The organism is Polynucleobacter sp. es-EL-1 (assembly GCF_018687975.1).
Classification (GTDB): domain Bacteria; phylum Pseudomonadota; class Gammaproteobacteria; order Burkholderiales; family Burkholderiaceae; genus Polynucleobacter.
Genome location: NZ_CP061310.1, coordinates 633,719 through 864,404, shown reverse-complemented (window position 1 = coordinate 864,404; position 230,686 = coordinate 633,719). Strand labels below are relative to the sequence as shown.

The window sequence follows — 230,686 nt, the reverse complement described above, 5'->3', positions numbered from 1 at the left end:
GGATCTAAAACCTTGGCGGACAAAATAAAGGAGGCACGCGCAAAAACGTCTTCCGGCATTAACTTCACGCCCTTCGGTTGCAGGGCGTGCATCTCGATAAAGCCTTTTACAGCATTAAACAGACCTTCGCGCAGACCACTCTCATGCGTTCCACCGGCTGGTGTTGGAATGAGGTTGACGTAACTCTCTCGCACTGGTGCACCATCCTCAGTCCAAGCAACAACCCACGCTGCACCCTCTCCCTCTGCAAATGAATCGTCATCACCACTTCCAGTAGCGTATTGCTCACCTTCAAAAGGAGGAATGACTTCAGCACCATGACCCGCTTGGGCCATTGCTTCATTGAGGTAACCACGCAGACCTTGAGCGTATTGCCAAGTTTGAGACTCGCCAGACTTCTCTTGAATAAGGGTCACTTTGACGCCTGGCAAAAGAACGGCCTTGGAACGCAGCAGACGAATCAGTTCTGGCATCGGAATAGCGGAGCTATCAAAATACTTTCCGTCGGGCCAGGCACGCACTCGCGTACCGTGTGTTTTATCTTCTTTGCCTGCAGAGACGGATTTGAGCTTTTCAATCACCTTGCCATCAGCAAAAGTGAGCGTAGATACTTGTCCGTCACGCCATACAGTAACTTCTAGACGCTTGGATAAGGCATTCGTAACGGAAACACCAACGCCATGCAAACCGCCTGAGAAGGCATAAGCCCCACCAGTGCCTTTTTCAAACTTGCCACCCGCATGAAGCTGGGTGAAAACGATTTCTACTACCGGAAGCTTCTCGGTAGGATGCATTCCCACGGGAATACCTCGGCCATCATCCTCAATACTCACGCTGCCGTCAGTATGCAAAGTCACAATAATTTGCTTACCAAAACCCCCTAAAGCCTCGTCTGAAGCGTTATCGAGCACCTCTTGAATGATGTGCAAAGGGTTATCAGTACGGGTGTACATTCCCGGCCGCTGTCGGACAGGTTCGAGCCCCTTAAGGACCTGGATTGATGATTCACTGTATTCGGAAGTTTTACGGGTAGCCATGCGCGCAAATTGTAGTCATGTCTCAAACAAAACCTGAATTTTCCACAAATTACCCCTTCTTTCATGCCAAAATTGGGGGATGGGAGCCTTAAGTCATATTCGCGTTTTAGACCTCAGCCGTGTGCTTGCAGGTCCATGGTGTGCACAAAATCTCGCCGATCTTGGTGCAGATGTCATCAAAGTGGAGCGTCCCGGCGCTGGTGATGACACCCGTCACTGGGGTCCTCCCTTTGCAAAAGACCAAGATGGTCAGGAAACCACTGAATCTGCCTATTTTATTTGCATTAATCGCAATAAACGCTCAATTACCGTGGATATCAGCAAACCTGAGGGTCAACAAATCATCAAAGAACTCGCTAAAGAGTCTGATGTTGTCATTGAAAACTACAAAGTAGGTGATCTTGCCAAGTACGGCTTAGATTACGAGAGCCTCAAAAAGGTTAAATCAGACCTTATTTACTGCTCTATTACCGGTTTTGGTCAAGACGGTCCTTACGCTCATCGCCCTGGTTATGACTTCATCATCCAAGGTATGGGTGGTTTTATGAGTGTGACCGGTGAAGCAGATGACTTTCCCGGAGCCAGCCCACAAAAGGCTGGCGTGGCCATTGCTGACATTTTTACGGGCATGTATGCCAGTACCGCCATTTTGGCCGCGGTAATTCACCGCGATCGCACAGGCCAAGGCCAATACATCGATATGGCCCTTTTAGATACTCAAATTGCAGTCATGGCCAATGTCTCTAGCGCCTATTTATGCTCAGACAAGGTTCCGCGCCGCTGGGGCAACGCCTCTCCCATCATCGTCCCTTACCAGACCTTCCCCAGTTCTGATGGCTGGATCATTGTGGGCGTTGGGAACGATGGTCAGTTCAAGCATTTTGTGACCGCAGGTGGTGAGCCCCAATTGGCTGAAAACCCTCTCTATGCGTCCAACCCCTTACGTGTGGAACACCGCAAGTTATTGATTCCATTGCTAGAAGAGATGACCCGTAAGAAAACGAAGGCTCAGTGGATTAGCCTACTTGAAGCAGCCAACGTTCCTTGTGGTCCTATTAACAACTTCAAAGAGGTGTTCGACAACGAGCAAGTCAAGCTTAGAGGGGTTCAAATTGAGGTTCCCCACCCAAGCGCTGGCACCATGAAGTTGGTAGCTAGCCCAATGAGACTGTCGGAAACGCCGGTAGAAGTACGCCTAGCCCCACCCTTACTGGGTCAGCATACCAATGAAATTTTGCGTGAACGCCTCCAAATGGATGCCGACACTATCGCTGACCTCCAAGAAAAAGGCATTGTTTAAGCCTCATGCTAGCGATGACCAGCAGTCAGAAGCTATCTCTGAAACAAGTACTCATTTTTGGTGGCCTGATGGTCACTTTTTCCATGGGTATTCGTCATGGGTTTGGGCTTTTTAACCTTCCCATCACTTTAGCCAATGGCTGGGGGCGTGAGACTTTTGCGCTCACCATTGCCTTGCAAAATTTAATTTGGGGTGCATTTCAACCAGTGACAGGAGCATTGGCTGATCGCTTTGGTGCATTCCGAATCATGCTTGCAGGTGGTGTGCTTTATGCACTGGGTTTAGCTGGTATGGCTTTATCAACTAGCGCTATGAATTTTTCACTTGCTGGGGGTTTACTCATTGGGCTTGCACAAACAGCAACAACCTACAGTGTGATTTATGGAATCTTAGGAAGGAACGTTGCTGCCGAGAAACGCGTTTGGGCGATGGGTATTGCTGCAGCCGCCGGATCATTTGGACAATTTCTGATGATTCCTGTTGAGCAAGGTTTACTAAGTCAATTTGGCGCTAATGATGCATTGCTTATATTGGCACTGATGGCAAGCTTAATGATTCCGATTGCATTTGCATTACGTGAACCCCCACTCGAAAAAACACTTCAATCGAATAATCAAACGATTAAAGAAGCATTAAAAGAAGCGATGCACAACCATAGCTTTCAACTGCTCACCTTAGGTTACTTTGTTTGCGGATTTCAGGTGGTGTTCATTGCCGTTCACCTTGCCCCCTACCTAAAAGACATGTCCAAAATCTATCAGGATGTTGGAGCACCTGCGGTGGCAACCACTGCTTTAGCTTTAATTGGTTTATTTAATATTTTTGGGACGTATAGTGCTGGAATATTAGGTCAACGCTTCCCGAAGCGCTATCTACTGTCTGGTATTTACATCCTCAGATCAGTGGCAATTATGGGCTTTATTTGGCTACCACTGAGCCCCGCTAGCACCTATATATTTGCTGCCGTCATGGGTTTTTTATGGCTCTCCACAATCCCCCTAACGAACGCCATTGTGGCTCAAGTATTCGGGGTTAAATATCTCTCTATGCTTTCTGGCTTGGTGTTCTTTTCGCACCAACTTGGGAGTTTTTGCGGCGCTTATCTGGGTGGATATTTATTTGATCAAACAGGATCGTATTTAATTGTTTGGAATATTGCCATTGCTCTAGGGGTCTTTGCTTTTTTAGTCAATCTGCCGATTAAAGAAAAAGCAATTTTGAGAACTGCTTCGGCCTAGATCTGATGATGCGGATTCAGCCCTTCTTCTTAAAAAGTATCTGGATAGTTTCGATTGGCGTGGTATTGCTATTAGTATTTATGTCTTACTTTGCACCAGAGGTGATGGTGGCACTCACTAATCAAGTGTGGGCAATGTGTGGCTGGTAAATTACTGGGCCATGGATAATACATTTGCCTAACATGATTTTGCATTACGCGTTTTAACTTTTTTATTTACTTCGCCTCGCCGTAGCACAATGGATAGTGCACATGCCTCCTAAGCGTGGGATACAGGTTCGATTCCTGTCGGCGGGACCACTTCAACACACAAAACTTATCCACAGCTTATGTGGATAAATCGCCGAAAGTTTTCGTAAGTCATAGATTTGTATAGAGTGATCTGGCTTGCTTAAATAATGTGCATACCAATCTGATCTATTTTTCAGTAAAGATATGTTGACAATCTGAGCAACTTAAAGAATTTTTAATTCTGTTTTTTATTGACAATCACAATAGCTTGCAGATTTCTCTTACACTCCACTCATGTATAAGATTACGACCAGCACACGAGCAGCGCTTGAAGAGATGTTGCAAAACACGTCAAGATCAGCTCCTCATGACTTCATGCCGATTTATTGCGCTGCCGCACCACAAGACAACTTGCCAATTGGTCATCTGAATCCTGAATATGTCCCCTTTTTGCAAGAATCCCTCCAAAAAGAATCCGTTCCCTTTGTAAACCTTGGCCATGATCGATTGACGATTCAGAGGGCAAGTCCATTGCTCCTATCCAATAGCCTCAGGGTTTTAGCCGACAGAATGCGCATGGGTGGCTTTATTCCGGGTTGGCGCAATGAAGACTTTGCCTGGGTCGGCAAGGATGGGCACGAGTACTTCCGACTAGAGCGCGCTGCATTTAGAACTTTTGGCTTTCAAAGCATGGCTAGCCATATCAATGGCTATACCAAATCTGGCCATCTTTGGCTTGGGCGTCGTAGCGAAACCAAGCCGACCGATCCTGGGCGCCTAGATAACCTTGCCGCTGGTGGTATTGGGGCCGATGAAACACCCTGGGTCAATGCCCGCAGAGAGCTCTGGGAAGAAGCTGGCGTGCCATTGCACATCGCCGATCAGATTAGTCCAGTAGGACGCATTCATATGCGGCGCCCGATTCCCAACCGCGGTTTTCATGATGAGCAGCTGTATGTCTACGATTTAGAGCTGGCCGAGAACTTTATACCGACCAATCACGACGGTGAAGTGAGTGGATTTATACAAATCCCCCTCTCAGAAGCGGCAGCCCGCATTTTGGCGGATGAATTTACCAGCGATGCTGCCTTTGTCACAGCAGATTTCATCTTACGAAATTCAGCACCAAGCTAAAAGTCGTCCCAGAAGCAAAGTCTTGATATGAGTCACACATTGCTTTGCTATTTCGTGGTTAAATAAGTCACAAGGATGAAACAGGGGTGCCCTTACAGAGAAGTTTCTGTCAGGCGCTGAGAAAGACCCTATAACCCGATCCAGGTAATGCTGGCGTGGGGAGTTTTCCATCAGACCGTCACCCGGTTTCGTCCATCTACATTACGTCAGGAGATGGACATGAGTACTAAGAATAAAAGCAAACAAGAAATTCCAAGCTTAAAAAGCTTAGAGCGTGACTTTGGGCAAAAATTTGCCTACCCTGCTTCCACTAAAACCTACCTCGAAGGTTCTCGTCCGGATATCAAGGCACCGATTCGGATGATTGAGCAATTGCCAACCCGTGTTGGTGAGGAGATGGTTGCAAACCCACCAGTGCCGGTCTATGACACTTCAGGCCCTTACAGTGATCCCGATATTGTGATCAACCTAGAAAAAGGTTTGCCTCATCTGCGTAAGCGTTGGATTGAGGAGCGCAACGATACCGAACAACTCTCAGGCCCTAGCTCTGAATACGGCGTAGCGCGCGCTCAAGATGAAGCAACACAAAATCTGCGCTTTGCCCACATCACCGCTCCACGTGTTGCTAAGGCTGGACAGAATGTGAGTCAAATGTACTACGCTCGCAAAGGGATTGTGACGCCAGAGATGGAATACGTAGCCCTACGGGAGTCCATGGGTCTGGAGCAATTGCGCAAAGATCCCGCTTACAAACAATTATTGAAGCAACATCCAGGTAAGAGTTATGGTGCCAATTTGCCAGACATCGTTACTGGTGAATTTGTGCGTTCTGAAATTGCTGCTGGCCGCGCAATCATTCCAGCCAATATCAATCACCCAGAATTGGAACCCATGATTATTGGTCGTAACTTCCGCGTGAAGATTAACGGCAACTTAGGCAACTCAGCAGTGACCTCTTCGATTAATGAAGAAGTAGAAAAAATGGTGTGGTCTATCCGTTGGGGTGCAGACACCATCATGGACTTATCTACTGGTAAGCATATTCATGAAACCCGTGAGTGGATTATTCGTAACTCTCCAGTTCCGATTGGTACTGTACCAATTTACCAAGCGCTGGATAAAACCGGCGGCATTGCCGAAGACCTTACTTGGGAAATGTTCCGCGATACTTTGATTGAACAAGCCGAGCAAGGCGTTGATTACTTCACGATTCATGCTGGTGTATTGCTGCGTTATGTACCGCTCACAGCTGATCGTATTACGGGCATTGTTTCTCGTGGTGGCTCCATCATGGCTAAATGGTGCTTAGCTCACCATAAAGAAAACTTCCTTTATACGAAGTTTGATGAGATCTGCGAAATCATGAAAGCCTATGACGTGTCCTTTAGTCTGGGTGATGGCTTGCGTCCTGGTTGTATTGCTGACTCCAATGATGCCGCGCAGTTTGGTGAACTCCATACTTTGGGTGAGCTCACAGCTAAAGCTTGGAAGCATGATGTTCAAGTCATGATTGAAGGCCCTGGCCACGTTCCCATGCAGCGCATTGAAGAAAACATGACTGAGGAACTCAAACATTGCTTAGAAGCGCCCTTCTATACGCTTGGACCATTGATCACTGATATTGCGCCAGGCTATGACCACATCACCAGTGGTATTGGTGCAGCGCAAATTGGCTGGTACGGCACTGCGATGCTTTGCTATGTCACACCCAAAGAGCATTTGGGTTTACCGGATAAGGAAGATGTCCGCGAAGGCATCATCACTTATAAGATTGCTGCTCATGGTGCGGACTTAGCTAAGGGATTGCCTGGTGCACAAGTACGTGACAATGCTTTATCTAAAGCCCGCTTTGAGTTCCGCTGGGAAGATCAATTTAATCTAGGTCTTGATCCCGAGCGTGCACGTGAGTATCACGATGCCACGCTGCCTGCTGAAGGTGCCAAGATTGCGCATTTCTGCTCAATGTGTGGTCCGAAGTTCTGCTCCATGAAGATCACTCAAGAAGTACGCGATTACGCAGCAACTTTAGATGCAGATGGCAACCCTAAAGCCAAAGTCATTCCGATTGCCGCAGAAGAAGCGGTCAAAGGTATGGAAGAAATGTCAGCAGAGTTCCGCAAGCGTGGCAGTGAGATTTATCAGTAAAGCGGATATAGATTGTTGACATGACTAGCGCTTTTGCCAATCACCATTACGCCATCGTTGGCGCCGGCCTGATGGGTCGGCTGCTGGCGGTTGCACTGGCAAAGCGTGGTGCCAAGGTAGAGCTCTATGAAAAAGGGAGCTCGCAAGGACTTGACTCGGCAGCACGCATAGCAGCAGCAATGCTAGCGCCATTGGCGGAGTCTGCAATTACTGAAGATAACGTTGTTCGGATGGGAGTCTATAGTCTGCCCCGTTGGCGACAGCTGATTGATGAATTAGCTAAACCGGTTTTTTTTCACCAAGATGGCACCTTGATCTTGTGGCACCGGCAAGATACCAGTGATGCAGAGCGCTTTGCGTCCCACCTTGATCGCAATACTGAGCGTAATAGCACCTTACCTAAAGCACAACGCTTAGATAGCAAGGAGCTTGCGCAAATAGAACCTGGGGTTGCAGAGCGTTTTGGACAAGCGCTCTACTTACCCAATGAAGGACAGTTAGACAATCGCCAACTTTTAGAGGCATTGCTCGTTGAACTACAGTTAATGAAGGTTCCTTGCCACTGGAATCAAGCAATTAACCCAGAGGATCTCAGAGCTGAATCAACCGGTTTTGACTGGGTCATTGATTGCCGCGGCTTAGGTGCCAAAGCAGCTTGGAAAGATACTCAAAATCTTCGTGGGGTTCGCGGTGAAGTCATTCGCTTATATGCACCAGAAGTTAAACTGCGTCGCCCTACCCGCCTGATTCATCCACGCTACCCTATCTATATTGCTCCTAAAGAAGATGATGTTTATGTGGTGGGTGCTACTGAAATTGAATCTGAAGATGTGTCGCCCATGAGTGTGCGCTCCGCTATGGAGTTACTCAGTGCCGTCTACACAGTACACAGTGGTTTTGCAGAAGCCCGTATTTTAGAGATGGCAACCCAATGTCGCCCAACTCTCAAAGATAATTTACCGGCTATTGTGGTTGATCAAGCGCCTCACCAAGCGGCACTGATGCAGATCAATGGCCTTTATCGTCATGGTTTTATGATTTCACCAGCAGTGTTAGATTGCGCTCTTGAGCTCATGAGTATTGGAAGTAGTCACACTGCCGATGAACTTGGTCTTCATGTCGACATGCATTCATCAACACAAGAGGTGAGCACATGCGCATAGTAGTGAATCAAGTTGAGCAGCAGCTTCCAGAAAACGGCACTATTTTGGATGCGCTTGAACTCATTTCAGCTAAACCTCCCTATGCGGTAGCCGTCAATTTACAGTTTGTACCTAAAACCCGGCATGCTGAGCATCTGCTGCGTGAGGGTGACCAAGTAGAAGTGATCGCGCCGGTCACTGGTGGTTAGATCTGTTCTCTTATTTAATTCTATTGTCCATTTAATCAAACAATGACCGCCCCACTGCCCCAGTCTCTCAATATTGCAGACCCATTTGTTCTGTATGGCGAGTCTTTTGCAAGCCGCTTATTACTCGGGACCTCTCGTTACCCATCACCACAGGTGCTGGAGAATGCTGTGCAGCAATCCAATCCAGGAATGATTACCGTGAGCTTACGCCGCCAAGGCAGCTCAACAGTGCAAGCGCACTCTGGATTTTGGGATTTACTGAAAAAAATGGCTGTACCAGTACTACCCAACACTGCAGGTTGTCATAGCCCGCAAGAAGCGATTACTACTGCGCAGATGGCCAGAGAAGTTTTTGAAACCCATTGGATTAAGTTAGAGCTCATTGGTGATGACTACACATTGCAACCCGATACCTTACGTTTAGTGAGTACCGCCGAAACTTTAATTAAAGACGGCTTCAAAGTGCTGCCCTACTGCACGGAAGATCTGATTTTGTGTCAACGCTTAGTTGATGTTGGCTGCCAAGCAGTCATGCCTTGGGCTGCCCCAATCGGGACTGGCAAAGGCCCACTCAATCCATATGCGATGCAACTCTTACGAGATCGTCTGAAAGTGCCATTATTGGTGGATGCTGGTTTAGGCTTACCTTCTCATGCCTGCACTGTGATGGAATGGGGCTTTGATGGGGTGTTACTCAATACCGCCGTTGCCCTTGCAGATGATCCCGTTGCGATGGCTAAAGCCTTTGCATTATCAGTGCAAGCGGGCCGAACCGCCTATTTGTCTGGTGCCATGCAGGCGCAAGAATCTGCACAGGCAAGCACGCCATTAGTGGGCACCCCTTTTTGGCATCAAAGTTAAACCCCATTATTCATGAGCTTAGTTCGCGATCTCGCTGATCAAATCATTGCTGCGCATAGCCATGATGATTTATCTCTGCCGATTCCGAGCTTTAGCTTGAGCTCACCTCCACCCCAAATTGATAATGAACATGCGGCCGATCATTATGAGTTGGCCGGCACAGTTGCCGCGGTTGCCATGGGCTTTATTGAATGCGATGCCAAGATCTTAGGTAAAGCATGGTCTCGTATGGTGCATCAAGATGGCGGCTTTAATCCATTGAAGTGGCCTTCTAGACCCGAGCATTTTGATTTACTACCTTGGACGCGCAATATGAATCCCAAGGCATTTGCTGAGTGTCCGCAGCGCTTAGGTCTTTATGGGGTGATGCCCGATGCGGATTGGGTTAAGCGTATGGTCGATGCTCAGATCCCTACAGTGCAATTACGCTTTAAATCCGAAGACAAAAAACGCATTAAGCAGCAAATAGCCCAGTCCGTTGAAGCAGTTAAAGGCACTAAGACTTTGCTATTTATCAACGACTACTGGCAAGAGGCTATTGAAGCGGGAGCCTACGGCATTCATTTAGGGCAAGAGGATCTCGACACGGCAGATTTTGATGTCATCAGAAATGCTGGGTTACGTTTGGGTATTAGCACCCATGGCTATGCAGAAATGGTGCGCGCCGATCGCCTTTGTCCAAGCTATATTGCGATGGGAGCAGTCTTTCCGACAAACCTCAAAGTAATGCCTACTGTGCCGCAAGGCTTGGGTCGTTTATATAAATATACGCAGCTCATGAGCCACTATCCTTTAGTTGCGATTGGCGGTATTGATGCTGGAAGTATTCACGCGGTCGCGCAAAGTGGCGTGGGTTCAATAGCATTAGTGAGGGCCATCACTGGTGAGCCAGATCCTACTGCTGCCGTTAAACATCTCCAAGAGCTCATGCAAACTTAAGCTGTAAATAGAAAGCGTTGCTCAGTACTGATCACCTTCATCGCTCAGCGCCGTTTTATAAAAATCATGCATATGCCATAGAGGCCCTGGACCCTCGCCAATACTTAAATAGCGACCAGCTTCTAATCCTGCCTCCACATACGAAATTGCCTTAGCCACTGAATGCGGTAGATCATGGCCACTAGCTAAATAGGTGGCAATGGCTGATGCTAATGAACAGCCTGTACCGTGAGTGTTAGGTGTATTAACGCGATAGTGCTTGAACTCCTTCGCTAGCACTACTTCGAGCCCATCTTCTAGCGTGCGCCACATTAAATAGTCGGTGAGCTGCGTATGCGATGGGTCTAAATGCCCACCCTTGATGAGCACTGCTTGAGGGCCCATATCGAGCAATTCTTCGGCGGCAAGCTTGAAGTCACTTGGCCCAGCGATTTCACGACCCAAAAGCAAGGAAGTTTCTTCTAAATTGGGGGTAATTAAAGTTGCTATAGGAAATAACTCGGCAATCATGGCCTGAGCGGTATCATCACCCCCCAAACTGGCTCCTGACGTAGCCCGCAGAACGGGATCCAAAACAATCCGCTTTACTCCGTGCTGACGAAGTGCTTTTGCGACTGTTCGGACGATTTCTGGGCTAGCTAACATCCCAATCTTGACAATATCAGCACCAATATCCAAAAGAACGGCATCTATTTGGGCCTCAACCACATCGAGGTCAATATCCTGAATACGGCTAACACCAAGGGTGTTCTGGGCGGTAATCGCAGTCACTACCGTCATGCCATATCCGCCCAGGGCGCTAATGACTTTGAGGTCAGCCTGTAGGCCTGCGCCACCGCCGCTGTCTGACCCGGCAATGGTCAATACTTTAGGGATCTGTATAGAAGTTGGGGTGAGTGATTTCATCTTGCTATAATATCGGCTTATTCCTCGATAGCTCAGTCGGTAGAGCGCCGGACTGTTAATCCGTAGGTCCCTGGTTCGAGCCCAGGTCGAGGAGCCAAATAAGTAAGCCCCTAGAGCAATCTAGGGGCTTTTTTATTGGTATTGCCCGGTAGGGAATGGCTCAAATTGTTCTGCGGGTAATCAATCCGATGAAGATTAAATATCGGCTATCAACCCCAAGCAGACGTCCAAAGAAAAACCATCCGAAGGTGGCTTTCTAATCAAGAGAATTTGAACTAACTTTGAGGGCAAGCATTAGCCAATGGCTTGCCTGCAATCCTATCCCTAATCCAAGGCAAGTAATACTGCTTAGCCTCTGGAGGGGTTGAAAAGTGCGTCTGCTCTCCTGGCAACTGCATCCTTCCAACGTTACCACCCAACTTGCATATTTGATCTTGATAAGCTTTATGCATTGGTGGCGGAATTACAGTATCAGCAGTGCCAAAGTAAATTTGTACCGGTGCAGCAGGTTTTACTGGTGCAACACTGCCTTTTACCATCGCCTCAGCCCACGCCAAAGTATTGGTAGGCTTTGAATTAACTAACTTCATGAAGTTTGAGCTGTAGTAGTAATTAAGAGTATCGCTACCCACATGCATACATTTATTACCGTAGATCTTATTAAATACCTTCACACCTTCATCAGTAAAAACTTCGGATAATTTAAGATCTGGAAAAGCGGCTTGAGTTCCCCAATAAAACATCGTTGCATGGCCAAAATTGAAGATATTATTGGAGAACTCCTTTTGAGATGCGGCAAAATACTTATCAGCACTCGCTTGATCAAGCTTACCTGCTGGTGCCAAAACCGCTACATCTTGCGGCGCCATTGCAACGAAGCCAAGAACATCTAGATCATCAAAGGCAGTTCCCTTTTGTTTTATATACTCAGGCCTACTTGCTGCAGCAATAGTAGCTCCCCCACCTTGTGACCAGCCATATACGATTGCTTTTTTATTGGCTCCCGTTTCTTTCATGGAGCCTGCGGCACGAGCTGCATTAATTGCATCCATACCGTTAGTTGCGGCAACGCCATATTGATGCTTGCCACCACCACCCAAACCCTGGTAATCGGTGGCTGCTATTACGTAACCTTCTTTAATAAATTCATCTACAGCAGGTATGCCGTAGTCAGTCCACGAATTTCCATCCATCAAGAAATACTCATTTAAAGGAACGACTGGGTCAAAGACTTGAGAGGGGCCACAGTTTTGGGCTGTTCCGGTCGTGCCATGTGCCCAAGTCATAACAGGGCGACCACCAGCAGGGGCCGCCCCCACAGGTGCAACTACCATCCCAGTTGCAATCGTTTTTCTACCTGATATATCAGATGAAATATAAGCAACCCTCCAAGCTTGCGCACCTTTGACTGAAGTGGCAATTTTTTCCTTCTTTATTACTTGACCTAATTTACCTTCAGGGGCCATCTTCATGACTGCAGCATAAAAAGGTTGCATTGGTGGCTCAGCATATACAGTAGATGAAAAAATACTCAGGGCTGTACCGAATGTTAAAACTGACAAGCAAGCAATTCGTTTCATAGTTTAAATAGGTAATGAAGGTTATAAAACTAATATTAAACACTAGCTTTATTGGTTTTCAAAGTGCTCGCATTTAGATAAATTAGGCGACCCCTATTGGTCGATAGTAGAAAATCAAAATAATGTATTTAGCTAATCTCCTAATTTTTACTGATGCTTCCAATTAATTTCTGCATGCTACTAAAGTTTTTTTCCTCTGTTAATCCGTAGGTACCTGGTTCGAGCCCAGGTCGAGGAGTCAAATAAGTAAGCCCCTAGAGCAATCTAGGGGCTTTTTCTTATGACGATGTGATGGATATAAGTTGAACTGGTTTATGCGCTCGACTAGAACATCTTTACTTTAACTTTTGTCAAAGTACCACTTCCCATTGCGAATTGGCATATACAGACCCTTATCAACCCCTACTTCCTTTGCAATCAGCGCATTTAAGCTCAGATTTAAAGAAAATATGAGCTCTTGATTAGCATTTATATCGAGAGCCAAATTTCGAATCTCTTCTGGATCATTGTGAAGATCATAGACCTCAAGATCATTATTTAATATCAACTCCTCCATCGTTCTTGGAGTATTAAAGTTGTTTGGAGCAAAGTATCTCGAGAATCGATATCTTCCATCAAAAAAACTTCTGATGGATGTTCTGTTTGAAAAATTAGGCGGGTGCTTTTCTAGCATAGCTAATTGCTGTTTTGCATTAAGGGATCGATATTTTTTGGTATCAATAGTTAGGGCTGCCCATCGTACATCTTGATATGACAGCATATCAAAGTTGAATAAAGCTGATGGACGCAAACTATCGATCTTTGCCTGAGTAGGATTTTTTAACAAGCCCGAAAAATCTCTTCCCTGCAATCCCGCACTAGCCTGATGGCGAGTAGCCTCGTTAACTCCAGTTAAACCAATAATAGTAGGAGCAATATCAACCTGAGAAGTTAAAGCCTTACACTCGACTCCTCCAGGATATGCGGGATGAACAATCATCAGAGGAATATGATTTTGCTGACGATATGCTGTAGTTCCCTTACCCCGCAATTGATGGTGCCCGCCTAATTCACCGTGATCAGCATTGAAAATGATAATGGTATTTTTTTCCATGTCATTTTGCTTCAGAATATTTAGGATTGATTGCACACGAAGGTCACAATCACGAATTGCGTTGAAGTAATAGTCTTGAAGAGCTTTCCAGCGCCTATCTTCATTGGGCCATGGACCCACCATTAGATCTTGTATTGCTTGATATATTTTTTGCCCCACAGGCCTTCCAGGCGAATCGAAAGGCTGTCCACGTGTAGCTGGCAATGGCGCATCCCAAGTAGCACTATAAATTTCATCTTGTGGTGCTCTTGCAATATTCATTGCGTGAGATTTGCTTTGAATATTTTCACCAGGCAAATCAGAATTAAAGTACATCACATCATGAGGATTAACGAAATTTACAGCTAAAAACCAGGGCTGCCCTTTTCCTTTTAGCTCTTGCGCTTTAGTTCTGAACCAAGTGCTTGTTGAGGAAACGGTAACGTCATCATAATGATAGCCACCCAAGGTGGTATCTGTTAAATCACCAATTCCAAAGTAATCTTTAAAGCCATATGACGCTATTGTTTCCTGGTACTCCTTCAATGGAGCGTCAACGGGATTCGAGGTAAGGTCCATGTTGGCAGACAAATGCCACTTCCCCTGATATGCGGGGTAGTATCCTAACTCAGTTAAGCGATGGCCTATGGTTTTGATGCTGGTTGATAAGTTTTGCTGCCAAACATAATTTAAATTATCGAAAATACCAGTCTCTTGTATATGATGGCCTGTATATAAAACTGAGCGCGCGGAGGAGCAAACCATGCCCGCAGCTTGATGATTTAAGAAGGTAATTGCCTTTTTCTTTATAGCCTCTCGTGCTGGAACTGGGAATGGCCATTTTTCAAAAAAATGCTCCTGATCAACCAAGATATAAAGAATGTTGTAACCAGCTGGAGGTGAATCTGGTGAATTAACAGAAGTAGCCGCCTGATGGGCCGTCTTTGATGCTGCAACCGCAGAATTTGGAATCAAGGTAGATCCGAACAGGGCAGCGCCGGATTCCAAAAGAGCTCTACGTGATGGATTCTTAGGAGTGTTGTTCTCAGAGTTCATTTAATCTCCATTCCATTCCTATGGAATAATTATAAAAAACTAACGCCTTATTACTTCGTTCGATTGCCGGCCTGAACAAATATTAAACTATTTGATAGTTAAATGATGTCACTGAAATATCTATTGAGATTTTCCTCTAAATTCATAGTAATTTTGGTAAATATTGCTTTTCATCCAGCCTTAGCAGAACTAAACAACCCATCAACTCAAAACACTTATACCAATACTCATCTCTTTACCGATTACGGAAATATACAATCAACACAACAACAAGTGTTGCTGCTGAACGATAAAGCACCCCTACCCTTTTCAATCTTCGGAAGTGTTCAAAAATGGACGACCGGTCCCGCTCAAGATAATCTCATTACTCAAGTGGCACAGGGGCTGTATAAAGTTAATCATCAGTGGAAAATTATTGCCAGCGAGCTATATCAAAAACAAGGTAATATAAATTTGAGCAATACGGTTTTAGGATTTAACTACCAACCTGACCCGCACATTAGCATTAATAGTTCAGTAGGGGTTGGCACGGCAAATGCATACACCTATAAATATTCCCTACTATTTTCTCCAGAATATAAGTTCCCAGAATTTAAAAATAGAACAACGTTATCGACCTCAGCAACGTTCAACTATCAAGAATTTTCTCTTGGATCATTCAGGCAGATTATTCCCAAAATAAATTGGCAGGCTAGTGAATATATGCCTCCACTAAGTTTGGGTTATGCAATCGGAACCTTTCAAAATAACAGCTCTGAAATAATCAATCAATACTATCAACCAAAAACAATTAATGGCGCACTAATAAGTGCAAGCCTGAGAACAACAGAGCGATCTTTTTTTATTATTTCTTACTATCCTTATAATAAAAATATTATTGGCGGGTATACAACTACTCAAGATACTCTAGGCGCTACGATTAACTATAAAGTTCTAGATAAGGTTCATGTTTCAGTGTTCAGTCAATATCAAAATACAAGAGGTTCTTCAGTAAATTTGGCTCTTGGCGGAAGCATTAATTTTGCCTTCTAATTCTCGTAAAATATAAAAAACAAGCTTAATGGATCAATGGAGCAATACTCCTACAAACGATACATAGTGCTAGCTGAAAAATAAACCCTCATCACCCCCCAGAGGGTATCGATCCGGTTGGGGGTGTCTTTTTCTAAGTAGATGGCCATATAAATGGTTTAGAAAATTTCAACTTTATTTCCTGATACGCTAATTGATAGGCAGCTGGCTAACCTAACAGCCTAGAGCCCTTACTTGCGGATATTCAATTCGCATACCTTTGGTTTCAGCCCAGGTCGAGGAGCCAAATAAGTAAGCCCCTAGAGCAATCTAGGGGCTTACTTATTGCTATTGCCTGGTAGGGAATAGCTCAAATTGTTCTACCGATATCCGATCCAATGAACATTACATGCATGCTGAAGGCAGTTCCCAATCAAAATAAGCCATTTGCGCTACTCAAGAGTGCTTTATTTAGTTTAGAAATAGTTCTTCAGCATTAAATCCCGAATACTTTTCAAGGGAGCTGAATGAAACTATTTTTACTGACTTGATAGCGCCCAATTTATTAATATCAACCTTCACATAATTCATCATACCTATGGTGCGAATGTAGAATAAATTCCGATTGAGGTCTTTTAATGAAGTGAAAAAAGTTACTTCTGATGTGGGCTTGCTGGATGCAACTGATTCACCAACGCTTGAGGAACTAGGTTTATCAATAGTAATCCCTGCAGGACGATCAAAATTATTCATTAAGTGAGATAAAGCCAAAATCGCACCATCAGGTGTAGTGGCTTTTGTAGCAAAATTGGAGTAATAGGCGGCCTTAATAAAACGGTCTGGCGATAAGTTAGAAGCAGGAAGAGATCTGAGAGCGCCACCGGCGTCTGGGGCATTCACTTTGAACTTATTAAATTGCCCAGTATTTTTATCGATATTTGTCAATCCGGCAAAGTTTTGAAGATTCTTCAAGTGCCATGGAAATTCTGGGTCGTTTGTTAAAACGCCTACAGAATTTTGATGTATGTTGAGCCTGCCTCCTGTGAACTCAACAACAGCAGCATCACCAGTACGATCAATGATCGAAAAATGAACTGGCGTAATTACATTTCCCATGCTCTTGACTCGGGGTAACCAAAACTGAATCCCGTCTCGCTCTAGTGCCGCCCTGAGTTCGCTAATAGTTTTGAAGCTTCCAAGTGCCCAGGTTCCAAAATCAGTCGCAGACAAAACCTTATCTGGAGTGGCGGTAATTTTAGGTTGGCCATTTTCTGTAAATTCCAGAGCGGAAATCGACATACCCTGATCGTTTACTCCTTCATGAATAGTATCTTGCTTCGAGTTTGGAACCATTCCCTTTAGAGTTGCTCCAAAAACCGCATATCTGGTCTTAAATTGATAACCTTGCTTGCCATCCGGAGTAACAGATTCAATACGCGTGCCAACAGGATAGTACGTAAGTTCATCTGGCAGCATCCCCGGATACTCATTAGTTCTACCTACATATGAATTACCTTTAGTATCCGTATAGGACAACATAGTGCAGGCAGAAACTGGAATAGATGTTAGAGATGTGCCTAAAATTAAACTGACGGCAATTATTTTTTTTAATCTGTTGTTCATAGGTATTCCTGTATAGAAATTTGGGTTTTTATCGCTTCTTTAACTCGAATTAATGGCTATGCGCATTTTTAAGAGCAGAATCCGCCATACCTTGATGCTGCGTTGGGTCAATTGCCGTAATTTGCTCTAAGAATTTTTTGGTATCAATCTTCTTGCCACCGAGCCATGTACCTTTCACTTTGACCTTTTCAACAATCTCATTTGGTTTCACAGCGGTAATATCAGCTGAAAGCTCAACTAAGTCAGCATATTTTCCTACTTCAAGAGAGCCAATCTCTTTATCACGCTTTAACTGATAAGCGCCATTAATCGTGGATGCTTTTAGAGCCTGATCAAGGGTTACTGCTTGGTTTGCTCCATGCACCTTCCCAGAATCAGTAGTGCGAGTCACCATATGCTGGATATTTCTTAAGGTATCTGGCGGCGATACAGAGCCATCATTATGAAAGGTGGTGCGTGTTTTCATTTTCACCCCATCGCCAGCCCGTTGCCACTGTGAACCATATTCAGGCGCAAACATGGTTCCGTCCAATAAATCACCCCAATAGATATATTGAAAAGGAGCAAGCGAGACTGTTACGCCAAGTCGTTCAGCGCGTTGGAATTGATCTGCACGTGCTGCACCCAGGTGCTCAACACGCCAACGGTGATCTGTACCTGTGAGCTTATATTTATTAAGGGCATTCTCATAGGCATCTAACACGACATCAAAGCCAACGTCACCATTGCAGTGAAATGCCATTTGATAACCCATAGGCGCATATTTATCTAGCATTTGATCAAGCTGTAGGCGGGTGTAATTCATCCCCTTCTCGCCCAGCGGTCCAATAATAATTTCGGCCTGCTTGGTGCGTGCATTTTCTAAATAAGGAAAGCTTTGTGCAACCGTACCCAACCAAGGACTGCCATCAGCCCAAAGCTTAATACCGTTTTTACGAACTAAGCTTGGGTCAGACCAAGTGACTTGAGCACCTGCATCTGGCTCAATTGCCATGTGATAAACGTGCATTCTCAATGGGGTGTCCGGTACCGATGCTAGCGCCTGATAGCCCTTGTACATACCCGTGTTGTAAGTGTGCTCAGATGTCGAGGTGATACCCATAGAAGCCATATACGCATACCACTTTGCACTAGAGAGCAAAATGTGTGGCACAGCTTTAGGTAGGATCGGGCCAATCACCGCCATTAATGCAGCTGATTCATTAGCAATACCGTTTGAGGTTCCATCTTTGTATCGACCATAACTACCGCCTACTGGATTAACAGGAGGTTTCTGATTCTTCCATCCTAAAATCTTAATTGTTGCAGTATTGAAATAAACCGCATGTCCAGAATTATCAACAACAATAATTGCGCGACCACTTGGTGTCAGCTTATCAAGGACATCCCGTGTTGGTAGAGGCGCTTGCTGCAAAAGTCTATCAAGGCCATTAAATACCAAAGGTCTGCCAGCTGGGGCTTCTGCGTCGGCCTTTTTGATTATTGCTTGAACATCTGACCAGCTTTTAGCGCCAACATAGGGTGCAATCCAATAGGCTGGTGCCTGAGTCGTGATTCCAGAAAGTATCGGATGATTATGTGGATCAATAAAGCCCGGCATTAATACTGTAGAACCCAAGTCTTTTACAGTGGCCTTTGGTGCGCTAGCCTGAACATCCTTTAAAGATCCTACGGCAATAATCTTTTTTGTTGTTGTGTCAAAAGCAATGGCTTCAGCACGGGGATTTTTCTCATCCATCGTAATAATGGTGGATGCTTTTAGAATTTGAACTTCTGCAGCAGCCAGATGGGACAAGAAGCAAAGCGAGAAAAAAGGTAAAGCTTTGAGGAGTGATGTGCGGCTCATATTATTTTTTTATGAATATTAGTATCTGTAAGTTGACAATATAGCGTATTGGATAAATTGACCAACCTAGATTAATAAACTTGATTATACGAAACCTATAGATACTTACAATAAAGCGCTAAATCCAACCCTTTGACAGCTATTGAATTCGCAGGCCCTTGGTTCTAGCACAGATCGATTAGCTAGATATAAGAAAACCACCTTATAGGTGGTTTCTTCTCTTGGGGCTCGGGAAACAAAGTTGGACTTAGATCAGCCCCTTCTTTTTTAGATTAGCGAGGCGGTTATTTAAGGTCTTAATGGTAAGGAGATTGAGTTTTCCACCTTCCGACCAATTATTGCCCTTCCATTCAATGCCCTCTGGTGTGACATTGGCAAATGGCTCTCTACCCTCTTTTGCATAGCCTTCCACTAAGGTAATGAGTTGAAGGCGATCATCAGATCCACCAGCATCTTTAATGGCATCTAGGATTGGTTTAGTAATCGTATCGCTGTAAGTAACTTTAGAGTCTGGATGCTTGACTGCCGCCGGCTCATCAAAAATATATTCATGGGGCCACTCAAATACGTTTCTAGCGGAATTTTTTACCGACTCAGGACTTACGGCACTGCTTGTAGGATTTTTAGGGTCAGTTGGTAAATTGAGCTCAGTAATCCAGGCTTCGAATTCTGCAATGCGGGCATAGCGTTTTTCTTCACTATCGCGCTTTTGCTCTTCTTGTGACAATAATAATGTGACCCATGCCCAGGCGATGTCCTTAGGTATAGCAAACTCTTGCGCCAAAATGCCACTTGCTTTTTTTAGGATTGGCTTAGATGTGAGTTTTGTCATTGCGTTCTTTCTGATTCTTTAATAAGTGCCTTCAATTTCGGGTGGACGATCTAAAGGAAGGCTCCCCGCTCTTTTTTGCAATGCTCGCCACAGACCCCGTAGGATACTCTTCATACCGGCCTGATTACCTAGAATGTCGTTATAAAAGCTGGTCTGGTGGCTCCCAGAGCTGGGTGTTGGGGTAAATCCACCAAGAATGGCTGTATTCACTAAAATAGCCCATATGACCAAGATCCCAGAACTTTTAGCCCCTGCCGGCAGCCTCAATATGTTACGCACCGCTTTTGACTTTGGTGCGGATGCTATTTATGCCGGACAGCCACGTTATTCACTCCGCGTGCGCAATAACGACTTTGGAAAAATGGAGACCCTCAAAGAAGGGATTGATACCGCGCATGCTTTGGGTAAAAAGTTTTATTTAGTTTCTAACTTGTTGCCTCATGGCGGCAAGACGCGCACCTATATTAACGATATGGATCCTGTAGTTGCTTTGAAGCCTGATGCCATGATCATGTCTGATCCAGGACTCATCATGATGGCTAGAGAAGCTTGGCCTGATATGCCGATTCACTTGTCGGTTCAGGCTAATACCGTGAATGGCGCCTCTGCGAAATTTTGGCGCTCAGTAGGTATTAGCCGTGTGATTCTATCTCGTGAGCTCTCGTTTGATGAGATTGAAGAAGTGCGTCAAGATTGCCCCGAAATGGAATTGGAAGTATTTGTACACGGCGCTTTGTGCATCGCCTACTCTGGTCGCTGTTTGCTCTCAGGCTATATGTCCCATAGAGACTCCAATCAAGGCGCTTGTACGAATGCTTGTCGCTGGGACTACAAGGTCAAGCCGGGGCAACAAAATACCAGTGGTGATGTAGTACTTCTGCAAGAAGCGCGTCGTCCAGATGATTTAATGCCCATGGAAGAAGATGAGCATGGCACCTACATTATGAACTCGAAAGATCTGCGTGCGATTGAACATATTGAACGCCTCACTAAAATGGGCGTGGACTCTTTTAAGATTGAAGGTCGCACCAAATCACCCTACTACGTCTCACGCACTTGTCAGGCATACCGCACTGCCATTGATGATGCGGTAGCTGGAAGACCAATGAATATGTCCCTCATTGGCAATTTAGAGGGTCTAGCCAATCGCGGTTACACCGATGGTTTTTATGAACGCCATCATGACAAAGAGTATCAACTCTATATGCGAGGTCACTCACTCTCTGGCAGAAGTCTTTATGTTGGTGAAACTCTCGAGATGGATGAAGCTTCCGGCCGAATCAAAGTAGACGTCAAGAATCGTTTTTCTGTAGGCGATACATTAGAAATCATTGAGCCGGAGGGTAATCAAGATATTACGCTTGAAGCCATGTGGAATCTCAAGGGCGAGCCGATTGATGTGGCGCCTGGATCTGGACACTTTGTTTGGATTAAGCTTCCAATGAAGGGAAAGCGCGCTTTTATCGCTCGCTATACGCAAGATCCTGCTCCAGTAGAAGCGGCCTCCTCTTGCAATAGTTGCCAATAACTATATGAATCAACCAGCCACTTCTGCGCCAGTCAAATTAAGCTTTAAAGATAAAGCTAAAGAAGAAATTCTGAAGGCGTTTGAGCTAACGGTGTACTTCTCTATTTGGTTTTGTGCTTTAACGCTTTTATCGGTAACCACGCTGCATATTCAATCACTTTCTTTCACCCTTTTTGGCTTTGCGATTATTAAGGCCGCTTTATGCGCCAAGTTTATGCTCATCGCACAAATGGTATACCCCATCAAAATCAATCAAAAAAGTGGCATCGTGAATTCTCTATTTCTGGAATCACTTTTCTATTTATTGGTTGTCATCGCATTGAACTATCTTGAAGCAGGTGTTGATGGAGTCATTCATGGCAAAGAATTTATTGCCTCCTTAGCGGATTTTGGACAATCCAACCCCCTCCATGTTGTGGCAATGTCGATTGTCTACTGGTTAATAGTTTGGCCTTACTTGATCTTTACAGGCTTTAAACTAGCCCTTGGCACTGCAGCAACCCATGAGCTTTTGCTGGGTAAGAAGTAGCATCCTGCCGAGCAATCGCTTTGTGAGCACCGCAATACTCTCTTTCACTAAAAGTGCATCAGCCGCTTTTCTGCTTGCCCTGTTATTGTGGCTCGCCCTTTTACCGAAAATAGTAAGCGCACAGGAGATTGAAGCGCGCACCTATTCCAATGCGCCAATTGGTATTAACTTTCTGACGGCAGGCGTAGTGCAAGCCAAGAGCGGCACCTATACTTTGACAAGCGAAGTCATGAGTCTGACTCATATCTTTGATGCTGGCGGTCAATCTGGAAAACTCACCCTAGTACTTCCCTACAGTCAATTAACTGGCTCAACTAGCGTTGGCGGAAGTACTGTAAATGCCAGTACGGAGGGTTTATCCGACCCTTTAATTAAGGCTGCTATTAATTTATATGGCGCACCTGCATTGAGCCTAGATCAGTTTAAGAATTACCAACAGGATTTGATTGTCGGTGTGAGCATGACAGCATCAGTCCCTTGGGGGAAATACAACGATAGTCAAATCATCAATGTCGGTGCAAACCGATGGTTTGTTCAGCCGGGTATTGGTGCCTCTAAGGCAATTGGCCCGTGGAGGTTTGAGTTAGCAGGTGCCGGCATTTTCTATACTAGTAATACCGATTTTATGGGTGGTAATTCCCTGTCACAAAATCCTGTGTACTCAACACAAACCCATGCCATTTACTATTTTCAAAATACTGCCTGGCTTTCAGTGGATGCGACGTATTTCACCGGAGGTCAGTCTTATTTAAATGGGGCTCCTATTAGCGGCAATCAAGAGAATTGGCGTTTTGGTAGCACCTTGTCCTACCCGATTAATCGACATAACTCGATTCGGCTCTCAGCTAGTACTGGCGCCTATTCTAGAACCAATAATAATTACGATCTGATTGGTCTATCTTGGCAATATCGGTTTGGTGGCGGCCTCTAGAAATCTATCAGGCATCTCGCAAATGCCGACGCAAGATTTTTCCGACAATTGATTTTGGCATCTCATCAATAAAAATGATTTTTCGAGGGCGCTTATAAGTCGTCATCTGCTCTTTGCAGTAAGCTATCACCTGAGCCTCACTCAGATTGGGGTCAGTTTTGACAATAAAGGCTTTGACGATTTCACCGAGCTTGCGATGCGGTACTCCAACGACAGCGCACTCACCCACTCCAGGCATTTGGGCGATGATCTCTTCCACTTCATTTGGAAATACTTTGAAGCCTGCCACAACGATCATATCTTTTTTACGATCGACAATATGAACAAAGCCATCCGCACTCATAGTGCCAATATCACCTGACTTAAAGTAGCCCTGTGGCGTCATACATTGGGCGGTATCTTCAGGTCTATTCCAGTACCCCGTCATCACTTGAGGGCCCTTAATGGCAATCTCACCAGGACTGCCAAATGGAAGCTCCTGATCCTCTTCATCCAGAATCAATACGTCAGTACTAGGCACTGGCATACCAATGGATCCAGTGAACTCTTTAACAAAAGGGGTGTTAACACAAACCACAGGGGAAGTTTCTGAAAGTCCATAGCCTTGCGCAATCGGGACGCCCGTTAATTTTTGCCACAACTCTGCCGTTTTTCTTTGGACCGCCATGCCGCCACCAATGGTGACCAGCAGATTGGGAAACTTAACCTTTAAAAACTCTGGTCGGTGAATCAGTGCATGAAACAGCGTATTGACACCAGGAAAGATATTGATTTCAGGATGCTGAGCAAGGTATTTAATAAATCCACCAATATCTCTTGGGTTAACTACCAACAATAACTTGCCGCCCTTACGCATCCCCAAAAGCGCGCAGGCTGTTAGGGCAAAAATATGGGTCAAAGGCAAAGCGCATAGAAATACAAGTTGCCGCTCTTGACGAGAAACCAATGCGGGGTCTAACCATGCTTCTATCTGCAGGATATTAGCCAATATATTTCGATGCAATAGGACGGCACCCTTAGAGACGCCAGTAGTACCACCGGTGTATTGCAAGAAAGCAATATCGTCTAAGTTTAGAGTCGGCCTTCTGTAGCCATGACCTCTACCAATCTTGAGCGCTTGATTGAATTTAATACACGGAAAGTCCCAATGCGGCACAATTTTTTTCACATGGCGTGCAATTAAATTGACCAAGACCCCTTTAGGTCCCAAGCTCTCGCCAAGACTACTCACAATCACTTTCTGAACAAGCGATGGATTACCAATCGATTGATAGACATGTGCAAAATTCTCTAAAATTGCCAGCACCTCTGCACCACTATCGCGCAACTGATGCTCCAGCTCACGAGGTGTATATAGCGGGTTGACATTAACAACAGTAAAGCCTGCACGCAGAGTTCCCAGCATCGCTATTAAATATTGCGGCACATTGGGAAACATAATGGCTACGCGCGCACCAGGCTCTAATCCTAGAGTCTGCAGATATGCCGCAAACTCCTGAGATAAAACATCTAGCTTGCGATAAGACATCGTCTTACCCATTGACTCCATCGCTACGCGATCAGGAAATTGCGCAAAGGATGATTCGATTAATTCAAGCAAAGAAGCATGACTAGCAAGATTGATCTCATGAGGGACGCCCTCCAGATAATGCTTTAGCCAAGGGAACTTTGGGTTCAGATTAGACATTGAGTAAATAGGGATAAGGAGGCAGCTACAGCAGTTCTTTTAAGCGCATTAAGAACAACTCTTCTCCATGATTCTTCTTTTCGTGCCAATCCTTACCTGCATCTTCATTGGCGGCATCTGTAATGTACTTAAAGGATTGCCAAGGAATATTAAAGTGATAAGCACTTGCAGCGATGGGGAACAACTCCATGTCTACGACATCAATACCTTGCTCAAGCAACCAAGGATCTGTTGCAGTTACAAAGCTATCACCTGAACCACAAATATGTTCACCGCCTAGAGAGAGATATTCCCGGGGCTTATTGCAAAATGGAGTTTGACCTCGGGGCGCCAAGGGCTCAGCCAACATATCACGCTGAATCACCTTACCAATCTCCAGCAAACCGTGCAAATCCGAGTTGACTTTACCTGCAGTACCAAAATTAATTACCCGTTTTGGATTAAATTCATGAATTGCCGCAAAACTCGTCATCGCGGCATTAATCTTGCCAATACCCGAATAGACCAGATTGACTCCAGCAGGCAATGCGGCTTTATTGAGCTCAGACTCTAATGCGGTAATAATGAGTAATTGTGATTTCATATCAGCCCAAAATGAATTTATTAGATTATCTACCCGGAGTACCTGACTTTCCAAAGCCTGGAATTCTCTTTAGGGACATTTCTCCTTTATTAGCCAATCCAGCCGCCTTCAAAGAGGCTATTTTGCAGCTAGAAAGTGCTTCAAAACCATTTGAATATACCCATATTCTGGGAATAGAGTCCCGCGGTTTTATCTTTGGGGCCACATTAGCGCACCATACTGGTACCGGTTTTGCGCTAGCCAGAAAACCCAATAAGCTCCCGCTAGCGAGCCATCGCCAATCCTATGGCTTGGAATATGGCACAGATTCTTTAGAGCTTCAGCAGTCAACCTTGCCCAAGAATGCCAGAGTGTTAATTGTGGATGATGTTCTAGCAACTGGCGGTACGATTGTCGCGGCCAGTCAATTGCTCAAGAATGCAGGGTTTGATGTGGCAGGCGCACTCACCTTGCTGGAAATTAGCGGACTACAAGGTGGAAATACGCTTATGCAAAAAGGAATTACCAACAGAACTGTAATGACTGCTTAAGGCAAGTGCTGTATTAGTTAAAGCAGTGTTTTTACGCCTCTTAGCAACTTCAGACCGCCCCAACCTACTGCTAATACTTTGCTAGCCAATTTTGGACGATAGTGCGCTAGCACTGCAAATGCACTGGTCCAAAGTACCGGATTATTCTTCATGAACTGGAAGGCATCGATCCCTTTATCCGCCCAAGACAAAGGCTTTTCAATTGCCTCAAAATGCTCAGCAAACTGAGTACGCTCGTGCGCAGCTCTCGCTTGCAATATCTTTTGACGAGCCTCTAGCTCTTCAAGGCTGCGGCTCATCTTTTAGCGAGCTCCTGACGATCTTTTGCCAACTCCGTAATACTCGCTTCAAATAACTTTGGCATGGTCTTGAGTGAACGCAAAACCACCAAGGCGAGTATCAAGCCAACAGCTAGGAAACCACTGGTCAATAAGCTAAGGGCCATCATCCGATCAGTTTCCCAGCTATAAATCACCATCAGCAGTGCCAGCATAACTAAGCCAAAGAATAGAAAAAATAATGTGCAGGCGATCAATACCAATAAGCTTAGAAATTTGCTTCGCGCAATTTGAACGTCAGTCGAAATTAACTCAAGGCGGGTCTGCGCAATCGATGCACCGGTAGAGACTAAGCCCTTGAGTGAGGATAAGAGATTTTCTTGAGACATGAGCTGCCTAGCGACGACCAATGAATAGGCCAATTAACAAACCCAAACCTGCAGCAACACCCACGGCTTCCCAGGGGTTGCGATGAACAAAATCATCAGCGCTCTCTGCGGCTATTTTGGCCTTCTCAGTCAAAGTCCCTTCGGCAGAGGAAAGCGTTTCCTTGGCATTGGCCAGAGTATCTAACGCTTTTGAGCGAATCGCACTTAGCGGACCCTCTTCATGATGTGCCGTGGCTTTAATGAGCGCTTCAGCATCTGCCATCAAGGCCTTAAAGTCCCCAATTAAGTGTTCTGAGCTTACTGGCGCCTCATCTTGCGCATGAGAGGATTTTTTCACGGTCATACCTGTCCTTACTGATGTTATGGGTTGCCTAATAAGAGCATTCTAAGCAATTCTGGAGCGGGAACTCAAGATTAATACCGTCATCCCAGCATTACCCTCTTTGAAGTGCTTTAAGTGCGTCTTTAGGCTTGGCCTTCTCCGCAGCAAGGCGTGATAAGCCTCACTTCCATAAGCAGTATGCTCACCAAAATGATATTCATCGACACGATCAGAAAATTGATTACTCTCTAGGGCTTCATGCACAGCCCATTTAATCCTGCCACCTTGACCACTTGACCCATATCCATGAATCAATATCATTGCTTTAATACCCAAATCTGTGGCGGTTCGCAAGCAGTCTCGCAGACGCTCTATTGCCTCCTCAACCCTAGGGCCATCTTGCTTCAGATTAAAGACCAAAGTATCGCTTAGTGATTGTGGCGGCGTTTTACTTCCACAATGCTGACACTCCTCACCCATTCCGCGAGGATTGCCACATTCCAGACACTCAAATGAATAGGCCATGAATCCCAATCAATCTGGATGACCTACTCTGATCCATTATGAGCAGTACTTTGCTTCTAATGCCGATGCAGTAGTAACAGAGTCATCAACCATGCGATTCAAGGTTTGAGCTGCGGATTCTTTATTTTCCTGCACCTTGAGATTCACGTTAATTAAATTGGCCACATCTTTGCGAATCGACGTATTGCCATAACGCAATTCTTTTAATGTTGATACCGCTTCAGCAGATATCTTGCATTGTTGATTGACAAGTTCTGCTGAGTCGTTTGATGAATTTGCATATGCAAAAGCAGCAACAGAGATTGATGCAATGGCGAGTAGAGTCTTTTTCATCTTATTTCCTTAATTTATGACCACAAGTAGGACAGCAACCTAAATCTTTGGCCCTGCTTTTTCTCAGGGCTGCGTAAACGCTTGATTCTGAAATCTCCATCTTTCGGGCAGCCTGAGCTGCGCTCATCCCCTTCCCTATCCAATCTAAAGCTTGATGTGTTTTTGGTATCGCTCTTCTCATTTGCCCTCCTTAACGAATACTATACCACAGAAGTTGTGAAGTTGTGAACTTTAATAAATTGTTGGATTTTGGTAACAAATTTAAAAAAATAGATCTGAAAACAGAGTTGCTAAGCTAGTGATAAAGTGACTCATTAGCGACTATTCATTCAGCGAGACACCCCCCCATGAAACCAGCCTTAGGACTCATAGAAGCCTGCAATCTGATAGCCAATAAGCAGCTATCGGTAAACCAATACCTTGGGGAGTGCGTAGCCCGCGCAGACGAGCTTGAGCCCTCTATCAATGCCTTTACTGCCAGAGCAATTCTGGCTACCTTGATTGAAGAGGTTCATCCGGGGCCCCTCATGGGAATACCCGTGGTGGTTAAAGACTTGATCGATACGAAAGACTTTGTGACCAGCTATGGATCACCGATTTATCAACATCACATCCCCACTGATGATGCTCAGATCGTCAAACACGTTCGCAAACTTGGCGGCGTGATCTTTGGAAAAACAGTAACGACAGAATTTGCTTGGCGCACGCCAGGTAAAACCAGTAACCCTTGGAATCTTGCCCATACCCCCGGTGGATCTTCTAGCGGCTCTGCTGCAGCCGTAGCTAGCGGAATTGCACCATTAGGCTTGGGCTCCCAAACTGCTGGCTCGATTATTAGGCCGGCAACTTACTGTGGCGTGGTTGGCTATAAGGCAAGTTTTGGGACCGTTCCACGCCTTGGGGTACACCCAGTCTCAGGCTCCTTAGATCATGTTGGTTTTTTTACAAGATCTGTCGCTGATGCTGCCTATGCATTTAATCTCCTTAAAAATAATAGCGTCACAGAGGAAGATGCACAGGTGATTGGGGACTTAAACATTAAACCCATCCAGGAGCTACTCCAGGGTCGTATGCCTCATATTGCTTTTCTTAAAACGCCTTACGATGACCTACTAAGTGATGAGCAGATTAATGTGATGAAGACATCTGTCGCATCTCTTGAAGAGTCCGGCGCCACCACAGAAATGCTTGAGCTACCCACCTATTACTGGGAAGGCATTGAAGCTTTGGCAGTACTCATGTCATGCGAGGCTGCCGTAGTCCACGAGCAGCACCTAGCAAAATACCCTGACCTAATTAGTGCAGATATTAGAGAGCTTGTCCAAAAAGGCAATGCTTATAGCGCCCCCGACTACATCAAAGCCAAGAATCTACAAAAGCGCTTACGGAATTCTATTCAAGAAGTCTTTAATCGTTTTGATGCCATATTGGCACCAGCCGCTACTGGCGAAGCGCCAAAAGGCCTTGAATTTACGGGTAACCCTATTTTTTGCTCCCTATGGAGCTTTATAGGCACCCCCGCCATTGCCCTACCCTTTAGTCAATCTCAACATGGTTTACCGCTGGGGGTTCAACTTATTGGAAATTTTCTAGATGATCAAAAACTGATCAATATCGCCGCTTTTGCGGAAGGTAGTTTTAAAAAGTAACATTCTGATTAGACGATAATAGGATCGAGAACTTTTAGAGGACAACCATGTACAGAATTATTTTTGTATTAGCAATCAGTTTAGGGCTCGCTGCCTGCAGCAACAATGATAAAAAGATCAGCGGCTGGGAAATCAATGATGTGTATCACTCGACCATCATCACTCCAAACCCCTCTAATAATAGTAAGACCTATCAAGGCCCACCCATTAATTCAATGGATGAAACAGATACGTATCAAATGTTTAGCATTCGGGGTGAGCGTAATAGCCAAGGTGCAAAGACCTTTGAAATACTCGCACAACTAACCTATTTTTCTAAATGGCGCTACTACGATGCAGCATCCCTCAAAGGAAAGCCCCTGACTACTTTTAAGGTGGTTGGTAGAGAGGCAGGCGCATGTGGTGACCGCGGCTGTATTTTTAGAGAACTGCTATCAATCTCTGTTACTGAAGCTTTTCTTAAAGATCACCTTGATAAGGGATTTCAAATTAGCTTGAGCTCCAAAACAGGTAACGAAACTATTTTGTATATTCCCCCTCAGTACATTAAGGGCTACCTGATGGCGGTAGATGGATCAGCGAGATAACTAGAGCAATAGTTTAAAACTCTGAATTCAAATGGGTAAACCATTTACATGGGACGCTCGCTATATTCTAACCAAGCGCTTACTCGCTTAAGGCGTCTTATTTCATGAAGGTGATGAGGTGACCTTAAGCTTAAAAATTTAGGAATCCTGCCGAAACAAATACGACATAAGTTGATTGGGTAATATAGAAAAAGCCTCCAAGAACCAGGGTCTACCGGATAAAGACTACAAATTGCTTCGCAACTAGGAAACGCCCTAGTCAATATAAGTCTTAATTTTTCATATCTATTAGAACCCGCAAAATCGCTCAATAATGCGATTTCACCTCGATTTTCATAATCCCGAAGCATGCTTAACGCAGCGTCATCAATCACGCTGACGGATGCTTGTTTGGTAGCATATTTAGGCCAAGCTATAAGGCCCGTAGATTCAGGCCAATATTTCTCAAGAATCTTAAACATTAGGCTGGAGCTCGATGTCATAGAACTCTGGCTGGCAATGCCCCAGAATAAGTCCCAATCTATCTCTTCATTGATAAGAAGAAAATATATGTCTGAAATAATTAAAGGTCCATTATTAAATCGATGGTGTTGAACAGAATGATGAATCAAATGAAGCAAAAGATCTGTCGGGGATTCAAACTGAATTAACTCCTTGCCAATAACTTTTCTTACCGATCGAAACCAAAAATCTTTACTGTCTGCTAAATTTAAACCGCTATCACCTGGATGTGACAAGGAGTTATGAATTTCTATGCTAAAGCGTCCTGTAGGGTCAAGTAACGGTGGTAAATGGTGACTTTTTCTTGAGGCTACCTCAGGACTTCCCCCATATTTTTTTATTCTTTGATAACCTTTCCCCAATAAAAGGCCATATACATCCAGTTCACGGCCTTTTGGAACCAGTATGTCAATATCCCTCAGAGGTCTTAAGCTTGCAAATGGATAGGAATGAAATGCCAAGTAAGCCCCTTTCAATGCAATGTAAGGTATATCCTGGGTGCCTAGAATGCGATGTGCTTCTATTAAGCACTGTTGAGCATGTAATGACCTAAATGTAGAAATCCTAAATTCATGATCAAGAGTTGCGCTTAAAGACTTTGGAATCCTAATATTAGAATGGTATTTGCGAAGCATATAACGCATTAAAGGCCCTAGCCGATGACTCAAAATCATATCCAAAAAGGGTTTTTGGGATTCTTTGTCCATCTCAAGCAAAGCATCGTCCGAAGAAATTTGACCGGGTGATAGAAGCTTAAGCAACAATCTTCCAGTAGTGTCGTAATTAAGCATAATAAAATTGAACCCAAATTAAGAAAGCGCAACGCATCAAGTTAGATAATTTTTGAGTTTTTAGAATGAATCAGGGCATTTCCTGACTTTAATGTGATAACTTGATCGGCGTTAATTTTATCTGGCATTCGATGAGTAATGATGATAATGGTATGAGCTCCTTGCAAATATTTAATCCCATCATAGATTCGGGCTTCGCTCTCATTATCCAAGCTACTAGTTACCTCATCGAGAATGAATAAACTTGGCTTTCTTAACAAGGCTCTAGCAAGCATTATTCGCTGACGCTCTCCCCCAGAAAACTGAACGCCTCGATCACCAATAATAGTATCTAGGCCATGGGGTAAATTGAATACAAATTCTGCTGCCGCATCTCTTATCGCCTTAGTTAGCTCATAATCGGTTGCAGAATGATTTCCTAATAGCAGATTATTTCTTATGCTGTCATGAAATAAAAATACATCTTGAGGCACATAAGCAACTGACTGACGCCATTTAATGCGTTCGCCGCCTTCTACCATGACACCATCAACAAATAAACCGCCATGATCAGGCATCAATAAGCCTGCTAAAACATCCGCTAATGTACTTTTTCCAGAGCCAGATTGCCCCATTACTACGGTAGTAGTGTTAGCTTGAAAGGCGAGTGAAATATCACTTAAAGCAGCTTTTTTTCGTCCAACATACTTAACCGTAACATTTTTCAACTCAATAGAGTTATTTACCGACCAATCTAGATTTGATTCCAATGGAGGCTCTGAAGCCAATTCACATTCGCCTAACAACTTATTAATACCTTCTAATGCCGGGAGCTCATGAAGGCAATGGTGATATTGTTGCTGAGCAGATATGCACAATGGCATTAAGCGACTAAAGATAAATATCAGAGTCAATATTTCAGAAAATGGTGTTTTCCAGTAAGTCAACCCAAAATACAAAAAGATGCTTAATAAAAGGATGCCACCGACCTGATAAAGCGATTTTGACAAGCTGGAAGTCTTTATAAACTTAATCTGCTGACCTCTAACCTCCATCACTGCCCTATCAAAAGAGTGCAAATATTGCTCCTTATTGGATAGAATTTTAATTAGCTTGATGTTCTCTAAAGAGCCTTGTACGCTTGAATGAAGGGATCGACCTGCCTCACTCATTGCTCTGCCTACAGTAAGTGCAGCGTTGCTTTGTTTAGACAGGGAAAAAAGCAAAAGGATGCTGCTAGCAACCGCAAATAATGTCATTTGCCATGACAAAATCCAGGCAGCAATTAAATAGACGGATATGCTCACCATGGATACTGCTAAAGCTAATGAAAAATGAAGTCCTGTACCAACGCGATTAATATCCGTGAGCAATATGTTGGAGAAATCAGTTTGCCTTTTTTCACTGAACCAGCGCCACTCGACATTCATTAGGCCGCCAAAGCAGTTTCTCCTTAGATGATCAACCAATTCATATTGGTATCTAACACTTACGACATCCCTGCAATACTGCAATATTGATCGCATTAAAACAAGAGAGATAAAGATGCTCATTAAAACCCAAAGGGTCGGGCTAATCCCAAGATTTTTGAGGGGCAGTAACAGCGCATTAAGCCAAAAACTCTCCTCGCCTAACCCATTGACGGCATTTATTAGGGGAACCAATAATAATATTCCCACCCCTTCAGTTAATCCAACCATTAACATCAAGAAAAAAAGTGTTGTAAGTTTTTTAATTTGGGTGATTTTCCACAATAATTGCCATGGGCGAAATGTATTTGGTAGATAGAATTTCATTGAGAACATATTAAGCACCGTACCCCCCAAAGGATGCGATGACCTTAAAACAAGATACATTTTGGCCGCCAACAATCACATTTTGACCGCAAAGAACCCAAGCATGCGCTTGAAAATTTGCAACAGGCTGATCGCTATCCTTAGATACACCCAGAAAAACTGTAGCTGGCAAGCGATGCTGAATAAGCCAAACTTGACATGCCAAAGCCTGAATTAAGCAGGTGGCATCCCAAGGTATGTGCCGGACAATGCAATGCATGGCCCATGCAAGATCAGATGCCTCTTGCATCTGATCTTCATTAAGCCCTCTAGGCGCCACCATGCCAGCCCTTCCCATTAGCGATGCTGAGTACTTAAATGGTAGGAGTCGGATACAAAGAGTGGCCCATATCAGCAAACCAATTACACTCAGCAGTTTCATTTTGCGAGAAATTGATTGCTGAAAAAAAGCTGAAATCAGATGCAATAAGTGCAAAACTATCCCTTACAGTGGAATTTACAGCCTAAAACTATAGCAATAGGGCATCTAAATCCAGTCATTTGTTACCAAAGAGACAATATCGCCCACAGTATTCTGGTCAGATGCTCGTAAGATCTGAGAAATTTGGACTTGAGGGGCTAACTTAGCAACCCTAGCCATATGGCCAGATTTCAGACCAAGAATATCTATAAAACTAGGTCTATAGGTATGCTGCAGTAATGTTGATATACGCCCCATACCCTCCACCTTCACTTTTTCGATACCCTCTAAATCATCAGACAAAATCAACTCATATATGCTGCCTACAGGCACCGGTCGATCACAAATCGGCAAGTCAACAAAGTATTTATCCATTTCTGGCCAAATTTGCCTCTCTGACTTGATATCAAGTAGCTTGAGAGCATTCCCCCAAAGCTTTGTTCTTCCAATACCTGGATATGCCCATGCCCGGCCGTGGGTATCAAATTTAATAGCTGTAACATCGTCAGAAAGACTAGCGTAACCATTCAGTGCTAATGCACAGGATATTGTCGACTTTCCTGCTCCAGAATGACCACAAAATAGAGCTGCACTGCCATCTGGTTTGATAACAGTTGAGGCATGCATGGGGATTATTCCCTGCAAATGCAATACCACTCCCATTGCAGAACCGGCTAAATACACTCCGACAGCTTGAGGTGATGCATTTTCAAGGGTCCTCACTCTAATGTGGTTTGCACTAATTTCAAACAGGGCAAGATTAGGTATTCCAAGACGCCAAAAGCCATCTGACGAATAACTTAAGCCACTGATTATTTCGTGAGGAGAAGTTAAAAATCCCTGATCCTCAATAAGAACTATAGGGTACGTGGGATCAGCAACAATTTTTGGGGGCAAAGAAAATCCCCAGCTGAAATCTTTAGAGGTGCGCCAAACACATCCAAATGCAGAAAATGTAGGCATTAAAATTATCTGTTAAACGAGCCCACCTAGAGAATAGCAATCATTTAGGCATAAGAAATTAAGCAAAGACAAGCGAAGGTAATGGCTAATTAAGAATCAAAAGAAAAACCGTCACTATTGAGACCTCCTGGGTCAGCAAGGGTTCGCTCTGACACATCGATAATTCTAAGCTCTGGAGCCTGCCATTTCTCGGCGACAGTCGCAGCAATTTCACTAACATCATTTTCACTCATAAGGACTCTCGTATCAAATTTTTTCAATGGAATGATCGGGGGATTAGGAATCCGATCACGTCAATAGATGCGACACTAAGATAGCGCATCAAACCCAACGCCATCAGCACCGGGATTGAGGCCATTTTGAGTATATCTCGCCAAATCCATCTCTTTAAGAGTTGGGGCTTGCCATGGCTCTCTTTGCAAATCATCAACCAATTCAAGAAACTCATTCATATTTAGCACCTCAAAACTAATTTATTGCTGGGAAAGTGAGATTTTAACCATCATAACCCACCAGCTAGAATTCTACGCACTTCTTGATGTCATGTTTCGTATAAACATAGCAACCTGGATTGATCGTATTAAGCCTTGAATCTTTTGAAGACTGGGTAAATTTCCATCATTCATGGTTCCTAAATCATCCTTGATTCTTGTCATATCGACGTAATCTGCAGCAGAACTCATGGCTAATTCATTAGCCAAAGCCAAAAACTCTGGGAGTTCATTTTTTAACCTTTCATGAATATCGGCAACCTGCAGGCCTTTTTTTGTAGATGTCAGGACATCTAATGGCAAGTAATTTGCCAGACCTTTTCTGATTAAGCCGCGCTTTACCCCGCCAGCCCAAAAGATTGAATCAGGCAAACGCCAACAAAATTCGATGATGCGTCTATCTCTGGTTGGATCACGCACATCCAAATGGTGGGCAGCGCCAGCCTCCATCCAAAGAGCCCCAGATGCTCCACCACCCAAAAGACCAAGTCGAAACTGTCTTATGAGATCTTGGGAGGGGTCTTGAAAGAAGGAAGTGAATAATCCCAACCCCCTGCAATTATTCCCCTGGTGAATCTTGATTTCATTTGCAAAATCAGGGTTGATATAAGAGTAGTCATTCACATAACTTAGATTATTTACCTTACGATTGCGCCAATGCAAAAGAAGCGGCAAAAGGATAGGACGAATAATTCTGCGCTTTAGAGATTTCAAAACTCCATTCGAATCACACAACAATTCAGATATAACCGATTTCCATTGACCCCTTCTGATTTCAGGCCACAAATTACCATCGCCACTATAAGAGATGGTTGCATTCCCCATTTGACCAGTGAGTAAGACACGTGCATTCATGGCTTGAGCTTGCTCTTGAATATCAAATAGCCAGAAATAATTAGATGCCGCGTGACCAGGGGCATCATGAATCTCCAACCCCCTCTTCAGCCCCCAAAGCAATGTCTTTTTCTCACTTAGAATGGGGACTATATTCACATTCCCAACGAATTGCGCTGTAGCTGTCGCCATCTGGATTTCATTTCCCGTGCGCGTATGTCCTTCTGAGGTCGGAACATATAAAGGGACATGCACGAACGCTGTTAGCTCAGCACTCTTTACGTTCAACTTGGGCGCAGCAAGCGACACAACTGATCCCGAATCCAGGCCGCCGCTGAGGGTGGCGGCAACCTGACCATCACCAATACGCAGCTGCTCTCTCACTACTTTTTCGTAGAGAGTCTGAAATTCTGCATAGCACTCTTTAGGATTAGAAAAATTTAAGGGATCAAGCCTCTCCGGGTTCCACCACTGAAATATCTTTAAAATCCCCTGCTTTAACAATAAGCAGTTGCCTGGCAATAATCGCTTGATGCCTGTATAGACGGTTTGAGCTTGTATTTCCGAGTGATGAGATACCGTAAGCAAATCTGCAATCACTGCGGGGTTTATTTGTTGTTCAAACTCTGGGTGAGCAAGAATACCCTTTAATCCATTACTAAAAACCAACTGGGATCCGTTCCACCAATAATAAAGACCGGTATTACCACTAGCATCTCTAGCAATAAATAAGGACTCATCAGAGGAATCCCAAAGTGCAAAGCTCCAATCTCCCTCCAGATAATCAACGCAAGCTTGCCCAAAATACCGATAAGCTGCCATAAGAATTTGGCTATCGGGTAAATGAGGGTTGTTTTTTAAACCAAGCGTTTGGCAAAGTTCGCTTCTATTGTCTAACCTGACTCGAGCGACGAGACACAATGACCCCACTATCAAAGGCTGATGTTCAAAATGATCTTCAGCAGTTATGTGTAAAAGTCTAGATCCCAAGCCGATTTGCTTTTCGCAAAAAAGACCCCCACCATCTGACCCCCAATAGGAAAGTGCTAGATTCATTGCCTCCAATGATATGGGGTCTACTACATCATTGCTGTTTTGGTAGATACCAAAAAAACATCCACTCATGCAAGCTTTACCATTTGGGATGCTAATAATTTATCTAGGAAAGCATTTAAGTCGCGCTCAATAATTTCAGGCTGACCATCATATTTTTCCTTTAAGGCATTCAGAAGCTGCTCTTGGGTTTTGGGTTTATCAAGCAATTCCCATATTGTTTTTGCAGTATTTTCTAAACCATAGTAGCAGCCACGGTCAATGCTCATCAATACTAATTCATCATCTAATGATGTTTCAAGCAAATCAGGATTGCGTATTATGAGCATCATTGCACCATTATTCAAATTGTTTAATTGGACAAATAATAGCCTGTCTTACCAGACGTTTAAGCTTTCATTTTATGCCTTGAATGTCTTTATTTAGCCATTACGGATTGCAACAATCCATAGATGCTGAAATTTTGACGATCTTGGTGAGAAGAGACATCAAGTTACCGCTCTAGACAGCCACTCGGCAGATCATCCAAACCTAATTGATAAAATAAAAAGAATATTAGATGATTGATGTGCAAGGTTTTTAAAAAGCAAAAAGCCCATAGATTCACTGAGTTTATGGGCTTATGCAATACCTAATGGCGGAGACGAGAGGATTCGAACCTCCGATCAGAGTTTTAGCCCCGATGCTCCCTTAGCAGGGGAGTGCCTTCGACCAGCTCGGCCACGTCTCCGTATTGATGCAATTACAACGCCCCACAGTTTAACTGATTCCTATAGCTGCAGGGATTTACAGCGCTTTAATACCTATTTTTACTTCTGATCCAGCTCAAAGGCCTTATGCAAGGCTCGCACAGCCAGCTCCATATATTTCTCATCAATCACTACTGAAATCTTGATTTCGCTAGTAGAGATCATCAAGATATTGATACCCTCTTCTGACAAAGTACGGAACATTTTGCTGGCAACGCCAACGTGCGAACGCATACCAACGCCAACCACGGATACCTTAGAAACCTTAGGATCACCAGAAATTTCTTTTGCTTCAATGTGTGCCTGAACAGTATTCTTGAGAATGTCGAGTGCTTTTTGATAATCGGCACGTGGAACGGTAAAGGTAAAGTCGGTCTTACCTTCAACGGATTGATTCTGAATAATGATGTCGACATCAATATTGGCATCGGCAATTGGGCCCAAAATTTGATAAGCAATACCTGGGCGATCAGGAACTCCAAGAACGGTAATTTTTGCTTCATCACGCGCAAAGGCGATGCCGGAAATAACTGCGGCTTCCATAGTGCTGTCCTCTTCAAATGTAATCAAGGTGCCCGACTTCATCTCTTGGTCTAAGGGCATCAATGGATCTGTCAATGAAGACAGAACCCGGGTTTTAACTTTGTACTTCCCTGCAAACTCCACAGAACGAATTTGCAACACTTTTGAACCCAAGCTAGCCATCTCTAGCATTTCTTCAAAAGTAATTTTGTCTAAGCGGCGCGCATCTTCACAAACGCGTGGATCAGTGGTGTATACACCATCAACGTCTGTGTAGATTAAACACTCATCCGCCTTGAGAGCCGCAGCCATAGCGACTGCTGATGTGTCAGAGCCGCCACGACCTAGGGTCGTAATGTTGCCGTTAGGATCTACCCCCTGAAAGCCAGTAACCACTACAGCACGACCAGCATTAAGATCGGCCAAGATTTTTTGATCATCAATACTCTTAATGCGCGCCTTCGTAAAGGAGGAGTCGGTGTGGACAGTAACCTGCCAGCCGGCATAACTCACTGCATCAATGCCTTCACGCATTAATGCCAATGCTAAAAGACCAGAACTCACTTGCTCACCTGTGGAGGCAATTTGATCGAGTTCACGGGGATTTGCATCGGGATTGATTTCTTTTGCAAGGCCAAGCAAACGATTGGTTTCGCCAGACATCGCTGAGGGTACAACCACCACTTGGTGACCAGCGCGCATCCATTTAGCAACGCGTTTGGCAACATTCGCAATGCGCTCCGTTGAGCCCATTGAGGTGCCACCATATTTATGAACGATAAGAGCCATAAAAGCCGTCTATTTAACTATCTGTGACAAGGAAACAATTTCCTTGAGGGTCTAAAAAGGGCTTATTTTACAGGGTTTTGCACCCATTCTGGCAGGACCCGTTTGCCCGAAGCAACCAAATGCGGATAGCTGAGCCCTACACCAGCCACTGCAACCAACTCATCGTTGATATAGAGCAAAGGTGCATGACGCTCCCAAGGCGGTACATCAGCCTCCTGGAATAGGTTTTTGAGGGTTTTACGAGGAGTATTAGGCCTAATCTGAATCTTTTCCGAGCCCTGACGGACCTTGAAAGTCAGTTGGTTGCTGTCTTGGGCTTGTTTTACCCAAGAAGCGGGCAGGCCTCTTAGCTTGGAATGCGCCGGTAAGGACCTGAGCTCCCAGCGACCGCTTCCCTCATTAACCACTTGGAGATTGTGACGCCAAAGGTAGATCTTTTTCTGATCATGCATCCATTCAAGCTTGGAATCAGCTTTGACTTTACGCAGATCGCGCCACCATGACTCTAATCGCTCTTGTGATGGCATGGCTAAGCCATTAGATTTGAGCCAAAAGCGCATGACATTATTGGCAGCAGGTAAATCCTGTTTTGCTAAGTTAAGTAAAAGGGGTACTTGCAGCTGCGCATCCTGAATGATTTCTTTGCCATCTAAGATAGCAAGACGATCTAATAACTTCTGAGATTGAGCCAATAGCTCAGCACTTCTGGCTAGATTGGCAACTGCCTCTGGCTGAATTTTTTCCAGTCTGGGAATAATCTGCTTACGAATCGCGTTACGCCGATAAGCCACACTTTGATTGCTGGGATCTTCCACCCATTTGAGTTTGTGTTGCTTTGCATAGGCCTCTAAATCTGCCCTGCTGTGACCTAAGAGGGGTCGCCAAAGAGAGATTGAATGGCCGTCAATCGTATTGATACGTTCCGTCGGCATTCCCGATAAACCGGCTACGCCAGAACCACGGAGGAGCTGCAACAAGATCGTTTCTGCTTGATCATTTTGGTGATGGGCAAGCAATAAATCATCAATGGCATGTTCAGCACAGAGCTCTGTCAGCGCTTCATAGCGCCCTGCCCTGGCTCGCGCTTCAATATTGCCCATTGATCGATCATGAAAATGTAATAAACGAAAATCGAAATGGACTTGGTATTTTTTAGCAAGTTTCTCGCAAAACTCAAGCCACTGATCTGCTGGCTTTTGCAAACCATGATGAATATGCAATACCCAAACTTCGGTATTGCATTGAGCATTCTGTTTGACCGATTTGCAAACCGTATCAAGCAACACAACCGAATCTAGGCCACCACTAACGGCAACCCCGATGCGTTGTATTACATTAAGACTTAGGTTCGATTTCCTTGAATTTGCCATAGCTCATTAAGCGCTCATGGCGACGCTCGAGAAGCGCATCCACTTTAATGCCATCAAACGTTTTAAGGGATTCAGCTAGGGCCTTACGCATGTTGATCATCATCGTGTTGTAATCACGGTGTGCGCCACCTACTGGCTCAGCGACGATTTTATCGATGAGGCCTAGGGTTTTTAAACGCTGCGCAGTCAAGCCCAATTGCTCGGCAGCTTCGGGAGCCTTATCGGCAGTCTTCCACAAAATCGAGGCACAACCTTCAGGAGAGATCACCGAATAGGTTGAGTTTTGCAACATCAACACAACATCACCCATAGCAATAGCAAGAGCACCGCCCGAACCACCCTCACCAATAATGGTGGCAATAATAGGCACCTCTAATTCTGCTTGCACATATAGGTTGCGACCAATCGCTTCAGACTGATTGCGCTCTTCAGCATCAATGCCAGGAAAAGCACCTGGTGTATCTACAAAAGTAAATACCGGTAATTTAAATTTCTCAGCAAGACGCATCAAACGCATAGCTTTGCGATAACCCTCGGGACGACTCATGCCAAAGTTTCTGAGAGCGCGCTCTTTGGTGTCACGTCCTTTTTGATGTCCAATCACCATGCACGGTTGACCATCAAAACGGGCTAAACCGCCAATGATGGATTGATCATCTGCAAAACTACGATCGCCATGCAGCTCATGAAAATCTGTAAACAGCGCACCAACATAATCCAAGGTATAAGGTCGTTGTGGATGACGTGCGACTTGGGAAACTTGCCAAGGCGTTAGATTCGCATAAACATCTTTAGTGAGCTGCTGACTTTTTTCGGTGAGCGTTTTAATCTCATCAGAAATATCAACCGATGATTCATCTTGTACGAATTGCAATTCTTCAATCTTTGACTCTAGTTCAGCGATTGATTGCTCAAAATCCAGGAAAGTCGTTTTCATAGGCTGATTTTAATATTCAACGGGCGCGGGGTCGATACTTCTCCACATATACCAGGTGGCAACCGTGCGCCAAGGGGCCCAATTAGCTGCCACTTCGCGGGCTTCATGCCTGCTAACAGGCTCTCCACTGAAGTAATTGAGGGAAATGGCCTTAATTAGCCCTGCATCATCTAAGGGCAGGATATCCGGCCTCACCATATTAAAAATGAGGAACATTTCGGCTGTCCAGCGCCCAATACCCCGAATTGCACACAATTCCTTAATAATGTCTTCATCTTCCATCCCTTGCCACTGATTGGCATGCAAACGACCAGAATCAAAATGCTGGGCTAAATCACGAATGTATTCCACTTTACGGCCCGATAATCCAGCAGTACGCAAGTCCTCAATGGATAAGGCCAATATATTTTGTGGGTTCACCTTTTTTTTGAGGGTCATAAGGACTTTATTCCACACCGACTGTGCTGCAGCAACTGAGATTTGCTGACCAACGATGGCTCTAGCCAAAGTTGTAAAAGGATCACCGCGAGTCATCAAGAAACCAGGCCCATGTTTTGGAATAACCTTTTTAAGAATGCGATCTTGCTTCATTAATTGGGCGCAAGCTTGTTCCCAGTAATCGGGGGCTACAGACTCGATAATTGCTTGCTCTGCTACTTTACTCAAAATAATTCCACTAGTAGGCGCTCTATTGCGCGTTTAATATTAATTTCGGCGCCACTCAGTAATGCCGCCCGGCTTGTCTTCTAACACGACACCCTGCTCAAGTAAGCTTTTACGAATCTGATCTGATAAAGCAAAATCTTTTGCTTGCTTAGCGGTAGCTCGCGCTGCAATCTGTTTTTCAATTTCAGCTACTGACAACTGTTCACCACCTGCATCCGCCGGGGATCCCGCTTGTAAAAAGCTGCTTGGATCACGCTGTAAAAAATTCAATGTCCCGGCCAAGCCCTTCAAGATACTAGCTAACTGGATTTTTTCCTCACCCTGTGCGCGATTGACCTCTGTTGCCAAATCAAATAATGCGGCAATAGCCTCGGGGGTATTGAAATCATCATTCATCGCCTCACCAAAGCGCTTAACCCATGGTGACTCGGCATCAAACGTTGTGTTTGATACCGGGACTGAGGCCAAGGCTGTGTAAAGGCGGGCAAGACCTGAGCGGGACTCTTCTAGCTGGGTATCGCTGTAATTGATGGGGCTACGGTAATGAGCACGCAACATAAAAAAGCGCAGGACCTCTGGATCAAAGCGCTTGAGCACATCGCGTATTAAGAAAAAATTGCCTAGGGATTTAGACATCTTTTCTTCATTAACCCGAATATGCCCGTTATGCATCCAATAGTTCACAAAAGGTTGGTCCTTAGGCTGACGATCTTTGCCATACAAAGCACCTTCGCTTTGCGCAATCTCATTTTCGTGATGCGGAAACTGTAAATCAGCACCGCCACCATGAATATCAAAATGCTCACCCAGTAAATCACATGACATTGCAGAGCACTCAATATGCCAACCAGGACGACCCTCACCCCATGGGGATGCCCAACGAGTATCTGCAGGCTCTTCTGCTTTTGCACTCTTCCACAAAACAAAGTCCAAGGGATCGCGTTTACCACCACCTACTGCAACCCGCTCACCGGCATTGAGCTCATCGAGCGATTTGCCAGAGAGCTGACCATACTCAGGGAACAGACGCACAGCAAAATTGACATCACCATCTTCGCCTTGATAAGCCAATTCTTTTTCAATCAAACGGCCGATCATCCCCTGCATTTGGGAAATGTAATTTGTAGCGCGCGGTTCTTGATCTGGATGCACTAAATCTAAAGCATCAGAGTCTGCATGCATAGCATCAATAAAGCGATTCGTTAAGGCAGCAATAGGTTCAGCATTTTCGATGGCGCGACTAATGATTTTGTCATCAATATCAGTAATATTGCGCACATAGATAACCTCAAATCCACTAGCCCTCAGCCAACGGGCCACCATATCAAACACAATCATCACCCGCGCATGCCCAATATGGCAGAAGTCATAAACAGTCATCCCGCAGACATACATCTTGACTTTGCCTGGAACAATGGGTTTGAAGGCCTGCTTTGAACGAGTAAGAGTGTTATAGATTTGCAGCATAGAGGCTATAAAGGTGGGGTAAGTGGCGCCAATTTGTTAGACTGAGCGCTGAGTATATCGAATGAGTCTGTTTTCCACCCTTCCCCCTATGCCAGCTAAACCATTTGCCCGTCGTTTTGCCTCTTTTTGGGTATTCTGCCCTCTTCTGGCCGCTTTTCTTCTCAATGGGTGCAGTACGCCTGGACAACAGCTAGCTGACGCTGAAATTACAGCCCTCAATGCAGCCAATGTCGAGAAAAATCCCAATGCTCAAGCGCCCTACTTGGGATCTTATGGTCCGAATGACCCGCCAAGACTCTCTAGCAACCTGGGGAGCTATGACCAGTTCAATCCCGAGTTATCCGATTCGGTAGCTGTCCCATTTCTTTCCTTCTTGATTATTGAGCCGGACCCTGTCACCAAAAATGCTATTCCTTCCGATGTAGAGCGCCTGGTCAAAGCTAAAAAATATCCTGAGGCAATACAGTTAATTGATCAACTGCTCAAGAAAACGCCACGCAACGTTCAGCTTCGTTATGTCAAAGCACGCCTACAAATCGAAATGCGGCAATGGGATGCTGCTAAAAAGACCCTTATTGAAATTACCCAGCAGTTTCCAGAATTGCCCGAGCCTTATAACAATTTGGCAGCATTGGCAGCCAACCAAAACAATTGGATAGAAGCGCGGGACTATTTAGAGCTTGCCCTTAAATTGCGTCCGAGCTATGGACTGGCCTCGGCTAACCTTGGCGAAGTCTATGTAAGACTGGGAGCGCAAGCCTATGACAACGCAGCTAAAAATTTACAACTCAATCAACGTCTTTACGCTAATAGAGCAAAGGCTTTATTGGAAATCTTGAAACCCACTAAGAATGTGCGTAGCGGAAATTCAAGCACTAACAAATCCACTCCAACCCCTAACCCATCAGAAAGTAAACCTTAACCATGGCGAAAGTTCTTCTTAAAACTAATAAAGGCGATATCACCCTGACTCTCGATGCTGTCAAAGCACCTAAGAGCGTAGCTAACTTTTTACAGTACGTTAAAAGTGGTCACTACGATGGCACTATTTTCCACCGCGTCATTGATAACTTCATGATTCAAGGTGGCGGCATGACTGCTGGCATGAAACAAAAACCCACTGGCGCTGAAATTGAAAATGAAGCCAACAATGGACTCAAAAATGAGCGCGGTACGGTTGCCATGGCGCGCACTAGCGACCCCCATTCTGCTACCTCCCAATTTTTCATCAACGTCAATGACAATGATTTTCTAAACCATACAGCTCCTAATGCTCAAGGCTGGGGTTATGCAGTATTTGGCAAGGTCACAGATGGTTTAGATGTAGTAGATGCTATTCGTAAAGTAAAAACGGGTAGCGCTGGCTTTCACCAAGATGTTCCTACTGAAGATGTTGTAATCGAAAAGGCATCTGTTTTAGAGGAATGATTCCCCAGTACGAGAGCGCGCTGCTCATATCGGATTTACACCTCACGCCGTCAATGCCCTTGACGGCACAACGATTTTTTGACTTCTGTGAAAAAGAGGCGCCCAAAGTAGATTCCGTATTTATTTTGGGAGATCTCTTTGAATATTGGGTGGGCGATGATGCTGTCTTGCAGTCACCCTTTCATCAAGAGGTCAAGCGCGCCATTGCAACACTCTCTACCAAAATCAAAGTTTATTACCTTCACGGTAACCGAGATTTTTTATTAGGCTCAGACTATTTAAGCAAGTCTGGCATGAGCTTGCTCAGTGATCCATCCAAAATTGAAATTGCGGGCCAAGACTATGTGCTCAGCCATGGGGACTCACTGTGCACTGCCGATGTAGGCTATCAAGTCTACAGAGGATGGGTTCGTAAATCATGGATCCAGAAGCTATTTTTAAAAATGCCACTATCTTGGCGCAAATCGATTGCCCAGCAACTGCGTAGTAATAGCTCTGCCAGCTATCAACGCACTCAGTCTTTAGTAGCCGCTAATCTCCCTGAAAAAGGAGATGTCACTACAGCGGCTTGTGCTGCCATCTTAAGAGATCAAGCAGGAGATCGTTTGATCCATGGTCATACCCATCTGCCCGCCCACCATCAGGAAAGTTTGGGCGAGCAATCCTGGCAGCGTTGGGTCCTCTCTGACTGGGATCTCGATCACCCCGAAAGCATTCGACCAAGAGCAAGCGCACTACTCATCAATCCAGATGGCGTGCGCTATCTGGATCTGATCAAAACCTAATATTTAGCAGGCGGAATATTTAGATAGGCACTGCACCATCTGCGCAAAAATGCGGGGATTAGCACACATCACTTCGCCACTTTGCAGGTAACCCTCTTCACCTCGATAGTTGCCAATCAGACCACCCGCCTCAGTCAGCAATAAAGCGCCTGCAGCCATATCCCAGGGCTTGAGATCGCTCTCAAAGAAACCATCGTAACGCCCTGCTGCAACATAAGCTAAATCTAAGGACGCAGCACCAGGACGACGCAGACCGGCACATTGACGAGACATCTCTGCAAATATCTTGAGGTACTTTTCTAGGTCTTGATCTTCACGATATGGAAAGCCAGTACCCAATAAGGAGTTAGCTAAACGATCTTGTGTTGCAACGCGTAAGCGCCGACGATCAAGGTAAGCGCCAGCTCCACGGGTTGCGGTGAAGAGTTCATCACGTGTAGGGTCATACACTACCGCTTGCTGAGTAACACCATTTACAGCAAGTGCAATGGATACAGCATATTGTGGAAAGCCATGAATAAAATTGGTCGTGCCATCGAGTGGATCAATGATCCATACATTCTCTGCATCGGTATTTTGCGCGCCCGTCTCTTCCGCTAAAAATCCATGGGTCGGATAGGCCTCGCTTAAAGTCTCAATGATGGCTGCTTCAGCCTGTTTGTCCACCTCGGTTACAAAATCATTATGCTGCTTACGGTCAACCTGTAAACGCTCTAAATTGAGTGACGCCCGATTGATCACGGTTCCAGCACGACGGGCAGCCTTTACGGCCACATTTAACATGGGATGCATAGTTTTGATGGACAAATTAAATAAGAACGAGCTCGCCAGATTGCAAACTGCATGACAATAAGGAGCTAATGCTCTGATTCTAAACGATTGTTCCAAAGCCTCCATAAGGTAGACCTATACAAGCTCTATGAATACCACCCCATCCCAGTTATTTCGCTGGATTTTGCTTGAGACTAGCCACCCCGGAAATGTGGGCTCTGCAGCACGGGCCCTAAAAACTATGGGCTTTGATGACTTACGCCTGATCAATCCCAAAATCCCCAATATTGCCCAAGAACCAGAAGCCATTGCCCTAGCCAGTGGCGCTGGCGATATTCTGAAGAGTAGCCAAGAGGTAGATTCTTTGGATAAGGCTGTAGAAGATTGCAGTCTGGTACTGGGTTTAACGAGTCGCGATCGAGAATTTGGCCCTCCAGAGCTGTCATGGCAAGAGGCACGCAAGCTGATTTTGCAGGCAGTTACTGGTCAGCAACAAGTCGCTTTGTTATTTGGTCCTGAGAGGACCGGTCTAGATAATAAACACCTGAGTTTATGCACGCATCGCGTTTGGTTAGACGCCAATCCACTCTATCCCTCACTCAATCTGGCTCAGGCAATCATGGCCTGTGCCTTTACTTTAAGAGAGGCTTTGAACCAAGAATCATCGCCAGCTGAGAAGGACCTTGGCAAAGTTGAAGCTATTGAATACGCTGATCCTGCAGCAGTTGCCGCTATGCTAGACCATTGGAGGCAAGGACTAGAGTCTATTGGCTTTTTAGATCCCGCCAATCCCAAGAAGCTCATGGCCCGACTACAGGCATTATTTGCGAGAGCCCGTCTACATAAAGAAGAGGTAGATCTTCTACGTGGCATCGCCAAGCAGATGTTGCTCAAAAAATAATATTGCGCTTTACCCGTTAAAATCACTACATGTCTAATCCACTTTTCGACCAAGTCGACTCCATCATTGCCCGTGACCCGGCTGCCAGAAATCGCCTTGAGGTGATTACCTGCTACCCTGGCTTGCATGCAGTCTGGCTTCATCGCCTATCCCATGGTTTATGGAATTTGGGCTTGAAGTGGATTGCACGTTTACTTTCGATGGTGTCTCGCTGGATTACCGGCATTGAAATTCATCCGGGTGCCAAGATTGGCAAACGGGTATTTTTAGATCACGGTCTTGGCATTGTGATTGGCGAGACTACTGAAATCGGTGATGATTGCACCATTTACCAGGGCGTTACCCTAGGAGGCACCTCTTTATACAAAGGCGTTAAGCGCCACCCTACTCTTGGTAAAGGGGTTGTGATTAGTGCTGGCGCTAAAGTGCTTGGCGGCTTTACTGTCGGTGATGGCGCGCGCGTGGGGTCTAATGCTGTTGTCCTGAAAGAAATTCCTCCTGGTGCAACAGCAGTTGGTATTCCGGCTCGCATTCTTCATCCCGATCTACCGAAAACCAATCATGCCGATAGCAAGGTTAAAGAATATTTCTCCGCTTATGGCGTGACCCCCAATGTTGATGATCCAGTCTCGATGGCTCTCAAGGGATTAATTGATGCCACCTTGGAGCAAGAAGCAAAGATTGCCGCTTTAGAAAAGACGCTCGCTAAATTGAGTAACTTGCCATCGGATGCCAAGCCTGAAGATACTAGCGACACCAAGCGGGAGCTTGGCGTTCTCAAAGAGTGGCTTAAAGAATAAGAACAGCCTTAATGTAAGGTCGGTGCACTGCCACTAGGTCCCGTGGTACCACCAATGAAATCATCATCACCATCATCTGAGTCATCAGGCATGCCAAATGCAAATGCCTGCGCACCATCAGGATGGCGATTTTCGATCTCTTCATCTGTAGCTACACGTACATCTTCAACCTGAACCCAAAAACGTAAAGCCATACCGGCCAGTGGATGGTTGCCATCTAATACCACTTGGCTATCAGCAACATCGGTAACGGTATAGATCAAAGGCTCATCCTCATCATCTGTTGAGTCAGCATCACCCTCTTCATCAGGAACGCCTTCAAATTGCATGCCAACCTCCAAAGGCTCAGGAAAACGGGCACGAGGCTCAATCTTTAAGAGTTCAGGATCATATTCACCAAAGGCTTCGGCGGGTTCGAGCTGAATGCTAGCCTCATAGCCAATATCTTGGCCATCTAATAGGGTTTCAATCTTTGGAAAAGTGCCCTCATATCCGCCATGCAGGTATACCATCGGGGAATCGGGTTCCTCGATAATATTATTTTGCGCATCGGTTAGCTTATAGCGCAGGGACACAACGGTATTTTTTTCGATCTTCATGCGTAATTCATTCAACTTAGTGTAATAAACAGCTTTTTACTTATATGACAGCATTTTACTTGAGCAAGCCCTACGAGCCACCACAAGCCCCAGAAAACTTGCCTTTAGACCTGCCCTGGGCCCTCTTAGGGGGGATTAGCCCAGAGAAGTTTATGAAGAAATATTGGCATAAGAAGCCTTTATTAGTGCGTGGCGCAATCCCTGCTTTTGAGTTGGCTAAAACAGTGCATGAACCACTTTCTAGCCCAATCTCACCAAAAGAATTATTCAAAATCGCCAGTAAAGACGATGTTGAATCTAGACTGATTAAAGCGCACCCTTGGAGTTTTGAAGAAGGTCCGTTTAGCAAAAAATCGATACCCTCGCTAGAGACAGCAGATTGGACTCTACTAGTTCAAGGGATGGAAGCATGGCACCCTGCCGCTGCAAATGTGCTGTCATGGTTTCGGTTTATTCCAGATGCGCGCTTAGATGACCTCATGATTAGCATTGCGGGGCCTGGGGGTGGCGTGGGGCCACACTTTGACTCCTACGATGTATTCTTAATTCAGATGTCTGGACGGCGTCGCTGGAAGATTTCTGAGCAAACTGATTTGAGCCTAAGCCCAGACCTTCCCTTAAAAATCTTGCAGAACTTTCAACCAGAGCAAGAATGGGATTTAGAGCCAGGCGATATGCTCTACCTCCCTCCCCACATTGCTCATGACGGAATTGCTTTAGATGCCGGCTGCCAAACCTGGTCTGTTGGATTTCGCGCTCAAAGCTATAAGGAATTAATCCAAGAGGGGCTCTGGCGATTGGCCGAATCACTGGAGAATGTTCCTGAGTTGGAAAAACGCTTTGCCGATCCTAGACAAGGGGCTACTACTTCGCCAGAGCAATTGCCGAATGAGCTGAGCAAGCAAATAGCGGTTTTATTACGTAATTTAAAGCTAGATCAAGTGGAAACCTTCATGCCTGGGGTTGCCGAATATCTGAGTGAGCCGAAGCCTCAAGCGATATTTACCCCGCCCAAAGATGCTTTAGATATTGGGCAATTTAAGTCCCTGCTTTCAAAGCAAGCTTTAGTCCCTCACCCACAAACCCGCCTCATCGCTCTGGGTAAAACCATTTTTTGCAATGGTGAGGATATGACCTTAGGGCAAACTCCTTTTAACCAAAAGGCATGGCAGAGCCTTGCAGCCAAAAGATTACTCAAGGGATCAGGTTTTATTGCTAACAACCCAGAAGATAGCCTCTTTGAGGCCTATCTCGCTGGCTGGCTGATTTTTTCACCCAGCACCGAGAGATGGCTATAATTACTAATGGAAAGTACCTAAGGGTTTCCCTGCACTTTTCGAGGTTCAATTACCGGTAACTAATGTCATTTTTTAAGAGGAAATTACAAATGAAGAAGTCACTCGCACTCCTAGCCATGTTGGCAATCGCTTTGGCCGCTTGCGGTAAAAAAGAAGAAGCTAAGCCAGTTGAAGCTCCAGCTGCTCCCGCACCTGCTGCTGCTCCAGCCGCTCCTGCTGCTGATGCTCCTGCTGCACCTGCTGCTGCTCCAGCCGCTCCTGCTGACGCTAAGAAGTAATCTTCTTCTTGAAGTAAAAAAAGCCGCTCTTGAGCGGCTTTTTTATTACCTCATTTTTTAAAACGTAATACCTAGGCTCTTAGCGCGTCAGTTGTTCAGTCAATAGGGTTAACAGTTGCAAACCAGCAGGGGTATTCTCAGGCTGACCCTCAGCATTTTGAACATAGACGCTAGCAGTATTTTCTCCAGTGGATTTCACCACAACCAAATATTTTTTGGCCTTCAAGCTGGAATCATCTTTACTACTAAAGAGATTGGTAAAGAAGCCTTTAGTGTCGCCAAGATCCTTGGGGTTAACGTAGCGAACATAGTAAATTCCGTTGGCACGGTTACGGTCTTCAACAGTAAAGTTGGAGCGATCAAGTGCTAAACCCGTATCACGCCAAGCACGATCAAAGCCGGCAGCCATTTCAATATGCGCAGTATTGACGCCATCTTGAATCAACTTCGCTTTTGGTGTCTTGGGACCCAGAGGCACAGCCACTTGGGCTTTGGCTTGTTCTTGCGTCATCCCCAAGCGTTCCATTAAGCGCGCCAAGAAGACGGCCTCAAGCTCTGGATCATTAGGGCGTGCTGTCCAAATAGTAGAGATGCAAGAACCGGTACTGTCAGTAGTACACACCTCTAAAGCACCGCGTTGGGTGATGTAAATCTCTGTTTCGCCAGGCTTACTCACTTCTAAGCGCGTCTTGTATTTATCACGCTCACCAGTGTCATAAAGTGAATCAATCGCTTTACCTATGGTAGAGCGAATGAAGTCCTGCGGAATCTTAGAGCGATTTTCTGCCCAATCGGTTTCCATGATTCCAGTTGATGGAGAATCGATCACCAATAAGAAACCATTCTCTTGCCAAAAATCTTTAATTTGGGGATACAACTCAGTAGCGGGCTTTTCAACAACTAACCAGCGGCGCTCACCATCTCGCGCAATGCGCATACCGGGTATACCGGTCATGACATTCTTACGCATCTGCACTGACTTATTTACTGCAGCGTTGTACTCAGACATGGTTGCTGTGCCATCTTGCACAATATAGCGACGATCTGCTTGAGCCGTAATGAGATCTGGTGGATAAGATAAGTTTGGCCCGCGCACCGCGCCAGCACTTTTGTAATCGACTGTATCGTTGGTTGTCACAGACTTGCAGCCTGCCAAACCGAGAGTGAGAAGAGAAATGATTGCAAGACTTACGCTGTAATGGCGCAATAGTTGCATTAATTTGATCATAGTAAACCAGCCTGTTTCATTGCTATCTTCAAAGGTTCACGCAAAGCAACGCTTAAAGGGGTTAAAGGCAAACGAATACCAGCAGTGATCTTACCCATTTCATGAAGGGCCCATTTCACTGGTATTGGATTTGCCTCGGTAAACATGGCCTTATGAACAGCCAGTAATTGATATTGAATAGCGCGGGCTTTAACGACATCATCAGACATGGCGGCCTGACAAAGATCGTGCATTAAGCGTGGCGCAATATTAGCCGTCACCGAAATATTGCCCTTGCCACCCATCAGCATCAAGAGTGCAGCGCTCAGATCATCTCCTGAAAATACAGAGAAATTCTGATGGCCAGCACGCTTTAAATCAGCAAGCAATAAAGTGCCGCGCTCAATACTGCCAGTAGCATCTTTAATGCCAATAATCCCGGGTACTGAGGCTAAACGCACAACAGTTTCGCCAGCTAAATCAGCAACGGTTCTACCCGGAACGTTATACAAAATAACGGGCAGATCAACTGACTCAGCAATTTTCTTAAAGTGGGCATACATGCCCTCTTGAGTTGGCTTGTTGTAATACGGTACGACTTGAAGGCTGGCATCTGCTCCAACGGATTTTGCGAACTGGGTCAGCTCAGTAGCTTCAGTTGTGGAATTTCCGCCAGTGCCTGCAATCACAGGAATGCGGCCAGCAATGTGCTCAACAGTGACTTTAATTAACTCACAATGCTCTTCTACGGAGACTGTTGGAGATTCACCGCTAGTACCGACAATCACAATACCATCAGAACCTTCGGCGACATGCCAATCTAGCAAAGAACGTAAAGCCTGGAAATCAAGACTGCCATCTTCAAACATCGGGGTCACGATGGCTGGCATGCTACCAGCAATGGTCTTCTTATTTCCTGCAGATTGAGCTGTATTCATGACCGAATATGTACCGATTTTTGGCTATATTAACTACGAAATTGTAACGGAATGTCCCCGTTTAAATGCCCTTTTACAGCGCAGATCCGCTGAACCACGGCTGGTTTGGGTTCATCCACGTAAATATCCTCATAAGCAATCACTTTGAGGGAGAATTCTTTGGCTAAAGCGAGCAATTCTCCTGGTTTTAAGAGGAAATTGGGGTTGGAAGGTTTGCCAAAGCGTTCATTTCCGAGGGCAAAGGTTTCATAAATCAAGACACCACCATCCATCAGCAGATTAGGTAGGCGATCCAGAAATGGTCGGTACAAGTAATTGGTGACCACAATACCTGCAAACTCTAGCCCATCCAAAGGCCATTGAGAGCCTTCTAAGTCGAGTTGGCGCAGCTCTATAGCGGGATTTTGTAGGGAGCTCAGCGCAGTAATATCTTGATCAACACCAAGAACCTGATGCCCCAAGGCAGCCAGGAAATTGGTGTGACGTCCTGCTCCACAAGCCAAATCAAGGACTATACCCCCTTGGGGAATCGCTTTTGCAAAACGCTCTACCCATGGCGAAGGCCTAGCAATGGGATCATGCTGATGCAAAGCGACCTTACTCAATCGTAATCCAAGCCCATAGATTCACGAACCTCACGCATGGTCTCTTGAGCCACTTTACGCGCTTTATCGCAACCATCAGCAATGATGGAACGCAATAGACTGGGATCGTCCAAATATTTTTGTGCTCGCTCAAACATAGGCTGCTGCTCAGCCAAAATAGCATCGATCACGGGTTGCTTGCACTCCAAACAGCCAATGCCTGCGGATTGACATTCTTTTTGCACCCAGGCTTTGGTATTTTCATCCGAATACACAGTATGTAGCTGCCATACTGGACAACGGGCTGGATCGCCAGGATCCGTTCTTCTTACTCGCGCAGGATCCGTTGGCATAGTTCGGATAGAACGAATCACCTCTTCGGGCTTCTCGCGAATGCTAATGGTATTGCCGTAAGACTTAGACATCTTTTGCCCATCAATTCCAGGCATACGGGATGCTGTTGTCAGCAAAGCTTGAGGCTCAGGCAAAATAATTTTGCGAGCCCCTTCCAGAAAACCGAAGAGTCTTTCTCGATCTGCCATAGAAAGACTTTGGGACTCCTGTAGCAAGGCTTTGGCTTGCTCTAATGCCTCATCATCACCGCGTTCCTGAAAAGCAACACGCAACTCGGCATACATCTTGGCGCGTTTACTGCCTAACTTCTTCACGGCCTCAAGGGCTTTTTCTTCGAAACCAGGCTCACGTCCATAGAGATAATTAAAACGGCGAGCTACTTCACGCGTCATCTCCACATGAGGCACCTGATCTTCGCCCACAGGCACAAACTGAGCTCTATAAATCAAAATATCAGCAGCCTGCAATAGTGGATAGCCTAGGAAACCGTATGTTTGTAAATCTTTTTCTTTGAGCTTTTCAATTTGATCCTTATAGGTTGGCACACGCTCAAGCCAACCCAATGGCGTACCCATAGACAGCAATAAAAATAGCTCGGCATGCTCAGGCACTTTGCTCTGAATGAACAGGGTTGCTTGATTGGGGTCTACGCCACAAGCTAGCCAGTCAATGACCATATCCCAAACAGACTGCTCAATAACATCTGGAGTCTCGTAGTGAGTGGTTAATGCATGCCAGTCTGCTACGAAAAAGAAACAGGGATACTCTGACTGCAAGCGCACCCAATTCTTGAGGACGCCATGGTAATGGCCAAGGTGCAAACTACCGGTCGGTCGCATGCCAGAGAGAACGCGTTCTGCAAACATCTTGATCTTTATTCTTTAGGGATATTAATTGGTTGAGTGGTGGGCGATAAATCGCTTAATGGAAAAGGGACCATACAGGAGTTAAATTGTCTGGCAAATGTGGCAATGCACCCAGATCTATATAACTCTCTTGCGGATCATGAAAATCAGATCCACGGGAGGCTAAAAAACCATAATGCTGGGCAATCTTGCCATAAGTTTGGTACTGATTTGGGCTGTGGCTACCGGTAATCACTTCAATGCCAATGCCGCCAATATCTTTAAAGTGTTTATATAGCTCATCCATCTGCATGGCACTCAGTTTATATCGACCTGGGTGGGCAATAACAGCAACTCCACCAGCAGCCTTGATCCAAGCTACGGCATCATCCAGAGTTGCCCAAAGATGGGGAACATATCCGGGCTTATTTTCAACGAGGTAATTTTTAAAGACTTGCTCTGTGTCACGGCAAACGCCCTGCTCTACTAGAAAGCGAGCAAAATGGGTTCTAGCAATTAATTCTGGATTGCCTGCGAAAAGCAGTGCGCCCTCGTAAGCCCCAGGTATTCCAGCTTTTAGCAACTGTTCGGCCATGAGCTTGGCGCGATTACCACGACCATCCCGCGTGCGTCGTAAACCCTCCAAGATCCCAATATGTGTTGCATCAATTCCCAATCCGACTATGTGAATCGTATGACCCATCCAGGTAACAGAAATTTCCACACCAGAGAGATATTGAATGCCTAATGTAGATGCCGCTGCCCGAGCCCGATCTTGACCGCCTAGTTCGTCATGATCAGTCAATGCCCAAATCTGGACACCATTTGCATGGGCGCGCTCTGCCAACTCCTCTGGCGTCAAGGTTCCGTCCGAAACCACGGAATGGCAGTGCAAATCAGCATTAATGGTCAAATTACCAGTCATCACCCTATTTTAGGTCAAGCTGGTATCAATTACCCGCCGCGGAGCATCAAGGTAGTCTCGGGATTGCATCTCAACAAGGCGAGACACGGTTCTGGAGAACTCACTGGTGATCTGGCCTTCTGTATACAGCTCCATAGCCGGAACCTCTGCAGAGATGATTAATTTGATCTTATGGTCATACAAAACATCAATCAGCCAGATGAAGCGACGGGCTTCATTGGTCATCCTAGGGGGCATATAAGGCACTTCAGACAAAATAACCGTATGAAACTGCTTAGCGATCTCTAAATAGTCATTTTGGGAACGAGGGCCACAACACAGGGTCTGAAAGTCAAACCAAACCACCCCTTCAGCCATATGAAGGGGGCGCAACTCACGTGATTCAATCCGCAATACTGGGCGGACTGTTTCTTTTTGATTACCAATTAAAGATTGAAACATTTGCTTCAAAACGACGTGGGTTTGAGCACCCAATGGGGTTAAATAGGCCTCTACCTGAGCCATTTGCACTCGTCGGTAATCACTGCCGGCATCCACATTCAACACATCTAATTGATCTTCTAGCAATTTAATTGCCGGCAACAAACGATCTCGATGCAATCCATTCGGATACAGTTGATCGGGTCGATAGTTCGATGTCATCACAAACTGAACTCGATCCTCAAACAATGCACTCAATAAACGATACAAAATCATGGCATCTGCAATGTCATTAATATGAAACTCATCGAAGCAGATTAAACGGTAGCGATTTGCAATTCGCTTAGAGAGCTCATCCAAAGGATCGGCCATGCCAGAAAGCTCATGAAGCTCGCGATGGACCTCTCGCATAAATTCATGAAAATGAATGCGGATTTTTTTCTCTAATGGCGAGGCGGCATAAAAGCAATCCATCAAGAATGATTTGCCGCGACCCACGCCGCCCCAGAGATAAACACCACGGGGTAATTTCGGTTTAAATAATTTCTTTTTTAATCCGCTGCTGCGAATTTCTTTATAGGCAATCCACTCATCTTCACAACGCTGTAAGCGTTCAATAGCGTTGAGCTGCGCGGGATCGCTTTGATACCCGCGCGCCTTTAACTCTTGATGGTAATACTCTAAGGCTTTCAATTACATATTTAATGCACGTGAATCCGTCGCTAAAGCAGCTTCACGCATCACCTCAGACAAACTTGGATGCGGATGACAGATGCGAGCAATATCTTCAGCTGCTGCTTTAAATTCCATTGCTACAGCCGCTTCTGCAATTAGATCGGAGGCATTTGGCCCAATGATGTGAACACCAAGAATTTCATCGGTCTTCGCATCAGCTAACACTTTGACAAAGCCATCAGAACGATCCATACCCAAAGCACGGCCATTAGCAGCAAATGGGAATTGACCGGCCTTATAAGCAATACCAGCTTCTTTTAATTGTTGTTCGGTTTTACCAACCCAAGCAATTTCTGGGTCGGTGTAGATTACCCAAGGAATACAGTTGTAATCAATGTGTGGCTTTTGGCCAGCAATGACCTCAGCAACCAATACACCTTCATCCTCAGCTTTGTGGGCCAACATCGGACCACGCACAACGTCACCCACCGCATAAACACCAGGAGCGGCTGTTGCACAAGTATGGTCATCGATAGGGATAAATCCACGCTCATCCACTTTTAAACCAATCTTGTCTAAACCGAGCTTCTCGGTATTTGGTACGCGACCAACAGAAACAATTAAGCGATCGCACTCTAACTTCTGAGCCTTACCTTCGCTATCGGTGTAGTTAACAACAACCCCTTTTTTATCCGCCTTAACTTCACCAATCTTGACGCCCATATTGATCTTCAGGCCTTGCTTAGTGAAAATCTTTTGAGCTTCTTTAGCGATGCCTTGATCGCATGCACCCAAGAATGATGGGAGCGCCTCAAGAATAGTGACATCAGAACCAACACGACGCCATACAGAGCCCAACTCTAAACCGATCACGCCCGCACCAATCACACCCAATTTCTTTGGAATGGAATCAAACTTGAGGCCACCCTCGTTATCACTAATCAAAACATTGTCTACCGGGATATTTGGCAAATGGCGCGCTTTAGAACCCGTTGCAATAATGACGTTCTTCGCCGTAACCACTTCCTGATCCTTGCCATCAATCTTGACTTGATAGCCATCAGCGCCTTTGCCTTCGAATGAAGCATGGCCTTTTAGCAAGGTAATTTTATTTTTGCGGAATAAGAACTGAATACCGGCAGTCATCTTGGTAACGATGGCATCTTTACGGGCAATCATCTTGCCAGAATCAAGCTTCACAGAACCTACGGTGATGCCATGATCAGCAACGTGGTGACTGATTTTCTCGAACTCTTCGGAGGAAGCTAGCAAAGCCTTTGAAGGAATACAACCAACGTTTAAGCAAGTTCCACCTAAGCGTACTTCGCCCTTAGGATCGTCATAGGCATTTGATTCTGCACAAGCCACCTTGAAACCCAATTGCGCTGCACGAATCGCGGCGATGTAACCGCCAGGCCCGCCACCAATAACCAATACATCAAATGATTGACTCATGATCTTCCCTCTTACAAATCAAGAAGGAGTCGTGAAGGATCTTCTAAAGCATCCTTCATGGCCACCAAACCAAGCACCGCTTCACGACCGTCAATGATGCGATGGTCATAAGAAAGCGCTAAGTAGTTAATCGGGCGAATCACGATTTGACCATTCTCAACCACAGCACGCTCTTTGGTCGCATGAATGCCCAAGATCGCAGACTGAGGAGGGTTAATGATTGGAGTGGATAGCATGGAACCAAATACACCACCATTCGAGATGGAGAAAGTACCGCCAGTCAACTCTTCGATAGATAACTTACCATCGCGTGCTTTAGCACCAAATTCAGCAATCTTCTTCTCGATATCCGCCAAGTTCATTTGATCAACATCGCGCAGAATAGGAACTACCAAACCACGTGGTGAGCTCACTGCAATACCAATATCAAAGTAGCCGTGGTAAACGATGTCATTACCATCAACAGAGGCATTGAGTAAGGGGAACTTCTTCAAGGCATGTGTAGCTGCTTTTACAAAGAAAGACATAAAGCCTAATTTCACGCCGTGTACTTTTTCAAACTGATCTTTGTACTTATTACGCATTGCAATCACTGGCGCCATATTGACTTCATTGAAAGTTGTCAAAATGGCATTGTTTGCTTGGGACTCAAGCAAACGCTCTGCAATACGAGCACGTAAACGACTCATTGGTACGCGCTCTTCTGGGCGATCACCCATTGGAATTGGCGCGCTTGGTAACGCAGCTGATTTTGCAGCGCCGGCAGAAGCATTTAAAGCGTCGCCCTTAGTGATACGGCCATCACGTCCAGAACCAGCAACTTGACTCGCATCGATATTTTTCTCTGCCAGAATTTTTGCTGCTGAAGGTGCAGCTGCTGCACCGGAAGATTTTGCTGCAGGTGCGGGAGCTGGAGCAGGCTTTGCAGGGGTAGCCGCCGCTGGCGCTGGCGCTGCTTCTGCAGCTGGAGCTGAAGTTGCAACTGCAGTGCTATCAATCTTGGCAATCAACTGCTCAGCCACAACGGTACCGCCATCGCCAACAACGATTTCAGTCAACACGCCAGCAGACGGGGATGGAACTTCTAACACCACTTTATCTGTTTCAATTTCAATCAAGATCTCGTCTTGACCGACGGCATCGCCGACCTTCTTTTTCCATTGCAACAAAGTAGCTTCTGCTACTGACTCGGAGAGTTGGGGGACTTTAACTTCAAAAATAGCCATGATTATTCCTATTGAGTGTTTGTGTGTGAGTGATGTCTACGATTACTTTGTAATGACATAACCCTTTAATTTTGCGAATGCTGCTGAAAGAAGCGATTTCTGTTGATCTTGATGGAGATGGGCATATCCACAAGCAGGTGAAGCAGATGCAGGGCGACCGGCATAAGCTAACTTCATACCATCAGACATATTCTCCAGGATATTGTGCTGGACAAAGAACCAGGCTCCTTGGTTTTGCGGTTCATCTTGACACCACACCACCTCTTCCAATTTGGGGTACTTCTTCAATTCCGCAGCCAAGGCTTTGTGTGGGAATGGATAGAGTTGCTCCAAACGAATAATGGCAACCTCATCCTGCTTCTTATCAGTACGCGTCTTAGCAAGATCGTAGTAGACCTTTCCTGAACACATGATCAAACGAGTAACCTTTTTAGGATCAATTGTTTCATCACGTTCAGGCAAGATGGTTTGGAATCCACCCTTCGTAAATTCTGAAAGAGGTGAAGAGGCTTCCTTGTTGCGCAGCAAAGATTTTGGCGTCATCAAGATCAACGGCTTACGGAACTGACGAATCATTTGACGGCGCAATACATGGAAGATTTGCGCTGCAGTGGTTGGCTGAATGACCTGCATATTCGTATCAGCACACAATTGCATAAAACGCTCTAAACGTGCTGATGAATGCTCAGGGCCTTGACCCTCATAACCATGCGGCAACATCATCACGAGACCATTTGCACGGCCCCACTTCACTTCGCCAGAGGCAATGAATTGATCAATGACGACTTGAGCGCCGTTAGCAAAGTCACCGAACTGCGCTTCCCAAATGGTAAGCGTATTGGGCTCTGCTGAAGCATAGCCATACTCAAATCCAAGCACAGCCTCTTCAGACAAAATAGAGTCAATCACTAAAAATGGTGCTTGATCCTTGGCAATATGGCGCAAGGGAATGTAAACCCCTTTATCCCATTTTTCGCGATTTTGATTGTGTAGCACTGCATGGCGGTGTGTAAATGTTCCACGACCACTATCCTCACCAGATAAGCGCACTGGGTAGCCACTAGCAACCAAGGAAGCAAAAGCCATATGCTCGCCCATACCCCAGTCAATATTGGTTTCTCCGCGGCCCATAGCAGCACGATCCTTTAATACCTTTTCTACTAGCGGGTGAACTTTAAAACCTTCACGCACAGAAGAAACGCGTTCAGCCAAACGCTTCCACTCTGTTAGCGGAATAGCGGTATCCGCTTCATCAGTCCATTTCTTATTTAAGAAAGGTGACCAATCGACAGCGAACTTACCCTTAAAGTTACTCAATACCGGGTCAGAGGTTTGCTTACCAGCATCCATGTCTGCGCGATATTCTTTCACCATTAAATCGCCAGTGCCTACCGGCAAAATTCCTTGGGCTTCTAACTTATCGGCATAGAGCTTACGGGTGCCAGGGTGAGCAGCAATAATCTTGTACATCAAAGGCTGCGTCATTGCTGGCGTATCTTGCTCGTTGTGTCCCAATTTTCTGAAGCAAACAATATCAATGGCAACATCTTTATGAAACTGGGTGCGGAACTCAACAGCTAACTTAGTAGCTAACACTACAGCCTCTGGATCATCCCCATTCACATGCAATACAGGCGCATCAATGACTTTCATGATGTCCGTGCAATACAAGCTTGAACGTAAATCCCGTGGATCAGAGGTTGTAAAACCAATTTGGTTATTGATCACGATATGAATCGTGCCACCTGTGGAATAGCCACGCACCTCAGCCATCGCTAAGGTTTCTTGCATGACGCCCTGACCCGCAATTGCAGCGTCGCCATGCACCAATACTGGCAACACTTGCTCACCCAACATATCTCCACGGCGCTCCATACGTGCGCGTGCAGAACCCTCAACCACAGGGTTGACGATTTCTAAATGGGATGGGTTAAACGCCAATGACAAATGCACAGGTCCTGCTGGCGTAGATATGTCACTAGAGAAACCTTGGTGATACTTCACATCACCTGCCGGTAGCGTTTCTGGGCCTTTGTGCTCAAACTCAGCAAAGAGGTCTGACGGCATCTTGCCTAAAACGTTTACCAATATATTAAGTCGACCACGGTGGGCCATACCAATCACGATTTCTTGGACACCTTTGGAGCCAGACTCACGAATCAGCTCATCCATACAGGCAATGAAACTTTCACCACCCTCCAGAGAGAAGCGTTTTTGGCCAACATACTTAGCCTGTAAATAGCGCTCCAAGCCCTCTGCCGCAGTAACGCGATCTAAGATCTGGCGCTTTTGATCTACATTGAAGTGAGGAGTCGAACGAATCGACTCTAACTTTTCTTGCCACCATTTTTTAATCGTTTGGTCAGCAATAAACATGTACTCAGCACCTAAAGTGCCGCAGTAGGTTTGACGCAAGGCTTGCAAGAGATCTCGCAAAGTCATCTCGCTCTTGCCAAAGAAGGTATTACTCGTATTGAAGACGATATCCATATCGCCATCAGTAAAGCCATAGAAAGCAGGATCAAGCTCTGGAATATCAGGGCGCTCACTGCGTTTCAAGGGATCGATATCCGCCCAGCGATTACCAACGTTACGGTATGCAGCAATCAACTGCTGAACTGCAACCCGCTTACGCCCCATCTCGGAGTCAGCGGAATCAGATACGGTCCTAATGGGACCTTGCTTTGCGCGCTCTGCAAAGGAGGCAACAATCGGTCCGTGAGCAATATCGGCCCTAGAAGAACCATCAACTGCAGGAACCTGCTTCACATTATCAAAATAGTCACGCCAATGGTCAGCAACTGACGCGGGGTCGTGCAAGTAGGATTCGTAGAGTTCCTCTACATAGGGTGCGTTTCCGCCGAAGAGATAGGAGTTATCTCTTTGATCCTGCATCATGATGCTCACCTTTCATCGGGTTTCCCGAATAAAAACTGTGGTTATAACCATCCGATCCCCAGCTTTACCAGTTTTCGGATTGATCTGTGCAAATACGTTTACAGCATCGCAATTTTACACGATTAACCATTGATGTATAAAGGACTTTCCCTGATGTACCCCTTTTTTAAAGGCGATTTCCCATTAGAGCCATTGAATAAGAATTTTCCTACCCGGCTTTAAATCCCACCTGACAGATTTCACCAAAATTGCTTTTTATTCTCTAAATCTCTAAATGAACTGCCAAGATGAAGGAAATATGAAAGAAATTACCCCTGAAATGGAATATTTAAGTACCAGGCAAAGCGCTAAGGTTTTACAGGTGTCTTTGGGAACCGTCCAAAAAATGGTTGAATTAGGCGAACTCATCGCCTGGAAAACCCGTGGGGGCCATAGACGCATTCTGGCTAGCTCACTTGATCAGCAGCTAGCCCGACGTAAAAGGGCTATGCGCCAAAAAACTACCCAAAACTGTATTGCAATGGGTATTTTTAGGAGGATTGAAAATAGCGCTGAATTACTAGAATCCATTCAATGCTGGCAGCTTAAGGTCGAAATGGAGGTATCTGTAGATAGCCTTGAAGGCTTAATGAGAGCAGTATCGATAGCGCCAGATTTAATCTTTTTAGATGCATTAATCCCTCCAGTGGAACAAGTACACCTCATTCATTACCTCAGTAATAACAAAGATACCCAAGGGATCCCCATATTAGTAGATGAGGGTTTTATTACGCTTCACCCGGGTGTAATGGGTCTTGCAGATGAAAATGCAACTGGGATGCGATCTCAACACCCCCAGATACTCAAAGAAGAGCTAGAAAACGGTCTGATAGACCAAAATCCCTTGATAATTGCTTACCCGGCAACCAACCCCGAACTTGAAGCTGGCCCTGGCCAAGAAAATAGGCACCATTTATTAGAGCCGATTTTTATTACAGCCCTAAATCGAAAATGCGCCTAAGTCATTAAGCGATCTAAGAAAAAATAAAGGCTGATCAAGTTAGACTGATCAGCCTTTAAAGATAGATTTCTATTTAAATCAGCAACTTAGATAATAAAGTTACTGCGATCTCTACCTTCTATCCACTTTGGCGCCTTACCACGACCTGTCCAAGTTTCGCCAGTTGCGGAATTACGATACTTGGGCGCAACCTTACCACCGCTCTTAGCGCCCGCCTTACGGCTGAATAAATCAGAGGCTGTTAAGTTGTATTGCTCAATAATCAATTTTGCTTTAGCAATGCCATCAGCTTTTTCGCGTTGAATTGCTTCTTTGATTTGCTTATCTAACTGCTCACGCTGAGCTAAAAGCTCTTTATAAGAAGACATGTATTAATTTCTCCGAATAGTAGTTATTTCAGATAACAATAGAATAATTATTACTAAATGTATATTGTATCGGATTATGATGAATAAAAAATAATAATGAGATTAAAAATATAAACCTTTATAAATTAATGGTTTATGTTGCTTCTTAATTAATTTATTTGATATTAATTATAAATAATATAAATTATTTATATAGCAACCTATCTTCTCAACATAAAAGTACCACTGGCTTTAGCGCTAATCTCACCCGCTGCATTTAACACCACCGCCTCACAATAATGAATGGTTTTGCCAGATTTCAGCACAGACCCTTCGACAACAATTCTCCCGGTGCTGGGACGCAAAAAGCTCACACTCATATCAATGGTCATGGCGCCTAAGGGCTGATTGCTTGTACTTCGGGCAGCAGCCCCCATCGCAAAGTCGAGAAGCGTCATTACCACACCACCATGGGCAATGTGAAAGCTATTCTCAAATTCTGGTTTGATCTCCAAGCTAATACGGGATTTACCCCCTTCAGCAAATTCTGGCACGACACCAAGGTGCGCCAGAAAAGGAATGGTTAAGCCAAAATAAGTGGTGTTGTTTTGATTAGCGGTCATATCTAGTGAGATATTGTGAGGATTACCAGAAATAGGTGGTCGGGGCGAGAGGATTTGAACCTCCGACCACATGCACCCCATGCATGTACGCTACCAGGCTGCGCTACGCCCCGACGAAAGACAAAATTGTATCAGTAACTATTTAGACAGAATCTGAAGGACGGCCTGCAACTCGTCACGCAAGCGTAACTCACCGCGCGCTTCATCAAGACGATTGCGAGCTCCACTAATAGTGAAACCTTCCTCATACAAGAGTGAGCGAATCTTACGAATTAGCACAACCTCATGATGTTGATAGTAACGACGATTGCCACGGCGCTTTTGTGGGCTTAATTGTGAGAACTCTTGCTCCCAATAACGTAAAACATGGGATCGAACGCCACAAAGGTCCGCCACTTCACCAATCGTGAAATAACGTTTAGCAGGTATGGGTGGAAGCTGCGAACTTAGCAGCGTCGACCCAGAATCAAATGCTGTTTTCTCGAGCATGTGACTCAACTACATCTTTGAGTTTTTGACTGGCATGAAAAGTAACAACGCGACGCGCTGCAATCGGAATCATTTGACCTGTCTTAGGGTTGCGCCCTGGGCGTGCCGATTTATTGCGCAACTGGAAATTACCAAAGCCTGAAATTTTGACTTCTACACCAGCCTCTAGTGACTGACCAATGCGATCAAAGAACGCATCAATCATGTCTTTTGCTTCACGCTTGTTTAGTCCAACTTGATCAAAGAGCGCCTCTGACAATTCATTTTTGGTAACGGTATCGTTATTAGCTAAATCATTCATTTGAACGCCCTCTTTTTGGTTCTATGCTCAATACTAAACCTAGCGCAGACGAGCTGCGCAATTTTTCTCTAGCGATTTCAGCAAGCTCGTCATAACCGCTTCAATTTGCGCATCCTGCAATGTTTCTTGCGGATTCAGTAAAGTAATCCGGAATGCCAAACTCTTTTCATCATCAGTCATACTGCTAGAACCTGCTTTGGGCTTAAATTCATCAAAGAGTTCAATGCGCTTCACAAAAGCCTGTTTGCATGCAGTCATGGCATCGATTAAGGATTGCGCCGATACACCTTGCTTCACTACGAGCGCTAAATCCCGTTGCACCGCAGGAAACTTACTTAACTCTTCTGGCTGCGGAATACCAATATTGCGGATCGCCTCCAGATCCAACTCAAAAAGAACTGGCGCTTGCGCTAACTCATAAGCTTGCTGAAGAGCGGGATGTAACTCTCCCACCCAACCAATATCAAGCTTACCTTGAGATGTATGGAGCCAAATTTTTGCACTGCGGCCAGGATGCAAAGCGGGATGAACTGCAGCTTCAGTAGTGAAATGAAGTGGATCCAAAGCCCTATGCAGATCACCCTTCACGTCAAAGAAATCAACAGCACGCGTTGGGCTTGCCCATTGCTCTGGCACAAAAGAACCATAAGCTAAGCCGCCCAAATGCTGTGGCTGATAAAAACCAGCTACCTTGCCATCCTCTTCCTGAACATTCAAATCACGTTTAAATACGCGACCAGCTTCAAAAAGGCGAACACGGGCTGCGCCACGATTCAGGTTGGACTTGAGGTTATTTAACAAACCACCCCAAAGATTACTTCGCATTACCCCGTACTGATTGGCAATGGGATTGAGTACTGAAATGACCTCTTTCTCAGTGACCCCTGTTAAACGCTGCTCACTTTCAAGATCTGTAAAACCAAAATTCACAGCTTCCTGGTAACCTTCAAGTGCTAAACGTTGACGCAATAAATGAACGCCGCGCTTAGCCTCTGCTTTTGCACTCATCTTTAAAGCTGCTACTGGAGGAACATCCGGGATGTTCTCAAAGCCATACATGCGTGCAACTTCTTCAATGAGGTCTTCTTCAATTTCAATATCAAAACGATAGCTTGGTGGCGTCACCACAAATACGTCACTTGCTTCTAAGTTAAATTCAAAGCCAAGACGCTTAAAAACATCGGCAACGATCTCCTTAGTTAGCGGAATACCAATCACTTTCATAGCTCTTGCTAAACGCATACTGACTGGCTTACGCCCAGGGACAGCTAAAACTTGATCATCAATTGGACCAACTTGACCGCCACAAACTTCCACAATCAAAGCAGTTAAATATTCCAGGCAATTGACGGTATTTTGTGGATCTACGCCCCGCTCAAAGCGATGGGCTGCATCCGTACTGAAATTAAAGCGACGTGCACGTCCTTGAATTGCTGAAGGCTGCCAATATGCAGCCTCTACATAAATGTTTTTTGTGTCGTCAGTCACAGCGCAGTGATTGCCACCCATAATCCCAGCAAGCGCTACTGGGCCGGATTGGTCTGCAACCACGCCCGCATCTTGCAACTTGCCAGCAGAATCTGGGCCTTGCAATGTCACTATCTGACCATTCAACAACTCCAGGGTTTCTCCAGGCTTGGCCCAACGCACCGATAAAGCGCCAGTCAATTTGTCAATATCAAACACATGGGTCGGTTGACCCATTTCTAGCATGACGTAATTTGATATATCAACCAAAGCAGAAATACTTCTCTGCCCAGCATTACAAAGCCTTTGAATCATCCAATCCGGTGTTTGAGCTTTTGGATTGACGCCACGAACCACGCGTCCTGCAAAGCGTCCGCAAAGATCCGTGTTTTCAACAGTAACTTTGAGCTTGTCCTGGATGGTGACATTTGCAGGAGTCCACTTCGGGGCACACAATGGAGCACCAGTAATTGCCGACACTTCACGAGCCATACCCATGAGCGATAAACAATCTGCTTTATTTGGAGTCAGCTTGATAACAAAGATCTGATCATCTAGGCTTAAGTATTTGCGAATATCCTCACCTACTGGCGCATCTACCGGTAACTCCAAGATACCTTCATGATCATCACCAAGACCGAGCTCACGACCAGAGCACAACATGCCTTGGCTTTCGACACCACGCAGCTTTCCTACCTTGATCATGAAAGGTTTGCCACCTGCTTCAGCTGGCGGTAATTCGGCGCCAACTAAAGCGCAAGGAATTTTGATGCCAGCACGGGCATTGGGAGCGCCACAGACGATTTGTAATTCTTGGCCAGTGCCAGCATCGACTTTACAAACACGCAAGCGGTCTGCATCAGGATGCTGCTCAGCTGAGAGAATTTGTGCAACTACAATTTTTGTAAAAGCTGGCGCAACGGAATGCTGTTCTTCAACCTCGAGACCCGCCATCGTCATTGCATGACCTAAGGCATTGCTATCAATCGAAGGATTTACATATTGGCGCAACCAAGATTCAGAAAATTGCATAGCGGTTTCTTTTATTGAATTTGTTATGCAGGGAACTGCGCTAAGAAACGGAGATCGTTTTCAAAGAAGAGGCGCAAATCATCAACGCCGTAGCGCAACATTGTCAAACGCTCTAAGCCAGAGCCAAAAGCAAAACCGGTATAGCGCTCTGGATCAATACCCATATTGCGCAATACATTGGGATGAACCTGCCCTGCTCCTGAAATCTCTAACCAACGGCCGGCTAACTTACCGCTACCAAAGGCCATATCGATCTCAGCTGAAGGCTCAGTGAATGGAAAGTAGGATGGGCGGAAGCGAACTTGTAATTCATTTGTTTCAAAAAAGGTTCTCAAGAAGTCGGTATACACACCCTTGAGATCAGCAAAAGAAACGCTCTGCGCAATCCATAAACCTTCAACCTGATGAAACATCGGTGAATGCGTTGCATCACTATCGACACGATACGTTCTGCCTGGGGCAATCACTTTGATTGGCGGCATTAGGTCAGCATGGGCGTATTTCTTCACATGCTCACTCGCATAACGAACCTGAATCGGGCTGGTATGGGTGCGCAATAGCAAAGGCTTTCCATTGGAATCTTTGCCATCAACATAAAACGTATCCTGCATTGAGCGTGCAGGATGATTCTCGGGACTGTTTAAGGCAGTGAAATTAAACCAATCGGTTTCAATTTCAGGGCCATCTGCTACATCAAAACCAATCGAGCGGAAGATCTCTTCAACACGCTCCCAGGTGCGCATCACAGGATGCAGGCTACCTACTGCTTGGCCACGGCCAGGCATAGAAACATCGATGGACTCTGCTGCAAGACGTTGCATCAATACGGCATCAGCCAAAGCTTGGCGACGCTCTTGTAATGCAGTCTCTACTTGAGTTTTGATTTGATTAATTTGGGCGCCAGCACTCTTACGCTCCTCAGGCGACATTCCACCAAGCGCTTTTAAACGCTCAGTGAGAACACCTGACTTACCGAGATACTTGGCTTTCGCGTCCTCTAGAGCTGCCGCATCGGCAGCTCCGAGGAAATCACGTTTAGCATCCTCGACAATGTGGTCGAGAGAAACCATTGCAGCTTAGTTTTTAGATAGACTAAGAATTAAGCTGCAGCGTTTACTACGGATTTGATCCGAGTAACCAAAGCAGCAAAAGCTGCTTTGTCAGCAATGGCCATATCGGAAAGCACTTTACGATCGAGTTCGATCTCCGCTTTCTTCATACCATTCATGAATACGCTATAGGTCATGTCATGCTGACGAACTGCCGCGTTGATACGAGCAATCCACAATGCGCGGAATACACGTTTCTTGTTGCGACGGTCACGGTATGCATATTGACCAGCACGCATAACTGCTTGCTTAGCAATACGGAATACATTTTTACGACGTCCACGATAGCCAGTTGCGGCATCGGTGATTTTCTTATGACGGGCTCTTGCTGTAACCCCACGTTTGACTCTTGGCATTTAAATTCTCCTAATCTAGTCTGAGGTTAAGCGTATGGAAGCATGGAGCGAATTGACTTAACGTCTGCCTTCGCAACTTCTGTGGAACCACGCAAATGACGCTTGTTCTTGGTGGTTTTCTTGGTGAGGATGTGGCGTTTAAAAGCCTGACCTCGTTTGATCGTTCCGCCTGCGCGAACCGTGAAGCGCTTTTTAGCGCTACTCTTGCTCTTCATCTTGGGCATAAAGCACCCCTTCAATTACTTTGTGCAACATAGGTGGTAACCGACGGTTACGCTTCCTGTACCCAGAAGCACTTCAAACTACCAGCACCTTTCGATGCCTCCCTACTTAAACAACAAACCTATCCTTGTGAATAGGTCTGTTACTTAGCCTTACGAATGGGGGCCAATACCATCACCATCTGGCGACCTTCCATCTTTGGAAACTGCTCAACTTGGCCATGCTCTTGCAAGTCCAACTTCAAGCGCTCCAACATTCTGACTCCGATTTCTTGGTGAGCCATTTCTCGACCCCGAAACCGCAGCGTAATCTTTGTCTTATCGCCATCTTCTAAAAAGCGGATTAGATTTCGTAGCTTGACACCATAGTCACCATCGTCTGTGCCGGGACGGAATTTCACTTCCTTCACCTGAATCACTTTTTGCTTGAGCTTAGCTTCATGCAAACGTTTGGCTTCTTGGTACTTGAATTTGCCGAAGTCCATGATGCGGACTACAGGTGGCACAGCAGTAGGAGCAATTTCCACCAAATCGGTTTCTTTCTCTTCTGCTAAAGCCAAGGCTTCACTCAACTTAACTACGCCGATGGGTTCACCATCCATTCCAATCAGACGCACTTCAGGGGCAGTAATTTCCCGATTTATGCGCTGCGATTTATCAGTAGCGATCTTCTTAATTCCTTTAAAAAAACAATAAAAACCATTCCACCCCTAGCTAGGCTCGGGTCCGACTTTCTGGGAAATATCCTGCTGGAGTCGGGCAACGAAGGCATCAAGAGGCATTACGCCTAAATCCACTCCGCCACGGGCACGAACGGCCACCGAATTACTTTCAGCCTCTTTATCGCCAACAACTAGCAAAAATGGGATCTTCTGTAATGCGTGCTCGCGTATTTTATACGTAATTTTCTCATTCCGCAAATCCGATTCGACTCTAAACCCTTGTTTTTTCAGAGATTGCTGCACTTGTTGTGCGTATGCAGCAGAATTTCCGGAGATATTGAGGACTACCGCCTGGGTCGGAGCAAGCCAAACAGGCATGTTTCCAGCATGATTTTCAATCAAAATACCGATAAAACGCTCTAAAGAGCCCACGATTGCTCTGTGGAGCATCACTGGCGCCTTGCGGGTGTTCTCTTCAGTAACGTATTCCGCACCTAAACGGGCTGGCATTGAGAAATCCACTTGAATGGTGCCGCACTGCCAAGTGCGTCCAATGGAGTCTTTGAGGTGATATTCGATCTTGGGGCCATAAAAAGCACCCTCGCCTGGCAATTCTTCCCATTCCTGACCAGAAGCCGTTAAAGCACCCCGTAAGGCATCCTCCGCTTTATCCCAAATGGCATCATCGCCAACCCGTTTAGCCGGGCGTAATGCCAACTTAACAGCCACCTCAGTAAAGCCAAAATCCTGATAAACCTCACGGACCGCCTTATCAAAAGCTGCAACTTCAGATTGAATCTGATCTTCTGTACAGAAAATATGGCCATCGTCTTGCGTAAAACCACGCACACGCATCAAACCATGCAGCGCACCTGATGGCTCATTACGGTGACACTGACCGAACTCCCCGTAACGTAATGGCAATTCACGATAGCTGTGTAAGCCGGAGTTAAAAATCTGCACGTGTCCTGGGCAGTTCATCGGCTTTAATGCGTAAGCGCGATTCTCTGACTCGGTCGTAAACATGTTTTCTTTGTAGTTATCCCAGTGGCCGGATTTTTCCCACAGACCACGATCCAAAATTTGGGGGGCCTTTACTTCCTGATAACCTTCGCGTTGGTAAACGCGACGCATGTATTGCTCTACCTCTTGCCAAATTGCCCAGCCCTTTGGATGCCAGAAAATAAGGCCAGGTGCCTCTTCTTGAAAATGAAATAAATCAAGCAACTTGCCTAGGCGACGATGATCACGCTTCTCCGCTTCCTCAAGCATCGTGAGATAAGCATCTTGATCTTCCTTCTTGAGCCAAGCGGTGCCATAGATCCGTTGCAGCATTTCATTCTTGCTATCACCACGCCAATAAGCACCAGCAAGCTTCATCAGCTTAAATACCTTGAGCTTTCCAGTAGAGGGCACATGGGGGCCGCGGCATAAGTCAGTGAATTTACCCTCTGCATACAAAGAGACATCCTCGCCCTGCGGGATGCTAGCGATAATTTCTGCTTTGTAGTGCTCACCTTGGTCTTTGAAGAATTGCACAGCCTCATCACGCGGCATCACTGTACGAATCACTGGCTCATCTTTCTTGGCAAGCTCAGCCATTTTCTTTTCTAGCACTACTAAATCTTCTGGTGTAAATGGGCGATGAAACGAAAAGTCATAGTAAAAACCGTTGTCGATTACTGGGCCAATAGTCACTTGTGCTTCAGGAAATAATTCTTTGACAGCGTAAGCTAATAAATGCGCTGTAGAGTGACGCACAATTTCCAGTGCCTCAGGGCTTTTGTCAGTGATGATGCCGAGTTGACTATCTTTGTCGATCACAAAACTCGCATCTACCATCTTGCCGTCTACGATGCCACCTAAAGCCGCTTTAGCAAGACCACTCCCGATGCTTTGCGCAACATCAATGACGCGCACAGGAGCATCAAACTCTCGTTTTGATCCATCGGGTAGAGTAACTACAGGCATGTCTGCTCCATCTCTTTAATATTGCGTCAATTCACTGATTTGCTACATAACATCTACCAAAAAGAAAGCGCGGGAGCTTTTCGGCAACCGCGCACTTTTTGGGTCTTTATTCGTTGGTAGGCTCGATTGGACTCGAACCAACGACCCCCACCATGTCAAGGTGGTGCTCTAACCAGCTGAGCTACGAGCCTATATAGCCCTAGAGTTTATCACCGGCGGCGTACCTGCGTGACACCTTTGACCTCTTCCAAGCTGTTTTGCACCAGTCTTAAGGCTTCAGAGTCCTTAATTTCAACGGTTAGGAGGATTTGGGCTAAGCCTTTTTTGACAGACTTACGTAAATCGATGACATGAACGCCTTGTCTGGTCAAAATTTCAAACAGCTCACGCATTAACTCCGGGCGATCTAATCCAGTGACCGCTAAATCGGCTGGAAATACCCGTTTACTGTCATTGTTTACTGGCGCCTCTAAACCTGAATCATTCCATGCCGTCTGAATAACCCGCTCTGGAGCTCTCTCTAAAAGCCCTCTAAACGTTTTACAAGAGCGCCGATGAATGGATACACCCCTACCCTGGGTCACAAAACCTGCAATTGCATCAGGTGGAACTGGTCTACAGCAACGCGCTAATTGCGTGAGTAAAGAGTCCACCCCGACCACCAACACATCACCTGCTTGACCGTGCTTGCGCGTACTTTGCCTGAGAATAATTTCTGGAGGAGCTATGGTAGTTTTTGGTTCAAGCTTTAGCTCTGACTTTGATTCAAGCGCTTTAGTCCCCGCCTCCTCACCATCCAATGCATTAAACCAAGCGCGGACTCTCGTGCGTGCCCGACTTGAGCGCAAATAATTGCGCCCAGGACTAATCCAATCTCGCGAGGGGCCGCCATGCTTCACTGCAATAATTTCAATTGTCTGACCGTTTTGTAGTGGTGTATCTAATGGCACCATCGCCCCATCGACTCGAGCGCCACGACAACGATGCCCTAAGTCGGTATGTACAGCATAAGCAAAATCGATTGGCGAAGAACCTTTCTCTAGTGAAATCACCTTACCCAAGGGAGTGAGCACATAAATATGATCATCAATTTCGTGATGCTTGAGTTGCTCCCAAGCGTCCTCTTTCCAAGAAATCAACTGTCTTGCCCAAGCAATTTGCCGTTCATACGCTACCGCTGCACTATGGGTACCCGTTTGGTGAGCGGGATTTTCTATGCCAGACGATTGCAAATGGGCAGGCTTATTTTTAGCTGGAGTAGCTAGCCCAATATAAGCACCCTCTTTATAGCGCCAGTGGGCAGCTAAACCATACTCCGCCTGTTGATGCATTTGCCGTGTGCGGACCTGAATTTCAAATGCAGTGCCATGCTCATCCATCACAACGGTATGTAGAGACTGGTAACCATTGGGTTTAGGTCTTGCAATGTAATCATCAAACTCACGTGGCACAGGCTGCCAGATGTTGTGCACTAATCCCAAAATGGCGTAGCAAGATTTGACGTCTTCCACTAGCACTCTAAAAGCGCGGACGTCATATAGACTGGCAAAATCCAAAGACTTGCCCTGCATTTTTTTCCAGATACTGTAAATATGCTTCGGGCGACCTTGCACCTCTCCTGTTATGTGTGCAGCGCTGAGCTCTTGCTCAAGGCGAGCAACAATATGAGCAATAAATGTCTCACGCTCCAATCGCTTGCCATCGAGCATCTTGGCAATCTCGCGATAGTCTTCTGGGGATAAAACTCGGAAGGCAAGATCCTCCATTTCCCACTTCATTTGCCAAATACCCAAACGATTAGCAAGACTTGCATCGATATTGAGAATCTCTTGTGCCCATGCTTTAGGCATGGCAATCTTTTCTTGCGTGATCCAACGCAGTGTTTGTAGACGTGAGGCAAGATAGATCAACACCACCCGCAGATCATCGCCAAATGCTAATAGCATCTTCCTGAGCATTTCCTCCTGCCCAGAAATAGTCAATCCACCATCATTGCGAACCAATTTAGCTTGGGCTTGGCGAAGACCTCGGTAACCAATTAATAACTTTGCCGGTTCCTCACCGAGTAATTTGATCAGCGCTTCTCGACCGAGAGTACGAGCAATATTTTCTGCAGCAGTTAATGTCGCTTCATCTAGATGCAATATTTGAAGAATATTGAGAACACCAGCAGCATGATTTGGTGCTGGCTCACCATACCAGCCATCAACTACTTTGAACCCCTCAGATGCATTCGTAGTATTTGACATGAATGCATTAATCCCTAGCTAAAGAATTCTTTTGCCAAAGCAATCTGCTCTGCCTTCACAAAAGCGGGTGCATGCCCTACTCCAGGAATTTCGATACTCCGAATATGGGGATTTTGCTTGCACATCTCAGCGACTGTTTTTGCAGACAATAAATCGGAATCACCACCACGCACCACTAACATTGGGATACGAATTTGCTTGAAAGCATGCCACATTGCCATCTCTCCCGCTTTTGCCATGATGGGATTGACTGAGGCAAATGGTACGGAGATATCTGGGTCGTAATGCAAGCCCCACACACCTGCTTTTTGGGACAACATAGGGCCGTTATAAATCTCCCACTCCTCTGGCGTATGACTGCCAAATGATGCGCAGATCTCATTTAAACGCTGTAGAGCTTCTGCGCGATTGCTATAGCTAAAAGGCTGGCCAACGTAAGAACCTAAGCGCTTGATTGCTTCAGGCTCAATCCGTGGACCTACATCATTGATCAACATACGGCGGATTGGATTGTTGGGCATAGATGCATACACCATACCGATCAAGCCTCCCATCGAAGTGCCAAACCAATCTACTTGATTAACTCTCAGTTGCTTGATGAGACAAGCCATGTCCGCTACGTATTGAGGAACTGCATAGAGCATCGGATTTTTCAGCCAATCAGAATCTCCGCGACCCACTACATCAGGACATACAACGTAATAATCTCCACACATCGCCTCAGCCAGGGTTTTGAAATCACTTCCACGTCTAGTTAGTCCGTGTACACAAACTAGCACTTTGGGGTTGCTGGGATTACCCCAGGCGTGGTAAGCCATACGATGAGGACCATCCGGGCTCGTGCACTCTACATAGAAGGTATCGCCTTGATGATTGACTTGATTGCTGTTGGCCGTGTTTACCTTGTCATTGAGTGACGCATCATGGGTATGTTCATCGATACCCCCAGCCTCCTCAGGCTGCAGGGTCACATGATCAATGCCATGCTTATTGAGCAACATGGTATTAATACGTGACATGATTTGCGGCCAGTCATTCATGCGCTCAATTTCAATATGACCAATCAGCGCTGGAAAACTGGGAGTCATCTCCCATACATGAAGATCATGCACTGCAAGAACGCCGGGTACTTTTTTAAGATCATTGCCCACTTGCAGGTAATCAATATGCAGTGGCACACCTTCCATCAAGAAGTGATATGACTCACGCAAGATCGAAAAAGTGGACTTCAGAATTAGTAAAGATACAAAAATGGATAGCAGCGCATCAGCTGGCATCCAGCCTGTAAATTGAATAATCAGACCAGCAACTAAGGCGCCTACAGATCCTAACAAGTCTCCCATCACATGCACCAATGCAGCACGGGTATTAACGCTTTTCTTATCATGAGATAAAACCCAAGCAACAATGATGTTCATCAGCAAACCAACAGCTGCAACTACCGTAACCGTCAGACCATCTACCTGATGTGGTGTAAAAAATCGGCTTGATGCTTCGATCACGATCCAAACAACTAGACCCAGCATCGCAATACCGTTTACAAATGCTGCTAGGGCTTCTGCGCGACCAAATCCAAATGAATGCTTAGCTGACGGTGGGCGTCTGGCAATAAATTGCGCTAAAAGCGCTAAACCAAGCGCGGCAGAATCGGTCACCATATGACCAGCATCGGAAAGCAGTGCCAGTGATCCTGCAAAGTAAGCTGCTGCTAGCTCTACCCCAGAAAATCCTAAAGTAAGAACTAACGCGATCAGCAATAAGTTTTGATTAGAGACTTCTTTGCGATGTGAGTGTTTTGCATCCCCTTTTTTATGGGCATGCAGTGAAAGGTCTTCAGCACTCATGAATAGATCATCAGAAAAAGAAATGGGGTCATCTTGACCCCATTATTTCACTATCTCATTAAAAGGGTTAAAAACCTGTTGTATCAACAGGGGCACCCGTCTTAGCGATGACCTCTTCTTTGGTAACACCTGGGGCTAATTCCACCAACTTCAAGCCTTTGGGTGTGATGTCTAGGACACAAAGATCAGTAATGATGCGGCTGATGACGCCCACCCCAGTTAAAGGCAAAGTGCACTGCGGCAAAATTTTCAATTCTTCCGTACCATCCTTTTTCTTGGCAACATGCTCCATCAAAACCACCACATGCTTAACGCCGGCTACCAAGTCCATGGCGCCGCCCATGCCCTTGACCATCTTTCCAGGAATCATCCAGTTTGCTAAATCACCATGCTCACTCACTTGCATCGCGCCTAAGATTGCAATGTTGATTTTTCCTCCGCGAATCATTCCAAAGGAATCTGCAGAAGAAAAGATGGAGGAGCCTGGCAATGTTGTAATCGTCTGCTTACCAGCATTAATTAAATCGGCATCAATGGTTTCTTCCGTTGGAAACGGCCCAATACCCAAGAGTCCATTCTCTGATTGAAGCCATACTTCCATTCCTTCTGGTACATGATTGGCCACCAAGGTAGGCATACCAATACCTAAATTAACGTAGTAACCATCTTTTAATTCTTTAGCAGCACGCGCTGCCATTTCATCTCTATTCCAAGGCATATCGATCTTCCTAAATATTCTGTTCAGTAAGCTGCTAGTTAAGCTGCGGATAAGGTACGTTGCTCAATGCGCTTTTCAGGCGTGGTATTGAGCACCAGGCGATTCACATAAATACCTGGTGTATGAATCTCATCGGGGTCCAATTCACCGTTCTCGACAATCTCTTCCACTTCTGCAACGGTAATCTTGCCAGCCATCGCCACTACGGGATTAAAGTTACGAGCGGTGTAGCGATAAATTAAATTACCTGACTTATCTGCTTTCCATGCCTTGACCAAAGAAATGTCAGAAACGATAGCGCGTTCCATGATGTATTTCTCGCCATCAAATTCTTTTTCTTCTTTACCTTCAGCCACTAAAGTACCTACACCGGTTTTGGTATAGAAAGCAGGAATGCCACAACCACCAGCACGTAATTTTTCTGCCAAGGTACCTTGTGGAGTAAATTCCAACTCCAACTCACCGGCCAAGAACTGACGCTCAAACTCTTTGTTTTCACCAACATAAGAGGCAACCATCTTTTTAACTTGGCGAGAATTTAATAAAAGTCCCAAGCCAAAACCATCAACACCCGCATTATTGGCAATCGCTGTTAAGTTTTGAGCACCCAAATCTTTCACAGCCTGAATTAAGGCCTCAGGGATTCCACAAAGACCAAAACCGCCAACAGCGATCTTTTGTCCATCTTTTAAGATGTCCCGCAGGGCATCGACTGCTGATGGGTAAGTTTTATTCATACATTTGTCCTAATTTAATTGCCAAAAGGGTAAAAAAGTAATCATAACGCTTTGAGCATCCAAACCCTTTAGCAATAGGCGGCGGAGTGATTTCTGGCACTTAGATCTAAACTAAGCGGATACCTTGCTGCAATAAACGCCTCGAAAATGCTGAAAATTGTCGAAAATAGCAAAAGCGCCCTATTTTTAAGAAATCTCGGAGAAATGCAATGAATTCCCAGGAATTGCTCGAACAGTTTGGACCTAGAGAATCCATGGACTATGACTTGGTCATTGTCGGTGGTGGGCCAGCAGGTCTATCTGCAGCGATTAGAGCAAAGCAGTTGGCCAATGAGTCAGGTCGCGAGATCAGCGTGTGCATCCTGGAAAAAGGCTCTGAAATCGGAGCTCATATTCTTTCCGGCGCGGTGATGGATCCTAAGGCGCTAAATGAGCTTTTCCCCAACTGGAAAGAGTTGGGCGCACCACTCAAAACCGAAGTTACGCAAGATCAATTTTTGTTTTTGACTAAAGACAATTCCTACCAAGTCCCCAATTGGATACTGCCTCACTGCTTTAAGAATGAAGGCAATTACATTGTCAGCTTAGCCAATGTCACCCGCTGGCTTGGTCAACAAGCTGAGAATCTTGGTGTAGAAATTTTTCCTGGTTTTCCTGCAGCAGAAATTTTGTACAACGAGCAAGGCGCTGTCTGCGGCGTCATCACCGGCGCCATGGGCTTGGATAAGGAAGGTAATCCAACAGACCAGTTTCAACTGGGCATGGAGTTACGCGCCAAATACACCCTCTTTGCCGAAGGCTCCCGCGGTCACCTTGGTAAACAACTCATCTCCCAATTTGCTTTAGACAAAAATGCTGATCCCCAAAGTTACGCGATTGGCATTAAAGAGCTCTGGGAGGTAGAACCCTCCAAGAGTAAGCCCGGCCTTGTTGTACATACCGCAGGATGGCCATTGGAGAGCGACACTTATGGAGGCTCCTTTCTCTACCATCTTGGCGACAATTTAGTCGCTGTGGGTTTGGTTGTTGGTCTCTCCTATAAGAATCCCTATCTCTCTCCTTTTGAAGAGTTCCAACGCTATAAATTACATCCCAAAATCCGGGAAACTTTTGAAGGCGGCAAACGGATCGCTTATGGGGCTCGCGCCCTCACCGCTGGAGGCTTAAATAGCCTTCCACAAACAGTCTTTCCAGGCGGAGCCTTAATTGGTTGCGATGCAGGCTTCTTAAATGCTTCGCGTATCAAAGGTAGTCACGCCGCCATCAAAACTGGCATGCTGGCTGCGGAGGCAGCTGTAGCAGCTCTTAATGAAAATCGCTCTGCAGATGTCCTAGCTGCCTATCCGAATGCATTCAAAAACAGTTGGCTTTACACAGAACTCAATCAAGCCCGCAACTTCAAGCCTTGGATGTCTAAGGGCTTATATCTTGGCACCATCATGGTGGGCTTAGAGCAAAAACTATTGGGCGGCAATATGCCATGGACGGTGCATTTAAAACATGCAGATCATGAATGCTTAGAGCCTGCATCTCAACATCAGCCTATCGACTATCCAAAACCAGATGGCAAGATTACTTTTGATCGACTCTCATCGGTATTTATTTCCAATACCAATCATGCTGAGAATCAGCCAGTTCACTTAACGCTGAAAGATGCATCGGTTCCAGTCAATCTCAATCTCAAAACCTATGCAGGTCCAGAGCAACGTTACTGCCCTGCGGGTGTCTATGAGTATGTGGAGAAAGATGGTCAACCCTCACTGCAGATTAACTCCCAAAACTGCGTGCATTGCAAAACGTGTGATATCAAAGATCCTAGCCAAAACATTATCTGGATAACACCAGAAGGTGGCGGCGGACCGAATTACGCCTCAATGTAAGCAATCAGATGGATTGATGACGGGGGCGTAATTTTCCAATGGCCATACCTGCCAAGCCACAGGCCAAAGCGGACATTACAAAAACATTGCGCGGCAGTGTTGCGTCCCATAACCATCCAGCAACAATACCGCCAAGAGTGCCTCCTAAGCCATACGAGACTGTCGCCATCAAGGCTTGACCACGCGCCTGAAGTGGACCGGTAAACCAACGTTGCAATAGCTTAGTAGCTGCACTGTGATGTGCGGCAAACGTGCCAGCATGCATGATCTGAGCCAAAATCAGAACCCATGTCAACGGGAAAAAAGCAATCAATGCAAAACGAATCACGCCAATTCCAAAAGCCATTTGTAGAACCACTTCAGGGTCTAAACGGCTGAGCACTTTACTTTGAAAGTAGAAAAAGATTACTTCAGCAAAAACACCTAAAGCCCAAAACAAGCCAATTTGAAATTTGTTGTAGCCCAAGTCCGCCAAATATAGAGAATAAAAAACATATAAGGCGGCATGCGCAAAGATCATAAAAAATCCAGAGATTAAAAACCAGCGCACATCCGGATTAAATAAGACAACGAGCAACTCGCCCTTCACCATCTTGCGGCGCTCCATCTTGGGCTCATGTAATTTAAAGGTAACCACTGCCAGGAAAATCAACACAATAGAGCCCACTATAGGATAGAGCTCGATACCTTTACTCTGAAACAACTCACCTGCAAAAAGAACCATGGCGATAAAACCAATTGATCCCCATAAACGTAGGCGTCCATAACGTTTATCAAAAGAATTGTCTTTAAAGAGTGCATGCACAGTAGCAGACTCGCCCAAAGGCATCAGGCTACTTAAGATGGTATGAAGTACAAACATCCATACAAAGAACGCCATATAGCTTTTGAGAAAAAAGATACAGAGAAAAACCAAAGCAGCTAAACAGGCGCAAAAACGAATGATGCCAATGCGATTAGAAAGGTAGTCTGATAACCATCCCCAGGAAAAAGGACCAACGATGCGAGTAATTTGCAGCATGGACATCAAGACAGCAATCTCGATGACGCTAAATCCCCGATCTAGAAAAAATAAACTGGCGAATGGGGAAACTAAACCAACGTAAGCAAAATATAAAAAGAAAAAGGACCCGAAGGCCCAACGCACTGATGGTGTCATTTTCTTTTTCTAAAAATTACGTCTGCAAATTAGTCTGAAGCAGAGCCAGGACGCGCTGCAGGAATGGGGGGAACTGCATGCTGGACATCACCACACTGAGCGCGATGGCGTAACACATGATCCATCACAACCAAAGCGAGCATCGCTTCAGCAATCGGGGTTGCACGAATACCAACACAAGGATCGTGACGACCTTTTGTTTGAACGGCAATCGGCTTGCCGTCTAAGTCAACAGACTGCTTGGGGCTTAAGATACTCGAAGTTGGCTTGATCGCAATCGAGACCCGCAAGTCTTGGCCCGTACTAATTCCACCTAAGGTGCCGCCAGCATTGTTGCTAGCAAAGCCATCAGGGAAAAGCTCATCGCCGTGCTCGCTACCGCGCTGTGCAACTGACTGAAAGCCTGCACCAATCTCAACACCCTTCACTGCATTGATACCCATCATCGCATGCGCGATATCAGCATCCAATTTATCAAAAAGAGGCTCGCCCAAGCCAATAGGAACATTACGGGCACGCACCTCAATCTTGGCACCGCATGAATCCCCTGCTTTGCGCAGAGCATCCATGTAGGCTTCTAGTTCTGGCACGATTTCTGTGTTTGCCGCAAAAAAGGGATTGGTTTCAATCAGCGAAGCATCCTGAAATGGAATCTTGATTTCACCTAGCTGACTCATGTAACCATAAAACTGGGTGCCATATTTTTCATGCAACCACTTCTTTGCAATCGCTGCAGCCGCAACAACGGGGGCAGTTAGCCTCGCTGAAGAACGACCACCACCGCGGGGATCACGCAAGCCATATTTGTAATGGTAGGCATAGTCCGCATGACCAGGCCTGAATGTTTGCAAAATATTGCCGTAGTCTTGACTGCGCTGATCCGTATTGCGAATCAACAGCCCAATGGGAGCGCCAGTGGTTTTGCCTTCGTAAACACCTGACAGAATCTCCACCCGATCGGCTTCCTGTCGTTGAGTAACGTGACGAGAAGTTCCTGGCTTGCGACGATCTAAATCAAGCTGCAAATCCGCTTCACAGAGAGACATTCCTGGAGGGCAGCCATCAACAACAGCGCCAATCGCGGGACCATGGGATTCACCAAAAGTGGTGACCGTAAAGAGAAGGCCTAGAGTATTTCCTGACATACCGACATTATGTCATCTGTCAGTGTGGGAGCGCTAGATAGCGATTTTGGTCTATGGTGCAGCTTTTTCGGACTCTTCTGGCCAATCACGAATGTAGGCCTTGAGCATTGAGTTTTCAAAATCTTGAGCCTCAACGACAGATTTGGCAACATCGTAAAAGGAAATCACACCCATCAACACTTTTTGGTCCATCACCGGCAAGTAGCGCGCATGGTCAACTAACATCATGCGACGAACCTCATCGATCTCAGTTTCCATGCTGCATGTCAGGGGCTTGGCATTCATGACGGATTGCACTTTTAAATCGTCGAGCGTACCGTGGTGCTTGGCCAATGCAGCAATCACCTCGCGGAAGGTCAACATTCCCACCAGCTTGTCATACTCCATGACAACTAGAGAGCCAATATCATGCTCGCTCATCACCAGGACGGCGGTTTGCAACGCAGTATCTGGTGATACCGTATAGAGCGTACTGCCTTTGACTCTGAGTATGTCGCAAACTTTCATTTCATCTCCAGCAATGGGTTAACTACCAACACAATATATTCTCAAGACCCTATGGAATCAAGGAAGAAATACGCTCTATTAGTAACGAATAACCCTAATGACCCCACTGCGGATATTGGGCAGGTTCGCCACTAGAACGGCTCCAGCGAGGGTTATCCACCAAGTGAGGTAGATCCAGGTCAGCGCCAGAGGAAAGATTGCAAAGGCACCATATACCGTTTTGTAAAAAGCGACATTGGTTAAAAATAAGCCAAAGCCAAATTTCATTAACTCAAAGGTTAAAGCAGCAAAGAATGCCCCAGTAAAGGCATCACTCCACTGAATTTTGGCGTAAGGCAGGTATTTGTAAGCTACTGTAAAAACCGCAAAGGCTAACAATATTGGGGCAATAGTGGCAACCAATCCCAAACCAAAGCCCAATGACTCGGTCCACCCCTCTGCAGCCCCCAAAAGACGGCCACTTAAGTAGGTGCCAATACCCAGCAAAATTGGTCCCAAAATGGTGGCAGCTGAGTAAATAGCAACTTTTTTCAATATTGGGCGCTTTTGGGTGAGCTGAAAAATCTGGTTAAAAGCACTTTCAATCACAGCAAGCGTCATGATGGTCGTAATAACTAAGCCCAGCAAACCGATCAAGGTTAGCCCCTTGGCCTGTGATGAGAATTGATTGAGGTAATTAAAAACCTGCTGATTAATACCCCCGGGCATATAGGTATCAAGTAACCAGGTCTGAAAGGCATCTTTTATGCGGATTACGCTGGGCAGATAACCAATCAAAATAGAGGCTACCGTCAACATGGGGACTAAAGCCAAGGTGGTAGTAAATGCCAGACTAGCGGCTACCTGCTTGAGATTGAGGCCACGATTACGCTCCCAGATCTCTTTTGCCAGAGCGCGCCATAATTGAGGATTGCGTATCAGTTGCATTGTCCACATCATAAAAGATTAGAGAAGAATATGAGCCAAGCCGATATCCTAGTTTTGTACTACTCACGTTACGGTGCTACCCGAGACTTGGCTCGTCTTATTGCTGAGGGTATTGAGAGCGTCCCTGGCGCCAACGCCAGATTACGAACTGTGCCCGCAATATCGACGGTTTGCGAAGCTACCGAACCCGCCGTACCGAAAGATGGTGCGCCTTATGTGGAATACGCCGACTTAAAAGAATGTATCGGCTTGGCTTTAGGATCTCCCACCCGTTTTGGCAATATGGCTGCGCCCATGAAATATTTTTGGGATGGCAGCTCTTCTGAGTGGCTTAATGGTGCCTTAATCGGTAAACCAGCCTGTGTATTTACCAGCACGGGTAGCCTCCATGGCGGCCAAGAAAGCACCCTTTTAACAATGATGATTCCGCTATTGCATCACGGCATGATCATCATGGGCATCCCTTATAGCGAAGCGGATCTCATGAGCACCACTACTGGCGGCAGCCCTTATGGTCTGACCCACCTGGCGCATGCTGATGGTCGAGCGCCGATTAGCGCTGAAGAGCAACGCTTAGCCAAGGCTCAAGGCAAACGCTTGGCACAAACGGCTCTTAAACTCATTCAGGGATAAATATGATGTTTACAGGCTGGCGCAATAAAGACCCCTATCAACTCATCGCAACAGCTGCCTTTGTGGACCTGTTTATTCTTTGTATTGCCTGGGAATGGTTTATCTCACCTTTGCGACCTGGCGGCTCATGGCTCATTTTGAAGGCAATACCACTCTTATTTGCAATACCCGGTCTTTGGCGTGGCAATGTTTACACCATGCAATGGGCCTCCATGTTGGTTTTGCTCTACGTTACGGAAGGGCTCGTACGGATTTTGGAAACCGGGGCCAATTTTTGGATGGCCGTCCTTGAAACTAGCATCGGAACCATTGGATTTGTTTGTCTACTGATGTACCTTAAACCCATCAAGGCTAGAGCCAAAAAGTTGGCAAAAGAGCGTTCTGCACAGGAAAAAACATCTTAAATTGAATCTTGGGCGGGGAAAAATCCCCATTTTGGCCAAATTCAGGCAATTTATTTAAAAAATTGTGTATTTCCTGTCATCTCAGCCTGTTTTCTAGGCGTTGTATGCCCATGGAGGTGACAAAAATGTCAACAAGACTAAAACGCTGGGCCCGTGCAGTTCAACAAATTGATCTTTCCAAGAAGGCAGACCCTGAAGTAGCTGTCGGCTATCTCGATAGCAAATACCGCGATATCGCGTGGCGCTATATCCGAATCTTGGGTTTTGAACGCACCATCAGCTTCATGGCTAGCAATAACTTCCATCCAGAATAAGTCCGGATCCCAATCCTACCCATTCACCCCAGATCATTGCTGTCTGGGGTTTTGTGTTTCCGGGCCACTAAAAACCCAAAAAGCCAATAGAAAGACTGCCAAAGCCGCGCATGAGCCAGAGAATAAAAAGGCAGATTGCGGGCTAACGGATTCATATAGCCAGCCAAAAATCAGGGATGCTGGCAAGAGCATGAAACCCGATACCAAGTTAAACCATCCGAAGGCAGTCCCCGCCATCCCCTTGCTTGCTAAATCTGCCACCAATGCCTTCTCCACCCCTTCAGTCGCGGCCTTAAACAAACCGTAAATAGCAAAGAGTCCAAAAAGCATCGTAATCGACAAGCCAGAGAAACTCATCGCAACGTAAAAGAAAGTAAATGCGAGCCAAGCAATCAGAATGAAATGCTGACGCTTAAAGCGATCCGAGAGCGCTGAGAGCGGTGTTCCAAATAGAGTGGTGATCAAGGAGATTGCCGCCCAAAGCAATGGAATCTGCTCTTGTGGCACACCCAGTTCTCGAGCCCTTAGAAGTAAAAACATATCCGATGAATTTGCTAAGGCAAAAATACCTGCAGCCAAAATGTAGCGTCTAAATTCTGGAGGCAATCCTTGCATTGACCAAGAAAATGCAGGCACCACTATCCGCTTCTCAGCGCTGGGCTCTCTGAGGCACAGTGACAAACTAACAGTCACAAACGCCGGCACGATGGCCCATAAAAAAATATCTTTTAGCGGAACATTCCAAGAAAGTAAAAAAGCAGCAATCAGTGGGCCCAATACCGCACCTGCATTATCCATAGATCGATGCAGACCAAAAGTAATACCTCTTTGATTGGGGGGCACGCTTTCGGCTAATAAAGCATCGCGGGGTGAAGTTCTCAAGCCCTTACCCAAGCGATCAGTGAAACGAATACAGAGGACCCAAAACCAAGAGCTTGCAAAGGCGATCAATGGCCTACCAATTCCCGCCAGCAAATATCCAATCACAATCCAAGGCTTGGTTTTTTTAGTACGATCAACAATTACTCCAGAAACCAGCTTAAAGATACTAGAGCTCGCTTCAGCAATACCCTCGATTAATCCCAAAGCCTTAGGTCCAGCCATCAATACCGTAACCAGATAAAGCGGCATCAGTGGATACAACATTTCACTAGCGGCATCATTCACAAAACTAATGAGGCCAATGAGCCAAACTGTTCGAGGTAATGAAAACAAGGTTTTAAACATGTCAACTCAATGTAGCATCAAAAGTCAAAGCCCAACAAATAATGAGCAATAACTGTCATAATCGCTTGAAACAAGATGCAATAAAACGTAGCATCAAAGATTAATGTGTGGCGATTTGAAAAAATCACAATCTTTCTTACCTTCTATAAAGGAATTCATCATGAGTCAAAAAAAATTAGTGAAGCAAATGTTAAAAAAATTAGACAAGTTGGAAGCCGAGAGAGAAAAGCTGATCGATAAACTCGCTAAGGCCTTAGACAAGCTGGAGAAAAAAACTCCCGCTAAAAAAGTTACTGCAAAGAAGTCTCCAGCTAAGAAAACGGCTGTGAAAAAAGTAGCGGCTAAGAAAGCTCCTGCGAAAAAGGCTGTAGCTAAGAAGGCTCCTGCAAGAAAAGCACCAGCTAAAAAAGCGGTAGCTAAGAAGGCTCCTGCTAAATCAGTAAGCCCTGCACCTGCTGCTTAAGACATTCACTTTTATGGAAGCTGCCCGTGAGTAAATCCATCATCCCCGAAGATACTTACGAGGCAGATCTCCGCCTTTTACAAATTGAACTTGTTAAGTTGCAGCACGAGATCATCAAAAAAGGTCAACGCCTCTTAGTCATTTTTGAGGGCCGTGATGCAGCCGGAAAAGATGGCAGCATCAAAAGTATTACTGAGAACCTTAGCCCCAGAGATACCCGAGTGATCGCCCTGGGCAAGCCTTCGGCAGCCGAAGAGGGTGAATGGTATTTTCAAAGATACGTTGCACAACTACCGGGTGCTGGTGAAACTGCCCTCTTTAATCGCAGTTGGTATAACCGGGCTGGCGTAGAGAGAGTCATGGGCTTTTGTACTAATGCACAGTACAAACAGTTTATGGATACGGTCAATGATTTTGAGTCCTTATTAGTACACTCTGACACCATCATCATTAAATACTATTTAGACATCTCTAAAGAAGAGCAAGCTAAAAGATTAAAAGATCGAGAAAAAGATCCCTTGAAGCAATGGAAAATTAGTCCGATTGATCAGCAGGCACAAAAGAAATGGGACGCATACTCAAAATCACGTGATCAGATGCTCATGCACACAAACACAGCCGATGCACCCTGGACAGTGATCAGCGCAAACGATAAAAAACTAGCGCATCTCAATCTCATTCGGGATCTGTTGTCGCGAATGGACTACTCCAAGAAAGATAAAAAGCTTCTCAAAGTAGATTCAGCAGTGGCAATCACTTGGCCATCAGACTCCAAGAAATTGCCAAAGCTCTATAAATAGACTAACGAGCTGCTTTCTGAATTTGGGCTACTGTTAGATAGCCTTTGTTATCCGAATCGATATAACTAAAATGGTCGTAAATACGAGGCATGCAGCCTTTTGCCTCTTCTGGCGTTAGCTTGCCATCTTTATTGGTATCGCATTTAGCAAAACGTTCAGCAATTTCTTGATTCTTAGAAGCGCTATCCGCAATAGAAGGGAACGGCAGCAACAAGACTGCTGCAGCCCCTGCCATACAAATGCTTTGGAATATTGTTCGCACGAACGGCTTATCTAGAAGCTGTAGCTCTTGGATCTGCAGAGGTCTCTAAAGCAACGCGAACGACCTTTTTAGCCATCGCTACAAAAGATTCAACCGATCCCCCGCCCGTCCTGAAAGACTCACCTTGTATTGTTACCAATCCTTCGCCAATCACCTCTTTGGATTGGCTATCGGTAATTTTGCTCTCAACTACCATGGCTGGAGTTTTGGAGTTCACGCCACCAGCGTAAGCTGCTGCATTCATTGCGAGACCAATTGGAGTGAAATTCCATGGTTGTAGGCTATCTGTTGAACTCTCGGCACCAGTAATACCGACTGAGATACGCGCTACACCAGGTCCAGGCTGAGTCACAATTTTGATATTGCCACGACTATTGACTGCACTGACCATGGAATCTTGCAAAGCAATTTTTGCCTGATTGATCGCTTCGGGTGTAATTTCTTTAGTGGCATTTTGATTTAGATAAATTGGATCCAAAATGACGGCAGTGTAGGTGCCAGGATTAACCCCCGCTTTACGATATCTCCAAATACGGGTATCCGATGCACTGGTAGAAATTGGCACCAGCACAGAATAGTTTGGCAAGAAACCAGATTTAGGCATTGGCTCACTAGCCAATTTAGGGGTATTGCTACAAGCTGCCAACAGCGCAGTCACAGAAATTGCAGCAACTAAAGTACCTAATTTTTTCATTTGATTTCCCTTGAAATGGTTGGTCTGTTTCATATTAGCCTTTGGGCTAGTTTTAGCCATCATACCTTGTTGAAATGAAGAAGGCATTTTTGCTACTTATGGGGCTGGGCATGGCATTAAAGCGCCAGACTTTTGATGCAAACTAGGCTTGCACTCTACCGGTGCAGCCAAGGGCTTTACAAGACTTGACTGAGAAATTGCAGTTGACCCAGAAGCGGACTCCCGGGTGGGTGCCGGGGCTTTTGTATTCAGCGCAGGAATCGACCTATAAAACTCTTTGTCCGAACCCGGACAAGGCATCAGCGCCCCTGTTTTGGGATTGATCTGCGATTTGCATTGCGGGTCAGCTTGCAAACGCGCCTCCAACTTATCTGCCGAGCAGGCCACTAAAGTGCCCAGAGAAATTAATGTGATCAGAATGCTGCGGGCTTGTCTATTGTTCATCTGAATCATTCTAGGCTAAACCCGAGACTCTGAATAGTGGCAATATAGCGTCATTCATCACGCTCAAACTAAAAGGAATAATCATGAATAAAGAGGCATTTGAAAAAGGCTTAAAAACCCGTCGTGAGGTATTAGGTGCAGAGTATGTCGACAACTCCATTAAAAATGCAGATGCATTTAATATGCCGATGCAAGAATTGGTTACCGAATATTGTTGGAATGAAATCTGGAATCGTCCTGGTTTAGATCGCAAAACTCGCAGCATCATTAATCTGTCTATGATCACTGCCTTAAATCGCCCTCATGAACTGAAGCTTCATGTGAAAGGCGCTATCAATAACGGACTCACTAAGGAAGATATCCAAGAAATCTTTTTGCAAACCGCAATTTATTGCGGTGTCCCTGCTGCAATTGATAGCTTTCGTTGCGCCAAAGAAGTCTTTAAAGAGATGGGTATATAAGTAAGCTATCAATCATGCCAGCTGGGATACTTTTGCATCACCGAGAGAAATAGCTCAGATTGAAGATGCCTGTTCAACCATTGCTGTACAGAATGTAACGGCAAGCTAGCAAACCTTTGGGGATCGACCATGGCAAATTGGCGAATGAATGGAAAGATAGCGATATCAACATAAGTCATTCGGTCACCCAATAGATACTGCTGCACCTTAAGCGCCTCCTCCAGTGGCACGAGCATCTCGTTCAATGGGCTTTGTAGAACCTCATCTGGCTTGCACTCTGGGTAGCGATTGGGATACTTGTATTGGTCAAGCAAAACCTTAAATGGGCCATCATTGCGATCAATCCAAATTTGGGCTACTCGCTCATCAACAGTTCCCCATCCATCAGGGTCTGTCTTTGTTAGAGCCCAACGCATGATGTCTATGCTTTGTTCGAGCACCAGGTCATCCACCGTGAAAACCGGTACCGTTCCCTTAGGGGATATTGCTAACATCGATTGCGGCTTATTACGCAATTCAATTTCTCGATGTTCGTATTTAATATCGGCGTACTTTAAGGCCATGCGAGCACGCATGGCGTAAGGACATCTGCGATAGGAATACAAAATTGGCAACATGCCTATTACATTAGCTCGTGAAAATACTGAATACCTAAGTGGATTAACTCTAACAAAATCACTGCCACCAAAAAGCGGAATGTCCATGCCTTAGCCAAGGGGTTTAAGGACAGCCTCGCACCTAAGAAAGCTCCTGCGATGCTACCAAGCGCCATTAATCCGCCAACCTCCCAATTGACCTCTCCCTTGATTGAGAATGATGTCAAAGCAATGGCAGAGGTTACAAGGATGGCTAAATTTTTATAGGCATTTGCCTTTACTAATGGCAAATGAATGAATGCAATCAAGGCCAATAGCATATAAGTTGCGCCATCAAGAACGATTAACCCCAGCCAAAAGCCGACCGCAAATAGAACCAAAACCTCAAAATAGCGAAAACGTACACCCTCTTCAAATTCTTTTTCGATTAATTTCTTTAGGCCAGAGAAGATTAATAGAAACGCGCAAAGTACCGCAATGGTAATAAGGAGCTTTATGTCCTGTTCAGGCATATATTCTGCAAGTGCTGAACCAGCAATACTGCCAATAGCAGTGGGGGTCAGAATCTTAAAAGCCAACTTCCAATCGATCACACCAGCACGGAAAAACGTAATAGAAGCAATGAGCGCGCCAACTAATACCGGAACACGATTGGTGGCATTGGCCATAGATGGGGCAAAACCCATAAACATTAATAGAGGAAGAGTGACGGCAGAGCCACTTGAAGCTACCGTATTGAGAAATCCGCAAACTAAGCCGGCACCCACGGCTAATAAAAGTTCTATTGGCATTTCGAGCCTAATCTGTGTGAATCTCCAGTCTACTCCATAGAAATGCAATTTTGTAAAACGGCGGTTGAAATCTGCAATATGATTTCTAGCCAACCCAGTCACCATTAAACCTGGTTCTTACAGCGACTCCTAACTATCACCCGCCCATTAATGAATAAATTGGGTGGCTTTTTTAAAACTATGCATATGAAATGATTGGTATAAGATCTAGAAAGGTGTTAACTGTCACGCAGTCAGGTATGCGTCAATTCCGGATTTAGCTAAATAGTTGTACTCACTTCAATTGAAATAAATCTTATTAGGAAGATGGCTTATGTGCACCCTATGTAACGCTAATAAAATAAATGGAGCTTCTCAATCACCGAATGATCCACTTCGGCGAACTGTTCTAAGGTCGGCAGGTCTGCTTTCTGTTGGCGGACTCATAGCATCGGCAGGCGTTGCATTTGCTCAACCCGCCAATCCCCCTAAATCGGAAAATGTCCTTAATCCGGATCAAGCGCTTTCTCGCCTCATGGCAGGCAATGCTGTTTATGTAAAAAGTAAAACATTGCAAATCAATGTAGATGAAACAAGGGGCGCCCTTGCCCGCGGTCAAAATCCTTACGCTTGTATCCTCAGTTGCGCCGACTCTCGCATTAGTCCTGAGTTAGCATTCAACGAAGAGCGCGGCGACCTCTTTGTAGCGCGTGTAGCCGGTAACTTTGTTAACACAGATATTTTGGCCAGCTTGGAATACGGGACTGCCGTTCTAGGCGCTCCCTTAATCATGGTTTTAGGGCATACGAGCTGTGGTGCGATTGACGCTTCAATAAAGGCATATACACAAAATGCATCTTTCCCAGGGCACATTCAAGCTTTAACCACAGCGCTTGCTCCAGCCGTTAGAGAGGCTAGCAAAAAATCCAAGGGCAAGGACCTCATTAACGCAGCTACGGTTGAAAATGTTCGACTAAATGTTGAAAGACTAAAGGAGTCAAACCCCATATTGAGCGAGCGAGTAAAGAAAGGGAATCTTAAGATTGTCGGAGCAATTTACGATTTACCGAGCGGGCGCGTAAATCTTATTTAATTCAGCTTGATGCGAACTTAAATAGAGCTGCTGTGGGCGTACTTTAGTAGCACTAAACTGAGGAAATTTGGCCTGCCCAGCACGATTCGAACGTGCGACCTACGCCTTAGAGAGTATTAGAGAAGGCTTGGATGTAAGTGCTAGATGTGAATTTTAAGCTCGCCATTTAGGTGGATACTGCAGCGGCGAAACAATACAACAAAAAACCTGCCAAAGCAGGTCTCTCACGAAAAGTAATAAAGCCAGACGGCTTATCTTTACAAACCAATCGTATATGTCGCCATCACAGTAGTTGTTGAGACTGCTTGAAATGGCTCTTGACGATAAATGCCGGTTACTCCTAAACGCTGATTCTTGACGATGTCATAGTAGGCGCCCACAGTTGCAGTTGGTCTAGTTTTGACCGGATTTGGATTAAAGTTCACTGGGTTTAATGCCCCAATAGAAGAATTGCTAGCGTTATACGAGCCATTAGCGGTATTGGTATCGGTTTCTACACCAGCACTAGCAAATAGAGTAGTTTTGGGAATACCTCTATATTTAGCTTCTGCACCAGCTAAGGCAGTAGTTGCATTGGTATTAAGCGCCCCATATGCTAATGGTGCGGTAACGGCTGAAGAGGTTGCTTCGGTATAGCTTCCCATATTGTTCTGGGTATAACGAATGCCAGCATAAGGAGACACCACCACATCTTGCATCACACCAAAGCCATATTTGACTACTGCTTGTGCGCCTTGGCTTGTTAAGTTTGAACCACCACTGCCTGCTTCAGAAGCATCTGCGCCAGTACCTACTACCCCACGATTAACGGTTGTGCTTTTTTGACCATAAGCTGCTGAGACTTTAACTTCTGCGCCAATTCCATCAGGACGCTCACTCCACACACCAAAGAGTCCCATCATGGGAGTGTTGTTGCCTAATTGAACTGCGCCTGGACCACTTACAGATAAGTTCTGGTCTGCATAAGCGCCAATACGAGAATTATTCTTGTCTAAACGATAAGAGGCAATGATTAAGCCACTCGTGTTGTTTATGCCTTGGGCTTGCACTGCAGTATTACGACCACCAGCAGATACACAGATACCATGCTTATCAAATACAGGGCAGTCATACGTAAAGCTATTGACCATCACAGTATTTTGCAAAGTAAATGTACCTTGCAAGATAGCTGAGCTGTTAATTAAAGATTGGTTAGTGTTGGCTATAGAAGGCCCAAGATTCATTATTTGAAAGTAAGTAAGGAGTAATTGCTCACCATCCGCAGTCATGAATTCAAAATAAGAATTTCCTCCCCCGCTATATCCAGAGGCGGGAAAATAATTAAAATCTCCCGAAACTGAATTTGATAAGCCATATGTGTTACCACTGCCTAGGGCTTGACCGATTAGCTGGGCATTCAAATTGAGGGCGGTAGGAGTCCAGAGATAAAATGTCCCACCATTGTTAGCTAACGAAATTGTAGACGCGCCACTTGCACCATTAATTGTCATGGTGAAAGCAGACACTCCGACGCTAGTGGATGGTGAAGCGCTACCAGGACCTGAATCTGGAACAGTTAAATAAGATAGGCCAGTTGAATCTAGCGTAATAGAGCCTATTGCTGTTGCAGAGTTTCCAAAGCTAGCTCCAGACCATTCCAACTGGAAAGTCGAATCAGCAAATACATTATATGAACCAAAAAAAGTTAAAAAGGCGCAAAAATTTAGGAGGTTTTTTTTGGGGGGCTGGATTTTCATAAGTGGGGCTAAAAATTTAATGCAATTTTTTATGCATAACAGTGAAGTATAACTATCATTCATGGCATATTTAATGCCCTTCACAATATTCAACTAAAAAACAACCAAATAAGATTCCTTTAATGCTTTTCGTGAATCTAGTCGGGTTCAGCTATATCAATAGAGCAGACTGCCGATACCCCCCTATCAAGCCCAACAAGACAGAAATCTGGACAAGTAGTTGGACAACAAACTGGCGTTTTGGACAAGTTTTCGCTATATTGGTCAACTAAGCGAATGCTGTCTCAAAAAGTGAGATTGACTGCAAAGCGTTGATTTAGAAGGATGAGGCAGAACTATGTTGGCCTGCCCAGCACGATTCGAACGTGCGACCTACGCCTTAGAAGGGCGTTGCTCTATCCAGCTGAGCTATAGGCAGTATGTACTGGGACTGAAATTCGTAAAACTAAAGAAAAGTGGTCGGAGTACAAGGATTCGAACCTTGGACCCCCTGCTCCCAAAGCAGGTGCGCTACCAGGCTGCGCTACACTCCGACGGAATCGATATTCTACACCGAGAAGGCTCACAGGGGCAAATACTGTAAGATATCGTCCATGGTCGCCTCATTTTTAAGCAAAAATAGCAAACAATTCCGTGGATGGATTTTCCTCGGTTTTCTGCTAGCTAGCTTAATTGGCACGCACTGGGTTGGCTTTGCTCACAGCATTAATCACTCCGGTATTCACGCTCAAAATATTGAGCTAAGCTGCCATGATCAGAACCCAAATGCACAGCATGGTTCAGCTACCTGTCACCTGCTGGATGCCCTGACCCTTGCTGGTTTTATTGCGTCCGATAGCAATACTTTTATTGGCACCAAGCCTGCCAACCAAACGCTAAATGCATCTGATTCTTCTAGAGCAGATCGCATTCATGTTGAGCTATATCAATCTAGAGCCCCACCCTCTTTCACTCTGTAAATCTCCTAAATAATCCAAACGTTTTGTTTGGTAATTTATTTTATTTCGCCATTCCCGGTGAATGCGCGTATTTGAGTGAAAGAATGCAATGTACCCAATTCATAAAAATGTAGCTAAGCACAAGCTAATCTACATTCTCGTTTCAAGCCTTGTTAGCACAAGTGCTTTAGCCCAATCTGAAGCTTCATTAGAAGTAACCGCCACTGGATCACAAGAGGCCACCCAAAGTATTTTGACGCCAACCAAGATTTTGCAGGGGGATGAACTCCTGAATAAATTAGGCACTACTCTTGGAGCTACCATTGCCAATGAGCTTGGTGTATCAGCAACAGGATATGGCGCAGGGTCATCTCGTCCCGTGATTCGAGGTCTTGAAGGTCCCCGTGTCCAAATTTTGCAAAATGGTCTGTCTGTGGGTGATGTATCCAACATCTCACAGGATCATGCCGTTGGTAACAATATGCAAAATACGCATCAGATTGAGATCTTGCGTGGCGCTGCTGCTCTGCTCTATGGCTCAGGCTCAAGCGGTGGTTTGGTCAACGTGGTTAATGATCGTATTTTGACCAATCTTCCAGATCGTCCAACTGGCGCTGTCAACACCAGCTATGAGACCGTTAATAACGGTAGAGCTGGAGCCCTAGAGGTAGATGGGGCATTTGGTTCAGTAGCGGTGCACGTTGATACGGCAATCAATAATGCGAACAATTACACCATTCCTGGAAACTCAATTCAGTCGCCAGGCGGATGGACAGTTCCAGCTGAAGGCGCTGATGCCACTAACTACACTGGCAAGCTACCCAATACTTTTAGCAATCAAAATAATCTCGGCGTTGGCGCATCCTATATTGGAAAATCGGGCTATACCGGTATTTCGATTGAGCGCTTGAATAATAACTATGGAATTCCAACGCCCGAAGGCGGATCGATTAATCAATCCCAAAATCGCTACGATTTACAACATCAGACACGCGATCCTTTTGCAGGGTTCTCCTCTTTTAAATTTAGTGCTGCCAACACGAATTACAACCATACTGAATTTAATAACCAAGGGGAAGCAGCCTCCCAATGGAAGAATCTTGCCAATGAAGCGCGTTTTGAATTAACGCATAACCCCCTGGCGGGCTGGAAAGGTACCTTTGGCGCACAAGTGACCGCATCATCTTTAAATGCTACTGAAGTGGGCTCTGGAAGTTATGCGATTGTTCCACCAACCAAGACTAATTCCAATGCGCTATTTTGGATTGAAGAAGGTAGATGGAATTCCCTGCAAGGTAACTTAGGGCTACGTTATAACAACGTTGCGCAAAAACCAAACTTAGGCACAGAGTTAGTTCCAGAGCCAATGAATACTGGTGCAGATACACCGAGCATTACGCTGCAAAATCGGACATTCAATTTAATGTCCTACTCTGCGGGTGGCCTATGGAACTTTATGCAAGGTCATGGAGCTGGTGTTGCTTACACTGTTTCCCAGCGTGCACCGAGCGCTCAAGAGCTTTACTCTTACGGCGCACATGAATCTACAGCAACCTTTGATATTGGCAATCCCAATCTCAATAAAGAAACTTCGCACAACTTAGAATTTAATATCCAAAAGACTAGCGGCTTATTACGCGGTAAAGCCAGTCTTTATGCCAATCGCTTTAATAACTACATCTATGGTTTTTATACTGGTGAGTCCGTTCCAGAGGTAGAAGACTTCTCAGTAGTAGTTGCACAGCAGGCAGCAGCTACCATTAAAGGTATTGAGGGTGAGTTAACCTATAACTGGCGTCAGCATGGTGTTGGTGGGCGTATTTTTGGTGATGCCTCCCAAGGAACATTTGATGCTGGTGGAAACCTGCCACTTCAACCAGCTCCTCGCTTAGGCGCTGAAATTGCCCATCAGCGTAATGGCTGGCTCACCAATGCAACTTACATCTATAGCTATCAGCAAAATAGATTGGCCGCATGGGAACAAGGTCCCGCACCAAGTTACAACCTCTTGAATGCAGGCATCTCATACACAGAGAAGATTAAGGATGTGAATTGGACTGTGTATATGAATTTGAAGAACTTACTCAATGAGCAAATTCGTTATGCCACCACACCAATGGCTGTGAGACTATACGCTCCACAACCAGGGAGAAGTGTTATGGTGGGCTTAAGAGGTACTTTCTAAACAGAGACTATTTCAAATACGCCATCAGTAATGCACCAAGTCCTCCAGAACCCAAAATAACCAGTACCGGGTTAATTTTGGTTCTGAGGATGAGGTAAAAAGTTATTAAAGCTAGCGCTGCAGTCACTCCCCCTACAACAGAAGCCTTGCCCACAGCATAGACTCCGGAAGCCATGAGGCCGATTGAAATAGGTTCCAATGCATTTTGAATGGAACGTCTCCAAGGATTTTCCCCAAAACGATTCCACAGACGGCCAACATAAAAACACAAGAAACTCGATGGCAAGAAAAAGGAGAGTAATACCACTCCTGCCCCTATCAGCCCTGCAATTTGATAGCCAATCACGAGGACCATCAACATATTAGGTCCCGGTGCTAGCTGGCCGATACTATAAATATGAACAAATTGGGTGTGATTAATACCAAACTGCTGCGCTAAGACTGTTTGCATCTCCGGCAATACCGCAGTTCCCCCACCCACTGCCAGAATCGACAGTAAGGCAAAGCTCAGTGCCAGGTGAATCAATGCACTCATGCTTTTTTACTCGGACGATATAGATACAGAGAAATCGGCGCCATAATCAAAATGACATAAGGCAAAGATAGCTTGGCAATACTCATCAACAAAAAGGTGCAAATAATGATGAGTAAAGACTGTAGATGTCGCCAATGATCGCTACCAATCTTATAGGTGATCGCAGCCAAAAGTCCGGTTGCCGCAGCGGCAATCCCAGCCAAAACATAGTTGACCAACGGATGGTCGGCTGCACTCGCATAGATGATGCCTACGGCCAATACAAAGATAGACCCAGGCAGAATAAGACCCAAGGTGGCAGTAATTGCACCCAAGGCACCCCGCAAATGGTCCCCAGCGATCACTGCGAGGTTTACAGAATTGAGACCTGGCATGGTCTGGCTGATGGCCAGATAGGCCATGAACTCATCTGCTGAGAGCCACTTGCGTTTCTCAACCAATAAGATGCGTTCATAGGCAATGATTCCACCGCCAAAGCTAACCGCACCAATGATGAAAAATTGGACGAAGAGATCCTTTAAGCTTGGTACCCCAACATTGACGGTCTCGATATCTGAACCCATTGCTATTCAGGCTTTCCGTAAACCAAAGCCGTTTTGGTGCTGCCAATTTCCAACCAACTCTCAAGCTCAACTTGGAGTTTTTTAAAGAACTTATCAGCCCGCTTATGCGCCTTAGCCTGTCCTCTATTGGCGTCATTGACGCGATAGGAAAATGCTAGCTCGCCAACAATCGGATCGCCAACACTTCTCATCCAGATAGCGATTTCACAATGGGCCTGAACTCCATCACCAAAGACTAAATTACCAATCGGTAAACATGCCTCCAGAATCTTATTGGTATTGCCACCAACAATGCGCAGTGGTTTCTTCTTATCAATAGGCAACTTAGCCAAGCCAGGGAAAAACTTAGTGACACTGGATAAGGATCGCTCAAAGAGACTGTCGATTGGTACCGCATCTAAGATGGCGTTATTGGAGTAGATAGATCTGCTTGAGCCAATCGCATCGCCTCGAAGAATTTCTTCTTTAAAACGTAAGCGCGATTTAACTGATTTTTTTGGCACAGGGTTAAATAGAGTGGATTTTTCAATATCACCCGTGCGGCACTTAAGGGTGACCTCACACCAATCATCAACCCAAATATTTTGGCGAGACTCTCGTACTCGAAGAATCACATTATTGAGGCGAAAATCCTCGCCTGGGGTGTCGTAGAAGTAGATGCTACGTAAACCGGTTGCAGCATTATCCAGGTGGAAAAAATCGACTTTGTTTTTCTTGCAGAAATTGAGAATCTGATCGCTTAATGCGGTAATTTTGCTCCGTCTATCAAGACCCTGAGGCTTGATCAGGAGCTTAAATTCCCGATTGGTAATTTCTAGCTTTGACTTCAATGTTTATCTCCCACTTATTATTAATGAGAGATTAACACCCTCTACGCAAACTAGTAAATCTCAGGAACGTACATTTCCTTAGGAACTGGGCCTCGTAGGTAATCGGGGTTATGAACCCTTGCTGGCAAGGTAATCACTGGATGATCAATCTCCTGATAAGGAATCTGATCCAGGAGATGTGAGATGCAATTGAGACGCGCTTTTTTCTTATCATTAGCAGCAACAACCCACCAAGGTGCCTCTGGTATAGAGGTGCGTTCTAACATGATTTCTTTTGCCTTGGTATAAGCCTCCCATAAGCGCCGTGCCTCTAGATCCATGGGGCTGAGTTTCCATTGCTTCAGCGGATCGTGAATGCGCATCATGAAGCGGTTATATTGCTCATCATCAGAAATAGAGAACCAGTATTTGATGAGAATAATTCCGGAGCGAATAATCATCCGCTCAAACTCGGGGACTGTGCGCAAAAACTCCTCGTACTCAGCATCCGTGCAAAAACCCATGACCTTCTCAACACCAGCGCGGTTATACCAACTGCGGTCAAATAAAACGATCTCTCCACCAGCGGGCAGGTTAGCAACATAACGCTGAAAGTACCATTGGGTCTTTTCCCGCTCACTTGGTGCGGTAAGTGCAACAACCTTACAAACCCGTGGATTGAGTCGCTGGGTAATCCGCTTAATAGCGCCGCCCTTACCTGCAGAATCACGCCCTTCAAATAAAACGGCAACCTTAAGATTATTCTCCACAACCCAGTCTTGAAGCTTTACCAGCTCACCTTGCAGTCTAAATAATTCCTTAAAGTAAACATTTCTGGGGATAACTGAGCCACTGCCACCATCTTGCGAGAGGCGATCATCATCGAGCTCCATTTCGAGCTCTTCATCCATACTATCCAAAATTTCTTCTTGAGCACGCCGATACCACTCGGCCATCTCATTGTGTTTTGACGTCATTTATTCCTCTAAGGCTTTTTATCTTTGTATTCTAAGAGTATGACATTTTTATTACATATGCCTCTTACAAGGTTTGGGCGATCGATTCCTGACAGTACGCTGCCACCTGTTTGCGATCAGAATCCCCCAAAATCGATGGGGCATAAGGCATCAGAAAGCGCACCTGAACTACCAATCCAGGATCTTGAATCACCCTAGACATGGATTCCAAAAGCCCCATATCCCCTATAAATGCCGGGGAATCACTCCTCAAACCCGTTCTTCTACTGAAATAGCGAATGGAAAGCGGATAAATTGGACATTTCGCAGCTAAGGCGGACTCAAAGAGATTGGGCTTAAAAGGTAATACCTGAGCCCCGTTAGTCGAGGTTCCTTCCGGGAAAATGCAAATGGATTCGGTTTTGAGCACTTCTGCCATTTGCTCCACTACTTGCCTAGCATGACGCGCACTGTCCCGACGAATAAAAACTGTTCCCAACTGCTTTGCCATCCAACCAAAAATTGGCCAAGATCTTACCTCTGACTTGGCAACAAAACGAATGGGTTTACAGGCATTAATGGCATGAATATCCAGCCAAGAAATGTGATTTGCTGCAAATAAGGCAGGCGCAGATGTCACATTTTCTCTACCAATCACTACCAACTTCAGTTTAAAAATATTCAGTAGTCGTTCAGACCATAGCCGAATCTTGCGATCTTTTTGCGATTGACTGATAAACGGAAAGATGAAGGAGAGCGTAAAAACACCAGCAAGTACATGAACGAGCACCCTCACCCAAACCAAAATGGGGAATATCTTGCCGGGTGAAGTTTCATCTACCGATGTATGAAGGGTCATAAGCTCAGAATATAAATCAAGTCATCAAACTGACTTAAAAGTGTCATGAGGCCTTCATAAATAGTGGGCTTAATCTGTAAACATGATGCACTACCGAGCTATCTGGATTTCAGATGTACACCTGGGAACTTCAGGGTGTCAGGCAAAGTACCTCCTGGATTTCTTAAAGCACAATGAGGCGGATACACTTTACTTAGTCGGTGACATCATCGATGGCTGGCGATTAAAGCAATCATTCTACTGGCCTCAGGCACACAATGACGTAGTACAAAAGTTGCTACGTAAAGCCCGTAAAGGTGCTGAAGTCATTTACATCCCGGGTAATCATGATGAAGCTGCAAGGCAATACTTTGGCATGTCATTTGGAGATATCAAAGTAGAAGAAGAAGTAATTCATACCCTCTTGGATGGACGCAAGCTTTGGGTAACCCACGGCGACCTATTTGATGGCGTCATGCAATACGCTAAATGGCTAGCCTATGTAGGCGACTCACTCTATTCATTCATTCTCTATATCAACCGCTACTTCAATATGCTGCGAGTCAAGATGGGCTTACAGTATTGGTCGCTCTCCCAGTATCTAAAGCATCAAGTGAAAAATGCAGTCAGCTATATTGCCGACTTTGAGCACATTATGGCCAGAGAGGCTCGCATCAGAAATTGTGATGGCGTAGTCTGTGGCCATATTCATAAAGCCGAGATCCGTGAAATCGACGGACTGCTGTATTGCAACGATGGTGATTGGGTTGAAAGCCTATCAGCCTTAGTTGAGACCGCCACTGGTGAACTAAAAATTATCTACTGGACACACATTAAAGGTGACCCAGTGCAACAAATAGAAGTTACACATCAACCTGCTATTGAAGCAGTTATCGAAGAGGCTACTGTATGAAGATAATGATTATTACTGATGCATGGGATCCGCAAGTCAATGGCGTTGTGAGAACGCTCAAACAAACGCGTGCTGAATTGATTGGGATGGGCCATGAAGTAGAAATGATCACTCCTACTGGCTTTAAATCTATTCCATGCCCTACTTATCCAGATATCGCGCTGTCGTTATTTCCCGGTAAAGAAGTGGCACGCAGAATTAAAGAGTTTGCTCCTGACGCAATCCATATTGCTACCGAAGGTCCCCTAGGTCTCTCAGCACGCGCTTATGCGGTCAAAAATAATCTCCCCTTCTCTACTGCGTACCACACCCGTTTTCCAGAGTACGTTAAGGCCCGCACCGGAATTCCATTAGCAATTACTTATGCCTTTATTCGCTGGTTCCATGGCCAATCAATGGCGGTCATGGCTCCCACTATTGTGGTTCAAAATGACTTAGAAAAGTACGGACTCAAAAATGTGGTGCTCTGGTCACGCGGAGTGGATCTCGATATCTTCAAAATGCAAGATTCTAAAGCACTCAATAGTGCTCACCCGATTTTTCTATATGTTGGACGCGTTGCCGTAGAGAAAAATATCAATGCATTCTTAGAGATCGATTTACCAGGCTCTAAATGGGTAGTTGGCGATGGTCCTGCTATGGCAGAGATTAAACAAAAATATCCCAATATCAATTACCTAGGCGTTTTACAGCAAGATGAGCTGGCCAAGGTATATGCAGCTGCTGATGTCTTTGTATTTCCGAGTAAAACCGATACCTTTGGTCTAGTCTTATTAGAAGCGATGGCCTGTGGTACTCCCGTTGCCGCATACCCTGTCACTGGTCCAATTGATGTTCTCGGGGATTCGCCGGCAGGCGCAATGCACGAGGACCTGCGGGAAGCTTGTATGCAGGCTTTGCGTATTCCCCGTGAGACTGCTAGAGCCCATGCTGAGAAATTCTCTTGGAGGGCTGCCTCAGAGCAATTTGCCAAGCATCTCAAACCCGTGCCTTCTGCACAAGTTCATGTTACCGCCTTAGCTTAAGAAGATATTTTGACTACCCCTTACGATATTAAGCAAAATCCACATAAAGGAAATCGTGGACTAACGAGAGCCTGGCATGCAGCAAAGAATTCTTGGTGCGGCATTGTGTATGCCTATAAGGAAGAGAGTGCTTTTAGACAGGAACTAACGCTACTAGTACTACTCACCCCGATAGCATTATGGATGCCCATTAGCCCAATTGAAAAATGTGTCTTAGTTTCTTCGCTATTGCTCGTTCTGGTAGTAGAGCTACTGAATTCTAGCGTCGAAGCAGCGATTGATCGAATCTCTTTTGAGCATCACGATTTATCGAAGAGGGCCAAAGATTTTGGCTCGGCAGCCGTCATGTTAGCATTGCTCATTGCCACCCTGCTTTGGGCCACCGTTTGCATCCCTCTTGTCATCAATTGGTAATAGAGCCTTTATATCATCGAAAAAACCAATATAAGGAAACTCATGTCCGATATTCCAAATCCGCTTGCCGCCTTTGATCTTTTTAACGGGCGCTTTCAAAAAAACTCAAACAAAGAAAAAGCTAGTAAAGCCAGGGCAATTAAAAAGTTATTTTCTAAAAAAATTGCCAAGAAGCTATTTGGTAAAAAGTTTGCTTTGCGCGCACGCAATGATGTTCTGGCCACCGAGCCAGTTGCTAACGAGAAAGCAATCAGCAAGCCCAAGCGCCCTGCTTTTCAAATCAGCTGGGCCTCAAGCCCTAATGAAGTTAAAGAAGCGCAACGTTTGCGTTACAAGGTATTTGCAGAAGAGATGGGGGCGAGCCTGCCAGCCCATCCTGAAGACTTAGATATTGATGAATTTGATGCCTATTGCGACCATCTACTCATCCGTGATCAAGAATCGCTCAAAGTAGTTGGCACCTATCGAGTTCTTCCTCCGCACAAAGCTGCTGAGATTGGTCGCCTCTATTCTGATTCAGAATTTGATCTTTCGCGCCTCAATCACTTACGCCCCAAAATGGTGGAATTGGGTCGCTCATGCGTTCATGCAGACTATCGCTCAGGTGCAGTCATCATGGCTTTATGGAGCGGCTTAGCTCAGTACATGCAAAAACATGATTACGAAATCATGCTCGGTTGCGCCAGCATCCCTATGGCAGATGGTGGCCATTTTGCTGCTAGCCTGTATAACTCTCTGAACAACGATCAAATGGCTCCAGTGGAAAATCATGCATTCCCCCGTTTACCACTCCCTCTTGAGCGCTTAAATGGCGGCTTAGAAGTCGAGCCACCCCCTTTGATCAAAGGCTATCTCAAGCTCGGCGCCAAGATTTGCAGTGCACCTGCATGGGATCCAGACTTTAATACTGCTGATGTATTGACGATGCTACGCTTATCAGACATTAATCCACGCTACGCTAAGCACTTCTTAGGTATATAACTAGCGCAAGATTACTTTATAAGGACGGCCGATACGCTCCCACTCGGCCGCTTCTTTTAGCAAACTAAATTCGGTCAAGGGATGCGCATCTACCCAATCTTTTGAGAGGCTTACTAAATAAGAGCCATCCACTTCGGATACCTTTACTTTGGGAAGTTGGATATCACTTCTACCGCGGCAAAGCACCTGTGATAAGCGTAAGCAGAACAGCATTCGCCAATCTCTAAAACTAGGATTATTTGCCAATTTTCCAAGCTTACCGGCATGACCGATGAGAAGTGCAGCTAACCTTGCCTGGTCGTTCTTTGAAAAGCCTGGCATATCTGCGTTGCCTGCAATATAAGCCGAATGCTTGTGATAGCCGTTGTGAGCAATCGATAAACCGATTTCATGTAAGTTCGCAGCCCATTGCAATAAGGCAATGTTATCTTCGCGATCTTCAGCATCGGGTTTAGGCAATTGCGCTAAAAATTCAGCGGCATGCATCCCCACTCTTTTTGCTTGATCACGATCCACAGCATAACGTTGCATAAATTGCTCAACTGTTACAAAGCGCATATCGTCATGTTGCGAGCGACCCAAAAGATCATAAAGAACACCGACCCTTAAAGCCGCATCGGTCACTTCCATACTCTCAATACCAAGCTCATCAAAGACAGCAATCATGATGGCTAAACCGCCTGGCCAGACAGATCTGCGATCATCTTTTAAGCCTGCAAGTTCAACCTGACTAATATTGTCATACTTGAGTAGATGTTTCTTCATCGCTCTCAAGCCATCGCGAGTAATGAGTCCGCTCGCGCCATTCACCCGACCCATAGTCAAGCCTTCGCTTTGCTGGCCATTGAAGTTATTTTCTGCAATGAGGTCTGCCAAAGCACGGGCAGTTCCTGAGGAGCCAATCACCTGCTTCCACCCACTCTTAAGGTAAGCACCAGAGATCACCTGAATCTCTCGACGTGCTGCTAATTCCGCCTCTTTAAAAGCATGGGCATCAATATTGCCCTTAGGGAAAAAGCGCAGGCTGTGCGAAACGCAGCCAATATAGAGACTCTCCATTAACTTAGGCTCATACCCCTTGCCGATAATAAATTCCGTAGAGCCACCGCCAATATCAACCACTAAACGATTACCTTGCACTGCTGATACTTCATGGGCGGCACCAATATAAATCAGGCGCGCTTCTTCAACCCCGGCAATAACTTCAATCGGGAAACCCAAAGCCTCTTCAGCATCACGAATAAAGCTAGGGGCATTTTTTGCAACCCGTAAGGTGTTGGTAGCTACGGCACGTACTTTGGCAGCATCAAAACCCCGAATGCGCTCACCAAAACGTCGAATGGCTACCAATCCGCGTTGATAAGCATCATTACCCAATAATTTATTGTCGGTAAGACCTGCTGCCAGCCGCACCGATTCTCGTAAAGTATCAATAGGACGCAGCTGGGTTCCTGATGGTGTCTTCACCACTTGGGCAACAAGCATGCGAAAGCTATTCGACCCTAGGTCGACTGCCGCCACTAAATCACGAGGATTATTTCCTGAAATATCTTTATTAACAGCCAAAATTGTTCCAGTTAACAGATTTCAATATGAATATGTCTATTTTATGAAACTCTGATGACATATTCATGAAAATGAAGCCCAGTCTACTGGCAAAAGCTCAAGCGGCTAAATTTTGCTCGGAACTGGTGCAATTTCTGTTGGCAAAGCTACACAATATGCAGCAATCACCAGATTTTGCCTTTAGGAGGCCGCTACATGAGGGGCATCTGTAAAGATGCATAGAGCTAGCTTGATTAATATCCAGAATTTCATGACCCTGACAATTTGGGCAAGTAATGATGGCGTGCTGGGACTGATTCAATATATTCACAACCCAGATAATGACAGGGAAATATTTCAGAATGAAGACAGCTTGGCCTAACAATCCAGCAGAAACTAAATCGTCTTTTCCTTAGCCACCTTGATGCGACCAGATTTCACGGCAGCACAAAACTCCTTGTAATCTGCAGCATTTTGCTCTGCGTAGGAAATCGCAAAATTAAATAAGGCTTTATCCAATTCTTTTGATTGGCCACAGTATCCAGAAATTAATGCGGCATCTCCAGAGCGGGCATGTCCGAGTGCCAAGGCCCAACCAAACAGCTTGGCATAGTCTGGAAAATCCTGCAGGCCAACGCCCCCAGAACCAATCACAATACCGCCCTTCATATCCCTTAGTTGGCGAAGATAAAAGCCCTGTATATCCTGCGAGTGACGATTAATCTCACCGCTACTCAGAAAAATATCTGGCGCCCCTTGCAGTAGTCTCTGACCTGCAACCACTCTATGCCCCATATTTTCGTAGATAGACTTGCCTAAATACGGCGTTAATACAGACTCTTGAGCCTCTTTGTATTGCAAAAATAGTGGATCGTTTGCACTATCACCCTCAAAATACAACAACATACAGTTAGTTCCTACGCTACCAATTCCCACAACCTTCCTCGCGAAATCCTTCAAGGTGTAGCGGCTAAAAAGTACTTTTCTATCCACAAGCAAAGTCGTGCTGTAATTGATGAGTGCTTTTTTAACTAAATCTGCAACGGGGATTCCATCGAAATCGCTATCGAAGTGTTCAATGAGTGGCGGCTTGTTAATAATTTTTCGATTTTTACCTACTAAGGTAGTTAACTTCTGCAATACCTGTAGATTTGATTGGCCTTTAGTCGCCTTTAAATATTCATTTAAAGTCTTTTGATGTGCTTTGTTAAAGTGCTTACGTATATCTTTCTCGCCAATAAATTGTTGAGCCAATTTGATATAAGGCATATGAGCATATACAGCCATCCGCTTTTGATACTCTGAGCTAATTCGATAAACCAATTTTTTGCATAAGGCCTCATCACCACCTAAAGTCTGACAAGCAATCACGGCACTAGAGACCAAGCGCTTCATATCCCACTCCCAGCTTCCAGGAAGGGTTTCATCAAAATCATTGATTCCAAAAACCAATCGATGCTCAGCAGTACCAAACAACCCAAAATTAGATACATGCATATCACCACATAGTTGCACTGTGATCTTGGTAGTAGGCTGATTTGCTAAATCTTGCGCCATAATGGCAGCCCCGCCACGGTAAAACGCAAACGGAGATTGCAGCATGCGCGCATGGCGAATTGGCATGAGGGAATTAATGCGTTGGCTAGCTTGCACCTTGAGTATTTCGATTGGATCGATACGATTTTTTGGTGGAACATAAGTTCCTTGATCTAAAAAACTAACTTCATGCCGCAAACTTTTCCCTATGGCTAGACGCTTAGCTATGCTCAATGGCTTACTATGATGAGAAAGTACCGGCTCTAAGAGAGAAAACTTCTCAGATTTTGCTAATTTAGTTTTTTTAGCCAGAGCTTGGCGAGCGCGAGTCATAAAAAATCCATCATGAGAACGGGATTTATTATTGTAGCGTTTTACTGATCTCCGTGAATCGCTATATAAACTTGCTTCTATAGTGAATATTGTGAAGTTGCTCCTGAATATCCAATCTGTCGAGCTTCTCAATTGGAAGGTCCATTAATAATTCAATTCGGTTGCGCAGTCCTATTTCAACCTGTTTGAATGCGTGCAGCATGGCATTTACATCACTAGCATCGATAGCAGCTGGATCCGGAAATCCCCAGTGCGCTGTCGAGGGATGGCCAGGCCAGTATGGGCAATCCTCGCCCATCGCCGCATCGCATAAGGTAATAATGAAGTCCATTCTTGGAGCACCCTCTTTACCAAACTCATCCCAACTTTTACTCCTCAAAAGCTGTGCTGGATAGCCCATTGATTTCGCCATTTCAATCGCATAGGGATGAACAAAACCCAAAGGGTGTGATCCGGCAGAATGGCCAATGAAACGGCCATGACTCAAGGTGGTTGCTAAAGCCTCAGCAATAATGGATCTTGCTGAATTTCGATGGCATAGGAACAGAATGTTGTAATGCTTATCCATACATGCAATTGTTAAACCAACTCATCAAGGTTTAATACGTATTTTTTATCTATCAAAAAGGTAGAAGATCGGCTTTCAATCTGCTGACATTTTTGCATCATCAATTGCTCTCTCATATTGGATATTTCATCACGAGACCGCTCTAAATGTGGTCTAAATACCTTGGATAAATCTATTTTTTTAGATTCAAGCATCGTTTAACCCTAGAGAATGAAGAAGACCCATCATAGAGGCTGAATGTGGCAATTTGATTACTCACTACAGAGGATGAATCGGGCTTAGCTGCACCTCATTTACATCAAGCTGTAACAATTGATTGATAGCTTAAGAGAGTTTATCTTTCGCAAACTATCCCATGCGTTTCATTGCTATTCTTCTATTCTTTTTTTCAGCAACTAGCAATGCGTTTGAGCCCTTAAATACTGATGACGCAGGTACGGTAGCAAAGAACTCAAATCAAATTGAGCAGTACTTCTTTAGAACCGCAAGTCATGGTGGCGGAAGCGCTGGTACGGTTGACATCATTACGCCTGGTGAAGAATACTTTGGTGGATCTGGCGCAAAAGCTTTTCCTTTTACCTATACAAGAGGTGTAGCAGAGAATGTTGAAATCTCATTTGGCACCACCTACTATGCTGCGCCCCGCGGAAACTACTCGCCAATCTCTAATAAGGTTTTAGCACTCAAGTGGCGTTTTGCTGAAGATGAAGATGGAAAGTGGGCTTTGGCGATCAAGCCTAGCATTACCCTTCCAGGCTCACCGCAGCAACAAGTCGCTGGTTTAGATTTGGCACTTCCTAATTACGGACTGAACTTCATAGGTTCGCACTACTGGGATTCGGTGGAAGTGCATATCAATGCGATGTATGCCAAGTCTCTTTACAACACAAACTATGCGATTGGTGCGGGACCTCCGGAAAACAGAACTAATATTCTGTTCTTTTCAGCTGCACCCGTTTGGCGCGTGATGGAAAAGCTGAGGCTAGCCTTAGATATGGGCATAACCACTAATCCACCCAGTACAGAGCAATATTTGACAAATTATGCCCTTCTAGCGGCAATATTCTCTGTTAATGAAAGCCTGGATATTGGACTTTCTTATATGAGAAGTGCCGCTAATATGGGTTTAGTACTGGGCAATACCGGCTTGAATGCATCCCGCTCTGAAATTGGCTTTACCTGGAGGTTTTAGCTTCCTAAAGGATGTCTATCAACTTGAAAATATCAAAAAAAGGGGTTTTGTCATATTACTTTGCTAGGATTACCCCGTTCTTACAACTTTACGTGGAAATTTATGAGTGAATATAAGTACGAAGATGCTGTTAAACAGCTTCAAGAGTCTGGAGCCATTGGCTTGCAAGACTTTAAAAACCTATCTTATGAAGACCTCACTGAACTTCTAGAGGAAATTAAAGTATGGTGTCTTTACGCCAACGGTAAGCTGGATAAATTACCGAAGGAATCTAAGCGCAAGAAGGACAAAAAGGATAAGAAAGACAAAAAGGATAAGAAAGACAAAAAGGATTAAGTTTTTCTTCTAATCTGCCAGTCTTTCATTTGGGAAGCGCATTGTAAAAGTACTCCCCTGGCCCGGAGTACTTTCTATTAACAACTGGGCTTGATGTCGACTGGCAATATGCTTAACAATAGCCAGTCCAAGGCCAGTTCCACCGGTATCTCGTGAACGACTACGATCCACCCGATAGAAGCGTTCGGTCAGCCGAGAAAGGTGCTCAGAAGCGATTCCCGGACCCGTATCCGTAACTGAAAATTCGCCTTCTCCTGCAGCATTCACTCGCCAAGTGGCAGTAATAGAACCCACATCAGGCGTATAGCGAATAGCGTTGGAGACTAAGTTACCAAAAGCTGACAGCACTTCGCGCTCTTCTCCCAGAATATTTTTAGAACTCTCAATGTCAAAATGAAATGTATGATGGCCTTGAGAAAGCGCCTCAGCATCATTTTTGAGAAGCGCCATGATGGTTTGCATTTGAATTTTCTCTGCTGGCGCTGGCAAAGAGTTGGCCTCTAAGTTAGCCAACGTCAGCAAATCTTCAACGAGGCTTTTCATGCGCTGAGCCTGAGACATCATCATCTCAAAATACTGATCCTGCTGAGCTTTATCCAAATCTAAAGATTGGATGGTTTCCAAAAATCCCATTAATACGGTAATGGGAGTTCGCATCTCGTGGGAGACATTGGCCACGAAATCCCGCCGCATGGCATCAGCTTTTTGTAGATCAGTAACGTCTTGCACCAAGAGTAAGTGGCGTTTCTCACCAAAAGGAAAAGCTTGCAACATGAGGCTCAGATTTGATCGAGGGCCCATACGCTCTAGCAATAAAGGCTCCTCAAAATGGCGCTCATGAAGATAGCGAATAAATTCAGGGCGACGAATCAAAAAATTAATACGTTGCATAACATCACGCTTAAATTGAAGTCCAAAGAAGCGCTCTGAAATCGCATTACACCATTCAATTTGATCTTGATCGTCGAGCATCATGATGCCGTTTGGCGATGCCTGAAATGCCTCTATAAAGCGGTCGTGCTGTTTTTCAACGGAAAGCATTTGCAACTTCAAGTTACGCACTAAACGTTGCAGGTAAAAGAAAACCTCTTCCCAGTAACCGCTAGGCAGTGGCATTGAATCTAGCCGATCCTCTACCGTGTATTTTCGTAGGCGGGCTAAGTTAATGTAGGAATAGATTAGCGGTATTGACAGAAAAGCAATGCCTACTGAAATACCTGCAATAGGACCAAAATTAGTTTGAGCAATAAAAGCAGCAAAAAAAGCTGCGCAAATCAGGAGGAAAAAACGAAAAAAAACAGAGAACATTCCGCAATCTTAGAGCATCCGCTCCAGGAGACTGGAAAATCTCCACCCCGCCCAATGGATATCAGGTCTGGGTGGGTGTTTTCGTGATTCGGTAGCCACTACCCCGAACTGTTTCTATAAAGCGATCACAGTCGGCTGGGGACAGGGCTGCTCTGAGCCTTTTGATATGAACATCCACTGTACGCTCTTCAATATAGACCTCATTGCCCCAGACTTTATCGAGCAAGTTCTCACGAGAATGGACTCTTTCAGGGTTTGTCATCATAAATTGCAGCAATCGGAACTCTGTAGGCCCTAAAGACAAAGTCTGCGGCTCACCATTTGCCCAGACTGCGCTAACACGATGTGAAACTGGATCCAGTCTCAACGGGCCAACAGTCAAGGGGCCATCCCCCTCCAGCGGGATCTGACGGCGCAACAATGCCTTTACACGGGCCACTAACTCCTTAGGCGAAAATGGCTTGGTAACGTAGTCATCTGCCCCAGAATCCAAACCCATTACCTTATCAGTCTCTTCGCTCTTGGCGGTGAGCATCAGGATTGGCAAAGATCTTGTTCGTTCATTTGCCCTGAGCTCTCGGGCAAACTGAACGCCAGATTTACCTGGCAACATCCAGTCCAAAATCAATAAATTAGGAAGTTCATCGCGCATCATATTGAAAGCAATGTCAGTTTGAAGCGCCTTTTGCACCTCAAAGCCAGCATGGCTTAAATTAATTGCAATGAGCTCGGCAATAGAAGGCTCATCTTCAACAATCAATATCCGGTGAGTCATAGCAAATTCCGTTTTAAGATCAAAAGTTACGGTTTATTCGCCTCGCGAACCAAGTCTTCATGGGGGATATGACGCACATCTGAGCCTTTGGCAATATAGATCACAAACTCTGCAATATTTTTAGCATGATCACCAATACGCTCAATCGCTTTTGCAATGGTCAGCATATCCAAGCCGGTAGAGATAGTATGCGGATCTTCCATCATGTAAGTGATTAACTTACGAACAAAGCCTTTGAACTCTTCATCAATCTGCCGATCTTCCTGTACTACTTCAGCCGCTGCAACAGTATCTAAGCGAGCAAATGCGTCTAAGCTACGACGCAATAATGAAATAGCCATCTGACCTGATAAACGAATTTCCGCAACATTAATATTGTGAGCGGCACCAGATTCAATCAATCGCTTTGTTCTTTTAGCAACACGTTCAGCTTCATCACCAGCGCGTTCTAAATTGGTAATCGCTTTTGACACTGCCATCACCAAACGCAAATCTCGAGCAGTAGGCTGACGACGCGCAATCAATTCAGTACAAGCCATATCAATCTGGATTTCGAGATCATTCACTATCTTTTCGTTAGCGATCACGACATTGCAAGTGTCAATGTCCATCTGCGTAAAAGCACGCATTGCAGAAGAAATTTGGGACTCAACTAGTCCACCCATCTCGAGCAATCTGCTCGAGAGAGAATTTAAATCCGCATCAAACTGTGAGGAAAGGTGTTTATCTGGCATATTCATCTCCAATTAACCGAATCGTCCGGTTATGTAATCTTCTGTTTCTTTACGCTTAGGCTTAATAAAGATTTCATCAGTTTTACCGTACTCAATCAAGCTGCCCAGGTACATATAGGCAGTGTAGTCTGATACACGGGCTGCTTGCTGCATATTGTGAGTAACAATCGCAATCGTGTACTCATGCTTCAGTTCATTAATCAGTTCTTCAATTTTTCCAGTGGAAATCGGGTCTAAGGCTGAAGTTGGCTCATCCAACAGAATCACGGAAGGCTTTACCGCAACCCCGCGAGCAATACATAAACGCTGCTGCTGACCACCTGATAGGGATAGACCGCTTTGATTTAACTTGTCTTTAGCTTCATTCCATAAAGCCGCTTTATTTAAAGCCCACTCTACGCGCTCATCCATCTCTGAACGGGAAAGCTTTTCATAAAGACGTACACCAAAGGCAATATTTTCATAAATCGACATTGGGAATGGGGTTGGCTTTTGGAAAACCATTCCAATTCGTGAACGTAGGAGATTGAGGTCTTGTCCAGGCTCTAGAATATTCTGACCATAAAAGTTAATCTCGCCCTCAGCACGCTGACCAGGATAAAGGTCATACATCCGATTGAGCGTGCGAAGCAAGGTTGACTTACCGCAACCAGATGGACCAATAAATGCTGTGACTTTGCCTTCCTCAATATCCAAGTTGATATCTTTTAGACCTTGAAATGAGCCATAGAAGAAGTTCAGGTTACGAACCTCTAAGGCATTTTTAACGTCTTTTTTTACTGGTGTAGTTATGTCGTTCATTCTTATTCCTTGACTATCAATCGTATTTAAGTCAAACATAGTTTTCATATTACTCATTAACTCTGTACTTTCTGGCGGAATACTACACGCGCAAGAATATTCAGACCCAGTACAGCAAAGGTGATAAGTAAAGCTGCAGCCCAGGCCAAATCAACCCAGTTGTCATATGGACTCATGGCGAATTGGAAGATCACCACCGGTAAATTCGCCATTGGCGCATTCATATTAGTAGAGAAGAATTGGTTATTCAGGGCAGTAAAGAGCAATGGCGCTGTTTCACCGCTAACACGTGCAAGTGCCAATAAAATACCGGTAATCACCCCGCTTTGTGCAGCACGCAGAGTAATCATGAAGGCTACTTTCCACTTAGGGGTGCCTAAAGCATAAGCAGCCTCTCGTAAGCTTCCAGGCACTAAGCGCAGCATATTCTCCGTTGTACGAACTACCACTGGAATGGCAATTAAAGCCAATGCAATCGTGCCAGCCCAACCAGAGAAGTGACGCACTTGCGCCACCACAATGGCATATACAAACAAGCCGATCACAATGGATGGCGCAGATAACATGATGTCAGTAACAAAACGGGTGACGGAGGCGACTTTGCTTCTATCTCCATACTCCGAGAGGTATAAACCCGCTAATACGCCAATTGGAGTACTGATGAGAGTACAGCTTGCCACAATCATCAAGCTACCAACAATGGCGTTTGCCAAACCACCGCCCTCAGAACCAGGTGCAGGTGTGCTCTGAGTAAATACATCCAAATTAATAGAAGAAAAGCCTTTTAAAAAAAGGATACTTAAAATCCATAACAAAAAAGCCATTCCCAATACCATTGCCGCAGTAGATAGAATCAGACCTATTTTGTTAGCACGCTTCCGTTTAGCAAAAATGGCTGGATTAATATTTGATAAGCCGTTCATGTTTTAAGTCCCTGCTTTTTTTCCATATTGATCAACATCCATTTCGCGATCGCCAAAACAATGAATGTAATCATAAATAGCGCAAGACCAAGAGCAAATAAGGACGAGTAATGCAAACCAATTTCAGCCTCGCCAAACTCATTGGCCAATGTAGAAGCAATCGAATTACCAGGTGAAAATAGTGAAGCTGACAGACGATGCGCATTACCGATGACAAAGGTTACGGCCATGGTTTCACCAAGCGCCCTACCCAGTCCCAGCATAATGCCGCCGATCACACCAGCCTTGGTATAAGGGAGCACAACATTCTTAACCACTTCCCAAGTGGTACAGCCAATGCCGTAGGCGGACTCTTTTAATACAGGAGGAACGATTTCAAAGACATCACGCATCACCGAAGCAATAAATGGCAGTACCATCATTGCCAAAATCAAACCGGCACATAAAACACCAATACCATTCATGGGACCTGAGAACAGGATTCCTAAACCAGGAATCTGGCCAAGCGTCCCCTGCAGTGCAGGCTGAATATAATCCGCAAAAATTGGTGCAAAAACAAATAATCCGAACATGCCATAAATAATCGATGGCACGGCTGCGAGCAACTCAACAGCGGTACCCAATGGCCTACGTAATGGGCCTGGGCAAAGTTCAGTCAGAAATACCGCGATACCGAAACTTAAAGGAACGGCAATGAGCAAGGCAATTAAAGAGGTTACTAAGGTGCCATATATCGCAATGAGGCCACCGAACTCTCCATTAATAATATCCCACTCTTTGGTGAAGAAAAAGCCAAAGCCAAACTGATCCAGTGCAGGCCAGGCATTAATAATCAGCGAAATAATGATTCCAAGTAATGCAAGCAATACTGATAAGGCAAAAAACTGCGTTATTCCATGAAAAAGGAAATCTTGAATACGTTGCAGCTTAGCAATTCGAAGCGCCTGGGGCGTCGGTGCTGAATGTGACTGTGTTGATTCAATCATATTTGGACTTCATTTAATGATGAAACAGCCCCACCCAAAGGTGGAGCTGTTTCAATATTGAGATTAAATAATCAATCTAACAAATTACTTAGCAATATTGGACCATACATTCTTACGAATATAGTCTGTTGTTGCATCAGGCATTGGAACATAATCGAGTTCAAGAGCCATTTTCTTGCCTTCTTTGAAAGCAAAGTCAAAGAACTTCAACACTTCAGCAGAATTCGCTTTGTTCTCTGGGTTTTTGTACATCAAAATGAATGATGCACCAGTGATAGGCCAAGACTCTGCACCTGGAGCATTGGTAATAAAGGTACCCATACCAGGAACTTTAGACCAATCTGTACCAGCTGAAGCAGCAGCAAATGTTTTGTCGCTAGGCATTACATAGTTACCGTCACTATTTTTCATAGAGATAGTAGTCATGTTGTTTTTCTTAGCATAAGCATACTCAACATAACCAACTGAGTTCTTAACACGGTTAACGTTAGCTGCAACACCTTCATTACCTTTACCACCAACAGAAGAAGCAGCAGGCCACTTAACAGCAGCACCAGCACCAACAGCATCTTTCCAGAGTGAGCTTACTTTTGCTAAGTAGTCAGTGAAAATTGCAGTTGTACCGGAACCATCAGCACGGTGAACTACAGTGATATCACCTGTAGGGATTTTCACGCCAGGATTCATGATTGCAATACGCTTGTCATTCCAGTTAGTGATGTTGCCTTGGAAAATATCAGCCAATGTTGGGCCGTCTAATTTGAGTTGACCTGGCTTGATACCATCAACGTTCATCACTGGAACTACACCACCAATAATGGCTGGGAATTGAACCAAACCATCTTTTTCTAAAGCGTCGAACTTCACTGGAGCATCTGAAGCACCAAAGTCTACAGTTTTAGCTTTGATCTGCTTGATACCACCAGAAGAGCCGATGGACTGGTAATTTAAACCAGTACCAGTTTTGGATTTATAAGCCTCAGCCCATTTAGCATAAATTGGGTATGGGAATGTTGCGCCTGCGCCTGTGATGTCGGCAGCGAATGCAACTGGGGCAACTGAAATAGCACCAATCACTAGCGCTTTTTTCAAGAATGATTTCATGTGGATTAATCCTCGTTTAGTTCACGCAACATTGCGATAACTGAACGATACGGATTGAGTATGACTCTTTTATGACACGGGATATATTGAAAAATATTTCAATGAATTCAATTACTTAGACAGATGGGACTAATTGAGCAATACTCTGGGCAGCATTGCGGGCAATCGAGGCATCGTTTGACTCAACCATGACCCTGAGAACAGGCTCAGTGCCAGAAGCCCTAATCAGCACCCTTCCCGTGCCTTTCAGTTCCGTTTCTACTTGAGAAATCTGCGATTTAAGAACATTGTCCGCTTTCCAGTCATACCCAGCCTTAAATTTAATATTGAGAAGCACTTGGGGGAAGATTTTTACGGAATCGAGTAGTTGGGCCAAGCTCTGCTGGTTTTGACTCATGGCTGCTAATACCTGCAGGGCGGCAATCGTGCCATCACCAGTGGAGTGGCGATCTAAGCACAGCAAATGACCGGAGCCTTCTCCACCAATCAGCCAGCCTTTTTGCTTGAGTAATTCCAAGACATAACGATCACCCACATTAGCGCGCTCAAATCCAATCCCCAATGCTTTGATGGCATTTTCAACAGCCAGATTGGTCATCAAAGTACCAACCACACCGCCTAAATTTTCTCCACGGGCAAGACGATCTTTTGCGAGCACGTATAAGAGCTCATCGCCATTAAACAATCTTCCTGAAGCATCTACCATCTGCAAACGATCAGCATCTCCATCTAGAGCGATACCAAGGTCTGCTTTTGTTTCTTTAACTTTTGCAATGAGCGCTGCTGGTGCAGTGGCACCACAAGCATCATTAATATTTCTTCCATCTGGCTGTACGCCAATAGCAATCACTTCGGCACCAAGCTCATGAAATACGTGTGGCGCAACATGGTATGCAGCACCATTGGCGCAATCCACTACTAACTTCATGCCCTTGAGATTGAGTTCACCCGGAAAAGTCGATTTACAAAATTCAATATAACGACCGGCAGCATCATCAATACGAAATGCCTTACCCAACTCTTTTGAACTAACACAGCCCATCGGTTTAGCAAGTTCTGCTTCGATTGCCAGCTCAAACTCATCGGTCAGTTTTCCACCTTCCGCAGAGAAAAATTTAATGCCGTTATCTTGATAAGCATTATGTGATGCTGAAATCACTACACCAGCCGATAAGCGCAAGGCCTTAGTGAGATAAGCAACACCGGGTGTTGGCATCGGTCCGCACAACATTACATCAACACCAGCAGCAGCAAAGCCTGCCTCTAGGGCAGCTTCCAATAAATATCCGGATACGCGGGTATCTTTTCCAATCAATACTTTGCAACGCTCACCCGGCGTAGCGTTTTGCACAAGCACTTTTCCAGCAGCATAGCCAAGGCGAGTAATGAACTCCGGAACAATCGGAAATTGCCCTACTTCACCACGAATGCCATCAGTTCCAAAGTATTGTTTTTTCATAGGTTTCATTATAAAACTGATGAGTATCTGGATTGCCAGATCAGATGCTCTAGCCTTGAACCGCTGCCCATATCTTGAGAGCATCTACGGTTTCAGGCACATCATGTACCCGAATAATGCGGGCACCGCGATCAGCAGCCAGAATGGCAGCAGCAACACTAGGCGCTATCCGCTCATTGGTGTCACGACCAGTTAGCTTGCCCAGCATGGATTTACGAGAAATCCCCGCCAAGACCGGATATCCCAACTGGGAGAATTGATCAAAATCAGCCAGCATCGCAAGGTTATGCTCAAGACTCTTTCCAAACCCGAATCCAGGATCAATCGCAATTCGGTTTTGAGCGACACCCTGCTCTTCCAATAAACTGGCACGTGTTTGCAAAAATAACTTCACTTCAGTAATCACGTCTTGATAGTGAGGATCAAATTGCATTGTTTGAGGATCGCGCTGCATGTGCATCAAGACAATGCCGCATTGCTTATCTGGATTATCGTTATCACTCTCAAAGATCGCTTCTACTGCGCCCTCTTGTCGTAATGCCCAGATGTCATTCACGCAATCAACTCCAGCCTTGAGTGCTTGGCGCATCGTCTCGGCTTTATAGGTATCGATTGACAACGCTACTCCGCAATCTTTTAAAGCTTCAATGACTGGCAAGACGCGATCTAATTCTTCTTGAAGTGCTACAGGCTCTGCGCCTGGCCGAGTTGATTCTCCACCGATATCAATCATGTCGACGCCATTGGCAATCATGCGCTCCGCTTGAGCAATTGCATCGCTTGGAGTTCTAAACTGACCGCCATCCGAAAAGGAATCTGGGGTGGCATTAAGAATACCCATCACTACTGGGGTATTGCGTTTGCTAAAGTCAAAAAGAAAACGCCCGCAACGCCATGTTGCGGGCAGGTTTTGCTTACTCACTTAAGGATTCGTGAAATTAAGCAGTCGCAGGTGCGCCACCAGCCGCGGGCCCTGGAGTCCCCGCTGAATTACCAAAGGTAGTTGCGGGTTGTGGCTTAGGAGCACGAGGTGGACGGCCTTCCATGATGTCATTAATCTGCTCTGCATCAATAGTTTCCCATTCGAGCAAAGCTGCAACCATCGCTTCAACCTTATCTCGATTTTGCTCAAGAATAGATCTAGCTAACGCATATTGACTATCCACTAGCGCACGAATTTCAGAATCCACTTTTTGCTGCGTCAATTCAGAAACAGTTTTGGAGCTCGTACGGCCAAACATGCTTTCAGATTCAGTATCGACATAAACCATCGTACCTAAGCTATCACTCATACCGTAACGGGTCACCATGTCACGCGCCATCTTCGTAGCACGCTCAAAGTCATTGGATGCGCCAGTACTCATGGAGTTCAAGAAGACCTCTTCTGCAGCACGACCACCAAACAAAATAGCCAGCTCTTCCATCATGCGATCTTTATATAAGTTCACACGATCAAACTCAGGCAACTGCCATGTCACACCTAAAGCCATGCCACGAGGCATGATGGTGACTTTGTGAACAGGATCTGCTTTTGGTAAGACCTTCGCAACTACAGCATGGCCAGACTCGTGATACGCCGTATTGCGACGCTCTTCTTCACGCATCACAGCAGACTTACGCTCTGGACCCATATAGATCTTGTCTTTAGCGTCTTCGAAGTCTTTCATATCTACAGCACGCTTACTACGACGTGCAGCGAACAGAGCAGCTTCGTTAACTAAATTTGCTAAATCTGCGCCAGAGAAACCAGGAGTGCCACGCGCCAAGACAGCAGCATTCACATCCGGATCAATTGGTACCTTGCGCATATGCACTTGCAAAATCTGCTCGCGACCACGAATGTCAGGTAAACCAACATGTACTTGACGGTCAAAACGGCCTGGGCGCAATAAAGCACGATCTAATACGTCAGAACGGTTAGTTGCGGCAACCACGATGACACCGCTATTGCTCTCAAAACCATCCATCTCAACCAACATCTGGTTCAGTGTTTGCTCGCGCTCATCATTACCACCACCCATACCTGCACCACGATGACGGCCAACCGCATCAATCTCATCAATAAAGATGATGCAAGGAGAATTTTTCTTGGCAGTTTCAAACATGTCACGTACACGTGACGCGCCAACACCAACAAACATCTCCACAAAGTCTGAACCTGAAATAGAGAAGAATGGTACTTTGGCTTCGCCAGCAATCGCACGCGCCAACAGGGTCTTACCCGTTCCAGGAGGGCCAACCAGCAAAACACCATGCGGAATACGACCGCCCAGTTTTTGGAACTTTTGTGGGTCTTTCAAGAAGTCCACAATCTCAAAGACTTCTTCCTTAGCTTCATCGCAACCCGCTACATCAGCAAAAGTAACAGTATTGCTATTTTCATCAATTAAGCGAGCCTTTGATTTTCCAAAGGAGAATGCTCCACCTTTGCCGCCGCCCTGCATCTGGCGCATCATGAAAAACCAAAAACCAATAATCAGTAGTGTAGGTCCGAGGTAGTACAAGGCAGAAACCAACATATTGGGTTCATCGTCTGCTTTACCAGTCACTTGAACGCCGTACTTCATGAGGTCACCCACCATCCAGATATCCCCTGGGGAAATGATGGAATACTTGTTACCGTCATTGGGGGTTACTTGTAATGTGCGACCTTGCACATCCACTCGCTTCACTTTGCCAGCTTTGGCATCGTCCATGAATTGAGAATAAGTGACCTGAGTAGCGTCTCTTGGCTTATCAAACTGTTTAAAAACAGTAAAAAGCACGAGACCCACGATGAGCCACACACCAATTTTTTGCAACATGTTGTTGTTCAAAACAGACCTTTGCCGGATTAATCCGGGAGTTAAAGCGGATTGCTATATCTAAGTATTTGATTCTACTACCAGCCTTTTTCAAGTGCTAAAGGCATATTTATTTGTCAAACCCCTATATTTTCGGGGTTATTGTGCAATTTGGGGCACTTTTGGCATTTACTTGGGCGGCTTGAGATTTCTACCCAAGAGGAAGATTTCTGAAGATTTAGCCCTTGACGCCTTTGGTTTGCGGGGAGTGACCGTCTTAAAGACCTTTTTAAAGGACTCCACGATTTGACTGTAACCACTGCCGTTAAAGCACTTAATCAAGAGTGCGCCCTCCGGTTTGAGGTGGTGAACAGCAAAATCAAGGGCGATTTCAGCTAAAAAGGCCATTCTGGCAGCATCTGCGACCCCTACGCCGGATAAATTAGGTGCCATATCGGACAACACCAAATCGACCTTCCCGTTGGCACTGGCTGGCAAAAGGGCTTCTAGAGCCTTTAGACCCTCCTCTTCCCTAAAGTCACCTTGGATAAAGTTCACATCCGCAATATCTTCCATCGGCAGAATATCAATGGCAATAATGCTGCCATCAGGCTTACCAGACTCAATCAGCGGATTGCTTTTACCCAGCTCAGTCAAACGATTACGAGTGTATTGAGACCAGCTCCCTGGGGCACTTCCCAGATCCACAATAGTCATCCCAGCCTTGATCAGGTGATCTTGCTCGTCAATTTCACTGAGCTTATAAACAGCTCTGGCGCGATAGCCCTCTTTTTGGGCCATCTTTACGTATGGATCCGTTAAATGATCCTGCAACCAACTTTTATTAAATTTATTCTTTGCCACAACTTACCCACTTTCGGTGTCTATTTTCCTTGTTTATCACCGCTATGGCAAAAGGAATCGACGTAAAACGTCTCTTGATAGACATATATATGGGCATGAGAGCCTTTTTACAAGCCCTGATGCTCTATCATCGAGCCCATGACTGCACTTACTATCACCCCCGCACAAAGAAAATCCCTCAAAGCCGACGCTCATGACCTCAGTCCGGTGGTCATGATTGGTGGAGACGGTCTCACGCCTGCCGTAATTAAAGAAGCCAAGTCTGCAATATCGCATCATGGCTTGATTAAGATTCGGGTCTTCGGTGATGATCGTGATGCTCGCATCGCTATGTATGAAGAGTTATGCGACAAGTTGGATGCAGCCCCAGTTCAGCACATTGGAAAATTGCTGGTGCTCTGGAAACCAAAAGATATGGTTGATGAAGCTTTTGCCAATCTTGGAAGATCGAGCAAACAAACCAAGAAATCTTTGCAAGCCCCTCGCACCAAGCGTCAACCAAATAGAACTGTTGCCAAAGCAGGTGTTCGCACGAGCAGCTCCGAGCGCTCAGATCGACGCTCAGCAGCTAGCAAGTCACCTTTTGCGAGAGCGGCGGCTGTGAAGAGTGCCACTCCAAAGAAAAGAGTGCTGCGCTCTGAAGCTGCTGAATCAAAAATTGGTTGGTCATCCCCTGGCTACCGCAAAGCCGCTGCTGCACCAGCGCCTATTAAGAAGCGTAAAGTGCGCATGAGTAGCACCAAGAAAAAATCACTGGGTTCTTAAGGTATTTATTCTGGATAAAAAGCGCCGCTAGTCGGCGTTTTTTTATTGCTGCGCTTTAGTCAAACGCCAAACTAAAAATAAGCCTAAGAGACTTTGAATTGAAAAAAAGATACTTGATGCGCCATGGAGCTTACCAAACAGATCAGCTGATGGCGAGAGCATGACTGGCATGCCTTGCGCTAGGGCATTGTCACGCAGGGAGTTCATCCACGGAATAAAGACAAATGCAGCGGCGATTGAACACAATAGCATTGCCAATAAGATCCAACGAATCAGGCGATATTGATTCAGACCGCGCGTCACCAACAGGTTTGCGAGCACCATTAAAGCCATGCAAATAATCAAGCTCAAGTAGGCTTCTATTCTAAAAATAGTCCCGGCAACCATTCCAGCGGCCTGACGATCTGTCATGGTTGAAAACACTGCAGGAGCAACTAAATAACCTACCGTGAGTAGACTACCAACCCACAAACCCGCGACCAAAACAAACAGTCTTTGGGCTCCAGTATGAGAGGTAATCTGAAGAGCAGTCATTTAGATTAAGTTTGATTTTTTAAATGTAACGAACGGCTAATATTTCAACTTCGCGATTGCCACCAGGCGCTTGAACTGCAACAACATCGCCCTCTTCTTTACTAATTAAGGCACGGGCAATCGGGGAGCTAATCGAAATTTTATTAGCAGCAATATCGGCTTCATCATCACCCACGATTTGGTAAGTGAACTTAGTGCCATCCTCTAAATCTTCAAGATCAACTGTCGCACCAAATACAACGCGACCCGATACATCTAAAGTTGCGGGATCAATAATTTGCGCAGCAGATAATTTGCTCTCTAATTCTTGAATGCGACCCTCAATAAATCCCTGCTTCTCTTTAGCAGCATCGTACTCAGCATTCTCAGAAAGATCACCTTGTGCACGGGCTTCAGAAATCGCATTGATCACTGCTGGGCGCTCTATATGCTTTAAACGATGCAACTCTTCTTTCAGGAGTTCTGCGCCACGCTTAGTAATTGGAATTGTGCTCATGCTTCTAACCTAACCTAAATTAATTGAGGGTCTTGTGTAGGTTTTGTAAACCGTACACTTCAATAGACTCTTTACTGCCATTTTGTGATGCCATTAAACCATCCATCACCGCACGCGCTGCACTAATCGTAGTGTAGTAAGTCACATTATTGGCTTGTGCACTAGTACGAATCGAACGGGAATCTGCAATTGCAGTCCGGGTTTCATCCACAGTAGTAAATACCAATGAAATTTCACCGTTTTTAATCAAGTCCACAATATGGGGACGACCATCTTTCACCTTATTGACGACGCGCACTGGCAAACCAGCCGCTTCAATAGCTGCTGCAGTACCCTTAGTAGCTACCATTGGGAAGCCTAATTGGTGCAAGAGTTTAGCCACTTCAACCGCTTTAGGCTTATCGCTATCTTTTACGGTCAGCACTACAGTGCCGCTCTTAGGTAATTTAATCCCAGCGCCCAGCTGAGACTTAAACAAGGCCTCACCAAAAGTTTTGCCAACACCCATCACCTCGCCAGTAGATCGCATCTCTGGTCCCAGGATTGGATCAATACCTGGGAACTTATTGAATGGAAATACTGCCTCTTTCACTGAATAGTAAGCAGGCTTTACTTCTGATTTGATGCCTTGCTGATCTAAGGTCTGACCGACCATGCAGCGTGCAGCAATTTTGGCTAACTGCAAGCCTGTTGCTTTAGAGACAAATGGCACAGTACGTGATGCCCGTGGGTTCACCTCGAGAACATAAATGACATCCTTGCCATCGACATTCTGAATCGCAAACTGCACGTTCATCAAGCCAACGACATTAAGACCCTTTGCCATCGCAGCAGTTTGACGCTTGATCTCTGCGATCGTCTCATCGGATAGAGAATATGGTGGCAATGAACAAGCAGAGTCACCGGAATGAACACCAGCCTGCTCAATATGCTCCATGACACCGCCAATGAATACACGTTGGCCATCGCTAATGCAATCGACGTCACACTCAATCGCATCATTTAAGAAACGATCTAGCAATACCGGAGAGTCATGAGAAACCTTGACCGCTTCGCGCATGTAGCGCTCAAGATCACGCCCATCATGAACGATTTCCATGGCGCGACCACCCAATACATAGGAAGGACGCACAACCAATGGATAGCCAATTTCTTCTGCAAGTTTGAGCGCTTCATCTTCTGCACGAGCCGTACGGTTCGGTGGCTGACGTAAGTTCAAGTCATGTAATAACTTCTGGAAGCGCTCACGATCTTCTGCGGCATCAATCATGTCTGGTGATGTACCAATGATGGGTACGCCATTACGCTCAAGATCTAAAGCCAACTTCAAAGGAGTCTGACCGCCGTACTGAACGATGACACCTTTGGGTTTTTCTTTAGCAACAATCTCCAAAACATCTTCCAATGTCAAAGGCTCAAAATACAAGCGGTCGGAAGTATCGTAGTCAGTAGAAACAGTTTCTGGGTTGCAGTTCACCATGATGGTTTCATAACCATCATCACGCATAGCTAAGGCAGCATGTACACAGCAGTAATCAAACTCAATGCCTTGACCAATACGGTTAGGACCACCGCCCAAGACCATGATCTTGTCTTTGGTAGTGGGCTGAGATTCGCACTCGCCATGCTCTGCTTCATAGGTGGAATACAGATAAGCAGTGTTTGTAGAGAACTCAGCGGCACAGGTATCTACCCGCTTATAAACTGGGACCACTTTCAAGCGATGACGTGCAGCGCGCACAGAGGCAGCATCTACGCCCAATAGTTTTCCTAAACGACGATCTGAGAAACCTTTTTGCTTAACAAAACGCAGTTCAGCAGCAGAGAGGCTATCGATCTTGCGTTGCTTCAGCTCCGCTTCCATCGTGATGAGCTCTTCAATTTGCTCTAAGAACCAAGGATCAACCTTGGTCTCGTTATAGACCTCATCTAAGCCCATTCCCATACGGAATGCATCGGCCAAATACCAAATACGATCTGGGCCTGGTTCGCCGATTTCTTGGATGATGTCATCCAAATCAGTGGAGACCTCATCTAAGCCGTCAACACCAACCTCAAGGCCACGCAAAGCCTTTTGGAATGACTCTTGGAAAGTACGGCCTATCGCCATCACCTCACCTACGGACTTCATCTGCGTTGTCAAACGAGAATCTGCCTGTGGGAACTTCTCAAAAGCAAAGCGTGGAATCTTTGTAACAACGTAGTCAATGGATGGCTCAAATGATGCTGGAGTTGCACCACCGGTAATGTCATTTTTCAACTCATCCAAGGTGTAACCCACTGCTAGCTTTGCAGCAATCTTCGCAATTGGGAAACCCGTTGCTTTAGAAGCCAATGCAGATGAACGTGAAACACGGGGGTTCATCTCAATCACGATCATGCGACCGTCAACTGGATTAATGGAGAACTGTACGTTTGATCCGCCAGTATCCACACCAATTTCACGCAATACCGCAATTGAAGCATTACGCATCAATTGATATTCTTTATCCGTCAAGGTTTGTGCGGGGGCGACAGTAATTGAGTCACCCGTGTGCACGCCCATTGGATCTAAGTTTTCGATGGAGCACACGATGATGCAGTTATCGGCACGGTCACGCACCACTTCCATCTCAAACTCTTTCCAGCCCAAGAGTGACTCTTCAATTAAGAGTTCACGGGTTGGTGATAAATCCAGACCTCGTTTACAAATCTCTTCAAACTCTTCACGGTTATACGCAATTCCGCCGCCTGATCCACCCATGGTGAATGAAGGACGAATGACGACCGGGAAACCCAAGCTACCAGTCTCTTTCTGAATACGTTGCTGCACTTCATGCGCCTCTTCCATTGAGTGCGCAATGCCTGACTTAGCGGATCCAAGACCAATTTTGGTCATCGCATCTTTAAATTTCTGGCGATCTTCCGCTTTATCAATCGCCTCTGGGGATGCGCCGATTAACTCACAACCGTATTTTTCAAGAATACCGTGACGATGCAAATCGAGCGCACAGTTCAAGGCGGTCTGCCCGCCCATCGTTGGCAAAATCGCATCAGGTCTTTCGGTAGCAATAATGCGCTCAACTACTTCCCAGGTGATTGGCTCGATATAGGTCACGTCTGCCATCTCGGGATCAGTCATGATGGTGGCAGGATTACTGTTCACCAAGATCACTTTGTAACCCTCATCACGCAACGCTTTGCAAGCTTGCGCACCAGAATAGTCAAACTCACAGGCCTGACCAATCACAATCGGCCCAGCACCAATAATTAGGATGCTCTTAATGTCGCTACGCTTAGGCATTATTTGCCCCCCTTATTACCAACAGCGGCAGCATTCATAAGCTCCACAAAACGATCAAATAAATAGGCAATGTCATGTGGCCCAGGCGAAGCTTCTGGATGGCCTTGGAAACACAAAGCAGGCTTATCCTTCCAAGCAAGTCCTTGTAGGGACCCATCAAACAAAGAAACATGAGTGACACGAATATTGTCTGGCAATGAATTTGCATCGACAGCAAAGCCGTGGTTCTGCGATGTAATCGCTACACGCCCAGTGTCCAAATCTTTCACTGGATGGTTGGCGCCGTGGTGGCCAAATTTCATTTTCAACGTTTTGGCGCCAGCGGCTAAGCCCATAATCTGGTGACCCAAGCAAATGCCGAATGTTGGGACACCCTTTTCAATAATTTCTTTTGCAGCAGCAATCGCGTAATCACATGGTCCAGGATCGCCGGGGCCATTGGAGAAAAAGACTCCGTCAGGATTCATGGCCAATACTTCTGCCGCGCTGGTTTGCGCTGGCACGATCGTCAATTCACAACCGCGCTCCGTTAACATGCGCAAAATATTGCGTTTGACGCCAAAGTCATAAGCAACGACTTTTTTGATTGGCTTACTAGCATCTAAAGTTCTGTATGCAGGTTTTCCGTCTGGGCCATGTAGATCCCACTCAGCTTCGCGCCATTGATATGGGGATTTAGTCGTAACGACTTTGGCCAGATCTAAGCCGGCCATGCCTGGGAATGCTTTAGCCAACTCCAGGGCCTTTTTGCTGAGACTCTCGACATCATCACCCATCTTGCCAGCGACGATTGCACCAGACTGAGCGCCTTTATCTCGCAAAATGCGGGTTAATTTACGAGTATCAATCCCTGAAATACCGACTACCCCTGCTTTTGAGAGGTAAGCATCTAAGCTCTCTTCAGATCTAAAGTTAGATACTCGCTTAGATAGGTCTTTAACGACTAATCCAGCCGCATGAATTTGATTAGACTCCGCATCTTGCGCATTAACCCCAACATTACCAATGTGAGGGTAGGTCAAGGTAACGATTTGGCGGGAATAGCTTGGATCAGTAATGATCTCTTGATAGCCAGTAAGAGCAGTATTAAAAACAACTTCGCCAGCAGTTTCGCCAGGAGCGCCAATACTAAGACCGGGAAATATAGTGCCGTCGGCTAAAGCCAACACGGCGGGAGGAAAAGAAGGAAGCAAGGGTGACAAACCATCTCCAGTCCCTGCTCCATCCGACGCTCAACACCCCAAAAAGACCAACCCAGGACTGTTTGTGCGGGAGGTGAGTGTCTTTAAGCGCTAGGGTAATTTATTAAGTTTCGAACCTAGTAATGATACCAGTTTTGCACTCTAAACCCTTGAATCCCCAGCCAATTAGGCCTAAAAGCAAATTACCCCATTAGTCCTAGGACCCATGGGGTAATTTTTGCATCAAAAAAGGGCTGCTTAAGCTTTGACGCTCTGCTCGATGATGGTCTTGATTTGACCTAAAACCGTTTGATCTTCCATAGTGCTGATATCACCAGGATCGCGCCCTTCAGCAACTGCTTGGAGAGCGCGTCGCACAATCTTGCCTGAACGTGTCTTAGGCAAGGCGGTAACGATGTACACGCGGCCAGGACGAGCAATAGCGCCTAAAGTGCTATCTACAGTCTTCATGCACTCCGCCTCTAAAGTCGCGGTATTAGAAGAATCCTTGGGTATGACAAAGGCAATGGCAGCTTGACCCTTGAGTTTGTCCTCGATACCTACCACCGCTACCTCAGACACGTTTGGATGACCGGAAATACTTTCCTCGATCTCGCGCGTCCCTAGGCGATGTCCGGCAACGTTAATCACGTCATCCGTTCTTCCTAAGATAAAGAAGTAACCATCATCATCTTTAATGCCCCAATCGAAGGTGGAGTAAATCGTCTTCCCAGGAATAGTTTCCCAATAGGTGCTCACGAAACGCTTGTCATCACCCCAAACAGTTTGCATACAACCGGGAGGCAATGGGCCTTCAATAGCAATGACGCCCTTCTTGTCTGAGCCCAACTCTTCTGAAGTTGCATCATCAAGTAGCTTCATGTTGTAACCAAAGGAAGGTACGCCTGGTGAACCAAACTTGTGCGGCATGACCTCTACGCCGCGCTGAATAGCCAGCATTGGCCAGCCAGTTTCTGTCTGCCAGTAGTTATCGACAATCGGCTTCTTAATTGCATCATGAATCCAGCTCGCAGTAGGCTCATCCAAAGGCTCGCCAGCCAGGAACAAGGCACGTAATGTCGAAAGATCATATTTTGTTAAGAATGCAGGGTCTTGTTTCTTGAGAACGCGCACTGCGGTAGGTGCTGAGAACATCACGGAGACCTTGTACTTTTCTACCAAGCTCCACCAGATGCCAGCATCTGGACTTAATGGTGTGCCTTCATACATGATCGTTGCCATTCCATTAAGCAAGGGTCCATAGATAATGTAGCTATGACCTACCACCCAACCAATGTCGGAGGTGGTGAACATGGTTTCGCCAGGCTTGCCACAGAAAATATGATTCATCGTAGACATCAAGGCAACTGCGTAGCCACCTGTATCGCGCTGAACACCTTTAGGCTTGCCAGTAGTACCTGAGGTATACAAAATATAAGATGGATGGGTTGCATCAACCCACTCAACTGGCACCAAATCATTTAGGTGTTTTTGGCGCTCGCTGGCGTAATCCAAATCACGCCCCGCTACTGTAGTGAACTCTGTTAAGCCACGATTCACAATCAATACTTTTTCAGGCTTGTAGCTTGCCAGCGTAATAGCCTCATCGAGCAATGGCTTATACGGAACTGATTTGCCACCCCGGGAACCGGCTTCTGATGTCACAATCATCTTTGGCTTAGCATCATCAATACGTGAAGCCAAACTATGGGATGCAAAACCACCAAATACTACGGAGTGGATAGCGCCAATACGCGCACAAGCTAGCATTGCAAAACACGCTTCGGCAATCATCGGCATATAGATCAAAACACGATCGCCTTTTTGAACACCGTTGGCTTTGTAGATAGCAGCCATACGATTAACTTCTTCGTAGAGCTCTTTGAATGTATATGCCTTTTCTACATTGGTTTCGGTGGAAACAGCAACAAGAGCAATTTGGTCAGCGCGATCGGCAAGGTGACGATCTACAGCGTTGTAACAAAGATTGGTTAATCCACCTTCAAACCATTTTGCAAATGGCGGGTTCGCATAATTCAGAACGGTGTTGTATGGCTTTTCCCAGTGAATGAGTTTTGCCTGCTCTCCCCAGAAACCGTCTGGGTCTTTAATGGAGCGTTCGTGTTCTGATTTATAAGACATGGTCAACCTAAATGAAGTAAGTTAAAGATTCGAAAAATTATTGAATTTTGCTAGCCCCCGAAGCAGCAGATGTCTTAGCTGTGGGGCTAGTAGCTTTCACAGTCCCTTTTTTCGCAGAATTTGCAAGTCCTGTCGATGCGTGTTTATGCTGAGAACCCCCTTTTTTTGCCGCGGAGGCGGTTTTAGAAGACTTTGCTGCGGGACATTTAGCCCCTTTTGCACATTTTTTAGGCGCTGGAGCGGGTTTCACTAAGCTCAGATTGGCATTCTCAGCCATGGCCATCGAGATATCGCCAGCGTGTTGATTGGTTTTAGGGATCAGCACCGTAGATCCCGCTCTAATCCGCATGCCCTTGGGGATGTTATTGATCTCTCTTAGCGCATTTGCATCAACCCCCAAAGTTTTGGCAGCCTTATCAACAGTCTCGGTTCTAGCAATCCGCACTGCTGTCCAAGTGGAAAGCGGTTTGGTGTACTTTTTGAGGTTCTCCTGAAAGACCTCTGCATGGCCAAAGGGCAACAAAATCTGTTGATTGGCATTGCTCAAAATGACCGGCTTATTGAATGAAGGATTGAGATTATGAAATTCCTCCGATGGAATTTCAGCTAATTTAATGACCAAGTCCACATCAATATCCTTTTCTACATCGACTGCAATGAAGTAAGGATGGTTTTCTAATTCCGGCAACACAATTCCGTAGGCCTGGGGATCCAAAACAATTTGTCGATACGCCATGAGTTTGGGGACGTAATTGCGCGTCTCATTAGGCATCTTCAGACTTAAATAATCCGTTGGTAAACCAGCAGCAAGATTGCGCTTTTGCGCTTTGGCAACATTACCCGCGCCCCAGTTGTATGCTGCTAAAGCGAGCTCCCAACTACCAAATTGGTTATGTAAGCGCTGCAAGTAATCTAAGGCAGCATCAGTCGATTGCAAGACGTCTCTACGCTCATCGCGAAAAACATTTTGCGTTAATTGAAAATCTTTGCCGGTTGCTGGCATAAATTGCCATAAGCCCATAGCTTTTGCGCTGGACTTAGCATGGGTGACAAAAGCACTTTCAACAAAGGGTAATAGCGCAATCTCCATCGGCATATTGCGTGTATGCACCTCTTGTACGATATAGAACAAGTAGCGTGAAGAACGCTCCATTGAGCGATGCACATAATCCGGTCTGGCACTTAACCAACGCACCTGCTCAATTTCTAGCGGAGTATTCATGGGCTCCATCTGAAAGCCATCGCGGATACGTATCCACAAATTGCTCGATGGCGCATAGATGCTGCTAACAGATTGATCCTTGAGATTGACCCGCTTCGCTTTTGCTGCCCGCGGATCAGAACGACCAGCAGAATCTGAAGACCAATCGCCTGTACCAGCACACCCTGACAAAGCGGCTATCAATAGGATTGCCGCATAGCGCCAGAACATCAGAATCGATCCTTCCATGCACGAATCACCGCAAGAACATGGGCGGGACTTGGCAAAGATTTTTCTCCAGAAATCTGCATGGCTGCTTCTATTACCTCTTTTTGATCACAGCGCATAAATGGGTTGACTTGCAACTCTTGGCCAATCGTTGTTGGCAGAGTAGGCAAACCTTGATCACGAAGTGCTTTCGCGTTTTCTGCCCAGGTAATTAAATTGGCATTGTTTGGTTCGACAGCCAAGGCAAAACGAATATTTGATAAGGTGTACTCGTGAGTGCAATACACCAGCGTATTTTTAGGCAGAGCAATAAATTTGGCTAGGGATTGGCTCATCTGCGTTGGCGTTCCTTCAAATAGACGACCGCAACCAGAGGCAAACAAGGTATCGCCACAGAACAACATGGGCTCGACCACATTAGCCTGCATATTTGCAAAATAAGCTATGTGACTTAAGGTGTGTCCAGGAACCTCAAATACCTCCAAACTAATCCGAGGCTTAGCAATTTCTACCTTATCCCCTTCCAATAGACCCTGTGTTCTGCCAGGGATATCTATGGTGGCAGGGCCATAAACAGGAATGTCCGAACCTAGAGCCTGTAATAGCTGCAGAATGCCGCCAGTATGGTCCGCATGGTGGTGAGTAATTAAAATGCCCGTCAAGGTAAGCTCTTGCTGTGCCAGATATTGCAATACTGGGCTAGCATCACCTGGATCAACGATTAACGCAGATCGACCATCATGAATACACCAGATGTAATTGTCATCAAAAGCCGGTATCGGCCATACGTGCAATAAAGTATTCTTATCCATAAACCGATGATACCAACCCCACCCCCTTTATCGCCGATGCCAGCCCCACCATGGAGTTCATGGGAGAAGTGGCTTCAGTCCCCACCAGGAAAATATATCCTAAATTGGGAGCAGCAGTGTTTTGACCAAATAGTGGCCGATGTCTTTGGATTTCATGCGGTGCAAGTGGGTTTACCGCAGATCAATACCTTGGCCGAAAATCGCATGCCTTTACATGCCCTCGTGATTGAATCCTCCGATCGAGAAAAACACCCCAATCAGTTCAATTGGCATCAAATTGAAGGTCACTCATCAGAACTACCCTTTGCCTCTGAAAGTATCGATTTGTTGGTACTGCCCCATGTATTAGAGTTTGCTGCTGACCCCCATCAGGTACTCAGAGAGGCTGAACGTGTTTTGCGCCCTGAAGGCCGACTCATTATTTCTGGGTTTAATCCAGCAAGCCTTTGGGGGGCTCGTCAATACTTAAGCAGACTAATTGGCAACCCCTACCTCCCCCGGGATGGTCAATTTATCAGTCTCATTCGCGTAAAAGATTGGCTGCAATTACTCAACTTTTCTCTGGATCGGGGTCATTTTGGTTGTTACAAACTCCCTCTCACCAAAGAATCAAACATGGCCAGAATGGATTTTATGGAGCTTGCAGGTAATCGATGGTGGCCGATTTTTGGAGCTATTTTTATCGTTTCTGCCATTAAACGCCACCCAGGCATGCGCTTGATTGGTCAGATTCAAACGAAACGCATTCCAGCAATTCCCCAACTGAGTCCAGCAACTGAAAGTCATCAAAATTTAGTCGATAGCAAAGACACAGTAAATTAACGCCATGAGTATTGCTAAATCCACACCCCATATCGTCATTTATACCGATGGTGCCTGTAAAGGCAATCCTGGGCCAGGAGGCTGGGGTGCTGTCCTCCGTTCAGGTGAGCATGAAAAACACCTGCATGGAGGCGCTGAACTAACCACCAATAACCGCATGGAAATTAGCGCAGTTATTCATGCGCTTCGAGCCCTTAAGCAAACCAGCTCTGTAGAGCTTTGGACTGACTCGCAGTACGTCCAAAAAGGCGTCACTGAGTGGCTCGAAGGTTGGAAAAAAAGAGGTTGGAAGACGGCCAGCAAGGATCCCGTTAAGAATGCGGATTTATGGCAAGAGCTTGATGCTCTCCTCCCCTTACACCAGATTTCCTGGCATTGGGTACGCGGACACAATGGACACCCCGGAAATGAGCTAGCCGATCTGCTTGCCAATCGGGGCGTAGAGGAATTTTTACCTTAGGACAAAGCATTGCCGTCAAGCCCATTTTTAATGGTCTTATGAGAGAATGAGGCAATGAAAGATAGCTCAAAAAAAGAGCTTTAAACCGATATAAAACCTAGAAAAATTCGAGATTGTGTCCAAAATAGAATCAGCCTTAGATAAAACTGTTGCCAAGTTGCCATTACTCAAGGGCTGGGTGATGTCGCGCTTGTGCAAAGTGTGGCAAAAGATCTCCCCCGCTTTCTCCAGATTACACAAAATAGACTACGCCAGTACTAAATCATTTGTGATCAAGTACAAATGGCGTCTCTTGATCTTAGCAATCATATTGTTTGCAGGATCCAAAGCCTACGACCACTTTTTTCCGGCTAGCAAGAAGCAAGGTGGTGGCGTACAAACCATTACTAGCATCGTGACCGAAAAGAAAGATATTCCACTCGTTATTGAGGCTACTGGAAACATTGTCTCTAACAGTATTGTGGATATTCGCCCAATGGTCACCAATAAGGTTGAGAAGATTCACATTAAAGATGGCCAAGAGGTAAAAGAGGGTGAACTCTTATTTACCCTGGATAATCGCACCGATACCGCCAACTATGAAAAACTCAAAGCCTTGGCCGATGATGCCCAAAAGCAATATCAACGCGCCAAAGAATTGGTTGGTAAAAACTTTATTTCAAAAGCAGGATTAGAAACGGCACTTGCCAACGCTAAGTCTGCTCAGGCAGCTGCTGATGCTGCGCGTGTCCAACTTTCCTTTGACTTTATTCGCTCTCCTATCAATGGAAAAGCCGGCATCATTAATGTGTTCCCCGGAACACTAGTGCAGGCCAGCAATACTGTGATTAGCGCAACCAATGCCTCATCGACCTCCACCACCAGTTCGATGGTCACGATTACGCAACTCAACCCCATTAATGTTCAGTTTGTTATTCCAGAAAAAGATATCCCTGTTCTACTAGAAAGCAAACAAAGTGATGTACCCATGAAAGTACAAGTGACTGTTGGCAATAACACTCAGCGCGTTTTCAATGGTGAAGTCATTGTTGTCGATAACCAAATTGATCCTCAAATAGCTGCGGTTCGCGTTAAGGCGCAAATACCAAATGAGAAGTATGAGTTACTTCCAGGCCAGTTTGCGCGCGTCTCCTTAAACGCTAATACCCTCAAAGATGTCATCGCAATTCCATCAGAAGCGATCGTCATGAATCCTAAAGGCCGCTTAGTCTACGTTGTGGATAAAGATGACAAAGTAATGCCTAAGCCCATCACCGTGAGTTATGAATACCAAGGTACTTCCGTTGTAAATGGTTTGGAACCTGGTCAACGCATTGTCGTTGAAGGCAAACAGAATCTGCGAGCAGGAAGCAAAGTGCGCGAAGCTAAACCAGCCAACGCTCCTGCAGCCCAAACAAAATGACGCTCTCAGAATTATGTATTAGACGACCGGTAATGACGGTGTTGCTCTCGCTAGCAACCGTTATCGCCGGCAGTGTTGCCTATTTTAAGATTCCAGTTGCCGCCCTACCTAGCTTCAATACACCGATTATTTCGGTTACCGCAAGCCTACCAGGTGCATCACCTGAGAACATGGCTTCGGCTGTAGCGTTACCTCTCGAAAAAGAGTTTTCTACTATTGATGGCATCAAAATCATTAGCTCTAATAGCACTTTAGGGGCGACCAGCGTTACCCTGGAGTTTAATAATGATCGCGATATTGATAAGGCGGCTGTTGATGTTCAAGCAGCCTTATTGAGAGCCCAAAAACGACTGCCTATCGAAATGACGATTCCACCGTCATATCGCAAAATCAATCCAGCAGACACTCCCGTCATCATTATTCGGATGAGCTCGCCCTCGATCAGCCTATCTGAAATTAATGATTACGCTGAAAATTTAATGGCGCCAAATCTGTCTACCATCAGCGGCGTTTCGCAAGTCAATGTCTATGGCGCTAAACGATATGCGATTCGCATCAGCGCCCAACCTGATGCCCTGGGTAATCGTAATATCACCATGGATGAGCTGGCTGCAGCGATTAATAAAGCCAACACCAATAGCCCTATCGGCACACTGGATGGCCCACGCCAACTGATTACGATCTATGCCAATCCCCAGTTAGTGAAGGCAGAAGAATTTGGCAATCTAATCATTGCGCAACGCAATGGCTTCCCGGTGTACCTCAAAGACGTTGCAATTGTTGAAGAGAGTTACGAGGATGTTAAAACTTTTGCGACTGCTAAAGGGGAGCGTTCAATTGCCATGGGAGTAATGCGACAGCCCAATGCAAATACGGTGGAAGTCGTCAATGAGATTAAACGATTGCTCCCCACCCTGAAGGCTCAGCTACCAGAATCCATTCAGCTTAGCCTCATTAATGATCGATCAACATCAATTATTGAGTCGATTCATGATGTCAACATCACACTACTGCTAACGATCGCCTTGGTTGTTTTAGTGATCTTCTTATTTCTCAAGAATATCGCAGCCACCGTCATCCCCTCGATTAGCTTGCCGATTTCTCTGATTGGCGCTTTTTTTGTCTTTTACTTTATGGGCTACAGCCTAGACAATATTTCACTACTGGGTATTACTCTGGCGGTTGGATTGGTGGTGGATGATGCGATTGTTGTTCTAGAAAACATCATGCGCTACATCGAAAGTGGCATGAGTCCGCTCAAGGCAGCGTTAAAAGGAAGTAAGGAAGTTGGATTTACGATTGTTTCCATCTCCTTATCTCTTGTGGCAGTATTTATTCCACTCTTCTTTATGGCAGGGCCGATCGGACTTCTCTTTAGAGAATTTGCAGTTGTTGTCACCCTCTCTATTCTGGTCTCTGCAGTAGTGTCTTTGACTATTGTGCCGATGCTATGTAGTCGCTTTCTCAAAGAGCAGCATGGAGAATCAAAAAGCTATCCATTCACAAAGGGCTTTGATCGCATTTTTACCTGGTCCCTCAATACCTATACCCATTATTTAGACCTCGCACTCGTTAATAGAAAAAAAGTGTTGTGGGGAACGATAGCCACTTTCATCGTCACCATTGCCCTCTTTGCATTTAGCCCCAAAGGATTCTTCCCAGAAGAAGATATTGGGCAACTCCGCATCACGGTAGAGGCAGCGCAGGATACCTCTTTTAAAACGATGCTGGAATTACAAGACCGTGCCGCAGTGATCGTGGATAACGATCCAAACGTGGAAACATCCATTTCGATTTTGGGGGGAGGCATGAGCTCAGGACGAAATACCGGTAGATTCTTTGTGATTCTCAAGCCCAAGAGCGAACGCCAGAAGATGAGCAAGGTCATGGAAGGGTTACGGGCTAAATTTAAAGAAATACCTGGCATTCAGATTTATATGAGTCCGGTGCAAAACTTACAACTTGGTGGTCGAAGCAGCAAAAGCCGCTATCAGTACACCTTGCAGAGCGTCGGATTTGAAGGCGTGAATGAGTGGGCTGAAAAGATGCTCGAGAAGATGCGCGCTGACCCTATTTTCAGAGACGTCACTAGCGACTCACAGTTAAAAGGTTTAAATGTCAAAATTGATATTGACCGTGAAAAAGCTGCCAGCGCAGGAGTGTCGATTGCTGATATTCGTACAGCACTCTACTCTTCATTTGGCGAACGCCAAGTCTCGACGATTTATACACCAGTCAACACTTACCGAGTTATTCTGGAGACCGCTGAAAACGATCGGCAATTTGAAACTGACCTCAATAAAGTCTATGTCAGAGGCAGATCAACCAATACGCTGATCCCTTTATCAAGCTTAGCAACGTTTACACGCACAGTAGGACCAACATCGGTAAACCATCAAGGTCAGATTCCTGCGGTGACTATCTCCTTCAATTTGGCACCGGATGTTTTTCTGGGCGATGCTACTAAGGCTATTGATAAATTTGCCGAGCAAATTAAACTGCCGCCCTCGATCATCACTAGCTATGGTGGTGACGCAGCGGTATTCAAAAGCAATCAATCTGGCCAAATTATCTTATTGCTTAGCGCCCTCGGAGTCATTTATGTTCTCTTAGGTGTTTTATACGAAAGCTATATTCACCCACTCACGATTTTGGCTGGCCTACCCTCTGCCGCAATTGGCGCCATCCTGGCACTGCGGATTTTTGGTTTTGAACTGACGATTGTGGCCTCGATTGGTATCTTATTGTTGATTGGTATTGTGAAGAAAAATGCGATTCTGATGATTGACTTTGCATTAGATGCGCAACGTAATCGAGGGCTAACTCCTGAAAAAGCGATTCGTGAAGCCTGTATTTTGCGCTTCCGCCCCATCATGATGACTACGATTGCCGCCCTGATGGGAGCCCTACCAATTGCGCTCGGCTTAGGTGCGGGTGCTGAATTGCGTCAACCCTTAGGCATTAGCGTAGCTGGGGGTTTAATCTTCTCTCAATTTGTTACCCTCATCATTACCCCTGTAATCTATCTCTATCTAGATAAATATGCAGGCAATGGTCCAATGCAAATTCCTCAATCTGTTCTGGAAGGCACCTAATGCGTCAAGTCATTCTCGATACTGAAACCACTGGGCTAAATCCTGCCACGGGTGACCGCATTATTGAAATTGGTTGTGTTGAAATGGTTAGTCGTAGGCTGACGGACCGCACCTTTCATTACTACATCAATCCTGAGCGCGATATCGATGCAGGTGCTTTTGCTGTCCACGGACTTTCACGTGAGTTCTTATCTGATAAGCCGGTATTTGCCAACATCGTTGAAGAACTGATTGAGTTTGTGGATGGCGCTGAAGTGGTAATTCATAACGCAGCCTTTGACTTAGGATTTCTTGATAATGAATTCGCCCTTCTCAAGCGCCCGCCATTTAGAGGGCTAGCTTCAAAGATTACTGACACACTGCTTGATGCTCGTCAGATGTTCCCTGGAAAACGAAATTCTCTCGATGCCCTATGCGAACGTTTTGCCATCAGCAATCAACATCGTACCTTGCATGGCGCTCTATTAGATGCTCAGCTTTTAGCCGAAGTCTACGTCGCCATGACACGCGGTCAAGAAGACCTATCGATTGACCTCATTGACTATACCGTTGGCACAGACGCTTCCGGACAAATCAAAGCGCTTCCCTCTTCATTCAAGCTCATCAATGCGAGCAATGAAGACTGTCAGCTACATGAAAAAATCTTGGTTGATATTGCTAAGGCCAGCAAAAAGGACCCCATATGGAGTCAAGTTGCTAATGCTGATTGACCTTATTAAGCAAATCAACCAATAAGGACTCTAAGTCAGCAACATACTGCCTTGTATTAAACAGGGGAGAATAGCCGCGACTCTCAGCCAATCGACTGCGAATACTTCTTAGCGCGCCAGGATGAGTCGCTAGGTCCAGCGCCTTTGCAAGATACTCGCTATCAGAGTGGGTAATTAATTCTGTTAGACCTAATACATTAAGCTGGCTAGCTGCAACCCTACCAGCAAAGCTATTACCAATTAGCGTTAACACTGGCACTCCAGCCCATAAAGCATCCGCAGCGGTTGCGTGGGCATTGTAGTTAGGGGTATCCAAAAATAAATCCGCCAACCTTAATCTGCTGAGGTGTTCCGAGCGCCCTTCTTTACGATCAGCAAAAATCAGTCTTGATGCATCAATTCCACGCTTTTGTGCCTCAATTTGCAAATTTGCAATAGCAGTAGAGTTTGGTTTGGAGAGCCATAAAACACTTCCAGGCACATTCTTTAGAAGCGTCATCCAAATATCAAAAATTGCTGGCTTAATCTTGTAGGCATTATTAAAACAAGTAAATACAAAGCCAGCCTCAGGCAATCCTTCACTACCTTTTGTGGGCATGTCTCCCATAGATTCAATTGAAATACTTGTATCCACCGGGAAAAAAGAATGCGGCAAATAAAAAACAGGTTCTGAATAGTGTATTTTTTGCTCAGGGGGAATGACAACCTCGTCCGCAATTAATGCACTATAAAAGTCTGCGCCAGAGGTTCCTGCATAGCCTAAGTAATTTACTTGAATTGGTGAAATTTTTTCTGCAAATAAAATAGGTCTAGCCCCACTTGTATGGCCATTGAGGTCAATTGCTAAATCTAGATTTTGATCCCTAATCAAATTGATGGCATCTGAATCACCCACACCATGAAGATTAAAGACTTTAGTAAATTTATTAGCAATACTTTTCTCAACTGCATCTCCAGTCGGAGAATTTAGAAAAAATCCATATATTTCAAATCGATTTTTATCGTGAAATTGCAATATATTGTCAAACAATACTCCAACGGGATGCACCTTGAAATCAGAGGAGAAGTATCCAATCCTAACCTTATCCCTTTGTATGTATTTCTGTAATCGTGCTGAAGGAGGCGCCTCATTCTCCCCAACCTTGTCTTGAATATAGATTGATGAGGCCAACTTTTGCAACTCTATTGGAGCGCTTGTCTGCAAAAGAATAAAGGGGTGGACTACCTTTTTATATGATGCAAGCTTAGAAATGATTTCGGATTCCAATACATCAGATGTTGTCCAGTCACATCGGGTAGTGGCGGCACCAAACAATTGACCAAGCAAAAAAGAATGATCAGGCTTTAAAGCATATGCTTTTTGATATGCCTCATAGTCGCCAGGATCCTTTAATTCAAGCAAAGTATTCCCATAGTTAGACCATGCTTCAGCAAACTCAGGATTTAAATTAAGGGCCTGCTCATGAGCTAAGCGAGACTCCTTAAAGCGGCCCAAATCAAATAAGGCATTCCCGTAATTAGTCCATGTATCGGGATAATCAGATTTAAATGCTAAAGATTTTTCATAAGCATTTATTGCATCAACAGACGAGCCTAATTCAGATAAAAGATTGCCATAATTTGACCAAGTCAAAAAATAGTCAGGCTGTATCTCTATAGACCGCTCAAAGCATGCACGTGCCTCATCGTAAAACCTTAACTTCGCTAGTGATGTACCCATATCAGTCAGTAGCTCAGGATTATTTGGCATTAAACGATCAAGCGTTTTATAAGTCTGAATTGCCTCACTGTACATATCAGCGCCATATTGAGCCTTGGCCAAGTTAGACAACAATTCAAGATTATTTGGATCTAGCTTTGATGCTCTGTACAGGGGGGCTACAGATTCAACTACTCGGCCCTGCATTGCTAGACAAAGGCCCTGCACCTGAAGAGCAACTAGATCCTTTGAATTAAGCTTAAGGATCATAGTTGCATATTTATTAGCCGTTTCTAATTGCTGACTCTGAAATGCTTGAAGCATTTGCTCAATTAGTCGAGAATATGTAGCGTTCATAAAATACTAACTACTTAGATTTGTGCCGCAATTGCCGCACCCAATTCATCCGTCTTTGCTGTACCACCCAAATCCAGAGTCATTGGAGCGCGCGGGGAGACGAGCACTTTCTCAATGGCATCAAAAATCGCTTTACCGGCCTCTGGATAACCTAGATGATCGAGCATCATCGAGCCACTCCAAATTTGTCCAATAGGATTAGCAATCATTTGCCCATAAATATCTGGTGCAGATCCATGCACAGGCTCAAACAATGAGGGGAATTTACCTTCTGGATTAATGCTACCGGATGGCGCTACAGCAATGGTACCGGTACATGCTGGACCCAAGTCAGACAATATGTCGCCAAAGAGATTGCTAGCAACAACTACGTCAAAACGATCTGGGTTCATCACAAATTGAGCAGTCAAAATATCAATGTGATACTTATCCATACGCACATCACCAAATTGCTTAGACATCGCTTCTACGCGCTCATCCCAATAGGGCATCGTGATGGCAATTCCATTCGATTTTGTTGCTGAAGTTAAATGTTTTTTAGGCCTACTCTGGGCAAGATCAAAGGCATACTGAAGAATGCGATCTACCCCTTGGCGAGTAAAGACCGATTCCTGAATGACAAACTCGCGGTCTGTGTCGGGGAACATCTTCCCGCCGACGCTAGAGTACTCCCCTTCGGTGTTTTCACGAACAACATAAAAATCAATATCGCCAGGCTTGCGATTGGCAAGTGGGCAAGGCACGCCCGGCAAAAGGCGCACGGGACGCAAATTCACATACTGATCAAAACAGCGACGGAACTGAATTAAGCTCCCCCACAAAGACACATGGTCCGGCAGAATATTGGGCATGCCTACAGCGCCAAAAAAGATCGCGTCATATTGCATGAGGGTCTCAAACCAATTGTCTGGCATCATTTTGCCGTGCTGGAGATAGTAGTCACAGCTAGCAAAATCAAAGTGATCAAATTGCATGCCAATATTGAATTTTTTATCTGCGGCTTGTAATGCCCTTACTCCCTCCGGCATCACCTCTTTACCAATTCCATCGCCTGGAATAACGGCAATTTTGGGGTTTTTAATTTGTTTATTGTTTTTCATGGTGTCTCTTCGTATCTCACTTGATATTTTTTAATTAACTAATAGCGCGACGAATATCATCAGCCTTTTGTTTTTTTCCGGTTACGGATTCCGTATCATGCTCGGTGGTATTTTCAATAGTTTCAGTAATAGTTTCTTGCATACGAATATTGTCTTTAGGGCAAATTGGGGCGCCATAGGTGGCCCATTTTTTTAAGAGCGTAACCTCGTAACCACACTGACCGCATTTCGCTTTATTGCGACTCGCATTACTGGGTCTTGGCGGCGGAAAAACAATTGCCTGATGGGGATACGGTCCCAGCTCTTGGCTGATCATCATTAATCTCACCATCAACTCTTCGGTAGCGTGGGCCATCCTAGCAGGCCCTTCAAGCCCAACTGTTTGTGCAATCCCCTTAAAGTCTTCCCCATGACCACTAAAGCAATCATCTACTGCATGGCATAGCTCGTGTACCAAGGTATCAAGAAGTTGCACGGGATCATCCAACTTGGGAGAAATAAATATTTCATTGACACCACCACCGGAGCGCTCACGGGGCCAGCATTGGCCCAAAGTCGTTCTTGGGCTACTCGATGCTGGAAAGCCACACGACACCCTAACAGGGGGAATGGCATAACCTGCTTTAGAAAATACGGGCTCTAAATGTCTCACGGCATCTTCCAGCCATGCTTCTCTCACACTGTGTTGCTTCATCTGCGTCTCAATTGCCTTAATCTAAAAATACTTTGTCGTCATCCAATGGTGATTATCGCTGCCCTACTTTGACAGCACCAAATACAGCTTGCGCCTCTCTTGGTAAACAACGCCAATAGCGCTCATTGGCCAGCACAGTTCCACCCAAGGCTGCAGCCGCTTCCCAACCCCAACGTGGCTTATATAAAAATGCTCTTGCTAGCGCAATGAGATCTGCATCTCCTGCTTGCAAAATGGCTTCTGCTTGGGCCGGCTCAGTAATTAAACCAACTGCCATAGTTGGAATGCCAGATTGCTCTTTCACAATCTTGGCAAAAGGAACTTGATAGTTCGGTCCAATAGCAATTTTTTGTAAGGGTGATATTCCACCAGAAGAAATGTGTACAAAATTGCATCCCAAGGGTTTTAGTCGCGAAGCAAAATCGGCAGTTTCTTCAGGCGTCCAACCACCCTCAATCCAATCGCTCGCCGAGATCCGAATACCGAGAACGCCTTGATAAGCAGCTCTCACTGCAGTAAATAACTCCAGCAGAAAACGAATGCGATTTTCATAGGAGCCGCCATATTCATCGGTACGCTGATTGGCAATTGGCGACAAGAACTGATGCAGTAAATAGCCGTGGGCGCCGTGCAACTCAATACCATCGATACCAATACGCTCGGCGCGTTGTGCAGACTGGACAAAAGCAGCAATCAAATCTTTTAGCTCCGCTTTAGAGAGCTCATGTGGAAGTCTCTCACCATCCAATTGGGGAATTGGTGAAGGAGCTAAGGTTTCCCAGCCGCCCTGTTCTGCCGTGAGTAACTGGCCGCCCTGCCATGGCGTCGCGCTGGATGCCTTTCGTCCAGCATGAGCTAGCTGAATAAATACCGGAATTTTGGGAGCGAGGTTACGAGCTCTAGTCAACTTGTCCAATAGCGCCGCTTCGGTAGCGTCATCCCATAGCCCTAAACAAGCTGGCGTAATACGACCCTCAGGAGTGACTCCAGTCGCCTCAATGATAAAAAGACCTGCCCCGCTATTGAGTAAATTACCCCAATGCATCAAATGCCAATCTTGGGCCTGCCCATTGACTGCTGAATACTGGCACATGGGCGCCACCACAATACGATTCGATAGGCTTAAATCTCCTTTTGGAGAGCTTAAAGTGTAGGGAGAGAATAGAAGACTCATTGATCACCTTTTAGATCGAAAAATGCGGGAAACTGGCTAAAACGATAGAATATTAGATGTAGGATATACGAGACCATAAATTGATTGTGCCAGCTGGCTCAATTAACTTATGCAAGCCAAAAACTAGTAAAACAAAGATCAAGTCTATTACCATGAATACACCACAAGCCTTTGAATCAAAAGAAGATGTTGGCCATTACATTGGCGGCCACGTTGTTAACCCCAAGGATGGTCGCTTTGGTGATGTATTCAACCCCACAAAAGGCGCCGTGGCTAGGCGTGTTGCGCTAGCGAGCCGCAAGGAAGTCAATGAAGCGGTGGCGGTAGCCCAGGCAGCATTTCAGAGCTGGAGCCAGACCTCCCCCCTTCGCCGCGCTCGTATCATGTTCAAATACCTTGAGCTTCTCAACACCCACAGAGATGAATTGGCAGCGATTATTACTGCTGAGCATGGCAAAGTTTTTACCGATGCACAGGGTGAAGTAACCCGTGGGATTGAAATCGTAGAATTTGCCACTGGCATCCCTGAATTACTCAAAGGGGACTACACCGAGCAAGTCTCTACAGATATTGATAACTGGGTCATGCGTCAACCCTTAGGTGTTGTCGCCGGAATTACCCCTTTTAACTTCCCAGTGATGGTTCCGATGTGGATGTTCCCAGTGGCCATCGCTTGTGGCAACACCTTCATTCTTAAACCTAGCCCCACCGATCCTTCCGCCTCGCTATTGATGGCCAAGCTCTTAAAAGAAGCCGGCCTGCCTGATGGCGTATTTAACGTGGTTCAAGGCGATAAAGAAGCGGTTGATGCCTTAATTGAAAACCCAGACGTCAAGGCGGTGAGTTTTGTGGGCTCCACTCCAATCGCCAATTACATTTATGAGCGCTGCGCCCATTTTGGCAAACGTGCTCAAGCATTAGGTGGCGCCAAGAACCACATGGTCGTTATGCCCGATGCTGATATTGATAAGACCATTGATGCTCTTATTGGAGCAGCCTATGGATCAGCAGGCGAGCGCTGCATGGCAATCTCCGTCGCAGTCTTAGTGGGCGATGTCGCCGACAAGATCATGCCAAAACTGATTGAGCGCGCCAAAACTCTCAAAGTGAAAAATGGCATGGAACTCGATGCAGAAATGGGTCCTATCGTTACCAAGGCTGCCCTAGAGCGCATCACCGGCTATATCGATAGTGGCGTAGCTGCAGGAGCTAAGCTTTTGGTTGATGGCCGTGGCCTCAAAGTACCTGGCAATGAGAATGGCTTTTTTATTGGTGGCACCCTCTTTGATAATGTCACTCCCGACATGAAGATTTACCTTGAAGAAATCTTTGGGCCAGTCCTCTCCTGCTTGCGGGTAGCCAACTTTACAGAGGCGCTGAATTTAGTGAACTCTTGTGAGTTTGGCAATGGCGTAGCCTGCTTTACGAGTGATGGCAATATTGCCCGCGAATTTGCGCGTCGAGTGCAGGTTGGGATGGTCGGTATTAATGTGCCCATTCCAGTTCCGATGGCTTGGCATGGCTTTGGCGGCTGGAAAAAATCGCTGTTTGGCGACATGCATGCTTACGGCAAGGAAGGCGTTCGTTTCTACACCAAGCAAAAGAGTGTGATGCAGCGCTGGCCTGAGAGCATTGCTAAAGGCGCCGAGTTTGTGATGCCAACCTCAAAGTAATCAGAATTCAAAAGGATGGCTGCTTGTCCTAAATGAATGATAGCGATCCTCGGATCGCTATTTTTTTATCCTAAATGAGTAGATTACGCTGGGATGAAATAGCGCTTCTCAATTGCGCGTGCGCAGAGAACGATAATCGATACGAGCACTAAGTAGACTAAGGCAGCCGCAAAGTAGGCTTTGAAGAATTGAAAATTGGTGGCCGCTAATTCTTGGACACGGGCAAAAAATTCGGTGTACTGAATTAAAAATGCTACCGAACTATCTTTAAGGTTAGCAATGACTTGATTGGTTAATGCCGGAATCGATAAACGCAATACTTGCGGCAAAGTAATCAGCTGAAAAATTTGCAAGGGGTTAAAACCTTGTGCACTAGCTGCCTCTAATTGAGATTTATCTAGACCGTTATAGGCAGTCTTCAGGTAAGCGGCATTGTATGCAGCTACATTAAAGGTAAAACCAATAAAGGCCACAGTAAATGGCGATAGTCGAATGCCCCATGATGGCAAGCCGTAGTACATCAGAAAGAGTAAAACAATTAAGGGCATCCCAATAAAGAAGGAGATGTAGGCATTAATCGAATTACGCACTAGTTTATTTTTACTCAGCGTGAGATAAAAAACCAATATTCCTAAAAGCAATCCGGAGATGCTAATGGAGGCGGCAAGCTGAAGTGTATTGACGAGCCCAGTCAAAATCAAAGGCATTTGCTCTAGCAAATCCCGAGTGAATGATGACCAAGCTCCCATCAGGCCTTTTCCTTATTACCAAAGAAACTTTGAATCTCAGGATCTGGATGTTGACTTAATACCTCAATACGGTCATCCGCTCGGATGACTCCACGATCAAGGAACATCACAGTATCAGCAATATTGCTCGCCAAATTGAGATCATGGGTAACGCAAATCATGGTGATCCCCTCACCATGTAGATGATTAATTAAGTCGGCCACATCTCTAGACATGACAGGGTCAAGCGCTGAAGTAGGCTCATCCAATACCAAAACTGCAGGATCCATTGCTAGCGCGCGAGCAATGGCTACACGCTGTTTTTGACCGCCAGAAAGTTGAGCGGGATATTTATCTTGATGGGAAGTCATATCAAAGTGTGAGAGCTCATGAAGTGCCCTCTCTTTTGCCTCAAGCTTGCTCATGCCCTGCAATTTACGCAGCCCCAGTGCGACGTTATCCAACACATTTAAGTGGCTATATAAAGCAAATTGTTGAAAGACAAAACCAATCTGCTTACGCAACTCTTTCACATCCACTCCAGGACCCAGAACTTCTTTCCCCCGAAACACAATAGATCCAGATGTAGGCTCCACTAGGCGATTAAGACAGCGCAATAAAGTCGACTTGCCCGATCCAGAGGCTCCCATCAGAACACGTACATCCCCTTCCTGGAGGTCGAGATTAATATTGGAGAGAACAGTTTGATCGCCAAACTTTTTAACCAAGTCTCTAACTTGAATTAATGCCATTGGATGGCCCCGCTAAAAAGGGTGATAAGAATCTTCATGCTGGTGTTATTCCAGGGATTTGATAGCGTCGACTGATGATCTGAACACCAAAGAGGCAAATTCGATAGATCAAGAAATATAGAATTCCGACGGCAAGATACACCTCTACCCCTTGTAAGGTGGTGGAAGTTAAAGTCGTAGCCTGCTTGGTAATTTCCGGGATGCCAACTGTATAAGCGAATGGAGAATACTTCAATATTGAGGTGAACTCATTGACCATGCCTGGCACTGAAAAGCGTAACATTTGTGGTAACTCAATATAGCCCAGCACCTGAAGGCGCGACATACCCATAGCTTGAGCCGCCAATATTTCAGCTGGATCTACAGAGTTAAAAGCCCCACGAAATACTTCAGCCAAATAAGCGGAGGCAACTAAACCCAGGCTAAGTGCCATTGCCATTAAAGGTGGGACTTTAAAACCGAGCCCCGGCAAACCAAAATACACCATGAATAACAACACTAAAACGGGTACGCCGCGGAATACATAGGTATAGCAGTCAATAGCAAAAGTCAAAACGGAATAATTGAGGCGGCGCAAACTGGCAAGCGTAAGACCAACACATAAACCGGTTGCCGAGCAAACCAGCGTCACGATGATCGTGTAAGAGATTCCCTGCGCTAACTTCAGCAGAATGTCTAAGAAAGTCACAGAGAAACCTCAACTACACCGAGGGAGTAATGATGTCCTTAAATTACTTCATCCACTTATCAAGGATTGCTTTGATTTTGTCTGGGCCAATTTCATTGAGGTACTTATCAAAATCATCGCGTAACTTTGAGCCCTTGGCAAATGCAAAACCAAGCTTATCAAAGCCTTTAAAGACATAACTACTTTGAATCGGTAGCTTGAGCTTATTTTCATAATTCAGAAATACAGGCTCTTCGATAAACGCGAGGTCAAGATTGCCATTCTGCAGATCTGTAATCACTTCTGCATAAGATGGATAAAGCTTAACCTTGCTTAATGAATAGTAGCCCTTTGGCTCCAACTCGTTCTTAATGAGATCGTCATATGCCATGCCACGGGGATAGCCAATGGAATAATTCTTGAGCTGATTTAAATCGGTGATCTGAATATTTTTATCTTTCATGCTCACTAGATGCCACGCATTGTCATAGTATGGCTGTGAAAAATCCATCACCTCTTTGCGCTTATCGGTAATCGAAATGCCTGAGAAAGCCACATCAGCCTGACCACTAGAAACCGCTCCCAGCATTCCAGCCCAGTCGTATGGTGTGACTTTAAATGTACATCCTCGTGATTGGCAGTAGCCCTGGAAAATATCCATATCTACGCCCACAATTTGGCCTTTGTCATCAAACAACATTGGTGGCGATGCAGGAGAAACTGCGACTTTAATTTCTTTGGAGTCTGGAGTTTTGGAGCATGCCAAAATTGACAGCGTTAAAACTGCAGCAAATAGTGCCAAAACTAAGCGTTTCATGGGTATCACTCCTATCCAATATTCTGTGGGACCAAGGCGCGATCAACTTAGCGCCAGTATGCACAGCAAGTATAGGGGATTTAAAGCGGTAGCTGGCTATTGCAAGGTATTTTTAAGGGTGGGCAACATCGGAACTGCCATTACCTCAATACCCTCTTCACGCAAGGCTTCAGCCTCATCTAAAGTAGTTTGCCCACGAATACTGCGCTCGGGTGATTCCTTATAGTGAATTTTGCGTGCCTCTTCAGCAAATGCAGCACCCACATCCTCTGATCGCCCCATGAGGTCGCGCATACCTTTTAAAAAAGCTGCCTGAACCTGTGCCTCTAGTTGGGAATGATCGCCTCCCGTTAAAGCAACGACTTCCCCGCTCAAGGCCCCACTGGTAGAACCAGTATCGGAGTTTTTCACGGTCAATTCTGTGGAGGCCACCTCTACTTTGCTGGAGCTGGATTTGGCAATATGTGGGGCCGAAGGCATCCGAGTAATATCGGTGCTATCGCAAATTGGGCACGCAAGCATCCCCTTGTCTTGCTGTGCAAGACAATCCTCCTCAGAGGCAAACCATCCTTCAAAGCGATGATCCAGTGGGCAAGCTAGGTTATAAACTTTCATAAGACCTATATCGGGGTAAAAGTGCTAAATTCAATACCCCTATTTTAATAGGTTTATGAAATAGCTAAGTCAAAGGCTTAGGGCTCACTAAACCCCTGCGATAACGATCCAGCCAATAAGTCGCGATAGTCGTCTTGACATCAGTAATCTCACCCTCCTCGACCCAGGCGATCAGTTGCTCTAGTGGTGCAGCAAAGACATCCAAAAATTCTTCATCATCGAGATGGCTTTTGCCCGATACCAGCCCTTCTGCAAGGTAAATATCAATAAACTCGGTTGAATAAGAAATCACCGGATGAATGCGGCGAATAAAACTCCAACGGCTTGCGCTATAACCCGTCTCTTCCTCTAACTCCCGCTTTGCGCATAGAAGGCGATCCTCTCCAATCTCCAACTTACCCGCAGGAATCTCAATACAGGCTTTGGCAATCGGATATCGATACTGGCGCTCCATGAGCACCCTACCATCATCCAGAACGGCCAAAATAGCTACTGCGCCTGGATGGGTTAAGTACTCACGGACTGCTTGCTTACCATCAGGCAAGCTCACTTGGTCCCTCTTCATCTTCAGAAAAATGCCGCCGTAAATGTCTTCACCAGAGAGGCGCTCTTCACGCAAGTGTGCATCACCAGGTGGTAAATCTTGGAAGGATTTTTCAGTCATCTTCATTACTCACAGTCATCACTACAAAATGGGAAATTCCGTTTAGCCCATCATACAAAATCATGATGACACAAAAGCAAAAGGCTCCAATAAGGAGCCTTTCATGGGTCTATTGGGTTTTTATGAACCCAATAAAGTCCGTCGCATTGCATCTAGACATACCGCCATCAATCCCGCTGGGAAGATACCCAAAATCAGCACAAATATCGCATTCAAACTCAAAATACCTTTTGCATAGCTTGAACCAGTAACTTCAGAGACATGTTCTGCCTTTGGCTCATCAAAGTACATGACCTTAACCACTCTAAGGTAGTAAAAAGCACCGATGAGTGAAGCAATCACAGCAATCACAGCCAAGAAAGTATGTCCGCCATCAACCAGGGCCTCAAGCACACCCAATTTGGCAGCAAAACCAACGGTAGGCGGAATACCAGCTAAGGAGAACATCATGACCAGGCCGATAAATGCAAACCAAGGGTGACGCTTATTCAAACCCTTAAGGTCATCAATGGTTTCACAATCATGGCCCTTGCGTGACAACATCATCAACAGGCCGAAACTTCCCAGTGTGGTTAACACATAAGTAATCGCATAGAACATCGATGCGCTAAACGCGTGATCATCAAAGACTGACAACATGCCAAGCAATACAAAGCCCATTTGCGCAATCGCAGAATAGGCCAACATACGCTTCATATTGGTTTGCGCAATTGCAGTGATATTACCAACCAATAAAGATAAAACCGCTAGCAATACCAGCATTGGCTGCCAATCGCCCAGTAGTGGCAATAAAGTATTAACCAAAAGGCGGAATAACAATGCAAATGCAGCAATTTTAGGTGCGGCGGCAATCATCAATGTCACTGCGGTGGGTGCGCCCTGATAAACATCAGGAACCCACATATGGAAAGGCACAACGCCCAATTTGAACGCCAATCCAGAAACAATAAAGACTAGACCAAACGCCATTACCAAATGATTTACACGAGGATCAGCGACTGTTCTAAAGATCTCGATTAGGTCTAGCGAGCCAGTCACGCCGTAGAGCATAGACATGCCATATAACAAGAAACCGGATGCCAAGGCTCCGAGAATGAAGTACTTAATTGCTGCCTCAACACTCTTCTCATTGCTGTGGCGCATGGCTACCAAAGCATAGGTTGGTAAAGCCATTAACTCCAGGCCCAGATAAAGAGTCAGAAGATTCGAACCAGAAATCAAAATACATTGACCTAATAGCGCAAGTAAGGCCAACACAATGAAGTCTGGGCGGAACATTGATCTATCAGTAAGGTATTGCTTCGAATAGATCAAGCTAATGAGGACTGCGCCACAGGAGCAGGCTTTAAGCAGATTGGAGAATGGATCTGATTGAAACAAACCATTCATAGCAACAACAGATGGGTCAGCCATCCGCGCTAAATAAACAAAAACAAGATAAACCAGCAAAATAATCGTAAAGAAGTAGACGAAACCAACTCCACGTGGCGTATGGAAAATATCTTGCTCTACACCAGGTGTAGATGGCTGGCGCTCCGGTACATAGACGCTAACTACTAATAATAGGCAGGCAGCTACTAATAAAACAAGTTCCGGCAGGATGGCGAATAGATCAAATTCTTGCATTAGCTTGTACTCAGAGTTTGCTGACAGCAACATGCTGTAGCAGATTAATCACGGCTGGATGAATCACATCAGTAAACGGTTTGGGATAGACACCCATACCAATCACACAAATAGACAATACGGTCATCATGAAATACTCGCGTGCATTTAAATCTTTTAATGCAGCAACATGCTCATTAGTAATTGCGCCAAAGAATACGCGCTTGACCATCCATAAGGAGTAAGCGGCACCAAGCATTAAGGCAGTTGCCGCCAAGAGACCAATCACAAAGTCATAGTCCACGGCAGCCAAAATCACCATGAACTCACCCACGAATCCAGAGGTTGCTGGTAGGCCGCAATTAGCCATCGCCATCAGCACCGCAAAGGCTGTGAACGCTGGCATGCGATGAACTACGCCACCGTAATCAGCAATCTGACGGGTATGCATACGGTCATAAAGAACGCCGATCGACAAGAACATGGCGCCAGCAACAAAGCCATGGGAAATCATCTGCACAATACCGCCCTCAATACCCAGAGGGCTAAATAGGAAGAAGCCGAGGGTCACAAAACCCATGTGCGCCACTGATGAGTAAGCCACGAGCTTTTTCATATCTTTTTGCACTAAGGCGACAGCACCAACATAAATTACTGCCACCAATGATAGGAAAATAATTAATGGTCCGAGATACTGGCTGGCATCTGGAGCAATCGGTAATGAGAAGCGCAAGAAACCATAGGCACCAAGCTTTAGCATGATGGCAGCCAACACCACTGAGCCACCTGTTGGCGCCTCAACGTGCACGTCTGGTAACCAGGTATGGAGCGGCCACATTGGCACTTTGACAGCAAATGCCATAAAGAAAGCAAAGAACAACAACATCTGCTCAACGATATCCAGGCGCGCATTATGCCAAGCCAAGATATCAAAGGTATTGGTAACGTTGTACAGATAAAGCATTGCAACCAAAGTCAACAATGACCCTAGCAATGTGTACAGGAAGAACTTAAACGCCGCGTAGATACGGTTATGACCACCCCATACACCGATGATGATGTACATCGGAATCAGAGTCGCCTCAAAGAATACGTAGAACAGTAAAGCATCTAAAGCAGCAAATACACCGATCATTAACCCCGAAAGGATCATGAACGAAGCCATATATTGGGAGACCTTGGTTTCAATCACCTCCCAAGCGGCAATCACAACAAAAATGTTAATGAATGCAGTTAAGACGATAAACCAAACAGAGATGCCATCAATACCAAGGTAGTAATTAATATCGTAGCGCGGAATCCAGCTAATCTTCTCAACAAACTGCATACCGGGGTTAGCGATATCAAACTGGATAATTAAGGGGAGCGTCGCAATGAAACCCAAAATTGAGCCAGTCAACGCGAGCCAGCGCACTCCAGCGGAAGGCTTCTCCGAACCGTAGAACAGAATAATGATGCCGAAAACAATCGGGATCCAGATGGCGTAAGAAAGAATCATGATGGCTACTTAAGTAACAAAGGCCTAGCGAACAAAAGGCAGGTAAGCGTATAAAACCCAAGCCAGCAATACCGCCAAGCCCGCAATCATTGCGAAGGCATAGTGATAGAGATAACCGGATTGCAAATGACGGATCACAGCAGAAAAGCGCCCTACCGCATGCGCACTACCATTCACCAAGAAACCATCGATTGCCTGCTGATCACCGCGATGCCACAAGACACCACCAATCCACAGTAAACCTTTAGCAAATACAGCTTGGTTTAAGTCATCGAGATAGTATTTATTATCCAAAAGCTTCTTAATTGGGGCAAATGCTTCAGCAAACTTAGCAGGCAACTTAGGCGCCCAAAGATAGCCAATTGCTGCAGTCAATACACCCAAGACGACTAAGAGTAGAACCGGGGAGGTAAATGAGTGAATCGCCATTGCAATAGGGCCATGGAATTCTTGTGCTAACTCTCTCATTACGGGATGCTTTGCAATGTCAATAAAAATAGAATCACCAAAGTAGCTTCCAAACAGCAATGGGGTAATCGTGTAATAACCAATAATGACTGATGGAATAGCCAAGAGTATTAATGGGAATGTCACCACAAAAGGTGATTCATGCGGCTTTTGACCAGGTGCCAAACCGTGATGTGCATGATCATCGCCCTGCTCCGCATGCTCATGATGATGGTCGTGTGCGTGAGCATCATCATGGCCCCAGCGAGCTTTGCCATGGAATACATAGAAATACAAACGGAAGGAATACAAGGCAGTAACAAAGACGCTCGCCATCACAGCAAAGTAGGCAAATCCAGCACCTGGAATATGACTGGCAGCTACCGCCTCAATAATAGAATCCTTGGAATAGAAGCCGGAGAAAAACGGGGTACCAATCAAAGCTAGATTACCCAATAGCATCATCAAGCAAGTAATCGGCATGTATTTCCATAGGCCACCCATCTTGCGCATATCTTGCTCATGATGCATACCCAAAATCACACTGCCAGCAGCAAGGAACAAGAGCGCCTTAAAGAATGCATGGGTCATCAAATGGAAGATGGCGATTGGGTAAGCGGATACACCGAGAGCAACTGTCATGTAACCCAACTGTGACAGGGTGGAATACGCAATCACACGCTTGATATCGTTTTGGACGATGCCCAGAAAGCCCATAAACAGCGCAGTAATTGAGCCGATCACCAAAATAAAACTCAGGGCCGCATCAGATAACTCAAACAATGGTGACATACGCGACACCATGAAAATACCGGCAGTAACCATGGTTGCCGCATGAATCAATGCAGAAATTGGCGTTGGGCCTTCCATAGAGTCTGGCAACCAGACATGTAATGGGAACTGAGCCGACTTACCCATCGCACCGATAAAGAGGCAAATACAAGCTACCGTCAGCAAATTCCAGTCTGTACCTGGCAAGGTCTGAGCAGCTAAGGCGCTATTTTGGGAAAAAATCACGTCGTATTGCATTGAGCCAGTTCCAGCTAGCAAAATACCGATCCCCAGAATGAAGCCAAAGTCACCAACACGGTTCACTAAGAAAGCCTTCATATTGGCAAACACAGCTGACTGACGCTCAAAATAGAAACCAATCAAGAGGTAAGAAACAACGCCTACCGCCTCCCAGCCAAAGAAGAGCTGCAAGAGGTTATTACTCATCACCAGCATCAGCATGGCAAAAGTAAAGAGTGAGATATAAGAGAAGAAGCGGTTATAGCCCTCCTCCCCTTGCATATACCCAATGGTGTAAATGTGAACCATCAGCGACACAAAGGTCACGACACACATCATGGTGGCAGTTAGTGGATCAATTAAAAATCCAATGTCCAGACTGAGCTCACCCAACTGCATCCAACGATAGACAGTACCGTTGAAATAAAAACCATCCATCACCTGCACTAATACAAAGCAAGACAGAACAAATGCAACCATGACGCCGAGAATCGTCACAAACTGGCATGCGCCATGACCAATTCGGTTGCCACCTAATTTAGTTCCAAAAAAGCCTGCAATGACAGAACCAAATAAGGGCGCAAGCGGAATTGCGCAGAGAACGGGAACAGTTAAGGTTAATTGCATCACTAGCCTTTTAAGTGGTCAAGGTTGTCAGCATTGATGGTGTCAACCTTACGGAAGAGCACTACCAAGATTGCCAAACCAATTGCCGCCTCAGCAGCAGCCACAGTCAAAATAAAGAATACGAATACTTGACCAGCCATGTCACCCAAGTAATGGGAGAAGGCTATAAAGTTCATGTTCACCGAAAGCAACATCAATTCAATTGCCATTAAGAGGACGATAACATTTTTACGGTTTAAGAAAATACCAACAACACTGGTCGCAAACAATATTGCGCCAAGCACCAAGTAATGCGCTAGGGTAATAGTCATTTCTTCTCCCCGCGTGTATCTTGCTTTGCAGCCATATCGGAGTCCATCTTGACGACACGCATACGATCAGCAGAGTTCACGTTGACCTGCTCATGAACGTTTTGAGATTTAGAGTCTTTACGATTACGTAAAGTTAAGGCAACAGCAGCAATAATTGCTACCAAGAGAATCACGCCTGCAACTTCAAAAGCATAAACATAGTCAACGAAGATCAACATACCCAGTGCTTGGGTATTGCTTGCCATCATTTCTTCAGGCATTGGCTGAACTGGCGCACTAGTTCCCACAAAACTCCGAATCAAAACAATAGAAAGCTCTAGGACGATTACCGCCCCCATCAAAAATGCCACAGGGAGAAACTTCTTGAAATCCCGGCGCAGATGCTCTAGATCCAAATCGAGCATCATCACCACGAATAAGAAGAGCACCATCACAGCGCCTACATAAACCAAGATCAAGGCTAAGCTTAGGAACTCTGCTTTAAGTAGCATCCACAAACCAGAGGCGCAAAAGAAAGACAGCACCAAGAACAATGCAGCATGGACTGGGTTACGGGCAGTAATCACACGCAAAGCTGAAATCACCAAAAGTCCAGCAAAGGCATAGAAAAATACTGCGAAGAGAGTGGAAGGATCGAATGTCATAGGATATTTAGCTTTATTCGATTAACGGTAAGGCGCATCCGCTGCGCGGTTAGCGGCAATATCTTTTTCATACTTATCACCTACCGCCAAGAGCATTTCTTTAGTGAAGTACAAATCGCCACGCTTATCGCCAAAATATTCAAAGATGTTGGTTTCAACAATCGCATCTACCGGGCAAGCCTCCTCGCAGAAGCCGCAGAAAATACACTTGGTTAAATCAATGTCATAGCGGCTAGTACGCCTAGTGCCATCATCGCGCTCCGCAGTTTCAATGGTGATTGCATAGGCCGGGCAAACTGCCTCGCATAACTTGCAACCAATACAACGCTCTTCGCCGTTCTCATAACGGCGTAAAGCATGCAAACCACGAAAACGAGCAGACTGAGGTGTCTTCTCTTCTGGATATTGAACGGTAATTTTTGGCTTAAAGAGATATCTTCCAGTAATAGACATACCAGTCAAAATATCTTTGAGCATCAAGCTATCGATGAATTGGGAAATTTTCTTAAACATGATTAGTCAACTTATTTCCAAATGTTCCATGGGGACACTACCCATGCACCAACGACAACCACCCAAAATACGCAGATGGGAATAAAGATCTTCCAGCCCAAACGCATAATTTGGTCGTAACGGTAGCGCGGCAAAGTAGCACGCAACCAAATCACGCAAGAAAGAAGAATGAATGTCTTAGCGAATAACCAGAAGAAGCCTGGAATATCGCGCAAGATGGGCAAATCCACAATCGGTAACCAACCGCCTAAGAACATGGTTGAGGCCAAGGCAGCAATCAAAATCATATTGGCGTACTCAGCCAAGAAGAACATGGCAAATGCCATTCCAGAGTACTCAACCATATGGCCTGCCACAATTTCAGACTCACCTTCAACCACGTCAAATGGATGGCGATTCGTTTCAGCAACACCAGAAATAAAGTAAATCAAGAACATCGGTAGTAATGGCAACCAGTTCCATGACAGGAAGTTCAAACCAATACTAGCGAAGTAGCCCTGCTCTTGTGAGGCAACGATTTCACTTAAATTCAAAGAGCCAGAAGTCAGCAACACTGTCACCAGAGCAAAGCCCATCGCAATCTCATAGGAGATCATTTGTGCTGATGCACGCATAGCTCCGAGGAAGGGATATTTAGAGTTTGATGACCAACCCGCCAAAATCACTCCGTACACACCAATAGAAGTAATCGCCATGACGTATAGCAAGCCGGCATTCACATCAGCCAGAACCATTTTGGCTTGAAATGGAATCACTGCCCAGGCAGCAAATGCCGGCATGATCACCATCACTGGAGCGATGACATAGAGAACTTTACTGGCTCGTGCTGGAGAAATAATCTCCTTCATCAAGAGCTTTAAGGCGTCAGCAATCGGTTGCAATAAACCCAATGGACCCACGCGATTAGGGCCCAGACGAATATGCATCCAGCCAATCAGCTTGCGCTCCCAAAGCGTGAGGTAAGCAACTGCGCCAAACATCGGCAAAACAATAATTACGATACGCACCAATGCCCACACCATAGGCCACAAGGATCCAAAGATAGCCTCACCTTGGGTGGTAATGAGGTTCAAGAAATTATCCATCTCGTCCCTTATGCCTTACTCACAGTTACAGGGCCAAACATAGACCCTAATTTAGCGCTAGCCAAAGTAGCAGCAGAAACTCTAATGACCCCATTAGCCAAGCTAGACTCCAATGAAGCCGGAAGATCTACAGATAAACCATCCTGAGTGACTCGTACTGCATCACCCTCTTTAAGACCAAGCTCATTAAACAATTGCTGACCAATGCCAACTTGATTACCACGCTTAGCATCACGGGTTAATTGCAATGCTGGAGCGCGCCTAATAATCTGGTCGCCACTATAGATATTGACATCAGACACGCGCTCTAAACCAGAGCTCGCTGCGCTAGCTTGGACGCTAGCTGAAACATGATTATTCAGAAGCTTGCAATAGTCTTCTGGCAAGGCCTCACCCAAAACTTCTTCAGGCATATTGAATAGGAAACCATCAAGATTTAGTAAGCCACCCAGTACACGAAGCACTTTCCAGGCGGGACGGCTATCACCCAAAGGCTTGACAGCAGGTTGAATCGTTTGCGCGCGACCTTCTGCATTAACATAGGTAGAGACTGTCTCGGTGTAGGCAGCAATTGGCAAAATCACATCAGCTACTTCTAATAAATCAGGGCTCTGATAAGCGCTCAGGGCAATCACAGTATTGGCTTTTGCCAAGGCTGCGCGTGCTTGCTGGGGATTTGGCAAATCTGCATCTGGCTCAATATTCATCAAAATAACCGCACGACGCTCACCTGAGAGTACGGACTGAACACCAGCGCCATTTGCATTCACTAAGCTTGCACCCACTGCATTCCCACCAACCGGCAAGAATCCCAAAGTAGCGCCTGTCTGAGCAGCAATAAATTGAGCCAATGCATTCAGACTGGAAGCGGCTGGATGAAATTGAGCAGCAGAACCGATTAACACTGCGCTGGTAGTACCTGATATGAGGCTATCAGCAATCGCTTGGGCTGCTGGTGAAATGGAAGATACCGAAATACCGGCGGGTAAAGCCACAGATTTTGCTTTAGCAACTGCACTAGCAACTTCGCCTAATGCATTAATCCACAGACTTGGTGCCACTGAAATATTGGCTGCAGTATTTATTAGCCAATCATCACCACCCGCATCAATACGCGCGACTTGAAGCCCGCGCTTGGTAGCAGTACGAAGACGCGCAGCAATTAATGGCTGATCTTTACGCAGGAAACTGCCAATCACCAAAACACGATCGAGCTCGCTCAATTTGCTAATAGGCATACCTAACCAAGGAGCACTTGCAGCACCCTGAGTGTCCGTTTGACGCAAACGAGTCTCTACTTGACTTGAACCGAGGCCACGAATGACTTTTTGTAGCAAGTGCAACTCTTCAGAACTGGAGATTGGATGCGCTAAGGCAGCGATTGCCTCAGGACCACTTTCAGCAGAAATCGTTTTGAGTGATCGCGCAACGTAATCCATTGCTGATTCCCAATCAGTCTCTAGCCACTGGCCACCCTGCTTAACCATTGGTGTAGTCAGACGATCTGCACTATTCAAACCCTCGTAGGCAAAGCGATCACGGTCACTGATCCAGCACTCATTAATTGCTTCGTTTTCCAGAGCGACAACCCGCATCACTTTATTTGCTTTAGTTTGAATGGTGGTATTGGTACCTAAGCTGTCATGCGGACTTACTGAGCGCTTGCGGCCTAATTCCCAAGTGCGGGCTGCATAACGGAATGGCTTACTGGTTAACGCGCCAACTGGGCATATATCGATCATGTTTCCAGACAATTCTGAATCAATCGTTTGGCCAGCAAAAGTAGTAATTTCAGAATGCTCACCGCGGTTCACCATGCCCAATTCCATAACGCCAGCCACTTCTTGACCAAAGCGAACGCAACGGGTGCAATGAATACAACGTGACATCTCTTGCATAGAGATGAGTGGACCCACATTCTTATGGAAAACCACCCGCTTCTCTTCTTCGTAACGCGAATTGGATTTACCGTAACCTACTGCTAAATCCTGTAACTGGCACTCACCACCTTGATCGCAAATAGGGCAATCTAAAGGATGGTTAATCAGGAGGAACTCCATGACTGACCGTTGAGCTTCTACCGCCTTGGCTGAGTGCGTAAAAACTTTCATGCCTTGTGTCACTGGTGTGGCACATGCTGGCAATGGCTTAGGGGCCTTCTCCACTTCAACCAAACACATACGGCAGTTCGCAGCGATAGACAATTTCTTGTGATAGCAAAAGTGGGGAATATAAGTGCCGATTTTGTTCGCGGCGTGCATCACCATCGAACCTTGCGGAACTTCTACTGCCTTACCATCTAATTCGATTTCAACCATGCTCACTTTAAGATGTCCCGTGCTCAATAACTTATAAAGGTTTTGCAGAATCTAAGCAGCGCTTATGTTCTACGTGGTACGCAAATTCATCCATGTAATGCTTCAACATGCCACGCACTGGCATCGCCGCAGCATCACCCAGCGCACAAATCGTACGGCCCTGAATGTTGGCCGCTACATCGTTTAGCAAATCCAAATCCTCAGGGCGACCTTGACCATGCTCAATACGATGGACAATGCGCCATAACCAACCCGTACCCTCACGACATGGGGTGCACTGACCGCATGACTCTTCGTGATAGAAGTAAGACAAGCGCTCTAAAGCCCGAACCATACAACGTGTTTCATTCATCACAATGACAGCACCAGAACCAAGCATCGAGCCTGCTTTTGCAATGCTGTCGTAATCCATTGTGAGGTCCATCATTTGTGCGCCTGGCACAACGGGTGCTGATGAGCCTCCAGGGATGACCGCTTTCAAAGCCTTACCATCACGCATGCCACCAGCAAGCTTTAATAATTCAGCAAAAGGGGTACCGAGTGGAATTTCATAGTTACCTGGATGAACTACGTCACCAGATACGGAGAAAATCTTGGTTCCACCATTATTGGGTTTGCCTAAATCTAAATAGGCTTGACCACCAATTGCCATGATGAATGGCACCGCAGCAAATGTTTCAGTATTGTTAATCGTGGTTGGCTTGCCATACAAACCAAAGCTTGCAGGAAAAGGTGGCTTAAAGCGAGGCTGACCCTTCTTACCTTCAAGAGACTCTAAGAGTGCCGTCTCTTCACCACAGATGTATGCACCCCAACCAGGAGAAGCATGCAATTGGAAATTGAAATCGCTACCCATGATCTTGTCGCCAAGATACCCAGCAGCACGCGCCTCTTCTAGCGCCTCTTCAAAGCGTGAATACACTTCCCAGATTTCGCCGTGAATATAGTTATATCCGGTACCGATGCCCATGGTGTAGGCACCAATAATCATGCCTTCAATCAAAGCATGCGGGTTGTAACGCATGATGTCGCGGTCTTTAAACGTACCGGGCTCACCTTCGTCACTATTGCAGACTAAATACTTTTGCCCTGGGAATTGACGGGGCATAAAGCTCCACTTCAAACCGGTTGGGAAACCTGCACCGCCACGACCACGCAGAGATGATGCTTTTAATTCAGCAATGATGGCGTCTGGTGCAATCTTCTCATTAATAATGCGGCGCAGTTGTTGATAACCGCCACGACTTTCATAATCTTTTAAGCGCCAGTTATTGCCGTTTAATCCAGCAAGAATCAAGGGCTTAATGTGTCTATCGTGCAAGCTGGTCATGCTGCCTTCCCTTCTGCACGCAGTTCATTAAGCAGGGCATCAATTTTTTCTTTGCTCATAAAGCTACACATGCGCTTGTCATTCACCAGCATTACCGGTGAATCACCGCAGGCGCCCATGCACTCGCCCTCTTTTAGGGTGAACGTGCCACAAGGCGTAGTTTCGTTATAGCCAATACCTAAAGTTTCTTTCAGATAATTGGCTGCAGTTTCACCATGAGTTAGCTGGCAAGGTAGATTGGTGCAGATAACTAGCTTGTACTTACCAATAGGCTTGGTGTTGTACATATTGTAGAAAGTAGCTACTTCATCGACTGCAATGGTCGGCATACCTAAAATCTGAGCAACTGTTTCAATCACCTCTGGTGAAACCCAGCCTATTTCAGTTTGTGCAGCAATAAGGGAAGCCATCACAGCAGACTGCTTTTGCTCTGGGGGATATTTCGCGACATTGCGCGCAATGTCTGCGAGCGTTTTGTCAGATAGTTGAATCGTTGTTGTCATGAATTAATCCTTGGCACGCTGTCTTAGCGGTCAATCTCCCCGAACACGATATCTTGGGTACCAATAATAGTTACAGCGTCGGCCAACATATGGCCACGTGACATCTCATCCATCGCAGAAAGGTGCACGAATCCTGGCGCACGAATCTTCATGCGGTATGGTTTATTAGCACCATCAGAAATCAAGTAAATACCAAATTCACCTTTTGGATGCTCTACTGCTGAATAAGCCTCACCATCAGGAACGTGAATACCTTCAGTAAAGAGTTTGAAGTGATGAATTAACTCTTCCATATTGGTCTTCATATCCACACGCTTTGGTGGAGAGACTTTATGGTTATCGCTCATCACAGGGCCATCATTCGCTTTCAACCAGGCCACACACTGCTTGATGATGCGATTTGATTGTCGCATCTCTTCCATGCGTACTAAATAACGATCATAAGAGTCGCCATTCACACCAACCGGGATATCAAAGTCAAGCTTGTCATACGTTTCGTATGGCTGCTTCTTACGCAGATCCCACTCGATACCAGAACCACGTAACATTGGGCCAGTAAAGCCCAGCTGCAAAGCACGCTCTGGAGTCACAACACCAATACCAACCAAGCGTTGCTTCCAAATACGGTTATCAGTTAACAAATTGCAATATTCATCCACGTTCGCATCAAAGCGACTTGAGAAGTCTTCGATGAAATCGAGTAATGAACCACTACGATTTTCATTTAAGCGCTTAACCGCTGATGCGTTGCGAATCTTCGATTTAGAGTACTGCGCCATTTGCGTAGGCAAGTCACGATAGACGCCACCTGGACGATAGTAAGCAGCATGCATACGCGCACCAGAAACCGCTTCATACATATCAAAAATGTCTTCACGATCTCTGAAGGCGTACAAAAAGACCGCCATAGCACCAACGTCCAAACCGTGACACCCAATCCACAACAAGTGGTTTAGCAAGCGGGTTAATTCGTCATACATGACACGAATGTACTGGGCACGTAAAGGCACATCGACTTGCAGCAACTTCTCAATGGCCATCACATATGCATGCTCATTGGCCATCATGGATACGTAATCCAGGCGATCCATATAAGGAACGTTCTGAATCCAGGTGCGTGTCTCAGCTAATTTTTCAGTAGCGCGATGTAATAAACCAATATGTGGGTCAGCACGCTGGATCACCTCACCATCAAGCTCAAGCACCAAGCGGAGAACGCCGTGTGCCGCAGGATGCTGAGGGCCAAAGTTGAGGGTGTAGTTCTTAATTTGTGCCATGTCTTATACCGAACCTCCGTACTGCTCTTCACGCACGATACGGGGAGTAATCTCACGCGCTTCAATAGTGACGGGTTGATAAACCACACGCTTTAACTCTGGGTCATAACGCATTTCTACATTGCCTGAGATTGGGAAATCTTTTCTAAATGGATGGCCAATAAAGCCATAGTCAGTCAAGATACGGCGCAAATCGTCATGACCTTCGAACAAGATGCCGTAGAGGTCAAATGCTTCGCGCTCAAACCAGTTGGCCGATGCCCAAACTGGAGTCACAGAAGCAACAAGTGGGTAGGAATCATCGGGTGCGAATACGCGAACTCGCAAGCGCCAGTTATGCGCCAATGACAAGAGATGTGAAACCACTCCAAAGCGCTGGCCGCCCCACTGCCCCTCGCGGAAATCCTGATAATCAACGCCACACAAATCAATCAATTGCTCAAAGGCTAAAGATGGATCGTCACGCAAGAGCATGGCAGACTCAAAGTAAGTATCCGCATTAACAACAACAGTGACTTCACCTAAGGCAATCTCAATGGACTGCATGCGCTTACCTAAAACTTTTTCTAAATTGCCTGCTAGTTGAATTAATCGATCTGACATGATTTAAGCCTTCCGCGCAATCGTACTAGTGCGAGCAATCTTCGACTGCAACTGAATAATTCCATAGATCAACGCTTCTGCAGTAGGAGGGCAGCCAGGAACATAAATATCGACCGGCACAATGCGGTCGCAACCACGCACCACTGAATAGGAGTTGTGATAGTAGCCACCACCGTTGGCACATGAGCCCATGGAAATGACCCAGCGTGGCTCAGGCATCTGGTCATAGACCTTACGCAATGCAGGCGCCATCTTGTTGCACAAGGTGCCAGCAACAATCATCAAATCAGATTGGCGTGGTGATGGACGGAAAACCACGCCAAAACGGTCGAGGTCATATCGAGAGGCGCCAGCGTGCATCATTTCAACAGCGCAGCACGCCAAACCAAAAGTCATGGGCCATAAAGAGCCATTTCGGGTCCAGTTAATTAACTGATCCGCAGTCGTAGTTACAAATCCCTCTTTTAGAACGCCTTCTAATGCCATATCGATCACTCCCAGTCGAGAGCGCCCTTTTTCCAGATATATACAAAACCTACGATGAACTCCAAGAGGAAAATCACCATAGAAGCGTAGCCAAACCAGCCAATATCACGTAATGCCACACCCCAAGGAAAGAGGAATGCGGTTTCTAAGTCGAATAGGATGAAGAGAATTGCAACGAGGTAGTAGCGCACATCGAACTTCATACGCGCATCTTCAAAAGCCTCAAAACCACACTCATATGGTGACAATTTTTCAGCATCTGGCTTTGAAGGGGCCAAAATTTTTCCGAGGAACATGGGGACTAAACCCACCCCAATACCTACGAGGATAAAAAGCAGAACGGGAAAGTAATTGTTGAGATTCAAAATGGCCCTGAGTTTTTCGTCTGGTTAATCCTATGAAGCTTCAAATTTTCAATAATTCCGTTACATAAAACCTTGATTTACGGCATGAACTCCTAAAAATTCTGCATTTTGGTGCCGACGGCGAGACTCGAACTCGCACAGCCTAAGCCACTACCCCCTCAAGATAGCGTGTCTACCAATTTCACCACGTCGGCATCTTGTAAATCCCGTCAATTCTACTGCATTGCACCACTACTACACCCCAAAATAAGGGGTATAAAACACCAAAAAAACGACTTTTTTACTTTGGAACGGCTGGCTTACTAGGATCTTGAACGGGAGCTACTGGCTCAGCAACTGGGGCTGCCGCAGGAGCTACCGTTCCCGATAGAACGCCGGGGCTTACTTCTTTCTTATTGCCAATCCAAGTAATACCCAAAGTACAGACAAAAAAGACAGCCGCAAAAATAGCAGTCGTGTGGGATAAAAAGTTCGCAGAACCACTAGCCCCAAAAAGACTTCCAGAGGAACCAGAACCAAAGGCAGCGCCCATATCAGCCCCCTTACCCTGCTGGAGCAATACCAGCAAGATGACAGCTAATGCTGAAATTACCTGCAAAACAATCAATAAAGTCTTAAACCATTCCATGGCTCATCTCCAAATAAAAAACTAGGCCTGACAAATAGCAAGAAAATCCTGGGGATTTAATGAAGCGCCCCCAATTAACCCGCCATCAATATCCGGCATTGCAAAAAGTTCAACGGCATTATCCGGCTTCACACTGCCGCCATACAAAATTCCTACATGGGACGCTACGTCCTCATCAAACTCAGCCAATTGCAAGCGAATTGCATGGTGCATATCTTGAGCCATCTGCGCGCTAGCAACCTTACCCGTACCAATGGCCCAAATCGGCTCATAAGCAATTAAACAGTCGGCCAAACGATCCTGTAGAACAGCTACCTGCTTTGAGATCTGTCCTCGAACTACCTCAACTTCACGGCCAGAATTGCGTTCATCGGCTGATTCGCCAACGCAAATGACCGGCGTCATCCCGTTATCTAAAACCTGTAGGGCTTTTTCAGCTACCTGCTCATCAGTCTCACGATGATATTGGCGACGTTCAGAGTGCCCCACAATCACATAAGTGCAGTCGAGCTCTCTCAACATGGAAGCAGCTACCTCACCGGTGTAAGCACCCACAGAAAATGCAGAAACATCTTGAGCCCCTAAACTCAGGAAGGCCGGGGAATGATCTTGAATCAACTGACTGCACTGCGCCAAGTAAGGAGTAGGTACACACACGGCATATTTACGCCCTGCAGGCATCCCCTGCTCCATGCCGCGGCAAACGGATTTAAACCAGCTTGCGTTACTCGCAAGACTGCCGTTCATTTTCCAGTTGCCGATGACAATGAGTGGTCGCATGTAATCTACATTAACGCTTAAACAGTTAAAACAATCTTGCCAACATGCTCTGATGACTCCATCAGACGATGGGCATCAGCTGCTTGATCTAAGGCAAAGGTCTTATAAATCACGGGCTTTAATTTACCTGCATCGAGCAAGGGCCAAATACGAGCATGTAACTGCTGTGTAATCTGCTTCTTGAATGACACTGGACGTGGGCGCAAGGTAGAGCCGGTAATGGTTAAACGACGACGCAAAATTTGCCCAGTATTTACTTCGGCTTTTGATCCGCCCATGATGGCAATAATCACAATACGACCATCATCAGCCAAACACTCAATTTCTTTTTGCACGTAAGTGCCGGTGACCATGTCGAGCACCACATTGACACCTTTGCCGTCGGTAGCTTTCTTAACTTCCTCTACAAAATCTTGCGTCTTGTAGTTAATGGCCAAGTCAGCACCCAAAGCTACGCAGGCAGCACATTTCTCATCAGTACCGGCAGTAACAAACACTTTATGACCTAGAGCCTTAGCAATCAAAATAGCAGTCACGCCAATACCGCTCGAACCACCCTGTACCAATAGCGTCTCACCTTCAGACAATTCGCCACGCATGAAAACATTGCTCCATACGGTATAGAAAGTCTCTGGCAATGAAGCCGCTTCTTGATCAGTAAAACCTTTGGGATATGGTAGGCATTGCGCAATCGGTGCAGTACACAACTCTGCATAACCACCACCTTGCACTAGCGCACAAACCTTGTCGCCAACTTTGAGTCCAAAAAGATTGTCAGCGTGAGCTAAATCACCTCCGACAATCTCACCAGCCACTTCAAGCCCAGGAATATCAGACGCGCCTGCAGGAACTGGGTAATGGCCTTTACGTTGCAAAACATCTGGGCGATTGATGCCCGCAGCCAATACCCTGATCAAAACCTCACCCGTTCCAGCAGCAGGTGCTACTGGATCAGGACGAGTAGCTGCCACCAACATTTCTGGGGCGCCAAATTCTTTGATTTCCATTACGCGCATATGAATTCTCGCTCGCTAACTAAATAACTTAATCAATAACTTAAGCAGTTTCGCCAGATGCAGGAGCTGCTTCAGCAGCAGCCTCTGCAACTTCAGACGCGCCAGCCAAAGGAGCAATCGTGCCGCCCTCATCCGCCATTGCAGCCTTCAAAGAGAGACGCAAACGACCACGCTCATCAGCAGCTAACAATTTCACACGAACAATTTGACCTTCAGCCAAATAATCTTTCACTTCTTTTACGCGCTCATTGGAGATTTCAGAGATATGCAGCAAGCCGTCTTTACCTGGAAGGATATTGACTAAAGCGCCGAATTCGAGCAACTTCACAACTGGGCCTTCGTATATCTTGCCTACTTCAGCTTCGGCAGTAATGCCTTCGATACGGGCTTTTGCTTCAGCCATACCTTCAGCAGAAGTAGAGGCAATCGTTACAGTACCGTCATCTTTAATGTCGATGCTGCAACCAGTTTCCTTAGTCAAGGCTTGAATTGTTGCGCCGCCCTTACCGATTACTTCACGAATCTTGTCTGGATGAATCTTGAAAGAAACCATCCTTGGAGCATGTGCAGACAATTCAGTACGAACTGAACCCATAGCATCTTGCATATTGCTCAAAATGTGCAAACGGCCTTCTTTAGCTTGCGCTAAAGCAACTTGCATAATTTCTTTTGTAATACCTTGAACCTTGATATCCATTTGCAAAGCAGTAATACCATTTGCAGTACCCGCTACCTTGAAGTCCATATCGCCTAGGTGATCTTCGTCACCCAAGATGTCTGTCAACACAGCAAAACGGTTGCCATCCAAAATCAAGCCCATAGCTACACCAGCAACGTGTGCCTTAACCGGAACACCAGCATCCATCATGGCTAAGCAACCGCCGCAAACTGAAGCCATAGATGAAGAGCCATTGGACTCAGTAATTTCTGAAACTACGCGAATGCTATATGCAAAGTCTTCTGCGCTTGGCAATACGGGAATCAATGCACGTTTAGCCAAACGACCATGACCGATTTCGCGACGCTTAGGGCTACCTACGCGACCAGTTTCGCCAGTAGCAAACGGAGGCATGTTGTAGTGGAACATAAAGCGATCACGGTACTCACCTTCGAGCGCATCAATGATCTGCTCATCACGTGCAGTTCCTAAAGTAGCTACTACGAGAGCCTGCGTTTCACCACGGGTAAACAATGCTGAACCGTGTGTACGTGGTAATACGCCATTACGAATTTCAATCGGACGAACAGTACGGGTATCGCGGCCATCAATCCGTGGCTCGCCATTCAAAATCTGGCTACGAACAATCTTCGCTTCGATTTCAAACATGATGTCGCTCACAGCAACCGCATCAACATCACCCTCTTCGGATAACTTTGCCAATACTTCTTTAGAAATTTCTTTAAGCTTGTCTGAACGTGCACCTTTTTGACGAATCTGATAAGCCTCGCGCAATGGTGCCTCAGCCAAAGCAGTTACCTTGGCAATAAATGGCTCATCTTTAGGGGCTGCAGTCCAATCCCACTCAGGCTTACCAGCTTCACGCACTAAATCATTAATAGCGTTGATCGCAGTTTGCATTTGCTCGTGACCATATACAACCGCGCCCAACATCACTTCTTCAGACAACTGATTTGCTTCTGACTCAACCATCAATACGGCAGCCTGCGTACCAGCAACAATCAGATCCATCTCACTAGTGGCTTGCTCTGTACGAGTTGGGTTCAGGAGGTATTGACCGTTGGCATAACCAACGCGTGCTGCACCAACTGGACCTGCAAAAGGAATACCTGAAACCGCCAAGGCTGCTGAAGCGGCGATCAATGCAGGAATATCAGCAGGAACATCTGGGTTGATAGACAACACATGAACCACAACCTGAACTTCATTTAAGAAGCCTTCAGGGAATAATGGACGTAATGGACGATCGATCAAACGGGAGATCAATGTCTCACCTTCAGATGGACGACCTTCGCGGCGGAAGAAGCCACCAGGAATTTTTCCTGCAGCGTAAGTTTTCTCTAAATAATCAACTGTCAATGGAAAAAATGATTGGCCTGGCTTAGCGGACTTAGAGGCAACCACTGTACCCATCACTACGGTGTCATCCACGTTAACGATGACAGCACCACCAGATTGGCGAGCGATCTCACCTGTTTCCATTGTTACTTGGTGGTTACCCCATTGAAACGTCTTTGCTACTTTTTTAAACATTGTCATTCTGATCTTCTCCAAATTGTTCACGCAAAACCCACATGGGTATTGCGCTTGCCGTGGGATAAAGCAGTGTCACGACAACACTGGAGCGATTTAAGACTACAAGGGATGCCATTCCAGGGAGGCACTGGATTTTGTAATCCAGAAACTCATTGGAATGACACGATCCCCTACACAAATAATCTTGAAGCGCTCAAAAAAACATGCCATCTGCTTAAGACTGATTCCGTTAAGAAACAACCCTAAGAAAGATGGCATTGCATACCGATAAGAATTACTTACGGAGACCTAATTTCTCGATCAATGCGCGATAGCGACCCAAATCCTTGCCCTTGAGGTAATCCAAGAGGCGGCGACGGCGTGAAACCATCTTCAACAAGCCACGACGGCTGTGATGATCTTTTGCGTTAGCTTTGAAATGGGGGGTTAATTCATTGATACGGGCTGTAAGCAATGAAACTTGAACTTCAGGGCTACCCGTATCGTTTGCGCTGCGCGCGTTCTCTTTGACGATTTCCGCCGTCTTAATATCAGCAACTGCCATTTTCATACTCCTTACTTGCGAACACCTGAGCTTTCACCCAATTTGTGTCGTGCATTTATTAATCGAATAAAACAAAAAAGCTTTAAAAATCAAAGCCCTCGAATTGTATCAGATTGGCCTCCATTTTGATCGATGCCGCTACCCCCCCATCAGTAATATGAAGGCATGAAAAAATCTTAAGTATTTGATTTATATAGAATTTATCAAAAAATGAGGGGTATATGCCTACTTTTTAGGCAAATTCTCATCAAATCCCCGTTTATAGCCTGGTGGGTACTTTTGCCACTCCTTGCCAGCGATGCCCTGCCGATAGCCATAATCAAAAAGGGCCTGCATGTAGGCAGTATCAAACTCTGTTTTATGCGGAAATTTAAAGTCCGAGCCAATGTATGCCAAATTGAAACCAACCCCATCAAGCTGGGTGGTGTGATAGATGCGATATAGATCTCCTACACCTTGTGTCTGAATAAGGCTTGAAATAGCTCTTTGAACAATACTTAAAGTACCCCGTTCGGTCTCGCGCCATTGAGGATCCAAACGCGAATTACGAATAATGTAAGCATTGCGTTGCTTTTGGAGCTTGAGCTTGAGATCTTGTGCGCGTGCAGATAAAGCGCTTGGATAGAGAAAAACCTGGGTGATAGCGCCACCGTCGACATGCATCTCCTGGAAACTCTTCCCAGCAACCTCAACATCAAACAGCATGGGGGAAAACGCCCCAGGAATAGAGGCAGAGGCAAGCATAATCTTTCTAAATAGCTCCAGAGCTTCAGGCGTTCCAATGCTGGCAATCCTACCCATATTCCAAACTACTGGTACTCCGGCGTCTAAATTGGTGGTGCCAATCAATAACCAACGATTTTTGGTGGCGTACTCATCAGCCACCTTTTTTAAGAATTTCTCATCAACATATTTAGAAATCAGTTGATATAAAGGGGTGGTGTCTGACAGACCGTCTCCCAAAATCCCCGAAATCAGGCCTCGTTCAATGTAAATATCTTCCGGCCCCACTTGGGTATACACATGACGTAGCACTGGGTCATACTCTTTGCCCATAAAAGCAAATGGGGCGATCAAGGCGCCTGTACTAATACCGGTCACTAAGTTAAATTGCGGGCGATCGCCACGCTCGGACCAACCAATTAAAAGACCTGCACCATAGGCGCCATCATCACCGCCGCCCGATAGTGATAAATAATTTGCTGCGGAATTTAAGCTTGCCGCACTCCGGACTTTAAATCCTGCCTCAATATCGCTTGCCATCTGATCGATGCTAGCCTGACTGGCAACCATATATCTCACGCCAGATAATCCAGCTATTTGTGCTTGACCCATCTGGTCAGAGGGAACAGCGGCTTTACGCTGCAAGCTGCTACAAGCAGTCAAAAACACAATGGAGCAAATAACCGTAAGGCGAATCAGTGATGACATAGTGGGTAGCGAAAGATTAAATGAAACTAAATGGAGTATAAAGACGGAATTATTTCTAAACCGACATAAAACCAGGGGAAGATCCATGCATGCCCAACTCATTCGCTTATTAGCTGTCAGTATATTAGCTATTACCCCTGCTTTATGTCATGCGCAGTTTTCCAATCCCTTTAGTTCCGATAAAACCACTGCCCAGCAGCGGCAGGATATCCTCAAAAAGAGTGATGAAACGCTAAAGCAACTCTATGCGGTTTCGCCTAAGGCCAAAGAGCTTATTGACAAATCGGTTGGCTATGCCACTTTTAGTAATTTTGGGATGAAGATCTTGATTGCTGGTGGCGGAACTGGTAGCGGCGTAGTCATTGAAAAAGATTCCAAGCCTGTTTATATGAATATGGCTGAAGTCCAAGCGGGTCTGGGCATTGGCATTAAATCCTTTCAGAATATCTTTGTCTTCCAAACAAAAGCGGCATTAAATGACTTTAAAAATTCTGGATGGACTTTTGGCGGACAAGTTACTGCCGCAGCTAAATATCAAGCCGATGGCGGTGCCTATCAAGATGCCGCCGTGGTGGCGCCTGGGGTGTTGATGTACCAACTCACAGACTCAGGCCTCGCCGCAGAAATTACCGGCAAAGGCACTAAGTACTATCAGAATACCGATCTCAATAAATAAAGAAGGTATTGCAGATGCCCTTACTTACGGGGTCATCTGCGCATTGAGTTTGGCTTGGCTAGGGTCGTGCAATTTATTCAATGCCGATAAATAGGCTTTAGCTGATGCCGCAATAATGTCAGGATCAGTTCCAACGCCATTGACGATGCGCCCACCTTTAGACAATCGCACAGTGACTTCGCCTTGAGACTGCGTTCCAGAAGTAATCGCATTGACTGAATAGAGCAACTGCTCTGCCCCACTCTTCACAATCTCCTCAATGGCATTCAAGCTTGCATCTACTGGGCCGTTACCTTCAGCCTCTGAGCTTGCCTCTTTATCGCCAACACGGAAAGTGACTTTAGACTTTGGACGCTCACCTGTTTCAGAATGCTGACTTAAAGAAATAAATTTATAGAACTCACCCTCTTCTGCCGCTGCAGAATCTGACATGATGGCAATAATGTCTTCATCAAAAATTTCAGACTTCTGGTCAGCTAAAGCTTTAAAGCGAATAAATGCCTCATTCAAATCAGCTTCAGCTTCAATAGCAATTCCCAACTCTTGTAAGCGTTGCTTAAATGCATTGCGGCCAGATAACTTCCCCAAAACAATTTTATTGGTAGCCCAACCCACGTCTTCTGCACGCATGATTTCATAGGTATCGCGATTCTTCAAAATACCATCTTGATGAATGCCAGAGGTATGCGCAAAAGCATTCGCACCGACTACTGCTTTATTGGGCTGAACAACAAACCCGGTAATCTGTGAGACTAACTTAGAGGCAGGAACAATCTGAGTAGCATCAATGCCGCACGTCATATCAAAGTAATCCTTACGTGTACGTAAAGACATCACAATCTCTTCCAAGGCAGTATTGCCAGCGCGCTCTCCTAAGCCATTAATCGTGCATTCAATTTGACGTGCACCACCAATCTTCACCCCAGCTAATGAGTTGGCTACAGCCATCCCTAAGTCGTTATGGCAATGCACTGACCACACAGCCTTGTCCGAGTTAGGCACCCGTGTACGCAAGGTTTTAATAAACTCGCCATACAACTCTGGGGTTGCGTAACCTACCGTATCGGGAATATTGATTGTTGAGGCGCCCTCTTTAATCACCGCCTCCACAACGCGGCATAAAAAGTCCATTTCAGAGCGATAACCGTCTTCTGCAGAGAACTCAATATCTTCTGCCAAATTTCTAGCAAATCGAATCGAGCGTTTGGCCTGCTCCAATACCTCCTCTGGAGACATGCGTAACTTCACCGCCATATGCAATGGACTAGTTGCCAAGAAAGCATGAATACGTTTTGCATTGGCAGCCTTCAAAGCATCGGCTGCACGGGTGATATCTTTATCGTTGGCACGAGCAAGCGAACAAACGATCGAGTCCTTGACTGCAGCAGCAACCGCGGAAATCGCCTGAAAGTCACCTTCTGAGCTAGCCGCAAAACCTGCCTCAATCACATCAACCTTGAGGCGCTCTAATTGACGTGCAATACGCACTTTCTCGTCCTTCGTCATGGAGGCGCCTGGCGATTGTTCGCCATCTCGCAAGGTGGTATCAAAAATGATTACTTTGTCGCTCATCACTACTCTCCAGTTCAATATTGCATCATTATCTTTACTACTAATACTTGCTAACTATTACTTAGCCTTAAAAACAAAAACCCCAGCAATTTGCTGGGGCCGGTATGTGGTGGTTAATGTACTACTGTGATCTCATTAACTCAGGCCTTACCCGCCCCAAGCTTTAGGCTCAGTGCTAGCAGAAGAAGACCGGTTAGGGGTGAGAAATTGATTAACATGGTTTTAATATAACCTAAAAATGATTTTTTAGCTAAAACGACGTCCGCTGAGACGTTCCCATGCCCAAATGACATATCCAGAAATGGAATAAACAACAAACAAACCAAATAGCGTCAGGGGTGGGTTAGATGAAATCAGTACAAAGGTCAGAATCAAGAGCACCATGACTCCAAACGGGACGCGATAGCGAACATCAAGCGCCTTACCACTATAAAAACGGGCATTGGAAACCATCGTCAAGCCAGCATATACCGCCAAAAAGAAAGTGATCCAAGGAATTGCGCTATCTCGTACGGGAATCTTATTATCATCCGCTAGCCAAATAAAGCCGGCCATTAAGGCGCCTGCCGCAGGACTTGGCAGCCCTTGGAAAAACTTCTTGTCGACAACACCAGTGTTCACATTAAAACGTGCCAAGCGCAAAGCAGCTCCAGCGCAATACGTAAAGGCAGCCAACCAACCCCACTTACCCAAGTCCTTAAGGGCCCACTCATAAGCAACCAAGGCGGGAGCAACTCCAAATGAAACCATATCTGCTAAGGAGTCATATTGCTCACCAAAGGCGCTTTGGGTATTGGTCATCCGAGCAACACGACCATCCATACCGTCAAGCACTAGAGATGCAAAAATAGCAATTGCAGCAATCTCAAAATGGTGATTCATGGCATTGACGATGGCAAAGAAACCGCAGAACAAGGCAGCAGTAGTAAAGGCATTGGGTAAGAGGTAAATACCTTTACTGCGAACTCGCGGCTTATCGGCATGCAGCTCTTCTACTTCAAAATCTACGCCATCACCCAAATCATCTGCCCACTCCTCCTGAGTTTTCCCCACGCGAGAGCGTTGCAAACGATTGCGATCTAAACGGCCACGACGGCGAAATGAAGTCAAGGAAGACCTTAAATAAAGACGAATTAATCTAAACCAGGCACACGAGCCAGCGCAGTATTAGTGGCAAATACTTTATCGCCAACACTTACCAATGGCTCAGCCGTTAAAGGTAAATATACATCCACACGAGATCCAAAGCGAATAAAGCCATAACGCTCACCCGCCTTCAATCGATCACCCACATGAATGTAGCAAAGAATACGTCTGGCAATGAGGCCCGCTACTTGGACCAAAGTCACGATCTGACCGTTAGCGTCAATGACCACTGCGTTGCGTTCATTTTCTGTCGATGCTTTATCTAAATCCGCGTTAACAAACTTACCAGGGAAATACTGAATCTCTTTCACCAAGCCATTTACTGCGCTACGGTTCGAGTGAACGTTAAATACATTCATGAACACACTAATTTTGAGTGCTTCGCGCTCCGCATAAGGGTCCATAGTCTTTTCTACAACGACAATGCGACCATCGGCAGGTGACAAAACCAAGTCACGACCCAGGGCTGCAATACGCTGCGGATCGCGAAAGAACTGCAGAACAAAGATGAAAATAATCCACAAAGGCCAAGACCATGCAATGCCACCTAAATAATGGACTAACAAGGTCACTGCCCCCACTAGTGCCAAATATGGCCAACCTTCTCTTGCAATAATGGGGTGTGGATACATCATCTTTATTCTGAGCCTATCTATTTACAACAATTTTTTAACTGAATGAAGCTTAGTTCTTGGTCTGATCAACTAATTTGTTCTTCGCAATCCAAGGCATCATGGCGCGTAATTTTGCACCCACCACTTCGATGTCATGCTCTGCATTCAAACGACGACGTGAAATCAAAGTCGGCGCACCTGCTTTGTTTTCCAAGATGAAGCTCTTTGCATACTCACCAGTCTGAATATCTTTCAGGCACTGACGCATGGCGTTTTTAGTATCTTCTGTAACAACACGTGGGCCAGTTACATACTCACCGTACTCAGCATTATTAGAGATGGAGTAGTTCATATTGGCGATACCACCCTCGTAGATCAAGTCCACAATCAACTTGAGCTCATGCAAGCACTCAAAATAGGCCATCTCTGGAGCGTAACCAGCCTCAACCAGAGTCTCAAAGCCTGCCTTGATCAATTCCACTGCGCCGCCACAAAGAACAGCCTGCTCACCGAACAAGTCAGTTTCAGTTTCTTCGCGGAAGTTGGTTTCAATAATGCCAGCACGACCGCCGCCGTTTGCCGTTGCATAGGACAAAGCCACATCACGAGCTGAACCAGATTTATCTTGATACACAGCGATCAAGTGAGGAACGCCGCCACCTTGAGCGTATGTGCCACGAACAGTATGACCAGGAGCCTTAGGAGCAATCATGATGACATCTAAGTCAGCGCGTGGCTGCACTTGACCATAGTGAACATTAAAGCCATGAGCAAAAGCAAGCGCAGCGCCTTGCTTGATATTGCCATGCACTTCTTTGTTGTAAACCTCAGCAATTTGCTCATCAGGCAAAAGCATCATCACGACATCAGCATCTTTAACTGCTTCGCCCACTTCTTTCACTGTCAAACCAGCATTTGCAGCTTTACTCCAGGAAGCGCCGTCTTTACGCAAACCCACAGTCACATTGCAGCCTGAATCCTTGAGGTTCAATGCATGTGCGTGACCCTGTGAACCATAACCAATAATGGTGACCTTCTTGCCTTTAATGAGTGACAAATCAGCGTCTTTATCGTAAAAAACTTTCATGCTCTTTCCTTGTTTTGAAAATGTAATTAATGCAGTAATCAGTTAATAAAATTAAACCTTCAGGATACGCTCGCCGCGTCCGATTCCAGAACCACCCGAACGGACAGTTTCTAGAATAGAGGCACGATCAATCGAATCAATAAAGGCATCTAATTTGGCACCATCACCAGTTAATTCAATGGTGTAACTCTTATCAGTCACATCAATGATGCGACCACGGAAGATATCCGTTGTGCGTTTGAGCTCTTCACGCTCTTTACCTACCGCGCGTACCTTAATCATCATGAGCTCGCGCTCAATATGAGGACCTTCGCTTAAATCAAAAACCTTGACCACTTCAACCAAACGATTTAAATGTTTGGTAATTTGCTCGATCACATCATCAGAACCAAATGTCACTATGGTCATGCGTGATAAAGAGGGATCTTCCGTTGGCGCAACACTCAAAGTATCAATGTTGTAACCACGCGCAGAAAATAAACCCACTACACGTGATAAAGCACCTGGTTCATTCTCAATGAGTACAGAAATAATATGTCGCATTAGAGATCCTCACTACCCAAAAGCATTTCAGTAATACCCTTACCCGCTTGAACCATAGGCCAAACGTTTTCTTCTGGGTCAGTCTGGAAGTCCATGAATACGGTACGATCTTTTAGACGAATCGCCTCTTTAAGTGCACCCTCAACATCAGATTTCTTTTCAATGCGCATACCAACGTGACCAAAGGCTTCAGCCAACTTCACAAAATCTGGCAATGAATCCATGTAAGAGCTGGAATAACGCTTGTTATAAGTGAGCTCTTGCCACTGACGTACCATGCCAAGGTAACGATTATTCAAAGATACGATCTTCACTGGAGTGTCGTACTGTTTACAAGTAGACAATTCTTGAATACACATCTGGATTGAGCCTTCACCAGTAATCGTGAAAACATCCTTATCAGGGAATGCTTTCTTGATACCCATAGCGTAAGGTAAGCCCACGCCCATAGTTCCCAATCCGCCAGAGTTAATCCAACGACGTGGTTTATCAAACTTGTAGAACTGCGCAGCCCACATTTGATGCTGACCAACGTCAGAACAAATGAAGGCATCACCACCGGTGAGCTCCCACAATTTCTGAACAACATACTGCGGCTTAACAATTTGAGAGGCTTCGTCATATTTCAGACAATCTTTCTTGCGCCACTCATTAATCTGCTCCCACCATGCAGCAACCTTCTCACCGTTCTTGCGAGGACCTGCAAGCTTTAACTGCGCAGTCATCTCTTGCAATACTTCTTTGAGGTTGCCCACAATCGGCACATCAACCCTCACCCGCTTAGAAATCACGGATGGGTCAATATCAATATGAATAATCTTGCGAGGATGACTTGCAAAATGGGCAGTGTTACCAATCACACGATCATCAAAACGTGCGCCAATCGCAATCAACACATCGCAGTGCTGCATCGCCATATTGGCTTCGTAAGTGCCATGCATACCAAGCATGCCGACAAACTGAGGGCTAGTGCCAGGGAAGCCACCCAAACCCATTAAGGTATTGGTGACCGGATAACCAAGTAAATCGGCAAATTCTTTTAATTCTGGTGCAGCATCGGCCAAGATAATGCCGCCACCCGTGTAGATATAAGGGCGCTCGGCTTCTTGCAATAAAGAAATTGCCTTACGAATCTGTCCGCTATGACCTTTGACAACCGGGTTATAGGAACGCATCTCCAAAACTTCTGGGTAAACGAAAGGTCCTTTAGCTGCTGATACATCCTTTGGAATGTCAATCAACACAGGCCCCGGTCTGCCAGTTTGAGCAATATGAAAAGCCTTCTTGATAACCAAGGGAAGATCTTTGACATCCTTGACCAAGAAGTTGTGCTTCACCACTGGGCGTGTAATACCTACCGTATCCGCTTCCTGAAAAGCATCTTCACCAATTGCATAAGTTGGTACGTTACCGCTAATGATCACCATTGGGATCGAATCCGTGTAGGCAGTAGCAATTCCAGTAACAGCATTGGTTACGCCAGGACCTGAGGTCACTAAGGCGACGCCAACCTTACCGGTTGCGCGCGCATAACCATCAGCAGCATGGACTGCAGCCTGCTCATGACGAACCAAAATATGTTCGAACTTATCTTGCTTAAAAATCTCGTCGTAGATAAAGAGAACTGAACCGCCTGGGTAACCCCAAACAAATTCAACACCCTCTTTGTGCAATGCTTTTACAAGCATTTCCGCCCCAATCATTTCTGGAGGGCTAACTACGGGATTTGGATTCATTGTGTCTTGCTTCGCTTTGGAAGCTAAAAATTCGGCGCTGCTTGTATTCATTTTCTTTCGTCCTTTGCAATTTTCGGCAAAAAATTGTTTGGTCTGTTCTGTCTCTTGCTTGTGGCCCGAGTTCGAACGGCGCTGCTACCGGAAAAAACCACTTCGTAAATGAGATTCTAGGTAGTAAGCCTTATATTCTATAGCAATACCCTAAAATAGACGAATTCCATCCGAATCAGGCCCCATCTGCGCAATGGCTTCACCCCAAGAACTATCTGATTTTCTGAGCAGTGTTGAGCAGCGCGCTTTTAAACAAGCGGTTTACGCCGTGAGGGATGACGATGCAGCTTTGGATATTGTTCAGGATGCCATGATTAAGTTGGCTGAAAAGTACGGTGATCGACCTGCAGCAGAGCTTCCCCTGGTTTTTACGCGAATATTACAAAACCGCATTCATGACTGGTTTAGACGCCAAAAGGTGCGAAATGCCTGGGTCACTCTATTCTCCAATATGGGCAAAAAATCCGATGAAAACGATGATTTTGACCCTTTGGAGTCACTTTCCGCACCTGATGACAGTGAAATTCACCAGGATGGTGCGCAAAAATTGGAACAAAGTCAGCTTTTACAGGCCTTGGAGACAGAAATATCAAAATTGCCCGCCCGTCAACGAGAAGCCTTCCTGATGCGTTATTGGGATGAGCTGAGCATTACTGAAACAGCCCTAGCGATGCGTTGTAGCGAGGGAAGTGTCAAAACCCATTGCTCAAGAGCCACCCAGGCTCTAGCTAAAGCATTGAAATTAAAAGGAATTACGCTGTGAACCGCATGAATCAAGATCTCTTAGACCCAACAGAAGTCGACCAATTTGGTCTAGCTACTGCCGCCCTACTCCAGCATGGATCCCAATCCTTGCCAGCAGGCATCCAAGATCGTCTCCATGCAGCTCGCATGAAGGCGCTTTCTGTTCAGAAAGCAGAAAAGATCTATGTCCAGCAGCCTGTATTTGCAAGCACCTCTGGTAACTGGTCAACGGGCTCCCGCACAATCTGGAACTATGTCAGCTGGATTGCGCCTTTAATAGTCCTGGTATTTGGCTTGATAGGCATTGCTGAATGGCAGCAGGACTCTCGCATTAATGACATTGCCGAGTTAGATATTGCCTTGCTAACCGATGATGTCCCGCCAGATGCCTATGCTGATAGTGGCTTCTTAGGTTTCTTGAAGAATGGCCATCTAGCAGAATCAGAGCAAGATAGCCTTGATGCGCCTAAATCAAATACTCCTTCTTAAACGGAAGACCCAATTCTTCTAGCGCATGTTCCAGCTGAGTTATTACCTAAAATCCACAGCCATATTTAGCATCTCGCTAGTATTTGGCGTAGGAATTTTTGGAATCACGGGCCATGCTAGTGCTCAAACGGGAGCCGTAACCCAAAGCACAGCGAGTGGCATCCCTGAAAAAAAACCTGATGGCACTTGGGAAAGCCTCAGCCCTCGGCAACAAATGATTTTGACTCCATTAGAGAGTGACTGGGATTTTATGAAACCAGAAATTCGAAAAAAATGGATTCAGATTGCCAATCTTTACCCCAAAATGAGTGATGCCGATCAACAACGCTTACAGTCACGCATGAACAGCTGGTCCAAACTCTCCCAAAAGGATCGTCGTCTTGCACGCGAAAACTATTTAAGCAGCCTCAAATTTCCATCGGAGAAAAAAGCGGAAGCTTGGAATGCTTATCAACAATTAAGTGATGAGCAAAAAAAGAAATTGGCCAATGCAGAGGTGAAAAGAAAAAAGCCATCTGCCATGAATGCGCCTACCCTACAGCAGCATCCAATCATTCAAAAATCCAATCTGGCGCCAACACTACCTTCTCCTGCCCCAGCTCCTATAGCGCCCTCCGAAGTAGTCAACTCTGAAGCCTCTGAAACATCGCCAAGCGAAACTTCAGATCGCGGTCCAAGCGACCAATAAACTGATGACTCCCGCAGAATTAAATGTACTTCCTTCGCCCAGTTTTTGGCGTCGCGTATCTTGTGCGCTCTATGAACAACTTGTCTTGCTTGGAGTAATTGCCTTTACCTTTTTGCTACCCAATTTAGGTCTAGGGATTTTGTTTGGGATTGCATTACCAAGCTGGCTCACTTTTTTATATCTTTACTTGGTATTAGGCCTCTACTTTGTTTGGTATTGGACTAAGTCGGGCCAGACTCTGGCAATGCAAACCTGGCGGATTCGTATGATCGGACCCGGGGGATACAACTTATCACGTCGACAAGCGATGTGGCGCTATGTCTTTGGATCGCTATGGTTAGTGCCGTGCGTATTGCTGCAATGGTATTTTGAGTTACAGAGATGGCAAATTATTGAAATGCTCTTTGCTGTAGCTTTGTTTCTTTGGCCATTGAGTATTTATTTGCATCGAGTCCCTGCTTTACTTCGACAAGGCTTACCAGATCGGCTAGCCAAAACACGTTTAGTTGAGTTACCTAAAAAGCTAGTTACCCTCTCTTAGGCATTCCATCGCAGTGGCATTCTGAATTTTTCTTTGAAACTGGTAGCCAGCCATTAAAGAAACAAGCACTCCAATTGACACCCCCATGGAGAGTGCCTGTAGGAATGCGCTAAATTCAATTTCCAACACAAAACGACCCAGCGCCCAGGCAGCAGCCCCAGCTGACAGGCCTGCCAACACACCAGCAATCGCACCAATTAATGCGAGCTCAATCATTGAAATGCGACTCAAAAGCTGACGTGAGGCACCTACTGCCTTTAAGAGAGCGGCACTTCTAAAACGTTCATCCTGAGTAGCAGAAATTGCTGCCAGTAAAACTAAAATTGCTGCTGCAATCGTAAACGCAAATAACAAGCCCAAAACTGAAGATAGGCGATCTAGCACCTCTTGTATTTGCCGCAGAGAAGTCGCTACATCCACGATCGTTAAATTGGGGTAAGCCTGTGCAAGCTGAAAATCCAAGCCCTCAATCGCGCTGCTTTGATAGTAGGAGGTAATCCACGATTGGGGCATGCTAGCAAGCTGAGATGGGGGCATGATCACGAAGAAATTAACCCGCATTGAACTCCAATCAAGCTTTCGCAATGAAGTAACGGGTGCTGTAATTTTTTCGCCGGCGATTTCAAAGCTCATTTGATCACCGAGTTTTAACTTCAAAGTCTTGGCAATTCCTACTTCCAATGAAATTTGCGGTGCGTTACCAGCAATCCACTTACCAGCAGTAACGCGATTGCCATCGGGCAATTGGTCGGTGTAAGAAAGATTAAATTCACGGTCTACTAGGCGTCGCGCATTCTCTTCTGCGTAATCATTTGGGCCAATCGGCTTGCCATTTACCTCGATCAAGCGAGCTCTAACCATCGGATAAAAAACGGGCTCACCTGCTCCAGCCTTCTCTAAGGATTGAGTGATGCCTTGCTTTTGATCAGCCTGAATATTAATCATGAAGCGATTGGGAGCATCCGTGGGAACGCTACTCTGCCAGCTTGTCAATAAGTCTTGGCGCAAAAGCATGATCATCAATAATGCCATCAGAGCAATACCCAAGGCTGATATTTGCATGACCGCGAATCCCGCACGACGCGATTGCGATATCAACGCAAAGCGCATTGCAAAGCTAGGTGAAGCTTGACGAGAAAACCAAGCGCCCAAGAGGCGGAGCAATCCCCATGAAACAACAGCAAATACTCCCACCGCCAAACTAAAACTCAAGCCAACCCAGGCAGCTAACTTCCAATCACGCGCAGCTACTGCAATTAATAAACAGCAGCTCAATAAGCCAAAGACTGCAACCCAAATTGATTTGATATTGACATGGGCCAACTCCTTGCGAACCAGCCTGATTGGAGAAATGGTGACCAAACTCAATAGTGGTGGCCCTGCAAAGCCTAACAGCAGCACGATTGAAAATAAGGCACTCCAAAGCACAGGCCACATTGATGCGGCCGGAAGTTCAGCCAAAACCAGATTGCCCAAAATGCGTGTCAACAGTTCTTGAATTCCAAAGCCCAATAAACCACCCACAAGTGTGGCAGTGATACTTAGGATGCCAAGCATCTTCAATTGCTGCCTCAAAATACCATTCTGACTTGCACCTAGACACTTCATGACAGCGCATACATCGGCTTGTTTTAAAACATAACGGCGTGCAGATAAGGCAATCGCTACGGCAGCAACCATTGCTGTTAGTAAGGCTACAAGAGATAGAAAGCGCTCCGCACGCTCCAATGTCTTGCGCATTAATGGCTGCGCATTCTCAAGCGTTTCGATACGAATACCGCGCAAGCTTTGTGAGTCAATCTGACTTTGGACCCATTCTTCATAATTGGCGATTTGCCGATCATCCCCAGCCACCAAGAGGCGATACGTCACACGACTTCCCAGGCCAATTAAACCGGTGGCAGGTAAATCTTCGAGCGAAATCATGACACGCGGCGCAAAGTTCATAAAGCCTGCACCACGATCTAATTCCTGCTCAAGGGTACCCCCAATCAAAAATGTCTTATCGCCCAGAAGAATTTCATCTCCAATCTTGGCATTTAAGCTAACCAACATTGCTGGATCAACCCACACTGAGCTTGGTTTTGGAGTTTGAGATTGTGGCTCTGGTGCAATTTTCAACTTACCACGCAGAGGATAAGCATCGCTAACAGCCTTTAAAGAAGCCAACTTGCTTTCTGATCCCGCAGTTGCCATGCTAGGAAAGACCACAGTTTGAGCGACGAGGAGGTTCTTGTTTTTCGCCTCCTGGATAAAGCGCTCTGGTAGCGGCTGATCTGCAACCACCAGCAAATCAGCAGCCAGTAACTGGCGGGCATCAAAAGCAAATGCCCTATGCATTCTGTCAGCTAGGAAGCTAACACTCGATAGGGCAAGAACTGAAAGGGTGAGCGCTATCAGTAGTGAAAATAATTCACTGGATCGAAAATCTCGACTTACCCTTTGTAGAAAACGCAATAGCACTAAGATTAAACGGCTGGTATCTGACCACCATCAACACGAATGACAGAACCCGTGATGAAAGAGGCATTTTGGCTCGCTAAAAATGCAGCTGTATCGCCATATTCTTGAGGATCACCATAGCGACCTGCAGGAATGAGCTGCAGACTCAGCTTAACCACATCCTCGTAGCTTAAGTTCTCACGTTTTGCGCGTGCTTCATCGAGCTCACGCAGACGATCTGTTGCCACCCGTCCAGGCATGATGACATTTACAGTCACCCCATCTTGTGCCACTTCTGCAGATAAAGTTTTTGACCATGCCAGCAATGCAGCGCGCAAGGTATTAGAGATAGCCAAATTCTTAATCGGAGAAATTGCGCCCGAAGTTGTACTGGTAATAATGCGACCCCATTTACGCTGACGCATTCCTGGCAGAACACGATCCGTAATGGCAATCAAAGAAAGAATCATATCGTTAAAGCTTTTTTGCCATAGCGCAGGGTCTTGACCAGCAGCCGGTGTTGGAGGTGGCCCACCAGTGTTGTTAATCAGAATATCAATCGGCCCTAACTCTTTTTCTACTTGAGAGACCATATTATCGATCACGTTGAGGTCAGATAAATCCCAGCTCAAAGCCAAGGCTTTTCCACCAGCAGCCTCAATCAGTTCGACCGACTTTTGCAGACCAGCCGGATTGCGACCAGTTACGGCCACTTTAACGCCCTCTCGCGCCAAAGAAACTGCCATTGCTTGACCCAAGCCACGGCTTGAAGCGAGTACCAGAGCTACTTTTCCATTAAGACCTAAATTCATATCTCCTCCAGATAGTCATAATGACTTATTTTCAGAATTATTGTTTTCCAAGGGGCTTAGGCAGGTTGGCTGCGTACTGATAAAGCGCCACCTCATACTCCTTTAAGATTTGTGCCAAAGCCTCCTGCTGACCCTGCACTAAAGCACTAGGAGTATTGTCTTTTAAAGGTATGCGCTTGGTATAGCGATTAGTACCAATCACTGGATTGGATTTAGATCCGCTAGTAACAGTTAAAAAGAACTCCACCGAGACCACTGCCTCAGGCCGCACACGATAATCTCCATAAAACTCATCAACAGAAGCTTGTAGTGTGTAATAAGGGAAAAAACTATTGCCCTGCCCTACCGTCATTGCAAAAATCTGAGCTTGATTCATCCACTGACGTGTGGCACTGCTAATCATTTCGTTGGGTAGCGCTGAGTAGGTATTGTAAAAATCTTTTTCATAGCGCTGATCCCCTAAACGGTAGACCAAAGACTTACCATCGAATGGTGGCGTTGTAGATACCGAGCCCATCTTGAGCCATAGATCAGAGCGAGGCTTATTTGGAGCGCCCGTTCTCTCAGGAGCAATCATCCAACTAGTGGTAGTGATCGCGGGACGCTGTGGAAGAGAACAAGCAACAAGACTAGCTATTGTGGCAGCGCCAATCAGACATTTGAGAACAGTGGAATTGAGAGTGCGAATACTCATTTTTGAACTCCGTTCATTGGAGGAGTGATTTTTGGAGGCGGCTCACCCCAAATCAAAGTGGAGGGAGATTGGCTGGCGATACGAGAAAATTCATTGAGATTTTCGGTTGCCTGGCGAATATTTTCCATGGTTGCTGTGGTGTCGCCCTGCACGCTACTAACCGTCTGACGCAAGGACACCATGGTTGCAACCAATTGATTAATCAAAATCTCCAATTCGCCTTTATCTGTTACTTTGGCAATGCGAGATAACAAGACATTTAAGTCTTTAACAGAACTCACTAATCCAGAGTTATCTTTGCCATCACCCGCCATGATGAGATTGAGATTAGTCAGGAGATCATCGAATTTCTTCTGCGTCCCGTTCACATCCATTCCATTTAAGACGCTAATGAGTTTTTGGATTCCAGAAATAATCTCATCTGCCTGGTTAGGCAAGGAAGGCACTACCTCATACTCGGGCTTCCAGCTATAGGGAAGCGGCGGATATTGAGAGGCATTGGAACTAAAGTCCAACTCAACATAATTAACCCCCGTAATCCCCATCGATTTCACGCGGGCGCGCATACCATTCTTAATTAAGCCAGCAAAATCTACAGAATCCACCCCATCACCAAAAATTTGCATACGCACAACGACATATTCACGGCGCTCAAGAAGTGGAGTGTCCCTCTCATAGGTATCACCAGTCAAGCCTATAAAGGAAACTTGACCAACTTTGACGCCTCGAAATCGCACGGCAGCACCCGTATCTAAACCGGTGACAGATTGCTTAATGTAGGTCTCGACGTAGAAAGATTTCTTAAAAAACTTTCCTGAGCCAAAAATGAGAACAACGGCCAGTAGCACTCCGATAGCCGCCAGCACAAAAATGCCTAGGCGAAAGTAATTGGGGTTGGTGTTATTGCTCATGCTGCGTCCTTACTCATGATGCGATTAAAGAATTGATGTACTCGAGGATCTTTACTGGTATCTCGCAATACTTTAGGGTCACCTTCGGCAATGATGCCTTTGGCATCTTTATCCAACATGATGACTTTATCAGCGATGGAATAAATACTCGCCAGTTCATGTGAAACGATAACAAAGGTAAAGCCTAAATTTTTTGATAGATCAAGAATAGTGCTATCCAGATCGGCAGAGGTAATGGGGTCTAATCCAGCTGAGGGCTCATCCAAAAACAAGATCTTGGGATCTAGTGCCATTGCCCTTGCAATCGCGGCACGCTTTTGCATACCGCCACTGATTTCACTGGGCATATAAGACTCATACGGGAGTAGACCAACGAGATCTAATTTGCAGCGCGCTAACAAATCCATTTGGGGCTTAGTTAACTGCGTGTACTCTTCCATAAAGAGCGTCACGTTATCAAGCAAATTCATCGAGCCGAATAAAGCACCCTGCTGATACATCACCCCAAAACTAGTCATAATTTTTTGACGCTCGGCGCCTTGGGCAGTAGTAATGTTTTGCCCTTCAATAAAGACATCTCCACCTAAGGGCTGATAAAGACCGAATAGGTTTTTCAGCAAACTGGATTTGCCGCAGCCAGAGCCGCCTAGGATGACAAAAATCTCTCCATTGGTGACAGAAAAATTGAGATTTTGCAGTAATACCTTTGACCCATAACCCACAGTCAAATTTTGTACATCGATTGCGATATTGGAGCTTGCCATCAGAAACCTGTCCTATAAGAAATATAGGCGAATATGCCGTCGACTAGAACAATCATGACAATACTGCTCACTACTGCGCGCGTAGCTGAGATGCCCACAGCGGCAGCACCGGTCCCCGTTTGCATGCCGCGCAAACATCCAACTGCTGAGATCACTACGCCAAAAAGAGTAGCTTTTAGTAAGCCAGACAAAATATCTTCAAGCCCAACTGCAGCTAGCATCCCGTTATAAAAATTAATGAATGGAATGCCGTAAATCTGCATCGTTAACATGGAAGCAAAGATACTCACAATATCGGCGTATAAGGTCAAAATGGGCATCACCAAAATACCTGCGAGCACTCTAGGGACCACTAAAAAACGCACTGGACTTAAACCGCCCGTTACCAAAGCATCAATCTCGCTATTGACGGTCATCGTACCAATCTCCGCCGCAAAAGCAGCGGATGATCGACCTGCCAACAAAATAGCAGTAATTAATGGACCCATCTCTCGAACAATTCCAAGTGCAGCCAAGGGACCAACAAAAGAAACCGCACCAAACTGTTCCATTCCAATTGCTGCCTGGAATGACAGAATCACCCCAATCAAAAATGACACTAGACCCACAATTGGCAAAGCAGCAATACCAGCCTCAACTGCTGCATTCACAAAGTCACCCCAACGCACTTGATTGATATGGCGAATAGACCACACCAAATCCGCTGCTAAATGCCCTGTAAAAGTAATTAAGCCACGTGCATCATCCAATAGATTTTGAGTGGCCATGCCAGTACTGACGACAAAGCTGGTCTTTGGCTTGGGAGCCGGAATCGGGAAGAGATTGTTGATAGGATCAAACTCGTGCAATAGCGGTTGATACTTCGGATCTAAGCCGACTATTTCAAAGTCACCGCCGCCTTTTTGCTGAGCCTCTTGAATATCAATCAAAAATGCAAAGGCTGACCCATCAAGCGAGCTTACTTTGGAGGCGTCAAAAATGAGATGTTGCCCCTTGCCACCACCCTGTTGCAACCAAGCTGCTTGCTGTTGGCTAATCTGTGTCCAGACCCCTGCCAAAGAATAGACATTGACCACGCCACCCAAAGAAACCTGAGCATGCGTCTGGTCTACCTGTGACCAGGTCGCTATCGGCGAAGGCTGGGGGGTTGATGAGGAGTCAGAATTGCTCATAACCAAACTATAAGGGATGTCCGTGTACGTTCAATGAAACACCTAGAAAAGCAAAGGGCCCAGTTTTTCAACTAGGCCCCGTAAAGAATGGTGCGGCTGGCAGGAATTGAACCCACGACCCCTTGGTTCGTAGCCAAGTACTCTATCCAGCTGAGCTACAGCCGCAACAGCCATAATTATGCCATGGAAGAGAAGAACTACATCACACCTGCAGGTCATGAACGCATCAAAAGCGAGCTCTTACAGCTCCTAAACCTTGATAGGCCCGAGGTTGTCAGGGTTGTGCACTGGGCAGCCTCGAATGGCGATCGATCCGAAAATGGGGACTATATCTATGGAAAAAAGCGTCTTCGGGAGATAGATCGACGGATTCGCTTCCTAAACCAACGTCTGGAATTTGCCGTAGTAGTCGATAACCAGGCCCGAAAATCTGGTGATGCCGACGCTCAGCAGGTATTTTTTGGGGCTACCGTCACCTATGTCAATCTAGAGGGGGTTAACGCAGATCAAGAGACGACCATCACGATTGTGGGGGTTGATGAGGTTGACCTAGAAAAGGGACACGTTAGCTGGGTTTCTCCCATTGCTAAGGCGCTTATTAAAGCTCGCCTGGGCGACTGCGTCAAAATCCAAACGCCCACCGGTCCCACTGAAATTGAAATTCTCGATATTCAGTACTTATAAAAGCGGGTAGATTAACTAGTCTTAGTACGGGTAACGCGCATGACATCGTGATTAGCACGCAAACTGCGCATGACCTTGGAGAGATGCAAGCGATCAGAAACCTGAATCGTAAAGCGAATCATCACAGCATCTTCTTTGTAGCGGTCATTCATGGAGACATTCATGATGTTGGAATCTGCAGCCGTCACGCTACTGGCCACGCGAGCTAAAACACCCTTACCTTGACGAGTATCTATCTCAAGATCTACCTCAAACTCACGATTGACCTCTTTACCCCACTCAACCTCAACCCATTTATCACTGTCCTTGGAGAGCATTCGTAACGCTACCGGACAGTCATTGGTGTGCACTTGCAAACCCTCGCCTTTTCCGAGATAGCCAATAATGTTATCGCCCGGGATAGGATGGCAGCAACTCTGAAAACTGATGGAATTACCTTCTCGCCCATCAACCAAGATGGCTTGACGTTGATGGTGGTGAGAAGCAATTTCTTGTTGCGGAGAAACCCAATCAGAAGCGCCTAAACGCATTTGCTCAGAACCACCCTCATCATCAATCAAAATCTTCAAGCGAATAGCCAATTCTTGAGCTGATCTGCGGCCTAAAGCAATATTGACACACGCTTCCTCGCGCGTTTTATCGCCAGTCCAATGAAGTAGCTTTTCCCAAATCTCTGGGGACAAAAGGCCTGCATCGACCCCTTGCTGACGTAAGGCACTCGCTAATAAGCGCTCACCCAACTGCAAAGACTCCGAATAATGTTTCGTCTTCAATGAATGACGTATGGAGGCACGCGCCTTGCCTGTCCGCACAAAAGCCAACCAACCTGGATTGGGCTGTGAATTTGTTGAGGTAACCACCTCAATAATGTCGCCATTCTTGAGTTCACTTCGTAAAGGCAATTGCATGCCATTAATTTTGACGGCGACACAAGTATTTCCGAGATCACTATGGATTGAGTAGGCAAAGTCTAGTGCAGTTGCCCCACGGGGTAATGCTCTAATCTGCCCTTTTGGCGTAAACACATAAACCGCATCTGGGAATAAATCAATCTTGACGTGCTCTAAAAACTCTTGAGAATCACCACTGCTATCCTGAATATCAATTAAAGATTGCAGCCATTGATGAGCGCGATTTTGTACTTCACTCATATCAGGCAAGCCATCTTTGTATGCCCAATGTGCTGCAACACCAGCCTCTGCCACTGCATGCATCTCGCTAGTCCGAATCTGAAACTCGACTGGCACACCGGAGGGGCCTAATAAGGTTGTATGTAGCGATTGATAGCCATTGAGTTTAGGAATGGCAATGTAATCCTTAAACTTCCCTGGCATGGGCTTATAAAGAGAGTGGAGCAAACCTAAGGCGCGATAGCATTCATCAATCGAATGCACCGTGACCCTAAAAGCATAAACATCGAGCACCTGAGAAAAACTTAAGTGCTTACTACGCATTTTGTTATAGATACTAAAGAGCGTTTTTTCGCGTCCCTGCAAATCGACTTCTAGATTGGCTTTAGCAAAAGCCATGCGGGTGTTCTGCAAAATCTTTTCAACCATTTCCTTACGGTTGCCACGCGCCCGCTTTACAGCACCTTCAATCACCCTAAAGCGCATTGGCATTGAATAACGGAAGCTTAAGTCCTGCAGATCGCGATAAATAATATTGAGGCCAAGACGATGGGCAATTGGGGCGTAGATTTCGAGCGTCTCTGCAGCAACTCGGCGACGCTTTTCCATGGGAACAGCATCTAGCGTGCGCATATTGTGCGTACGGTCCGCCAGTTTGACCAAGATCACCCTGACATCACGCGCCATCGCCATAAACATTTTGCGAAAGCTTTCTGCTTGTGCCTCAGCATGACTCTGAAACTCTAATTTATCTAGCTTGGTCAGACCTTCCACAAGCTCAGCAACTTTTGAGCCAAACTTTTCTACCAAATCCGTTTGAGAGCATCCTGTATCTTCAATCACATCATGCAATAAGGCTGCCATGATAGAGGCAGCATCAAGGCGCCAAGTGGCACACAATTCAGCCACAGCTAATGGATGAGTAATGTAAGGCTCACCACTATGTCTGTACTGCCCTAAATGGGCGGCATCGGAAAACTGAAATGCCTTTTTAATTAAAGCAACTTCGTCCGGCTTGAGATAGTCCAGCTTAGAAATGAGAGCTTCAATCGAAACAACTTGATGCTTGAGAGGAAGTGCTGGAGCCGAAGTGGGTCCAAATAAATGTCGACTCGATTGAGCCAACAAGGTAGCAATGATGGAGGATTTATCGCTGATTTTGGTCTCTTTAGGCAAGACCTGGCCTGAAGCGTCTGATGTGTTGAGATTACCTAAGGGGAGCTCCACACCGGAACCCCTAAATTACAAAGGTACTTTGGTCAGCATGTCACGGTCAGTTACACCAGCAGCAACTTCACGCAAGGCAACTACGGTTGCTTTATCTCTGGACTCAACACGTGGGGAGTGACCTTGAACCAATTGACGTGCGCGATAAGTCGCGGCCAATACCAGCTCAAAACGATTAGGAATAGTCTTTAGACAATCTTCTACAGTAATACGGGCCATGCTGAACTCACTTAATTTAGCTTCAATACCTATAGGATAACTGATTAGACCCCAAGACGCCTTAAAAGCGCTGGGTTACGGGCCATAATCGGTCCAGAGCGCAGACGACTTGCTGCAACAATATGTCGTAAATCCGTCAGGGCCTGCTCAAAATCATCATTGACCACAATGAAATCGGCTTCGTGTGCATGCTGGAGCTCTAAATGGGCTGCTGCCAAGCGCCGTTGAATGGTGGCTTCATCATCCTGCCCCCTTTTACGCAAACGCTCTTCAAGAGCCTCAAATGAGGGCGGAAAAATAAAGATCCACTGAACTTCCGGAATCATCTGCCGAATCTGTTGCGCGCCCTGCCAATCAATCTCCAGCAAGACATCGCGCCCGGTTTTCATTTGCGCTTCGATCCAGGCGCGTGATGTTCCGTAGAAATTGCCATGCACCTCAGCATATTCCAGAAAATGGCCTTGATCACGTTCTGCTATGAACGATTCCCTAGAAACAAAACGATAGTCTTTGCCATCTACTTCACCAGGACGTGGCGCACGGGTCGTAGTCGATAAAGATAATTTGAGGGCAGCATCTTCTTGCAATAAGGCGTTGACCAAGGATGACTTACCCGCTCCTGATGGCGCAACGATCATCAACATACTGCCTTGATAAGCAGGCGAAAGATTAGGCTTTGGGGTCTTTGGGCTAGCTGTCATATGAAGAATATGCAATCTTTACTCTAAATTTTGTACCTGCTCGCGCATCTGCTCTATTAAAAGCTTGAGCTCTAAAGCCGCCTGAGTGCACTCTTCCGAAACAGACTTGGAGCTTAGCGTATTTGCTTCGCGATTAAGTTCTTGCATCAAGAAATCTAAGCGCTTACCAACTGGCCCTTTGCCTGCAAGTGCAGTATCTACTGCTTGAAGATGGGTTTTTAAGCGAGCAAATTCTTCAGCGACATCAATCCGCACGGCATAGAGCACGACTTCCTGACGAATGCGCTCCATCAGTTCTGTACCAGCCCCGCCACTCACTTTTCCTTGCTCTTGAGCTAGCAAAGCTTCCGCTAAGCGCTCTGTCAGCTTCTCTTGATATTGCGCGACATACTCTGGCACTTTGGGCTCTATAGCTTTCACAATCTCACGCATCTTGGCAGTGATATTAGTAAGAACTGTGACTAATGCTTTGCCTTCAGCGTGACGGCTTTCCATTAAGACCGACAAGGCAGCCTGGGCAGCCTCTATTGTTCCAGCAACCCACCCATCCTCTTCACCCCTAGGTTCAGACACCACTCCAGGCCAACGCAAAATATCTGCCATCCTCAGGGCTTCAGCCTGAGGGAAAGCTTCCTGCGCCTTCTCTTGAAGGGTATAAAGCGCATCCAAACGTTCTCGGTTCAGAGTGCCTAATGCATGGGGATTTGCCTTTGCAGCACCAGAAGAGCCAGAATTGACGCGCCAGGCGGCACGAAACTCTACCTTACCTCGGGATAGCTTTTGGGCAACGATTTCTCGCAGGGCAGGCTCGGCCCCACGGCATTCGTCTGGAAGACGAAAGCCCAAATCCAGAAAGCGGCTATTGACCGCCCTACATTCCACCTGCAGATCAGCAACTACACCACCTCCTAGGGAGACTTGGCGAGAAGCGCTGCCATAACCAGTCATGCTCGATATCATATGGACATTGTAGATTCATTACTGATTCTGCCCAACCATTGAGGACTAAACCCCATGAGCAGCCAAAACTCCAGCAATATCACTCGCCCTAGTGGCCGTGCGCCCACCGAATTACGCCCGATTACCATTAGCCGCGCCTTTACCAAGCACGCCGAGGGTTCTGTCTTAATGGCTTTTGGAGATACTAAAGTCCTATGTACTGCTAGCGTTCTAGAAAAAGTGCCTCCGCATAAAAAAGGTTCTGGGGAAGGTTGGGTTACGGCCGAGTACGGTATGCTGCCCCGCTCCACCCATACTCGTAGCGATCGTGAAGCAGCGCGTGGTAAGCAATCAGGTCGCACTCAAGAGATTCAGCGCCTGATTGGACGCGCAATGCGATCCGTCTTTGATCTCACCCTTTTGGGCGAGAGAACAATTCACCTTGATTGCGATGTTTTACAGGCTGATGGCGGCACAAGAACTGCTGCTATTACAGGTTCGTATGTAGCTGCACGGGATGCCATCAATACCCTTCTTGCCAATGGCACACTCAAAACCGATCCCATCATCGATAGCGTTGCCGCAATCTCGGTTGGTATCTACCAAGGTGTTCCGGTGCTCGATTTGGATTACCCAGAAGACTCTTCTTGCGATACGGATATGAATGTCGTCATGACCGGCAAAGGCGGTATGATCGAAGTACAAGGCACTGCTGAAGGTGCTGCATTCTCCCGCACTGAATTAAATGCTTTATTAGATTTAGCAGAGCAAGGTATTCGAGAGTTAACGCAACTTCAAACAAAAGCCTTTGAGTAAAGGGTTTAGTGCTGATGCAAAAACTCGTTCTCGCCTCCAATAATGCGGGCAAGCTTCGTGAATTCCAGGAGCTTCTGGCGCCCTTTCAATATGAGGTCATTCCTCAAGGTGCTTTAGCTATCTCGGCAGCTGATGAGCCTTATCTCACCTTTGTAGAAAATGCTCTTGCCAAGGCACGCCATGCCAGTGCGGCTAGCGGTCTACCAGCACTTGCTGATGACTCTGGTATCTGCGCCCATGCACTGAACGGTGAACCTGGCATCCGCTCCGCCCGTTACGCAGGCGTCAATGGCAACGATGCAGCCAATAATCAAAAACTGCTCTCCGCTTTGCAAGGCAAGGCAGATCGTGGTGCGCATTATGTCTGCGCCCTAGTAATGGTGGAGAGCGCCAATGATCCTGAGCCTCTGATTGTGCAAACCCGTTGGTATGGGCAAGTAGTCAATGAGGCTAAAGGAAGTTATGGCTTTGGTTATGACCCCTACTTCTTTTTGCCTGAGCTTGGGTGTACGGCTGCTGAACTTGAGCCTTCTGAAAAAAATCTGATCAGCCATCGTGGTCAAGCATTACGTGAACTGATTGCGCAATTACAAACTCGTGCTTAATTCTTCCCAATCTGCTTTGAGCAGTCAGCCGCAACTCAAGGCCTTGCCACCACTGTCTTTGTATATTCATTTTCCCTGGTGTGAAAAGAAGTGCCCCTACTGTGACTTCAACTCACACCAAATTAAAGATGTGACCTCTAGCTCCCCGCAAGGGTTTGATGAAGTGCGATATATCAATGCCCTAATTGCTGACCTAGAAACTGAGCTTCCTCGTACGTGGGGCAGACAGGTACACAGTATTTTTATTGGCGGCGGTACTCCTAGTCTGCTCTCTGCCAAGGGAATGGATCGCTTACTCTCTGATATTCGAGCACGGGTTCACCTCGAGCCTGACTGTGAGATCACCATGGAAGCTAATCCCGGCTCAGTGGAGACAGAAAAGTTTACCGCTTTTGCCAAGTCAGGAATCAATCGTATTTCCTTGGGCATTCAGAGTTTTCAAGATGCCCAATTAAAAGCCTTAGGACGTATTCATAATGGAGCAGAAGCAAAGCGCGCCATTGAAATTGCTCTCGAGCACTTTAAGTCCGTCAATTTAGATTTGATGTATGGCTTACCCAATCAAAGCTTAGAAGACGCCAAAGCAGATGTGGAGACTGCGCTCTCTTTTAAAACACCGCACCTATCTTTTTATAACTTAACGTTGGAGCCTAATACCTATTTTGCAAGTTTTCCACCCAAGCTTCCTAGCGAAGATGAGATTGATGCCATCTTCGAGCAAAACCTAGCGCTTCTTGAGGCTGCAGGCTATCGACGTTACGAAGTCTCTGCCTATGCCAAGAAAGATCAAGAGTGCAAACACAATCTGAACTACTGGCGTTTTGGGGATTACATCGGCATTGGAGCTGGGGCACATGGCAAGATTTCTTTTCCGGATCGCATTACGAGACAGGTGCGAGAGCGTCATCCGCAGACCTACATGGAGGCTATGGAAACCAAAGGTAATGCTTTAATTGAATCAAGAGATATTCCCGCTAAAGACCTTCCTTTTGAATTCATGCTCAATGTCTTGCGCCTCAGTGATGGAGTAGATACCGCTACCTTTAGTGAGCGCACCGGCTTACCGCTCAATGTCATTGCCAAACCCCTCAATGAGGCAAGTCAAAAGGCTTTATTAGATCCTCACCCCAGTAAGCTCAAAGCCACACCCCAAGGACTGCGCTATCTCAATAACCTTCAAGAGCTATTTTTATAAGCTCAGATTATTTGCCAGTCCATGTAGGTGGTTTGCCTGCCAAAAATGCAGCCACACCCTCCTTAAAATCTTCGCTGCCATAACATTCCCGAATCAGATCACTGCAATTAGGCAAGTGATTGCTCATGAGGCGCGCCAGGGTGAGTTTGCTCACCTTTTGGGTGATGGGGGCTAATTGACTAAGACGCTTCGCCAAAGCTTGTGCCTCACTCTCTAGCTCCTGTGCCGGATACGTGGCCAGGAGATAGCCTTGATCAAGCAATTCTTTTGCGGGCACTAGTTCTGCCAATAACAACATCCGCTTAACAATATGAATACCCAGATGCGCAACTAACAGAGCAATATTGCTAGCGGATAAGCAATTACCCAAGGTTTTAGCAATCGGCACACCAAAGCGCGCGTCAGGAGTCGAGATTCGAAAATCACAACAAGTGGCAATCGCAAGCCCCCCTCCTATTGCCATGCCGTCAATGACTGCAATGGTTGGTATGGGCAATATAGCTAAGGGTGCAAGATAAGCATCAATACCCGCTTCATAACTAATGCCATCTTCACCAGTCTCAAAGTTTGCAAATTGCGCAATATCACTTCCAGATACAAAGGATTTTCCGCCAGCTCCTCGCAAAATGGCGATACGTGCGGCTGGATTTTTGGCCAAGTCCTCGCAAATCTTGCGCAGACTTTGATACATCTCTACCGTCATGGCATTACGCGCTGATACATGATCAAAGGTAATAAACGCAATACCATCACGAAGTTCCAAATGAACTTGGGCTAATGGTGCGTTGGATTGGGGTGCGCTGTGGGACATGAGTGATATGCCTGAAAGCCTAAGCTACAGGCCTTCCGAAACTTTTTTGATTAATGATTTATATTGATACCTGTTCTGTAGCACTTCATTCTATACATAAAAAATATTGAGACAAAATGAACGCTTCAAATAACAAACCATTGCCCTTAGCAGGGGTTAGGGTGCTCGATGTCAGTCAAGTTATGGCGGGCCCCTACTGTTGCATGCTCCTGGCAGATCTAGGTGCTGATGTCATCAAAATTGAGCCGCCTGGCACGGGTGATCAAACGCGTGGCGCCATGGGATTTAAGATGAAAGGTTCAGATAGCATGGGCTTTCTGAATATGAATCGTAATAAGCGCAGCGTCACCCTCAATCTCAAAACTGCGGCCGGTAAAAAAGTCTTCTTTGAATTAGTGAAGACTGCAGACATCTTGGTGGAAAACTATCGACCTGGGGTCATGAAAAAACTCGGGATTGATTACCCATCACTTAAAGACATTAATCCCGGTCTCGTGTACGCCAGCATCTCCGGATTTGGCCAAACAGGCCCATGGGCAGATCGCCCTGGCTTTGATTTAATGGCTCAAGCAATGTCTGGCGTCATGAGTGTGACTGGCTACCCAGATGGTCCTCCAGTAAAGGCAGGTGTTCCCGTAGCCGATATTGGTTGCGCCCTCTTTGCAGTCTATGGAATATTGTCAGCCTATATCGGCAAGACCAAATCGGGTGAAGGTCAATTCATTGATGCTTCTTTGTTTGATTCGGCTTTAGCGTTCTCAATTTGGGATACCTCTCAGTATTGGGGTACAGGCGTTGAACCTGAAAAGTTGGGGACCGCTAATCACATGAGCGCCCCCTACCAGGCCATGAAAGCAGCTGATGGTTACTTTGTTATGGGAGCTACCAATCAAAAACTGTGGAAGCTTCTCTGTGAAAAGATTGGGCGCCCAGAACTCTTTGAAGATCCACTCTTTAAAACCAATCCACTGCGCCTAGCCAATCGTTTGATACTTGCTAGAGAGCTGGAGAAGACCTTTATTACCAAGACCAGTGAAGAATGGGTCGAGACCCTGCTAGCGGCAGGTATTCCAGCAGGCCCCATTAATACCTACCCTCAGGCATTTGATAGTGAGCACGGCCAGCACCGCAAGATGCGTATGGAGATTGATCACCCTATTGAGGGCAAGGTTCCCAATATTGGTTTTGCAGTCAAATTAATGGGGACCCCTCAGGCAGTAACAAGGCACCCCCCCTTACTTGGCGAGCACACTCAAGAGTTATTACAAGAATTGGGTATTCAGGGTGAGAGTTTGAAAGCGCTAGAAGAAGGTGGCGCTTTCACAGCTTAAATAAATACTACTTCTGGATAGGAACAATGGGCTCCAAGGAGCCCATTTTTTCTACTAAGCAGCTACTGCCCTAACTTCATTAAGCACCGTCTGAATTGGCGATTGGAGGCGCCTCAAATGGGTCTTTATTTTGTTGAGCAGGCGGAGCCTTTTTAGCCTTGGTACCCGGCATTAACTCAAAGTCCGGAGTAAAGGTAGTTAAGGTGCTTCGCAATTGATCGAATGCTTTGCGATCACCGGTAAATTGAGCCTTTCCTTCAGCCTGAAGTTTTTCAAAAGTAGTTTGACCACCCATGACTTTCTCTAGGTCACTACGATTGACGGTGATTGTTAGGCTTGGATTTTTATCCTGATAGCCCTTGATATTCGTCAGAGCAGAGTTACTCATCTCCACCACAAACTTTTCACCATTATCAGGGGTGCTTAGGTTGATAGTGAACTTCATGCCAGCTGCTTTTTTGCTATCCATACTAATTGCCAATGCATTGAGCCAAAGCTCAGTGGTCATTGCTCTGATCATGTCGGGGCCATTGGTCTTGGGGGATGCTCCAGAAGGCATGCCATGACGTAACTCATAGGCAGCACCTAGGAAGCTATTGCGCACACTAGGACTTTCTTTTTGATAGCCAATTTGCTCAAAAATATCAGCCAGCAAATCTTTAGCAGGAGTATTGTTTGGCTCTGCATAAACTAACTTATTCACGATCTCCATTGCTTCGCGGTATTTGCCCTGTTTATAGAGCTGCTTACCCTTAGCCATAATTTTGGCCGACCCTCCCATCATCTCAACATACAGCGGTGCTGAATCTTTAGGAGATAAAGGGATCAAGGTCGCTGGGTTCGCATCCCAATAACCTAAGTAGCGATTAATTACTGCACGGCTGTTGTGCTCTTCTGAGCCGTGATAGCTGTGTGCCGCCCACTGAGACTTTAAGCTCTCAGGCTGCTTGTACACGTTGTGCACTTCATTAATGGTTACACCATTGTTCGCCAAATGCAGAACCTCGTTGTTCAAGTGTGCATAACTATCGCGCTGAGTACGCATCACTTCTTGAACGCGATCATTACCCCAACGAGGCCATGAGTGAGAAGCAAACATCACCTGCGCTTCATTGCCATAACGATATAAAGCGTTGTTAATATTCTTAGACCATGCCAAGGCATCGCGCACTAAAGCGCCTCGCAAGGTGTAGATGTTATGGATGGTACCGGTAATATTTTCAGCAGCCCAAAATGCTTTCATCTGTGGGAAATACGTATTCATCTCAGCAGGCGCTTCTGTGCCAGGAGTGTTTTGGAACTCCATCTCCACCCCATCAACCGTCATCTTTTCAAATGGTTCATTGATGAGAATGGTTGGCTCGATTAAACCGAGATTTCCTGCGGCAGTATTTTTACCAATCGATTGGTCAACATGGCCGAATGGGCTGCGAGGCAACAAAACACCATACTGGAAATACAGTCGGCGTGTCATGGCATTACCCGCGTATACGTTTTCTGCAACGGCATGATCCATAAAGCCGGCTGGAGCAATAATCTTCACTTTGCCACTCTTCACATCAGCCTCATCCACTACTCCACGGACACCGCCAAAATGGTCAGCGTGAGAATGAGAGTAAACCACTGCGACTACTGGGCGCTTGCCTAACTTCTCATTGACCAACTCCAAAGCTGCTCTCGCTGTCTCTTTTGAGGTCAATGGATCAAAGACAATCCAACCAGTATTGGTTTTGACAAAGCTAATATTGGATAAGTCAAAGCCACGAACTTGATAGATTTTGTCTGGTACCACTTCATAGAGGCCATAGCCCATATTCAGAATCGCCTGACGCTGTAGTGAGGGATGCACGCTATCGAAATCTTTACCCTGCAGCAGAAACTCATAACTACCCATATCCCAGGCCACATTCCCCGCATCAGCCATGATGGTTTTATATTTGGGTGCAGCGATAAAGCCCCTTTTAGACTCTTCAAAATCACGCTTATCCTCAAAAGGCAAGGTTTTGCGCAAACCATTTTGTAGTTCCACTGTAAAAGTCGAGGGAGCCTTACCCTTGGGATCAAAGTGCTTACCCTGCATGGCACCCGGATCAGACACAACCCCACCCCCGCCAGCCGCTAAAACAGCGTTTCCAGACACAAGTGCAATTGATACAGCAATCAGGGTTAATTGAGTTTTCATGGGGGCTTCTAATTTCAGTTAATAGTTCAAAAAGCAACTTTACGAATGTAAACAGTGCCTTGTCTTTGGGCAATTAGCCCTACAGCCAATAAATTAAGACTGATCTAATGGCAAAAAGAAGATAAATTGCGCCCCACCTTCTGGAGTAGCCTCATGACGTATATGCCCACCATGCCGGGAAATAATATGCCGACAAAGCCACAAACCCAAACCCATGCCAGTTTTTTTCTGACTGCCCGCTAGTAGCTCAAATAAATGGGTTTGCACTTCCTTGCCAATGCCTGGGCCGTTATCTAACACTACCGCCTCAACACCGCCAGGAACATCACGCGTTTGAATCTGAATAGTTTTATGGGGCTTTCTTGATTCAGCTAGGCCCTGGATAGCATTGTTAATGAGGTTTAATAAAACCTGTTGAATTTCACCGCGATTCATATTGATCTTAGAGCTGGCACCGAGCTGCAGGATAACTTGAATGTTTTTTGAATGAATTTCAGGGTTTGCAATCTTCAGAACGGATTGAATCAGATCATTAAGATCTATTCTCTCTACACCAATTTTTCCATCTGAAAAAATTGATCTCAGGGATTGAATAATCGTTGCAGCGCGCTGATTGTCTGAAAGTAAAGCCGCCAAAACCTCTTTTGTTTGGTCGGGAGTCAAAACACCCTCAGCCAAGCGTTTTTGCAAGAACTGAATATTCAAATTACTAGCACCTAGCGGCTGATTTAGCTCATGTGCAATCGATGCTGAGAGAGCTCCAGTAGCAGCCGTCTTATTAGCCCTCAATAAAGAGGTGATCAATCCTTCACGCTCAAATAGCAGCTGTCTAATCTCTTTATTTTCACTCTCAGAGCGAGCATTTGCTAAGGCAATCTTCTCAGCCCAGTATCCGCCAATCGCAATATAGGAAAGGGTATTCATCACGATCTGGAAAATGGTAAACAAAATTAAAACTTGGGGTAACTGATCAACTTCGCGAATCGTTAAGCCTGAGGCTACAAGAATGGCCAACCGACCTAAAGCCAAGACCAATTCCGCTCCAGTAGCGAATTGAATATAAAAAAGCTGCTGTGACGGATCAGCCTTTCTTTTGCGTCTTAATTGAATGATCTGCCAAGTAAAAAAGAAGGCAGAAATCATGACCATAAAAGAGGTGCGCATCTCAAATGTTCCATTGATGCGCATAAACTCAAAAACAGGCACAAAAATAATGACGGAGAAAATGAAAAAATTTCTCAGCCCTTTGCTAATGGGTTGATTGAGTGATCGGCAAAATAAAAATTGCAGAACACCGGCAACATAAAATAGGGTGTTAGCAATCGTGAAATTAAATTCGGGATTTTTTGTCCCAACATGGTTGGTAGCTACACCAACTCCAAAGATGAAAAGCGCAACAATGCTTGTCCCTAAAGATCCTATCCAATAGGGGCTGGGTTTGACGCTACTTTTGACACGGAAATAGCGAAACATCCCAGCAAACAGGCCCAACTGGATGGTAGCCAGAATAAAGAAGTAGAGGGCTATAAGTAGCTTCATAAGCCATATCGTACAACGGGCAGATTCTCAGCCAATGATCATGAGATCAATTGGGAGTTTGGTGCATTATTTAGCATCAGTACTACAATCTATATAAATGCTATTTAATAGTATTTTCTACCCATCCCCTATCTTTGTATTGGGGATTTTGAATTTTCCTAAGGATCCGAATCAAGATGAAAAAAGTAATTATTGTTATTGTGCTCGCCGCCATTGCTATCGCTGCCTACATGATGTTTAACAAACCTCAAAAACCAGTGGCCGGTGTAGTCGCTCAAGAAGCAGCCTTAATCTATGATGGCGAAGTCATCAAGATTGATGCCGCTACCCGTACTGTGACCCTGAAAAACAAAGATGGCGAGACTTCTATTGTTGCTGGTCCAGAAGTAAAGAATTTTGCTGAAATTAAAGTAGGTGATCGTTTCGACGTTGTCTATGAGTTAGCTTTAGCAATCGAATTGGTTAAGGTAAAAAATCCTGGCGCCCCTAGCGAGCAAGTTACTACCACTACCGCTACTGCTCCAGCAGGTGACAAGCCAGGCATGATCACTACTAATACTGTTACTGCAGTAGCGAATGTAGTAGAGATTGATGCTGCTAAAAGCGTTGTATCACTCAAAGGTCCTGAAGGGAATATCTTCAAAGTTAAAGTTAAGAATCCAGACCTACTCAAAGATATCGCGGTAAATGATCAAGTAAAAGTGGTTTACACAGAAGCTATTGCTGCTGTAGTAACAGCTCCAGCTGCTAAGAAGTAATCAAGCGACAATTTCTAGTTACTAGAAAGACAAACCCCAGCTCTAGGCTGGGGTTTTTTATTTGGCGGAAGAGGTGTGCGGCGAATTGGGCTTTACAGAGCTTCACCATAATCTATAAATCGCCTTTAAACCCAATAAATACGGGTACTTTAAGTTATTGCACTTCATAGCACTACACCAAAAGCTACAGTAAAATTGGGTACTGGTGTGGGTACTGGAGAACTTAATGGCTGCCGAAAAATTACTAACTGAAGCTTCATGCAAAGCTGCAAAAGCTAAGGCCAAACTTTACTATTTGAACGATGGCGCTGGGCTGCGTTTACGTATCCGTCCCGACGGCAGTCGCACGTGGATATATCGCTATCGGCTTGGCGGCAAAGAGATGTCTTCTGGACTTGGCGCCTACCCAAAAGTTACTTTACAAATCGCGAGAGCGAAGATTGATGAAGCCAGGCAGCACGTTGCTAAGGGCGATAACCCGTCTACTGTTAATCGAGTAGCAAAGGCAAACCAGATAACCAAGGGCGAGGCTACCTTCGGTGCTATTGCTAGAGAATGGCTTGCGCATAATGAATCCGAATGGAGCGCGCATTATTACGAGCGAAACGATGGACTGTTAAAGCGCTACCTACTGCCAGACCTGGAAAGAATGCCAATCGACTCCATTAAAGAGGCATATCTTTATACGATCATTAAAGCGTCCTACGACAAGGGTACAAAGGAATCAGCGCGTAGAGCACGTGGAATAGCAGCGCAAATATTCTCATATGCAAGAGCAACCCACAGGGGAACTATTAATCCAGCGCGAGATATGGCTGACAACCCCTACTTTAAAAAGCCGCCAGTTAAGCATTTTTCCGCCCTACCCCAAAACAAAGTAGGCGACCTGATTAATGCGCTAAATGTAACTGGTACAGATCAAAAACTTGATGCCAAGACTGTTTGCGCCTTACGCCTAGCACTCTACACTGGCCTAAGAGATAACTCCATCCGTGGCGCACTATGGGGTGAAATTGATTTTGAAAATGCCACCTGGACTATACCCACCACGAGAATGAAAAGTGGCAGAGAACATCAAGTCCCACTTCCATCACAGGCAATTTCTGCTCTGCTCTCAATCAAGCCGCTAACGTATCGCGACAGTAATAGCTACATTTTCCCAGGCAGAGGCAAACATAAAATTATGTCGGAGAATACTTTACGACTTGCCTTACACAGACTTGGGTTTGTAGTAACAGCTCATGGGCTGAGGTCCTTAATTACAGATGTTTTAAATGAAAATAGATTTAATCCAGATGCTATTGAGCGGCAACTAGATCATGCAGAGAAAAACAAGATTCGCAGAGCCTATCTACGCTCTAACTTCATGGATGAGCGAATCAAAATGATGCAATGGTTTGCAGACTGGTGCGATGCAAAAGCTACGGGCAACCAAATGAATGCGAATGTTACTTCACTTAGGGCAGCTTAAATATGGCTAAAAAAGGTTACGTAACTCGACATGTCATAGAGGATGCTATTACCAATCATCTTGTTAAATGCGGCAAAACAAGCAAGGAGGCGACGGAAAGATCTCGCAACTACATTTCAGATTTTAAAAAAGAGGTTCCCGATCCAATAAGGTCGAAAGTCATTTTGAATGAAGGCGAGCGAGAGCGTGAGCAATACAGATGCCAAGACCTTGGTGAGTGGCTATATAAACGTCGAGGGCCATTAAAAGAGTTCCGCACTCCCGCGTGCCCTTTCAAGGCAAGCTTTAATGTGTCCGTAAACGAAGTTATCGAGATTAGTGCAATCCCCACAGACCTTAGCGATGCAGAACGAAATGATCCCGATGCTATGTTTGCCATAACAATCGAAAAATCTTTAGAAATTGAAAAGCTGAAAGCGGAGATTGCTAAATATAAAGAAAAAGAGGCGGCAACCAAGAAAAGACAGGGTATGAACTCTAGGGGGCGCCCAAAACGCTAGCTAATCTAAGCATTGTTGTATAGGAAATACATAGCCAACTTAAAGCAATCCTATATTTTTCAATGGAGTCTTCATAACCACTGAGGGCTCCATAAATGCCAATAAAGATCTATCGCATCAAAGAAGTTTGTGAAATCACAGGCCTAAGGCCTTCTTCGATTTACAAGCAAATCCGACTTAATCTCTTCCCTCCAGGGGTCAAGCTCACTGCAAGAAGTACGGGCTGGCCAAGTGACGCAATCGACGCGTGGCTTAAATCCCGCATCGCTGCAGAGCGCCTATGAAATCCAAGATAAAAATGAGTCAGATCGTGCCGCAACCCGAATCTAACTCTACCCCCCTACCAACTTCACATTAATTAATGAGGCACTAATCCATGCTAGCTAAACAATCTACAAAACGCAATCCCACAAAGCAAATTTCATTTGACAGCTTGCCTATATGGCAGCAGCAAATTATTTCATCCATTAAGAGTCTTCGGTATGCATCTGGCCTTAATGCTGATCCGTGGAATAAATTTAATAAAAAAGCTATTCAAAGTCTTCGGCCATATATCCCATATCTTGTTCACGAGACCGAAACTCCTGGTGTATACATCTTAGTGAATCGAGACTATAGGCCTTTGGGAACTAATTGGTCAAACATGGTTGATTACAGCGCCTATACGCACATGCATATTAGTCATGCTGAGGTTGTTCAAATAAGGCCGCACTATTTTCACTTCCAGGGATGGGCAAATAGCGTCGATGGTAATTTTTTTATGGATGACACTGCCCCATGGATCTCAAAAGAAAATTCCAAGGATGTACTCGTTCGCTTGGAGGCACTGATCACAGCACTTGCTACCAAAGGGGTTGCTCTATGAATGCACTAATAAGCGAATATATAAGTCATGGCCTTGCATTGGTACCTATTCCAAAGGGAGAAAAAGGGCCTAAAGCTAAAGGGTGGAATAACCGTGAGAACGCAGTCACAGACCCAAGGCATGCTTCGGCAATTAGTGGAAATGTTGGAATCGCGCATCTTTACTGTGAACCATCAGCCACTGCCGCACTGGATATTGATGACTTCACTTTAGCCAGTAAATACTTGGCAGATCGGGGGGTGGACTTACAGGCTCTTTTGGATGCAGATGATGCATTACAAGTTAGCTCGGGTCGCAACAATCGGGGTAAGCTGTTATACAGATTACCTCCAGAGGCTGGCTTCATGGAAACATGCCAGATAACAGATCCAGAGACAAAAGCTATGGTCTTGGAATTTCGTAGTGCATCAAGCAATGGAAAAACCGTTCAGGATTTATTGCCACCCTCTATTCACCCAGAAACTGGTGCGGAATATAAATGGGCTGGTAAGGGGGATTGGCGTCACATACCCATAATCCCCAAGCAGTTGTTGCAAGTGTGGCAAGAGAGAACAATACCAAAAAATGCCGTTGTGCAAGGCAACTCTCTTTTAGACTCACTATTACAAAGTTCACCGCCGGCAACAAACTTACACCCTTCTGATATTCAAAATTTACGCAGCGCCCTACTTCACATTCGAGCGGATGATCGCAAAGATTGGATTAAATCCGGTCTTGCTTTAAAAAACCTTGGTGATGTAGGCCGTGGCTTATGGATAGAGTGGTCAATGACCTCTAAAAAGTATGATCCATTTGATGCGGCAGACACTTGGGACTCGTTAGCTCCAACAAGCATTGACTATAGGCATATATTTGCCGAGGCACAGCGACAAGGCTGGATAAATCCTGCCAAACGAAGTAATGCAGATTCGCCTGAGTCGCCACCAGATCAAATTGATTGGCCAGAACCTCAAAAATTACCTGGAGATTTGCTCCCTGTCCTAGAGCTCGATCCAGAATGGCTACCTGAGGGATTGCGAAAAGGCTGCTTAGATATTGCTGAGAGACTAAGCTGCCCACTTGACTATGTTGCCATCCCCACAATAGTTGGTGCCGGCACCGCATTAGGTAACACTGTAGGCATTCTTCCCAAGGAGTTTGATGACTCATGGGTTGTACATGCTGGCTTTTGGGGAGGGATTATCGGCTCCCCAGGTTCAATGAAGACGCCAGCCCTTAATGCATCACTTAAACCGCTTCAGCACCTAGAAGATATCGCAGTAGCTCAATATAAAAAAGACTGTGCACAGTATCGCACTGACAAGATAGCATTTGATAAAGCAATGACATCGTTTAAGTCTGGAAAATCGACAACTTTCCCAGTCGAGCCAATAAAGCCAATAAAGGCTCGATACATAGTTAACGATGTAACTTACCAAGCATTAGGCGAAATACTGTCTGAAAACCCCAGGGGAATACTCGCTTTAGCAGATGAGCTTACCGGCCTCCTTCAATCTCTGGATACGCCAGGACAAGAAGCAGCGCGTGGCTTTTACTTATCAGGCTGGGGCGGACAAGGTAACTATACCTTTGATAGAGTAACTCGCGATTCCATTACCTTAACTCGCTATCAATTAGCAGTGTTTGGTGGTTTCCAGCCAGACAGAGTTAAGGCGTATGTTCGGCACGCTCAAAGCGGTAACTCCAAAAATGATGGATTACTGCAGCGCTTCCAACTTTTAGCTTGGCCAGACCTAACTGGCGACTTCGAACTCATTGATAGGCCATCCAATAAAGAGGCTCTTGCACAAATGCATCAGGCAATCGACTCCCTAAATCAACTCAGCAACACAGGTATAGCTGGTTCCACCAAAAATTCAGCTGGAGTATTGCTTTTACATTTTGATATCGCAGCGCAGGTGCTATTTAATGACTGGTATCAGAGGAATGAAAAAATGCTACGTACTGGGGCGCTTGCTCCAGCTGAGCACAGTCACTTTGCTAAATACCGAAGTCTAGTTCCAGGATTAGCGTTATTGTTCCACTTGATAAACGGTCATCAAGGACCAATATCTGAAGCAAGTCTTAGAACAGCACTTCAATTTGCAAAGTATCTGAAGTCCCATGCCAAGAGAACTTACGGCTCAGTTAATGGGCTGGATTCCGCCCCCACAAAAGCGCTAGCCAAGAAGCTATTACAAGGCAGGTTAGTGGACGGCTTTACACAGCGCAACGTTCTTCACAAGGGCTGGGCAAACCTGTCAAATAAAGATGCAGTGTTTTTGGCAGTAAATGCACTGGTTGAACATAACTGGCTAACTGAGCATTTATCTGAAAACGGAGGAAGAAAGACGACTGTTTACAAAATAAATCCGCGCATTTCTGAGTCTTATCTATGAGCAAGGCTTCGTGGGTTTTGTGGGTACCCCCCCACCGTATTTTTGCAATTGTTCATTACCAGTGAGCTAAAAAATACGGTGGGGGTATACCTACGAAACCCACGAAATGCCCTAATAAACCCTTTTAATACGGAAAATAAAATAGTTAGCCACCCAAGGACCCCCTACACCATATTTTTTTAAATGTCTAATACCGCACTATGTTACCCAGCGTACTAAATGGCGCCAAACAATGTCAAGTTCTGACTAGGCATGGGCAGCGCTGCAAGAATCCATGCGCATATAACTCTAGGCATGCGTGTGCGATACACCAACCTCAATATCCACGTAATGTGCCCAAAGGTGCAAAGCATTGGCGATTTAAAAACGGTGAAAGGACCAAAGAGGCAGAGTCCGAACACAGGCGGGCTTCTATTGCTCTTTTAGTTTTGCGAGATATTGGGGACTGTTTAAATATGTTTACTGGAACCCATACCAGGGGTAGAAAACCTACAGGCTACATAAAGCCGAAATTAAGCCCGCAAGAAAACGTTTTGGAATTGATTGAAAAATTAATTAGTGGAAATCAATAATGTTTCAGAATAATTTTCGCAAATACACGACTACAAAAAACCAATACGGACGATCACCTTTCTAGCCTAGCAATTCGTTCATATAAGGATTCAACGATAACATCTCTTGACTCAGAATAGTGCAAGGCTTTATGGCAATTTGGACAAACTGCTACAGCATTTTCCGGAGTATCAGCCCCAGAGTCAGCCAGCCTTTTTACATGGTGAACTTCGAGATAAGGGATTCCAGTTGAGGATATGAATGGGGCTTGGCAATTGCAATTCTCACAAACTCCATTGGCATTGACCAAGAGCCAGGCTTTCACGTCAGGATCTCTTGCGATTAAAGTTATCGTTGATTGCCTGCTACCAGGATGTACATTCCCGATAGGCTTGTCAATTTTCCCACTTTTTACTTTATTTGCTACCTCAATCTCGAACGGAGCGCTAGAAAAGTCAGTAGCTCCCTCGGCTTCATTGAGACACTTCTCTATTACCGCCATAACATTAGTGCCGACATTGGAAAGCGGTTTTAAACCCTTTATCCAAGATCTTCCATGAAGAGCAAGCACTGCCGAGATATTACTCATGCGCATCTCGTAGGATTTTTCAGACCTACCCCACTTCTCGGAAAGTGTTTTATATATTTGCTTTTTTACAATCTTATTTCCAAGTGCGATATCGTTTTGCATGGACTTATATGCAATAACCGCATCCCTGATTTCATCTTCTTCCCATAGAGAATCGGCCAAACTCATATTACCCCCTGAAATGTGATTCATAGTCAGTCAGAATCTTATTTAAAGCTTTGCACTGATGGTCAGTTAGGGAATCTGGTCTAGTTGCCGCCCTGCGAATGAGGGTCAGTTTTGCCGGATTATCTTGATTGGTATCTATGACATAGGCCTCGACATTGGCCCACTTCTCAGGTGTGATGGCTTTAATTGTGACCGCGAGGTCCTGATTATTTCGTAACGTTTGATTAAGCCGCTCATAAAATACGGCGTCTCTTAACTCCCTAGCGCCAATTGTTGACTTCTCAATGCTTGATATATCAAGAGTTGAACTATCACTTTTAACGACATTCCAAAAAACTTCTCTTTTTGCATACTCTGCAACGTTACCAAAAGGCCTATCAGATGCATGCATTAGAGTGTTGACCCTTTCGGCAACCTTAAGATAAAGATCTTGCAATTCCTGAGGTACCTCCTGCCTTCGCCAAATTAAGTCGTAGTCAATCTCCTTAGAATGTCTCGACAAGGCATTTGCTACATAAGAAATTGTGTATGGAACCAGCTTATCTCGATGGCCAAGGTACCAAGAACCCTTCTGAGAGGCGATTAAATTCTCAATGGTTTTAAAAATAATTGCCTTGGCAATAGAGGCCTTATAAAAACCTTCGTTAATGTTCGCCTCGGAAGATTCCCACAATTTTGCAATGTTGTCAGCAAATCTACCGAAGTTAAACTCAGCCCCTTTGCTGACCACAAAAGGAATCTTTTCAAATGAATTAATGTATTTAGCTAATGAGGTTTTGGTAATTAACTGCTGCTTAGGGTATAAGGTCTGAAACTTAATTCTTTCAGTCTTAGTCATATAAGCCTGTTCATTCACATACTGACCCCTAGCGCGCTCATAAAACCACCTCTCACCGACCAAGAAACCGGGTTTAGGGTGTGGCGTGATTTTTCGGGAAAATTGCTCAAATCTAATATGAAATGGGTGATTAGAAAATAAATCTGCTTCGGTTACCTTATTTTGCGAATTTGCATATCTGGATATAAAAGGAACGATGTCAGAGGCCTTTTCTTGGCTAACTATAGACAACTTCATCTGAACGAATATTTCTGAGATATCAAAATTATCTTTAGTGGCAGCCGAATAGAGCGATGCTGTTGTCTGCCCGCCATTCACAATTTGAAAATTCTTTAGTGCCGTTATGTACAACCCATCCTTGCGCTCCTCTAGAGTGGCTGATTCAGCTGTTGCAGTAATGCCATTATTAAAAGCAAAAAACTTTGATGGTGAAGACTTAATAGTCTCCCTAATGCCCTTATTAACTTTTACTTTTGATGTCAAGAAGCTACGAACGTTTTGCTCAAGTAGTCGCCCTCCCCATCTCGAATAAATGTCAATAAGCGTTGAGGCTGGGATAGCAGCCAGCACTGATGTCATGTCCGCATCCGCCTTAGATGCTAGCAAGGCTTTTATCGGGCGATCTGACAAATCAATTTCAAGGTCTTCACGCTCCCTTCCGGATAGCTCGAGTTGAAAAAATCGATTAAGGTCCCAAACGATTACATCCGCCTTTACGCCATGAATTTCAATTGGTGGAATACCACTAATTCGGGAGCTAGCTGGTCGGTTAGAGATAACAAATATTCGAAAATTATTGGCGTTACTCTTAAAATTATTTTTAATTTCAAGAGCTGTTTCAAAAGCGAATCCACCGGGTTCAAAAAAAGTATATGGGTCCTTCTCAAGAGAATACTCAACAAATCTCTTAACTTTTCTTAACAATGAATCTAAATCTGTTTTTATTAAATTCGATGGCGTTGGTGAGTTATCGAATAAGGATACGAAGAGAGAAATTGCACCGGTTGATGCTTCGGAGATATTATCAACGGAGATGGCGTCAATCCTCCACATACCCGAGGAGTCATTCCCATCTTCATTTAGATCGTAATCATTGATTTCACCACAATCAACAAGCTTATCCAGGGCCTGCCGAAGGAAACTGATTTCAACCGCCGATCCATCGATATTGGCAGATAGATTAATATCTCCAAGCAATGACTCGTAATACTCCTGTACTGTAATTAGCTCATCCATAACTCAACTAATTCGCCCTCTTTAATTTTGTAGTTACTGCACTTATCCAAATTTAATTCATATCGACAACTGATAATCTCACTAGGTATGCTAGATCTGATTACTCGAGGAAATCCGGCGGAGATTTCATAAAACTCTGGTAGACCAATCTTCATTCGATAGCCTTCATACTCTCCTTTTATATAACCAGCAAGAAGCAACAACTGGTTAAACATAAGTAAATCTTGTTGCCCTAAATTATTGGCAACATCACAGACTAGACTATCAAGCGTCTCAAAGAATTCGCCCTCCTTAATTTGTGCAACAGGGTATACGCCCAAGAAAAGTGGGGTACCAGAGTCCAGCTGCTCGAGCGATGAAATTTTGACGACATTTTGAGATGTGGAGCGAGCCTTAATCTCAACTGCTTTTCCTTTATTGTTAGAAATAAAGTCTTGCGAACTACCCTTTGAGGCCGACCATCCATCAACCCTCTCTAAAAAATCAGCTGAAAGCCATTTTTTTAAAAATGATAGTTCCGCCGCCAATCCATAAACCTCATTTTTTCGCAATCCTTTGTATCCGCGTGCAAAGAGTTTGGTCCATGCCGCTATTCGATCACCAATCAATCTAACAGCTTCAGGCAAATCTTGAGCGGAAATTGCCGCAACAATAAGATCTCTACAAAGAACCTCAAATATTCCAAAGAATTCAGCATCTCGGCAAACTATAGTCAGCAAGTTACCGATGTGAGGGACATTTTTAACCTCAACCTCAAAGTATTTTGTTGACGCAATATTTGAAATATCAACGCCTCCATGAAATTCCAAGACGATTCCAACGCCACTATCAGCAGTTTTTAGCCAGCTCCAATTGCCATAGGATGCTTGATGCTCCATCCGCAAAGAGAAAGTACCCTTCTCAGGAGTTGTTAGGCCTTCCCAGATAAGCATTAAAACTCCTCCTCCCCATCATCATCTCCAAAATACCGCTTTATATAATCAGGCGTTGCAATGCACTTCACAGACTTACTTGAAGAAGAGGTGGTTGGAAATAGAATTGTTAATCCAAAAAACTCTCTACCCTTAACACCCAGCAAATGATCCGGAACCTCAAAATCTTTTGTTGGGTTACCCGCCTTAATGGAGTGAATAATCAACGTTGGTAACGTCTTATCGGGAACCAATTCAGAAATATCACCTGTAGAGAGTTGCCTGTTAGCACTTAATGGAATGCATGTTGAGTCCCGCTGACGATCCCAAATTTTCAAAAATATGCTTCGCTCTTGAGAATTAATTTCTTCACCCAAGGCATCACTTAGAGCCTCTGACCGGCCAAACTCTGAAGAAGCGGTCTTTCGGCTAAAGAAAATTACGTTCCAAATCTTCAGTTCGCTATGCATTAATTCACTGATGTAATCGCGAAAATATTTTTCAGGAAGGTCCTTATTCCCACGTTGATATTTATAGTCAATCAACAAGGGAATAACCACATCCCCGGGAATATTTAAAAAACACTTATGCCTGCTTGAGCCATCCGCACTTCCCGTATAGGTAGATGGATAATTTTTTGCTAAATTTTTAACAAATGAAAGCACAAGATCCTCATTAAAACACTCGATACTCGGATCTACATTAAAAAAGTACGTCTCTCGTTTTTTATCCGAAAATGAAACGCTATGTGTAACTTCTACACCAAGCTGCATTTTATTTTTTGCTGTAGGTAGAAGACCTGGATAAGCAGAAACTTTCATTCCAAATTCTCTTGGCGTCATTTTTTGCTTATTCATTTGAATAATGTCAGACCGCAACTCCTCAGTAGCCTTTGTAGCATTTTGATAGGCATCCGCAACATGCGGCATGCACCATAAACGGAGAAGATCCCTGAATCCATCTCTGTAGCCAAACCACCTACCCATTTGCATAATGGTGTCATACATAGTGGAGTTTCTATATAGATAGCTAATAGTTAATCCGTTCAAGGTAAGGCCCCTTGATAATGTGAGGCCACCAATTGCAATTATTTTTTTCGGTGAATGCTCATCCCACTTTAAAGAATCATCCGAGTCACCATTGATTGAGACTACAGCCGGCTTATCCATCGAAATCAGAGCCTCGCGGACTTGCTGCCATGTAACAGGGATATCAACTAAATTCTCAAATGAATCAGAAAATTCCGTTTTTAAAGCTATAGCATTCGGATCGTTTGATGAATCCGCCAACTGAGAGACAGAGATAGATCTATTGATGTTATCAACAACATCGGAGACTAGAGGTTTAACTGTATTTTGAGTATTTTTAAGCGTTGATATGTTTATCAACATACTGTCAAAAGAGTTCTCCTGATTAGGTGGGATTAGAGCAGACGACCTTCTTATATCTTTTATAGCTGAAGCAATAAAAAATTGTCTTATTGCCTTATGTAAGGATGGCGGAAGCTCTACAAGCTGGGCTTGAGCTTGAGCTTTCTTCTTGGAAGCAAAATAACTATCCGCATCCTTAATGTATTCAAGAGCCCTTTCTGATGTTTCATCATTAACAAAAAAGAAATTGCCACCACAATAATTGTCGGGAGGACTTAAAGAGACAATAAAATCTGTTGGAAATAGCTCCTTTATATCCGCGGCATCATATGAGTCGTCTGGCGATATAAAAATATTTGCAAAAGGCGTCGCTGTATAACCAACATAGGTGACTCGGGCACAGCTATCAATTAGTCGACGTATCGCGTGATTAATAACCTTTGGTTGCTCATCTACCTTGCCGGTATTTACCGAGGCATTATCTGCCTCATCATCTATGATTAAAAATGGTTTTTGAACCTTATCAGTTGAATTTTTCTTTTGAGAATTTATCCATGAATTAATTTCATCAAGTACAGATTTATTCTTTTTTGCAACTATTAAAATCGGCTGGGTAACGCTATCTATAGGAAAAACTCGGGAACGCTTAAAATCTGTAACTACATCCGTAAGGCAGAATGGTTTTAGTGATCCATCTACATGACCTACCCCTACCGTTCCCGCTGCATTCATAGCCTGCTGGTTTCCGGCCCTAGATTTTTGACCGACAAAATCTTTATCTAGCCTCTCTTGAGTCTGGCTTCGTAAATCCTCCGTAATGCCAGTTAAAACAATAATTACTTGATAACCTACATCACAAGCCTTATTTATGAGAGCAGAATAATTAAGTGTTTTACCGGCCTGTACATCACCAACAACCATTCCCTTGCAATTAAAGTACTCGAATGATTTCGGATCAGCCATTCTCCCTAAAATTTTATTGGTGTCTTCATTTAGGCGACTTAAAACAGCGTTTGGTATGTGATCTTTCTGGACTAGGTATTTATAGAATCTGGCCCAGTAGCCACCCAACATCTCAGGCTTGAACCATTCTTTGAATGGCTTGTTATCCACAATGATTACTGCGTCCTCAACAGTAACGTCAATTTTCATCCTTACTAAGGAGACTACCCGCTCCTTAGCCGCTTCATTTAAAGGGTAATTCAAATTCTTTGCTAAAAGGTCTACGTTCTCACTTATCCACGCTGGTCGTACCGACCCTGTTAAGGCGGAGTTTGATGCAAGCCTGAGAATCTCTCGCGCAATAAGATCAACAAAAAAGGCTTCTTTATTTAAGTCATTCATTTTCAAAAAGATCCTTATAGTGATTTATTAGATCATCAAGCTCTTTGGGATTTAGCTTATAGAGACCGCACCCCATCACAGTTGCCTTAAACATATCGAACGAAAGACCAGCTTCCGACACAATTTCTGCGAGCTCTGATATTTGGCTTTCCGTTTCTTGTATAGACCTTGGAATACTGCCATCGCCTGCTACAACATCATTGGAAATTAAATCGACAGGGAATGTATTTTCGATAAACACTAGCAAATCATCAACCAACTCATCTTTTCCATCGAAGCTTTCCAATAATTTCTCTACAATAGGATGGGACCTATCAATCTGATAAGTAATAGATTTTGTTTCTTTATCGTATATTCGTTCCCATACAGAATTTGGGTTTGACTTCTTCATCTGTACACGCCTAACAAAAACTTCGTTGGATCTATTCGAGATACCCCGAATTAAATCCCTCAATCTCGATCTAAGAGCGATTGGTAAGGTAGCAGTAGACTTCTTGATATCAAGCTGCCACAGATGATCTGCATCATTTCCAAAACAAATCTCCAACCTAGCTAATTTATTAGCCTCCGTCTTTCTCACAATCTGCTGCCAACCTCCGTAGGCAATTAATCTATTGTTTCTGTAAAGATAGAGGCCCTGTGAGCCCGTATGCTCAGCATCGATTGAAATTTCCCTTTCTCGAGCCGCCCCTCCCATTCGACTGATGTGCGGTAATAAATAACCAGTTATTGATATTTCCGAACTATCGACACTTCTTGTCTCCTTAAAAAGCAATTGCGATGTTGCATATCCATCCTTGCCTTTCGTTGCAAATGGATCCATTGCCTTTAAAGTGCTATCGTTAACCTTGATATTAAAGTTTGATTTATCAATATATTTATGAAATATCAGCGACAGTTTTTTCTTTAACTCATCAAAAAGTCGATTTAAATGATTCGCAACTTCATCGCCCCCCTCCGAGTCATTTATCAATCTATCGCAATCCGACCAAATGACAGCAGTCCCAACATCGAAGGGCTTGATCTTAAAAGTCAATAACTCATTGCAGCAATCATCATGACTAAGCTCTCGAGCCTCCCATTTATTTGACGCAATAACAACATTTAAATCCCATTCGATACCATAATAATTTTCATCCAGACTAGCTCTTGATATAACAGTCAATCTTTTAGCCTGTGAAAATGAAGCAGTTTTTAGACCTAAGCCGAATCTACCAAGGTCATCCGCCCCCCTCTTCTCTCCTGGACCACGCCCCCCAAGTGACATGGCTAAACGTAGTTCGGGAGGAGACATTCCACGTCCATCATCAACAATGGTTACAGAAACTGATTTGTCGTTTAGGTAATTTAAATTAACCGCGACCTTTGATGCGCCAGCACTAATTGAGTTATCAATAATGTCTGCTACTGCAGCATCAAATGAGTAGCCAATGCTTCGAATAGATTCAATTAAAGAACTTGCCGGGGGCGAAAGATCAATCATGTCCATTACCTGCCCTTACCATGCAGAGAGGGAGCATCAATTGAGCTGTAAGGTATTCCAAGGAGAGTCTTCACTACGGCCTCAAAAATAACCTTTGCCCCCAACGGGGGCACTGCCATACCAATTTGCCTACGAACACTTTCCTTGGAGCCCATAAATTCAAATGAATCCGGGAACGTTTGAAGCCTCGCTCTTTCACGATTCGTTAGCGCCCTTGGCTCTCTCCAGTGGTACACATGCGTTCCACCACCACCCGATCCGGTGATCGTATACGAAGGTTTATCTGCCTCAAGTCGTTTATAAATTTGACTTAATTTCGCGCCCTTTACATTAAGCTTCAAGTGCTTAGGCAAAGATGCATTCCAAGCATTTTGCCCAGGGAGAATATGCTTCAGACGCTCCACTACTACAGGCGACTGAATAGTTTTGTCGTGGTTGTATGCGTTACTTGCTATAGGCCTTGCCTCAAGCGCATCCGCAACACTTTTAAATTTATTTTTATGGGTTGGCGTAGGGACTCTAAAAATCAAATCTAATGATTTTTTAATGCCCACAATAATCAGACGGTGCCTAGCTTGCGGGACACCATATTCTTCAAACTTATATAAGTGCGGTGTAATTGAATATCCAGCAGCCTCTAGTTCATGAAGTATCTTAGCGATAGCATCACCATTGTTTGCGCTAGTGATACCTCCTACATTTTCAGCAATAAAGAAGCTTGGCTGAAATTGCTTTAAAGCTTTAATTCCATATGTATAAAGAGGACCAAATTGACCATGCATACCCTTCTGTTGACCAACGAGACTAAAGTCATTGCACGGAAACCCAAATGCGAACCCATCTATATTGCTTGCAATATTATTTAGATTTTGAAAATTGAAGGTTTTTATATCCTCACAAAAAACTGAGTCTGGAGATGCGCCCTTAATATTTCGGATATAGGTCTCACAAGTCGACGCATGATTATCTACAGCCCATGCGTGCTCCAATTCAAATAACTGCGTTTTTTTTGCTGCTAAATGAGCTCCATATGCAATACCGCCTGGTCCTGAGAAAAACTCTCCCAGCTTTATTTTCTTCATTCGCTTATTTACTTGTTTTTGCATGTTTTTATTATGGGTTACTACTAGCTCATTATTTGAGCCTTTAAACCTTCATTATTACTCATAGATTTTATAAGGAGGGTTAAATGAAGGCCAAAAACACATTATTAATCATTGTTGGTTCGGTAATCTCTGCTTTCACCGCAGCACAAACAATAAATATGGAAAACAGCCCATACAACATGCAGAACAGCCCATACAACATGGAAAACTCGCAGTACAACATGCGCAACAGCCCATACAACATGGAAAACAGTCCTTACAATGCAAGCGCTAAAAATGGGGTTTATGACAACTCGGGAAACAGAATTGGCTATGAGGTAAAAGCTCCAAGCGGCGTTACGAATTACTTTGATAACTCCGGAAATAGAGTTGGCTACACACCGGCGAAGAGGTAGCCATGATCTATAGCGCCTTAATTATGAGCATCGTGGTGCCATTACAAATCTCGTCTAGCAATCCACTATTTAAACCATTTATCGTGCAAGCAACATTAGATGCGGCTGTTATTGCCGGCATGCCTTCCTCAAAAGCTGCAAAAAAGTATGCCTTAAAGGCTCAACAAGCCGACACCCTAATTGCCGAATCATTTCTCTCTTCTGAGCCGGTTAGCTGGCGAAGACTTTATTTTAGAAAACTCTTCTCATAGCGGATCCATGATGAAAAAATTAATTGGCAGTTTATTTCTGCTGTTGATATCAAATTCAGCATTTGCATACCCAAAATGCACGCTATATGAACCCTATCGATGCATACCAGCCTATGGAAATAAGATCATTTGTGGTTGCGGGTTATAGCCCACTATTTAAAGCTCATCTCATGAGCTAGTACGGTAAGATCTTAACTTCACATACTTAAAGATCATTAATCATGAGTGATATAGAGCGCTTGCATCGCATTAAGTACATGATTCAGCAACGTAAGTGCGTCCCGCGTGATGCCTTTCTATCTGAGCTCGAGATATCTCCCGCCACCTTTAAGCGCGACCTAGAGTACCTGCGCAGTCGTTTAAAAGCCTCTATCGTTTATGACCGCTTTATGGGGGGTTATAAGTTTGAGAATCCAGACCAAGTGGATAAGATTGAAATGCCTGGGCTTTGGTTCTCAGAAAAAGAAGCGACTGCTCTTGTATTAATGCAGCACTTACTTTCTTCATTGGATCAGGGCGGCTTAATTGGGCCCCATATAGAACCACTTACCGCCATCATTGATGGCATCTTAGGTCAGAGCGAAACATCTGCCAAGGAATTGCGTAAGCGCATAAAGGTAGTAGGTATAGGATCTCGTAAAAACTCTATTGAAAATTTCTCCGAAATTGGCGCAGCACTCTTAAAGCGTAACCGCCTAGATATTGCCTATTACTCTAAAAGCAGTGATGAAACCACAGAGCGTGAAATCTCCCCGCAACGGCTAATTTATTACCGAGAGAATTGGTATCTAGATGCCTACTGTCACCTTCGCAATGATTTACGTAGCTTTGCAGTTGACGGTATTCGTAAAGCAACCCTTTTAAATAAAAAGGCGGAAGAAATATCGGACAAACAATGTCAGGAGCATTTCGCCGAGAGTTATGGAATCTTCTCTGGTAAAGCCACCCAAAGGGCTAGGCTACGCTTTACACCTGAACATGCTCGATGGGTAGCTGGCGAGCATTGGCATGGCCAGCAAGTAGGCGCCTTTGATAAAGATGGCTATTACAACCTTGAGTTTGATTACAACCAGGATCCTGAGCTAGTGATGGATATCCTAAAGCATGGATCTGGAGTTGAGGTTATTGGACCGGCAAACCTTAAAAAGCGCATTAAAGATGAACTCACTAAATCACTGAAACGATATTACTAATGACAGCCCTTCTAAGAGAACCATCTCAGCTACTGACGAGAGAGTCGCCCAGACAAATCATTTATGAAGACTTCAACATAGATCTTCCCATCGCCGGCGGCTGGGGCTACGACCTTGACACGGCTTGCGTAATAAATAAATACGATTCAATGGTAAACCCAAACATGCCATTTGATGGCGTAGGCATTGAATACCTCTTTGTAGAAAAAAGAATTTATGAGGAAATGATTATTTTTCGCCAATCCGATGAAAAGTATTCTGGAATACGCTGGGATCTTGAAAAGCAAGAGCTTATTTCTCGAGATGACAGACGCTATGACAAGCTAGTCTTTAGTGTTCTTGGGTTCTCTGATGCCGCATGGAGCGAAATCACCGATCGTTTTGAAGCAATCCAAAAGAGTGGTGAGCTTGAAAAAATGGTGGAATTAGATCGCCATAGAGAATCCAAGGCCTATCGATTCAAAAGAGAGTTTTATTTCGAAATTACAAGTTTCTATGGGACTTAAACGGAGGGGGTAAGACTACCTTCTAAGGCTCCAGTCATGGGCTAAATCAATAAAAATAGACGCCTCTGGGGAGAGGAACTCCGGAGATGGAAATATCCCCACCCTACCTAAATCTAATCTGTCAGCATCCCAGCAAGTCTGAATGGTTGCATCCAACGACACATCTCCACCAGAGTGATGCTTCAAAGCATAGCAAAGTGTCTCCAGCTGCATTGGCTTAAGGCTATAGAAATCCCCATGGATACCGTGTGCAAATTCAGCAGCCCTCGCGCCATGTTGCGGGTCTCGCCCATCATTCAGACGACAACTATCGTGCAGAAAACAAAATAGCTCAACAACCATTAAGTCCGCCTTTCTAATGGCGCCAATATTTTTCCCATGATGAAGCACCCGAGCCCAGTGATTAGCCCCATGAACACCGCGCCAGTCAATCTTGAACTCAGCTTTAATTAAAGCAATTAATCCAGCGCGATCATATTGTGATTGCATCTAGTTTTTCCTGATACTCAGCTAACGGTGGTTCATCCCCTAGATTAATCAGGGGCCTTAACTTATGTCTATCAGTAATAGCCTCTGTTGAGTAACCCTTCACAAGCCTAGTCCCACTCCATAATTGATTGAACTTACGACTTGTAACGGTTTTGATCTCGTAAGCATCCTCTCGCCCCTCATGCCTTCCGAGATGGGATACCACCTCAACAATTAAGCCTATGTTTTCTGGGCATCCTCCAATAATGACGCATAGGACTCCCTTTTTCAGAATTGACATGATTACTCCTTATTTGATTTGAGGCTAGTTGGTGGATTTGCCTTCACATCCCAACGGTTTCGTGATGGGGACCACAACCCACCATAACCATTTAATGCTTCCCCGGGGATCAAGACATCTGCGGGCAACTTGTAATTAAGATAGATGCAACTTGATAGCAATCTAGCTGCATCATCCAAATTTAGAGTCAGAACCCACTGGGGCACCTTTCTCCTAAATTTCGCCTGGTAAATGCTAACCTGCTGTTTCCACTTGTATTCCGGTGGCGGTCTAAACATTGCGCTCTCCTCTTTAGCCAATTTGACGACTGTCTGGGCCTGGCAATTCGGTTTAACTCCGCCCTTACTACCTCATACATCTAGTGAACTACAGCCTCTGCAAATTCAGCCCTTCCCTCGGGATCTTTTTTTTGACTAGTTACCAAATATTCTTTGGTCTCTAGAGCAGCCTTGAGATATTCGTCAGTCGCAGCCCTAAAGTTATCAGCGCCATCTTCTTTGCTGAAAATATACGCAAGGCTATAAATCAAGTTATCACCATCTTCACCATCAACGGTAACGGTATTAGCCTCATCGTTATCAACGATCCGAAACCCCCGGCTGAATTCTGGCTTTTCTCCATCTACCCAACTCATATCGAGCCTATCGATATCAAAGCGCAGACTACGAAACAAATTATTGACGGTAAAACGAGCTCCACCTAGGTATGTGTAATCACGCATATAGCCTCCAATTCGATTAATTAATCTCTACATAAAAATTATCAAGACTAGAAGGCTCAAATATTGAGCTAGAGCCACTTCACCCAATAAAAAACCCACCGGTGTGGTGGGTTTGTCGCCTTTGATTACTCATTCTTCATGAGTCTCATCTTTTTAGCACCTTACTAGCGTTAGCAGGTTGCTGTGGCGACAAAGCCATCTCTTGATGTAGATTGAAATATAACAGCTTTATAAAAAGCTTCCAAGCGTTGGTTTAGATTTTGCATGCAGATATCGATAAATCCTAGTTGGATGGACTTCCACCTCCCGTTGCCTTATGCCAAACAACCGTTTAATTAATCTCACATAAGACGGGGTATGGTCAGGCCTGGGCTTTTGTTTTGTGCCGACATATACAAATTGCTTGAAGGGCTTCACAGCCCCGCAACCAAAACATATCCTCAAGTCCTCATCAGGTACATAAGCATCGACAGCTACGGTCACGCTTATGGAGGCATAGTTAGGCAAAATATGCTCCCGCTTGCAATCTGGACATCCATATATATGGAAAGAAGAAATTCTTGTCATACCCCAGACATTACAAGATTTACCAAGTACTCTGCATTAATTAGGCCAGTTTCAGCCCTTACATTTGGATTGGGATGGCCAGAGGTAAATGCAGTACCCCCAAACATTTTCTTTAGCGAAGATTTTCTCTTCATATTGTCATCAAGTTGCATTCTGACATCCGCTGCAAACTTAAGCCTCTCGACTAATACTGCTTTAGAAATTTTTTCAAATTTTTTGACTAACTTAGGCACCATTTCTATCAATTGATTCCGAAATAAATAGTCACCAACGTAATCATTTTGGTAGTACTGAACCAACTGACCAACTGTACTGTGTAACTGTAATTCGCTACCTGAATCTAAATAATCAGCAGCAGCTAGAAGTAGTGAGGCATCAAATACATCCTGATTCACATATTTCGTCATTTGGTATCTTTAGTTTTTATAAGTACTGGGTATCATCTCCCGTGGTATTAAAAACGTCAATAGGCAAACATGCTGCCTATGGCAAAACCTTCACCAACATATAGCGGCACAAGCGAATTAGTTGCACTTGGCGCTGTTATTAGGGATATTCGACTAGCCCTGGGACTGTCTCAGGAGGCGCTAGCCAATGAGGTTGGCATTGATAGAAGCTATATGGGTGGTATCGAGCGCGGAGAACATAACCTGGCAATGATTAATCTAGTCAAGATAGCTAACACCCTCAACCTCTCAGCCGCAGAGCTACTCAAAAAAGCCGGCCTGTAGTCATTACCAATCACATGTATAAGTTTTGACATGTGTCAAAAAATTAAAATCGTTTGAGCAAAACAGTGTGTAAGGATAAGCGGATGGGGCCCTTTTTCAAAAATGGGGGGTGCCGGGTGGGTGGGGGTCGGCTTTCAGAAAATTGATAACGGGGTACCCCGCTAAAATTTTGTTAGAGTAATTACATGGACTTCGACAGCTCAGATAACAGCACCGCTAAATATTCTGGCAAGGTAAAGACTCAAACCTTTAAGCAATTCCAACTGGAGCGCCTTATTAAGGACGGCATGGTCATTCCAGCATCCAAGCTAGCTGAGGTCAAAGAACAGGAGCTGCAACGCGCCAGAGAGTTTGAGGTGGCATCTGAAGACCAGCAGCGCCACAATAGAACAGCCACACCACCCCCAAGAGACAAGCTAGAAAAGCTACCCCTAACCAGGGAACGACTTGAAGAATAAGTGGGTACCAATGTGGGTACTGGAGATAAAATAGGCAACAAAAAACCCAGTAACTCATTGAATTTACTGGGCTTTCTATATAAATACTGGCGGAAGAGGTGAGATTCGAACTCACGGAGGACTTTCATCCTCGCCAGTTTTCAAGACTGGTGCATTCAACCGCTCTGCCACTCTTCCTTTGCGAATTGAGTCCTTGATTATAAGGAATTCAGAAACATCACACACAAAACTCAAATGGAGCCTGTTTTATTAGCCCACCCTCCTTGCTCAAATACCTCCTGGCAACGAGAAATGATAGCTCCTTAACTGGTAAACTAGTCAGATATCTAGTCAGGAGTAAAAATGGCAAACAACCGCTGGGCAGTTCAGGATGCAAAAGCAAAATTCAGTGAGCTATTAAATGCTTGTCTCAAAGAGGGTCCTCAAGTAGTCACTAAAAGAGGGCATGAAACGGCTGTACTCATCACCATTAAGGAGTGGAATGCATTGAAAGAACTCGCTAAACCCTCTCTGAAATCCCTCCTTCTCTCGGAGGATGCAAAGGGAGATTTGATTCTGCCAAAACGCGGACAAGGCTTGGTCCGCAAACCCGCCAAACTTTAATCGCAAATATGTACCTTTTAGACACCAATGTCATTTCAGAATTGCGTAAGTTAAAACCCCATGGCGCAGTTTTAGAGTGGTTCAAGACTGTTGCGGAGGAAGATCTCTATATTTCTGCAGTTTCTATAGGGGAGATTCAGGCAGGAATCGAGCTAACTAGAGAGCAAGATAGAGAAAAAGCAGAATCTCTTGATGTTTGGTTGGCGGAAATTCTGAGGAGTCACCATGTTCTAGCCATGACTGGGACAACTTTTAGCCTATGGGCAAAACTAATGCACACCCAGTCGAATACGGTCCGTGAGGATGCCATGATTGCAGCGACTGCAATAGAGAAGAAACTCACAGTGGTAACCAGAAATACCAAAGACTTTAAGCGCTTTAAGATTGAATTACTGAATCCATTTGGACCACTGCATTAAGACTGTTATTGGGATTGCTTAATGAGTGATTCCAAATGCCCTGCTACTGCCAAGCATGAAGTAAGCCCAGGGGACTCGAAGCCATAAAGATTAAATAATCCCTGTAGCCCATGCTGCTGGGGCCCATTGAAATGAAAGTCTCCTGCAGGAGCATTGGGTGGAACAATTTTTGCCCTGACTCCAGAGTAATCGGCCTGTAAAGCGCCGTCTTTGAGCTCAGGCCAATATTGCCTCACAGCAGCATAAAAGCCTTCACCACGCTGGGGGTCGACCGTATAGCTGATTTGACCTTCCTCTTCAATTTCCAGCCATTCCACATCCGGACCAAACTTGGCCTGGCCACCCATATCCAGTGTGAGATGAACTCCCAAGCCGCCCGGCTCTGGAATGGGATAAATCAAATGGCTAAATGGCGATTTTCCAGAAAGGGAAAAATAATTTCCCTTAGCGAAATACGCTTTAGGTATTTGGTCTTTAGCAAGCCCTTCAATGCGTTGGGCTAAGGCTGGCGCACTCAGTCCGGCGCAGTTAATCAACAGCTTTGTCTGAATAGTCATGCCATCAGCGCCGCCAATGGTGAGCTCAAAGCCCCCTTCAGCAATAGCACCGATCGGCTTTGCAGCAAGTAAAGGGGATTGGTAAGCAACCATACCGCCAGCATCCTCAAATCCTCCAAGTAAGGAGAGCATGAGGCCGTGACTATCAACTACACCGGTAGAGGCAGAGAGGACTGCAGCCTCACAACGCAGTTGAGGCTCTAAAGCTTTTGCCTGCGCCCCGGTAATCATCTTGATATCAGGGACATGGTTTTGCTGAGCTTTATACAAAATAGCTTGCAGATCATCTAACTGACTACTGTCTGTAGCAACAATCAATTTTCCATAAGCCTGAGTGCTTACCTGGTGAGTGCGGCAATACTCATATAACCGCTGATTACCCTCGACACAGAGTTTTGCTTTTAAAGAACCCTTTGGGTAATAAATTCCTGCATGAATGACTTCGCTATTGCGAGCGCTACTGATAGTTCCGAACGAATCCTCACGCTCGAGCAAGATAGTTTCTCGACCCTGCAGCGCCATTTCTCGGGCAACCGCTAATCCAACCACTCCAGCGCCCACTACGACGCAATCCACCTGCTCCATTCGGTTATTCCTGACCTGATTTCAGATATGTCTCAATTTTGTAATGACTTTTGCCTCGGCTAAAGCCTTGTTATTAACGAAATCGTAACATTTTCAGCGTTTTAAGGGGATTTTGATGGCCTTATTGATAAAATCTAGCAATGTCTTTACCAGCATCTTTACCCCCGCAAAATCTGCATTCAGTCATCGATATTTCTTTAGATACTGCATACCAGGGTATTGATGACCGCGCTTGGCAGTCCCTCTTTGCAGGAGCGCGTCAGTCTGGACTTGAAGGGTTTATAGCCGATATGTTTGCTGGCAAGCATATTAATAACAGCGAAGACCGTCCAGCGCTTCACTCCGCACTACGCAATCTCTCCCAAACCCCCGTCATGATTGCTGGCGCTGATGTCATGCCAGCAGTTGCCAAAGTTTGGGAACGTATTGAGGTGATTAGTAAGCAATGGGATGGTGTGACTGATGTCATTCATATTGGCATTGGTGGCTCGGATTTTGGCCCCCGCTTGGCCATTGAAGCCCTTGCCCATGTGCCCGGTATTCAGAATCGTGGCATGCACATGCACTTTTTGGCCAACATTGATACTGCGGAGTTAGCCCGCATCTTAGCCAGAGCAAAACCTCAGACGACTCGGGTCATCATTGTTTCCAAATCCTTCACCACCCTTGAAACCACGATGAATGCCAAGGCGGTTGTTGCTTGGCTCAAAGATTGTGGTCGCAACCCAGAAGAAATTGCCCAGTCACTCTATGCGGTGTCCGCAAACGTAGCGGCTGCCAAAGCATTTGGTATTTTGGAAGATCACATCCTCCCTTTTTGGGATTGGGTTGGTGGTCGCTACTCCGTCTGGTCGGCAGTAGGCTTACCCATTGCGCTCCAGTATGGTTTTGAAACTTTCAAGCAGTTTTTGGCAGGCGCCCAAGCAATGGACTTGCATTTTCAAAATGCACCGCTTGAGCAAAATCTGCCAGTTATCATGGCACTGACTTTGCTCTACCAACAGGAGCAGCACGACATTAAAGCGTTCGCCGCCATTCCCTATGCTGACGCTTTAGATTGGTTTCCCAAGTGGCTGCAACAGCTGGATATGGAAAGCAATGGCAAGAGTATCGATCGAGATGGAAAGCCTGTAAAACATTCTTCACCGGTAGTATTTGGTAGTGCGGGAAGTAACGCGCAGCATTCTTATTTCCAACTCTTTCATCAAGGAACTGAAATCATTCCGATTGATTTCATCGCCGTAAGAGAACCCATGAGTGATCGTCCAGAGGCAGTGGCGCATCATCGTATTTTGTTATCGAACTGCTTAGCTCAAGCACAAGCATTAGCCAATGGCAAAACAGCCAGCAATCCTAATGATGTCTATCCCGGCAAACGTCCGAGCAATCTCTTATTGTTACCCAAGTTAGATGCCTTCTATTTAGGCGCCCTACTTGCTCTTTATGAGCATCGCACAGCAAGCTTAGGGGCACTGTGGAATATCAACAGCTTTGACCAGCCTGGCGTTGAATACGGCAAGGTCTTAGCCAAGCCAATTGAGAAAGCCCTAGCCAGCCACCAAAATAATATTCAAGCTAATGCAGATATTGATGCGGTGACTGCAGCTCGTATTAATTTTCTCAATTCAAAATAAAACTGTGACTCAGTAAGTACTGCATTTTCTAAGGATCTCCAATGCAATTGTCTCCATCGATTTTCAAAGCCTATGACATCCGCGGTATTATTAATGAGACCTTAGATCCATCGATCGCCAAACAGATTGGTCAAGCTTTTGGCACTGAAATGCGTGAGCTTGATGAAACCGATATTGTGATTGGACGCGACGGTCGCCTATCGGGGCCCGGCCTAATTGAGGCACTTACCGAAGGCCTCCTCTCTACCGGAATTAATGTGATTGATCTGGGTATGGTGGCAACACCGATGGTGTACTTTGCTGCTAACCACTCGATCGATGGCAAGACCCCGAAGTCCGGCATCATGATTACGGGTAGCCATAATCCTCCTAATTACAACGGCTTCAAAATGGTCTTAGGTGGTGCGGCGATTTATGGAGATCAAATTCAGGGCTTGCGCAAACGTATTGAAGCTAAAAAGTTCGTTAGCGGTCAAGGCATTCGCAGTACCTTTGATATTTTCCCCATGTATTTAAACTATATCGTTGGGGACATCAAGCTGGCTCGCCCCATGAAAATTGCCGTTGATTGTGGCAATGGTGTTGGTGGCGCCTTCGCAGGAAAACTTTTCCGCGCCTTGGGTTGCGAAGTACAAGAACTATTCTGTGAAGTCGATGGTCATTTCCCCAATCACCATCCTGATCCGGCCCATATTGAGAACTTACAAGATCTCATCAAGAACCTCCAGACCACCGATAATGAATTAGGCCTTGCTTTTGATGGCGATGCTGATCGCTTAGGTGTTGTCACTAAAGACGGACAAGTGATATTCCCCGATCGTCAGATGATGCTGTTTGCAAAAGATGTTCTCTCACGCAATCCTGGTGGTCAGATCATTTATGACGTCAAATGCACTCGCAATCTTGCGCTCTATGTCAAAGAGCATGGTGGTGAACCGATCATGTGGAAAACGGGTCACTCATTAGTTAAAGCCAAGCTCAAGGAAACGGGTGCCCCGCTTGCTGGAGAAATGAGTGGTCATATCTTCTTTAAAGATCGTTGGTTTGGTTTTGATGATGGCCTCTATACCGGCGCACGCTTGTTAGAGATTCTGAGCAAAGAACACAATCCTAGCGATACCTTGAACAACTTGCCGAACGCAATCTGCACACCAGAGTTGCAACTTGCCTGTGCAGAGGGTGAGCCTTTTGCATTACTTGAAACCATTAAAGCTAACGCCAAGTTCCCCACCTCTGAGTCTATTAATACGATTGATGGCGTACGCGTAGAGTATGCAGATGGATTTGGTCTAGCGAGACCTTCGAATACCACACCAGTAGTGGTCATGCGATTTGAGGCGGATAGTGAAGCGGCGATTAAGCGGATTCAGGCGGAATTTAAAGTAGCCTTATTAGCTGCTAAACCGGAAGCGAAACTGCCCTTTTAATTGGAGGCAGCTTTCGTGCATTTACATTTAGTTAGTGATTTTTTTCACTTCTTTGATGCGATTGTGATCGTCCAATAAAACAACCTTAGGAATATGCGCAGTCGCCTCCTCATCATCTACCGGCCCATAAGTACAGATGATCAGATGATCGCCAACATGTGCTTTACGGGCTGCAGCACCATTGAGTGAAATGGCACCAGAGCCACGAGCCGCTTTAATAATGTAAGTTGAGAAACGCTCTCCATTATTAATGTTGTAAAGCTCAATCTTTTCGAATTCACGCATATCGGCAGCCTCCAGGAGATTCTCATCAATCCCACAGGAACCTTCATAGTGCAAATCCGCCTCGGTCACAACAGCCCGATGCAATTTAGCCAACAACATGATGCGCTTCATAAAACTCCTTATTTAAGGATGAAATTCTAGCCTGAAATCACCGGTTTAGAACATTTAAGCTCTAAATATTCAAAAATAAGGTGAAGTGCTAGCTGTCCAATTAAAAACTAAAAAATTTGCTCTAAAAACCATTAAAAGTGAAATTGAGATTTTTTAAGCATAAGACTAATGTGCTAAAGGTGAATTTTTGTGTTGGTCATCATCCTCATTGGCAAAGCTCTGCTGACTAAGGGCCGGTACCTCACCCCATGCTGCATGCTGGCGCAATTGATTTAGCAGTCCGAGCATAGCCTGCATGGTTGGTCCAGCCATTTTGAGGTTGATGTTCGCTCCACCTGGCAAAATAAGTTCAAGGGAGAGTGCCTCTTCGGACCCATCCTTCTCAAATGTACATTTGACATCCATTATCAGAATTGGATCAGCACCAAGAGGATAATTTTCAGCAGGTATGTAAGGGGTTGTTAGTGAAACACCATGGGCACTTGGATTCAGCTCTACTGTATCCTTATTAAATTGGGCAATTGCCTGAGCGGCCTGAGATGTGTGATCCTGCTCTAGACTCCTCACAATCAAATGTTGTGTAGCAGCCAGAATAAATAGAGTGACTCTGCGCGTAAACCAAAAACGAAACTCCGTATTTTCGATCGTGTTAAAACGAAATAACAAGCGATCATCGGGCGCAAGATAGGCGGCATTTAATTGTTTGATACTCATCTTGCTAGCTTACAACAAAAGGTTTAATTTCCTTTGAAAATTTCAATTTAGCATTAATCTTCTTCGCATTTGGTATCGCCGTATTGATCTACAGAGCAGATGTTACTGCTGCTGGATTTATCCTTAGAGGTAGCAATTTCTACATCTTCTGGAGCGCTCACTGTAACCCCGCCAGTGCTTCTGGATGCAAGTGTCATGTGCACCTGGTCGGCATGAAAGTCAATCACCTCACGCAACACACCACCATTAATTGCGGGCACATAATTGGGCCCTGCTAATGGCCTTACTATTGGGGGCACAACTGGAGGAATATAACCAAGTGCACGGTTTTGAACATATTCATTACCCCAATTATTCACACCAGATAAATTTGGATCTAAGCCAAAGTTATTACTTCCATCAATAGTTAGCACATCTCTACTGTTTGGATTTTGCAGATTAAGCTGGCCACAATTTGTTGAGCACGCGCTATTTGAAGCAGTTTGCACTGGCAGGTTGAAATTGACACTGGCATCTGGATCCCAAACTGAGAAGCTAACTCCGCCAGGCTGTATGTCAGACTGGGCACTCATTAAGTTAGCCCGGTAAGTTTGATCTGAATAAGTCCTTACGCCATCTACGGCATTGATGATGCCAATATAGGCCGTATCAGCATTAGCCTGACTTTGGTTAACAACAACCTGAGAATTCAAGCTATACAAAGGATTATCAAAGCCGACAGCATCATTAAAGCTAATACTAGCTCCTGCATTAATCGCCGCAACCCCACTGGACTCCGGAATGATTGCTGGAGCAATTGCCGCTACTAATAAGGTATGGGTATTAGCTACAGTGTCATTTACAGTTCCGTTGTATGTCACGCTAGGATCCTCAGAGATCATGGTGCGAACATAAATTGGATTGGTATTGAGGTAGTCGATTGAACTAGCACGCACACCTGTTATGGCAGCATATTCAAAATAAGCTCTATATTGATTTGTAAATAAGAAGCCAATGGTTGGGGTACGGCCAACATAACTTGCATCACCAATAAATATAGATCCGTTATAGGTTTGAGTCACTGCAGTCAAGATGTCTGCAAGGATGTAAATTTTTGAGCCGGTCACAGTTAAGTTATTTAAGCGCGCAATTGATCCAATGCTATCTACAACGGTGACATTTCCACTACCGGCATTAATGACCAGTGATTCAGTCTTATTAGCAACGCCGTCTACAGTGGAGTTAAAAGTGATATTGGCGTTAGCGCTTGCCAAAGTAGTTGTGCCGCTATTAGATGGTCCAATTAATAGGCTTGCATCATAAGTTTGGGCGCCGACAGTATTGATGTCACTCCAGATCTCAACAGGGCCCCCAGAAACGCTTAATACAGGTAAAACCACCCCACTGCTTGTCGAGAATCTTGCTGGATTTAGTGTTGTGCCATTGGAAACAATGGAGCCCACGCCAATCGCATTATTACTACCAGCCACTAGACCAGTGCCTTCATTCAGAATAGTTTGGCCACTATAGGAACTATTCCCAGTCAGCGTCACAATACCGGCACCAGTAATGCTCACACTTCCCAATCCGCCAATGGACATCGGAACAGTGGTGTTGCTACTTAAATTAAAGTTAAGGTTACCGCTATTTGCTACTGCTGAAGTCACTGGCCCTTGAACCGAATCATCATAGATCACGCTATAGCCGCTTGGCAAAACAACATTAGCCACATTAGATAGATCGGGGATAGCTCCAATCGTAGTGCCACCAGTAATGGTCCAATTCAAGGGGTTTGACCATACCCCACCAGAGTTTGGCCCAGTATAGGTAACCGAATTAAGCTGAGTAATGCTGCCATTACTACCTACATAAGAAGAGCCACCACTAATTTGGTAGTTAGCTGCGTCGGCACCTGATAAAGCCACCCCAACGTTGTAGGCAATTCCCGTTCCGACATTCTTATTGGCAAAAGTTCCTGAAGCAGAGGCTGCCACAGAATCACCTGCTAAAAAGCCACTAGAAGTGCTTAAAGATAAATTAGTCATATTGACTGAGCCGTCATAGACCTTACTTACCCCAGATATTCCTAAATCAGCATAGCTCAATATGATTGGAGTAATCGTTAAGCCACCTGATACCACTACTTCATTGAAGTTAGGTGTTCCACCGACTGGTGAAGTCGTGATACTGGTGCCGCTTGCACCTAAAGCATAGCTACCAATCTTTACTTGCGACCCAGAGGAATTCCAAACTGGGCTGCTAGGGCTAATTGTAAATGTTGCATTGGTACCTCCATCAACAACGGTCATGCTATTGCCAGATATTGAGAGGTTTGCAGAGTTGACGCTAATAATATTGGGGGAGCTAATACCGACAGCACAATCGGTGCAGTACGACACTGTCATTGCTGATGGGTTGAAGCTGGGGGATGAGCCATATACCGCTGTATTACTTCCCACTTGAACCAGTAATTGATTTGCGCCAATGATGGTGAAGCTGCCAGAGACATAACTAACAGAATAATTTTGTAGATCTGCCGATAATGCCGGTACAAGAACGTTGCTATATACCCCGGCATTGACTTGACTAGAGTTAGTTCTCGTTACGGCGGCAGTGGCTGCGCCTAATGCACCACTAGTGCTTGAGTCGCTATTTTTAAAGCCGCTATACATGACACCAGCATATCCAACTGGGTCACTCATGCCGATAAACTTAGCGCTATCAACTGCAGTAACAGTTAAAACAGCTTTGTCTATTACCAAATTTCCGGGTTGATAAGTAATATTGTAGTTTGCTACGCCTACCCCACTTGCACTAGAAGGTATTAGCAAGTTGGAGTAGGTACCCGCGTTCACATTACCTGCAATAGTCTGGCTACCGTTATATAAAACACTTGCGCCTGTTATGTAATCACCATTCAACAAATCAGTAGTAATCAGTGCAGCAGCTCCAGACTGAGGCAACACCAGCAGAGAACCATAGGTGGAATTTTGATTGCGGGCGGTAATCGTAAGACTTGCAGGGTTTACGGTTAAATTCGCAGCAGTATAAGTAATGAGGTAGTTTGATCCTGCGCTCACTGTGCCTTGAGTAATTGCATAGGAGCCAACATTGGATGCGGATCCTGCGCTACCGCTATAGGGCGTTGCGGTAGTTGCCAGGGCGCCAGTGATTTGATCACCATTCACTAAGCCAGTGACTGTTTGATAAGACAAGACCGGCAAGCTAGTATCGGCATAAGTCATGGAAGCAGTATTGGCAACCACATTAATTGGCTTTGGAGCGATTGTTAATGAACCGGGTACATATGTAATAGCGTAATTCGATAGACCAGATCCCACTGCTGCCGATGCCAATATTCCGTTGGTCGCTCCAGAATAGATACCGGCATTTTGTGAACTAGGAATCGTTGCATTACCTGCCTGTTGCAAAGTAACGCCACTAATGGTGTCGCTACCCAGTAAGCCACTAGAAGTGAATGAAGAAGTTCCCAAGCTATAACTTGTGCCATACGTTGTATTTTGATTGCTTGCTGTCACCGTCACTGGAGCCGCTTCAATATCTGCACTGAGCGCAGTCGTTACACCACTGATGGCATAGTTACTATTGCTCAAGGATAGGCCGGAGAGGTCTGCTGTAACAGCAATACCAGTAGTCACATTTGGAGAGGCAAAAGTACCCGCGTTAGCGCTACCACTCACTGTGACGGTATCGCCTGCCAGTACCCCTGCTGCTGTGGCTGTACCAGTGAGGACAGCATTGGTGTTGGTGTCATAGGTCTTATTGCTAGCAGATAGGCCGCTGATGGTGACTGGGGCGGTGGTGATGGAGCCGTTTGTTCCAGCAATATCACCAGCAGTATAGACATAGTTAGCCGCATCTAGACCGCCAAGACTTACTAAATTAATTGTGTAATTAGTGCTTCCTACATTTTTATTTGAGTAAACCCCGCTACCAGTTAAAGTAAGACGATCACCTGTTAATTGATTAGATGGAGCTATGGATATTCCG

General features: G+C 45.4%; 228 protein-coding genes, 10 tRNA genes and 2 riboswitches (2 of these 240 cut by a window edge). Of the genes, 75 read left to right on the top strand and 163 right to left on the bottom strand.

The genetic code is table 11. The annotated features are described in order from the left end of the window. A protein-coding gene (locus FD974_RS04405) for a DNA topoisomerase IV subunit B (RefSeq protein ID WP_215366215.1) crosses the window boundary here: on the bottom strand, positions 1 to 1,037 show its 5' portion. It extends 952 nt beyond the left edge of the window; 1,037 of the gene's 1,989 nt are visible here — the first part of the coding sequence; the start codon lies at positions 1,035 to 1,037; the stop codon falls past the left edge of the window. 79 nt (positions 1,038 to 1,116) lie between these two features. Between FD974_RS04405 and FD974_RS04400 the strand changes: the two genes are divergently transcribed. The 10 genes from FD974_RS04400 (at position 1,117) to FD974_RS04355 (ending at position 10,235) form a co-directional block, all read left to right on the top strand. Then, positions 1,117 to 2,337 carry a CaiB/BaiF CoA-transferase family protein gene (locus FD974_RS04400; RefSeq protein ID WP_215366212.1) on the top strand — a complete coding sequence of 407 codons (1,221 nt, stop codon included), beginning with the start codon at positions 1,117 to 1,119 and terminating at the stop codon, positions 2,335 to 2,337. Positions 2,338 to 2,342: 5 nt separating this feature from the next. Beyond that, positions 2,343 to 3,575: an MFS transporter gene (locus FD974_RS04395; RefSeq protein ID WP_371817129.1), complete on the top strand. Its 1,233-nt coding sequence runs from the start codon at positions 2,343 to 2,345 to the stop codon at positions 3,573 to 3,575. A 5-nt stretch (positions 3,576 to 3,580) separates the two neighbouring features. Continuing rightward, on the top strand, positions 3,581 to 3,724 hold the full coding sequence (locus FD974_RS04390; protein WP_215366209.1) for a hypothetical protein: 144 nt from the start codon (positions 3,581 to 3,583) through the stop codon (positions 3,722 to 3,724). A 75-nt stretch (positions 3,725 to 3,799) separates the two neighbouring features. Next, positions 3,800 to 3,874: transfer RNA gene (locus FD974_RS04385), tRNA-Arg, on the top strand. A 225-nt stretch (positions 3,875 to 4,099) separates the two neighbouring features. Further along, positions 4,100 to 4,939 (top strand): NUDIX domain-containing protein, encoded by an 840-nt coding sequence (locus tag FD974_RS04380; protein ID WP_215366206.1) that lies wholly within the window; start codon positions 4,100 to 4,102, stop codon positions 4,937 to 4,939. Between the two features lie 72 nt (positions 4,940 to 5,011). Then, a riboswitch (TPP riboswitch) is annotated at positions 5,012 to 5,118 on the top strand. A gap of 40 nt (positions 5,119 to 5,158) precedes the next feature. Then, complete coding sequence (gene thiC, locus FD974_RS04375) at positions 5,159 to 7,084, top strand: phosphomethylpyrimidine synthase ThiC (RefSeq protein WP_251374664.1); 1,926 nt, start codon at positions 5,159 to 5,161, stop codon at positions 7,082 to 7,084. 20 nt (positions 7,085 to 7,104) lie between these two features. Next, the gene (locus FD974_RS04370; RefSeq protein ID WP_215366203.1) at positions 7,105 to 8,247 is read left to right on the top strand and encodes an FAD-dependent oxidoreductase; all 1,143 of its coding nucleotides are present in this window, start codon (positions 7,105 to 7,107) and stop codon (positions 8,245 to 8,247) included. Further along, positions 8,238 to 8,435, top strand: coding sequence for a sulfur carrier protein ThiS (thiS, locus tag FD974_RS04365; RefSeq protein WP_215366200.1), 198 nt, complete (start codon positions 8,238 to 8,240; stop codon positions 8,433 to 8,435). Before FD974_RS04370 ends, thiS begins: the two co-directional genes overlap by 10 nt. A 42-nt stretch (positions 8,436 to 8,477) precedes the next feature. Continuing rightward, a complete protein-coding gene (locus tag FD974_RS04360; RefSeq protein WP_215366197.1) occupies positions 8,478 to 9,296 on the top strand; it encodes a thiazole synthase in 819 nt (272 codons plus the stop codon). 12 nt (positions 9,297 to 9,308) lie between these two features. After that, a complete protein-coding gene (locus FD974_RS04355) occupies positions 9,309 to 10,235 on the top strand; it encodes a thiamine phosphate synthase (protein ID WP_215366194.1) in 927 nt (308 codons plus the stop codon). Positions 10,236 to 10,256: 21 nt separating this feature from the next. On the opposite strand, the gene thiD is transcribed toward FD974_RS04355, so the two are convergent. Further along, positions 10,257 to 11,141, bottom strand: coding sequence for a bifunctional hydroxymethylpyrimidine kinase/phosphomethylpyrimidine kinase (thiD, locus tag FD974_RS04350; protein WP_215366191.1), 885 nt, complete (start codon positions 11,139 to 11,141; stop codon positions 10,257 to 10,259). Positions 11,142 to 11,162: 21 nt separating this feature from the next. Between thiD and FD974_RS04345 the strand changes: the two genes are divergently transcribed. Next, positions 11,163 to 11,238: transfer RNA gene (locus tag FD974_RS04345), tRNA-Asn, on the top strand. Between the two features lie 178 nt (positions 11,239 to 11,416). On the opposite strand, the gene FD974_RS04340 is transcribed toward FD974_RS04345, so the two are convergent. Next, the gene (locus FD974_RS04340; RefSeq protein WP_215366188.1) at positions 11,417 to 12,721 is read right to left on the bottom strand and encodes a lipase family protein; all 1,305 of its coding nucleotides are present in this window, start codon (positions 12,719 to 12,721) and stop codon (positions 11,417 to 11,419) included. 340 nt (positions 12,722 to 13,061) lie between these two features. Then, positions 13,062 to 14,849: a sulfatase-like hydrolase/transferase gene (locus FD974_RS04335; protein WP_256437839.1), complete on the bottom strand. Its 1,788-nt coding sequence runs from the start codon at positions 14,847 to 14,849 to the stop codon at positions 13,062 to 13,064. A gap of 102 nt (positions 14,850 to 14,951) precedes the next feature. Between FD974_RS04335 and FD974_RS04330 the strand changes: the two genes are divergently transcribed. After that, a complete protein-coding gene (locus tag FD974_RS04330) occupies positions 14,952 to 15,881 on the top strand; it encodes a hypothetical protein (protein ID WP_215366182.1) in 930 nt (309 codons plus the stop codon). Between the two features lie 450 nt (positions 15,882 to 16,331). Here FD974_RS04330 and FD974_RS04325 read toward each other — a convergent pair whose 3' ends face one another. The 4 genes from FD974_RS04325 to FD974_RS04310 form a co-directional block, all read right to left on the bottom strand. Then, complete coding sequence (locus tag FD974_RS04325; RefSeq protein ID WP_215366179.1) at positions 16,332 to 17,483, bottom strand: linear amide C-N hydrolase; 1,152 nt, start codon at positions 17,481 to 17,483, stop codon at positions 16,332 to 16,334. 49 nt (positions 17,484 to 17,532) lie between these two features. Then, positions 17,533 to 19,329, bottom strand: a complete 1,797-nt coding sequence (locus FD974_RS04320; protein ID WP_215366175.1) for an amidohydrolase — start codon at positions 19,327 to 19,329, stop codon at positions 17,533 to 17,535. 247 nt (positions 19,330 to 19,576) lie between these two features. Next, positions 19,577 to 20,161 carry a hypothetical protein gene (locus FD974_RS04315; RefSeq protein ID WP_215366172.1) on the bottom strand — a complete coding sequence of 195 codons (585 nt, stop codon included), beginning with the start codon at positions 20,159 to 20,161 and terminating at the stop codon, positions 19,577 to 19,579. Positions 20,162 to 20,179: 18 nt separating this feature from the next. Beyond that, positions 20,180 to 20,371, bottom strand: a complete 192-nt coding sequence (locus FD974_RS04310) for a hypothetical protein (RefSeq protein ID WP_215366169.1) — start codon at positions 20,369 to 20,371, stop codon at positions 20,180 to 20,182. A gap of 13 nt (positions 20,372 to 20,384) precedes the next feature. Here FD974_RS04310 and FD974_RS04305 point away from each other — a divergent pair, with 13 nt between their 5' ends. Genes FD974_RS04305 through FD974_RS04295 form a run of 3 tightly spaced genes read left to right on the top strand, consistent with a single transcriptional unit; the run spans position 20,385 to position 23,149 of the window. After that, positions 20,385 to 21,689, top strand: a complete 1,305-nt coding sequence (locus tag FD974_RS04305) for a U32 family peptidase (RefSeq protein WP_215366166.1) — start codon at positions 20,385 to 20,387, stop codon at positions 21,687 to 21,689. A 4-nt stretch (positions 21,690 to 21,693) separates the two neighbouring features. Next, the gene (locus FD974_RS04300) at positions 21,694 to 22,218 is read left to right on the top strand and encodes a hypothetical protein (protein WP_215366163.1); all 525 of its coding nucleotides are present in this window, start codon (positions 21,694 to 21,696) and stop codon (positions 22,216 to 22,218) included. Positions 22,219 to 22,240: 22 nt separating this feature from the next. Next, positions 22,241 to 23,149, top strand: coding sequence for a transporter (locus FD974_RS04295; RefSeq protein WP_215366160.1), 909 nt, complete (start codon positions 22,241 to 22,243; stop codon positions 23,147 to 23,149). Between the two features lie 7 nt (positions 23,150 to 23,156). Here the strand turns inward: FD974_RS04295 and FD974_RS04290 are convergent, their stop codons facing one another. Together FD974_RS04290 and FD974_RS04285 are read right to left on the bottom strand one after the other, a co-directional pair. Continuing rightward, positions 23,157 to 24,836: an AMP-binding protein gene (locus tag FD974_RS04290; RefSeq protein WP_215366156.1), complete on the bottom strand. Its 1,680-nt coding sequence runs from the start codon at positions 24,834 to 24,836 to the stop codon at positions 23,157 to 23,159. Between the two features lie 25 nt (positions 24,837 to 24,861). After that, positions 24,862 to 25,419 (bottom strand): 5'-methylthioadenosine nucleosidase, encoded by a 558-nt coding sequence (locus FD974_RS04285; RefSeq protein WP_215366153.1) that lies wholly within the window; start codon positions 25,417 to 25,419, stop codon positions 24,862 to 24,864. Between the two features lie 11 nt (positions 25,420 to 25,430). Between FD974_RS04285 and FD974_RS04280 the strand changes: the two genes are divergently transcribed. Then, positions 25,431 to 25,949, top strand: coding sequence for an adenine phosphoribosyltransferase (locus FD974_RS04280; protein ID WP_215366150.1), 519 nt, complete (start codon positions 25,431 to 25,433; stop codon positions 25,947 to 25,949). Between the two features lie 17 nt (positions 25,950 to 25,966). Here FD974_RS04280 and FD974_RS04275 read toward each other — a convergent pair whose 3' ends face one another. Genes FD974_RS04275 through FD974_RS04255 form a run of 5 tightly spaced genes read right to left on the bottom strand, consistent with a single transcriptional unit; the run spans position 25,967 to position 27,796 of the window. Next, positions 25,967 to 26,248: a YqjK-like family protein gene (locus tag FD974_RS04275; protein ID WP_215366147.1), complete on the bottom strand. Its 282-nt coding sequence runs from the start codon at positions 26,246 to 26,248 to the stop codon at positions 25,967 to 25,969. After that, positions 26,245 to 26,616 (bottom strand): phage holin family protein, encoded by a 372-nt coding sequence (locus FD974_RS04270; protein ID WP_215366145.1) that lies wholly within the window; start codon positions 26,614 to 26,616, stop codon positions 26,245 to 26,247. The genes FD974_RS04275 and FD974_RS04270 overlap by 4 nt, the downstream gene beginning before the upstream one ends. A gap of 7 nt (positions 26,617 to 26,623) precedes the next feature. After that, complete coding sequence (locus tag FD974_RS04265) at positions 26,624 to 26,959, bottom strand: YqjD family protein (RefSeq protein WP_215366142.1); 336 nt, start codon at positions 26,957 to 26,959, stop codon at positions 26,624 to 26,626. A 42-nt stretch (positions 26,960 to 27,001) separates the two neighbouring features. Beyond that, complete coding sequence (locus tag FD974_RS04260) at positions 27,002 to 27,463, bottom strand: Smr/MutS family protein (protein ID WP_215366139.1); 462 nt, start codon at positions 27,461 to 27,463, stop codon at positions 27,002 to 27,004. A 36-nt stretch (positions 27,464 to 27,499) separates the two neighbouring features. Then, positions 27,500 to 27,796 (bottom strand): hypothetical protein, encoded by a 297-nt coding sequence (locus FD974_RS04255; protein WP_215366137.1) that lies wholly within the window; start codon positions 27,794 to 27,796, stop codon positions 27,500 to 27,502. 347 nt (positions 27,797 to 28,143) lie between these two features. Here FD974_RS04255 and FD974_RS04250 point away from each other — a divergent pair, with 347 nt between their 5' ends. Both FD974_RS04250 and FD974_RS04245 read left to right on the top strand, forming a co-directional pair. Next, positions 28,144 to 29,445, top strand: coding sequence for an amidase (locus FD974_RS04250; RefSeq protein WP_215366134.1), 1,302 nt, complete (start codon positions 28,144 to 28,146; stop codon positions 29,443 to 29,445). Positions 29,446 to 29,492: 47 nt separating this feature from the next. Then, on the top strand, positions 29,493 to 30,032 hold the full coding sequence (locus FD974_RS04245) for a hypothetical protein (protein ID WP_215366132.1): 540 nt from the start codon (positions 29,493 to 29,495) through the stop codon (positions 30,030 to 30,032). Between the two features lie 44 nt (positions 30,033 to 30,076). On the opposite strand, the gene FD974_RS04240 is transcribed toward FD974_RS04245, so the two are convergent. The 14 genes from FD974_RS04240 to cysS form a co-directional block, all read right to left on the bottom strand. After that, positions 30,077 to 31,324: a nucleotidyltransferase family protein gene (locus FD974_RS04240; RefSeq protein ID WP_215366130.1), complete on the bottom strand. Its 1,248-nt coding sequence runs from the start codon at positions 31,322 to 31,324 to the stop codon at positions 30,077 to 30,079. Positions 31,325 to 31,365: 41 nt separating this feature from the next. Further along, positions 31,366 to 33,108, bottom strand: coding sequence for an ABC transporter ATP-binding protein (locus tag FD974_RS04235; protein WP_215366128.1), 1,743 nt, complete (start codon positions 33,106 to 33,108; stop codon positions 31,366 to 31,368). 1 nt (position 33,109) lies between these two features. Continuing rightward, the gene (locus FD974_RS04230; RefSeq protein WP_215366106.1) at positions 33,110 to 33,520 is read right to left on the bottom strand and encodes a lasso peptide biosynthesis B2 protein; all 411 of its coding nucleotides are present in this window, start codon (positions 33,518 to 33,520) and stop codon (positions 33,110 to 33,112) included. 105 nt (positions 33,521 to 33,625) lie between these two features. After that, positions 33,626 to 34,522, bottom strand: coding sequence for a hypothetical protein (locus FD974_RS04225; protein ID WP_215366103.1), 897 nt, complete (start codon positions 34,520 to 34,522; stop codon positions 33,626 to 33,628). 89 nt (positions 34,523 to 34,611) lie between these two features. Next, the gene (locus FD974_RS04220; RefSeq protein WP_215366100.1) at positions 34,612 to 34,755 is read right to left on the bottom strand and encodes a hypothetical protein; all 144 of its coding nucleotides are present in this window, start codon (positions 34,753 to 34,755) and stop codon (positions 34,612 to 34,614) included. A gap of 75 nt (positions 34,756 to 34,830) precedes the next feature. Continuing rightward, positions 34,831 to 34,974: a hypothetical protein gene (locus FD974_RS04215; RefSeq protein WP_215366097.1), complete on the bottom strand. Its 144-nt coding sequence runs from the start codon at positions 34,972 to 34,974 to the stop codon at positions 34,831 to 34,833. A 72-nt stretch (positions 34,975 to 35,046) separates the two neighbouring features. After that, positions 35,047 to 36,903, bottom strand: coding sequence for an asparagine synthetase B (locus FD974_RS04210; protein ID WP_215366094.1), 1,857 nt, complete (start codon positions 36,901 to 36,903; stop codon positions 35,047 to 35,049). Positions 36,904 to 36,968: 65 nt separating this feature from the next. After that, entirely contained in the window at positions 36,969 to 37,232 is a 264-nt protein-coding gene (locus tag FD974_RS04205; RefSeq protein ID WP_215366092.1) for a PqqD family protein, read from the bottom strand. A 303-nt stretch (positions 37,233 to 37,535) separates the two neighbouring features. Then, positions 37,536 to 37,630, bottom strand: a tRNA-Ser gene (locus FD974_RS04200). 79 nt (positions 37,631 to 37,709) lie between these two features. Next, on the bottom strand, positions 37,710 to 38,960 hold the full coding sequence (locus tag FD974_RS04195; protein ID WP_215366090.1) for an aspartate kinase: 1,251 nt from the start codon (positions 38,958 to 38,960) through the stop codon (positions 37,710 to 37,712). 62 nt (positions 38,961 to 39,022) lie between these two features. Then, positions 39,023 to 40,330, bottom strand: coding sequence for a tRNA lysidine(34) synthetase TilS (gene tilS / locus FD974_RS04190; RefSeq protein ID WP_215366086.1), 1,308 nt, complete (start codon positions 40,328 to 40,330; stop codon positions 39,023 to 39,025). Next, positions 40,296 to 41,267: an acetyl-CoA carboxylase carboxyltransferase subunit alpha gene (locus FD974_RS04185; protein WP_215366080.1), complete on the bottom strand. Its 972-nt coding sequence runs from the start codon at positions 41,265 to 41,267 to the stop codon at positions 40,296 to 40,298. The genes tilS and FD974_RS04185 overlap by 35 nt, the downstream gene beginning before the upstream one ends. Positions 41,268 to 41,276: 9 nt before the next feature. Next, positions 41,277 to 41,933 (bottom strand): DNA-3-methyladenine glycosylase, encoded by a 657-nt coding sequence (locus FD974_RS04180; protein ID WP_251374663.1) that lies wholly within the window; start codon positions 41,931 to 41,933, stop codon positions 41,277 to 41,279. Positions 41,934 to 41,972: 39 nt separating this feature from the next. Next, positions 41,973 to 43,400, bottom strand: a complete 1,428-nt coding sequence (gene cysS / locus FD974_RS04175) for a cysteine--tRNA ligase (protein WP_215366076.1) — start codon at positions 43,398 to 43,400, stop codon at positions 41,973 to 41,975. Positions 43,401 to 43,461: 61 nt separating this feature from the next. Between cysS and FD974_RS04170 the strand changes: the two genes are divergently transcribed. The 3 genes from FD974_RS04170 to FD974_RS04160 are packed head-to-tail and all read left to right on the top strand — an operon-like array spanning position 43,462 to position 45,613. After that, the gene (locus FD974_RS04170) at positions 43,462 to 44,322 is read left to right on the top strand and encodes a lipopolysaccharide assembly protein LapB (protein WP_251374662.1); all 861 of its coding nucleotides are present in this window, start codon (positions 43,462 to 43,464) and stop codon (positions 44,320 to 44,322) included. A 2-nt stretch (positions 44,323 to 44,324) separates the two neighbouring features. Continuing rightward, a complete protein-coding gene (locus FD974_RS04165) occupies positions 44,325 to 44,828 on the top strand; it encodes a peptidylprolyl isomerase (RefSeq protein WP_215366073.1) in 504 nt (167 codons plus the stop codon). Further along, the gene (locus FD974_RS04160) at positions 44,825 to 45,613 is read left to right on the top strand and encodes a UDP-2,3-diacylglucosamine diphosphatase (RefSeq protein WP_215366070.1); all 789 of its coding nucleotides are present in this window, start codon (positions 44,825 to 44,827) and stop codon (positions 45,611 to 45,613) included. Before FD974_RS04165 ends, FD974_RS04160 begins: the two co-directional genes overlap by 4 nt. A gap of 3 nt (positions 45,614 to 45,616) precedes the next feature. On the opposite strand, the gene FD974_RS04155 is transcribed toward FD974_RS04160, so the two are convergent. Then, entirely contained in the window at positions 45,617 to 46,405 is a 789-nt protein-coding gene (locus FD974_RS04155) for an inositol monophosphatase family protein (RefSeq protein WP_215366067.1), read from the bottom strand. A gap of 127 nt (positions 46,406 to 46,532) precedes the next feature. On the opposite strand from FD974_RS04155, the gene FD974_RS04150 reads away from it, so the two are divergent. Beyond that, a complete protein-coding gene (locus tag FD974_RS04150; protein WP_215366064.1) occupies positions 46,533 to 47,285 on the top strand; it encodes an RNA methyltransferase in 753 nt (250 codons plus the stop codon). Between the two features lie 29 nt (positions 47,286 to 47,314). After that, positions 47,315 to 48,085 carry a serine O-acetyltransferase gene (gene cysE, locus FD974_RS04145; protein WP_215366061.1) on the top strand — a complete coding sequence of 257 codons (771 nt, stop codon included), beginning with the start codon at positions 47,315 to 47,317 and terminating at the stop codon, positions 48,083 to 48,085. Between the two features lie 8 nt (positions 48,086 to 48,093). Here the strand turns inward: cysE and FD974_RS04140 are convergent, their stop codons facing one another. Continuing rightward, positions 48,094 to 48,684, bottom strand: coding sequence for a peptidylprolyl isomerase (locus FD974_RS04140; RefSeq protein ID WP_215366058.1), 591 nt, complete (start codon positions 48,682 to 48,684; stop codon positions 48,094 to 48,096). A 44-nt stretch (positions 48,685 to 48,728) separates the two neighbouring features. Between FD974_RS04140 and FD974_RS04135 the strand changes: the two genes are divergently transcribed. Continuing rightward, the gene (locus FD974_RS04135; RefSeq protein ID WP_215366056.1) at positions 48,729 to 49,982 is read left to right on the top strand and encodes a cupin domain-containing protein; all 1,254 of its coding nucleotides are present in this window, start codon (positions 48,729 to 48,731) and stop codon (positions 49,980 to 49,982) included. Positions 49,983 to 50,071: 89 nt separating this feature from the next. Then, positions 50,072 to 50,260: a hypothetical protein gene (locus FD974_RS04130; protein ID WP_215366053.1), complete on the top strand. Its 189-nt coding sequence runs from the start codon at positions 50,072 to 50,074 to the stop codon at positions 50,258 to 50,260. 79 nt (positions 50,261 to 50,339) lie between these two features. Here FD974_RS04130 and bamC read toward each other — a convergent pair whose 3' ends face one another. From bamC to FD974_RS04085, 9 genes are read right to left on the bottom strand one after another with little or no spacing between them, the layout of a single operon-like run. Then, positions 50,340 to 51,488, bottom strand: coding sequence for an outer membrane protein assembly factor BamC (gene bamC, locus FD974_RS04125; RefSeq protein WP_215366050.1), 1,149 nt, complete (start codon positions 51,486 to 51,488; stop codon positions 50,340 to 50,342). After that, positions 51,485 to 52,405 (bottom strand): 4-hydroxy-tetrahydrodipicolinate synthase, encoded by a 921-nt coding sequence (gene dapA, locus FD974_RS04120; protein WP_215366047.1) that lies wholly within the window; start codon positions 52,403 to 52,405, stop codon positions 51,485 to 51,487. The genes bamC and dapA overlap by 4 nt, the downstream gene beginning before the upstream one ends. A 29-nt stretch (positions 52,406 to 52,434) precedes the next feature. Then, positions 52,435 to 53,010 carry a bifunctional 2-polyprenyl-6-hydroxyphenol methylase/3-demethylubiquinol 3-O-methyltransferase UbiG gene (locus FD974_RS04115; protein WP_251374661.1) on the bottom strand — a complete coding sequence of 192 codons (576 nt, stop codon included), beginning with the start codon at positions 53,008 to 53,010 and terminating at the stop codon, positions 52,435 to 52,437. After that, on the bottom strand, positions 53,007 to 54,209 hold the full coding sequence (locus FD974_RS04110; protein ID WP_215366044.1) for a tryptophan--tRNA ligase: 1,203 nt from the start codon (positions 54,207 to 54,209) through the stop codon (positions 53,007 to 53,009). Before FD974_RS04110 ends, FD974_RS04115 begins: the two co-directional genes overlap by 4 nt. A gap of 55 nt (positions 54,210 to 54,264) precedes the next feature. Continuing rightward, positions 54,265 to 55,113 carry a 3',5'-nucleoside bisphosphate phosphatase gene (locus tag FD974_RS04105; protein ID WP_215366043.1) on the bottom strand — a complete coding sequence of 283 codons (849 nt, stop codon included), beginning with the start codon at positions 55,111 to 55,113 and terminating at the stop codon, positions 54,265 to 54,267. 9 nt (positions 55,114 to 55,122) lie between these two features. Beyond that, the gene (gene zapE, locus FD974_RS04100; RefSeq protein ID WP_215366041.1) at positions 55,123 to 56,226 is read right to left on the bottom strand and encodes a cell division protein ZapE; all 1,104 of its coding nucleotides are present in this window, start codon (positions 56,224 to 56,226) and stop codon (positions 55,123 to 55,125) included. Continuing rightward, positions 56,227 to 57,663, bottom strand: coding sequence for a dihydrolipoyl dehydrogenase (lpdA, locus tag FD974_RS04095; RefSeq protein WP_215366039.1), 1,437 nt, complete (start codon positions 57,661 to 57,663; stop codon positions 56,227 to 56,229). 11 nt (positions 57,664 to 57,674) lie between these two features. Then, positions 57,675 to 58,889 carry a 2-oxoglutarate dehydrogenase complex dihydrolipoyllysine-residue succinyltransferase gene (gene odhB / locus FD974_RS04090; RefSeq protein ID WP_215366037.1) on the bottom strand — a complete coding sequence of 405 codons (1,215 nt, stop codon included), beginning with the start codon at positions 58,887 to 58,889 and terminating at the stop codon, positions 57,675 to 57,677. Positions 58,890 to 58,931: 42 nt separating this feature from the next. Then, complete coding sequence (locus FD974_RS04085; protein WP_215366035.1) at positions 58,932 to 61,787, bottom strand: 2-oxoglutarate dehydrogenase E1 component; 2,856 nt, start codon at positions 61,785 to 61,787, stop codon at positions 58,932 to 58,934. 298 nt (positions 61,788 to 62,085) lie between these two features. Here FD974_RS04085 and FD974_RS04080 point away from each other — a divergent pair, with 298 nt between their 5' ends. Next, entirely contained in the window at positions 62,086 to 62,787 is a 702-nt protein-coding gene (locus tag FD974_RS04080) for an excisionase family DNA-binding protein (protein WP_215366033.1), read from the top strand. 86 nt (positions 62,788 to 62,873) lie between these two features. Here FD974_RS04080 and FD974_RS04075 read toward each other — a convergent pair whose 3' ends face one another. From FD974_RS04075 to FD974_RS04000, 16 genes are all read right to left on the bottom strand, one after another. Then, positions 62,874 to 63,155: an H-NS family nucleoid-associated regulatory protein gene (locus FD974_RS04075; protein ID WP_215366031.1), complete on the bottom strand. Its 282-nt coding sequence runs from the start codon at positions 63,153 to 63,155 to the stop codon at positions 62,874 to 62,876. A 200-nt stretch (positions 63,156 to 63,355) separates the two neighbouring features. Continuing rightward, positions 63,356 to 63,757 carry a PaaI family thioesterase gene (locus FD974_RS04070; protein WP_215366029.1) on the bottom strand — a complete coding sequence of 134 codons (402 nt, stop codon included), beginning with the start codon at positions 63,755 to 63,757 and terminating at the stop codon, positions 63,356 to 63,358. A 36-nt stretch (positions 63,758 to 63,793) separates the two neighbouring features. Further along, positions 63,794 to 63,870 (bottom strand) — tRNA-Pro (locus FD974_RS04065). Between the two features lie 25 nt (positions 63,871 to 63,895). Further along, positions 63,896 to 64,246 (bottom strand): MerR family transcriptional regulator, encoded by a 351-nt coding sequence (locus FD974_RS04060; RefSeq protein WP_215366027.1) that lies wholly within the window; start codon positions 64,244 to 64,246, stop codon positions 63,896 to 63,898. Then, positions 64,224 to 64,547, bottom strand: coding sequence for an integration host factor subunit alpha (locus FD974_RS04055; protein WP_215366025.1), 324 nt, complete (start codon positions 64,545 to 64,547; stop codon positions 64,224 to 64,226). Before FD974_RS04055 ends, FD974_RS04060 begins: the two co-directional genes overlap by 23 nt. A 39-nt stretch (positions 64,548 to 64,586) precedes the next feature. Then, complete coding sequence (gene pheT, locus FD974_RS04050; RefSeq protein WP_215366021.1) at positions 64,587 to 67,046, bottom strand: phenylalanine--tRNA ligase subunit beta; 2,460 nt, start codon at positions 67,044 to 67,046, stop codon at positions 64,587 to 64,589. A 23-nt stretch (positions 67,047 to 67,069) separates the two neighbouring features. After that, on the bottom strand, positions 67,070 to 68,116 hold the full coding sequence (pheS, locus tag FD974_RS04045) for a phenylalanine--tRNA ligase subunit alpha (RefSeq protein WP_215366020.1): 1,047 nt from the start codon (positions 68,114 to 68,116) through the stop codon (positions 67,070 to 67,072). A 29-nt stretch (positions 68,117 to 68,145) separates the two neighbouring features. After that, the gene (gene rplT / locus FD974_RS04040) at positions 68,146 to 68,511 is read right to left on the bottom strand and encodes a 50S ribosomal protein L20 (protein ID WP_215366018.1); all 366 of its coding nucleotides are present in this window, start codon (positions 68,509 to 68,511) and stop codon (positions 68,146 to 68,148) included. A gap of 26 nt (positions 68,512 to 68,537) precedes the next feature. Then, on the bottom strand, positions 68,538 to 68,735 hold the full coding sequence (gene rpmI, locus FD974_RS04035; protein ID WP_011902674.1) for a 50S ribosomal protein L35: 198 nt from the start codon (positions 68,733 to 68,735) through the stop codon (positions 68,538 to 68,540). Positions 68,736 to 68,875: 140 nt separating this feature from the next. Next, on the bottom strand, positions 68,876 to 69,400 hold the full coding sequence (gene infC / locus FD974_RS04030) for a translation initiation factor IF-3 (protein WP_215366656.1): 525 nt from the start codon (positions 69,398 to 69,400) through the stop codon (positions 68,876 to 68,878). A gap of 42 nt (positions 69,401 to 69,442) precedes the next feature. Next, complete coding sequence (gene thrS / locus FD974_RS04025) at positions 69,443 to 71,365, bottom strand: threonine--tRNA ligase (RefSeq protein ID WP_215366016.1); 1,923 nt, start codon at positions 71,363 to 71,365, stop codon at positions 69,443 to 69,445. A 114-nt stretch (positions 71,366 to 71,479) separates the two neighbouring features. After that, positions 71,480 to 71,556 (bottom strand) — tRNA-Val (locus tag FD974_RS04020). A gap of 18 nt (positions 71,557 to 71,574) precedes the next feature. Beyond that, positions 71,575 to 73,614 (bottom strand): bifunctional (p)ppGpp synthetase/guanosine-3',5'-bis(diphosphate) 3'-pyrophosphohydrolase, encoded by a 2,040-nt coding sequence (locus FD974_RS04015; protein ID WP_215366014.1) that lies wholly within the window; start codon positions 73,612 to 73,614, stop codon positions 71,575 to 71,577. A gap of 14 nt (positions 73,615 to 73,628) precedes the next feature. Then, entirely contained in the window at positions 73,629 to 75,458 is a 1,830-nt protein-coding gene (locus tag FD974_RS09815) for an alpha/beta fold hydrolase (RefSeq protein ID WP_215366012.1), read from the bottom strand. A gap of 67 nt (positions 75,459 to 75,525) precedes the next feature. Further along, positions 75,526 to 76,176, bottom strand: a complete 651-nt coding sequence (locus FD974_RS04005; RefSeq protein ID WP_215366010.1) for a CoA transferase subunit B — start codon at positions 76,174 to 76,176, stop codon at positions 75,526 to 75,528. 38 nt (positions 76,177 to 76,214) lie between these two features. Continuing rightward, entirely contained in the window at positions 76,215 to 76,913 is a 699-nt protein-coding gene (locus FD974_RS04000; RefSeq protein ID WP_215366009.1) for a CoA transferase subunit A, read from the bottom strand. 209 nt (positions 76,914 to 77,122) lie between these two features. Between FD974_RS04000 and FD974_RS03995 the strand changes: the two genes are divergently transcribed. Continuing rightward, positions 77,123 to 78,793, top strand: coding sequence for an electron transfer flavoprotein-ubiquinone oxidoreductase (locus FD974_RS03995; protein ID WP_215366007.1), 1,671 nt, complete (start codon positions 77,123 to 77,125; stop codon positions 78,791 to 78,793). 4 nt (positions 78,794 to 78,797) lie between these two features. On the opposite strand, the gene FD974_RS03990 is transcribed toward FD974_RS03995, so the two are convergent. The 4 genes from FD974_RS03990 to FD974_RS03975 form a co-directional block, all read right to left on the bottom strand. Continuing rightward, positions 78,798 to 79,952 (bottom strand): MFS transporter, encoded by a 1,155-nt coding sequence (locus FD974_RS03990; protein WP_215366005.1) that lies wholly within the window; start codon positions 79,950 to 79,952, stop codon positions 78,798 to 78,800. Between the two features lie 29 nt (positions 79,953 to 79,981). Next, positions 79,982 to 81,097 carry a chorismate synthase gene (gene aroC / locus FD974_RS03985; protein WP_215366003.1) on the bottom strand — a complete coding sequence of 372 codons (1,116 nt, stop codon included), beginning with the start codon at positions 81,095 to 81,097 and terminating at the stop codon, positions 79,982 to 79,984. 51 nt (positions 81,098 to 81,148) lie between these two features. Continuing rightward, a complete protein-coding gene (locus FD974_RS03980; protein ID WP_215366001.1) occupies positions 81,149 to 81,604 on the bottom strand; it encodes a CBS domain-containing protein in 456 nt (151 codons plus the stop codon). Positions 81,605 to 81,682: 78 nt separating this feature from the next. Further along, positions 81,683 to 82,543, bottom strand: coding sequence for a YhjD/YihY/BrkB family envelope integrity protein (locus FD974_RS03975; RefSeq protein WP_251374660.1), 861 nt, complete (start codon positions 82,541 to 82,543; stop codon positions 81,683 to 81,685). A gap of 18 nt (positions 82,544 to 82,561) precedes the next feature. Between FD974_RS03975 and wrbA the strand changes: the two genes are divergently transcribed. The 3 genes from wrbA (at position 82,562) to FD974_RS03960 (ending at position 83,882) form a co-directional block, all read left to right on the top strand. Further along, positions 82,562 to 83,164, top strand: coding sequence for an NAD(P)H:quinone oxidoreductase (gene wrbA, locus FD974_RS03970; protein WP_215365999.1), 603 nt, complete (start codon positions 82,562 to 82,564; stop codon positions 83,162 to 83,164). 2 nt (positions 83,165 to 83,166) lie between these two features. Continuing rightward, positions 83,167 to 83,568 carry a DUF2069 domain-containing protein gene (locus tag FD974_RS03965; RefSeq protein ID WP_251374659.1) on the top strand — a complete coding sequence of 134 codons (402 nt, stop codon included), beginning with the start codon at positions 83,167 to 83,169 and terminating at the stop codon, positions 83,566 to 83,568. Between the two features lie 125 nt (positions 83,569 to 83,693). After that, complete coding sequence (locus tag FD974_RS03960) at positions 83,694 to 83,882, top strand: hypothetical protein (RefSeq protein ID WP_215365997.1); 189 nt, start codon at positions 83,694 to 83,696, stop codon at positions 83,880 to 83,882. Between the two features lie 33 nt (positions 83,883 to 83,915). Here FD974_RS03960 and FD974_RS03955 read toward each other — a convergent pair whose 3' ends face one another. Beyond that, positions 83,916 to 85,109, bottom strand: a complete 1,194-nt coding sequence (locus tag FD974_RS03955) for an MFS transporter (RefSeq protein ID WP_215365995.1) — start codon at positions 85,107 to 85,109, stop codon at positions 83,916 to 83,918. A 115-nt stretch (positions 85,110 to 85,224) separates the two neighbouring features. Here FD974_RS03955 and FD974_RS03950 point away from each other — a divergent pair, with 115 nt between their 5' ends. Beyond that, on the top strand, positions 85,225 to 85,572 hold the full coding sequence (locus tag FD974_RS03950) for a serine/threonine protein kinase (RefSeq protein ID WP_251374658.1): 348 nt from the start codon (positions 85,225 to 85,227) through the stop codon (positions 85,570 to 85,572). Between the two features lie 26 nt (positions 85,573 to 85,598). Then, positions 85,599 to 86,372: a polyphosphate kinase 2 gene (ppk2, locus tag FD974_RS03945; protein ID WP_251374657.1), complete on the top strand. Its 774-nt coding sequence runs from the start codon at positions 85,599 to 85,601 to the stop codon at positions 86,370 to 86,372. Between the two features lies 1 nt (position 86,373). Here ppk2 (FD974_RS03945) and FD974_RS03940 read toward each other — a convergent pair whose 3' ends face one another. From FD974_RS03940 to FD974_RS03930, 3 genes are all read right to left on the bottom strand, one after another. Next, entirely contained in the window at positions 86,374 to 86,634 is a 261-nt protein-coding gene (locus tag FD974_RS03940) for a hypothetical protein (RefSeq protein ID WP_251374656.1), read from the bottom strand. Positions 86,635 to 86,641: 7 nt separating this feature from the next. Beyond that, positions 86,642 to 87,328 carry a DUF3313 domain-containing protein gene (locus tag FD974_RS03935; RefSeq protein WP_215365993.1) on the bottom strand — a complete coding sequence of 229 codons (687 nt, stop codon included), beginning with the start codon at positions 87,326 to 87,328 and terminating at the stop codon, positions 86,642 to 86,644. 96 nt (positions 87,329 to 87,424) lie between these two features. Beyond that, positions 87,425 to 87,772, bottom strand: coding sequence for a hypothetical protein (locus tag FD974_RS03930; RefSeq protein ID WP_215365991.1), 348 nt, complete (start codon positions 87,770 to 87,772; stop codon positions 87,425 to 87,427). An 83-nt stretch (positions 87,773 to 87,855) separates the two neighbouring features. Between FD974_RS03930 and FD974_RS03925 the strand changes: the two genes are divergently transcribed. Continuing rightward, complete coding sequence (locus FD974_RS03925) at positions 87,856 to 88,233, top strand: carboxymuconolactone decarboxylase family protein (protein WP_215365989.1); 378 nt, start codon at positions 87,856 to 87,858, stop codon at positions 88,231 to 88,233. Between the two features lie 8 nt (positions 88,234 to 88,241). Here FD974_RS03925 and FD974_RS03920 read toward each other — a convergent pair whose 3' ends face one another. Then, on the bottom strand, positions 88,242 to 88,850 hold the full coding sequence (locus FD974_RS03920; protein ID WP_215365987.1) for a glutathione S-transferase: 609 nt from the start codon (positions 88,848 to 88,850) through the stop codon (positions 88,242 to 88,244). A 5-nt stretch (positions 88,851 to 88,855) separates the two neighbouring features. Continuing rightward, entirely contained in the window at positions 88,856 to 89,620 is a 765-nt protein-coding gene (locus FD974_RS03915; RefSeq protein ID WP_215365985.1) for a sulfite exporter TauE/SafE family protein, read from the bottom strand. 313 nt (positions 89,621 to 89,933) lie between these two features. Between FD974_RS03915 and FD974_RS03910 the strand changes: the two genes are divergently transcribed. Then, on the top strand, positions 89,934 to 90,692 hold the full coding sequence (locus FD974_RS03910) for a carbonic anhydrase (protein WP_215365983.1): 759 nt from the start codon (positions 89,934 to 89,936) through the stop codon (positions 90,690 to 90,692). 257 nt (positions 90,693 to 90,949) lie between these two features. Here FD974_RS03910 and FD974_RS03905 read toward each other — a convergent pair whose 3' ends face one another. The 3 genes from FD974_RS03905 to FD974_RS03895 form a co-directional block, all read right to left on the bottom strand. Next, positions 90,950 to 92,332: an autotransporter outer membrane beta-barrel domain-containing protein gene (locus FD974_RS03905; RefSeq protein WP_215365980.1), complete on the bottom strand. Its 1,383-nt coding sequence runs from the start codon at positions 92,330 to 92,332 to the stop codon at positions 90,950 to 90,952. A 437-nt stretch (positions 92,333 to 92,769) separates the two neighbouring features. Next, positions 92,770 to 92,846: transfer RNA gene (locus tag FD974_RS03900), tRNA-Arg, on the bottom strand. A gap of 38 nt (positions 92,847 to 92,884) precedes the next feature. Next, a tRNA-Pro gene (locus FD974_RS03895) sits at positions 92,885 to 92,961 on the bottom strand. A gap of 60 nt (positions 92,962 to 93,021) precedes the next feature. On the opposite strand from FD974_RS03895, the gene FD974_RS03890 reads away from it, so the two are divergent. After that, entirely contained in the window at positions 93,022 to 93,387 is a 366-nt protein-coding gene (locus tag FD974_RS03890; RefSeq protein WP_215365978.1) for a hypothetical protein, read from the top strand. Positions 93,388 to 93,475: 88 nt separating this feature from the next. Further along, positions 93,476 to 95,551: a TonB-dependent receptor gene (locus tag FD974_RS03885; RefSeq protein ID WP_215365976.1), complete on the top strand. Its 2,076-nt coding sequence runs from the start codon at positions 93,476 to 93,478 to the stop codon at positions 95,549 to 95,551. Positions 95,552 to 95,558: 7 nt separating this feature from the next. On the opposite strand, the gene FD974_RS03880 is transcribed toward FD974_RS03885, so the two are convergent. The 5 genes from FD974_RS03880 to FD974_RS03860 form a co-directional block, all read right to left on the bottom strand. After that, positions 95,559 to 96,086: a chromate transporter gene (locus tag FD974_RS03880; RefSeq protein WP_215365974.1), complete on the bottom strand. Its 528-nt coding sequence runs from the start codon at positions 96,084 to 96,086 to the stop codon at positions 95,559 to 95,561. Beyond that, entirely contained in the window at positions 96,083 to 96,649 is a 567-nt protein-coding gene (locus tag FD974_RS03875) for a chromate transporter (RefSeq protein ID WP_215365971.1), read from the bottom strand. Before FD974_RS03875 ends, FD974_RS03880 begins: the two co-directional genes overlap by 4 nt. A gap of 2 nt (positions 96,650 to 96,651) precedes the next feature. Beyond that, complete coding sequence (locus tag FD974_RS03870) at positions 96,652 to 97,479, bottom strand: hypothetical protein (RefSeq protein WP_215365969.1); 828 nt, start codon at positions 97,477 to 97,479, stop codon at positions 96,652 to 96,654. Between the two features lie 50 nt (positions 97,480 to 97,529). Then, entirely contained in the window at positions 97,530 to 98,435 is a 906-nt protein-coding gene (ppk2, locus tag FD974_RS03865; protein ID WP_215365967.1) for a polyphosphate kinase 2, read from the bottom strand. Between the two features lie 64 nt (positions 98,436 to 98,499). After that, positions 98,500 to 99,273, bottom strand: coding sequence for a 1-acyl-sn-glycerol-3-phosphate acyltransferase (locus FD974_RS03860; RefSeq protein ID WP_215365965.1), 774 nt, complete (start codon positions 99,271 to 99,273; stop codon positions 98,500 to 98,502). 82 nt (positions 99,274 to 99,355) lie between these two features. Here FD974_RS03860 and FD974_RS03855 point away from each other — a divergent pair, with 82 nt between their 5' ends. Genes FD974_RS03855 through FD974_RS03840 form a run of 4 tightly spaced genes read left to right on the top strand, consistent with a single transcriptional unit; the run spans position 99,356 to position 102,585 of the window. Beyond that, the gene (locus tag FD974_RS03855) at positions 99,356 to 100,165 is read left to right on the top strand and encodes a UDP-2,3-diacylglucosamine diphosphatase (protein WP_371817128.1); all 810 of its coding nucleotides are present in this window, start codon (positions 99,356 to 99,358) and stop codon (positions 100,163 to 100,165) included. Continuing rightward, the gene (locus FD974_RS03850; RefSeq protein ID WP_215365963.1) at positions 100,162 to 101,190 is read left to right on the top strand and encodes a glycosyltransferase family 1 protein; all 1,029 of its coding nucleotides are present in this window, start codon (positions 100,162 to 100,164) and stop codon (positions 101,188 to 101,190) included. The genes FD974_RS03855 and FD974_RS03850 overlap by 4 nt, the downstream gene beginning before the upstream one ends. Positions 101,191 to 101,199: 9 nt before the next feature. After that, complete coding sequence (locus tag FD974_RS03845; RefSeq protein WP_215365961.1) at positions 101,200 to 101,604, top strand: diacylglycerol kinase; 405 nt, start codon at positions 101,200 to 101,202, stop codon at positions 101,602 to 101,604. A 42-nt stretch (positions 101,605 to 101,646) separates the two neighbouring features. Further along, on the top strand, positions 101,647 to 102,585 hold the full coding sequence (locus FD974_RS03840) for a GNAT family N-acetyltransferase (protein ID WP_215365959.1): 939 nt from the start codon (positions 101,647 to 101,649) through the stop codon (positions 102,583 to 102,585). On the opposite strand, the gene FD974_RS03835 is transcribed toward FD974_RS03840, so the two are convergent. The 5 genes from FD974_RS03835 to FD974_RS03815 all read right to left on the bottom strand — a co-directional run bounded on the left by FD974_RS03835 (position 102,586) and on the right by FD974_RS03815 (position 106,761). Further along, positions 102,586 to 104,070: a Ppx/GppA phosphatase family protein gene (locus FD974_RS03835; protein WP_215366635.1), complete on the bottom strand. Its 1,485-nt coding sequence runs from the start codon at positions 104,068 to 104,070 to the stop codon at positions 102,586 to 102,588. A 178-nt stretch (positions 104,071 to 104,248) separates the two neighbouring features. Beyond that, positions 104,249 to 104,461 (bottom strand): GDCCVxC domain-containing (seleno)protein, encoded by a 213-nt coding sequence (locus tag FD974_RS09810; protein WP_371817127.1) that lies wholly within the window; start codon positions 104,459 to 104,461, stop codon positions 104,249 to 104,251. A 65-nt stretch (positions 104,462 to 104,526) separates the two neighbouring features. Further along, positions 104,527 to 105,999, bottom strand: a complete 1,473-nt coding sequence (locus tag FD974_RS03825; protein WP_215365955.1) for a DUF2252 domain-containing protein — start codon at positions 105,997 to 105,999, stop codon at positions 104,527 to 104,529. Between the two features lie 61 nt (positions 106,000 to 106,060). Continuing rightward, positions 106,061 to 106,567 carry an arsenate reductase ArsC gene (locus FD974_RS03820; protein ID WP_215365953.1) on the bottom strand — a complete coding sequence of 169 codons (507 nt, stop codon included), beginning with the start codon at positions 106,565 to 106,567 and terminating at the stop codon, positions 106,061 to 106,063. A gap of 11 nt (positions 106,568 to 106,578) precedes the next feature. Then, complete coding sequence (locus FD974_RS03815; protein WP_215365951.1) at positions 106,579 to 106,761, bottom strand: hypothetical protein; 183 nt, start codon at positions 106,759 to 106,761, stop codon at positions 106,579 to 106,581. Positions 106,762 to 106,922: 161 nt separating this feature from the next. On the opposite strand from FD974_RS03815, the gene FD974_RS03810 reads away from it, so the two are divergent. Together FD974_RS03810 and FD974_RS03805 are read left to right on the top strand one after the other, a co-directional pair. Next, positions 106,923 to 107,759, top strand: a complete 837-nt coding sequence (locus tag FD974_RS03810) for a hypothetical protein (protein ID WP_215365949.1) — start codon at positions 106,923 to 106,925, stop codon at positions 107,757 to 107,759. A gap of 102 nt (positions 107,760 to 107,861) precedes the next feature. Next, on the top strand, positions 107,862 to 108,095 hold the full coding sequence (locus tag FD974_RS03805; protein ID WP_215365947.1) for a hypothetical protein: 234 nt from the start codon (positions 107,862 to 107,864) through the stop codon (positions 108,093 to 108,095). A 9-nt stretch (positions 108,096 to 108,104) separates the two neighbouring features. Here the strand turns inward: FD974_RS03805 and phoR are convergent, their stop codons facing one another. The 11 genes from phoR to FD974_RS03750 form a co-directional block, all read right to left on the bottom strand. Then, complete coding sequence (gene phoR, locus FD974_RS03800) at positions 108,105 to 109,403, bottom strand: phosphate regulon sensor histidine kinase PhoR (protein ID WP_215365945.1); 1,299 nt, start codon at positions 109,401 to 109,403, stop codon at positions 108,105 to 108,107. Positions 109,404 to 109,464: 61 nt separating this feature from the next. Beyond that, positions 109,465 to 110,178 carry a phosphate regulon transcriptional regulator PhoB gene (phoB, locus tag FD974_RS03795; protein WP_215365944.1) on the bottom strand — a complete coding sequence of 238 codons (714 nt, stop codon included), beginning with the start codon at positions 110,176 to 110,178 and terminating at the stop codon, positions 109,465 to 109,467. A gap of 26 nt (positions 110,179 to 110,204) precedes the next feature. Continuing rightward, complete coding sequence (gene phoU / locus FD974_RS03790; protein WP_215365942.1) at positions 110,205 to 110,912, bottom strand: phosphate signaling complex protein PhoU; 708 nt, start codon at positions 110,910 to 110,912, stop codon at positions 110,205 to 110,207. 12 nt (positions 110,913 to 110,924) lie between these two features. Continuing rightward, positions 110,925 to 111,713 (bottom strand): phosphate ABC transporter ATP-binding protein PstB, encoded by a 789-nt coding sequence (gene pstB / locus FD974_RS03785; protein WP_215365940.1) that lies wholly within the window; start codon positions 111,711 to 111,713, stop codon positions 110,925 to 110,927. Between the two features lie 56 nt (positions 111,714 to 111,769). Then, on the bottom strand, positions 111,770 to 112,636 hold the full coding sequence (gene pstA, locus FD974_RS03780; protein ID WP_215365938.1) for a phosphate ABC transporter permease PstA: 867 nt from the start codon (positions 112,634 to 112,636) through the stop codon (positions 111,770 to 111,772). Continuing rightward, positions 112,633 to 113,622 carry a phosphate ABC transporter permease subunit PstC gene (gene pstC / locus FD974_RS03775; RefSeq protein WP_215365936.1) on the bottom strand — a complete coding sequence of 330 codons (990 nt, stop codon included), beginning with the start codon at positions 113,620 to 113,622 and terminating at the stop codon, positions 112,633 to 112,635. The genes pstA and pstC overlap by 4 nt, the downstream gene beginning before the upstream one ends. An 84-nt stretch (positions 113,623 to 113,706) precedes the next feature. Further along, on the bottom strand, positions 113,707 to 114,726 hold the full coding sequence (pstS, locus tag FD974_RS03770) for a phosphate ABC transporter substrate-binding protein PstS (protein ID WP_215365934.1): 1,020 nt from the start codon (positions 114,724 to 114,726) through the stop codon (positions 113,707 to 113,709). Between the two features lie 115 nt (positions 114,727 to 114,841). Next, entirely contained in the window at positions 114,842 to 116,185 is a 1,344-nt protein-coding gene (gene glmM, locus FD974_RS03765) for a phosphoglucosamine mutase (protein WP_215365932.1), read from the bottom strand. A gap of 49 nt (positions 116,186 to 116,234) precedes the next feature. Beyond that, on the bottom strand, positions 116,235 to 117,107 hold the full coding sequence (folP, locus tag FD974_RS03760; protein WP_251374655.1) for a dihydropteroate synthase: 873 nt from the start codon (positions 117,105 to 117,107) through the stop codon (positions 116,235 to 116,237). 16 nt (positions 117,108 to 117,123) lie between these two features. Then, the gene (gene ftsH / locus FD974_RS03755; RefSeq protein WP_215365930.1) at positions 117,124 to 119,001 is read right to left on the bottom strand and encodes an ATP-dependent zinc metalloprotease FtsH; all 1,878 of its coding nucleotides are present in this window, start codon (positions 118,999 to 119,001) and stop codon (positions 117,124 to 117,126) included. Between the two features lie 156 nt (positions 119,002 to 119,157). Beyond that, positions 119,158 to 119,832 carry an RlmE family RNA methyltransferase gene (locus FD974_RS03750; protein ID WP_215365928.1) on the bottom strand — a complete coding sequence of 225 codons (675 nt, stop codon included), beginning with the start codon at positions 119,830 to 119,832 and terminating at the stop codon, positions 119,158 to 119,160. A 138-nt stretch (positions 119,833 to 119,970) separates the two neighbouring features. Between FD974_RS03750 and FD974_RS03745 the strand changes: the two genes are divergently transcribed. Then, positions 119,971 to 120,597: a YhbY family RNA-binding protein gene (locus FD974_RS03745; protein WP_215365926.1), complete on the top strand. Its 627-nt coding sequence runs from the start codon at positions 119,971 to 119,973 to the stop codon at positions 120,595 to 120,597. A gap of 42 nt (positions 120,598 to 120,639) precedes the next feature. Here the strand turns inward: FD974_RS03745 and FD974_RS03740 are convergent, their stop codons facing one another. The 7 genes from FD974_RS03740 to gloB all read right to left on the bottom strand — a co-directional run bounded on the left by FD974_RS03740 (position 120,640) and on the right by gloB (position 130,474). Beyond that, on the bottom strand, positions 120,640 to 121,131 hold the full coding sequence (locus FD974_RS03740) for a DUF4149 domain-containing protein (RefSeq protein WP_215365924.1): 492 nt from the start codon (positions 121,129 to 121,131) through the stop codon (positions 120,640 to 120,642). A gap of 19 nt (positions 121,132 to 121,150) precedes the next feature. Continuing rightward, complete coding sequence (gene greA / locus FD974_RS03735; protein ID WP_215365923.1) at positions 121,151 to 121,627, bottom strand: transcription elongation factor GreA; 477 nt, start codon at positions 121,625 to 121,627, stop codon at positions 121,151 to 121,153. Positions 121,628 to 121,646: 19 nt separating this feature from the next. After that, positions 121,647 to 124,910 carry a carbamoyl-phosphate synthase large subunit gene (gene carB / locus FD974_RS03730; RefSeq protein ID WP_215365921.1) on the bottom strand — a complete coding sequence of 1,088 codons (3,264 nt, stop codon included), beginning with the start codon at positions 124,908 to 124,910 and terminating at the stop codon, positions 121,647 to 121,649. Then, on the bottom strand, positions 124,910 to 126,103 hold the full coding sequence (gene carA / locus FD974_RS03725) for a glutamine-hydrolyzing carbamoyl-phosphate synthase small subunit (RefSeq protein ID WP_215365920.1): 1,194 nt from the start codon (positions 126,101 to 126,103) through the stop codon (positions 124,910 to 124,912). Before carA ends, carB begins: the two co-directional genes overlap by 1 nt. Positions 126,104 to 126,349: 246 nt before the next feature. Next, on the bottom strand, positions 126,350 to 128,233 hold the full coding sequence (locus FD974_RS03720; protein ID WP_215365918.1) for a propionate--CoA ligase: 1,884 nt from the start codon (positions 128,231 to 128,233) through the stop codon (positions 126,350 to 126,352). A 37-nt stretch (positions 128,234 to 128,270) separates the two neighbouring features. Beyond that, complete coding sequence (locus FD974_RS03715; protein WP_215365916.1) at positions 128,271 to 129,665, bottom strand: transglycosylase SLT domain-containing protein; 1,395 nt, start codon at positions 129,663 to 129,665, stop codon at positions 128,271 to 128,273. Further along, complete coding sequence (gene gloB / locus FD974_RS03710) at positions 129,665 to 130,474, bottom strand: hydroxyacylglutathione hydrolase (RefSeq protein WP_215365914.1); 810 nt, start codon at positions 130,472 to 130,474, stop codon at positions 129,665 to 129,667. Before gloB ends, FD974_RS03715 begins: the two co-directional genes overlap by 1 nt. Before the next feature lie 36 nt (positions 130,475 to 130,510). Here gloB and FD974_RS03705 point away from each other — a divergent pair, with 36 nt between their 5' ends. From FD974_RS03705 to dnaQ, 5 genes are all read left to right on the top strand, one after another. After that, positions 130,511 to 131,296 carry a class I SAM-dependent methyltransferase gene (locus FD974_RS03705; RefSeq protein WP_251374654.1) on the top strand — a complete coding sequence of 262 codons (786 nt, stop codon included), beginning with the start codon at positions 130,511 to 130,513 and terminating at the stop codon, positions 131,294 to 131,296. A gap of 4 nt (positions 131,297 to 131,300) precedes the next feature. Next, positions 131,301 to 131,756 carry a ribonuclease HI gene (gene rnhA, locus FD974_RS03700; protein WP_215365911.1) on the top strand — a complete coding sequence of 152 codons (456 nt, stop codon included), beginning with the start codon at positions 131,301 to 131,303 and terminating at the stop codon, positions 131,754 to 131,756. A 115-nt stretch (positions 131,757 to 131,871) separates the two neighbouring features. Beyond that, positions 131,872 to 133,158, top strand: a complete 1,287-nt coding sequence (locus FD974_RS03695) for an efflux RND transporter periplasmic adaptor subunit (protein ID WP_215365909.1) — start codon at positions 131,872 to 131,874, stop codon at positions 133,156 to 133,158. Further along, positions 133,155 to 136,253, top strand: coding sequence for an efflux RND transporter permease subunit (locus FD974_RS03690; RefSeq protein ID WP_215365907.1), 3,099 nt, complete (start codon positions 133,155 to 133,157; stop codon positions 136,251 to 136,253). The genes FD974_RS03695 and FD974_RS03690 overlap by 4 nt, the downstream gene beginning before the upstream one ends. After that, positions 136,253 to 136,963 carry a DNA polymerase III subunit epsilon gene (gene dnaQ / locus FD974_RS03685; RefSeq protein WP_215365905.1) on the top strand — a complete coding sequence of 237 codons (711 nt, stop codon included), beginning with the start codon at positions 136,253 to 136,255 and terminating at the stop codon, positions 136,961 to 136,963. The genes FD974_RS03690 and dnaQ overlap by 1 nt, the downstream gene beginning before the upstream one ends. On the opposite strand, the gene FD974_RS03680 is transcribed toward dnaQ, so the two are convergent. From FD974_RS03680 to FD974_RS03665, 4 genes are read right to left on the bottom strand one after another with little or no spacing between them, the layout of a single operon-like run. Beyond that, on the bottom strand, positions 136,950 to 139,019 hold the full coding sequence (locus FD974_RS03680; RefSeq protein WP_215365903.1) for a tetratricopeptide repeat protein: 2,070 nt from the start codon (positions 139,017 to 139,019) through the stop codon (positions 136,950 to 136,952). The genes dnaQ and FD974_RS03680 overlap by 14 nt on opposite strands. A gap of 14 nt (positions 139,020 to 139,033) precedes the next feature. After that, positions 139,034 to 140,101 carry a tartrate dehydrogenase gene (locus tag FD974_RS03675; protein ID WP_305848955.1) on the bottom strand — a complete coding sequence of 356 codons (1,068 nt, stop codon included), beginning with the start codon at positions 140,099 to 140,101 and terminating at the stop codon, positions 139,034 to 139,036. Positions 140,102 to 140,153: 52 nt separating this feature from the next. Beyond that, positions 140,154 to 140,813, bottom strand: a complete 660-nt coding sequence (locus FD974_RS03670) for a SprT family zinc-dependent metalloprotease (protein ID WP_215365899.1) — start codon at positions 140,811 to 140,813, stop codon at positions 140,154 to 140,156. 52 nt (positions 140,814 to 140,865) lie between these two features. Then, entirely contained in the window at positions 140,866 to 141,987 is a 1,122-nt protein-coding gene (locus tag FD974_RS03665; protein WP_215365897.1) for an NADH:flavin oxidoreductase/NADH oxidase, read from the bottom strand. Between the two features lie 152 nt (positions 141,988 to 142,139). On the opposite strand from FD974_RS03665, the gene FD974_RS03660 reads away from it, so the two are divergent. Continuing rightward, positions 142,140 to 143,660, top strand: a complete 1,521-nt coding sequence (locus FD974_RS03660) for a CoA-acylating methylmalonate-semialdehyde dehydrogenase (protein ID WP_215365895.1) — start codon at positions 142,140 to 142,142, stop codon at positions 143,658 to 143,660. 83 nt (positions 143,661 to 143,743) lie between these two features. Here FD974_RS03660 and FD974_RS03655 read toward each other — a convergent pair whose 3' ends face one another. The 27 genes from FD974_RS03655 to FD974_RS03525 form a co-directional block, all read right to left on the bottom strand. Continuing rightward, positions 143,744 to 144,409, bottom strand: a complete 666-nt coding sequence (locus tag FD974_RS03655) for an amino acid ABC transporter permease (protein ID WP_215365894.1) — start codon at positions 144,407 to 144,409, stop codon at positions 143,744 to 143,746. Beyond that, positions 144,409 to 145,140: an amino acid ABC transporter ATP-binding protein gene (locus FD974_RS03650; RefSeq protein WP_215365892.1), complete on the bottom strand. Its 732-nt coding sequence runs from the start codon at positions 145,138 to 145,140 to the stop codon at positions 144,409 to 144,411. Before FD974_RS03650 ends, FD974_RS03655 begins: the two co-directional genes overlap by 1 nt. Positions 145,141 to 145,174: 34 nt before the next feature. Then, positions 145,175 to 145,828, bottom strand: coding sequence for an amino acid ABC transporter permease (locus FD974_RS03645; protein WP_215365890.1), 654 nt, complete (start codon positions 145,826 to 145,828; stop codon positions 145,175 to 145,177). A 43-nt stretch (positions 145,829 to 145,871) separates the two neighbouring features. Continuing rightward, positions 145,872 to 146,624, bottom strand: a complete 753-nt coding sequence (locus FD974_RS03640) for a transporter substrate-binding domain-containing protein (protein WP_215365888.1) — start codon at positions 146,622 to 146,624, stop codon at positions 145,872 to 145,874. Between the two features lie 96 nt (positions 146,625 to 146,720). Next, the gene (locus FD974_RS03635) at positions 146,721 to 147,239 is read right to left on the bottom strand and encodes a DUF1178 family protein (protein ID WP_215365886.1); all 519 of its coding nucleotides are present in this window, start codon (positions 147,237 to 147,239) and stop codon (positions 146,721 to 146,723) included. 64 nt (positions 147,240 to 147,303) lie between these two features. Then, positions 147,304 to 147,903 (bottom strand): NUDIX domain-containing protein, encoded by a 600-nt coding sequence (locus tag FD974_RS03630; protein WP_215365884.1) that lies wholly within the window; start codon positions 147,901 to 147,903, stop codon positions 147,304 to 147,306. Positions 147,904 to 148,023: 120 nt separating this feature from the next. Further along, the gene (nuoN, locus tag FD974_RS03625) at positions 148,024 to 149,529 is read right to left on the bottom strand and encodes an NADH-quinone oxidoreductase subunit NuoN (protein WP_215366629.1); all 1,506 of its coding nucleotides are present in this window, start codon (positions 149,527 to 149,529) and stop codon (positions 148,024 to 148,026) included. Between the two features lie 10 nt (positions 149,530 to 149,539). After that, entirely contained in the window at positions 149,540 to 151,006 is a 1,467-nt protein-coding gene (locus FD974_RS03620) for an NADH-quinone oxidoreductase subunit M (RefSeq protein WP_215365882.1), read from the bottom strand. A gap of 24 nt (positions 151,007 to 151,030) precedes the next feature. Next, positions 151,031 to 153,091 (bottom strand): NADH-quinone oxidoreductase subunit L, encoded by a 2,061-nt coding sequence (gene nuoL / locus FD974_RS03615; RefSeq protein WP_215365880.1) that lies wholly within the window; start codon positions 153,089 to 153,091, stop codon positions 151,031 to 151,033. A gap of 2 nt (positions 153,092 to 153,093) precedes the next feature. Next, positions 153,094 to 153,402, bottom strand: coding sequence for an NADH-quinone oxidoreductase subunit NuoK (gene nuoK, locus FD974_RS03610; protein ID WP_215365878.1), 309 nt, complete (start codon positions 153,400 to 153,402; stop codon positions 153,094 to 153,096). Next, positions 153,399 to 154,046, bottom strand: a complete 648-nt coding sequence (locus FD974_RS03605) for an NADH-quinone oxidoreductase subunit J (RefSeq protein ID WP_215365876.1) — start codon at positions 154,044 to 154,046, stop codon at positions 153,399 to 153,401. Before FD974_RS03605 ends, nuoK begins: the two co-directional genes overlap by 4 nt. Positions 154,047 to 154,067: 21 nt before the next feature. Further along, positions 154,068 to 154,559, bottom strand: coding sequence for an NADH-quinone oxidoreductase subunit NuoI (gene nuoI, locus FD974_RS03600; RefSeq protein WP_215365874.1), 492 nt, complete (start codon positions 154,557 to 154,559; stop codon positions 154,068 to 154,070). An 11-nt stretch (positions 154,560 to 154,570) separates the two neighbouring features. Further along, positions 154,571 to 155,644: an NADH-quinone oxidoreductase subunit NuoH gene (gene nuoH, locus FD974_RS03595; protein ID WP_215365872.1), complete on the bottom strand. Its 1,074-nt coding sequence runs from the start codon at positions 155,642 to 155,644 to the stop codon at positions 154,571 to 154,573. 8 nt (positions 155,645 to 155,652) lie between these two features. Then, complete coding sequence (nuoG, locus tag FD974_RS03590) at positions 155,653 to 157,962, bottom strand: NADH-quinone oxidoreductase subunit NuoG (RefSeq protein ID WP_215365870.1); 2,310 nt, start codon at positions 157,960 to 157,962, stop codon at positions 155,653 to 155,655. A gap of 31 nt (positions 157,963 to 157,993) precedes the next feature. Continuing rightward, positions 157,994 to 159,292: an NADH-quinone oxidoreductase subunit NuoF gene (gene nuoF / locus FD974_RS03585; RefSeq protein WP_215365868.1), complete on the bottom strand. Its 1,299-nt coding sequence runs from the start codon at positions 159,290 to 159,292 to the stop codon at positions 157,994 to 157,996. Continuing rightward, positions 159,289 to 159,795, bottom strand: coding sequence for an NADH-quinone oxidoreductase subunit NuoE (nuoE, locus tag FD974_RS03580; protein WP_215365866.1), 507 nt, complete (start codon positions 159,793 to 159,795; stop codon positions 159,289 to 159,291). Before nuoE ends, nuoF begins: the two co-directional genes overlap by 4 nt. 23 nt (positions 159,796 to 159,818) lie before the next feature. Then, positions 159,819 to 161,072 carry an NADH-quinone oxidoreductase subunit D gene (locus FD974_RS03575; RefSeq protein WP_215365864.1) on the bottom strand — a complete coding sequence of 418 codons (1,254 nt, stop codon included), beginning with the start codon at positions 161,070 to 161,072 and terminating at the stop codon, positions 159,819 to 159,821. A 3-nt stretch (positions 161,073 to 161,075) separates the two neighbouring features. Further along, complete coding sequence (locus tag FD974_RS03570; protein ID WP_215365863.1) at positions 161,076 to 161,675, bottom strand: NADH-quinone oxidoreductase subunit C; 600 nt, start codon at positions 161,673 to 161,675, stop codon at positions 161,076 to 161,078. Between the two features lie 3 nt (positions 161,676 to 161,678). Continuing rightward, positions 161,679 to 162,161 (bottom strand): NADH-quinone oxidoreductase subunit B family protein, encoded by a 483-nt coding sequence (locus FD974_RS03565; RefSeq protein ID WP_011902891.1) that lies wholly within the window; start codon positions 162,159 to 162,161, stop codon positions 161,679 to 161,681. A gap of 5 nt (positions 162,162 to 162,166) precedes the next feature. After that, complete coding sequence (locus tag FD974_RS03560) at positions 162,167 to 162,526, bottom strand: NADH-quinone oxidoreductase subunit A (RefSeq protein WP_215365861.1); 360 nt, start codon at positions 162,524 to 162,526, stop codon at positions 162,167 to 162,169. A gap of 109 nt (positions 162,527 to 162,635) precedes the next feature. Beyond that, positions 162,636 to 162,720: transfer RNA gene (locus tag FD974_RS03555), tRNA-Leu, on the bottom strand. Between the two features lie 86 nt (positions 162,721 to 162,806). Further along, positions 162,807 to 163,154, bottom strand: a complete 348-nt coding sequence (secG, locus tag FD974_RS03550) for a preprotein translocase subunit SecG (protein WP_215365859.1) — start codon at positions 163,152 to 163,154, stop codon at positions 162,807 to 162,809. Between the two features lie 21 nt (positions 163,155 to 163,175). Further along, entirely contained in the window at positions 163,176 to 163,934 is a 759-nt protein-coding gene (gene tpiA, locus FD974_RS03545; RefSeq protein WP_215365857.1) for a triose-phosphate isomerase, read from the bottom strand. Positions 163,935 to 163,951: 17 nt separating this feature from the next. Beyond that, positions 163,952 to 164,950 carry an NAD(P)H-quinone oxidoreductase gene (locus FD974_RS03540; RefSeq protein WP_215365855.1) on the bottom strand — a complete coding sequence of 333 codons (999 nt, stop codon included), beginning with the start codon at positions 164,948 to 164,950 and terminating at the stop codon, positions 163,952 to 163,954. 40 nt (positions 164,951 to 164,990) lie between these two features. Next, on the bottom strand, positions 164,991 to 167,168 hold the full coding sequence (pnp, locus tag FD974_RS03535; RefSeq protein ID WP_215365853.1) for a polyribonucleotide nucleotidyltransferase: 2,178 nt from the start codon (positions 167,166 to 167,168) through the stop codon (positions 164,991 to 164,993). A gap of 271 nt (positions 167,169 to 167,439) precedes the next feature. Then, on the bottom strand, positions 167,440 to 167,709 hold the full coding sequence (gene rpsO / locus FD974_RS03530) for a 30S ribosomal protein S15 (RefSeq protein ID WP_015420915.1): 270 nt from the start codon (positions 167,707 to 167,709) through the stop codon (positions 167,440 to 167,442). 225 nt (positions 167,710 to 167,934) lie between these two features. Continuing rightward, positions 167,935 to 169,140, bottom strand: coding sequence for a patatin-like phospholipase family protein (locus FD974_RS03525; protein WP_215365851.1), 1,206 nt, complete (start codon positions 169,138 to 169,140; stop codon positions 167,935 to 167,937). Positions 169,141 to 169,225: 85 nt separating this feature from the next. On the opposite strand from FD974_RS03525, the gene FD974_RS03520 reads away from it, so the two are divergent. Beyond that, positions 169,226 to 169,816, top strand: coding sequence for a YSC84-related protein (locus tag FD974_RS03520; RefSeq protein WP_215365849.1), 591 nt, complete (start codon positions 169,226 to 169,228; stop codon positions 169,814 to 169,816). A 24-nt stretch (positions 169,817 to 169,840) separates the two neighbouring features. Here the strand turns inward: FD974_RS03520 and FD974_RS03515 are convergent, their stop codons facing one another. The 6 genes from FD974_RS03515 to FD974_RS03490 all read right to left on the bottom strand — a co-directional run bounded on the left by FD974_RS03515 (position 169,841) and on the right by FD974_RS03490 (position 176,565). After that, complete coding sequence (locus FD974_RS03515; RefSeq protein WP_215365847.1) at positions 169,841 to 171,388, bottom strand: 2-isopropylmalate synthase; 1,548 nt, start codon at positions 171,386 to 171,388, stop codon at positions 169,841 to 169,843. Between the two features lie 246 nt (positions 171,389 to 171,634). Then, complete coding sequence (pssA, locus tag FD974_RS03510; protein WP_215365845.1) at positions 171,635 to 172,498, bottom strand: CDP-diacylglycerol--serine O-phosphatidyltransferase; 864 nt, start codon at positions 172,496 to 172,498, stop codon at positions 171,635 to 171,637. 23 nt (positions 172,499 to 172,521) lie between these two features. Further along, on the bottom strand, positions 172,522 to 173,169 hold the full coding sequence (locus tag FD974_RS03505) for a phosphatidylserine decarboxylase (RefSeq protein ID WP_215365843.1): 648 nt from the start codon (positions 173,167 to 173,169) through the stop codon (positions 172,522 to 172,524). A gap of 49 nt (positions 173,170 to 173,218) precedes the next feature. Then, complete coding sequence (ilvC, locus tag FD974_RS03500) at positions 173,219 to 174,235, bottom strand: ketol-acid reductoisomerase (protein ID WP_215365841.1); 1,017 nt, start codon at positions 174,233 to 174,235, stop codon at positions 173,219 to 173,221. A 51-nt stretch (positions 174,236 to 174,286) separates the two neighbouring features. Then, the gene (gene ilvN, locus FD974_RS03495; protein ID WP_011902903.1) at positions 174,287 to 174,778 is read right to left on the bottom strand and encodes an acetolactate synthase small subunit; all 492 of its coding nucleotides are present in this window, start codon (positions 174,776 to 174,778) and stop codon (positions 174,287 to 174,289) included. Then, positions 174,778 to 176,565 (bottom strand): acetolactate synthase 3 catalytic subunit, encoded by a 1,788-nt coding sequence (locus FD974_RS03490; RefSeq protein ID WP_215365839.1) that lies wholly within the window; start codon positions 176,563 to 176,565, stop codon positions 174,778 to 174,780. The genes ilvN and FD974_RS03490 overlap by 1 nt, the downstream gene beginning before the upstream one ends. A gap of 193 nt (positions 176,566 to 176,758) precedes the next feature. On the opposite strand from FD974_RS03490, the gene FD974_RS03485 reads away from it, so the two are divergent. Genes FD974_RS03485 through FD974_RS03470 form a run of 4 tightly spaced genes read left to right on the top strand, consistent with a single transcriptional unit; the run spans position 176,759 to position 179,027 of the window. Beyond that, positions 176,759 to 177,328, top strand: coding sequence for an RNA polymerase sigma factor (locus FD974_RS03485; RefSeq protein WP_215365837.1), 570 nt, complete (start codon positions 176,759 to 176,761; stop codon positions 177,326 to 177,328). Positions 177,329 to 177,333: 5 nt separating this feature from the next. Beyond that, positions 177,334 to 177,798: a DUF3619 family protein gene (locus FD974_RS03480; protein ID WP_215366627.1), complete on the top strand. Its 465-nt coding sequence runs from the start codon at positions 177,334 to 177,336 to the stop codon at positions 177,796 to 177,798. A gap of 25 nt (positions 177,799 to 177,823) precedes the next feature. Beyond that, positions 177,824 to 178,486 (top strand): DUF3106 domain-containing protein, encoded by a 663-nt coding sequence (locus FD974_RS03475; RefSeq protein WP_215365835.1) that lies wholly within the window; start codon positions 177,824 to 177,826, stop codon positions 178,484 to 178,486. Between the two features lie 4 nt (positions 178,487 to 178,490). Then, the gene (locus tag FD974_RS03470; RefSeq protein WP_215365833.1) at positions 178,491 to 179,027 is read left to right on the top strand and encodes an RDD family protein; all 537 of its coding nucleotides are present in this window, start codon (positions 178,491 to 178,493) and stop codon (positions 179,025 to 179,027) included. Here the strand turns inward: FD974_RS03470 and FD974_RS03465 are convergent. The 7 genes from FD974_RS03465 to FD974_RS03435 all read right to left on the bottom strand — a co-directional run bounded on the left by FD974_RS03465 (position 179,010) and on the right by FD974_RS03435 (position 185,987). After that, complete coding sequence (locus FD974_RS03465; RefSeq protein WP_251374653.1) at positions 179,010 to 181,367, bottom strand: ABC transporter permease; 2,358 nt, start codon at positions 181,365 to 181,367, stop codon at positions 179,010 to 179,012. The genes FD974_RS03470 and FD974_RS03465 overlap by 18 nt on opposite strands. A gap of 128 nt (positions 181,368 to 181,495) precedes the next feature. Continuing rightward, on the bottom strand, positions 181,496 to 182,281 hold the full coding sequence (locus FD974_RS03460) for an SDR family oxidoreductase (RefSeq protein WP_215365831.1): 786 nt from the start codon (positions 182,279 to 182,281) through the stop codon (positions 181,496 to 181,498). A 37-nt stretch (positions 182,282 to 182,318) separates the two neighbouring features. Further along, positions 182,319 to 182,975, bottom strand: a complete 657-nt coding sequence (locus tag FD974_RS03455; protein WP_215365829.1) for a membrane integrity-associated transporter subunit PqiC — start codon at positions 182,973 to 182,975, stop codon at positions 182,319 to 182,321. Continuing rightward, positions 182,972 to 183,886: an MlaD family protein gene (locus tag FD974_RS03450; protein ID WP_215365827.1), complete on the bottom strand. Its 915-nt coding sequence runs from the start codon at positions 183,884 to 183,886 to the stop codon at positions 182,972 to 182,974. Before FD974_RS03450 ends, FD974_RS03455 begins: the two co-directional genes overlap by 4 nt. Next, positions 183,883 to 184,650 carry an ABC transporter ATP-binding protein gene (locus FD974_RS03445; RefSeq protein ID WP_215365825.1) on the bottom strand — a complete coding sequence of 256 codons (768 nt, stop codon included), beginning with the start codon at positions 184,648 to 184,650 and terminating at the stop codon, positions 183,883 to 183,885. Before FD974_RS03445 ends, FD974_RS03450 begins: the two co-directional genes overlap by 4 nt. Next, a complete protein-coding gene (locus FD974_RS03440) occupies positions 184,650 to 185,822 on the bottom strand; it encodes an ABC transporter permease (protein ID WP_215365823.1) in 1,173 nt (390 codons plus the stop codon). Before FD974_RS03440 ends, FD974_RS03445 begins: the two co-directional genes overlap by 1 nt. A gap of 88 nt (positions 185,823 to 185,910) precedes the next feature. After that, positions 185,911 to 185,987 (bottom strand) — tRNA-Arg (locus FD974_RS03435). Between the two features lie 18 nt (positions 185,988 to 186,005). On the opposite strand from FD974_RS03435, the gene greB reads away from it, so the two are divergent. After that, on the top strand, positions 186,006 to 186,506 hold the full coding sequence (greB, locus tag FD974_RS03430; RefSeq protein ID WP_215365821.1) for a transcription elongation factor GreB: 501 nt from the start codon (positions 186,006 to 186,008) through the stop codon (positions 186,504 to 186,506). 11 nt (positions 186,507 to 186,517) lie between these two features. Here greB and FD974_RS03425 read toward each other — a convergent pair whose 3' ends face one another. From FD974_RS03425 to FD974_RS03410, 4 genes are read right to left on the bottom strand one after another with little or no spacing between them, the layout of a single operon-like run. Continuing rightward, positions 186,518 to 188,863: a bifunctional (p)ppGpp synthetase/guanosine-3',5'-bis(diphosphate) 3'-pyrophosphohydrolase gene (locus tag FD974_RS03425; protein ID WP_371817126.1), complete on the bottom strand. Its 2,346-nt coding sequence runs from the start codon at positions 188,861 to 188,863 to the stop codon at positions 186,518 to 186,520. Positions 188,864 to 188,878: 15 nt separating this feature from the next. Continuing rightward, positions 188,879 to 189,082: a DNA-directed RNA polymerase subunit omega gene (gene rpoZ / locus FD974_RS03420; protein WP_011902918.1), complete on the bottom strand. Its 204-nt coding sequence runs from the start codon at positions 189,080 to 189,082 to the stop codon at positions 188,879 to 188,881. Between the two features lie 44 nt (positions 189,083 to 189,126). Further along, positions 189,127 to 189,783 (bottom strand): guanylate kinase, encoded by a 657-nt coding sequence (gene gmk / locus FD974_RS03415; protein ID WP_215365819.1) that lies wholly within the window; start codon positions 189,781 to 189,783, stop codon positions 189,127 to 189,129. A gap of 18 nt (positions 189,784 to 189,801) precedes the next feature. Beyond that, on the bottom strand, positions 189,802 to 190,743 hold the full coding sequence (locus FD974_RS03410; protein WP_215365817.1) for a YicC/YloC family endoribonuclease: 942 nt from the start codon (positions 190,741 to 190,743) through the stop codon (positions 189,802 to 189,804). A 54-nt stretch (positions 190,744 to 190,797) separates the two neighbouring features. On the opposite strand from FD974_RS03410, the gene rph reads away from it, so the two are divergent. Genes rph through hemW form a run of 3 tightly spaced genes read left to right on the top strand, consistent with a single transcriptional unit; the run spans position 190,798 to position 193,338 of the window. Next, positions 190,798 to 191,538: a ribonuclease PH gene (rph, locus tag FD974_RS03405; RefSeq protein ID WP_215365816.1), complete on the top strand. Its 741-nt coding sequence runs from the start codon at positions 190,798 to 190,800 to the stop codon at positions 191,536 to 191,538. A 14-nt stretch (positions 191,539 to 191,552) separates the two neighbouring features. Then, positions 191,553 to 192,143 carry an RdgB/HAM1 family non-canonical purine NTP pyrophosphatase gene (gene rdgB, locus FD974_RS03400; protein ID WP_215365815.1) on the top strand — a complete coding sequence of 197 codons (591 nt, stop codon included), beginning with the start codon at positions 191,553 to 191,555 and terminating at the stop codon, positions 192,141 to 192,143. Further along, the gene (hemW, locus tag FD974_RS03395; protein ID WP_371817125.1) at positions 192,118 to 193,338 is read left to right on the top strand and encodes a radical SAM family heme chaperone HemW; all 1,221 of its coding nucleotides are present in this window, start codon (positions 192,118 to 192,120) and stop codon (positions 193,336 to 193,338) included. The genes rdgB and hemW overlap by 26 nt, the downstream gene beginning before the upstream one ends. 7 nt (positions 193,339 to 193,345) lie before the next feature. Here hemW and FD974_RS03390 read toward each other — a convergent pair whose 3' ends face one another. Then, entirely contained in the window at positions 193,346 to 194,149 is an 804-nt protein-coding gene (locus FD974_RS03390; protein ID WP_215365811.1) for an enoyl-CoA hydratase/isomerase family protein, read from the bottom strand. Positions 194,150 to 194,265: 116 nt separating this feature from the next. Here FD974_RS03390 and FD974_RS03385 point away from each other — a divergent pair, with 116 nt between their 5' ends. Further along, positions 194,266 to 195,480, top strand: coding sequence for a CaiB/BaiF CoA-transferase family protein (locus FD974_RS03385; RefSeq protein ID WP_215365809.1), 1,215 nt, complete (start codon positions 194,266 to 194,268; stop codon positions 195,478 to 195,480). Positions 195,481 to 195,559: 79 nt separating this feature from the next. Here the strand turns inward: FD974_RS03385 and FD974_RS03380 are convergent, their stop codons facing one another. Both FD974_RS03380 and FD974_RS03375 read right to left on the bottom strand, forming a co-directional pair. Continuing rightward, on the bottom strand, positions 195,560 to 197,662 hold the full coding sequence (locus FD974_RS03380; RefSeq protein WP_215365807.1) for an alkyl/aryl-sulfatase: 2,103 nt from the start codon (positions 197,660 to 197,662) through the stop codon (positions 195,560 to 195,562). 93 nt (positions 197,663 to 197,755) lie between these two features. After that, positions 197,756 to 199,201, bottom strand: a complete 1,446-nt coding sequence (locus tag FD974_RS03375; protein WP_215365805.1) for a sensor histidine kinase — start codon at positions 199,199 to 199,201, stop codon at positions 197,756 to 197,758. A 176-nt stretch (positions 199,202 to 199,377) separates the two neighbouring features. Between FD974_RS03375 and FD974_RS03370 the strand changes: the two genes are divergently transcribed. From FD974_RS03370 to FD974_RS03345, 6 genes are all read left to right on the top strand, one after another. Beyond that, positions 199,378 to 199,959 carry a hypothetical protein gene (locus tag FD974_RS03370; protein ID WP_215365803.1) on the top strand — a complete coding sequence of 194 codons (582 nt, stop codon included), beginning with the start codon at positions 199,378 to 199,380 and terminating at the stop codon, positions 199,957 to 199,959. A 226-nt stretch (positions 199,960 to 200,185) separates the two neighbouring features. After that, on the top strand, positions 200,186 to 201,430 hold the full coding sequence (locus FD974_RS03365) for a tyrosine-type recombinase/integrase (RefSeq protein ID WP_215365801.1): 1,245 nt from the start codon (positions 200,186 to 200,188) through the stop codon (positions 201,428 to 201,430). A 2-nt stretch (positions 201,431 to 201,432) separates the two neighbouring features. Next, positions 201,433 to 201,930, top strand: a complete 498-nt coding sequence (locus FD974_RS03360; protein ID WP_215365799.1) for a hypothetical protein — start codon at positions 201,433 to 201,435, stop codon at positions 201,928 to 201,930. Between the two features lie 95 nt (positions 201,931 to 202,025). Next, positions 202,026 to 202,214 (top strand): AlpA family transcriptional regulator, encoded by a 189-nt coding sequence (locus tag FD974_RS09805; protein WP_215365798.1) that lies wholly within the window; start codon positions 202,026 to 202,028, stop codon positions 202,212 to 202,214. Positions 202,215 to 202,306: 92 nt separating this feature from the next. Continuing rightward, positions 202,307 to 202,795 (top strand): hypothetical protein, encoded by a 489-nt coding sequence (locus FD974_RS03350; protein WP_215365796.1) that lies wholly within the window; start codon positions 202,307 to 202,309, stop codon positions 202,793 to 202,795. Further along, complete coding sequence (locus FD974_RS03345) at positions 202,792 to 205,173, top strand: DUF3987 domain-containing protein (RefSeq protein ID WP_215365794.1); 2,382 nt, start codon at positions 202,792 to 202,794, stop codon at positions 205,171 to 205,173. The genes FD974_RS03350 and FD974_RS03345 overlap by 4 nt, the downstream gene beginning before the upstream one ends. A 625-nt stretch (positions 205,174 to 205,798) precedes the next feature. Here the strand turns inward: FD974_RS03345 and FD974_RS03340 are convergent. Genes FD974_RS03340 through FD974_RS03315 form a run of 6 tightly spaced genes read right to left on the bottom strand, consistent with a single transcriptional unit; the run spans position 205,799 to position 214,770 of the window. Further along, positions 205,799 to 206,482 carry an HNH endonuclease signature motif containing protein gene (locus FD974_RS03340; RefSeq protein ID WP_215365792.1) on the bottom strand — a complete coding sequence of 228 codons (684 nt, stop codon included), beginning with the start codon at positions 206,480 to 206,482 and terminating at the stop codon, positions 205,799 to 205,801. A gap of 1 nt (position 206,483) precedes the next feature. Next, the gene (locus FD974_RS03335; protein ID WP_215365790.1) at positions 206,484 to 208,556 is read right to left on the bottom strand and encodes an AIPR family protein; all 2,073 of its coding nucleotides are present in this window, start codon (positions 208,554 to 208,556) and stop codon (positions 206,484 to 206,486) included. Further along, on the bottom strand, positions 208,544 to 209,488 hold the full coding sequence (locus FD974_RS03330) for a PD-(D/E)XK motif protein (protein ID WP_215365788.1): 945 nt from the start codon (positions 209,486 to 209,488) through the stop codon (positions 208,544 to 208,546). The genes FD974_RS03335 and FD974_RS03330 overlap by 13 nt, the downstream gene beginning before the upstream one ends. Continuing rightward, positions 209,488 to 212,181 carry a Z1 domain-containing protein gene (locus FD974_RS03325; protein ID WP_215365787.1) on the bottom strand — a complete coding sequence of 898 codons (2,694 nt, stop codon included), beginning with the start codon at positions 212,179 to 212,181 and terminating at the stop codon, positions 209,488 to 209,490. Before FD974_RS03325 ends, FD974_RS03330 begins: the two co-directional genes overlap by 1 nt. Continuing rightward, on the bottom strand, positions 212,174 to 213,670 hold the full coding sequence (locus FD974_RS03320; RefSeq protein WP_215365785.1) for an ATP-binding protein: 1,497 nt from the start codon (positions 213,668 to 213,670) through the stop codon (positions 212,174 to 212,176). The genes FD974_RS03325 and FD974_RS03320 overlap by 8 nt, the downstream gene beginning before the upstream one ends. After that, positions 213,670 to 214,770 carry a DNA cytosine methyltransferase gene (locus tag FD974_RS03315; RefSeq protein ID WP_215365783.1) on the bottom strand — a complete coding sequence of 367 codons (1,101 nt, stop codon included), beginning with the start codon at positions 214,768 to 214,770 and terminating at the stop codon, positions 213,670 to 213,672. The genes FD974_RS03320 and FD974_RS03315 overlap by 1 nt, the downstream gene beginning before the upstream one ends. Positions 214,771 to 214,853: 83 nt before the next feature. Here FD974_RS03315 and FD974_RS03310 point away from each other — a divergent pair, with 83 nt between their 5' ends. The 4 genes from FD974_RS03310 to FD974_RS03295 all read left to right on the top strand — a co-directional run bounded on the left by FD974_RS03310 (position 214,854) and on the right by FD974_RS03295 (position 217,115). Beyond that, complete coding sequence (locus tag FD974_RS03310; protein WP_215365781.1) at positions 214,854 to 215,165, top strand: hypothetical protein; 312 nt, start codon at positions 214,854 to 214,856, stop codon at positions 215,163 to 215,165. A 2-nt stretch (positions 215,166 to 215,167) separates the two neighbouring features. Then, complete coding sequence (locus FD974_RS03305; protein ID WP_215365779.1) at positions 215,168 to 215,416, top strand: hypothetical protein; 249 nt, start codon at positions 215,168 to 215,170, stop codon at positions 215,414 to 215,416. 221 nt (positions 215,417 to 215,637) lie between these two features. After that, complete coding sequence (locus FD974_RS03300) at positions 215,638 to 216,609, top strand: YafY family protein (protein ID WP_215365777.1); 972 nt, start codon at positions 215,638 to 215,640, stop codon at positions 216,607 to 216,609. After that, positions 216,609 to 217,115, top strand: coding sequence for a hypothetical protein (locus FD974_RS03295; RefSeq protein ID WP_215365775.1), 507 nt, complete (start codon positions 216,609 to 216,611; stop codon positions 217,113 to 217,115). The genes FD974_RS03300 and FD974_RS03295 overlap by 1 nt, the downstream gene beginning before the upstream one ends. Before the next feature lie 15 nt (positions 217,116 to 217,130). Here the strand turns inward: FD974_RS03295 and FD974_RS03290 are convergent, their stop codons facing one another. The 4 genes from FD974_RS03290 to FD974_RS03275 form a co-directional block, all read right to left on the bottom strand. After that, positions 217,131 to 217,604, bottom strand: coding sequence for a hypothetical protein (locus tag FD974_RS03290; protein WP_215365773.1), 474 nt, complete (start codon positions 217,602 to 217,604; stop codon positions 217,131 to 217,133). Further along, a complete protein-coding gene (locus tag FD974_RS03285; RefSeq protein WP_215365771.1) occupies positions 217,588 to 217,884 on the bottom strand; it encodes a hypothetical protein in 297 nt (98 codons plus the stop codon). Before FD974_RS03285 ends, FD974_RS03290 begins: the two co-directional genes overlap by 17 nt. Before the next feature lie 358 nt (positions 217,885 to 218,242). Continuing rightward, positions 218,243 to 218,605 (bottom strand): hypothetical protein, encoded by a 363-nt coding sequence (locus FD974_RS03280; RefSeq protein ID WP_215365769.1) that lies wholly within the window; start codon positions 218,603 to 218,605, stop codon positions 218,243 to 218,245. 111 nt (positions 218,606 to 218,716) lie between these two features. Next, a riboswitch (SAM-I-IV-variant riboswitch) is annotated at positions 218,717 to 218,819 on the bottom strand. Between the two features lie 349 nt (positions 218,820 to 219,168). Beyond that, positions 219,169 to 219,579, bottom strand: coding sequence for a hypothetical protein (locus tag FD974_RS03275; protein ID WP_215365767.1), 411 nt, complete (start codon positions 219,577 to 219,579; stop codon positions 219,169 to 219,171). 78 nt (positions 219,580 to 219,657) lie between these two features. Between FD974_RS03275 and FD974_RS03270 the strand changes: the two genes are divergently transcribed. After that, positions 219,658 to 219,903 (top strand): helix-turn-helix domain-containing protein, encoded by a 246-nt coding sequence (locus tag FD974_RS03270; protein ID WP_215365765.1) that lies wholly within the window; start codon positions 219,658 to 219,660, stop codon positions 219,901 to 219,903. 185 nt (positions 219,904 to 220,088) lie between these two features. Next, the gene (locus tag FD974_RS03265) at positions 220,089 to 220,361 is read left to right on the top strand and encodes a hypothetical protein (protein ID WP_215365763.1); all 273 of its coding nucleotides are present in this window, start codon (positions 220,089 to 220,091) and stop codon (positions 220,359 to 220,361) included. An 87-nt stretch (positions 220,362 to 220,448) separates the two neighbouring features. On the opposite strand, the gene FD974_RS03260 is transcribed toward FD974_RS03265, so the two are convergent. Further along, a tRNA-Ser gene (locus tag FD974_RS03260) sits at positions 220,449 to 220,538 on the bottom strand. Positions 220,539 to 220,703: 165 nt separating this feature from the next. On the opposite strand from FD974_RS03260, the gene FD974_RS03255 reads away from it, so the two are divergent. Further along, positions 220,704 to 220,964: a type II toxin-antitoxin system Phd/YefM family antitoxin gene (locus tag FD974_RS03255; protein ID WP_215365762.1), complete on the top strand. Its 261-nt coding sequence runs from the start codon at positions 220,704 to 220,706 to the stop codon at positions 220,962 to 220,964. Positions 220,965 to 220,972: 8 nt separating this feature from the next. After that, positions 220,973 to 221,383 (top strand): type II toxin-antitoxin system VapC family toxin, encoded by a 411-nt coding sequence (locus tag FD974_RS03250; protein ID WP_215365760.1) that lies wholly within the window; start codon positions 220,973 to 220,975, stop codon positions 221,381 to 221,383. 5 nt (positions 221,384 to 221,388) lie between these two features. Here the strand turns inward: FD974_RS03250 and FD974_RS03245 are convergent, their stop codons facing one another. Continuing rightward, positions 221,389 to 222,525 (bottom strand): NAD(P)/FAD-dependent oxidoreductase, encoded by a 1,137-nt coding sequence (locus FD974_RS03245; RefSeq protein ID WP_215365758.1) that lies wholly within the window; start codon positions 222,523 to 222,525, stop codon positions 221,389 to 221,391. A 140-nt stretch (positions 222,526 to 222,665) separates the two neighbouring features. Between FD974_RS03245 and pgi the strand changes: the two genes are divergently transcribed. Beyond that, positions 222,666 to 224,159, top strand: a complete 1,494-nt coding sequence (pgi, locus tag FD974_RS03240) for a glucose-6-phosphate isomerase (RefSeq protein ID WP_215365756.1) — start codon at positions 222,666 to 222,668, stop codon at positions 224,157 to 224,159. Positions 224,160 to 224,200: 41 nt separating this feature from the next. Continuing rightward, positions 224,201 to 225,586 carry a phosphomannomutase/phosphoglucomutase gene (locus tag FD974_RS03235; RefSeq protein ID WP_215365755.1) on the top strand — a complete coding sequence of 462 codons (1,386 nt, stop codon included), beginning with the start codon at positions 224,201 to 224,203 and terminating at the stop codon, positions 225,584 to 225,586. Positions 225,587 to 225,613: 27 nt separating this feature from the next. Here FD974_RS03235 and panD read toward each other — a convergent pair whose 3' ends face one another. The 3 genes from panD to FD974_RS03220 form a co-directional block, all read right to left on the bottom strand. Further along, a complete protein-coding gene (panD, locus tag FD974_RS03230; RefSeq protein WP_215365753.1) occupies positions 225,614 to 225,982 on the bottom strand; it encodes an aspartate 1-decarboxylase in 369 nt (122 codons plus the stop codon). A gap of 165 nt (positions 225,983 to 226,147) precedes the next feature. Then, positions 226,148 to 226,696: a hypothetical protein gene (locus tag FD974_RS03225; protein WP_215365744.1), complete on the bottom strand. Its 549-nt coding sequence runs from the start codon at positions 226,694 to 226,696 to the stop codon at positions 226,148 to 226,150. Positions 226,697 to 226,749: 53 nt separating this feature from the next. Continuing rightward, positions 226,750 to 230,686: the 3' end of an MBG domain-containing protein gene (locus FD974_RS03220; RefSeq protein WP_215365742.1), read on the bottom strand. Its footprint extends 12,215 nt past the window's final position; only the last 3,937 of its 16,152 coding nucleotides appear in the window; its start codon lies off the right edge, out of view; its stop codon occupies positions 226,750 to 226,752.

Bases quoted from the DNA above. Each gene is read 5' to 3' on its own strand.
- FD974_RS04400 (WP_215366212.1), top strand. From the start codon at position 1,117: ATGGGAGCCTTAAGTCATATTCGCGTTTTAGACCTCAGCCGTGTGCTT.
- FD974_RS04395 (WP_371817129.1), top strand. From the start codon at position 2,343: ATGCTAGCGATGACCAGCAGTCAGAAGCTATCTCTGAAACAAGTACTC.
- FD974_RS04390 (WP_215366209.1), top strand. From the start codon at position 3,581: ATGATGCGGATTCAGCCCTTCTTCTTAAAAAGTATCTGGATAGTTTCG.
- FD974_RS04380 (WP_215366206.1), top strand. From the start codon at position 4,100: ATGTATAAGATTACGACCAGCACACGAGCAGCGCTTGAAGAGATGTTG.
- thiC (WP_251374664.1), top strand. From the start codon at position 5,159: ATGAGTACTAAGAATAAAAGCAAACAAGAAATTCCAAGCTTAAAAAGC.
- FD974_RS04370 (WP_215366203.1), top strand. From the start codon at position 7,105: ATGACTAGCGCTTTTGCCAATCACCATTACGCCATCGTTGGCGCCGGC.
- thiS (WP_215366200.1), top strand. From the start codon at position 8,238: ATGCGCATAGTAGTGAATCAAGTTGAGCAGCAGCTTCCAGAAAACGGC.
- FD974_RS04360 (WP_215366197.1), top strand. From the start codon at position 8,478: ATGACCGCCCCACTGCCCCAGTCTCTCAATATTGCAGACCCATTTGTT.
- FD974_RS04355 (WP_215366194.1), top strand. From the start codon at position 9,309: ATGAGCTTAGTTCGCGATCTCGCTGATCAAATCATTGCTGCGCATAGC.
- thiD (WP_215366191.1), bottom strand. From the start codon at position 11,141: ATGAAATCACTCACCCCAACTTCTATACAGATCCCTAAAGTATTGACC.
- FD974_RS04340 (WP_215366188.1), bottom strand. From the start codon at position 12,721: ATGAAACGAATTGCTTGCTTGTCAGTTTTAACATTCGGTACAGCCCTG.
- FD974_RS04335 (WP_256437839.1), bottom strand. From the start codon at position 14,849: ATGAACTCTGAGAACAACACTCCTAAGAATCCATCACGTAGAGCTCTT.
- FD974_RS04330 (WP_215366182.1), top strand. From the start codon at position 14,952: ATGATGTCACTGAAATATCTATTGAGATTTTCCTCTAAATTCATAGTA.
- FD974_RS04325 (WP_215366179.1), bottom strand. From the start codon at position 17,483: ATGAACAACAGATTAAAAAAAATAATTGCCGTCAGTTTAATTTTAGGC.
- FD974_RS04320 (WP_215366175.1), bottom strand. From the start codon at position 19,329: ATGAGCCGCACATCACTCCTCAAAGCTTTACCTTTTTTCTCGCTTTGC.
- FD974_RS04315 (WP_215366172.1), bottom strand. From the start codon at position 20,161: ATGACAAAACTCACATCTAAGCCAATCCTAAAAAAAGCAAGTGGCATT.
- FD974_RS04305 (WP_215366166.1), top strand. From the start codon at position 20,385: ATGACCAAGATCCCAGAACTTTTAGCCCCTGCCGGCAGCCTCAATATG.
- FD974_RS04300 (WP_215366163.1), top strand. From the start codon at position 21,694: ATGAATCAACCAGCCACTTCTGCGCCAGTCAAATTAAGCTTTAAAGAT.
- FD974_RS04290 (WP_215366156.1), bottom strand. From the start codon at position 24,836: ATGTCTAATCTGAACCCAAAGTTCCCTTGGCTAAAGCATTATCTGGAG.
- FD974_RS04285 (WP_215366153.1), bottom strand. From the start codon at position 25,419: ATGAAATCACAATTACTCATTATTACCGCATTAGAGTCTGAGCTCAAT.
- FD974_RS04280 (WP_215366150.1), top strand. From the start codon at position 25,431: ATGAATTTATTAGATTATCTACCCGGAGTACCTGACTTTCCAAAGCCT.
- FD974_RS04275 (WP_215366147.1), bottom strand. From the start codon at position 26,248: ATGAGCCGCAGCCTTGAAGAGCTAGAGGCTCGTCAAAAGATATTGCAA.
- FD974_RS04270 (WP_215366145.1), bottom strand. From the start codon at position 26,616: ATGTCTCAAGAAAATCTCTTATCCTCACTCAAGGGCTTAGTCTCTACC.
- FD974_RS04265 (WP_215366142.1), bottom strand. From the start codon at position 26,959: ATGACCGTGAAAAAATCCTCTCATGCGCAAGATGAGGCGCCAGTAAGC.
- FD974_RS04260 (WP_215366139.1), bottom strand. From the start codon at position 27,463: ATGGCCTATTCATTTGAGTGTCTGGAATGTGGCAATCCTCGCGGAATG.
- FD974_RS04255 (WP_215366137.1), bottom strand. From the start codon at position 27,796: ATGAAAAAGACTCTACTCGCCATTGCATCAATCTCTGTTGCTGCTTTT.
- FD974_RS04250 (WP_215366134.1), top strand. From the start codon at position 28,144: ATGAAACCAGCCTTAGGACTCATAGAAGCCTGCAATCTGATAGCCAAT.
- FD974_RS04245 (WP_215366132.1), top strand. From the start codon at position 29,493: ATGTACAGAATTATTTTTGTATTAGCAATCAGTTTAGGGCTCGCTGCC.
- FD974_RS04240 (WP_215366130.1), bottom strand. From the start codon at position 31,324: ATGCTTAATTACGACACTACTGGAAGATTGTTGCTTAAGCTTCTATCA.
- FD974_RS04235 (WP_215366128.1), bottom strand. From the start codon at position 33,108: ATGTTCTCAATGAAATTCTATCTACCAAATACATTTCGCCCATGGCAA.
- FD974_RS04230 (WP_215366106.1), bottom strand. From the start codon at position 33,520: ATGAAACTGCTGAGTGTAATTGGTTTGCTGATATGGGCCACTCTTTGT.
- FD974_RS04225 (WP_215366103.1), bottom strand. From the start codon at position 34,522: ATGCCTACATTTTCTGCATTTGGATGTGTTTGGCGCACCTCTAAAGAT.
- FD974_RS04220 (WP_215366100.1), bottom strand. From the start codon at position 34,755: ATGAGTGAAAATGATGTTAGTGAAATTGCTGCGACTGTCGCCGAGAAA.
- FD974_RS04215 (WP_215366097.1), bottom strand. From the start codon at position 34,974: ATGAATGAGTTTCTTGAATTGGTTGATGATTTGCAAAGAGAGCCATGG.
- FD974_RS04210 (WP_215366094.1), bottom strand. From the start codon at position 36,903: ATGAATCTAGCACTTTCCTATTGGGGGTCAGATGGTGGGGGTCTTTTT.
- FD974_RS04205 (WP_215366092.1), bottom strand. From the start codon at position 37,232: ATGATGCTCATAATACGCAATCCTGATTTGCTTGAAACATCATTAGAT.
- FD974_RS04195 (WP_215366090.1), bottom strand. From the start codon at position 38,960: ATGGCTCTTATCGTTCATAAATATGGTGGCACCTCAATGGGCTCAACG.
- tilS (WP_215366086.1), bottom strand. From the start codon at position 40,330: ATGGCAAATTCAAGGAAATCGAACCTAAGTCTTAATGTAATACAACGC.
- FD974_RS04185 (WP_215366080.1), bottom strand. From the start codon at position 41,267: ATGAAAACGACTTTCCTGGATTTTGAGCAATCAATCGCTGAACTAGAG.
- cysS (WP_215366076.1), bottom strand. From the start codon at position 43,400: ATGCTGCAAATCTATAACACTCTTACTCGTTCAAAGCAGGCCTTCAAA.
- FD974_RS04170 (WP_251374662.1), top strand. From the start codon at position 43,462: ATGAGTCTGTTTTCCACCCTTCCCCCTATGCCAGCTAAACCATTTGCC.
- FD974_RS04165 (WP_215366073.1), top strand. From the start codon at position 44,325: ATGGCGAAAGTTCTTCTTAAAACTAATAAAGGCGATATCACCCTGACT.
- FD974_RS04160 (WP_215366070.1), top strand. From the start codon at position 44,825: ATGATTCCCCAGTACGAGAGCGCGCTGCTCATATCGGATTTACACCTC.
- FD974_RS04155 (WP_215366067.1), bottom strand. From the start codon at position 46,405: ATGCATCCCATGTTAAATGTGGCCGTAAAGGCTGCCCGTCGTGCTGGA.
- FD974_RS04150 (WP_215366064.1), top strand. From the start codon at position 46,533: ATGAATACCACCCCATCCCAGTTATTTCGCTGGATTTTGCTTGAGACT.
- cysE (WP_215366061.1), top strand. From the start codon at position 47,315: ATGTCTAATCCACTTTTCGACCAAGTCGACTCCATCATTGCCCGTGAC.
- FD974_RS04140 (WP_215366058.1), bottom strand. From the start codon at position 48,684: ATGAAGATCGAAAAAAATACCGTTGTGTCCCTGCGCTATAAGCTAACC.
- FD974_RS04135 (WP_215366056.1), top strand. From the start codon at position 48,729: ATGACAGCATTTTACTTGAGCAAGCCCTACGAGCCACCACAAGCCCCA.
- FD974_RS04130 (WP_215366053.1), top strand. From the start codon at position 50,072: ATGAAGAAGTCACTCGCACTCCTAGCCATGTTGGCAATCGCTTTGGCC.
- bamC (WP_215366050.1), bottom strand. From the start codon at position 51,488: ATGATCAAATTAATGCAACTATTGCGCCATTACAGCGTAAGTCTTGCA.
- dapA (WP_215366047.1), bottom strand. From the start codon at position 52,405: ATGAATACAGCTCAATCTGCAGGAAATAAGAAGACCATTGCTGGTAGC.
- FD974_RS04110 (WP_215366044.1), bottom strand. From the start codon at position 54,209: ATGTTTGCAGAACGCGTTCTCTCTGGCATGCGACCGACCGGTAGTTTG.
- FD974_RS04105 (WP_215366043.1), bottom strand. From the start codon at position 55,113: ATGACTGGTAATTTGACCATTAATGCTGATTTGCACTGCCATTCCGTG.
- lpdA (WP_215366039.1), bottom strand. From the start codon at position 57,663: ATGAGTCAATCATTTGATGTATTGGTTATTGGTGGCGGGCCTGGCGGT.
- odhB (WP_215366037.1), bottom strand. From the start codon at position 58,889: ATGGCTATTTTTGAAGTTAAAGTCCCCCAACTCTCCGAGTCAGTAGCA.
- FD974_RS04085 (WP_215366035.1), bottom strand. From the start codon at position 61,787: ATGATGCAGGATCAAAGAGATAACTCCTATCTCTTCGGCGGAAACGCA.
- FD974_RS04080 (WP_215366033.1), top strand. From the start codon at position 62,086: ATGAAAGAAATTACCCCTGAAATGGAATATTTAAGTACCAGGCAAAGC.
- FD974_RS04075 (WP_215366031.1), bottom strand. From the start codon at position 63,155: ATGTCTTCTTATAAAGAGCTTTTAGCTCAGCGTGAGCAGTTAGATAAG.
- FD974_RS04070 (WP_215366029.1), bottom strand. From the start codon at position 63,757: ATGACCGCTAATCAAAACAACACCACTTATTTTGGCTTAACCATTCCT.
- FD974_RS04060 (WP_215366027.1), bottom strand. From the start codon at position 64,246: ATGCTCGAGAAAACAGCATTTGATTCTGGGTCGACGCTGCTAAGTTCG.
- FD974_RS04055 (WP_215366025.1), bottom strand. From the start codon at position 64,547: ATGAATGATTTAGCTAATAACGATACCGTTACCAAAAATGAATTGTCA.
- pheT (WP_215366021.1), bottom strand. From the start codon at position 67,046: ATGCAATTTTCTGAATCTTGGTTGCGCCAATATGTAAATCCTTCGATT.
- pheS (WP_215366020.1), bottom strand. From the start codon at position 68,116: ATGGTTTCTCTCGACCACATTGTCGAGGATGCTAAACGTGATTTCCTC.
- rplT (WP_215366018.1), bottom strand. From the start codon at position 68,511: ATGCCAAGAGTCAAACGTGGGGTTACAGCAAGAGCCCGTCATAAGAAA.
- rpmI (WP_011902674.1), bottom strand. From the start codon at position 68,735: ATGCCCAAGATGAAGAGCAAGAGTAGCGCTAAAAAGCGCTTCACGGTT.
- thrS (WP_215366016.1), bottom strand. From the start codon at position 71,365: ATGCCTGTAGTTACTCTACCCGATGGATCAAAACGAGAGTTTGATGCT.
- FD974_RS04015 (WP_215366014.1), bottom strand. From the start codon at position 73,614: ATGTCAAATACTACGAATGCATCTGAGGGGTTCAAAGTAGTTGATGGC.
- FD974_RS09815 (WP_215366012.1), bottom strand. From the start codon at position 75,458: ATGAGTGCTGAAGACCTTTCACTGCATGCCCATAAAAAAGGGGATGCA.
- FD974_RS04005 (WP_215366010.1), bottom strand. From the start codon at position 76,176: ATGCCTTGGAATAGAGATGAAATGGCAGCGCGTGCTGCTAAAGAATTA.
- FD974_RS04000 (WP_215366009.1), bottom strand. From the start codon at position 76,913: ATGAATAAAACTTACCCATCAGCAGTCGATGCCCTGCGGGACATCTTA.
- FD974_RS03995 (WP_215366007.1), top strand. From the start codon at position 77,123: ATGAATTCCCAGGAATTGCTCGAACAGTTTGGACCTAGAGAATCCATG.
- FD974_RS03990 (WP_215366005.1), bottom strand. From the start codon at position 79,952: ATGACACCATCAGTGCGTTGGGCCTTCGGGTCCTTTTTCTTTTTATAT.
- aroC (WP_215366003.1), bottom strand. From the start codon at position 81,097: ATGTCAGGAAATACTCTAGGCCTTCTCTTTACGGTCACCACTTTTGGT.
- FD974_RS03980 (WP_215366001.1), bottom strand. From the start codon at position 81,604: ATGAAAGTTTGCGACATACTCAGAGTCAAAGGCAGTACGCTCTATACG.
- FD974_RS03975 (WP_251374660.1), bottom strand. From the start codon at position 82,543: ATGATGTGGACAATGCAACTGATACGCAATCCTCAATTATGGCGCGCT.
- wrbA (WP_215365999.1), top strand. From the start codon at position 82,562: ATGAGCCAAGCCGATATCCTAGTTTTGTACTACTCACGTTACGGTGCT.
- FD974_RS03965 (WP_251374659.1), top strand. From the start codon at position 83,167: ATGATGTTTACAGGCTGGCGCAATAAAGACCCCTATCAACTCATCGCA.
- FD974_RS03960 (WP_215365997.1), top strand. From the start codon at position 83,694: ATGTCAACAAGACTAAAACGCTGGGCCCGTGCAGTTCAACAAATTGAT.
- FD974_RS03955 (WP_215365995.1), bottom strand. From the start codon at position 85,109: ATGTTTAAAACCTTGTTTTCATTACCTCGAACAGTTTGGCTCATTGGC.
- FD974_RS03935 (WP_215365993.1), bottom strand. From the start codon at position 87,328: ATGAAAAAATTAGGTACTTTAGTTGCTGCAATTTCTGTGACTGCGCTG.
- FD974_RS03930 (WP_215365991.1), bottom strand. From the start codon at position 87,772: ATGAACAATAGACAAGCCCGCAGCATTCTGATCACATTAATTTCTCTG.
- FD974_RS03925 (WP_215365989.1), top strand. From the start codon at position 87,856: ATGAATAAAGAGGCATTTGAAAAAGGCTTAAAAACCCGTCGTGAGGTA.
- FD974_RS03920 (WP_215365987.1), bottom strand. From the start codon at position 88,850: ATGTTGCCAATTTTGTATTCCTATCGCAGATGTCCTTACGCCATGCGT.
- FD974_RS03915 (WP_215365985.1), bottom strand. From the start codon at position 89,620: ATGCCAATAGAACTTTTATTAGCCGTGGGTGCCGGCTTAGTTTGCGGA.
- FD974_RS03910 (WP_215365983.1), top strand. From the start codon at position 89,934: ATGTGCACCCTATGTAACGCTAATAAAATAAATGGAGCTTCTCAATCA.
- FD974_RS03890 (WP_215365978.1), top strand. From the start codon at position 93,022: ATGGTCGCCTCATTTTTAAGCAAAAATAGCAAACAATTCCGTGGATGG.
- FD974_RS03885 (WP_215365976.1), top strand. From the start codon at position 93,476: ATGTACCCAATTCATAAAAATGTAGCTAAGCACAAGCTAATCTACATT.
- FD974_RS03880 (WP_215365974.1), bottom strand. From the start codon at position 96,086: ATGAGTGCATTGATTCACCTGGCACTGAGCTTTGCCTTACTGTCGATT.
- FD974_RS03875 (WP_215365971.1), bottom strand. From the start codon at position 96,649: ATGGGTTCAGATATCGAGACCGTCAATGTTGGGGTACCAAGCTTAAAG.
- ppk2 (WP_215365967.1), bottom strand. From the start codon at position 98,435: ATGACGTCAAAACACAATGAGATGGCCGAGTGGTATCGGCGTGCTCAA.
- FD974_RS03860 (WP_215365965.1), bottom strand. From the start codon at position 99,273: ATGACCCTTCATACATCGGTAGATGAAACTTCACCCGGCAAGATATTC.
- FD974_RS03855 (WP_371817128.1), top strand. From the start codon at position 99,356: ATGATGCACTACCGAGCTATCTGGATTTCAGATGTACACCTGGGAACT.
- FD974_RS03850 (WP_215365963.1), top strand. From the start codon at position 100,162: ATGAAGATAATGATTATTACTGATGCATGGGATCCGCAAGTCAATGGC.
- FD974_RS03840 (WP_215365959.1), top strand. From the start codon at position 101,647: ATGTCCGATATTCCAAATCCGCTTGCCGCCTTTGATCTTTTTAACGGG.
- FD974_RS03835 (WP_215366635.1), bottom strand. From the start codon at position 104,070: ATGCTTGTTGCCCAAGTGGTGAAGACACCATCAGGAACCCAGCTGCGT.
- FD974_RS03825 (WP_215365955.1), bottom strand. From the start codon at position 105,999: ATGACTCGCGCTCGCCAAGCTCTGGCTAAAAAAACTAAATTAGCAAAA.
- FD974_RS03820 (WP_215365953.1), bottom strand. From the start codon at position 106,567: ATGGATAAGCATTACAACATTCTGTTCCTATGCCATCGAAATTCAGCA.
- FD974_RS03815 (WP_215365951.1), bottom strand. From the start codon at position 106,761: ATGCTTGAATCTAAAAAAATAGATTTATCCAAGGTATTTAGACCACAT.
- FD974_RS03810 (WP_215365949.1), top strand. From the start codon at position 106,923: ATGCGTTTCATTGCTATTCTTCTATTCTTTTTTTCAGCAACTAGCAAT.
- FD974_RS03805 (WP_215365947.1), top strand. From the start codon at position 107,862: ATGAGTGAATATAAGTACGAAGATGCTGTTAAACAGCTTCAAGAGTCT.
- phoR (WP_215365945.1), bottom strand. From the start codon at position 109,403: ATGTTCTCTGTTTTTTTTCGTTTTTTCCTCCTGATTTGCGCAGCTTTT.
- phoB (WP_215365944.1), bottom strand. From the start codon at position 110,178: ATGACTCACCGGATATTGATTGTTGAAGATGAGCCTTCTATTGCCGAG.
- phoU (WP_215365942.1), bottom strand. From the start codon at position 110,912: ATGCCAGATAAACACCTTTCCTCACAGTTTGATGCGGATTTAAATTCT.
- pstB (WP_215365940.1), bottom strand. From the start codon at position 111,713: ATGAACGACATAACTACACCAGTAAAAAAAGACGTTAAAAATGCCTTA.
- pstA (WP_215365938.1), bottom strand. From the start codon at position 112,636: ATGAACGGCTTATCAAATATTAATCCAGCCATTTTTGCTAAACGGAAG.
- pstC (WP_215365936.1), bottom strand. From the start codon at position 113,622: ATGATTGAATCAACACAGTCACATTCAGCACCGACGCCCCAGGCGCTT.
- pstS (WP_215365934.1), bottom strand. From the start codon at position 114,726: ATGAAATCATTCTTGAAAAAAGCGCTAGTGATTGGTGCTATTTCAGTT.
- glmM (WP_215365932.1), bottom strand. From the start codon at position 116,185: ATGAAAAAACAATACTTTGGAACTGATGGCATTCGTGGTGAAGTAGGG.
- FD974_RS03745 (WP_215365926.1), top strand. From the start codon at position 119,971: ATGACTGCACTTACTATCACCCCCGCACAAAGAAAATCCCTCAAAGCC.
- FD974_RS03740 (WP_215365924.1), bottom strand. From the start codon at position 121,131: ATGACTGCTCTTCAGATTACCTCTCATACTGGAGCCCAAAGACTGTTT.
- greA (WP_215365923.1), bottom strand. From the start codon at position 121,627: ATGAGCACAATTCCAATTACTAAGCGTGGCGCAGAACTCCTGAAAGAA.
- carB (WP_215365921.1), bottom strand. From the start codon at position 124,910: ATGCCTAAGCGTAGCGACATTAAGAGCATCCTAATTATTGGTGCTGGG.
- FD974_RS03720 (WP_215365918.1), bottom strand. From the start codon at position 128,233: ATGTCTTATAAATCAGAACACGAACGCTCCATTAAAGACCCAGACGGT.
- FD974_RS03715 (WP_215365916.1), bottom strand. From the start codon at position 129,665: ATGTTCTGGCGCTATGCGGCAATCCTATTGATAGCCGCTTTGTCAGGG.
- gloB (WP_215365914.1), bottom strand. From the start codon at position 130,474: ATGGATAAGAATACTTTATTGCACGTATGGCCGATACCGGCTTTTGAT.
- FD974_RS03705 (WP_251374654.1), top strand. From the start codon at position 130,511: ATGCCAGCCCCACCATGGAGTTCATGGGAGAAGTGGCTTCAGTCCCCA.
- rnhA (WP_215365911.1), top strand. From the start codon at position 131,301: ATGAGTATTGCTAAATCCACACCCCATATCGTCATTTATACCGATGGT.
- FD974_RS03690 (WP_215365907.1), top strand. From the start codon at position 133,155: ATGACGCTCTCAGAATTATGTATTAGACGACCGGTAATGACGGTGTTG.
- dnaQ (WP_215365905.1), top strand. From the start codon at position 136,253: ATGCGTCAAGTCATTCTCGATACTGAAACCACTGGGCTAAATCCTGCC.
- FD974_RS03680 (WP_215365903.1), bottom strand. From the start codon at position 139,019: ATGAACGCTACATATTCTCGACTAATTGAGCAAATGCTTCAAGCATTT.
- FD974_RS03670 (WP_215365899.1), bottom strand. From the start codon at position 140,813: ATGAAGCAACACAGTGTGAGAGAAGCATGGCTGGAAGATGCCGTGAGA.
- FD974_RS03665 (WP_215365897.1), bottom strand. From the start codon at position 141,987: ATGAGTCTTCTATTCTCTCCCTACACTTTAAGCTCTCCAAAAGGAGAT.
- FD974_RS03660 (WP_215365895.1), top strand. From the start codon at position 142,140: ATGAATACACCACAAGCCTTTGAATCAAAAGAAGATGTTGGCCATTAC.
- FD974_RS03655 (WP_215365894.1), bottom strand. From the start codon at position 144,409: ATGGGAGCTTGGTCATCATTCACTCGGGATTTGCTAGAGCAAATGCCT.
- FD974_RS03650 (WP_215365892.1), bottom strand. From the start codon at position 145,140: ATGGCATTAATTCAAGTTAGAGACTTGGTTAAAAAGTTTGGCGATCAA.
- FD974_RS03640 (WP_215365888.1), bottom strand. From the start codon at position 146,624: ATGAAACGCTTAGTTTTGGCACTATTTGCTGCAGTTTTAACGCTGTCA.
- FD974_RS03635 (WP_215365886.1), bottom strand. From the start codon at position 147,239: ATGAAAGTTTATAACCTAGCTTGCCCACTGGATCATCGCTTTGAAGGA.
- FD974_RS03630 (WP_215365884.1), bottom strand. From the start codon at position 147,903: ATGACTGAAAAATCCTTCCAAGATTTACCACCTGGTGATGCACACTTG.
- nuoN (WP_215366629.1), bottom strand. From the start codon at position 149,529: ATGCAAGAATTTGATCTATTCGCCATCCTGCCGGAACTTGTTTTATTA.
- FD974_RS03620 (WP_215365882.1), bottom strand. From the start codon at position 151,006: ATGATTCTTTCTTACGCCATCTGGATCCCGATTGTTTTCGGCATCATT.
- nuoL (WP_215365880.1), bottom strand. From the start codon at position 153,091: ATGCAATTAACCTTAACTGTTCCCGTTCTCTGCGCAATTCCGCTTGCG.
- nuoK (WP_215365878.1), bottom strand. From the start codon at position 153,402: ATGACTATTACCCTAGCGCATTACTTGGTGCTTGGCGCAATATTGTTT.
- FD974_RS03605 (WP_215365876.1), bottom strand. From the start codon at position 154,046: ATGACATTCGATCCTTCCACTCTCTTCGCAGTATTTTTCTATGCCTTT.
- nuoI (WP_215365874.1), bottom strand. From the start codon at position 154,559: ATGTTTAAGAAAATTTCCCAATTCATCGATAGCTTGATGCTCAAAGAT.
- nuoH (WP_215365872.1), bottom strand. From the start codon at position 155,644: ATGGATAATTTCTTGAACCTCATTACCACCCAAGGTGAGGCTATCTTT.
- nuoG (WP_215365870.1), bottom strand. From the start codon at position 157,962: ATGGTTGAAATCGAATTAGATGGTAAGGCAGTAGAAGTTCCGCAAGGT.
- nuoF (WP_215365868.1), bottom strand. From the start codon at position 159,292: ATGACCAGCTTGCACGATAGACACATTAAGCCCTTGATTCTTGCTGGA.
- nuoE (WP_215365866.1), bottom strand. From the start codon at position 159,795: ATGACAACAACGATTCAACTATCTGACAAAACGCTCGCAGACATTGCG.
- FD974_RS03575 (WP_215365864.1), bottom strand. From the start codon at position 161,072: ATGGCACAAATTAAGAACTACACCCTCAACTTTGGCCCTCAGCATCCT.
- FD974_RS03570 (WP_215365863.1), bottom strand. From the start codon at position 161,675: ATGTCAGATCGATTAATTCAACTAGCAGGCAATTTAGAAAAAGTTTTA.
- FD974_RS03565 (WP_011902891.1), bottom strand. From the start codon at position 162,161: ATGGCATTAGAAGGCGTTCTAAAAGAGGGATTTGTAACTACGACTGCG.
- secG (WP_215365859.1), bottom strand. From the start codon at position 163,154: ATGGAATGGTTTAAGACTTTATTGATTGTTTTGCAGGTAATTTCAGCA.
- tpiA (WP_215365857.1), bottom strand. From the start codon at position 163,934: ATGCGACCACTCATTGTCATCGGCAACTGGAAAATGAACGGCAGTCTT.
- FD974_RS03540 (WP_215365855.1), bottom strand. From the start codon at position 164,950: ATGCGCGTAATGGAAATCAAAGAATTTGGCGCCCCAGAAATGTTGGTG.
- pnp (WP_215365853.1), bottom strand. From the start codon at position 167,168: ATGACAATGTTTAAAAAAGTAGCAAAGACGTTTCAATGGGGTAACCAC.
- rpsO (WP_015420915.1), bottom strand. From the start codon at position 167,709: ATGGCAGTTGCTGATATTAAGACGGCGGAAATCGTCAAAGAGAACGCG.
- FD974_RS03525 (WP_215365851.1), bottom strand. From the start codon at position 169,140: ATGTCATCACTGATTCGCCTTACGGTTATTTGCTCCATTGTGTTTTTG.
- FD974_RS03520 (WP_215365849.1), top strand. From the start codon at position 169,226: ATGCATGCCCAACTCATTCGCTTATTAGCTGTCAGTATATTAGCTATT.
- FD974_RS03515 (WP_215365847.1), bottom strand. From the start codon at position 171,388: ATGAGCGACAAAGTAATCATTTTTGATACCACCTTGCGAGATGGCGAA.
- FD974_RS03505 (WP_215365843.1), bottom strand. From the start codon at position 173,169: ATGATGTATCCACACCCCATTATTGCAAGAGAAGGTTGGCCATATTTG.
- ilvC (WP_215365841.1), bottom strand. From the start codon at position 174,235: ATGAAAGTTTTTTACGATAAAGACGCTGATTTGTCACTCATTAAAGGC.
- ilvN (WP_011902903.1), bottom strand. From the start codon at position 174,778: ATGCGACATATTATTTCTGTACTCATTGAGAATGAACCAGGTGCTTTA.
- FD974_RS03490 (WP_215365839.1), bottom strand. From the start codon at position 176,565: ATGAATACAAGCAGCGCCGAATTTTTAGCTTCCAAAGCGAAGCAAGAC.
- FD974_RS03485 (WP_215365837.1), top strand. From the start codon at position 176,759: ATGGCTTCACCCCAAGAACTATCTGATTTTCTGAGCAGTGTTGAGCAG.
- FD974_RS03480 (WP_215366627.1), top strand. From the start codon at position 177,334: ATGAATCAAGATCTCTTAGACCCAACAGAAGTCGACCAATTTGGTCTA.
- FD974_RS03475 (WP_215365835.1), top strand. From the start codon at position 177,824: ATGTTCCAGCTGAGTTATTACCTAAAATCCACAGCCATATTTAGCATC.
- FD974_RS03470 (WP_215365833.1), top strand. From the start codon at position 178,491: ATGACTCCCGCAGAATTAAATGTACTTCCTTCGCCCAGTTTTTGGCGT.
- FD974_RS03465 (WP_251374653.1), bottom strand. From the start codon at position 181,367: ATGCATAGGGCATTTGCTTTTGATGCCCGCCAGTTACTGGCTGCTGAT.
- FD974_RS03460 (WP_215365831.1), bottom strand. From the start codon at position 182,281: ATGAATTTAGGTCTTAATGGAAAAGTAGCTCTGGTACTCGCTTCAAGC.
- FD974_RS03455 (WP_215365829.1), bottom strand. From the start codon at position 182,975: ATGAGTATTCGCACTCTCAATTCCACTGTTCTCAAATGTCTGATTGGC.
- FD974_RS03450 (WP_215365827.1), bottom strand. From the start codon at position 183,886: ATGAGCAATAACACCAACCCCAATTACTTTCGCCTAGGCATTTTTGTG.
- FD974_RS03445 (WP_215365825.1), bottom strand. From the start codon at position 184,650: ATGGCAAGCTCCAATATCGCAATCGATGTACAAAATTTGACTGTGGGT.
- FD974_RS03440 (WP_215365823.1), bottom strand. From the start codon at position 185,822: ATGAGCAATTCTGACTCCTCATCAACCCCCCAGCCTTCGCCGATAGCG.
- greB (WP_215365821.1), top strand. From the start codon at position 186,006: ATGGAAGAGAAGAACTACATCACACCTGCAGGTCATGAACGCATCAAA.
- rpoZ (WP_011902918.1), bottom strand. From the start codon at position 189,082: ATGGCCCGTATTACTGTAGAAGATTGTCTAAAGACTATTCCTAATCGT.
- gmk (WP_215365819.1), bottom strand. From the start codon at position 189,783: ATGACAGCTAGCCCAAAGACCCCAAAGCCTAATCTTTCGCCTGCTTAT.
- FD974_RS03410 (WP_215365817.1), bottom strand. From the start codon at position 190,743: ATGATATCGAGCATGACTGGTTATGGCAGCGCTTCTCGCCAAGTCTCC.
- rph (WP_215365816.1), top strand. From the start codon at position 190,798: ATGAGCAGCCAAAACTCCAGCAATATCACTCGCCCTAGTGGCCGTGCG.
- rdgB (WP_215365815.1), top strand. From the start codon at position 191,553: ATGCAAAAACTCGTTCTCGCCTCCAATAATGCGGGCAAGCTTCGTGAA.
- FD974_RS03390 (WP_215365811.1), bottom strand. From the start codon at position 194,149: ATGTCCCACAGCGCACCCCAATCCAACGCACCATTAGCCCAAGTTCAT.
- FD974_RS03385 (WP_215365809.1), top strand. From the start codon at position 194,266: ATGAACGCTTCAAATAACAAACCATTGCCCTTAGCAGGGGTTAGGGTG.
- FD974_RS03380 (WP_215365807.1), bottom strand. From the start codon at position 197,662: ATGAAAACTCAATTAACCCTGATTGCTGTATCAATTGCACTTGTGTCT.
- FD974_RS03375 (WP_215365805.1), bottom strand. From the start codon at position 199,201: ATGAAGCTACTTATAGCCCTCTACTTCTTTATTCTGGCTACCATCCAG.
- FD974_RS03370 (WP_215365803.1), top strand. From the start codon at position 199,378: ATGAAAAAAGTAATTATTGTTATTGTGCTCGCCGCCATTGCTATCGCT.
- FD974_RS03365 (WP_215365801.1), top strand. From the start codon at position 200,186: ATGGCTGCCGAAAAATTACTAACTGAAGCTTCATGCAAAGCTGCAAAA.
- FD974_RS03360 (WP_215365799.1), top strand. From the start codon at position 201,433: ATGGCTAAAAAAGGTTACGTAACTCGACATGTCATAGAGGATGCTATT.
- FD974_RS09805 (WP_215365798.1), top strand. From the start codon at position 202,026: ATGCCAATAAAGATCTATCGCATCAAAGAAGTTTGTGAAATCACAGGC.
- FD974_RS03350 (WP_215365796.1), top strand. From the start codon at position 202,307: ATGCTAGCTAAACAATCTACAAAACGCAATCCCACAAAGCAAATTTCA.
- FD974_RS03345 (WP_215365794.1), top strand. From the start codon at position 202,792: ATGAATGCACTAATAAGCGAATATATAAGTCATGGCCTTGCATTGGTA.
- FD974_RS03340 (WP_215365792.1), bottom strand. From the start codon at position 206,482: ATGAGTTTGGCCGATTCTCTATGGGAAGAAGATGAAATCAGGGATGCG.
- FD974_RS03335 (WP_215365790.1), bottom strand. From the start codon at position 208,556: ATGGATGAGCTAATTACAGTACAGGAGTATTACGAGTCATTGCTTGGA.
- FD974_RS03330 (WP_215365788.1), bottom strand. From the start codon at position 209,488: ATGCTTATCTGGGAAGGCCTAACAACTCCTGAGAAGGGTACTTTCTCT.
- FD974_RS03325 (WP_215365787.1), bottom strand. From the start codon at position 212,181: ATGAATGACTTAAATAAAGAAGCCTTTTTTGTTGATCTTATTGCGCGA.
- FD974_RS03320 (WP_215365785.1), bottom strand. From the start codon at position 213,670: ATGGACATGATTGATCTTTCGCCCCCGGCAAGTTCTTTAATTGAATCT.
- FD974_RS03315 (WP_215365783.1), bottom strand. From the start codon at position 214,770: ATGCAAAAACAAGTAAATAAGCGAATGAAGAAAATAAAGCTGGGAGAG.
- FD974_RS03310 (WP_215365781.1), top strand. From the start codon at position 214,854: ATGAAGGCCAAAAACACATTATTAATCATTGTTGGTTCGGTAATCTCT.
- FD974_RS03305 (WP_215365779.1), top strand. From the start codon at position 215,168: ATGATCTATAGCGCCTTAATTATGAGCATCGTGGTGCCATTACAAATC.
- FD974_RS03300 (WP_215365777.1), top strand. From the start codon at position 215,638: ATGAGTGATATAGAGCGCTTGCATCGCATTAAGTACATGATTCAGCAA.
- FD974_RS03295 (WP_215365775.1), top strand. From the start codon at position 216,609: ATGACAGCCCTTCTAAGAGAACCATCTCAGCTACTGACGAGAGAGTCG.
- FD974_RS03290 (WP_215365773.1), bottom strand. From the start codon at position 217,604: ATGCAATCACAATATGATCGCGCTGGATTAATTGCTTTAATTAAAGCT.
- FD974_RS03285 (WP_215365771.1), bottom strand. From the start codon at position 217,884: ATGTCAATTCTGAAAAAGGGAGTCCTATGCGTCATTATTGGAGGATGC.
- FD974_RS03280 (WP_215365769.1), bottom strand. From the start codon at position 218,605: ATGCGTGATTACACATACCTAGGTGGAGCTCGTTTTACCGTCAATAAT.
- FD974_RS03275 (WP_215365767.1), bottom strand. From the start codon at position 219,579: ATGACGAAATATGTGAATCAGGATGTATTTGATGCCTCACTACTTCTA.
- FD974_RS03270 (WP_215365765.1), top strand. From the start codon at position 219,658: ATGGCAAAACCTTCACCAACATATAGCGGCACAAGCGAATTAGTTGCA.
- FD974_RS03265 (WP_215365763.1), top strand. From the start codon at position 220,089: ATGGACTTCGACAGCTCAGATAACAGCACCGCTAAATATTCTGGCAAG.
- FD974_RS03255 (WP_215365762.1), top strand. From the start codon at position 220,704: ATGGCAAACAACCGCTGGGCAGTTCAGGATGCAAAAGCAAAATTCAGT.
- FD974_RS03250 (WP_215365760.1), top strand. From the start codon at position 220,973: ATGTACCTTTTAGACACCAATGTCATTTCAGAATTGCGTAAGTTAAAA.
- FD974_RS03245 (WP_215365758.1), bottom strand. From the start codon at position 222,525: ATGGAGCAGGTGGATTGCGTCGTAGTGGGCGCTGGAGTGGTTGGATTA.
- pgi (WP_215365756.1), top strand. From the start codon at position 222,666: ATGTCTTTACCAGCATCTTTACCCCCGCAAAATCTGCATTCAGTCATC.
- FD974_RS03235 (WP_215365755.1), top strand. From the start codon at position 224,201: ATGCAATTGTCTCCATCGATTTTCAAAGCCTATGACATCCGCGGTATT.
- panD (WP_215365753.1), bottom strand. From the start codon at position 225,982: ATGAAGCGCATCATGTTGTTGGCTAAATTGCATCGGGCTGTTGTGACC.
- FD974_RS03225 (WP_215365744.1), bottom strand. From the start codon at position 226,696: ATGAGTATCAAACAATTAAATGCCGCCTATCTTGCGCCCGATGATCGC.